Here is a 230686-nt window from a genome sequence, read left to right as displayed (position 1 = left end):
TCTAAAAAAGCAACAGCTCGTGGGGGAATATGGTGCTTGGCGCAGTCTGGGGATGCATGCCGAACCGCCCTATCTACCCAACGAAAATAATTACAATGAAGAACGTTTTGCTGATATTTTACAGACCAAGGTACGTTTGGCAGAGTCTGTGAAAGATAGCGCTGTTGGCCATTATCTATGGCTTTGGAACTCACATGATAATCCTGGCCGTATCCAGGGGGGAGAAGGAAATCGAGAGATTGATCGGATTGGGCCGGTTAATTATAAAGGGTTGTTGACACCCTGGGGGGAGCCCACAGATGCGTATTATATGTATCTATCGCATTATGGTAAGAAAGAGCAACCTATGCTGTATATCGCCATGCATTCTTGGCCGAATCGTTGGTTGACCCCTGGGATAAAAGACAATATTCGTATTTTTTCGAATTGTGATGAAGTCGAACTTTTCAACGATCTCGGTTCATTATCGCTTGGAAAAAAACAACATCCCGGATTTGGTCGGCATTTTGAATTTAACGGTGTTGATGTGAGATATAATGTCTTGTACGCCGAAGGAAGAATAGGAGGAGAAGTTGTTAGCCGTGATACCATTATACTACAGAACTTTCCTGAAAGTCCACATTTTGGTGACTTGTATAAGACTCCATCAGAGATTCTAAAACCAGATCCAGGATATCACTATCTCTATCGCGTGAATTGCGGCGGCGATAATTATACAGATGAATATGGGGGAAACTGGACAGCTGACCAACCTTATCGATCCGAACTGGGCTGGGGCAGTAAATCCTGGGCAGATCATTTTGAAGGGATGAACACTAATTTTGCCAGCCAACGAATAATTTTTGATCCAATTAAAGGAACTAAAGACTGGCCGCTTTTTCAGACCTTTCGCTATGGGCTTGATAAGTTGGGCTATCAGTTTGACGTACCCAATGGAGATTATTTCGTCGAATTATATTTTGCCGAACCCTGGTACGGAAAATTTTCACCCGGAAAAGGAGATCGTATTTTTGATATCGCCATTAATGGTCAAGTTGTGGAAGATCAGTTTGATATTTATAAAAACGCTGGATTCCAGCAGGCCTTAAAAAAAAGCTATCCTATTAAAGTCATGAATGGAAAGATTGTGATTAATTTTCCACGTATTTATGCTGGTCAGGCGGTGATCCAGGCCATTGCTATTGCATCAAAAGAAAACAGGACAATCTTATCGCTTGATCAAAAGCATTATAATCTTGAATTAGGGAATCAAGATATTAAGCTCCACAGCTGGTTGGATATAGGTAGTGTATTGAAAAAGGAAGGGAATAAGGTAACATCGTTTTTTTCATTGCCATCATTCTTGTTTGGCTCAGAATATTTCGAGTTGGATAGTAATCGAGCCTATCGTCTACGCTTTAAAGAGCCTACCAATGTTTTCTTATTGGGGGGTAATCAGCCTGATGATTTTGAACAGACCAAAGACAGTGTGCAATTGAATACAGGGAAATATCTGGCGGTATTCCGTAAGGTATTGCAGGCAGGCGAGGAGCTTTCCATAACGGCCAAGACGCAAGGGGAAATTCTGGTCTTTCAGCAGCAAAGCGGTCTTCTGCCAGTTTATGACTTGAAAGAGGTGAAAAACTATAAGGCCTATCAAAGTAGCTGGCGCGACGGTGTTTCCGAAATCGAGCTTGCAGGACAAAAGCGTTTGGTATTCAACAATCAAGGAGGTTATATCGGTTGGCAGTTTCAGGTTGGAGCGGCAGATGTGTATGCGTTATCGATTAAGTATCATAATCCATTTAAAGAAGCACGTCGTGGTTATTATGAAATTTTGGACAAAGATAAGCATGTGCTAGTGCCTAAAGCTCCAATACAATTGGAACCTACACGTGTAGGCAAATGGAATTATATCAATACTGATACAAAGACAATGATTAATGCGGGTACCTATTTTGTTAAACTATACTCTTCTGATTTAGAGGGTGTTATTGTTGATAATTTAGAGGTTAAATAGCCTAGCTGCCAGCATAGTACATGACGGTTGTCAATAAAATTTTCAGTTATATTGAAGACTCAAAAATTCTTTAATGTCATTTTGAAGTTTATTTGAGCGTTTATAGAAGAAAATAAAGGTAAGGGACTTTATTTAATGTTTAATAATAACCAAAAAGGGATAAACTATTTCATGCCTATGAAACGTTTTGCATTACTCATGTTTTTATTTTTAAGTGTATCTATGACATTTAGTCAAACAGAAGACGCTTATTGGAAAACCATTACAGATCGATCCGAAAAAATTGTAGCTAAATTGGCGTTACAGGATCAAGCCAAACAAGAAAAAGCCGTTCACATTATTCGTGATCAGTATTATCTTTTAAATGCTTGTTATTCACTTCGGGATTTAAAAATTAAGGAGAATACGGATAAGAGCCTAAAAGAGCAGATCACGCAGGAGACGCTACAGGAAACTACCAATTTAAATCAAGCGTTTGTGAAACGGCTAAAGGAGGTTTTAACAGACCCAGAAGTTGAGGCCGTTAAAAACGGTATGACCTATAATGTCTATCCGAATACTGTGAAAGCTTACCAGGATATGATTCCTCGACTCACAAAAGACGAAGTGCATATGATCGACAGCTTGCTTTATGAAGCACGGGATTTTGCGATGCAGGCTGAATCTTCGGAAAAAAAACACGCTTGGTTTGGTAAATACAAAGGCAAAATCAATAACTATTTAGCGTCTCATGGCTATAACCTAAAGGAAGAAGGCGATAAGTGGGCTGCGAGATTAAAAAAATAACCCAGTAAATAAACTAATACCCAAATTATGAATCAGCTCATATTCCCGAGTAAATCCTCTAAAAGGTTGGCACAACTGCTGGCTATTGGAATAATGACTGGCGGGATCATTCCGTCATACTCCTATGGAGTAAATCTAAGTGAATACAATTTAAACTTTTTTAAGAATATAACAGGAAAGGTTGTTGATCAAAATGGAAAACCGCTTGCCGGAGTAACGATATCCATTAAGGGATCAAAGACCGCGACTTCAACAGATGCAGATGGTACATTTAGACTGAACTTGCCTGTTGGAAACGAGATTTTGGTGCTCAATTTTGTTGGTTATAAAAGACTTGAAATTCCAGTTGGAAACCAAAGTGTATTGAATATACGCATGGAAGCCGATAGTCAGGAACTCGAAGAGGTTGTTGCTGTTGGTTACACCACGCAGAAAAAAGCGCATTTAACGGGCTCTGTCGTAGCGATTAAAGCGGAGGAAATCGAAGATTTACCCTCGACGAATGTGGGTGCAACATTGGCGGGCCGGGTTGCAGGACTTAGTGTTAGCGGAGGAACGAGTCGTCCGGGATCAAAAGCTACGTTAACAATCAGAAAACCAATGGGGCCGAGTAAGGATGGTGGTACCACAGACCCGCTATATGTTATCGATGGTGTGGTGCAGGTGGATGGCCAAAATCAACCTGATGCAACCTTGTTTAGTAATTTGGATGCTTCGGAGATTGAAAGTATTTCTTTTTTGAAAGATGGTGCGGCTGCCGTATACGGTGTTCGAGGGGCTAATGGTGTGGTGTTGGTGACGACAAAAAAAGGAAAAGTAGGTACGCCGAAGATCAGTTACAATGGTTCGTATGCAATAAATGATGCAACTTATCGGACGAAAGTGTTGGATGCTTACCAGTTTGGGAATTATTTTAATATTTTGAACGGCCCGAATGGGAATTATAATGCGGTTACGGATCCTACAAAGCCCGAGCATAAGAATTACTTTTTTTCTCAAGATGAATTGGATTATTTTAAAGGCCACTCCTACAATTGGTTGGATGATGCTTGGAAAGCAAGTTATCTGACGCGGCATTCCGTGAATATTTCGGGCGGGGCAGATAAAGCGACCTATTTTGCCAATGTGGCCTATAACAAGCAAAACGGTAATTTAGGGACCTTGGATTATGATCGTTGGAATTTCCGGGCCGGTAGTGATATCCGGGTGGCTAGTAATTTTAAAGTAGGTATACAGGTGTCTGGAAATACGGGTAATCAGCAGAAGACCTTTAACAAGATTGGTGGTGAAAACGATGATAATGATTATCGTAATCTCCTGTTAGCCTCACCTTATATACCAGCTTATATCAATGGTCTGCCTGTGCGTTTACCAGGAACTGTTGGTGCTAGTGATTTATCGTCCTATCATTATTTTGAGTTGCAAAAGTTAGCCAATTTGGCGACAACAGATTCACGTCAATTTAGTATCAACTTGAATGGTGAATACCAAGCACCTTGGTTAAAAGGCTTAACGTTAAGAGGATCTTATAACAAAAATTATAAGAATGACCGGGGCACGCAAATTGGTACCAAATATCAAACTTATACATTCGATCAGCGAAGTGGACAATATGGTCATATTTATGATGATAACGTCAGTGGTGCGAAGGCTGCAAGCTATAGTAATGGTAATCGGGTTTATTTTTCGAATGCGGCAGGCAATAATTATCAAGCCAACTTTACAGCGACATATGATAAACAATGGAAACAACATAATTTCTCCGGTTTATTTTCGGTAGAAAAAGCTGAAGCGAATTCTTCGCAAGAAGACGTCTGGAAAGATAGCCCGCTTTCCAATACCAACGGGCAGTTCGGAACAGCCTTCGGGGCTGTTGATGGGCGTACCGCAGCGTATGAGTCGGGCACCCTTGGATATGTCGGCCGTTTAAATTATCGTTATAGTGATAAATACCTTGCCGAAGTGCTATTTCGTTCGGATGCGTCCACAAAATTTGCCCCCGAACATTATTGGGGGAAATTTTATAATATTTCTGTGGGTTGGGTAATCAGCGAAGAAGACTTCTTTCATGTCAAAGCTATTGATTATTTGAAATTACGTGTATCACATGGTAAGCTGGGTAATGATCAAACTAAGGCTTGGGGTTGGTTACAACGTTATACTTATCAACAGGGAAAAGGGGCTGTATTTGGGGACAACAATAACAATGTCGATGCAAGTACTGGGCTGAGAATGGAGAAATCCCCTAATCGGGATGCGACTTGGGCAGATGAATACAAAAACAATATTGGTATCGATGCTCGATTCTTGAATAACCGATTGTCAGCTACGATTGATGGTTACTATAATAAGGGTGTAAATTTGTTGGTCGAACGTACAGCTAATATTCCGGTTACTGTCGGTGGAACGGTCGCAGCCGAAAACTATGGTAAGAAAAACACCTTTGGTCTCGACTTTGATTTGGGATGGCGAGATAAAGTGAACGAGGTTAGCTATGGTGTCAGTGCACGCTTATCTTGGTGGAATGACAAAGTGATTCAAGACAATTTTAATGATGTTGATATTTTAAAACCATGGATAGCACATCCTAATGGACCTTCGGACAATGGTGCCTGGGGGTACGATTATTTGGGTATGTTCAAGACACAAGAGGATATTGAGCGCTATGTAAATCAATACAATATTACCCAAGTTTTTGATCAACCTGTTAATCGGTTGAGGCCGGGTATGTTATACTATCGCGATGTTCGCGGCCCCATACAAGCCGACGGAACTTTTGCAGCACCTGATGGCATCATCGATCAAAATGATCAGATTCAATTGGCAAAGAATGCAACAAATCATTATTCTCTTGGTATGACGTTAAGGGTTGGTTACAAAGGGTTTAGTGTAGAATCGGTAATCACAGGCTCCTTTGGCGGTTACAACGAAATTACCGAACGTAAGCCGTTGAATACTGACATTTCTAGGGTATATCAAAATGTACCGGCAATATGGGGAAATATTTATGATCCTGAGTTAAATCCGACAGGAACGATGCCCAATCCGTTTTGGGCTTCTATTTATGACGTAAGGTCAAGTTTCTGGACTGTTCCGGCTTTTCAGTTGCGTATGAGTAGCCTTAATGTCGGATACAAGTTTCCTGAAAAGCTGGTTAAATATCTAAAAGTATCAAATATGAGAGCATATATCAGTGCAGTGAATCCTTTTATACTGTACAATCCATTCAGTTATAAAGACGGAAATGGTGCCGCTTGGGATGTTTATCCAAATTTGAAAACTTATTCTTTTGGTCTTAACGTGACTTTATAATTTGAGAAATGAAAAAATTAACAATTTTAAATATAGGGCTTCTGTGTTTGCTTTTGACCAATCAAGCCTGTAAAGATAATTTTCTGGAAGAAAAGACGGATTTTGGAGCTGTAGGTGAAGATCAGGTGTTTAAAGATCCAATCTTGGCTGGAGCCTATGTAGATTATGTATATGGTTTATTCTTGCCGCCAAATAATGCACAATCATTTGTCGCAACGCAGGATGCCGCTGAGAATGGAGGGTACACAAATACCTTTACACAAACGACGGATGAACTGGCAGGCGAGACAGCTTTTAATAAGACATGGAATGTCATTTCTTATGTCAATGACAATGCCAACAAGTACTTTGGTCAGCGGATGACGGCAAGTGTTGCCAACAATGTGTGGACCAGGATGAAAGAGATCAATGTTTTTTTAGAAAAAATTGATCAGGGGGGGATTGATGAGGCAATGCGCAATCAGATGAAAGGGCAAATGTACTTTTGGCGTGCCTTTCAATATTTTCAATTGGTGCGTATGTACGGTGGAGTGCCTTTGGTTCTTGGATCGCAAACTCCAACAGTTGTAAATAATGATGCTAACTCCGTTCCTCGAAGCACAACGTCAGAGTGTATTGAACAAATCGTGAGAGATTTGGATATGGCGAAGAGTTTATTACCTGGTAAATGGAATGCTGCAAATTGGGGCCGCATTACCAGTGGTGCAGCCGCAGCGTTAAAAGGACGCGTGCTCTTGACATATGCCAGCCCGCAATTTAATCCAAATGACTCACGCGATCGTTGGGAAGCAGCATACACTGCAAATGTAGAAGCCAAAACTTTATTGGAGCAAAATGGTTTTGGATTATTCCAGACAGGTGGTTCAACAGATGGAAAAGCTTGGGCCAATATGTTTATGCAAGAAGGTACAGCAAACACAGAAGCCGTTATCGTATATGGATTTAACACTGGTACAGCAACAGCTAATGGTGTTAAAAACAATGGTTGGGAACAGGTGATTCGACCTCGAGCAATTTCTGGCTCAGGTTCGATTGCTCCGACTAAGCAAATTTTAGATGCTTTTCCGATGTTAGACGGTAAAAATATTGATGACCCGACATCAAAATATACCTATGATGCGAAGAAATTTTATAAAAACCGGGATCCACGCTTTGACAAGACTTTTGTTTATAATGGAGCGCTATTCCCTTATGCCGATGGACCGAACTATCGTCAATGGACCTATTATTGGAAAAATGAGAACGGTACTGCTTATTTATCTACTGAAGGATCGGGATTGAATGCCAGTGGTCTTTATTTAAGGAAAGGTTCTAACCCGAGTGCAAACAATAGGTCTAATGGAGGATCTGGTTTTCAACAAAGCGGTACAGACTTTATTGAATTACGTTTTGCAGAGGTAGTTTTGAATTTGGCGGAATCTGCTATCGGTTCGGATAAATTAGCCGAAGGATTGGAAGGAATCAAGGAAATTCGTAAACGTGCAGGACTTGAAGTTGGCGATGGATCATATGGTTTAGCCTCTGTTGCAGGAAATCGTGATAAATTATTTGGAGCAGTGATCAATGAAAGAAAACTAGAGTTTGCTTATGAGGGTAAGCGTTTTTACGATCTTAGACGCTGGAAGTTATTTGAAAAAGATTCGCCAACAGCTAAACGTATTGGCGTAAAACCATTGAATGGGACGAGAAGAACAGGTATATTGATTACATTTAAAAATAAAGATGCTGAATATAAAGGGGATAAAGACCCTTTGTTGAGAGATAAGAATGGTAATTTGGTTGTTATAGAGCGCGAACCCGCCACTTATCCAGGAGATATCAAAAACCAAGATGAATACCTCGATTACCTTTACGATAATTATTTCACCATCACAGAAAAAGATGATTTGGATCCAATTAAGAACAACTGGGTTTTCACATGGTACCCGCAATACTATTTCTTCGGATTAAATCAAACAATCTTGTCTACTTCACCTTATTTACAACAAACGACAGGTTGGGATAGCATGAATGGAGCAGGAACTTTTGACCCTTTGAAATAGGTTCCTTTTGCTTAAAATATTAAGGCAATGTATGTGAATTGTGACATACATTGCTTTTAATAAATGTACAATTGACATATATTTGAAATAGAAATTATAAATCCTACTAACTAGATAAACATGTTACATAAAATAACGCTGACAGCATTGTTGAGTCTCATTACGTCAATCGCATTTTGTCAGTATCCCAAAATTCCAGAAGATGTCAAGAAGAATACAGATGAGCTGATGCGTAAAGCGACCAAACAATCGGATGAAGCTTGGCAAAAAGCCCTACCTGTCATAGAAGAATATGCGAAACAGGGTAAACCTTATATTCCATGGGCAGGCCGACCTGATGATCTCCCACAAGCTAAGATTTTGGCTTTCCCAGAAGCTGAAGGTGGCGGTAAATTTACTTTTGGTGGTCGCGGTGGGAATGTGTATGTGGTTACAAGCTTGGAAGACAATGGCCCCGGGTCATTGCGCGAAGCTTGCGAAAAAGGTGGGCCTCGTATTATTGTGTTTAACGTCTCCGGTATCATCCGCCTGAAAACACCTTTAATTATCCGCGCTCCTTATATTACCATTGCAGGGCAGTCCGCTCCGGGCGATGGTGTCTGCGTGGCCGGTGAATCTGTTTGGATCAACACACACGATGTCTTGATCCGTCATATGCGTTTTAGACGCGGTGAAACTTATGTCGGCCGTCGAGATGATGCGATCGGTGGTAATCCTGTAGGAAATATTATGATAGACCATGTTTCGGCAAGCTGGGGTTTGGATGAAAATATGTCCATGTACCGTCATATGTATAATGATAGTACCGGAAAGGCAGAGGAGAAACGCGGTACTGTAAACATTACTATTCAAAATTCTATTTTTTCTGAAGCATTAGATACATGGAACCACGCGTTCGGAAGTACTTTAGGTGGAGAAAATTGTACGTTTATGCGTAACCTCTGGGCAAATAATGCAGCCCGTAATCCATCTATTGGTTGGAATGGTTTGTTCAACTTTTACAACAACGTGGTTTACAATTGGGTGCATCGTTCAATTGACGGTGGCGATTACCAAGCTACATACAATATTGTCAACAATTATTTTAAACCAGGCCCTGCGACTCCGTTGAGTCAGCCTGTAAGTTACCGCATCTTAAAACCGGAATCAGGAAGAAGTAAATTGCCTTATGTTGTATTTGGTCGTGCTCATGTAAAAGGTAATATCGTTGAAGGTAATGCAAAAGTAACATCAAATAACTGGGATGGGGGTATACAGTTGGAAAATAAAAAAGGGGATGCGATGACCTATGAGGAAGCACAACCATACTTTGCGGCGATGAATGCTAAAGAAGAATTTCCACATGCTCATTTTCCAGTGATGACTGCTCAGGAAACTTATGGTTTTGTTCTTGATCATGCAGGAGCAACCTTGCCTAAAAGAGATCCTGTGGATACACGCGTTATTGCAGATGTGAAAAATGGTAAGCCAGTCAAACTTTTGAGCAACGTGAAATTACCTGAAAAGGATTTCGAACACAGAAGATTGCCAAAAGATTCGTATAAGATTGGCATTATTACCGATATCTCTCAAGTAGGTGGATATCCAGTTTATCAGGGTAAACCATATAAAGATGCTGACAACGATGGTATTCCTGATGATGTAGAAAAACAAATGGGACTAAACCCGAATGACCCGAGTGATTCGGCAAAAATTACAGCGTCAGGTTACGCAAACATTGAACTCTACCTAAATAAATTGGCTGCTAAATAAATCCGTGGAATACCCCTGTTTAGACGACAAATACAGCATCAAATAAGCTGGGGTATTTCATATAATCGAAAGAAATAAATTGAGCTTGTGGGCTTAAGTTAATCATCTGCATATGAAATCGTTATTTAATCGAAATACCGTGTTACTATTGGGCCTAATAAGCCCAATAGCTGCATTGGCGCAATATCCAGTTATTCCGGATTCTTTGAAGAAATTGGCTGCTGAGCGGGAAAATACGGAAAACATACGTTTAGAAAAGGTTTGGGAAAAAGCACAAGAGGCCATGAAGGCCGAAGGTAAGCCCTATATTCCTTGGGCAGCAAAACCTAGTGACTTGCCTCAGGCAAAAATAAAAGCATTCCCCGGTGCTGAAGGCGGCGGTGCTTTTACTGCTGGAGGTCGAGGCGGAAAAGTTTTTGTCGTGACGAGTCTTGCGGACAGTGGTCCAGGAACGTTGAGAGAAGCCTGTGAAGCCGGTGGCGCACGTATTGTCGTATTTAATGTTGCCGGTATTATTCAACTTGAAAAACCGATTGTCGTTAAGGCTCCCTATATCACGATTGCTGGACAGACAGCCCCTGGAGATGGGATATGTGTGGCCGGAGAATCTTTTCTAATTGATACGCACGACGTTATTTTACGCTTTTTACGTTTACGTCGTGGGCAAACCGATGTAACGCGCCGTGATGATGCTGTAGGAGGAAATGTAGTGGGCAATATTATGATTGACCACGTATCTGCAAGCTGGGGCTTGGATGAAAATATGTCGATCTATCGGCATGTATACGATCGGGAAGGTAAGAACCTCAAATTACCTACAGTAAATATTACGATCCAAAATTCCATATTTTCGGAATGCCTGGATGCCTATAACCATGCTTTCGGAAGTACAATAGGTGGTTTGAATAGCACCTTTATGCGTAATCTCTGGGCTTCAAATATCAGCCGGAATCCTTCCATAGGGATGTATGGCGACTTTGGATTTGTCAATAATGTTATTTGGAATTGGTGGAATAGAAGTGCTGATGGTGGTGATAATAGGTCGTTATTTAATTTTATCAATAACTACTATAAACCTGGTCCCATTACACCAAAAGATAAGCCGATTGCATACCGGATTTTAAAACCGGAATCTGGAAGAGATAAGGCGTTTAAGGATCAATATGGAAAAGTGTATGCGCATGGAAATGTGGTAGAGGGTTTCCCAAAAGTTACTAAAGACAATTGGGCTGGAGGGATTCAGATTGAAGATCTACCGAATGTAGGCGAACGCGAAAAAGAAATTCGGGTGGATAAAGCTTTTCCAATGGCACCCGTTACAACACTATCCGCACAAGATGCTTACAACTATGTCCTTGAAAATGTAGGCGCATTTTTGCCAAAGCAAGATGCAGTGGATACACGGATTATAAAGCAAGTTGCTGAGAATAAAGTTTACTACAATCAAGATAAGACGCAGCATGGATTTGTATCGCCTTATGTGAAACGACGTTTGCCAGCGGATTCCTACAAGCAGGGGATTATATCTGATATCGCACAGGTAGGCGGCTATCCGGTTTATCAGGGAGTACCTTACCAAGACGCAGACAATGATGGTATTCCGGATGATGTGGAGAAAAATATGGGATTGAATCCCAATGATCCAAGCGATTCAAGAAAAATAGCGAAAAACGGCTACGCCAATATTGAGAACTATTTAAATGGGGTTGTAGCATTAGATGCTGTCGTGCCCAAAAAATAAGAAATAACCATGAGAAAAAGAATGCTGTTCTTTTCTTGTCTCGGACTATATGCCTTTATCTGTACTGCACATGCACAACAAATGAAGGCATATACTCCTTTGGTATGGGATGAGGCAAAGTTTGTTTATCATAAGGATTCACTTGGAAACCAAATTCCTGACTTTTCCTATGCAGGATACAAAGGGGGCAACGAAGCTATTCCTACAGGACAGATTGCTGTCGTTGTTCCTGTAAGATCAGGCGATGCGACAGCGCGTATACAAGCTGCTATCGACTATGTTTCATCTTTGCCTTTAGGTAAAGATGGGCTGCGCGGTGCAGTTCTCTTACAAGCCGGAACCTATGCTGTTTCTGGTTCCCTTAAATTAAGTGCCTCAGGTGTTATTCTGCGTGGTAGTGGCTTCAAAACAAATGGAACCGTCATCGTTGGTGAGGGAACAACAAGAGAAACACTCATCCGTATTCTTGGAAAAGACGATATCACATTTGCGAAAAAGACAAATGTAACAAGTTCTTACGTCCCTGTCAACGCGCGGGTATTGGATATTGATCATGCCGCTTCCTATAAAGCTGGAGATAAAATTAGGATTACAAGACCTTCCACGCAAGATTGGATTAATCAGCTTGGTACCGATCATTTTGGTGGTGGTATTACTTCCTTAGGTTGGAAGCCCGGGCAACGCGATGTTACATGGGATAGAACGATCGTCGCTGTGAAAGGTAATCGTATCGAGATTGATGCGCCAATCACAACAGCATTGGATAGACGCTATGGCCAAGCGACTGTTGAGCAATATACTTGGAAAGGAAGAATCGAAAATGTTGGTATCGAAAATATTGCACTTAAATCTGCTTTCGATGCGAATAACCCGAAAGACGAAGACCATCGCTGGATGGCAATTACGATTGAAAATGCAGAAAACGTTTGGGTTCGCCGCATGCAGTTCCAGCATTTTGCAGGATCAGCTGTCTACGCTTTGGCAAGTACTAAAAAATTAACCGTTGAAGATTGTATTTCTTTGGATCCAGTTTCGGAAATCGGCGGGCAAAGAAGATATACCTTTTTTACAAAGGGGCAGCAGACACTGTTTCAACGACTCTATTCCGAACATGGTTACCATGATTTCGCAGTAGGCTACCTGGCAGCAGGACCAAATGCTTTTGTTCAATGCCAAGCTGTAGAACCATTTAGTTTTAGTGGTAGTATAGACAGTTGGGCGTCTGGAATTTTATTTGATAATGCGGATATAGATGCACAGGCCCTTAGCTACAAAAACCGAGGTCAGGACGGCCAAGGCGCGGGCTGGTCAGCGGCAAATAGCGTGTTTTGGCAATCTACAGCGGGGCTTGTTGAGTGTTACCAACCGCCAACGGCGCAGAACTGGGCCTTTGGCATTTGGTCCCAGTTTCAGGGAGACGGCTATTGGGAGCAATCTAACGAATACATCAAGCCCAAAAGCTTGTATTATGCACAGCTACGGGAAAGAATTGGCCTAGCGGCTGATGAACGCGCAGTACTGTTGCCCCTTCTGACCGAAGCATCCAGTAGCCCTCCTGTCAGTGTTGCCATGGAGCTGACACGTCAGTCTGAAAATCCAATGACGAGGCTGGTTGACTTTATTGCAGAAGCCGGTAATCGTTATCCCTTAAATACGACCGCAAATGTAAAGACCATCGATCAAATTGGCTATAAAGAGACTACCCCAGCAAAAAAACAAGCAGATATGCGTGTCGTAAACGGTTGGTTGGTACGTGGTGATGAAGTACTCGTAGGGGCCAAATCGGATGTCCCATGGTGGAGTGGTAGCGCTCGGCCATATGGTGCTGAGAAAGCAAAACCACATATCACTCGCTATGTTCCTGGCGAGGCTGGCAGGGGATTGACGGACGATCTTGAGGAGATGACGGATTCATTAAAAAAAGATAATATTATCGCCATTGATCACAATTACGGACTTTGGTATGATCGGAGACGCGATGATCACGAGCGTATCCGACGGATCAATGGGGAGGTTTGGCCACCGTTTTATGAATTGCCCTTTGCGCGCAGCGGCCAGAGCTTAGCGTATGACGGCTTGTCGAAATATGATTTGACAAAGTATAACAAATTTTATTGGGGGCGCTTGAAACAATATGCAGATTTAGCCGACCAAAAAGGTTTAGTCTTGATTCACCAAAATTATTTCCAACATAATATTATCGAAGCCGGTGCGCATTATGCGGACTTCCCATGGCGGACTGCCAATAATATTAACAATGTGGGATTTCCGGAACCCGTTCCATATGCCGGAAACAAGCGTATTTTCATGGCGGAGCAGTTCTATGATATCAGTAATCCTGTTCGTCGGGCATTACACCGCGCATACATCCGTCAATGTTTAAATAACTTTAAAGACAACTCGGGAGTCATTCAGATGATCAGTGCCGAATATACTGGACCTTTGTATTTCGTTCAGTTTTGGATCGATGTGATTAAAGAATGGAAGGCTGAGACGGGTAAAAATCCAATTATTGGTTTGAGTGCAACGAAAGATGTGCAAGATGCCATTTTATCGGACACCGAACGTGCCAAAGAAATCCAAGTCATTGATATCCGCTACTGGCATTACCAAGCCGATGGAAAGACCTATGCGCCCCAAGGAGGACAAAATCTGGCACCACGTCAGCATGCACGATTGTTGAAACCAAAGAAAACGTCGATGGAGGCTGTTTATAAAGCGGTATCCGAGTACCGGACAAGATATCCAGACAAGGCAGTGTTATACTTTGCGGACAACTATCCAACGATGGCTTGGGCCACTTTTATGGCCGGAGGGTCTATGGCCAACTTACCTAAAATAGGGAACAATGATTTCTACCGTGCGGCATCGACTATGAAAGCTGTACAAGTCAACAGCGGTACGTGGCAATTAAAGAGCACGCAGGGATTGATTATTTATAGCGAGCAAGCTATAGGTGAAAACATTGACTTATCCGATTATAAAGGACGTTTTGAAATGACACATATTAATCCGAAAAGCGGAGCGATTACCAAAACCGAGCAGATCAATTTGGGCAAGCACATTAATTTAAGCAATTATATAAAAGGGCCGGAAATTATTTGGCTAAATAAGAAATAACAACATGTCTATACGTAAGAAACTTATATTATTTACAGTTGCAGGAGCACTGTTTTCATGTACTTCCAATAAAGAGTCAAAGCACACTACATTATTGAAGATATCTGAAAATGGCAGATACATGATAACCAAAGATGGACAGCCCTTCTTTTGGTTAGGTGATACAGGTTGGTTATTGTTTAATAAACTCAACCGATCCGAAGCCGATCAATACCTTGAAGATCGAAAACAAAAGGGCTTCAATGTCATTCAGGCGATGGTCTTGCATACCGTTCCTTCTGTAAATGTTTATGGAGATTCTTCGGTTGTCAATAAAGATATTTCCAGACCGCTGGTGACCGAAGGGAACAATCCTGATAAGGCAACGGAATACGATTATTGGGATCATGTGGATTATATCATTGACAAGGCTGCTGAAAAAGGACTCTATGTAGCTTTGGTGCCAGTTTGGGGATCACCGGTGAAGGATGGAAAAGTATCAGCTGAGCAAGCGGAAAAATACGCCACGTTTCTTGCGGAAAGGTGGAAAGATCGTCCGAATATCATTTGGTTAAATGGGGGTGATATTAAGGGATCAGATAAGATGGAAGTGTGGGAGAAAATCGGCCAAACAATAAAAGCCATCGATCATAACCATTTAATGACTTTTCATCCTAGAGGACGAACGGCTTCTTCGGATTGGTTCCACGATAGACCCTGGCTGGATTTCAATATGGTGCAATCTGGACACCGTACCTACGCTCAGGACACTTCCGCGAATGAACAGAAACATTATGGCGAGGATAACTGGAAGTTTATGGCAGCCGACTGGGATATGAAGCCCGTTAAGCCGACGATCGACGGAGAACCCTCTTATGAAGGTATCCCACAGGGATTACACGATATCACCCAACCGCGCTGGAAAGATGCTGACGTCAGAAGATACGGTTATTGGTCTGTATTTGCAGGCGCATTTGGGTATACCTACGGACAGAACTCGGTCATGCAGATGCATGGAAAGCAAGACTCCACTTCGGCCTATGGTTCGGATGAAGTATGGAGTTCGGCAATCAATGCACCTGGTGCTGCTCAAATGAAGTACTTAAAAGAACTTATGCTTTCTAGGGACAATTACTTTGATCGTGTTCCAGATCAGTCTTTAATTGCGGATAATGGTGAGAAATACAATCGTTTAGTAGCGACAAGAACAAATGGCTATGCATTTATCTACAATTACAACGGTAGAGAAATGAAAATTAATATGGGAAAAATCAAAGGGGACAAGGTAAAAGCGTCTTGGTTTGACCCTCGAAATGGATCGACCAAGGTGATTGGGGAGTTTGAAAACAAAGGTGTACAAACTTTTGTGCCTGAGGGAGGACAAAAGGACGGAAATGACTGGGTATTGATCTTAGATAGCATTTAATGAGGAATTTGGTCAAATTGTTTATTTTATTTAGTGTGGCATCGCTCTTGGCTTCATGTCAACGGGATGTTTACCTATTTACCTCATTCCACGAACCTGCCAATGAAGGTTTGCGCTATCTGTATAGCAAAGACGGATACCATTGGAATGCGATTAATGGGGTGTATTTAAAGCCGGAATTAGGAAAACAGAAAATCATGCGCGATCCGTCGATGATCCGGGATAAACGAGGTATTTATCATCTGGTATGGACCATTGGCTGGCAGGGAAATGAGGGGATTGGTTATGCCCGTTCAAAAGATTTGATCCATTGGGAAAATAAACAGATCGTTCCAGTGATGCAACAAGAAGCAACCACCGTCAATGTTTGGGCGCCAGAATTATTTTATGATGATGTAGAGGACCGATTTATAATTATTTGGGCCTCCACGATCCCTTATCGTTTTGCGAAAGGCGTAGAAGAGGAAAAGAATAATCATCGGATGTACTATACAACAACCAAGGATTTTAAATCTTTTACAGCCACGAAATTATTTAGCGATCCCGGATTTAGTATCATTGATGCGGTCATTGTCAAGAAAGCACAGAAAGATTATGTATTGGTACTAAAAGATAACACGCGGCCCAACAGAAATCTAAAAGTTGCCTTTGCAGGTAATCCGCTGGGACCATTTCAACAGGTTTCTGAGCCTTTCTCTCCGTATTTAAGTGAGGGGCCAGCAGTGCTTAAAGTAAAAGATCAGTGGTTGATCTATTTCGATTCCTATGGAAGTAAAAGCTATGAGGCTGTGTCCACCAAAGATTTCAAGGTCTTCGAAAAGATCAACGACAAGATTTCCGTTCCAGAAGGGCATAAACATGGAACGATCTTCAAAGCGTCCAATAAAGATTTAAAAAATTTGCTTCGGGATGAAGCCAAAAAGAAATAGTATGAGTATCAAATCAGTATTAGTGAGTCTATCGCTGGCTTCTATTATTCACCAGGCGGTGGCACAACAAGATACGGTAAAGTATATAGGAAAGACATTATCCAATGTAGATTATCACCACGGACAGCTGACACCTGCAGTGGGTACGCACAATATTCAGGTATTTAGAGCAAATAGAGAGTTTCCTGAATTAGCAGGCGGACACAATTTTACGTATAACCATCAGCCCTTTTTGGCGTATTGGAATAATACTTATTATTTACAGTTTCTGAGCAATCCTGTGGGTGAGCATATCGCGGAAGGAAAGACCTTGCTGCTGACGTCAAAAGATGGCCGCAATTGGTCTAATCCAACGGATTTATTCCCGACTTATCTGGTTCCGGAAGGTTTTACCAAGCCGGGACGTACCGATAAGGCTGGGAAAAATTTATATGCAATCATGCATCAGCGTATGGGCTTTTATCATGCAAAGAATGATAAACTGCTGACGCTCGCATATTACGGTGTAGCCCTGGATGCAAAGGACGATCCAAATGATGGAAATGGTCTTGGACGTGTCGTCCGGGAGATTCACAAAGATGGTAGCTTTGGGCCAATCTATTTTATCCACTTCAATGCTTCTTTTAATGAGAAGACCGCAAAATATCCGTTTTATAAGAAGAGTAAGGATAAAGCATTTATACAAGCTTGTGACGAGTTGCTAGGCACGCCACTCATGATGCAACAATGGGTAGAGGAGTCCGATCGAAACGATCCGTTAATTCCCTTGCAACGTCCGGTAAAAGCTTTTTCGTTCTATCGCCTCAATGATGGAAGAGTCGTCGGTTTATGGAAGCATGCGTTGACATCGATGAGCAAGGACAATGGCAAGACATGGCAATATTCACCGTTGCGCGCGCCGGGTTTCGTGAACAGCAATGCAAAGATCTGGGGACAAAAAACATCTGATGGACGTTATGCAACGGTGTATAATCCTTCCGAATTCAGATGGCCTTTGGCCGTATCGACCAGCAATGATGGCTTGAACTATACCGATTTATTATTGGTCAATGGTGAGGTCACCACCATGCGCTATGGCGGTAATTATAAGTCTTATGGACCGCAATATGTCCGTGGTATCGTCGAAGGCAATGGTGTTGTTCCCGATCGTAACATGTGGTTGACGTACAGTATGAACAAAGAAGATATTTGGACTGCTGTTGTGCCTGTTCCTATCAAATCTACCGTAGATGAGGCCGTGAACGATGATTTTGCGAAAAATGCTGTGCAAGCCTATAACAACTGGAATATTTATAGTCCATTGTGGGCAAGTGCCAAGGTTGAAGAAAAAGCGTTGGTCTTGCGCGATAAAGATCCTTTTGACTATGCGAAGGCAGATCGTGTAATTCAATCGGCCCAAAAAGGGACCATCGAATTTACAGTGAGGCCACAGCAAAATGATCATGGTACTCTACAGATCGAGTTGGTCAACGATATAGGCTTAGCTGCCGCTAGAATTATCATTGACAAAGATGGTATTATCAAAAATAAGGCAGGTTATCGAAATGCTTCGCTGACAAAATATGCAGCGGGAAAGACCTATCACTTTGTGTTAACTTTCGACGTGAGCACCCGCTCTTATCAAGTTGCCATCAATGGCGAGGATAAAGGCACGAAGCTATTTTTCCAACCCGTAAGCAACGTCAATAAAATCTCTTTCCGAACAGGCGATGTCAGAAGATTTCCAAATGCGGATACAGAAACAGACCAGGACTTTGATGTTGAAAATGCAGGTGCTTCGGTAAAAGAAGCTATTTATCAGATTACTTCGCTGAAAGCGGAAAAGTTGAAATAAATGAGACGGTTTATTGTACATATTGCTTTATTGGTAGCCAGTTTCTCGGCAAAGGCAGATGTCATATTGCCCAATATTTTTGCCAATCACATGGTCTTGCAACGCAACCAGCCGGTCGCCATTTTTGGTTCCGCAAATCCCGGTGAGCAGGTAAGTGTAGCCTTTCAAAATCAGTTGAAGACGACAGAAGCTGATCAAAATGGGCATTGGAAAGTTGAACTAAAAGCCATGCCGGCTAATGCGGTTGCACAGACCTTGACCATCAGGGGAAACAATACGATCGAACTTAAAGATGTTTTGGTCGGTGAAGTTTGGCTGTGCTCGGGCCAATCGAATATGGAATACCAAATGCGTAAAATTGTGAAGGTAAAAACTCCGCTGAAGGGTGATTATTTTCCTAAAAACGAAGTTTCTGAAGCAAACAATCCCAATATCCGATTATTTTTGGTCCGCCGGAAATTTCTGGCCAAGCCGGATGGCCAATATGAGGGCTGGGCTGTAGCACGGGATTCGGCACTGCGTCAATTTTCTGCACCGGCCTATTTCTTTGGGAAAACACTACAGCAAGAATTAGGTGTTCCTGTAGGCATTATTTCATCAGCTGTGAGCGGCAGTAGAATCGAGCCTTGGTTTTCCGAAGAATATTGGACAAGTTCTCCTTATCTGAAAGATAAAAAGAAAGAAGGCGATCCCGGTAAATTCTTTCATACGATGATTGCACCATTAGCACCTTACACCTTAAAAGGATTTGTTTGGTACCAAGGTGAATCCAATACCTTTCTAAAAGAGAATATTAGTTATAGTTATAAAATGAAGGCGCTGATCGAAAATTGGCGGACACTTTGGGGAAACCCCAAATTACCGTTTTATTTTACCGAGATCGCACCTTTCTATTATTCCCTGGACGAAAAAGGTCATGTCCGTATGCCGAGAACAGTGTTGCCGGAATTTCGGGAAGCCCAAGATCTGGTTTTGCAATTGCCGCATACAGCACGCATTATTACGACAGATTTGGTCGATGACCCACACGATCTCCACCCAAGTTATAAATGGGAAATCGGTCGTCGTCATGCCCTTAAGGCGTTAAAATACGTCTATCATAGAAATATTGTAGCCGATGGCCCTGAACTAGAGGCTGTAAAATACCAAGGTAAACAAGCAACGGTAAAATTGAAACATGCGAAAGGCTTAAAGACTATCGATGGCAACCCCTTAACATCGTTTGAAGTTGCGGATGAGGATGGCATATTTTATCCAGCACAGGCTGCTATCAACGGACAGGCAGTCGTACTTGAAAGTGACCAGGTACAACAGATTCGTCAGGTACGTTTTGGTTGGGACGAAGCTGCCCAGCCCAACCTGGTGAATACCGCTGACCTGCCGGCCGCACCTTTTAGAACAAATAATCCATTACAACATATTAAATTGAAATAGTCTTTAGCGATCATGAACTTGAAAACAAAAATAGCGTTATCCTTACTTTTTTTTGGCACTATGGGATTGCAGGTATCTGCCCAAAAAACAGCGAGCCAATACCTCTCTGGAAAAGGAAAGGATGATGGTGTATTATGGGACTTTTATGTGAGCGAAGGCATGAATGCCGGGAAATGGACGAAAATACCAGTTCCCTCCAATTGGGAACAGCAGGGCTTCGGAAAATATAATTACGGTTTCAATAAAGAGGCTGATAAAGGCAAAGAGGTAGGTCACTATAAATATACATTTAAAGTATCCGATGCTTGGCAGGATAGGCAGGTGCGTATTGTCTTTGAAGGATCTATGACTGATACCGAAGTCAAGATCAATGGCAAGCTAGCCGGCGCTATCCATCAGGGATCATATTATGTTTTCAAATACGATATTACGAAACTGTTGAAGTTTGGCGAAGAAAATCTATTGGAAGTCCATGTTGCTAAGCATTCGGCAAACAAGTCGGTGAATGCGGCGGAACGGGAAGGTGACTTCTGGATTTTTGGTGGGATTTTTAGACCGGTCTATCTAGAGGCCCTACCACAGCATCATATTGAACGTGTTTCGTTGGATGCAGAGGCTGACGGTACATTCCGGGCTAAATTTGCCACGGTGGGAGAAGCCGATGAAATTGCCGTTCAACTGCTTGATGCAAAAGGAAAGAAATTTGGAAAACAGCTGAAAGCAAAGCTGTCAGACAAAAACAATTGGCTCGAGGGACAATTTTCAGCTCCGCAATTATGGTCTGCTGAATTTCCAAACTTATATACAGCGCAATTTACCTTATCGAAAAATGGTAAGGTACAGCACCAGCTGGAGCAAAAATTTGGTTTTCGAACCATAGAAGTGAAAGAACGTGATGGTGTTTATGTCAATGGCGTAAAGGTTCGATTTAAAGGTGTCAATCGACATGCTTTCGTTCCAGAATCCGGACGGACGACGAGTAAGGAAGTTAGCATTGCCGATGTGAAGCTCATGAAAGAAATGAATATGAACGCTGTTCGAATGGCCCATTATCCACCAGACAATCATTTTTTGGCTGTCTGTGATTCATTGGGTTTATATGTCATGAACGAGTTAGCGGGTTGGCACGGGCATTACGATAAGGAAGTCGGTACCAAATTATTGCGGGAGATGATGGTCGTATCCGAAAATAATCCGTCCGTTGTTTTTTGGGCAAATGGGAATGAAGGTGGGCATAATCCGGATTTTGACCCCATCTTCGCAGAAGAGGATATCCAAAAACGTGCTGTGATTTATCCTTGGGCCGTACATGACGGTTTTGAAACAACCCATTACCGGGAATATAACTATGGTATTGGTACCTATGATCATGGGCATAATATCATTATGCCGACGGAGTTCTTGCATGGCATGTACGATGGTGGGCATGGTGCCGGATTGGAGGATTATTGGAAAGCGATGCTTGCCAATCCCCTTGCTGCGGGTGGATTCTTGTGGGATTTTCGTGATCAGGGCATCGTCAGGACGGATAAAGGTGGTATCATAGATACTGACGGAAATCGTGGCCCAGATGGTATAATTGGTCCACACGGCGAAAAGGAAGGAAGCTTCTTTACCATTAAAGAAGTATGGAGTCCTATCTTCTTTGAAAAACGAGAAATGACTGAGGGATTTGATGGTTCGTTCCATATTGAAAATAGATATTCTTTTACCAATATTAATCAGTGTACATTTTCGTACGAACTCAAAAAGTTGGGCGGTTATGAAGAAGTGAAAGCAACAAAAAGCGGAACGATTGTCGCACCCAATATCCGCCCTGGAGATAAAGGGATCTTAAAAGTTGATTTCCCTACAGGTTGGGAGGACTTCGATGTTTTATATATTACCGCAAAAGATGTGCATCAACAGGAACTCTTTACTTGGAGCTTTCCGATTACATTGCCGAATCAGGTGGCAAGTAGTCTCCTGAAACCAAATGGAACAGGGGAGATTGCCGTACAGGAGACCGCGAAAGCCTATCTGGTGAAAGCGAATGGCATTAGCTATCAGATCAATAAGACGAGCGGATTGCTGGAGCAGGTTCAAAATGCCAAAGGAATTATTCCTTTCAAAAACGGACCGATTTTACAGGAAGCGACGACAAATTATAAAAATTTCAAATTGAGCCGTGAACATGGAAAGGTGATTATTGCATCTACCTTCGATAAAAAAGATAGTTATAATACCTTACGTTGGGAAATCCTTGCTTCGGGACAGTTGAAAATGCATGTTCAATATTTTCCTGAAAGTTATTTTACACGTTTTGTGGGGGTGAATTTCGATTTTCCAGAAGATCAAATCGAAGGTGTTGAATATCGGGGAATGGGCCCTTATCGGGTTTGGAAAAACCGGATGAAAGGGAATCAGTTTGGCGTGTGGAAAAAGAAGTACAATAACACCGCAACGGGCGAATCGCCATTCGAATATCCCGAATTTAAAGGGTACCATGCCAATATGTATTGGACTAAATTTATCGGAAAAGATCAAAGTTTCAGCGTGTTTACCGATCGAGAGGATGTGTTTTTGCGTTTATATACGCCAAAAGAACAGCAAGATACCGAATGGAAAAACATGGAACCCACTTTTCCGAAAGGTGATATTTCCTTTATGAATGGTATTTCTGCCATCGGCACGAAAACACAAAAACCAGAAACGACCGGACCTATGGGCATGAAGCACGTATACTATGATTTTGAGAAGGAACCGAGCCGGGCATTGCATATGGTACTCTATTTTGATTTTGAAAACTAATGAAAGCAAACATCGTCATATTCATTGTATCGGTTTTCTTATCGACTTTGTGGTATCAGGCTACAGCGCAGATCACTGTTTTAAACCTGCGGACTGAATTACGTTCGAATCCGATCGGTATAGATGCTGCCGCACCAAGACTGAGCTGGCAATTGCAGGGCAGCGAGCGGTCTATCCGGCAAGAAGCCTATCAGGTTTTGGTTGCTTCTTCGCAAGAAAAACTGGACCAAAATATCGGCGATTTCTGGGATTCGGGGAAACAGCTTTCGAATAATTCCACGCATGTAATTTATGCAGGCAGAGCCCTACACAGCAGAGCAGCAGTTTTCTGGAAAGTAAAAGTGTACACGAATAAGGGCGAGAGCAGCTGGTCTGAACCAGCTGGTTGGACCATGGGACTACTACATTACAAGGATTGGACAGGACGCTGGATTGGTTTTGATCAGTATTTCCCATCAGACAATGAACAGACCGGACAATTGGCTGCCCGTTATTTCAGAAAGGAATTTACAACAACCAAGCAGATTAAGCAGGCTACAGCCTATGTGATGGGGCTCGGACTTTATGAGTTATATATTGACGGCAAGAAGATAGGGGATCAAGTACTGGCTCCAGTGCCTACAGATTATACCAAGAACATTAAGTATAATGTTTTGGATGTAACAAAATCACTTTCGCAGGGTAAACATGCGCTTGGTGTCATTTTGGGAAATGGACGGTTTTATGCCATGCGTCAAGCAAAACCTTATAAAGTAAAAACCTTTGGATTCCCCAAATTGCAGATGCAACTTATGCTGACTTATACGGATGGTTCAACAGAGGTCATTAAGACCGATGATTCGTGGAAAGGAACGACCGAAGGACCAATAACGGCAAATAACGAATATGACGGTGAGAATTATGATGCCAGAAAAGAACTAACGGGTTGGGCAAATCCAGATTTTAATGATAAAACATGGTTAAAGGCTGCTTTTGTGCAAGAGCCGGGTGGAAATTACGAAGCGCAGTCGGAGGGTATGAAGGTGATGCAAGATATCGCACCGGTTTCGATCGTCAAAAAATCCGAAGGAAAATACATTCTTGATTTCGGACAAAATTTCTCGGGTTGGGTAAAGATGATGGTGACCGGTACGCGTGGAACAGCAGTGGCACTTCGTTTTGCAGAATCGCTGACCGAAGACGGCGAATTATTCACAACCAATTTGCGCGATGCCAAAGCAACGGATCATTATATATTAAAAGGTGGTGGAAAGGAAACCTGGGAACCGCGGTTTACCTATCATGGATTTCGTTATGTGGAAGTCAGCGGTTATCCGGGGGTAGCGTCAAAAAGTAATTTTGTTGGCCGTTTTGTCTACGACGATATACCTAATGCAGGAACCTTTGTGTCTTCCAATGCACTTATCAATCGGATTCATCAGAACGCATGGTGGGGGATTGCTTCAAACTACAAAGGTATACCAGTGGATTGTCCACAACGAAACGAGCGCCAGCCCTGGTTGGGTGATCGTCCAGTCAGCGCATACGGTGAGAACTTCCTTTTTGATAACGCCAATTTTTATAATAAATGGCTCGAAGATATTCGGCTGTCCCAAAAGGAGGATGGAGCATTACCGGATGTTGCACCAGCGTTCTGGCGTTACTATAGTGATAATGTCAGCTGGCCGGGAACCTATCTGCTTATCGCCGATATGCTCTATCAGCAGACAGGTGACCTGCGCATTTTGGAAAAACATTATCCAGCCATGAAAAAATGGATGGATTATATGCAAACGCGCTATTCAGGCTCGGGCGGTATCATTACCAAAGATAGTTACGGAGATTGGTGTTTCCCACCGGTAACCATTGAAGCCGGAAGAGGAAAGATTGCCGATAAAAAATACCCAAGTACATTGATCGCAACATCTTATTACTATCATTTGTTGCAGACCATCGCCCGCTTTAGTGTTCTCGTCAGCAACGATCGAGATCAAGCTGATTTTTTGGACCGTGCAGCGAAGATGAAAATCGCATTTAATGCCGCGTTCTATAACGATGCAGGTTATTATGGCAGTAATTCATTGACCGATAATCTACTGCCAATGTCTTTTGGCTTAGTCGAAGATGCGAATAGAGAAAAGCTGAGTAATCGGATCGTTGAGATTGTCGAAAAAGAAAATCGGGGGCATCTGAGTACAGGACTTATCGGAACACAATGGATTATGCGTACGCTAACCGAAATCGGTCGTGCAGATCTTGCCTATAAAATTGCAACAAAAAAGACCTATCCTTCTTGGGGTTATATGGTCGAAAATGGGGCAACAACAATTTGGGAGTTGTGGAATGGTAATACAGCCCATCCCAAGATGAATTCACAAAATCATGTGATGATGTTGGGCGACCTCTTGGTATGGCTCTATGAGGATCTGGCGGGCATCAAATCAAAAGAGCGCGCTTTTCAGACTGTTATCATGAAACCGCAGGTCGTAGCAGGGTTGGATCATGTGGATGCAAGCTACAAAAGTGTTTATGGAATCATTCAATCGAATTGGAGCAAAAGCAAATCTGCTTTCGAATGGAAGATTTCTATTCCGGCCAATACCAAAGCAGAGATTTATCTGCCAACGACAGAGCTGTCCGCGATCCTGGAAAATAATCAAAAATTAAAAAACAATACAGATATTCAGATTCTACGACAGGAAAAATCAGGTACTTGGTTAACTATAGGATCAGGAGATTATCAGTTTAGAATTAAATAGACTTAAGCGGATAAATAAAAAAAAATAGAAAGCGCATGTGTGTCGGCAGCAATTGAAAGTCCAATAAAAATGCACATGTATAAAATACTGTTACACTGATGAAGATAAAAATTAAATTGGCAACAGCCTTATTGTTTTTATGCACCTTGAATTCTTATGGGCAAAATCCAACGTTAAAAGAATGGCAAAAAGGAGTAAATAAAGACGAGTTTATTTATGATACAGCATCTTTCCCTTCCTGTCATTCCGCTACAATGGCAGAGACGGATAAAGGTCTGGTATATGCCTTTTTTGGCGGAACAAAAGAACGCCATCCCGATGTGGAGATCTATGTGAGTAGACTTGAAAACGGCAACTGGTTAGCGCCAGTGTCGGCAGCGGATGGTGTACAGCCAGATGGCAAACGCTTACCGACCTGGAATCCTGTTTTATACCAAGTGCCCGGGGGAGAGCTCTTGTTATTCTACAAAATTGGACCCAAGCCATCGGAATGGTGGGGGATGCTCAAACGGTCCAACGATGGCGGAAAGACTTGGTCTGCTGCCGAAAGATTGCCCGATGGCTTTATTGGACCGGTGAAAAACAAACCTGTTCTTTTACAAAATGGCACCTTGCTGAGTCCTTCAAGCACCGAAGGAAATGGTTGGAACGTACATTTTGAGGCGAGTTCGGATTTTGGTAAGACATGGCGCAAAATAGGTCCAATCGCCCGTGGTGCAGATAATCTGGATGCGATACAACCGAGCATACTGGACCACGGAAATGGTCGGTTGCAAATATTGGCGCGCACACGCAACCGTGCGGTCGTAACATCTTGGTCTAAGGACTGGGGCGAACATTGGACCCCATTGGAAAAAACGACGCTTCCAAATAATAATTCGGGTACAGATGCCGTAACGTTAAAAGACGGACGGCATGTATTGGTTTATAATCATGTACTTCCAGAAGGTAATCTAGCCAAGGGCGCGCGCACCCCATTAAATGTTGCTTTTTCCAAAGATGGCAAGCAGTGGCAGGCCGCACTTATACTTGAGGATTCGCCAATCAGTCAGTACTCTTATCCCGCAGTGATTCAAACCAAAGATGGGCTATTGCATTTTGGCTACACCTGGCGTAGAAAGAAAATGAAACATGTCGTCGTAGATCCGAAGAAAGTGAAGTTAATCCCGATTGAGGATGGCATCTGGCCAACAAAAAAAGGATATAAAAAACCAGATCCCAATGCATATGTCAAAGAAGAAGATTAAGCTCGTTTGTGTAGTATGTCTGTTTTTTGTTTCGCTTGTTGTCAAGGGGCAGGACAGCTTACTCAATTATGAGCATAAATTTAAGCAACCCCTGGAAACAGTGCTTGTCATGATGCAGGAACGGTATCAGGTCAAGATCAAATATGATCCACGCAATGTCAAAAACATTATGGTGGACTATGCTCCCTGGAAGTTTAGGGCGGATCTTGCGGGGACAGAAATCAATTTGCTGTATCCTTTGGGTTTTAAGTTGCAAGAGGAAGCAAAACCCAATACGTATAAATTAAAATCATACGAATATAACCGCTGGAAACCGCAGGAAGGCTGGGATTTTCTGACCTTATTATCCAAAAAATATACCGATCAGGCAAGTTGGGAAAAGAGAAAAGATCAATTGCGTGCTGCGGTAAGACAAGCGATGTATTGGGATAAACTGCAAAGTATACCGGATCAACCGATTCGCCTGGGCAAGACACGTCGCTATGCCGACTACCAAGTTCAGAACTTTGCCTTAGAAATTATACCGGGAGTCTATATCAATGGCAGTATCTATTCGCCGCTCAAGCAAAAGAAAAATATACCTGTGGTGTTATCTCCTGATGGGCATTGGCCACAGCAGCGGTACCGTTCGGATGCGCAGAAGAGATTTATCACCTTAGCCCGACTGGGCTGTATGGCTATAAGCTATGACCTATTTGCCTGGGGGGAGTCTTTATTGCAATTCGCTGGTCCAGATCATCGCAGCAGCGAAGCCATGTTGATGCAGACCTGGGGCGCTGAACGTATTTTAGATTACGTAACCAGCTTGCCACAGGTAGATCAAAAGCGAATAGGAATCAGTGGTGGATCGGGTGGGGGTAGCCACAGTATTTTAATGGCTGCTTTAGACGATCGCTTCACTTTGGTCGCTCCTGTCGTGGCGATGTCTTCCTACTTCTTTGGTGGTTGCCCTTGTGAAAGTGGACTACCCGTGCATTTTGTCTGTGGTGGAACCAATAATGTCGAACTGACTGCAATGGCTGCGCCCAAACCACAACTGATCATTTCCGATGGACAGGATTGGACGAAGGAAACTGACGTGCATGATTTTCCTTATCTGAAACATATCTATGGTTATTATGGACAGCAAAATCAGGTGCAACACGCACATTTTCCCGAAGAAGGCCATGATTTTGGCTATAACAAAAGGCAGGCATTGTACAAATTTCTGATAGATCATTTCCATTTAGATCAGGCTAAAGCTGCCGATATTATTGCAGAGACTTCAGTTCAGATCGAACCGGAGGAGTTATTATACAGCTTTGGAAAGAAAGGTGAAAACTTACCAAAGAACGCGATTCATGGGATGGGACAATTGAAAGCATTATTAAAATCATACCAAATTGAACTATGATGAACCGAAAAAAATTTATACTGGATACCTTGGCGTTAGTTGGCGTTGCAGCCTTACCTTCTGCTGTTTTTGCTACTCCTAAGCGACGCTATCATGTCGCCGTAATTGATCTGATGATCTTAAAACGGCAAAAACTAAGTGCATTCGACCTGGCGAAAGAAATAGGAGCGGATGGGTTAGAAGTTGATATGGGCGGATTGGGCAACAGGGTAACTTTTGACAGTAAGTTAGGCGATCCCGCTGAGCGGAAAGCCTTTCTCGACAAGGCGAAGGAAACTGGAATAACGATCTGTTCGTTAGCTATGACTGGTTTCTATGCACAGTCTTTTGCCACGCGACCGACTTATCAGCAGATGGTAGGGGATTGTTTGGACACTTGTCAGAAAATGGGGGTTAAAGTGGCTTTTTTGCCTTTGGGCGTAACGTGCGATTTGGTTAAGTATCCTGAGTTACGACCTGCTATCGTGGAGCGTCTTCGTGTGGTTGGCGAGATGGCAAAAAAGGCCGGTGTGGTGATCGGAATTGAAACAGCATTGGACGCGAAAGGCGAAGTCGGTCTTTTAAAAGAAGTCGGTTCCAAACATATCCAAATCTATTTTAATTTTTCCAATCCGTTGAAAGAAGGACGTGATCTGATTCAGGAGCTTACTATTTTAGGGAAGAAGCGGATCTGTCAGATACATTGTACGGATGAGGACGGTGTCTGGCTCGAAAATAATAAACGACTGAATATGCCCTTGGTAAAACAAACCTTAGATCGCATGGGCTGGCACGGTTGGCTCGTGATCGAGCGGTCGCGTGACGCAAACCTACCACCACGTGCTGTTAAAGAAAACTTTGGTGCAAATACACGTTATGTAAAACAACTGTTTCAATGAACATAAACTGGATAATATCACTTGTGGCGGTCATACTGGGAATGCAGGGATGCCGCAGTATTCCAGTTGAAAAGCAGTTGGATAAGGCCTTGCTGCGTGCGGATCAGGTAGGGGCTGGACAGATGCCCGCTGAGCCAGAAAAGGTGCAATCCCCTTTTACGGCATGGAATGTCCAGCGGCCAACATTTCCGATGCGACAAGATACGGTATGGCCGAATGACGATATTCAGGGTAAGCTCGATCATCTTGCAGCTCAGGGAGGGGGTACGTTAGTACTGAAAGGACACCACCATACAGTACGGATTACGCTAAAGTCCGATATTAATCTAAAATTGGATGAAGGTTCCGTTTTGGAATTTAAGAATGAAATTAACGATTTTCTGCCTGTAGTGTTTACACGAAATGAAGGTGTAGAATTGTATAGCTTGGGAGCCTGTATTTATGCCAATGGGGCAGATAACATTGCCATCACGGGATCAGGTAGAATTATTGGTCCCAGTGAAGGCAGCGTTCGGAGTAAAACCATGACGCACGATGTCATTGAAAGGATTGTGGACAGTAATACGCCTGTTGAGCAGCGAATCTATGATGGTAAAACAGCAGATTTTATCTTTCCACCCGCACTTATTGCTCCTATTAACTGCAAAAAAGTCTGGATTGAGGGCGTATCACTGGAGCGTACCGCTTTTTGGAATATCGTTCCCACGTACTGTGAGGATGTCGTGATCCGTGGGGTACGTATACAATCAATCGGCATACCACGTGGGGATGGTATTGATATTGAATCGTCTAAGCGTGTGCTCGTAGAGTACTGCACCTTAAATACTGGAGACGACTGTATTGCTGTAAAAGCGGGACGTGGATATGATGGATTGCGTGTGAATCGACCTTCGGAGGATATTGTAGTCCGTTACTGTTTTTCGGAAAAAGGTCATGGTGGATTTACGATCGGTAGCGAAACTGCGGGCATGGCCCAAAACGTGTACGTACATGATTGTGTGTTTGGTAAAACCAATGTCGGTATCCGTTTTAAGACCAGAAGACCACGGGGCGGAGGTGGATCTGATATTCGCTTTGAACGTATTCGGATGCAGGATGTTGAGTCGGCTTTACGCTGGGATATGCTTGGACAGGCTCAACATGTGGGCAATCAGGCTAGCCGTGATTTCGAAGTTCAGAAGAACGCTCTGACACCACGTTTCTCGAATATCCAAATAAAGGATATATATATTGATGCGGCTAAGAATTGTATTAAGATCGAAGGTATTCCGGAATCTGTTTTGGAAAACGTATCTATTGATCGTGTTTTTGGACGCGGGGATCGGTATCTGTCGATTAAAGATGCTAAAAATATCAAGATTAAAAATAGTGTTTTTGTGTGTAAGGATACTAGCGTTTTGACAATCAATGTTTCTCAGCTGATACAGGATCGTGTACGAGTGATGACTGAAGCTCCTTAATAGTTGGTTATGAATACAGTCGGGGAAAAAAGAAAAAAAATGAAGAATATCGTAAAACAGGGAATCGTTTTAGGAAGCATTTTCCTGTTATTGCTTGCTATGCCCCTAGTTGGTAAGGCCAAGTTATCAGTAACTCGTGTTTTGATAGAAGGACGCGAAAACCCATTGGGTATAAATACATTAAAACCTTCATTTAGCTGGCAATTGCACAGCGATAAATTTGATGTGAAACAACTGGCTTATCGTATCCAGATCAGTAAAAGCGCTCGTTTTGCAAAGCAGGACATGCTTTGGGATTCCGAATGGGTAGCGGCAGAACAATCCCTAAATTTGTTATACCAGGGAACCCCTCTAGCTACAGGTACAAGTTATTACATCAGGATACACGTTCGTGATAATAAAAACGAGACAGCCACAAGCGCGGTACAACGATTTCATACGGGATTGTTGAACGCAGAAGATTGGGGGAATGCCCGATGGATTGCAAAAGATATATTACCGGATTCGTTGGTCAACCCGTTACCTCTAAGTTCCAGCAAGCTTCGTTTGGACAAAAGTTATGACCTTCCGGTTTTCCGGAAATCAGTTCAGGTGAAAAAGAAGATCAGTTCTTCGATCGCTTATGTGGCAGGCCTGGGACATTACGAGTTGCTATTGAATGGCAAGCGAGTGGATGATGCGGTGCTACAGCCGGGCTGGACGAAATATGACAAAGAAGCCTATTATGTGGTTTACGATCTTACCCAAGCTTGGCAACAAGGAAAGAATACGATTGCTGCCCTATTAGGAAATGGGTTTTATTATATCCCACCAATTAAAGGCAGATTCCAAAAACATAAAGTTGCTTTTGGCCTACCAAAGCTCAAACTTAAGATCGTCAATACCTACACGGACGGGACGCAAGAAATCATCGTTAGTGATGCAGGCTGGAAAACACATCGGTCACCAATTACTTTTTCCAGCATGTATGGGGGCGAGGATTACGATGCACGGATTTTGCCTGATGATTGGTCAGCTCCAGTTTACGATGATACGAACTGGCAGCAAGCCCTCATTACGGATGGACCGAAGCTAAGGGCGCAGGATATCGATCCGGTAAAAATTATGCAACGTTTCGAACCTGTTGGATTGCAGCAAACTGATGGCGGAAAACGGATCACCTATGATTTTGGACAGAATGCCTCGGGCATAGTCACCTTACAAATGACCGGGCAAGCTGGAGATACTGTACGAGTGTATCCGGCCGAATTGCTGACTGCGGATGGACGCCTTAGTCAAAAGCATTCAGGAAGCCCTTATTATTACCAATATATTTTTGCAAAAGATGGGACTGTGTCCTGGCAGCCACGTTTTACGTATTATGGATTTCGTTATGCTGAAGTTCAGTTACATCCTGCCGGTAGCAAAGCGGTTCGGATGGATGCGATACAGTTGGCCCATATCCGGAATAGTACAGCGCAGGTGGGAAGCTTTGAAAGCTCCGATACACTATTTAATCAGATCCATGAATTGATCAATTGGGCTATCAAGAGTAATATGGTCAGTGTCTTTACGGATTGTCCACACCGCGAAAAATTGGGCTGGCTGGAGCAGCTACATTTGATGGGGCCATCGGTACAATTTAACTTTGACGCTGAGCGCCTGTTTGCCAAGTCGCTGCGGGATATGCGACAATCTCAGACAAACGATGGTCTAGTTCCTGAAATAGCGCCCGAATATGTGCAGTTTGACTGGGGCGGTGATATGTTCAGGGATTCACCCGAGTGGGGAAGCAGCTCGATTATCCTAGCTTGGTATGCCTATCGCTGGTATGGAAACAAGGCTTTTCTTGCCGATAATTATGCCATGATGACCCGTTATATCGATTATTTGGGCACAAAGACGAAGGGTCATATTTTGACACAGGGTTTGGGTGACTGGTATGATTTGGGACCAGAGCGTCCCGGTGTTTCCCAGCTGACTACTCCCGGGATTACGGCTACGGCAATCTATTACTATGACTTGAAGCTCATGGTAGACATTGCTACGCTACTTGGAAAAAAAGAAGATGCCGAAAAATTTAAGACATTACAGCAGGCCGTATTCAATGCGTTCAATCAGCAATTCTATCGACCTCAGGAACATAGCTATGGCTCTGGTAGTCAGACGGCGCTAGCCATGCCACTTTATGTTGGACTGGTACCTCAGGGGGCCGGACAGGCAGTTTTTGAAAAACTAACAACAACGGTTTGCCAAAATGATACGGCCTTGACGGCCGGAGATATCGGTCATCGTTACCTGTTACAGGTGTTGCAGTCCAACAACCGCGATGATCTGATCTATGCCATGCACCATCGTGATGACCGGCCCGGGTATGGTTATCAGCTGCGGAAAGGTGCCACGGCACTGACCGAGTCCTGGGCGGGGCTCCCGAATGTCTCCAATAATCATTTTATGCTCGGACACCTGATGGAGTGGTTTCATACCGGCCTGGGTGGGATACAGCAAGATACAGGATCAATCGCATTTAAGCATTTTCGGATCGAACCCAAAATGCTGGACGTGCTGAAAGACTGTGAAATAAGTTTTAGGAGTCCTTATGGGAAAATTTATTTTAACCGAAAACAATCAAAAGAAAATTATCAACTGGAGGTTCCTGTCAATAGTCGCTGTACCTTGGTATTGCCTAAAGGAGTCTATCGGGTGAATGGGAAACAGCTGGATCCAAATGCAATGGTTTTGACAACGGATCATGTCGAGTTGCAATTAGGCTCCGGAAATTATACCATTACAAAGTAAAACAATGAAGTATCCGTATTTAAAAGTAGAAAGGCTGATGGCCATTCGGCAACATTAAGGCTTTAAGGCAAATAAAAAAGAATAATTATTACAGATGAAACCGTTGAAAAGAATCATGCTATTGCTATCCTTTGCATTGCTGGGGTGGAAATCGTGGGTACACGCCCAAAATATTTCCAGTACGGAAATGGCAAAAATTTATGAAGAAGTAAAGACCCCCTATAAGTATGGACTTGTTTTAGCACCCGCGCATAAAGGCGAATTGATGGATTGTCCGACCATCTATAAGGAGGGGAAATATTGGTATATGACCTATATTGTGTTTGATGGAAGTGGTTATGAGACCTGGCTGGCACAAAGCCCCGATCTCTTGAACTGGAAAACCTTGGGGAAACAGCTATCAGTCGCACCAGATGGCAGCTGGGATGCCAAGCAGCGAGCAGGATACAATGCCTTGGTAGATACAAAATGGGCTGGAAAATATAAACTCAATACGTACGCTGGGAAATATTGGATGTCCTATTTCGGCGGTTCTACCGCAGGCTATGAGCCTGAACCTTTGTCGATTGGGATGGCTTATACCAGTAAAAAGCCTACGAAGCCCGTCCAGTGGAAACAGCTGCCCAATCCGGTCCTAAAAAGTACTGATCCAGATGTTTCCTGGTGGGAAAATCGCCATAAGTTATTTAAAAGCTATGTTATCGAAGATCCTGATAAACATACAGGCCATCGTTTTGTGATGTATTACAATGCCGTGGGCGATTCCTTGGTAAATAACAAGGCGACCCGTTGGTATGAGCGGATTGGTATGGCCGTATCTGACGATATGAAAACTTGGAAGCGCTTTCAAAAGGATCCTGTGGTCCACCATCCGATGGGCATCACGGGTGATCCCATGATCCAACGTATTGATGATGCCTGGGTGATGTTCTATTTCGGTGCATTTTGGAAGGATCGTAAGGGCGCATTTAACCGTTTCGCTGCATCTAAGGATCTGATCCATTGGACTGACTGGGAAGGTGCCAACCTAATCGAATCAAGTGAAAGTTTTGATCAGCAGTATGCCCACAAGTCTTTTGTGTTGAAAACGGAGGGGGTTGTTTATCATTTTTATTGTGCAGTGGACAGCAAAGGTAACCGTGGTATTGCCGTGGCAACTTCTAAGGATCTGGGCAAGAGTCAGGTTAGTTTTTAAACCGAAGGCAGGATGCATGCCTCAACATTGATTAATGAATAAAGAAACAAGCACAATAACATCATTGATGACAATGGTAACAGTGCTTATAAATCATCATTTAATATGAAGTTACATTATTTTTTTTCTATTCTCTTTCTGTTGCAGCTACAACTTGTATCTGGGCAGGGGCGTGCCAAAATCCGCTTTAATGAAAACTGGCATTTCACGTTGCAGGATCACCTCGGTTTTCGCTTGAACGACGGAGATGCTCCAGCTTGGGAATCGGTGGAATTACCCCATGACTGGAGTATCAAAGCTGATTTTTCCGCTAGCTACCCAGCAGGTAATGCCGGAGGAGCATTGCCTGGCGGAATTGGCTGGTATAGTAAGGAGTTTAAGCTACCGACCGCAGATCAGGGTAAATCCATACAGCTTCACTTTGGCGGAATTTACCGTTATGCGGAGATATGGATCAATGGCGTCTATTTGGGTAAAAAGCCTAATGGCTACCTTTCTTTTACACTGGATCTGACTCCGCATCTTAAATTTGGAAATCAGCCCAACCGGATTGCTGTCCGCGTGGATAATAGTAAACAGCCAAATTCCAGGTGGTATTCAGGTTCTGGAATCTACCGTGATGTTTACCTGATCAAGACCGGTGTAGTACAACTCGATGAACAGGAAACTTTTATCACCACGCCTGAGACACATGGTGAATTGGGGCAGTTGAAAGTACTTTCTAAATTGAAGAAGTTGGCGCGACCTAAAGGCGTTGCAGGGAATAAATATCAAATTACAGTATGGGATCCCAAAGGAAATATACTGTTGAAAAAAACAGGGGTTGAGAAAGATGGATATATTGATGCATCACTTCAAGTGGAAAAACCACAGTTGTGGGGGCCAAAGTCGCCAAATTTATATCGTGTAGAACTCGCTCTTTTAACTAAAAATAATACAGTTGAAGATCAAATCGAAAAGCGAATCGGATTCAGAACAATTCGGTTTGATGCAAAAACAGGTTTTTACTTAAATGGCGAAGCTTTGAAGATTTATGGAGTATGCATGCATCACGATTTGGGCGCTTTGGGGGCCGCTTTCAATAAGTCTGCTGCAAAAAGGCAGCTTGTCATGATGAAAGAAATGGGCGCAAATGCCATTCGTACTGCGCATAATCCACCGGCAGAAGAGTTACTTGATCTCTGCGACGAAATGGGGATTTTGGTTTATAATGAAGCATTTGACATGTGGAAAAAGCGAAAAAATAAGTTCGACTACCACATTGACTTTCCTACGGAACACCTCAAGGATATTGAAGCATGGGTGCGTCGAGATCGCAATCATGCTTCGGTTATCCTATGGAGCATCGGAAATGAAATCCGAGAACAATTTGACTCCACGGGTATTGCCTTAACGCAAGAAATGGCCAAATTGGTAAAATCTCTGGATCCAACACGTCCCGTTACTGCTGCATTGACCGAAAATAATTATGTAAAGAACTTTATTGCACAGGCAGAGGCTTTGGATGTACTGGGCTTCAACTACAAACATGAAGATTATGATAAATTACCTGTAGAATTCAAAAATATACCGCTGTTGGCATCAGAAACTGTTTCTGCCTTACAGACTAGAGGGGTGTATGACAAATTGCAAGATACGATTCAGCTGTGGCCAGCATCATCAAAGGACAAATATGTCGTCAATGGTAATCCTGATTTTACGGTTTCGGCCTATGATAATGTTGCTGCCTATTGGGGTACAAGCCATGAGAAAGCCTGGCTAGCGGTTAAGAACCGTCCTTTTTTGGCGGGAACATTTGTCTGGACCGGCTTCGATTATCTTGGGGAGCCTGTTCCTTACCCTTATCCTGCAAGAAGCTCTTATTATGGTATTGTTGATCTTGCCGGTATTCCCAAAGATGTGTATTATATGTACAAGTCTGAATGGACAAACCAGGATGTCCTTCATCTTTTACCGCATTGGAATTGGAAAGCTGGCGACAGTGTAGATGTATGGGCCTATTATAATAAGGCTGATGATGTCGAATTATTTCTCAATGGCAAGAGTCTGGGAACTTCAGCTAAAACCGGAGATCGTCTGCACGCCAGCTGGAAGGTGCCTTTTGAAAAGGGGGAATTGAAAGTCGTTAAAAAACGAGATGGTAAAGTTGTTCAGGAAACAAGTATGCGTACAGCGGGAGAAGCTAATAGGGTAAAAGTCTCCTTAGAACATGAAAAATATGTCACAGGGGAATCCCGTGATCTATACTTTGTCACAGCAGAACTGGTGGATCAGGAAGGAAACTCCGTCTTGCTAAATGATCAGGAAATTGAGTTCATTGTAAAGGGGGATGCGAAAGTTCTGGGAACCGACAATGGATTTCAGGCCGATCTAAGGGGATTGCATCGTCCCAACAGAAAAACATTTAAAGGGAAAGCATTAGGAATTATTCAAAAAATAGCTGATACGCCTTGCACCGTAATTATCCGTTCGGCTTTGGGAGACCAACAAATTATGATCTAAGTACGGAAAGATATTTTTCACGAATGAACAGCTAAATAGACAGTAAAATAATAACCATATTGAACAAATTAAATCTAATAACTCAACTATGAACAAAAACAAGATTAATCTCGGAAAAATGACATTGGGGGCAACTGCTTCCGGTTCAAAGTATCCGATGTTAATGCTCTTTTGCAGCAGTTTTATACTCGGAAGTCCATTGATTTCCAATGCTGCGTTACATGCCACTTCGCTTTATAAAGTCACGGTAAATCAGGAAAAAGAAATAAAAGGTAGAGTTACGGATGAGCAGGGAAATCCTATTGTTGGCGCTACTGTAGCAGTGGTCAACTCGACGCAGTCTACCTCTTCCAACGCGACGGGAGAATTTACACTTAAAATAACAGGGGAAAGTGGCACCATCAAAATCACTTCGGTGGGCTATTCGGAAAGTTTATTAACAGTAAGAGTTGGGAATAGTGCCAATGTTGTATTAAGAAAAGATGATCAAGCACTGGAGGAAATCGTGGTCATCGGTTATGGTACGGCCAAACGTCGGGATCTAACCGGCGCCGTAGCTTCCGTTAAATCCGAAGAGATTATGATGACGCCAACGGCCAATGTGATGGACGCCCTTCAGGGAAAGGTCTCCGGTCTAGATATCACTAAATCATCCGGACGTGCAGGAGCCAATGTCGGGGCGAGCCTACGGGGAAACAGGTCTTTCAGTGGTGATAATAACCCGCTCTATATTATTGATGGTATTCCAGGGGATTTTACGAGTCTAAATCCCAGCGATATCGAATCCATAGACATTCTGAAAGATGCCTCATCTACGGCAATCTATGGTTCAGCAGGTTCAAATGGTGTAATTATTATTACGACAAAACAGGGCAAAGCCGGTAAAGCGATTGTGAATTTTGATTCCTATTTTGGCTATAATGGATTCCCCAAATATCCCCATGGATTGCTGGGAGACGATTATATGAAACTGAAAAGGGAAGCCTATCGGGGTGAGCATGGTAACTATCCGGAATTTGCCAATAATATTTTTAAAAATCCTGCACAGTTGGAGGCTTATGAAAATGACAAATGGGTAGACTGGATGGACCTGGTCTTAAAAGACGGAATCCAGCAGAACTATAGCTTTTCAGTGAACGGGGGGAATGAAAAAACAAAAGCTTTTTTGTCCCTCAACTATAACGATGAAGAAGGCCTTATCAAAAATGATAATAGTAAAAAGTACGCAGTAAGAGCAAATATAGATCATAAACTCTCTGACTTGTTTAAAGTAGGTACGAATTTACAGTATACGTATAAGGATAATAACCAGGCTGCACAAAATGTATTCGGTAACAGTTTGACCTTTTTGCCTTTAGGTGATGCTTTTGATGCCGACGGTAATATCAATCATATTCCAGTGGACGGAGTCACCAATCCTTTATCCGATCAGATCAAGGATCAGTATAAAAATAATATCCTGAACAATTATTTTGCGGGCAATGCCTATCTTGATTTTACGCCGGTCAAAGGATTTTCCTTTCGTTCAATTTTTGGTGCGACGATTGGCTCTCAACGGACGGGAAGATATTTTGGCTCGCAGTCAATTGCAAATCCCGAGGCTGGATTCAAATTGCCTGCAGCTGTTATCATCAATGACAGAAATTACAACTACCGTTGGGAAAATATCCTGAATTATGAATTTAACCTACGTGAAGATCATCATTTTGCGCTGACTGGGGTCACATCATGGTCAAAAAACCAAGCGGAACAGGCCTATGCGGGCGGATCGGGATTCGACCTCGACTCCTATTCTTTCCACAACCTGAGTGCGGCCACAACGTCTGTAATCCGCTCTTCTTATATAGGTTCACAGTCAATGTCTTATGTAGGCCGGATCAACTATAACTATCAAGGGCGGTACTTGCTATCCATTTCCAGCCGTTGGGATGGTGTTTCTCGATTATCCGAAGGCAACAAATGGGATGTATTTCCAGCAGGAGCTTTTGCCTGGCGTCTGAGCGACGAGCAGTTCTTTGCGCCATTGAAAAGCAAAATATCGGAGTTAAAGCTACGCGCGGGTTATGGTATCACTGGTAATTCTGGTGGTGTGGGGGCGTACGGTACGCAAGCAGGGGGATATAATGCACCTAAGCCGGTAGGTTTTGGTGAAAGTACGCTCGGCCCGGCCTTTATTCTGAATCAACAACTGGCGAATAGGGACCTGGGCTGGGAGAAGTCGTATACGACAAATATTGGTCTCGATGCGCAATTTTTGAACCAGCGAGCCAACCTGACCATTGATTGGTATAATACTGAAACGAAGGATCTACTCTTTCTAAGAGATATGCCAGCTTCATTGGGCGGCTCCTGGGGTGCCCCTTTCAAGATGTGGCAGAATATTGGTGCAACAAACAATAGGGGTTTTGAACTCGCATTAAATACAAAAAATATTCAGGGAGATCGTTTTATCTGGAATTCAACATTGACTTTTGCGGCGAATAAAGAACGTGTGACCTCACTACCGGGGGGGAAAGACCTGATTTCAAATAACCTATTTCTAAATCAGCCGATCAAAACGTTTTTTGATTATCAATACCTCGGTATCTGGCAGGAAAGTGAAGCGGAGCAGGCAGCCTTATTCAATTCTAAACCGGGTGATATCAAGTTAGCCACCGATGGTACGGTCAATGAAGATGGTACGCATGCCTATGGAGCCAAAGATAAACGTATTCTTGGATCTGCGGTTCCGAAATGGACTGGTGGATTTCAGAATAACTTCAAGTATCAAAACTGGGACCTTTCGGTCTTTTTAACGGCAAGATGGGGACAGATGCTGTCCAATAACTTGATCACACGTTACGATCCGACAACAGGTGTCGGAAATAGTCCCGACGATATAGATTATTGGACGCCAGAAAATCCAGGCGCTTATTTGCCAAGACCAGGATTACATTCCTCGACCAGTGGTTATATCGGGTTTGATGCGTTGAAATACGTGGATGGATCCTATTTTAAGATTCGAAATATCACCTTGGGCTATAGTTTGCCGAAATCATTTATTAAGCGGCTTTCTATGGAACGTTTCCGTTTTTATGCAACCGCTAACAATCCGTTCATCTTTACGAAAAGCAACTTGTTAAAGTATCAGGATCCCGAATCCAACGGTTCGGATAATTTTCCGTTAACCAAGCAGTTTGTTGTCGGATTGAATGTTACTTTTTAATGCCAATATGTTATGAAAATCAACTATTTTAATATACTGTTATGTGCTGGTCTTTTTCTAAATTCCTGTGGTCTTGATGAATATAATCCCTCAGGGGTCACTGTGGATAAAGTCGCAGAAAATAAGGCCGGTTTCGATAAACTAATCAATAGCTGTTATTTTGATTTGCCACGTTATTTCTATGGGCGAAACTTCTTACTTGTTACCGAAGGAGGAACAGATTTATGGACTTCCGATCTCAATTCAAATAACAACCAAAATTATTTAAAATATGCCTCCAATGCTTCGATGGACATTAACATGGCTAAGGATTACTGGAATGGTGCTTATGATGCTATCAATTACTGCAACATCGTCATCGGTAGAGTGGATCAGGTCAAAGATTTTTCCAGTGAGCAGGAAAAACTGGAAAAAGTTGCCCAAGCTTATTTTTTAAGAGGATTGTATTATTTCCATTTGGTCGAACAGTTTGGTCCTTGTCCGCTCAATCTCACGGAGACAACTACAGCCAATACTGCCGCCATACGTACACCTGTGTTGGAAATTTATGAAAAATGTATCCTGCCCGATCTGAGATTTGCGGCAGAGCACTTGCCTGTAGGGCCTACAGAAGCCGGGCGACCAAGTCAGAAAGCTGCATTGGGTCTATTGGCCAAGGTTTGTTTGCAGACAAAAGAATATAATACCAATCAATATCTAGAGGAAGCATTGCAGACGGCAAAAAAATTGATTGATAATCAGGCAGCCTATAATGTACGCCTGTATGCCTCCTTTATAGATAATTTTAATGCGGTAAATAACAAAAAAAACGCCGAAGCGCTTTACCAGATTCCTTATTCTCAGGAGTATGGATCCACCAACGTATACGATCACAACAATGATTTTAAACGGTTCTATTGTACGCCTACGACCTTTGGAGCGATACAGTCCGCCGGATTTCAAACCGAAATTGGCCGATGGTCCGGAGGAACATTTATGCCGACTAAATACCTGCTTGATGTATTTAAAAATGATGATAATACCTTAGATCCAAGATATGCAATTTCTTTCCAGACGCAGTGGCTTTCCAATGCTGATTACAATTGGAGCAGGGATGCCATTGTGCAGTTCGATCGTGATGCAAATGCTGTTGCTGTAGGAACTAACCTCCCGAAAGGAGCCTTAGCGCTCAAAGTTTCCCGTGAGGGAGAGACTGGTTATGCGGAAGAAAAAAAGATGCAATTTCAACAACATTACATTTGGCTTGACCTGGAAGATGTATATGGTGCTGATAACAAGGTGAAAATGAAATATACAAGGACTAATCAGCAACCTGGGCAGGTGGACAACCCGTTTATTGGTTTCTATCCATCCTTGGTGAAATTTAATTCAGGCTCGTTAATCAGTCCTAAGGCAAACAGCTTTACCAGCGATGCTTATGCTACTGTTATGCGTTTGGGAGAAGTATACCTCATTGCCGCCGAAGCCTCCTTTCACTTAAATGGTGCAAATGGAACAGCCGCTAACTACATCAATGTATTACGCGACCGGGTAGGGGCGAAGCAGATTACTGCTGGAGATATCACTGCCCAGTTTATACTTGATGAGCGTGCTCGTGAACTGTGCGGCGAGTATACACGTTGGTATGACTTGAAACGCATGGGCAAATTGAACCGGTCTTATTTGATGGCGGTCAATCCTGATGTCGGACAATATTTTAAGGATGGTGTACACGGCCTTCGGCCAATTCCGCAAGGGCAGATGGACGCCATTAGTAACCCCGGTGAATTTCTTCAGAACAATGGCTATTAATAGCATTGTTATAAGGCTATAAGCCAAGCAGAAACGAAGTATTATGATATTTTAAAATTATTTAAAGATGAAGCAGACAATTCTCATATGGGTTCTTATAGTTTTTTCGCTAGCTGCATTCTCAGCTCAGCGAGGCGAGATCTATGTGGGTAAACAAAGCAACAAGGAACAACGGGATGGCACCCAGGGAGCTCCATTTTCATGTTTGGAGGATGCCCTGCGTGAGGCTAGGGAATGGCGACGATTAAACGATCCGCGCACGTTGCATGGCATTACCATCTGGATTCAGGATGGTATTTATCGACCCACACAGACGATCTTCGTCCGTCCGGAAGATAGCGGAACAGCCGAAAGTCCGACATGGATAAAAGCGGTAGGCAACGAAGCCATATTTTCGGGCGGGATTTCTGTTACAGACTGGCGGCAAGTAAAAAGTGAAAAGAGATTGGATCCTACTATTGCTAAGCATATCGTGGTGGCAGATGCCCCTCAGTCCGGAGGAAAGTATTTCCCTTTCCGTCAATTGTGGGTTGGTTCACGTAAAGCAATCCGTGCCGAAAGTCACGATGATGCCCACTTGCCCCGGATCATCAATTGGGATTTTCAAAAACAAGCGGCCGTCATTCCGAACGTGTTGCCGAAAAGGTTTGCCTATAAGGCCGGTATGGAGTTTTTCATCCATCAGTGGTGGGCAATAGCGCAGCTCCGGGTTCGTGAGACGGTAGTTACAAAAGATAGTACTACACTATTTTTTCATGAACCGGAAGGCAAAATCCAAAATGAACATCCCTGGCCTAAGCCTTGGTTGTCCAAAGAACATGGCAACTCGGCATTTCGTCTTGTCAATGCCCTTGAATTTTTGGACCAGCCCGGAGAATGGTTTTTGGATGAAGAACAGCATAAAGTTTATTATTACAAAAGACCAGATGAAAATATAAACCGTCTACAGGTGGTTGCTCCTTATCTGGAAACCATACTGACCATGCAAGGGACTCTGGAGTCACCAGTACAGCATGTCCATGTCGAGGGCATACAATTTCAGCACAGTTCCTGGTTAAGGCCACATTTTTATGGACATGTTGCCTTGCAGGCGGGTATGTACTTTTTAGATGCCTATAAGCTCACTAAACCCGGAACAGCTGATAAAGCGGGATTGGAGAATCAGGCCTGGCTGGGCCGGCCACAAGCGGCAGTCATACTTAGCCATACGGCCTTTACCAATATTTCAGCTTGCCGGTTTTCCCATTTGGCTGCAACAGGCATTGACTATCGGCAGGGCAACCTGAAGGATAGTCTAATTGGAAATCTATTTCAGGAGATCGGCGGATCGGGTGTACTGCTCGGTCAGTTTTCAGATGAGGAGGTTGAAGCACATCTGCCTTTTCAGCCCAGCGACGAGCGTATCTTGACAGATGGTGTTGTGGTCAGCAATAATCTAATCCAAGATATTGGGAATGAGGATTGGGGAACAGTAGGGATTGGCGCTGGTTTTGTCCGCAATGTAGCTATTACAAATAATGAATTGCTTGATCTTCCGTACACAGGCATTAGCTTGGGCTGGGGCTGGACACCGACAGTCAATGCTATGCGTAATAATCGTGTTTTCAAAAATAAGATCACACGTTATGGCAAATACATGTATGATGTAGCCGGTATTTACACCTTATCGGCTCAGCCCGGAACAAAAATTCAGGAAAATTATATCGACAGTATCTATGTGTCGCCTTATGCGCATATTCCTGAACATTGGTTTTATCTCTATACCGATGAAGGCTCAGCCTATATGAATGTTAGCAACAACTGGTTCCCATCCAATAAAATATTGCGAAATGCCAATGGTCCGAGCGTTGAGTGGATAAAGAATGGGCCCGAGGCGGATGCCAGGGTCAAAGAAGAAGCTGGTATCGGTCCACGTTATGCCTATTTATTGTCTGAAAAACGATCAATACCCAAAAATGTAGCTTTCAATACATATACTCCTTTTACCAAACCTGTATTTTTCCAGATCCATGATGTAAAAAAGCAGCTTGAACTGACTGAAATCAAAGATTTTTTTGCTAAACAAGGAGCCGATAGCAGCCAGGTATATCGCTGGAAGGATTACATCTTACTGATGACAGATGATGAGATCGGTAAGAAAATATCGAGTGCTTGGGTAGCCAATTATCCGGCAATTTCTTATAAGTTGTTCAATGATCTATTTTATACGTTCGATCGGAGCAACTGTGGAGCCGAGAAAGTGAAAGATATCGATTTTGTTTTACTTACTGCACAACTGGTGGACGATAAATCGAAACAGGAGGCTTATTTCGAAGCCCATAAAAATCAAACTAAAGAATGGCCCGAAGTTGCAGCAGGGTTCTGCAAAGCCGGCTTTGACGAGGTATTGGTCTACCGTAATGGAAGACAGCTTATGTTATATATTTCTTTTCCAAAAGGGCGGGATTTTAAAACAATCGATCAGCTGACGACCAGGGACAATCCACGGGTTATGGAGTGGAACAAACTTATGGGAACCTATCAGGAAGGTATTCCCGGAACGGGAGTGAATGAAACATGGATTTTTTATAAACAATAAAATGGAAAATATACAGCAGTTAAAATTAGGGATTTTAGGGCTCGGAGAAGGCCGGAGTACGATGTCTGCAGCCTTGCAAAGCCCTCACATCGAGTTGGTCAAAGTCTGTGATCTCAATGAGGAACTGGGACGTAAGCGGATGAAGGAATTTGATTTTCATAATTATACCAATGACTATCAGGTTATGCTCAATGACAATAGTATTGAAGCCATCGCAATTTACACACCAGATCATCTTCACGCAAAACATATACAGCTGGCTTTGGAACATGACAAGCATATCATCTGTACCAAGCCATTTATTGATAATCTGGCCGATGCCAATGCTTTATTGGAACTCGCAGCTCGGAAAAATAAGCGTGTATTTGTCGGTCAGAGTTCACGTTTTTTTGAACCAGTGAAGAAACAAAGAGAAGATTTTGAAGCCGGGCTGATCGGTGAGTTGATTACCATCGAAGGCTATTATCATGCTGATCACCGCTGGTTTCTGGAGAAGCCTTGGTCTTTACAATCTTCCTTCAAATGGCTTTACGGTGGGCTGAGTCACCCGGTTGATTTTATCCGCTGGTATCTTCCGAATATTGAAGAGGTGATGGGATATGGCATGCTGAGCGCCAACGGAAAAAAAGGAGGGCTTCAAAATCCAGACACCATGCATTTTATTTTCAAAGCCGAAGATGGCCGTGTAGCCCGAGTAAGTGGTGCGTATACTGGGCCTGTGCAGCCTGTCACACGGGATAGTGAGATGAGCTGCATTTTACGGGGAACTGAAGGTGCTAGTCAGGCGGATTATATGGATCTCCGGTATGCAATTACAGATAAAACGGGCGAAGAACGCATGCTGACTTGGGAGCATAAACTAAAGCATTACTTCCGTTTTGAAGGAAAAAGTCATCATGCCGGTGAATATCAAAATTACCTGGAGCACTTCGCAAAGGCCATCCGTACTGGAGAAGAAGCATTTCCTGACATGAAAGAGGGTATAGGTACCATTGCTTTACTGCAAGCGATGGATGAATCTTTAACAACCGGAAAACCCGTTCGCCCGAAAGAATTATTGGCGAGGTTTGGAGTTGACTTGAATTTGGGAAGATGAACTCGATTTTAGACAAATTAACTATTTATGACTACTGCATTGTTGTCGTCTATTTGGTGGCGCTGCTGGCAATAGGCATTATATCGTCACGTAAAAAGACTGAAGGAGCGGAACACTTCTTAGCCGGGAAATCCCTAAACTGGTACAGTATTGGATTCAATATGTGGGCGACAAATGTCGGACCATCCATGTTGCTGGCCTTTGCGACAGTCGGCTATACGACCGGTATTGTTGCCGTCAATTTCGACTGGTATGCGTTTATTTATTTATTCTTATTGGCCGTGCTGTTTGCCCCTCGTTATATTGCGACAGGTGTGCGTACCCTACCCGAATTTATGGGCAAGCGGTTCGGTCCAAATACGCAAACTATTCTGGCTTGGTATTCATTGGTAAAAATGCTCATTTCATGGTTGTCGTTGGGACTGTTTGCTGGTGGATTTTTAGTACGTCAGATTTTGGGAATTCAGATGTGGCAGTCGGTTACTGTACTCGTTGCCCTGGCGGGTTTGTTTGCTTATACTGGAGGATTAAGAACAGTCGCTAAGATCAATATCTTCCAGATGATTTTGCTCATCGCCGTGTCGGCCTTTTTGACCTTTCTGGGACTTTCCAAAATCGGTGGCATAAGTTCTTTAATGCAACAGACCCCCGACAATTATTGGTCGTTGATCAGACCGGCAAGTGATCCCGATTATCCCTGGTATGCCATTGCATTGGGATACCCCGTGGCCGCCATCGCTTTTTTCTGTACGGATCAAGCCATGGTACAATCAGTTTTGGGGGCAAAGAATCTCGAACAGGGGCAACTGGGAATTAATTTTATCGCTTGGCTCAAGATACTTTCCTTGCCGCTGTTTATCCTGACCGGTATCATCTGTTCGGTTTTATTTCCGGGACTTAAAGACCCGTCACTTGCTTACATGACCATGGTGACCAACCTGTTTCCTACTGGTCTGAATGGATTGGTAATTGTGGTGTTAATTGCTGTATTAGTTGGTACCATTGGTTCCTCGCTCAATTCTTTGAGTACCGTTTTCACCATGGACATATACTTAAAGCATATCCGGCCGGATGCGACCAATAAGCAAATAACCCAAATAGGGCGTTATACGGTCATCATAGGCTGTCTAGCTTCAGTTTTCGTCGCGCTGGCGATTGATCAGATTAAAGGACTCAATCTTTTCGATGTATTTCAGTCTATTCTTGGATTTATTGCGCCACCTTTAGCTGTTGCTTTTCTAATGGCCGTGTTGTGGAAAAGAACCAATCGAGCAGCAATCAATACGATTTTAACTTTTGGCGCAGTACTGAGCCTGGCGACAGGTGTATGTTATCTCTGGATTTTTCCAAAAGATGTTTACTCGTTTTGGCCGCATTATCTGATGCTATCCTTTGGTTTGTTTACCGCCCTACTGCTTATCGGCATTGCCGTCAGTCTGTTGGTACCCAAATCCAGGTATGAACTGGAACATAAGGATAGCTTCCAGATTAAAATCGAGAAGCCGACTGTCCGGGTAAAGGCTGCCTGGATAGCCCTTTTTATTGTGATGATTGCCTTATATATGTTCTTTAAATAGCTTTGGTCAAGTTAATCCGAGATTGGATTCAATTTGTGATCGGCATTTTTTTAAGCTATCAACGATAGCTTCGGTCGGCATATTCTGACCCGTTTGACGTCGGACCAGCTTTGAAACCGTGAGGCAGGCGATGATGCCTGTTTCGCTGGTTCCGATGGGAACAGAAATATCGATGATGCCCTCCGCATATGCGCTTGGCATTTCATAAAAGCCTTTGCGTTTGATATCGGCTAGGTCGCTGTCAAATTGCTGACGTTCAGCTTTCTTTAAGCTGCAGTAATACGGATCGGCTTCTAAAATGGATTTTCTTTTTTCAGTTTCGGAAAAACTTAAAAGGAGCTTGCCTGAAGCCGTTTGTGAAGTACTGTACAATTTGCCTTCTTCAACAACGATGCTGATGGGCGAGGAACCTCTGGCGTAAGCGATGACCATCACCTGATTGTCGTAGATAACACAGAGGTGACAGGGATCTTTGATTTCGTTGGACGTATCCTGCATCGGTAGTAACGAGGTTGCCCGTAATTTCTCTACAAAGGAATGGCGGTGCGAAAGATAGTATAATTTCAGTGAAAGCGAATATTTGGATGAAATTGGGTCACGATGAATGTAACCGTTGGACTCCAGTGATGCAAGCATGCGATAGATTTCATTGGGACTTCGATGCAAGCCCAAAGCGATCTCAGATTGGGATTGCGCTGTTGCTTGTAAGGCCAGAAATTCAAGGATCTGCAATCCCTTTTCGAGCGCTGGCGCTTTATATTTATCGGAGCTATTTGATGTCATAAAATGTTTTGCTTACAAATGATCGGGCTAAAGATAGAAAAAGTATTTGAAGAGACGTTTTTAGCTATTCGAAAAAAGAGCTTAAATTTTTATATTCAAATATTGTATTTATATTTGAATATTATAGGCCGCTTTTTCTTTGTGAAAAAGCATTAGAAGGGAAAAAGATTATAAACACATTTAATACCAACATTAGATTATAGTACTGCGTTGCCTAGGCAATATTATCGTGCCTGGAAGGGCAAGAAGAATAGGGAAAATAGTTACAACTGCAATGTCATGTTTTGCTGTTTTTGGAGATCGGAATAATTTTAAGGTTGGTAATCAAATAGTAAAAATGGTTGATAAGTCTCTCCGCAAGACTACATAAAATAATACATGAATACAATGACAGAGAAAATCCGGTTAAAGGGGATTACCTGGGGGCATACCAGAGGTTTTGTACCGATGGTTGCAACGGCACAACGTTATGAAGAATTACATCCCGAAGTAGAGATTGTCTGGACAAAACGGACTTTGCAGGAATTTGCTGATAAGTCGGTGACGGATTTAGCCAAGGAGTATGATCTATTGGTCATAGATCACCCTTGGACTGGACATGCAGCTGCGAAAGGGATGCTTGCTCCATTTGATGATTACCTATCTGCAGATTTTTTGGCCGACCAGCGTGCTAATAGTGTCGGGAAATCCCATGAAAGCTATAACTTTCTCGGCAAGCAATGGGCATTGGCTACGGATGCTGCAACACCGGTGGCTGCAAGCCGTCCAGATATTTTACAGTCTCTAGGTATAGCGCTCCCCCGTACCTTCGAAGACGTTTTGGCTTTAGCTAAAGTGGGGCGGGTTGGATTTTCACTATTGCCGATTGATTCTTTGATGCACTTTTATGGTCTTTGTTGCTCTTTGGGAGAAGAGCCTTGCCAACAGGACGAAAAAGTAATCAGCGATGCGGCCGGGGTGCAAGTGCTAAAAATATTCAAATCACTTGCGGATGAACTGGATGCTGGATTTTATGATAAAAATCCATTTAAGGTGTTTGAAGAAATGACTCAGCGTGATGAAATTGCTTACTGTCCATTTGCCTATGGTTATTCGAATTACGCTCGGGCAGGTTATGCACGTAAGGTGTTGCATTTTCATGATTTAGTGTCATTAAATGGTACGCCTATGATTAGCACACTTGGTGGAGCGGGACTGGCAGTATCCTCACAGGGCAAGCATATAGATGTGGCCATGGATTATGCGCGATTTGTCGCGACACCGGAAGTTCAGGAAACGCTATATGTCGAAAATGGTGGCCAGCCAGGACATCTATGTGCTTGGAAAAATGAGCAGGTAAATGCCGTTACAACCAATTATTTCAGCAGTACACTACCCACTTTGGAGCGTGCTTATTTGCGCCCGCGTTATGACGGACATCTTTATTTTCAAGATCATGCTGGTGATATTGTAGTTAAATACCTCAGAGAAGGCGGTGACGAACATGCAGTATTGGAAAAAATGAATGTGATGTACAGAGAATCATTAGTGAACAAAGAAGACAATGGATAATAAACCACTGGAAGGACTTTTGGTCCTTGAGTTTTCACAATTTATGGCTGGACCAACCGCTGGCCTGCGTTTGGCGGATCTCGGTGCACGAGTCATTAAAATCGAGCGTCCTGGTGCCGGCGAAGGAGGGCGGCAGATTGCGATTAAAAATATTTTTGTAGATGAGAGTAGCCTAGTCTTTCATACCATCAACAGAAATAAAGAATCGTATGCAGCCAATTTGAAAGATGAAAACGACCTGGAAAATATTAGGAAATTAATCCGCCAGGCAGATGTGATGACACATAACTTCCGCCCCGGTGTCATGGAAAAGATCGGTTTGGATTACGAGCGCGTGCAGAAAATTAATCCAAAAATGATCTATGCCACGGTGACTGGTTACGGCAATGAAGGACCATGGGCTAAAAAGCCAGGGCAGGATTTACTCGTGCAATCGCTGTCGGGACTTTCTTGGTTATCGGGCTGTGCGCAGGATGGGCCGGTCCCTTTTGGATTGGCCGTGGTGGATATGTACTGTGCTACACATCTGACACAAGGTATATTGGCGGCATTGTTGAAACGCGCCCGTACCCAACAGGGAGCTCTTGTTGAAGTCAGTTTGCTAGAATCTGTGTTGGATATGCAGTTTGAAATGCTGACCACACATGTCAACGATGGCCGCAAGTTGCCTCAACGATCGACGATTAGAGGAGCTGGTCATGCCTATTTAAGTGCGCCTTATGGGCTCTACAAAACCCTAGATGGCTATCTAGCTTTGGCCATGGGCAATGTAGCACATATTGCAGAAACTATAGGTTTATCGCGCGAGCCCTATCAAGATGCTTCAACTTGGTTTTCACGACGTGACGAAATACTTCAAGAATTTGCTAGGGTATTGTGTCAAAAGACAACGTGTGAGTGGATATCCCGTTTGGAAACCGAAGGGATTTGGTGTGGCGTGGTAAACGATTATCATCGTTTCTTCGAGGAACAAGGTTTTAAGGAATCGGGGATGTTGCAGGAACTCACTTTACAAGATGGCACCCAACTGACTACCACCCGTAGCGTCTACCAGATCGATGGAAAGCGTTTATATGCGGATAAACCTGCACCCAAAGTGGGCCAGCATACGGCATCAATTGTTCATGATTATTTAGAAAATTAATATGTTACCACTAGCAGGTTATACCGTAATCGACTTTAGTCAATTTTTATCCGGCCCATTAGCGAGTTTACGGCTGGCTGACTTAGGCGCGCGGGTTATAAAAATAGAAAAACCAGAAACAGGTGATATTTGCAGGCAACTATATACTTCTGACACGATACTGAACGGTACTTCAACGGTGTTTCATGCCATTAATCGGAATAAAGAAAGTATCGTATTGGATTTGAAAAGCGAATCCGACAAACAGATTATACATGATTTAATTGCGCGGGCAGATGTGGTGTTGCATAATTTTCGTCCAGGTGTCATGGAACGTTTGGGCTTTGACTATGCAGGTGTCCGAGAGATCAATCCGACGGTGATTTATGGAGAGATCTCGGGATATGGAAAAGAAGGACCCTGGGTGAAGCGGCCTGGTCAGGATTTATTATTGCAATCGCTTACCGGGATGACTTGGTTGAGTGGCGATGCAAATAATGGTCCAGTAGCCATGGGACTTTCCGTTGTGGACATGTTTGCCGGATCCAATCTATGTAGTGCCGTATTGGCCTGCCTGTACCGTCGAGCGATGCAAGGGATAGGAGCGCATGTTCATGTCAGCATGTTGGATTCTGCTGTGGATATACAGTTTGAGGCCGTCACAACCTATTTTCGTGATGGCAAATTGTTGCCACAACGTAGCGAAGTGAGCAATGCACATGCATATTTGGCAGCACCTTATGGGGTGTATCGTACACAGGATGGTTTTCTGGCCCTTGCGATGGGTTCTATTCCTTTTCTTAGTAAACTGTTGAATTGTAAGGAGTTAGAAGTTTTTGCTGACGGGGAGCAAGCTTTTCGGGAGAGAGATACCATTAAGGCCATTTTAGCCGAGCACCTGACGACAGCAGGTACTGGACATTGGCTGGAGATACTGGAAGCAGCGGATATCTGGTGCGCCGATGTCTTGGATTGGCGTCGTCTGACCGAACATAATGCTTTTAAAATATTAGACATGCTACAGCAAGTAACGATGGGCGATGGCTTCCGTTATGAGACCACCCGTTGTCCTATTCGCATCGATGGCGAGCGGTTGACCGCCACAAAAGGTTCGCCCAAACTTGGTGAGCACACAGCTAAAATATTGGAGGAACTGTATGGATAAGTTACGTTTTGCTGTCCGGAAATTTGAACCCTTTGAGCGTGCCATGGAGAAATGTTGGGCAGCTTATCAGGAGGTATATCCATCGGATGTGGAGATGGAGTTTGTTCCGCTGGATTTAGAGGAATTAACAGCAGCTTTCTTTGAAAAGAAAGGCCTTAATAATGGCGATTGGGATATCATTCACATCAATACCGATTGGGTTGCACGTGCCTATGAAACCGAGGGTTTGTCGGCACTGGATAGTATGATCGTGCAAAATCCACCGGAAGACCTGAAAGGGGCTTGGCCAGAAAGCTTACAAGTTCTACAACGTTTTGACGAGCAAATATTTGGCTTGCCTTTTCATGATGGTCCCGAATGCCTAGTCTTTCGAAGAGATTTATTTGAAGATTCGCAGGAACAGACGCGTTTTCAGGTACGCTACGGAAAACCTTTGGCAATTCCAAAAACCTGGGCTGATTTTTTGACTGTTGCAGCATTTTTTACGCGGCCTGAAGATAACCTGTACGGAACCGTATTTGCCGGTTATCCGGATGGACACAATGCGGTATTCGATTTCTGTATTCAACTTTGGTCCCGTGGAGGCGATTTGCAGCAAGGAGAGATACCTGTTAAGCTGGATCAGCCATTGGCTGTAGAAGCATTGGATTTTTATAGAGGGTTATTTAAAGAGAGTAGGGGATTGCACCCCGAATCGGTCAATTATGAATCTGTGCAGGCGGGCGCCGCCTTTGCGCGGGGTGAAGTCGCTATGATGGTCAATTGGTTTGGTTTTGCATCCTGGGCACAGATTGATACCGCCTCGGCCGTAAAAGGTAAGGTGGATGTAGCAGCTATTCCTTCAGCAGAAGGAGGAATGTCTCCCTCATTAAATGTGTATTGGTTGTATGCAATTCCAGAAGGTAGTTGTCATAAGCAGTTGGCTTATGACTTTATACGTTTTGCAGTCGGACGCCAACAAGATAAGCTCCTCACTGTCGAAGGAGGAGTAGGCTGTCGTTACTCCACTTGGTATGATTCCGAAATCAATCAGATGATACCCTTTTATAATAAATTGGCTGAATTGCACGATACTGCACGTACATTACCGCGCTTGGCCAACTGGCCGCAGATTGCACATATCATCGACGATACTGTAATAGCTGCGATTAAGACTGATGAAAGTAGTCTTTCTTTATTAACAAAAGCACAGGAAAAAATAAATGCATGGTTATGATAGATATCCCTTATAAAACGATTTTACCCCAGACTGCTCTGCCGATTATTATTATAGGCGCAGGTGGTATAGTGAAAGATGCGCATCTCCCGGCTTATCGTAAAGCAGGCTTTCATGTGCATGGTATTGTCAATCGTACAAAGGCGAAAGCAGAAGCGTTGGCAGTAGAATTTGGTATTCCACATGTTTACGATACGGTGGAAGATGCCGTCGCACAGGCTCCCGAAAATGCGGTTTATGATGTAACCATTATGCCCAATAAATTTATCGAAACCTTGGAGGCATTACCTCATGGCGCGGCTGTATTGATTCAGAAGCCAATGGGTGATTATTATGCAGATAGTCAGGCGATATTAGAAGTCTGTCAACGTAAGGGCTTGGTTGCTGCGATCAACTGTCAGCTTCGTCAGGCACCCTTTGTCAATGCCGCACGCTGGTTGATCGACCAAGGCCATATTGGTGAACTGTATGATATGGAAGTACGGGTATCGGTACATACACCTTGGCAGCTTTTTCCGCATGTGATGGTACACCCACGCTTAGAAATTCTGTATCACAGTGTTCATTATATAGATTTGATCCGCTCATTTTTAGGCGATCCACAGTCGGTGTATGCAAAAACATTGAAACACCCAGCCAAAGCCTTATCATCCAGCAGGACGACCTTGCTATTTGATTATGGAGACACACTACACGCTGTTGTAAATACCAATCATGACCATGAATTTGGGCCAAAACATGAGGAAAGTTATATCAAATGGGAAGGTACCAAGGGGGCTATCAAAGCGACGATGGGTTTGCTGATGGATTATCCGCATGGGGTATCCGATGTATTTGAATATTGTATTAAGCCAACAGATGGCAGCCAACCGGAATGGGTGGCTTACCCGATCGAGGGAACTTGGTTTCCTGATGCTTTCATCGGCAGTATGGGTAGCCTGATGCGTTTTAAACTGGGTGAAATAGCGGTATTACCAGCTGCGGTTGAAGATGTAATCCATACCATGGCCGTCGTAGAGGCTGCTTATCAAAGCAGTGCCCAAGGGGGGCAACCGATAGCAAAAGGATAAAGAAACAAAGCCTTAAAACCAATAATAAATTAAATTATGCATTTCGAATCTATTTTTTTTGAAGATTATATATTAAACGATAAACGGACAACATTGGGCCGCACGATTACCGAAACAGATTTTGTTGTTCATGCCGGACATACAGGCGATTTCTTCCCCCATCACCTCGATGCGGAATGGTGCAAGACCCAACCCTTTGGACAACGTATTGCGCACGGAACAATGATCTTTGCGATTGGTATCGGACTGACGGCCTCAGTCATTAACCCGGAAGCATTTTCCAAAGGCTACGATCGCCTTCGTTTTGTCAAGCCCGTATTTATTGGCGATACCATCCACGCTGAGGTGACTATTTCGGAAAAATCCGATGCAAAAAAGCCTGAGTTCGGTACCGTAGTTGAGCATGTTGAAATTATCAATCAACATGGTGTGGTGGTGTTGGTCGCAGACCATATCCTATTGGCAAAACGCAAGGAAGCTTCAATTTAACCTATCATCACATGGAAATTGGTACAAAAAAACCGATCAAGTTAACCGGGGCAGCTTCTACTAAGGGGTATCTGCTTCCGTTTATTCTGATCGTCAGTCTGTTTTTTTTATGGGGTATGGCCCATAATTTAAATGGCGTTCTGATCCCGCATTTGAAAAAAGCCTGTCAGTTGAATAATAGCCAGTCAGCACTGGTTGATACTTCAGTTTTCTTCGCTTATTTCATTATGGCACTGCCGGCGGGTTATGTTTTGCGCAAATGGGGGTATAAACTGTCTATTATTATTGGGCTGGTTACTTTCTCCCTAGGTGCATTTCTATTTATCCCCGCGGCAGATCACCGTATGTATGAGCTCTTCTTGCTGGCATTATTTATTATTGGTTGTGGACTAGCCTTATTGGAAACAGCGGCTAATCCTTATGCTGCAGTTTTGGGTAAGCCCGAAGCAGCAACACATCGGCTTAATTTGGCGGCCTCCTTTAATGGATTGGCGGCAATGGTCGCTCCGGTTGTAGGTACCACCTTTATTTTGTCGGGGACGAGCTATTCAGAAACGGAACTGGCGGCTATGACGGAGAGCAATCGGTTAACGTACCTGCTTCATGAAGCATCTTCCGTAAAAATGCCTTATTTAACCTTGGGCTTGATCTTGCTGGGGGTGGCACTGATTTTTTTATTTGTAAAACTCCCCGAAATTCAGGGTGAAAAGACGGAGGGAAACGCCGGGCAAAAAAGGGGCTTATTTGCTGTACTTCGACATAGACATTTGAGCTTTTCGGTGATTGCACAATTTTTTTATGTCGGAGCTCAGGTCTGTGTGACCAGTTTTTTTATTCGTATGGCGCAACAGGGGGCTGGTGTCGATGAGAAGACTGCGGGGTATTTCCTTGGCATATATGGTCTGCTCTTTATGGGCGGACGTTTCGTTGGAACGCTATTGTTACGTTATACCACGGCCCAGCGTTTGTTGGCCATTTATGCTGTTTGCTGCGCAGTATTGGCAGGGGTAGCCATTTCGGGAACAGGTATGGTCATTTTGTATGCACTTGGTGGATTAGGTTTCTTTATGTCAATTATGTTCCCGACGATTTTCTCTCTTGGTATTGCAGGTCTCGGCAACGAAACGAAACAAGCTTCTTCTTGGTTGATCATGTCCATTGTCGGCGGAGCGTTGTTCCCATTTCTGAACGGGATTATTATCGATTCCGCACATGACAATACCCAGCTAGGCTATAGTGTACCCTTCATCTGCTATCTTGTTATTTTATGGTTTGCACTGAAAGGATATAAACCGGCAAAAGCCTAAGTTGTGTCTCACCGTGTATTTTAGTGAGCAATTGAAAAAAATATAGCGCGTGTTTTACTAGTGAAAAACACGTATATCGCCGAAGTTAACGTTGGTTTCGGTGTTAGTGAATTGATTAACAATGATTCGAATATGAATAAAATTATTTTAATTGTAGGTTGTTTAATTGCAGCAACGACAGCATTTGCACAACAGGCAAGTACCTGGATCTGGTATCCGGGAGATTATGAAGTCTGGTTAAGCAACGATATGCAAAATCGCCGGACGGAAAGAGGTACATTTTTTCCGCCTTTTTGGAAAATGGACAGTCACTATGTGCTTGTCGAGTTCAGTAAAGAATTTGATTTGCCTGCTGATGAAGAAATCAGCATTTATGCCGAAGGCAAGTATAATGTCAAGATCAACGGAAAAATGCTTCCAGGGGCACCTGCTAAAGTGAAGCTTCAAAAGGGAAAGCAAAAAATCAATATTAAAGTTTACAATCAAGGAAATGTTCCCGCGCTGTATGTTGCAGGGAAAAATGTAACAACAGATAGCGATTGGAACGCAACGTATGAAGATAAGGAATGGATTGATGAGACAGGTAAAGCGTCTGATCAATCCGGGACAACCTATGTCAAAGCTGGTAAATGGAACTTTAACGGACCAACAGCTCGACCATCCAAGTTTAAATTGCCTGTGAAACCACAACAGGCACTTTCGCAAGAAAAACAAGGCAAAGGTATCTTGGTCGATTTCGGAAAAAATACATTTGGTTTTCTTACCCTGCATAAGCTGGTGGGGACAGGTCGCCTGAACATCTATTATGGCGAATCCCGAGAGGAAGCACTTTCGACGAAAACCAGTGAGACTATCGATTTACTTGAGATACACAACCAACAACCACAGGACAGTACACTCGATCTATCAAAAGCCTTCCGCTTTGTTTACTTAGAACCCGAAGGAACAGTCAAGTTCGATCAGGTATCCATGCAATACGAATACCTACCAGTTGCAGATCGCGGATTCTTTCGTAGTTCAGATAATGAATTAAACAAGATATGGGATGTAGCCAAATATACCATGGAATTAACCACACGTGAGTTTTTCATTGACGGTATCAAGCGTGATCGGTGGATCTGGAGCGGTGATGCCTATCAATCTTATGCGATGAATTACTATTTGGGATTTGATTCCGAGTCCGTCAAAAGAACCATTTTAGCGTTACGGGGTAAGGAGCCTACGATCAGCCACATCAACACCATTATGGATTATACTTTCTATTGGTTTTTGAGTATCGCAGATTATTACCGTTATACCGGTGATAAGGAATTTATAGCAGGCATCTATCCACGTATGAAAAGTCTGATGCAGTTTTGTTTGGATAGAAGAAATAGCGATGGTTTGATGAAAGGTTTAGCTGGCGATTGGGTATTTATTGACTGGGCCGAAGGTCTAAGCAAGCAAGGGGAAGTGAGCTTTGAACAATTATTGCTGTGCCGTAGTCTCGAGACCATGGCGATGTGTGCCGATTTGGTTGGCGAGCCGAAAGACAACCAACACTATCAACAAGAAGCTCAACAACTCAAAGATAAGCTCTTTGCCTATTATTGGAACGATCAGAAAAAAGCCTTTGCACATAGTCGTATTGATGGTAAGCAAACCGATAACGTGACACGCTACAGCAATATGTTTGCGATTTTCTTTAATTATCTGAACGAACAGCAGCAGGCTGGCGTGAAAGCAAATGTCTTGTTAAATGATCAAGTACAACAGATTACCACACCTTATATGCGTTACTACGAACTTGAAGCTTTGTGTGAACTTGGTGAAAAGGACTATGTGATGAAAGAAATGAAAGACTATTGGGGCGGTATGCTAAAACTTGGAGCGACGACCTTCTGGGAAGAATTTAATCCAGCAAAAAAAGGAGCAGAGCATTATGCCATGTATGGAAGGGATTTTGGCAAAAGCCTTTGTCACTCTTGGGGAGCAAGTCCGATCTATTTGCTGGGCAAGTATTATCTCGGTGTACAACCAACAGAGGCGGGTTATTCGAAGTACGAAATCAAGCCCTATTTGGCGTCCTTAGCATGGATGGAGGGAAAAATACCTACACCAGAGGGTGAGATTGAACTGTATGTATCAAAAAACAAAATCAAGGTAAAATCACCTGTTGGATCGGGGACATTAAAACTGCGGAGCAAGGTTGTTCCACATGTGAAACAAGGTCAAGTAAAACATATCTCAGGAAACGACTATGAGCTCGTTTTGGAAAAAGGAATCGCATATGAAGTGGATTATAAATATTAAATCAGCTACAGGAACTGCAGCGTTTCAATGGAGTGCTGCCTTGCTATTGTTGCTGACTGCAGCTTCGCTACAAGCACAGACAGTTGACGGAAAACCGGCAGTCATTCCCCCTGTACCGAATGGACAAATTGCTGCTCCTTGGGAAAATCCGATGATTACCGCCATCAATCGGGATCCCTCACGAGCGACGGGCTATTCCTATGAGACAGTGGAAGAAGCTTTGAAGAATGATCGGCAGAGCAATAAACGAATGCTCTTTTTAAATGGCAAATGGGATTTTAAATTTGCCTTTAAACCGGCTGAAGCACCTCAAGATTTTCATTTATCCGAAGTCAAAGGCTGGGATAAAATTCAGGTTCCTTCTAATTGGGAGATGAAGGGCTATGATATTCCCATTTACCGTTCAGCAGTGTATCCATTTAGCCCAATTGATCCACCGCGCATTCCCAAAGATTACAATGGTGTAGGGTCTTATCAAAAAACATTCGAATTGCCCGAATCCTGGGATGGAATGAACATCACCTTACATTTCGGCGGGGTTATTTCAGCCTATCAGTTGTGGATTAATGACAAGTACGTAGGTTATGCGGAAGACTCCTGCTTACCGTCCGAATTCAATGCGACACCTTACCTTAAAAAAGGTAAAAATCGTATATCCGTTCAGGTGCTGCGTTGGAGCGATGCTTCCTATCTAGAAGATCAGGATCATTGGCGCATGAGCGGCATTCACCGCGAGGTGTTTTTGATGGCTGAACCGAAGGTTCGTATTGCCGATTTTCACTGGCAGGCCACTCTAGATGCCAATTACGAAGATGCTAAATTTTCGTTGCGTCCAAAAATTGATAATTTTTCGGGTGACAGCATCAGCGGTTTTACGCTCAAAGCACAACTTTATGATAGCAATAATACAGCTATTCTCGACAAACCATTGGAAAAAGGGGCTTCAGCCATTTTTGACGAGATCTATCCGAGATTGGACAATGTGAAGTTTGGTCTATTGGAAACGACGATCAAAAATCCAAAGAAATGGTCCCCAGAAGAGCCTAATCTATACCGCTTGGTACTGACGCTGTATGATAAGAAAAATCGCTTGCTTGAAGCGAAGACTTGCCAAGTCGGGTTTCGGAGTATCGCTTTTTCTCCAAAAGACAGCAAACTTTTGATCAATGGAAAAACCACCTACTTATATGGAGTCAACCGGCATGATCACCATCCCGAACGCGGGAAGGCACTGACACGGGAAGATATGGAAGCCGACATTCGTCAGATCAAACAATTTAATTTTAATGCAATTCGTACCTCACATTATCCCAATGATCCGTATATCTATGAGCTCTGTGACCGCTATGGTATTATGGTGATGGATGAGGCAAATATGGAGACCCATGGTCTAGGTGGAAAGTTGATGAACGATCCAGCTTGGCTGGCGGCGCTCAACGAACGTGTGACACGGATGGTGGAACGGGACAAGAATCATCCTTCCATTATCATCTGGTCGCTGGGCAATGAATCGGGGAGAGGACCGAATACGGCCGCTATGGCTGCTTGGATACATGATTTTGATATTACACGTCCTGTACATTACGAGCCGGCCATGGGAAGTCATCAGTTACCGGGCTATATTGATCCTTCGGATCCACGTTATCCAAAATCCAACGATCACTCGCACCGGATTCAGAATATAAAGGACCAATATTATGTGGATATGGTATCGCGATTCTATCCCGGTATTTTCACCCCCTCATTACTCTTAAATCAGGACAATGGCGATCATCGTCCGATCCTCTTTGTTGAATATACCCATTCCATGGGCAATTCGACTGGTAATATTCGTGATTTTTGGGATATCTTTCGCGCCCATCCACGTTTGATCGGTGGTTTTATCTGGGATTATAAAGATCAGGCATTGATCCGTAAGGATTCCGTTTATGGTAAAGTATTGGCCTATGGTGGTGATTTTGGCGAAAAAGTACACAATGGCGCTTTTAGTTTGAATGGTATCACCGATGCCTGGGGGCGACCAAAAGCGGCGATGTATGAGAATAAACGAATCTATCAGCCTGCAGAGATCACTTTAGTTGATTCAGCAAAAAGTACGGTACAAATCAAAAATAGATCAGCGGTGCTCAACCTAAATCATTATAATGCTGTCTTATTATTCCGCAAAAATGGTCTGCTGGTCAAGGAAGTGCCTATATCCGCGATTGATTTGGCGGCAGGCGATTCTACACAGTTAAGCTTCACATCCTCTTTGCCATTCAAACGCTTGGCAGATCAGGAATATCAGCTTGATATCCAATTCCGTCTACGGGAAGCGACAGCATGGGCGCCGGCAGGATTTGTCGTGTCTTCATCACAGGTCCGATTGCAGGAGCAATCTAATGCCCTGCGACCTTTATCATACAAAGGAAGTAAATTGGTCAAGACAGAAACTGCCGATAAGTATCAGATCGCGGGTAATGCATTTCAGGTTATCTTTGATAAATCGACAGGAAGTTTAACTGCGTTTAATTACAAAGGGCAAGAAATTATCAAAGATGCCATTCGACCCAGCTTTACACGACCAAGTACGGATAATGACCGCCGGGGCTGGAAACCGGAGAAAAAACTAAAATACTGGTATGGCACACCAAAATTAGTGTCGGTAACCGCTCAAGAAAAAGGTCAAGATTATGAAGTACAGACATTGTATGTTCTTCCGGGTGATTCTGCACAGGTAAAATTGATCTATACGGTTAAAAATCCAGGTATTGTATCGGTAAATTACCAGCTGAAGGTGAAGGCTGGATTACCTAATATTCCGAAAGTAGGACTTCAAATGGGGATCAATCCCACATTTGAAGACATCCAATATTATGGCCTAGGTCCAATGGAAAACTACCCTGATCGTGCCTATGGGTTTGATCTCGGTGTTTATCACATGAACATCGATCAATTTATGGAGCATTATCTTTATCCACAGGAAAACGGAAATCGGATGGATGTTCGTTGGATGCACCTTCAAAATAAAAATACAGGTGTTTTGGTTGTCGGCGAGCAGCCGCTGTATATGAGTGCCTGGCCTTATTCACAAAAAGCAATCGTCGAAGCAAAACACTGGTTTAAATTGAAGAAAGAAGATAGGATTACTTTAAATGTCGACTTAAAACAGATGGGTATTGGCGGAAATGATACCTGGACAGATGTATCGCAACCATTGGGAAAATATCAAATTCCGGCAAAAGACTACAATTATTCCTTTTATTTGATTCCGACATATTTGAAACAATCGATCGAGGATTTTGTAAAATCTAATTAAATAAATGAAGATTAGCAGGAAGATATCCAGTAAGTAAAGTTAAACCCTGTAGGCGTCGACTAGTTGAAATGACGCGATAAGGGAGATAAATTCAAAATTGAAAGAAATAAGCTGTCCAACCTTTTGGATAGCTTTAAAGAACAAGATAAGATATGACGAGGATTAAGTTGCTATTAGGGACAAGTCTTCTTTTTGGCTGTTTGAGCGGTAATGCACAGATTAAAGGTATTCCAACGGCATTAGTTCCTTTGGATCAACATTCATTTGAACAGGCAAAACCTTGGGTATTTTGGTACTTTATGCATGCCAGCTATTCCAAGGAAGGGATTACTGCGGATCTGAAAGCGATGGCAGAAAATAAGATCGCAGGAGCCTATCTAGCGCCGATCAAGGGCAAAACCAATCCGCCTCTTTTCGATCCGCCGACAGAGACGTTGACACCAGCATGGTGGGATATGTTCAAATATATCGTCCGTGAAGCAAAAAAATACGGAGTAAAAATAGCTTTATTGCCCAATGATGGATTTGCAACCGCAGGGGGACCATGGATCAGTCCCGAGAAGTCGATGCAGAAAGTCGTGCATGCCGATACCGTAATCGATAGCAAGGGGGAGCGGCTGCGTAATGTTCAATTGCCACAACCACAAACCCAACAAGGCTATTACGAGGATATTGCCTTATTTGCGATACCACTGACACATTCGCCGCGAAAAAGCTTTACGGAGAAGGTCCACGTATCCAATAGCTATGGCGAAGATCTAAAACGATTGGCTGAAAGAGGGAATAAACAAAATTTTGCAACAGCTGCGTCCGGTTGGATACAGTATGCATTTGATCAGCCCTTCCCTTGCAATTCATTGAAAATTGAATGGACAGCATCCAACTACCAAGCGAACCGTTTGCAAGTTTGGGCTAGCGATGATGGCCTAAATTTTCGGAAGATTACACAATTAGAATCCCCCAGAATGGGCTGGTTGGACTGGGACAATGGCGTCACCCACCTGATTCCGTATACCAAAGCGAAATATTTTCGTTTTGTCTACGATCCTGTCGGTAGTGAACCCGGAGCCGAAGACCTTGATTCCGGTAAATGGAAACCTTCGCTAAAATTAAACGGCATCAGTCTTTTTGAAGAAGCGCAGGTCAATCAGATCGAAGGAAAGACAGGGGAAATCTGGCGTGTAGGAAAAAACTCTGAACCAAGCGCCGTAGCCAAAGACGCTATTGTCGGACAGCAACAGCTTATCCGTCTACCGAACCCCGACAGGGCAGGTCGTGTTGACCTCACATTGCCGGCAGGAAAATGGAAAATATTGCGTGTTGGGCATACCTCTACAGGACATAAAAACGAGACTGCAGGTGCTGGTAAAGGCTTAGAGTGTGATAAACTCGATGCGGCTACTGTCGCTTTTCAATTTGACCAGTGGTTTGGGGCAGCTAAAAAGCATGTAGATCCGCAGTTATCTAAAGAAGTCCTCACGGTATTTCATATTGATTCTTGGGAATGTGGCAGTCAAAACTGGACCCGAAGTTTTCCAAACGAGTTTTTGAAACGTCGAGGTTATGACTTGACCGACTATCTTCCTGTTTTGGCGGGTTGTTTTGTCAATAGTGTAGAAGATTCCGAAGCCTTTTTGCAAGATTACAGACAGACCATCAGTGAGCTGTTGCAGGAGAATGGTTATGCAACATTACGCCGGAAAGCGGATGAATATGGTGTCGAATTTACAGCTGAAGCCACGGCTCCTGTGATGGTCGGTGACGGGCTAGCCCATTTTGCTTCTACCGATCGTCCGATGGGCGAATTTTGGTTTAGAAGCCCTTCACACGACAAACCTGCGGATATTTTGGATGCCATTTCAGGCAGCCATATTTATGGCAAACAGGTGACTATGTCCGAAGCCTTTACCCAGATTCGGGCCCAATGGGACGAACATCCACGACTCCTAAAAAGTCTTCAGGATAGAAATTATGCCTTGGGAATCAACAACCTAGTCTACCATGTGTATGTGCATAATCCCTGGATGGACCGCAAACCTGGTATGACCATGGATGGTATTGGTACCTATTTTCAGCGCGATCAAACCTGGTGGAAACCCGGTAAAGAATGGGTGAATTATGCAATCCGGGCACAGCAGCTTTTACAACACGGGGTACCCGTACGTGATGTAGCTGTGTTTATTGGTGAAGAGATTCCTAGAAGATCTGTACTCCCAAGTACTTTAGTCGATGTGCTGCCTGGTATTATCGGTGATGCGCGTGTACATCGGGCAGATTCGCTGTTGGCCAATGTCGGCTTACCTCTGCAGAAAGTTGCGGGGGTGACCACTGGAGCTAATATGTATAGACCCGAAGATTGGGTCGATCCGCTACGAGGCTATGCTTACGATTCCTTCAATCCCGATGCGCTTTGGAACCAGACGAGGGTGCAGGACGGTAAGGTGGTTTTTGCGAATCATATTGCTTACTCTTTACTTGTGATGCCTGGAGAAACAGCATTAAATCCGAATGGTAGCCAATATTCCCTTCGTACCTTAGATCGCATCAAGAGTCTTGTCAATCGAGGGGCTACGGTGCTTTTTCAAGATATACCAAAGACCTGGCGGGGCAAATTGACGGATGAAAAAGTACAACAGTATCGCAGTTTGCTTGAAGAATTATTTAGCAACCTCGCGCCATTCACAAATACAACGTTAAAAGTTAAACAACTGGGCAAAGGACGGGTGCTTGTTGGACATTATCAAGCGAAGGATTTTAGTCCACTAAATATTGCTCCGGATGTGCTGATCAATGAAGGAGACAATCCGCATATCTCCTGGAACCATCGCCGTTTCGATGGTGGTCATTTGTTTTTTGTAGCCAATCAAGATAGCTTACCGCAAAAGGCAACGTTATCTTTACGGACAAAAGACAGCTATGCCTACCGTTATGATCCTGTGAGCGACAAACTAGCGGTTCTACCATTTAAAGTGATCAAGGATAGGACAATTGTTGACTTGTCATTTGAAGCCTATCAATCCGGCTTTGTTTTGACCACTGATAAAAAGATCGATGTACCAACCTATCAGTTATCCGGGAAAACAGCCTTGATAGAACCTTGGTCATTTACTGCTGATGGGCTGCACAACAAACAAACGCTTAAGCAGCAGGAACCTCAGTTTTGGACAAGCGGTACAGACAATGAAACTAAATACCATGCTGGCTCTGGAAGCTATGAGACAACGTTACGTGTTCAAGAGATTGGTAAAAAACAGCGTGCTTATTTGGAATTTTCAGCGATCGAATCCATGGCTGAAATTTTCATCAATGAACAGTATGCTGGTGTTGTCTGGACCAAACCTTATCAGATCGATGTAACTGATTTTATCCGGCAAGGTGATAACAAGATCAAGGTGAAAGTGTACAACACCTGGGGCAATCGCTTGCTGTACGAAAAAGAAAACCCCGCTGCAGAAAAGAAAATAAAAACGACGGCATCGGACAAGTTTCTGAAAGGCTTGCTGCCTTCGGGCTTGCAGGGGAAAGTTGAATTACTATGGCTAGATGCAAAATAAAGAAATCATGAATACGAAGCGCAAACTAATGATCCTGGGTCTCTTCTTCGCGACGGCCTGTAAGGTCCAGGCCCAGGAAAAGTCTATTACAAATACCGGTGCAAGCCCTTATGCCGTCCAACAAGCGGTCGATATGGGGGATGTGCAATGGACCAAAGGTTTTTGGGCCGATCGTACAAAGTCATGCTATGAGCAGATGGTGCCACAACTCTGGCACGTTTATACAGATGCTTCCATCAGTCACGCCTATCGGAATTTCGAAATTGCGGCAGGTTTGGAGAAAGGAGAGCATAGCGGACCATCCTTTCATGACGGCGATTTTTACAAAACATTGGAAGCTGTCTGCGCAATTTATGCACAGACAAAGGATAAAAAGCTACTTCACATGCTGGATGAAGTTATTCCCGTTATCCGCAAAGCGCAACGTGCCGATGGGTATATTTATACCAAAGCGACAATTGACCAGCAGCGGTCGGGACAAAATATTGAGTTTCAAGATCGGTTGAGTTTTGAATCCTATAATATCGGGCATTTGATGACTGCAGGATGTATACATTATCGGGCGACCGGACAACGCGAGTTGTTGGATATCGCAATCAAAGCAGCTGACTACCTGTATGGATTTTATAAAAAATCCAATCCGACCTTGGCCCGAAACGCAATCTGTCCCTCTCATTATATGGGTACTGTAGAACTTTATCGGACGACCAAAGACCAAAAATACCTTGAACTTGCCAAGCACTTGATCGATATTAAAGGTGAGATTGAGGATGGTACTGACGACAATCAGGACCGTATCCCATTCCGCAAGCAGCATAAAGCCACGGGACATGCCGTACGGGCAAGCTACCTCTATGCAGGAGTTGCCGACTTATGTGCCGAGATTGCAGATACCACATTGAGCAACCGCCTTTTTGAAATTTGGGCTGACGTCACTAAGCATAAGATGTACATTACTGGTGGTCTGGGATCGCTGTATGATGGTACCTCACCTGACGGAACTTCCTATAATCCCAGTGAGGTACAGAAAATCCATCAGGCATTTGGGCGGGATTATCAATTACCCAACTTAACTGCGCACAATGAAAGCTGTGCAAATATTGGCAATATGTTGTGGAATTGGCGCATGGCTAATTTCACGGGCGATGCAAAATACATCGATGTATTGGAACTGGCGCTCTATAATAGTGTACTGTCAGGGATTAGTTTAGATGGCGACAAATTTTTGTATACCAATCCATTGAGTTATTCATCCGATCTTCCATTCCAGCAGCGCTGGTCTAAAAAGCGGGTTCCTTATATCTCATTATCTAATTGCTGTCCACCCAATATCGTTCGTACTATTGCAGAAGTAGCCAACTATGCTTACGGACTATCCACAGATGCTGTTGCGGTCAACCTGTATGGCGGAAATGAATTGAATACAACATACCAAGGCAAACATATCAACATTGTACAAGAATCCAGCTACCCATGGGAAGGAGCCGCCATCTTCACCTTAAAAGAGTTTCCTTCCGATTATACTTTGAAACTACGGGTACCGGGTTGGGCTGGAAAGGCAGAAATATGGAAAAATAAGGTAAAAGTAGAAGTACCGATCAAGAAAGGCTATGCCCTTTTAGCAGGACCGCTGAAAAAAGGGGACCGCATTGAAATTAGGTTGCCCATGGATGTTTCTTTGATGGAGTCAAATCCATTGGTTGAAGAAACGCGTAACCAGGTTGCGGTCATGCGGGGGCCTGTGGTTTACTGTCTGGAAAAGCAGGATGTAGCTGCGGATGTCAATATCTTTGATCTGAAAATGAAACATGGCGAACAGTTCGCGCTGAGAAATGAAAATATCTTGGGACAGGATATTGTCTTGTTGGAAGGAAAAGCCTATCGTACAGATAGCACGAAATGGAATTCACTATACCGTAAAACTTCCGATGGAAAGCCTGAAACTATCCCTGTGCGTTTAGTACCCTATTTTGCTTGGGGAAACCGTACATTTGGTGATATGAGCGTTTGGATGCCAGTTTTTTAAAGCGATAAATTTATGACGATGAAAACTTGTTTTTTTGCGATCGTGTTACTGTTGGCCCAATTGAGTAGCCAGGCGAAAGTACATTTATCGGCTCTCTTTACCGATGGGATGGTGCTGCAGCAACAAAGTAAAGTCCCTGTCTGGGGCTGGGCAGACCCCCAGGCAACAGTAACCTTACAGACCTCCTGGAATGGGCAGAAATATCAAGCGAAAGTGGACAAGCTTGGCCAATGGAAAATTGTAGTGCAAACACCAGCAGCAGGCGGAGCTTATCAGATCAAGGTCTCAGAAAAAAATGTGATTGAACTGCACGATATTCTAATTGGCGAAGTTTGGTTATGTTCAGGTCAGTCGAATATGGAAATGCCTTTGAAAGGCTATCCTGGGCAACCCATCCTCGGCAGTACAGAAGCAATGATGAATTCCAAAGACGATCAATTGCGTATCTATACCGTTCCCCGCAATCCTTTGTTGCAGCCTGCATCGGATAGCAAACCAAGTGTTTGGAAAAAAGCAGAGCCACAGTCTGTTGTCAGTTTTAGTGCAACAGCCTACTATTTCGGTCGACAATTGCGCAAAACCTTGGGTGTGCCAGTAGGTTTGATTCATAGCAGCTATGGCGGTTCAAACATCGAAGCCTGGATGAAGGCATCTTGGCTGGCGGATCAGAAAGATATAGAGATCCCAAAAGAAGAGGAAGGCTTGAAAGATAAAAACCGCGTGCCGACCATGTTATATAATGGTATGATTCATCCCATTGCCGGTTACGGCATTCGTGGTATCATTTGGTACCAAGGTGAGTCCAACTACGAACGTCCGGATCAGTATGGAGTGTTGTTTCCCCGGATGGTCGAAAAGTACCGTGCGCTATGGGGAAATTATGAACTTCCTTTTTATTTTACGCAAATTGCACCATTTGATTACGCTTCATTACCGCCTTATCATGTAGGTGATAAATACAATTCGGCTTATCTGCGCGATGCACAGCGTAAATCATTGGATAAAATCCCGCATTCCGCTATGGCGGTTACCCTAGATTTGGGTGAACAAAATTGCATCCATCCATCACATAAACAGCAAAGTGGCGAGCGACTGGCCTATCTAGCTCTGCACGATAGCTACGGTTTTGCTTCACTAAATCTCAAAAGTCCTGTTTATGAAAAGTTGGAAATTAAAGGCAGTACCGCAGTACTCTCTTTTAAGGATGCACCGCTGGGGCTGACTTCATATGGTAAAGAAATAAAGACTTTTGAGATTGCGGGTAAAGATCAAGTTTTTTATCCTGCGGATGCTGTTTTGAAAGGAAAGACCATTGTTGTAGCGTCGCTCAAAGTTGAGGAGCCGGTGGCTGTTCGTTATGCATTTAAAGATTTCGTTGTCGGAGATGTGTTCGGGGCCAATGGCCTGCCCTTAAGTTCTTTCCGTACAGACGATTGGTAAACAGAAATGATGATTGAAAAACGTATTATAGGCATTCTAGTTTTAATAGTTGTTTTGTTAAGCCCAATTGAGGCTCAAGAGTTCAATTGGAAGGATTACAATGTATCTTGGACCACACAGAGCAAAAATTCATCTGAATCCATGCCTGTAGGTGGTGGAGATATTGGATTGAACGTTTGGGTGGAAAACGGTGAATTATTTTTGTATCTGGGAAAAACAGGCGCATTTGACGAGAACAATACCTTGTTGAAGCTCGGCCGCATCCGCCTCCATCTATATCCTAACCCCTTTGCAGACGGAAAATTCCAGCAGGAATTGCAGTTGGATAAAGGTCATATTGTCCTGAGGGGCGAAAGCAAAGGCGTCAAGGCCGAAGTACTGGTTTGGGTAGATGTGTTTAATCCCAATGTACATCTCGAAGTAAGTGCCAATCGGAAGATCAAGGTGGAAGCAGCTTACGAGAGCTGGCGTTTTCAGGATCTGTTTCCTAAGAAGAAGGAAAATAATGCGAATTCTTGGAAGTGGGCACCGCCAAAACCAGTGGTGACGCATAAAGATCAGGTTGTGGCAGAAGCAAACAATATTATTTTCTATCATCAAAATCAAGCGACTACCGCGTTTGACCTTGTCGTCGATCAACAAGGCCTGACAACCATCAAAGATTCGTTATACAACCCATTGAAAAACCGAATTTCAGGCGGTCTTTTAAAAGGTGAGGATTTTGAATACGTCGGCCAGCGTGCAGGGACGTATATGAATACCCCATACCAATCTTGGATACTCAAAAGTAAAGCGGCAAAGACCAATCATGCGCTTCAAGTGACGTTGCATGTAGGGCAACAAGCAGACTTGCAACACTGGAAAACAGCACTGGAGGATCTGGCTACGCCCAAACCTAGCTTTGTATCGCTAAAACGAGCGACAGAATCCTGGTGGAAATCCTTTTGGGATAGAAGTCATATCGTCATCCAGCCAGGCTTAAAAGACCCTAATAATGAAGCTTGGCAAGTTGGCAGAAACTATCAGTTGTTTCGATTTATGCTGGCTTGTAACGCTTATGGGGACTATCCAACAAAATTTAACGGGGGGTTATTCACCTATGATCCTGTCACAATTGATAGTACATTTACGTTCACACCGGATTTTCGTAATTGGGGTGGAGGTACCCACACGGCACAAAATCAGCGCTTGGTCTATTGGCCATTATTGAAGAGCGGCGATTTTGATCTAATGCCGGCACAATTTAAGTTTTACCAACGCCTTTTGGGGAACGCCGAATGGCGATCCAAATTTTATTGGGGTCATTCCGGTGCAAGCTTTACGGAGCAGATTGAAAATTTTGGTTTACCCAATCCAGCAGAATACAATTGGAAACGGCCAAAAGATTTCGATAAGGGCCTAGAATACAATGCTTGGCTGGAATACGAATGGGATACTGTGCTGGAGTTCTGCATGATGATACTAGAAACCGAACGTTATAATAAGTCCGATATTCAGACTTATATCCCGCTGATAGAAAGTTGTCTACGTTTTTTTGATGAGCATTATCAATACCGGGCACGGCAACGAGGTAGCAAGGTATTGGATGATGCAGGTCACCTTGTCCTGTATCCGGGCTCCTCCGCGGAGACCTATAAAATGGCCTATAATTCGGCTAGCACGATTGCAGCGTTACAGGAGGTAACAAAAGGATTGCTGGCATTGCCAGAGGGGTATATCAACGCTGAGTCGCGTAGTTATTTTCAGGGGTTTTTAACCAGAATCCCACCTTTGCCACGGCGTGAACTCGGGGGCAAAAAGATGTTGGCGCCAGCACAGCTATGGGCCCGGATCAACAATACCGAATCCCCGCAGCTCTATCCCGTCTATCCTTGGGGAATTTATGGTATTGGTAAACCAAATATGGATATTGCAGTCAATACCTACACTGATGATCCCGATGTGCTTAAATTCAAAAGTCATATTGGCTGGAAGCAACATAATATTTTTGCTGCACGTCTCGGATTGGTCGACGAAGCAAAGCAATTGACTCTCCTGAAACTCAAAAATGCGGAACGGCGATTTCCAACTTTTTGGGGGCCGGGCTTCGACTGGGTTCCGGATCATAACTGGGGTGGTTCAGGTATGATCGGCTTACAGGAAATGCTTTTGCAGGTAGTGGATGATAAAATTTACCTTTTTCCAGCTTGGCCCAAAGAATGGGATGTAGATTTTAAGCTGCATGCTCCCGGGCAGACCACCGTCGAAGGCAGGTTAAAGGATGGTAAATTATTGGATCTAAAAGTTTTTCCAAAAGAACGGGAAGCAGCTATTATCAACCTCTTAAAATAAGCTACTAGTGGATCGCTAACGGTATATTATCGCTTATGAATTGACTTAAGCGTAGCTAGCCAGAGCAAAAGTATATACTTTTGAATGCTTGAATACTAAATAGCTAAAAATACAAGTCTAAATAAACTGGGCTGTCCATTTTGGAGTAGCCCAGTTTGTGTTTTTGACCCTTTATGGAAAGAAGGTCATAACAGTGCATAACAGTTCTAAAAAACCAATGAATTAACTTAGTTGCTAAGAACCTAAATAACGTTTATATGAATGCAGTTTTCGGAGTTATATTTCATTTCATAGGCGGATTCGCCTCGGGAAGTTTTTATGTGCCGTACAAGAAAGTAAAAGGATGGTCCTGGGAGTCCATGTGGATTTTAGGGGGGCTTTTTTCGTGGATCATTGTGCCGCCTATAGCGGCGATGTTAACGATACCCAATTTTGCTGAAATTATTAAAAGTACTGATAACGCCATATTAGGTTATACTTTTTTGTTCGGTTTGCTTTGGGGAATTGGTGGATTAACCTACGGTCTTGGTGTGCGCTATCTCGGTGTTTCGTTAGGTAGCAGCATTATTTTAGGGCTTAGCATGGTCTTTGGTTCTTTGATGCCCAGCATCTATTATTTTTTCAATAAGGCCGAGGGCAAACATGGCATAGATTATTTTTTTACTACCCAATCTGGTATCTGTATCCTTCTTGGACTTTTAGTCTGTGTGCTTGGTGTCTATCTATGTGGTAAAGCTGGTGTTTCAAAAGAAAAACACTTATCCACATTATCCTCAGAAAGCAAGTCCGATTATAATTTTGGTTTAGGGATCGTTGTGGCTATTGTTTCAGGAATATTGAGTGCTTGTTTCAATTTCGGTATTGAAGCAGGAAAGCCCATGGCTGATGTGGCAAATATATTGTGGAAGTCTACTAATCCAAATCAAGGTGAATTTCTTTACCAGAATAATGTCACTTACATTGTGATTTTATGGGGTGGTTTTACGACTAATTTCCTATGGTGTCTTTACCTTTTGATCAAGAACAAAACGTTTTCGGACTATACGAAATCTGATGCACCTAAAGGCAAAAATTTCCTTTTATGTGCTTTAGCAGGAACGACTTGGTATTTACAGTTTTTCTTTTACGGTATGGGCGAAAGCCGCTTGGGTAATGGAGCTAGTTCTTGGATATTGCATATGGCGTTTATCATTTTGATATCAAATGCTTGGGGTGTGGTACTCAAAGAATGGAAAGGTGTAGATCGGCCTACCTATCGTTCCATAATAGCTGGTATCCTGACAATTATCATTTCGATTTGTATCGTAGGGTTCGCGAAAACATTAGAAAATTAATATTAAAACAAAATATAGAAGAAGTGAAAACGTACAAACATGTCAATTATTTATGGGACGATCAGAAAGCTCAAGCACTTCGTGGTGATGAGGTAGCTTTGTTGTTATATCGTTCAAATATTCTAGGTGCAGATTTAAGAATCACAAATTATGGCGGTGGTAATACGTCTTGTAAAGTTGTGGAAAAAGATCCGTTGACGGGCGAAGAAGTTGATGTGATGTGGATTAAAGGATCTGGTGGAGACATTGGAACGTTAAAAAAGTCAGGTCTTGCGGCGCTTTATTTACAACGTCTTCGCAATTTGGAGAATGTCTATCGTGGTCTTGAACATGAAGATGAAATGGTTGAGTTATTTAACCATTGTATCTATGATTTAGCGTCAAAAGCACCTTCTATAGATACGCCTTTACATGGATTCTTACCATTTAAACATATTGATCATTTACATCCCGATGCTGCGATTGCGATTGCTGCGGCCAAAGATGGTAAAAAAATTACGCAGGAATTGTTCGGCGGAACTATTGGCTGGGTAGATTGGCAACGTCCGGGATTCGATCTTGGGCTGCAATTGCGTGCCTGCTTGGAAGCAAATCCAGGTATCCGTGGTATCATGCTGGGCTCACATGGCTTGTTTACTTGGGGCGATACAGCATACGAATGTTATATCAATTCCTTGGATGTAATCGAAGCTTGCGCGGAATATCTTGAGCAGAACTATGGTAAAAAAGCACCTGTATTTGGTGGACAGCAAGTAACTAGCCTGAGCAAGGAGGAAAGAACGTCACAGGCCGCCAAACTCGCTCCTGTTTTACGAGGTTTCTGTTCAAGTGAACGTCACATGATCGGACACTTCACGGATGATGAGCGTGTATTGGAATTTATCAATTCACATGATTTAGAACGTTTGGCCCCGCTTGGTACCAGCTGCCCGGACCACTTCTTAAGAACCAAAATTCAACCGTTGGTGTTGAATCTGGATAAATCAGAAGATTTGGACAACGTGGAGGAGCTAAAAGCGAAATTGACGCCATTGTTTGAAGCATACCGTGAAATGTATGCACAATATTACGAAAACTGCAAACATGAAAACAGCCCAGCCGTACGTGATAAAAATCCGGTCATTGTTTTGTATCCGGGTGTTGGTATGTTTGCTTTTGCCAAAGACAAACAAACGGCACGTGTAGCGGCAGAATTTTATACCAATGCGATCAACGTAATGAAAGGGGCCGAAGCCGTAAGTGAATACACTGCTTTGCCTCGTCAGGAAGCGTTTGATATTGAATATTGGTTACTGGAAGAAGCGAAGCTTCAACGTATGCCAAAGCCAAAAGCTTTGTCTGGAAAAATTGCCTTGGTCACTGGAAGCGGTGGCGGTATCGGAAAAGCAATTGCCAAAAAGATGGCTCAAGAAGGTGCTGTTATTGTCTTAAATGATATCAATACAGAACGTTTGGAGTCGAGTAAAGCAGAATTTGTAGCCGAATTTGGAAAAGATGCAGTCATCGCTACGATCCTTGATGTAACCAGTGCGGAATCTATTAAGGACGCCTTAAAAGATGCTGCTTTAGCATTTGGTGGTATCGATATTGTCGTCAACAATGCGGGATTATCGATTTCCAAGACAATCGAAGATCATACAGAGAAAGATTGGGATTTATTGTACAATGTATTGGTAAAAGGCCAATTCTTAGTTACTCAAGGAGCGACCTCACTCTTAAAAGGCCAGGCAATCGGTGGCGATATCATCAACATCGTCAGTAAAAATGCCTTGGTTAGTGGTCCCAATAATACAGGATACGGGAGTGCAAAAGCTGCGCAATTGCATTTAAGTCGTTTATGTGCAGCAGAATTAGGGCCTGCAGGAGTACGTGTGAACGTTGTGAATCCAGATGCGGTTATTTCAGACAGCAATATCTGGGCAGGTGGATGGGCTGAAGGTCGCGCTAAGGCTTATGGCATCACGGTTGCCGAATTACCAGCTTACTATGCAAAACGCACGCTTTTGAATCAGATCATCCTTCCAGAAGACATTGCAAATGCATGTTTTGCTTTTGTCGGCGGATTATTGAATAAATCTACTGGAAATGTTCTGAACGTTGACGGAGGTGTTGCTATGGCGTTTGTACGCTAATTTTTATATCTTAGGTGTCGCGTTCAGAAAGGGAAAAGATGTGCGCGACACCTAACATTTTTACACGATAACCATTATATCATGATTTTAGATAAGAAAATTATAGATCAGCACAATAACCAATTAAAAGATAAGCATAAAAGAGCATTTGACTATGTGTCGGGAGATATTGCACAGGTAGATGAAATCCTGGATAAACTTCAAAAGTTTCAAATTGCCATACCAAGCTGGGCATTAGGTACAGGTGGAACTCGTTTTGGCCGTTTTTCCGGTGCTGGTGAACCGGGTACTTTAGAGCAAAAGCTTGAGGATGTTGGGTTGTTGCATGCACTTAACAGATCAAGTGGAGCAATTTCATTGCACATTCCTTGGGACATCCCTTCAGATGCAGAAAAAATTAAAGCTTTGGCATCTTCATTAGACATTGGATTTGATGCAGTAAACTCTAATACTTTTCAAGATCAGGCAGGCCAGGAGCATAGTTATAAGTTTGGCTCCCTACACCATGTCGATCCAAAAGTTCGTCAGCAAGCTGTAGATCATAATATTGAAGTAATCAACTATGGCAAAGCAGTTGGTTCTAAAGCGTTGACAGTTTGGCTGGCTGATGGTTCTTCTTTTCCTGGGCAGTTAAATTTTAGAGAGGCTTTTCAAAATACATTGTCTAGTTTAAGTGAGATTTACAAACACTTACCAGAAGATTGGAAACTTTTTGTAGAGTACAAAGCATTTGAACCGTATTTTTATTCCATGACAATTGGTGATTGGGGCCAATCCCTTTTGTTGGCCAACAAATTAGGGCCGAAAGCATATACATTGGTTGATTTGGGACACCATCTGCCAAATGCAAACATTGAACAAATTGTTTCTTTATTATTGATGGAAGGAAAATTGGGCGGATTCCATTTCAATGATAGCAAGTATGCTGACGATGACCTGACTGCGGGTAGTATCAAACCTTATCAACTATTTTTGATCTTTAATGAATTGATCGATGGTATGGATGTGAAAGGTATTGACCATGCGAGCGGACTGGGGTGGATGATTGATGCTTCGCATAATCTGAAAGACCCATTGGTAGACCTTCTACAGTCAGTTGAAGCAATTAAGATTGCTTATGCTCAGGCTTTGTTGGTGGATCGTAAAGCATTGAAACAGGCACAACAGGCAAATGATATCGTGAAAGCACAAGAAATTTTACAGGATGCATTCCGTACCGACGTCAGACCGCTTGTTGCAGAAGCAAGACTAAGAAGTGGAGCAGCTTTAAATCCTGTTCAGTTATTCAATGAAGGAAATTTACGCAGTAAACTTATCGAGGAACGGGGAGTAAATTCTGTAGCTACAGGTTTGTAATTAGGGAAAAAAAGAATGAAGGGGAAACCAATACCAGTAGTCGCGATATTCGACGTTGGGAAGACGAACAAGAAATTATTTCTCTTTAACGAGCAGTACCAAATCGTATTTGAACGGTCGGCTCGTTTTTTGGAAACTGTAGATGAAGATGGCGATCATTGCGAGAATTTGGAGAGTTTACGTCTGTCAGTTTTTGATTCGTTGCATGAGGTGTTTCGAAAAGGCGAGTTTGAAATCAAAGCAATTAATTTTACCTCATATGGAGCAAGTTTTGTCTACATTGATAAAGATGGCAGGCCTTTGACGCCATTATATAATTATTTAAAAGAATACCCTAAAAAATTGTTGGAATCTTTTTATGCACAATACGGTGGAAAGGATAAATTCGCATTAGAAACCTCCTCTCCAAGCCTGGGGAGTCTGAATTCAGGACTACAGGTTTACCGCTTGTCAAAACTTAAACCAGCTATATTTAAGGAAGTGAAGTGGGCGCTACACCTTCCACAATACTTGAGTTATCTGATCTCGGGGCAAGCTTATTCGGATATGACAAGTATTGGTTGTCATACAGCGCTATGGGATTTTAGTAAGAATAATTATCATAGGTGGGTAGAAGATACAGGCATTATTGATAAAATGGCTCCGATCGTTCAGGGAGATCGTCTTTACAGAGCGACATTTCCGGGCAGTGGTTATCTCGTAGGTAGCGGTTTGCACGACAGTTCGTCTGCATTGATCCCCTATTTACTGAATTTTCACGAACCTTTTATATTGATTTCGACAGGAACCTGGTGTATTTCTTTCAATCCGTTCAATATTGATCCGCTCACCAAAGAAGAACTTCACAGTGACTGTCTTTTGTATATGACCTATACGGGGAAACCTGTGAAAGCATCACGACTATTTGCAGGATATGAACATGAGGAGCAAATAAAACGTATAGCTAAAGCATTCCAGATTTCTACAGGCAAATTTAAGCAGATCGATTTGGATTGGACCATAATAGAGAAATATCAAGCTTTGGATATTTCGGATGAACTGTCTGCCTTTTCCACAATTGATCTGAGTCATTTTAGCGATTATATCGAAGCTTATCATGTGCTAATGATGCATTTGGTCAAGGCTCAAGTAAAGGCGACTACGCTTGTCATGAATCAAACCGGAGTACAGCGAATATTTGTGGATGGAGGTTTTAGTCGTAATCACATATATATGGGACTACTGGCTCAAGCCTTTCCAAATAGTGAAGTGTTTGGAGCCTCTATGGCCCAAGCAACAGCACTTGGTGCTGCTTTAGTGATTCATGATCATTGGAATAGCCGGGAGATTCCAAATGATATTATAGAGCTAAGGTATTTTAGAACCAAACAGCAAACACATTAGTGCGATGTTATAGTTGAATAGGATTTAGTTTTTTTATTAGTTATCGTGGGAGGTCAGGCAACTTGTTGTCTGGCCTTTTTTTAATGAGCTATGAGTCGTTGGGAATTGTAAAAATAAAAGGCTTCCAAACGGGAGTAAGGAAACCTTTTATTAAAAACCTAAAATTATGAATAATTATACCAATTATTATATGATGATCAAAGGTGCTAATAATAATTCAATTAGCTGTCCTGAACTGTCGACAGATGCGTGAAATGATGGGTACAGGTAAGCGCAGGGTAGTGGAGTGGAAATGGAAAACTATATTTGAGCGTCCTTAATTTGTAAACCTAAAGATGAAGAGATTAATCTTAGTGATCGGATTTTTTTTCCAGTTGTGGAGTCCTGTTTTGTTTGCCGAACAGATAGTAAGGGAATTTAGCTTTGGGAAAGCTAAAGGCAGTACTGCAATTTCGTTGGAGAAAGCGCAGCCTTATCTGGAGGCTCAGGGGTATGGATTCGAGTTTTCGACAGAAAAGAATGTCGTTATCGATCACAAAAATAAAATGCTATTAAGCAAAAAACCATTTTACTTCTCTGTGAAAGTTCCGGAAGGGAATTATAAGATTACGATTAGATATCAAGGTTTACAGAACAAATCTTATATGAGTACAATACGGTCTGAATCCCGGAGGTTGCAAATTGAAAATCAAGTGGTGCTCCCTAATAAAGTGTTAGATAGGACCATTATCGTACACATTAAAAATCCGAAGATTGCTTCTGGTGGAATTGTAGCATTGAAGAAGCCACGTGAACTCCAGAAATTGGACTGGGATGAAAAGCTGACTTTAGAGTTTCAACAAACAAATTATATATCAAGCCTCCGTATAGAATCGATTAATGCTATTCCTACAGTATTCTTGGCAGGTAATTCTACTGTGGTGAATCAAGAGGATGAACCTTGGGCTTCGTGGGGACAAATGATTCCACTTTTTTTTGATGCGGAAATTGCGATAGCCAATCATGCTGAATCGGGATTGGCCTTAAGTTCATTTCTTTCCTCAAAAAGATTGGACAAAATTCTTTCTATTGCTAAGCCCGGCGATTATTTATTTATCGAATTTGGGCACAATGACCAAAAGGAAAAAGGAGAGCATGCCGGTGCTTATAAAGGATACAGCGACCGATTACGCTACTTTGTTCGTGAATTTCGGGCGAAAGGTGGTATTCCCGTTATCTTGACTTCAACAGCAAGACGCTCATTTGATGAACAGGGACATTTGGTACACACTTTAGGAGACTTTCCAGATGCGGCACGAAAGGTCACAGCCGAGCTCCAGGTACCTATGATAGACCTCAATAAGAAAACGAGTATGTTTTATGAAGCATTGGGTGTTGAGGGATCAAAAAGGGCATTTGTCCATTATCCGGCCCATACTTTCCCAAATCAACAGCATGATTTAGCTGATAATACCCATTTTAACCCCTATGGGGCTTATGAAATTGCAAAAATGGTGTTAACAGGAATTAAAGAGAATCAGTTGCCGATTATGGAACATATCGTCGATTTTCAAGGCTTTGATCCGCAGCAACCAGATGATTTTAACACTTGGTATTGGCCACCAAGTTTGATTAATAGCGTTGTAAAACCAGATGGCAATTAGTTTTGTATTGATATAATGACAAGGTCGGACAATATTTGTTCGGCCTTTTTTATGCGCTATTTGCTTCTTCTTGTATAGCATTCTTGCTAGAATCAATTTACATTTGAGTTGGATAGTTCATTTTTCCTAAAAAACTCATCTCACATAGAAGATCGGGGGCATCCCGTCTTCAAAAAAAATAGAGCAGAAAATTATTGAACATGATACCACAGGATAGTCAACACCATAATATTTAATATCATTGTACCATATATACCGCTTGTGAGAGGCAATCAACAACAACCGACCCCATGCCAAACTCAATAAAAAACCTAGTGGTAGATGATTAAAAAAATACATCGTAATATGTCAGTGACGATTATTTCTTTTAATTGTGAGGTTTGTATTTTATAAATGTAATTTATACATTTATAGATATTTCTGATTAATTATAACCAATGAGAACTGATAACTTCAAATTAAGAGCCTATAATTTGTTTCTTACAAAATCGCTCTGCTTCTTTTGTTTATTCTGGATTTCCAATGTCAATGCTAATGTGCATAGGATGAAGGCGTCTGAACCGGATTCAGCCTATTTTTTTGCTTATGCAAAAGAAAAGAATGCTGGCAGAGACGGGCTATTATATGCCTGGAGTCTGGATGGTAAAAAATGGAATTCAATTGGGACAGATTTGGCTTTTGTGAAATCTGATTATGGTCGTTGGGGATCAGAAAAACGAATGATTAATCCGGTATTATTACCACGAAAAGGAGGAGGATGGACCTGTGTATGGCAATTAACCCCTGAAAATAATGGTCCGTATGCACATACTTATACAAATGATTTTTTCAATTGGGGTAGGCAAGACTATTATGTTGCATTAAACGATTTGGATAAATCAACGGCGTCTCTTGTAAAAAACAGTTTGTTGGCTCGCGAACAAATTTCACTTCTTGGAGATCGTTTACATGGGACGAAGTTGAAAGTTTCATGGTCTGTTATTAAAGAATTAATTAAACATTATGATCTTGCTTTGCTTAAGCAAAAGCAATGGTCCGAAAGAAGTATTGATGATGCCACCCGTTTCCCTGGCCTAAAGCGATTGGATATTAAATTGACGCCGAAAACAGAACAAACCAAGCCTATTAGTGACATGTTGGTGGGTGTATTTTTCGAGGATATTAATTACGCGGCAGACGGAGGTCTTTATGCAGAATTGATTCAAAATCGGGATTTTGAATATAAATTGAGCGATAAGCAAGGGCAGGACAAAAATTGGAACGAAAAAACAGCTTGGTCCATTGATGGGGCAGGACAATTCAGTATTGACAGTCTAAACCCCATTCATCCCAATAATAAACATTATGCTAGGCTGCGGGGGGCAGGCACATTAAGAAATATAGGGTACGATGGAATTGCCCTGGATAAAAACGAACGCTATGATCTTTCATTTTTTGCAAGAGGTACGTCCGGTAAAGGGCGCCAACTAAAAATTCGGATGAGCACGAAAGATGGAAAGATCCTGGATGAGAAATCTTTAACTGTTGACAGCAAAAACTGGAAGAAATATCAATTGACATTGACCCCTAATTCAACCTGTAAGGATGCTGTGTTGGAGCTTGTATTTACAGATCTACAACAATTGGATCTGGACCTGATTTCTTTATTTCCTCAGCATACATATAAAGGACGTAAAAATGGATTACGAAAGGATTTAGCGGAAGCAATTGCAGCGTTAAATCCTCGTTTTGTCCGTTTCCCGGGAGGCTGTTTGGCACATGGAGATGGAATCGAAAACATCTATCATTGGTCCAGTACAGTAGGGCCATTGGAAAGCCGCGTGCCGCAGCGGAATATGTGGGGATATCACCAGACTGTAGGGTTGGGCTATTACGAATATTTCCAATTTTGTGAAGATATCGGGGCGCATGCTGTTCCGGTAGTCGCAGCTGGTGTGCCTTGTCAAAATTCGGGATCACATGGACATCCGCTAGGTGGCCAGCAGTGCGGTATCCCAATAGAAGATATGGATGATTATATCCAGGAAGTATTAAATCTGATTGAATGGGCCAATGGTGATAAAAATAGCACATGGGGAAAAGTACGTGCGGCAGCGGGGCACCCCGAACCATTTCATCTAAAATATATTGGTGTAGGTAATGAAGACCTAATATCCAATGTATTTGAAGAGCGTTTTACCATGATTTACAATGCTATTCGCGAAAAATATCCGGATATACAAGTTATCGGGACAGCAGGTCCTTTTTTCGAGGGAACAGATTATGTTGAAGGTTGGAAAATTTCCAATAAATTAAACGTGCCCATTATGGACGAACATTATTATCAGACACCAGGATGGTTTATTCATAATCAAGACTTTTATGACAAATATGACCGGAGTAAATCGCAAGTGTATTTAGGAGAATATGCGGCGCATATTCATGGGCGGGCGAGTACCTTGGAAGTGGCACTGGCGGAGGCAGCCTATCTAACAGCGTTGGAAAGAAATGGCGATATCGTTAAGATGGCTTCTTACGCGCCGCTGCTAGCCAAAGAGGACTATACCCAATGGCGCCCCGATCTTATTTATTTCTCTAATACCGATGTGACATTGACACCTTCCTACTATGTACAGCAATTATTTGGTCGTAATAACGGAACCGAATATGTTCCAGTAGAAGCAAGTTATTCTAATACTGTCATGGATGTACAAAAGCGTGTGGCATTTTCTATTGTCAGAGATCCGAAAGATCAATCGCTCGTTTTAAAAATGGTCAACATTTTACCTGTTACGGTTAATATACAATTGGATCTGAACAAGCTTAATTTAAAAGCTGAAACAGCGGTTGTTTCACAGTTAACTGGAAAATTGGATAGTAAAACTGCTAAACCTGAAGAGCGGACTGAAACAGTTGAAAAGCTTAAGCATCAACAATTGCCACCCTATTCGTTGACCATCATACGAATTGAGTCCGCAGCGAAATAGCTTGTTAAAATATGATAAACCGTCTCAAATGAAGAAATTTTTATTGATCTTGATTCATTTTTGTTTGGCAATAGCACCCTTGTTTGCCAGCGAAGCATTCCATCTGATCAAAAATAATCAGGCAGCTAATATCTATTACGGTGGCGGAAATCCTGTTATTGAAACTGCATTGGAACTCCTGGGGGCAGATGCGCAACAAGTCAGCCAATCTGCATTTAATCGAATAGCACATCCCGATCCCGGAGCGATTATCGTTGGTCAATTAAATGATCCAGTAATCGGCAAATTAATAAAAGATCATCACATTTCTCTTTCTGATATATCCGACAAATGGGAGGCTTTTTATTTAAAAGTCATTCAAATTGAAAAAGTGCCGACACTGTTAGTGGTAGGCTCTGATGCTAGAGGGACGGCATACGGTGTTATGGAAATTTCTAGAAAATTGGGTGTTTCTCCATGGTCTTGGTGGGCAGACGTAACCCCCCGCAAAAGATCTAACGTTTCACTATCGCCCAACTTTGAAGACAAACAATCTCCCTCGGTACAATTCAGGGGTATATTTCTGAATGACGAGGATTGGGGGTTGACACCTTGGAGCAGCAAAACCTATGAACCCGAAGCAAAATTGGATGTAGGAATTGATCTGACGAAAACAAAAAAAATGTCTACGATCGGGCCTAAAACTTATGCCCGTATTTTTGAATTATTGTTACGCCTTCGAGCCAATTCAATCTGGCCGGCGATGCATGAGGTTACAGTTCCTTTTTATTTTGTTCAAGGAAATCGGGAAATGGCCGAAAAATATGGAATATATATCGGCTCATCGCATTGTGAACCACTCGCTCGAAATAGTGCTACAGAATGGGATATCGTAGGCAAAGGGCCCTATAACTATTTAACAAATAAAACGGAAATTGTCGAGTATTGGTCAAATCGACTGAAAACACTTGGTCAATCTCATAACATATTTACACTTGGTATGCGGGGGAAACACGATGGAGCAATGGAGGGTGTTAAAACAATTGCAGCTTATAAAAATGCATTCAATGAGGTTCTCCAGGATCAAACGGATCTGTTGAGAAAATATATCAATGCAGATCCGGCGCAGATTCCTCAAGTCGTTATACCCTATAAAGAGGTATTGGATGTTTACCGAGCTGGTATAGACGTTCCTGACTATACCACGTTGATGTGGTGTGATGATAATTATGGTTACATTACGCATTTCCCAGATGAAAAAGAGAAGAAAAGAAAAGGTGGGAATGGGCTCTATTATCATATATCGTATTGGGGAAGACCGCATGACTACCTCTGGCTATCGACCATGAGTCCGGCATTGATCTATCAGCAATTGAGTACCGCATTTCGGCACGATATGAGGAAAATGTGGATTGTCAATGTTGGGGATATTAAGCCTGCTGAATATCAGATTGAGCTATTGATGGACATGGCCTGGAATATAGAACAGGTACAAAAAATGGGCATCAACCAGCACATGAATCATTTTCTGCAAAGGGAATTCGGAAATCGTTTGGCGAAGAAAATAGTACCGTTAATGCAGGAACACTATCGGTTGGCCCATATTCGAAAACCTGAGTTTATGGGAAATACGCGGACAGAGGAGAAAGATCCTGCCTATAAAATTGTTAAAGATCTGCCTTGGTCAGAACAGCAGATTCAGAAGCGATTGGTACAGTATAAACATCTTCAGGACGCTGCCACTGCAATTGATGCCACTGTGCCGCTAGACCGAAAGGATACCTATTTTGAATTGGTCCTTTATCCGGTAGTTGCAGCGGCAAAGATGAACGAGAAGCATCTGTATGCACAATTGGCACGCCATGGCAAAGCTGAGTGGGAAAAAAGCCACGTGGCATATGATAAAATCCTTTCTTTAAGTAAACGATACAATGCATTGAATAATGGTAAGTGGAAAGGTATCATGGATTGTAAACCAAGAGACCTTGCTGTTTTCGATAAACTTATTGAAGAAAAAGCGGTCGCACCGATGGCTGATGATGATCAGCCTGCCAAGCGAATTTCGGGTAAAGATTTAACGGGTTCAATTGGGTATGAAGGCTTAGGTTATCAAGGACAGGCAGCGGCTATCCCATTGGGCGTAGAAGCCAAGTATCGACTTCCGAGATTAAAGAGCGATTCTGTGACCATTGTCGTCCACTTGCTGCCTACTCATCCTGTCTCTTCAGATGATTTGCGTTTTGAGCTGTCTTTGGGAAAAGAAAAATCTTCGCCCATTTCTTACAAAACAATCGGACGAAGTGAAGAATGGAAAGAGAATGTCTTGCGGAATCAGGCTATTCGAAAGATTAAATTTAAAATAACTAATTTACAACAAGATATATTGCGCATAAAAGCACTCGATGAAGGAGTGATAGTCGACGAAATCGCGCTATATCTGGATTAAAGTTTTCTTCTTCTACTATATACTTGTTCATAATGATATTAACATGAAAAAACAATTTCTAGTTACACTCTTCGTTGTATTGACTTGCCTGGTTAAGGCACAATCTCCTGTCTATCTTTTTTCTTATTTCATAGGTAATGGCGCCGATGGGTTACATCTTGCTTACAGCTTGGATGGACTGAAATGGGAACCTTTGAATCAGGGTAAACCTTTCTTAGAACCAACAGTGGGAAAAGATAAACTGATGCGCGATCCCAGTATTTGCCAAGGGCCAGATGGGACGTTTCATCTGGTATGGACTACCGGTTGGTGGGATAAAATTATCGGATACGCCTCTTCTAAAGATCTTATGCATTGGACTGAGCAAAAAGCAATACCAGTCATGGTAGATGAACCTGAGGCTAAAAACGCTTGGGCTCCGGAGCTTTTTTACGACAAAGTAACAAAAGAATACTATATCATTTGGGCTACTACCATTCCCGGAAGACATAAAGAAGTACTGACCAGTGACAGTGAAAAAGGGTTAAACCACCGTATGTATAGCGTGACGACAAAAGATTTTAAACGTTTTTCAAAAACCAAGCTATTTTTTGATCCCGAATTTAGTGTAATTGATGCCGCCATTATACAGCAGGCCAATAGGGAATATATGATGATTTTGAAAAATGAAAATTCTAACCCGCCTGAGAAAAATATTCGGATCACGACAACGAAGAGTTTAGCCAAAGGATTTCCGACTACTGTTTCTAAGCCTATTACAGGTGATTACTGGGCGGAAGGTCCTGCTCCGTTGCAAGTTGGGGAATATATTTATGTATATTTCGATAAATACCGTGACCACAAATATGGAGCTGTACGCAGTAAAGACGGTGTCAACTGGGAAGATGTTTCTGATTTGGTGAGTTTTCCGAAGGGAATTCGTCATGGGACAGCTTTTACGATAAATCAATCCGTTTTATCAAATCTATTAAAAGTAAACTGATAGTTTAGCATGAGATTCCTTGCCTTCGATTGTAGCTTCTTTTTTGTGATAAACAGTGAAGTGCAGGTTGCATATCGATGAATAGATACTTAATTTAAGCTCATGAGTTCGGAATTTATATTGACCAACATACTTACACAAACAAACATTATGAAGAAAATTCTCCTTTCCATACTTTTAGCAGCGCTGGCGCTGAGTACGCAGGCTAAAGTTAAATTACCCCATGTTTTTGGGTCGAATATGGTGCTTCAGCAAGGTAAGTCAGTTGTTATATGGGGGCATGCGGATCCTCAGGAGAAGATTGAGGTCAGTTTAAAGGGTTTGACAAGAAAAACAGTGGCAGATCAAAAAGGTGCATGGAAAGTTACCTTTAAAGCACAAAAGGCAAGTTTCCATGCATTTACGATTGAAGTCAAAGGGGATAATACATTGTTGTTGGAAAATGTTGTTGTTGGTGAAGTGTGGCTATGTTCGGGGCAGTCCAATATGGAGTATACGATGCAATTACGTAAGGGGTATAAGAAGCCTGCTGTTGGAGTTGATCAATCGGAGGAAGAATTGCTGCAGCCTGAAAATCCAAAAATTCGCTTATTCCTTGTTGCCAAAAAGAAAGGGCCGCAGGAGGATGTGGAAACTAATGGATGGGAAATTGCCAGTCCGAGCTCACTTGCACCGTTTTCCGCTCCGGGTTATTTCTTTGGAAAGACATTGCAACAACAGCTGAATGTTCCTGTGGGTTTAATTAGTTCATCCTGGGGCGGCAGTAGAATAGAGCCATGGACACCCTTGGATGCCTATCAAAACTCCAGTCTCTTTAAGCTGGAGACGCAAAATGGTGAAACAAAAATTGAAAATGCTGTTGCTGGGGAGATGTACGAAGCGATGATCCGTCCATTGGCGCCTTTTGCCATGAAAGGCTTCATCTGGTATCAAGGTGAAAGCAATCTGATGTTAGAGGATGCACGTTATTATGCAAAACAAAAATTGCTGATCGACACTTGGCGTCGTGTCTGGCAGGATAAAAATATGCCATTTTACTATGTCCAGATTGCACCTTATTATTATAGTAAAAGGAATGACAAAACAAAACACAATGCAGAGGCATTGCCTTGGTTCTGGGAAATCCAGACAAAATGCATGAATATTAAACATTCGGGAATGGCTGTCGTAACTGATTTGGTTGATGACCTTTCTGATATACACCCCTCCTATAAATGGGAAGTGGGGCGTCGTTTGGCATTGTGGCCCTTGGCATTAGACTATGGCCAAAGAAATACTGTTTTTTCGGGACCGCAATATAAAAGCAAAAAGATAGTCGAAAGTAGCATAATACTGAATTTTAAATATGCTGGTAGCGGATTGCAATGTAAAGGCGATCAATTGACATGGTTTGAGATCGCGGGGCAGGACGGTAAATTTGTACCTGCTGAGGCGAAGATCGATGGTAATCAGGTTGTTGTATCCGCAGCATCGGTAAAATCACCAAAACAGGTCCGCTTTGGCTGGAATGAAATCGCCCAGCCCAATTTCTTTAATAAAGAGGGATTACCTGCATTACCTTTCAGAACGGAGTAGTATATTTTTGTTCTTTTTCTATTGAAGTCTCTACTTTTGAAGCTATCAAGTTGTTACTGAAATGACGAAGTTGTAACTATAGTTGCCATCCAGTAATAGACGGTTGTTATAAAAAAAGGTTTTCAAACGGGGAGAATGAAAACCTTTAAAATAACCAATTAATCCTAAATTTATGATAAAAAATATAATGCTATCTAATAGTTTTCTTTCATTACCACTGAATTACTCACTGCACTAAATCGACGATGAGTCCGATTTGATAATACAAGTTTAGGGATATAGAATTGTTTTGTCATCCTGTGCTGTTCTGCTTGTTTGACTTAATCAAAAATCCTAAAATGAATATAATATGGTCGCTCGAAAGCTATTGACGTTTATATTAAGTTGAAAATTTGTAAATTTGACGACTGGTTAGGTGTTTAAACAGCATACTATCTGCCCTTTTGAAAAGTTTAAAATGGATGTTACCGCAGAAAATAAGCTAATGATTTCGCTTTCCCAGGGAGACGAACACTCTTTTTTTGCTTTATACGAGTGTTACAGCCATGCCCTATTTTCCAATGTTTTCCGAATGGTTAAAGATAGGCAAGTTAGTGAAGAGATTGTGCAAGATGTATTCCTAAAAGTCTGGCAAAAGAGATTTACCATTGATCCGAATCGAAGTTTTAAATCCTGGATTTTTACAATTGCAAAAAATGATGTTATTTCTTGGTATAGAAAATTAGCTAAAGAAACTGCACTGCAGGAAAATTTATATCAACATTTCGAGCACCTCTATGTCATGGAAAAAGAGGGGGATATTCAAGAAAAACAGGCCGCATTATTAGAAAGAGCGCTCAATACCTTAAGTGAGCGCAGAAAAGAAATTTTTATTTTATGTAAAATAGAACAGAAAAGTTATGAGGAGGTCGCTCAGAAATTGAATATTTCCGTATCTACTGTAAGTAATGCCATGGTCAAATCCAATCAACATATTCGCCAATTTGTGCAGGATCACTATGATGAGATTTTAATAATTCTTGTTACGTTCTATTTTTTTTAAAAAAAATACGATAGCAATAGTGTTTTTGCTAATAAGTTGCGTATTAACTTATAGATATGGCAAAAAAAATAGAAAATATTTACAAGAGCTATTTGAATGGAAGTATCAATCGTGTTGATCTCGATACGCTGCTTCTATATTTTGAGAAAGCTGGTGATGATGAATTGAATGCGCTGACTTCCTTTGCTATTGAAGATTTTGAGGCGGATCAAGTCGAAGAATCTTTCGCTGCGCATATCCCTGTTATTAGGCAGCGATTGGAAAATAAACTGAACGAGTTCAAAAAGCAGCCTATCCGTTTAAGATATAGAAAGAGCTGGTGGGCGGCAGCGTCCATTCTGTTTGTGGCGGGATTGGCCACATGGTTTTATGCAAAACAAAGTCCCAAGCATTCCGATGTGATAGCCCCTTCGGAACCTATTTTATATGTTAAAGATAGATCTGGTAAAGAAATAGCCATTTTGCCAAAAACAGACTCGATTTGGACAGTAGGCGATATTGCCTTTTCTCGGATCGACAGTCAAACTGTAAAAGTAATCGCAGTAGGTAAAAATCCAAGTTTGCAAACGATATATACTCCTAATTCGGACTTTAGGTTAGTTTTGGAGGATGGTAGTAAGATTACGATGAACGCTGCATCAACCTTACGGTTTCAGCTCCCTTTTACCCCTGCTAAAAGAGAAGTTTCTTTGGAAGGGGAAGGTTACTTTGAAGTCGCCCATGATGTGCGAAGACCATTTACAGTAAATGCTGGTGCTGCAAAAATCGAAGTATTGGGAACTGTATTTAACGTACGAAATTATGCGAGTGATGGGCGAGTTACCACATCTCTCATGTCTGGACGGATAGCCTTAAGTAAATCGGGGACCTCTGAAAGAATTGTCCTCCGCCCCGGCGAAACAGCTGTAACCGATCAGAAAGGAATACATATCGAAAATTTGGCTCCTAAGCAAGCTGTTGCTTGGACGGTTGGCTACTTTGATTACCGGGATCAGTCACTTCGCGTTATCTTGTCAGATATGTCCAGGTGGTATGGCGTAGATGTCGATACCATTACGCTACCTACTGATCAATCGATCTATATGAAGGTTCGAAAAAATATTCCATTACAGGAAATGTTGAATCTATTGAATGAAGCAAGTGGTCTAAATTTTCAATTGAACAATAAAAAAATCACATTAAAAGCTACTCATAAAAAATAACAACTAAATAGTACATTTACCTTAATCTACCATGTCACACCTAACCGAAAAGCAACCGGTATTTTTACGAAAATACCTGAGTTTGGTTGCTGGAATTGCCTTGATGAGCATGATTGACCCCTATGAATTACATGCGCAACAGGTACAATTGAATTTTAAAAATGCCGATGTCAAAGAGGTGATTACGAGTTTATCGGATCACTACGGCTATGAATTTGTATTTGACGGCAATCTGCTCAAATCGGCGCACCCGATCAGTGTTAATCTGAAACTTTCAAGCGTCGAAGATGCTTTATCCATTTTGTTTAAGGATCAGCCCTTCGGCTATCGTTTGGAAAACAAACGGATTATTCTCTATCGTAAAGCTGTGTCAACCATTAGTCAGCTTGTACGCGGAAAAGTAATAGACAGTTTGGGTAATACCATTCCCGGCGTGTCTATTCATAATTTACAGGATGATAGCCAGACGATGAGTTCCGGAGATGGTGATTTTGAATTGAACGTCGCTAGCTCAGACATTCAATTGTCTTTTAGGCATGTTTCTTTTAATGAAAAGGTCATGCACTTCAGCCCGGAACAAATTGCTCGGCCCGTCCGTGTGATGTTGAGTGCAAAGGAGTCTATGCTCAACGAAATTATGATAACGGGATATCAACGTATCAGCAAAGAACGTAGTCCTGGAGCTTATACCGGTATCAGCAATGATCAATTGAACAAACAGATTAATACCGATTTGACTTCCGCGTTAGAAGGTCAGGTGGCTGGGTTGACCTATATCAAAAATCCAACGCGCTCCGGTGCAGACAGCCCCATACTTCGGGGCATTGGCACCTATTCCAGTCAGGTGACCACCAATCCACTCATTGTTGTCGATGATTTGCCGACGGAGTTCACCTTGAACGATATTAATCCCTATGACGTTGAGTCCGTTACCGTTTTGAAGGATGCGACAGCAGCGTCTATTTACGGTGCCCGTGCGGCTAATGGCGTTATCGTCGTGACCACCAAAAAAGGGAAAGGGCAAGGTGTTTCCGTGAACTTTAATGTGGACCAATTCATCACGCAGAAACCGGATATCTCCAAAATGCACTATGCGCGTACATCGGATTTAATCGATTATGAAATTGATGTATATAAGAAGGAGCTATCCCGTTATGCGAATAGTGAATCGCTATTTAATTACTATGGAAAGCTGGGCAGTGGCAGTCTAAAATATTATTCACCATTGTATGATCTATTTCGAAAGGAATCCATTGGTGCGATTAGTCAGCAAGAACGGGAGGCAACGATCAATTCATGGCGGAGCAACGATTATATTAAGGAGTTTACGGACAATGTCTGGCAGAATGAAACACGTCAACGTTATAACGCGAGCATCTCCCAGAACTCCACTAAGAGCAATACCTTTGTTTCTTTTAATTATGATAAGGGAAAGGGACAGGTGGTCAATGAAAAGAATGAGAAATTCAACTTATATCTAAAGTCGGGCTTTAATTTGACCAAGTGGTTGTCTGCAACAGTAGGACTGAATGGTACGTATACAGTAAATAAAGAAACCGACGGCGTTTACAATAATGTGTTCTTGCAACCACGTTATGCTCGCATCAAAGATGAAGGTGGCAACTTAGTCTATACACCGTACGTTGAATTGCCCAGTTCAGTAGGACCAGGCTCTGCCATTAACGGCGAAACGGCGGAACAAATTGCTGCAAATGGAAATCTAAAAAGTACATCCTTTAATGTGCTTGAGGCATTAGGGGAGGGCATTGAAAGTAATAAAAGTCTAGGCCTTCGTGCTTTTACATCGTTGCGGGCCAATATTTACAAAGGACTTTCTTTTCAGACACAGTTTTCATATGAATTGGGCCAAGCAGCACGTGAAAGCTTCTACGATGAAGATAGCTACATGATGCGTGTTGCATCAAATGCAATGGTCAGTTACAATGATGCGACGGGTATTTATACCAAGAATTTACCTGCTGGAGGACGTTACTATCAATTTGAGAGCAAACGCTATAGTTACACCTTTCGGAATCAGTTTAACTACGATAATACCTTTGGACAATATGGTCAACATCAACTGACAGCATTGGCCGGATTCGAGATGCGACAGTCACATGTACCACGCTCAATTGAACAATTGCTTTTAGGATACAACCCAGTAACATTGACTTCGACAACAATTGATTGGGCAACCTTAAGTAAAACAGGAATAACGAGTTATGTGTATGGGGGAAACAACCGACTATCTGATTTGAATGGTGGGGCGCAAACAGAAACTTTACATCGATATACTTCACTTTATGCCAACGCAGGTTATACATATAATAATAGATTTAACTTGACTGGAAGCATACGGGTAGATCAAGCAGATCTATTTGGTGTAGATCCAAAGTTTAAATATCGCCCTTTATGGTCCGTCGGAGCTGGCTGGAATGTCAGCAACGAAGGCTTTATGAAAAATGAAGACTGGTTGAATTCACTCAAACTGCGGGCTACATATGGTATTACCGGTAACGTGGATCAAGCCAGTTCCAGCTATGGAACTGCAACCTGGAAATCGGATAAACTTTTCCCCTATCTGCAGTATTTGGAACAAAGGTCATTGCCAAACCCCATGTTACGCTGGGAAAAAACAACAACCACCAATTTAGGGATGGATTTTTCGATTTTCGACAACCGCCTTTCGGCTAGTATCGATGCATATAATCGATATAGCTCGGATTTATTGATTAATTCTGTTCTTGATCCTACGGTGGGGGCCAGTTCCCGTGTGATTAACAACGGTGCACTGCGCAATAAAGGGATTGAGTTTAATATCAACGGTGTATGGTTGAAAAAGAAAGATTTTACGGCAAGTACACAGCTGGTATTTTCCTTTAATAAGAATAAGGTGGAGAAAGTGAACGGCTTAACTTCTACAGCCCAATCGTATGTTGGTTCACCAAGTAATTACTTTTTTGAAGGAAGTAGCTATAATTCAATCATGGCTTTTCGCTATGGAGGCATGGTGAATGGCTATCCTTATTTCTTGGATCAAAACGGTGAATCAAATGTTGTCTTTGATGAGAACGGTACACCGACGAGCATCAAAGAAATTACCTCGCCGGAGGCACTGGTAAATATGGGGACCTTGTTTCCTAAGTATACAGGTTCTATCAATCAACGTTTGCGCTATAAAGCATTTGATCTGTCTGCGATGTTCGTTTTTTCGGGCGGACATAAACTGCGTAAAGATGCGATCGACTTAGCAAGTGATAAGCTGACAAACGCGGGCTTGGTCAATCGATGGGCAGAAGGTGCGGATAATGATTATCCAAGATTACTGGTTGATTATCCAGACAAATTACGTACCGATGCGAGCAAACTATCTACCTTATGGCGGAATAGCGATAAGCAGATTGTTTCTGCAGATTACATGAAGCTGCGAAATGTGGCTGTGGGTTATCAATTACCAAAACAATTAGCGCAGAAAGCGGGGATGCAAAACGTCAAATTAACCTTGCAGGTGAATAATTTATGGACCTGGACTGCGGCTGGTGATGATATCGATCCAGAAGCCTATTCGCTCAATAGCGGAACACGCAATTTGCCACTGGCTAAATCATTCCTCATGGGGCTTTCATTAACTTTTTAATCTGAATCTACGATGACTTTTAAAACTTTAGCGGCGGCATTTGTGACTCTAGTGGTCTTTTCCGCCTGCGACAAATACCTCGATATAACACCAAAAGGCTCACAATTGGTGAGCACCGCTCAAGATTATTACGATTTGGTCGCTTATCCCAATAGGGGCTATCCGATTAATAACTTTCAATATTTGGTCGATGACCAGTATATGAAAGAATCCAATGTAATCGGTTTGACGCCTAATATGAATACCATTAACTTTTTGTTCCAAGAACAAGAGGATCGGGTAAGCCGCATTACCGCATCGAGCTTTTACAATCAATGTTATAAATATATTGCACAGTGGAATATGATTATTTCCTTGGTTGATGAAAGTACAGGCGATAGTCAATTAAAGACCCTAGCCAAGGCTGAGGCCAAGATGTTTCGGGCCTTTGATTATTTCCATTTGATCAATGTCTACGCCAAAGCCTATGACGCGAATACCGCTTCTCAGGATGGCGGTGTCTGTATTATGGATAAATATGACCTTGAAGCTAAGCCGGCAAAATCAACGGTACAGCAGGTATACGATTTTATCCAAAAGGATATCGAGGATGCTTTGCCCTATTTGCAGGAGAAACCTACGAATCCCTATCATCCGTCACTGGCCTTTGCTTATGCATTGAAGGCGAAGGTGCATCTTTTCAAAAGAGAAGTTGTTGAAGCGCAAGCTGCTGCAGAAAAAGCCTTGCAGCTTAACGGACAGCTAATTGATCTTGTTCAGTATGAAAAGTTAGGGGGGCCAAGCAAGACACCTATAATCGCTGAAAATAACCCGGAGGTATTAAGCTATATGTATGTGAATGGCTATACGGAGATGAATTTTGGTTATAGCTATATCTTAAGCCCAGAATTGACAAGTATGTTTGACAAGGAAGACAAACGCTTTAGTCTATTTTATACGACCTCAAATGCCAGTTTTCTGGATATTGGTGCTGGAGCAAGTTACTACAACGTGAAATACACTGCTTTTTTCTTCCCCACAGTGGGACTGAAAACACCAGAGATTTACCTTATGCTAGCCGAATGTTATGCCCGTCAGGATCAATTTACAAAGGCTATTGACATGTTGAATACCTTACGTAAAACCCGGATCGAAGGCGATAAAGCAATTCTGGCAGTTCCAACTACCCGAAAAGAAGCGATGAATCTAGTGATAAACGAACGCCGTAAAGAATTGCCAATCGGTTTCCATCGTTTTTTTGATTTGAAACGCTTGAACCTAGAACCTGACTATGCCAAAACACTTGTTCGTGTATTCCCTATTGTCAATAAGACGGTGGAGCAAAAGACCTATACATTGGCCCCAAATTCACGAATGTATATTATTCCATTTCCATTGGATGCCATGAAGTTAAACCCAAACTTACGTTTAAACACGGATGAAACTGTACCGTTTTAATATATGCTATTACATTACACATGAAAAACAAAATTATCTATAGTTTGCTTGCCTTGCTCTTGTTCGGCGGTATGGCTCAAGCCCATCAAAATTTGACTCCGGTAGACACTATAAAATCAAAAAATGATTTGGATGAAGCCTATGAAAAGATTTTAAAGAAGAAAAAAATTGCCCGTTCCGGCGTATTTAATGTCTTTGAGTCTGACAAAAAATGGTATCTAGAAATACCGGACAGTCTGTTGAACCGTTATTTCCTGACGGTAACGCGCTTGGTGTCAGCCCCACAGGGATTCCCAATGTATGGCGGTGAAAAGCTGAATGAACAGACACTTTATTTTGAGAAAGGCCTGGGTGACCGTATACAGTTGCGGGCAGCAATTTATAAACAAGACGCCCCGGAAAACGACGCTATACGGATCGCACTAGTTCAGTCTCAGGAAGATCCAATCATCGCTATTTTAGATATAAAAGGACTTAATCCGGCAAAAAACGGCTATCTTATCGATGTGACAGATCTTTTTCGCAAGGACAATGCGGCGATTTCCTTTGACAGCAAAATAAAAAGTGAAAATAAATTGTCATCACTGGCAGACGACAGATCTTTTATTACTGATATGAAAGTCTTTCCGATCAATTTAGAAGTGAAGACTACAAAGACATATTCATCCACCTCTGGTACACCAGCAGCGAGTTTGACGGGAGCGATGACTTTTACGACCAATACATCCATGGTATTATTGCCAAAAGTGCCGATGAAAAAGCGGATTTTTGATGATCGTGTGGGCTATTTCGCCAATAAATATATTTTATTCACCGATAAAGATCAACGCTCCAAAGCGTTGAATTTTATACAACGCTACAGACTTGAGCCTAAGATCAATGATGTGTCGCGATACTTAAAAGGTGAACTTGTAGAACCACAAAAGCAAATTGTATACTATATAGACCCCGCGACGCCCAAGAAGTGGCGCCCTTATCTCATCGCAGGGATCAATGACTGGAACGTCGCATTTGAACAAGCCGGATTTAAGAATGCAATCGTAGGCAAAGAGTGGCCCGAGCAGGATACGACCATGAGCCTGGAAGATGCGCGTTTTTCCGTCATCCGTTACTTTGCTTCTGAAAAAGCAAATGCTTATGGGCCTCGGATTTCAGATCCTAGAAGCGGTGAGATTATTGAAGCGCATGTCGGTTGGTATCATAATGTCATGAAGCTTGTCCAACAGTGGTTTATGGTACAAGTGGGGCCATTAAACAAAGCTGCTCAAAAAATGCAGCTGGATGACGAAGTGATGGGGCAGTTAATTCGCTTTGTTTCTTCACACGAAGTGGGACATAGTTTGGGGCTACGGCATAATATGGGGGCGAGCAGCCAAACGCCGGTCGAGAAATTGCGCGATAAGAAATGGGTTGAAAAACATGGACATACCGTTTCGATCATGGATTATGCCAGATTCAATTATGTAGCCCAGCCAGAAGATAACGTTGCGCTTGCTGGAATATATCCACGCGTAGGCATGTACGATAAATGGGCCATTCAATGGGGGTATCAATATCTTCCACAGTTTTCGACTGGTGAAGAAGAGCGGGGTTATCTTACAAAACAGGTGACAGATAGTCTGATGGTCAACCCAAAGCTATGGTTCGGTGGGGAAGGAAACAATGAAGATCCGCGTAGTCAGAAGGAAGATCTGGGCGACGATTCTATGTTGGCGAGTACCTATGGCCTCAAAAATTTAAAACGCGTCGTTCCCCAATTGATCGCATGGACAGACGAGCCTTCGGATGATTACAGCAACCTAAAAGATATGCATAAAGCTGTCCGCGGACAATTTAATCGCTATTTATACCATGTGCTAAAAAATATCGGAAGTCAAGAGATTACGAATAAAGTCCGGGGTCAAAAAGGAGCCGTCTACGCGGCTGTTCCCAAAGAAAAGGTAAAAGCAGCAGTACACTATGTAAATGATAATGTATTTGCGCCACCCTTGTGGTTGTATCCTGACAATATACAGTCCCTTATTGGAATAGACGCCAATAAAGAAATCAATGATCAACAAGAGCAGATGCTCAACATGCTGATGAGTCCCGGTTTGCTTTATAATGTTTATATCAAGTCTCTAAGCAACGAAGACCCTTACACCTTGAATGAATATTTGGAAGATGTTGGTCATGGAATATGGACATTGCCCGGTGGTGATCTTCGTATTGATGCCTTCAAACGTGGCCAGCAACGCTTTTTTCTGGAACGGGTAAATCAAGTTGTTAACCCGAAAATCGGACCTGGGTCGGATATTATTACACAGGCACAGCGCAGTGACGTGCAACTGTATGTCAGAAATTATCTGCCAGGTTTGATTGAGCAGATCAATCTGCTTAATGCCAAGCAAACAGATCAACTCAATAAGCAGCATCTGAATTTGATGCTGCAAGAAATTAAACGTATTCAAAATCAAATAAACAAAGACTAAAATGAAAAGTAGATTTAAAAAAATGTATGTGGCATGCGTGATCGGCTTCATGCTGGTTTCTTGCCAATTAAGCCAAGGGCAGGATAATGCACAAGCACAACGAGACAGATTATTTAAGGCCTACATGGAAGTTAAAAAGGATATTACGGATGAGAATTTCGCCGGTGCTAAGGAGAATGTCGTTCAGTTAGAAAAAGAAGTACAGAACTTTCGGCTAAAAGGTCTGCAGCTTGACGATATGATGCGCCTCAAGAAGGTCAGTCAGACCATGAAGGCAGACGCTGCCGGCTTAAAATCTGCGCAGGATATGAAGGCAATGAAGGTTTCATTCTCTGCAATTACGCAATCCCTATTTACCATTATGGAAACGATGAAATGTACAGATGAAGCCGTCTACTTACAATATTGTCCGATGGAAAAAGCTTATTGGTTGAGTTATGACAAAGAGATTGAAAATCCTTACGCAGCTTCCATGCGTAATTGTGGACAATTGGTTAAGGGTATGGCGACAGAAGATTATCCTGAGCCCGTAGCCTGTCATTAAGGATCTTCGAAGAAATTACAACAAATCAGGTAAGTTCAGGACACTTTAGTGTCCTGAACTTTTTATTTTAGGGGCTTGCAAACTCAATGATAAACCTATGCTTAAAATTCGAATAGCCTTCCTTACATTGCTGTGTGTTACGACCGTCCTAATGGCCTCAGCACAGACGCAGAAAGAAATACATTATCTTTCGGGAACAGACAATATTCACACGGTCAATTGGGACTTCTGGGTCACAGGTGGACGTAAAGCAGGGAAATGGGATAAGATTGCAGTGCCGAGTCATTGGGAACAGCAGGGATTTGGGGCTTACAATTATGGTCGGGACTATGTGACCTATGGAAAGAATTTTGTATTTCACGATGAGAAAGGTCTGTATCGGCATCAGTTTACTGTTCCAAAGCATTGGAAAGGGAAGAAAATAAGCTTGGTTTTTGAGGGGGCGATGACGGATACTGAAGTCAAGATCAACGGTCAGTTGGCCGGAGATATCCACCAAGGTGCTTTCTATCGGTTTAAGTACGATGTTACCGACAAGATCACCTTTGGCAAGACTAACATATTAGAAGCCACTGTATCGAAGATGTCTTCCGATAAATCCGTTAACAACGCGGAGCGTCTGGCGGATTATTGGATTTTAGGCGGTATTTATAGACCGGTGTACCTTGAGGCGACGCCACAGGAACATATCAGCTGGACGGCTATTGATGCAAAAGCAGACGGAACTTTTCGAAGCAATGTGCATTTGGAGGGCTTGTCTAAAGCAAATGATCTATTGGTAGAGATCAAAGATTTAAAAGGGAATGTGATCTCAACTCAGAAATTTCCGATTACTTCGAAAGATTCAGTGAAATTGGTCGAAATGAAAGTAGAAAAACCGTTGTTATGGACAGCGGAGACACCAAACCTATATCAAGTTACCTATACCCTAGTAAATGGCAAGAATAAAGGATATCAATATCAGGATCGTTTTGGTTTTAGGACGATCGAAGTTCGCCAGGGAGATGGCATTTATGTCAATGGGGTAAAAGTGAAGATGAAAGGTGTGAATCGTCATGTATGGTGGCCCGAAACCGGACGTTCGGTGAACGCGCAATTGGATCTGAACGATGTGAAATTAATCAAGGAAATGAATATGAATGCGGTGCGCTGTTCGCATTATCCTCCAGATAGGTCGTTTTTGGCTTATTGCGATTCATTGGGCTTATATGTTTTGGATGAATTGGCCGGGTGGCAAAAGGCATACAGTACCGTTGTGGGTAAAAAGCTGGTGCAAGAAATGGTTATCCGCGATGCCAATCATCCTTCCATTATACTTTGGAGCAACGGTAATGAAGGTGGACACAATAAAGAACTCGTAGACGAGTATAGGAAATATGATCTCTCCGCACGAACAGTGATCCATGCACACCATAGACCTGGGAATGCAATCAATGGAATCGACTGCAACCATTATGAAGACTTTTATTCGACCAAAAAAATTCTGGAGGGGCCGAACATTTATATGCCGACCGAATTTCTCCATGCGCAGGATGACGGTGGCGCAGCAGCAGGATTGGCGGATATATGGGAGTTGCACTGGAATGCCAAATTAGGTGCAGGCGGATTTATCTGGGACTTTGCGGATGAGGGTATCGTACGGACAGATTTCAATAATGTGATTGATGTCAACCGGGTAAATGCCCCGGACGGAATCCTTGGACCCCATCGTGAAAAAGAAGGAAGTTTCTATGCCATTCGAGAGATCTATGCACCTGTGCATATTAAAATGAAAAAATTACCTGCTGATTTCAATGGAACTATTCCGGTAGAAAATCGTTTCCACTTTACCGATCTAAAAGCGTGTCAATTTGAGGGTAAACTGATTACTTATCAGCAGCCCTATGCGGATGAATCTGGCATGGATTCGGTGCTAAACCTAAAAGTAAACAGTCCTGTAGTGGCTCCTACGCAAAAGGGGGCTTTGCAATTGAATCTGCCTGGTGACTGGAAGCAGTATGATGCGCTGGTATTGACAGCTACTGATCCACAGGGTGCGGAAATCTATACCTGGACATGGCGGGTAAAATCCAATCAAACATTGACTACTGAAATCCTACCTTTGAAATCTTCTGCGGATGTTGAAGCGAAAGAAGACAGTGTGAATTACATTCTTAAGGCAAATGGAATAACCGCTTTTGTTTCTAAAAAAACAGGATTATTGGTTGATCTGGCCAATGATTATAGCATGAAATTGGCTTTCAATAACGGTCCGGTGCTGATCGATGGTCAGTCAGAGCTAAAGAGCGCTAAACGTTGGCGAGAAGGGAAAAATGAGGTGGTCGAGTTTATGTTTGATGGTAATCTAAGCTTTATCCGTTGGACGATGCGTCCGGATGGTTGGTTGAAACTCGATTATGCCTACAACATGAAAAAAGCAGTACCTTATGCGGGAGTAAGCTTCAACTTTCCTCAAAACTATATTATCGGAGCCAAATGGTTGGGAAATGGTCCTTACCGCGTATGGAAGAATAGGTTGCAAGGAGTTACGCTAAATACATGGGAAAAAATGTACAACGATGGAAAGGCTGGTATTGGGCCATGGACATTTCCTGAATTTAAAGGCTACTTTTCGGATGTCAGTTGGGTACAATTCAATACCGTGCAAGGAAAGTTTTTGGTCGCAACAGATCAAGATGATCTATTTCTTCGGCTGTTCGAATTTTATGGAATTTCAGGTCCCAAAGGATATCCGCAATTGCCTACTGGAGATATTTCCTTTTTGGACGCTATTCCGCCTATTGGAACAAAGTTGGCCCTAGGGATCAATGGTAATGCAGCAGTGAATGGACCTGCAGGAGAGCCGAATCAAATGGATAAAAAAATAGACCGGACACTCTATTTTTACTTTGGTACACCGAAGGGAGAAAAAGAAAATACCCAATTCGTGATGCCTAAAGTAAATGTATTGACCGATTAATGTACTGGTTCATACATAAAAAAGGGCTTTTCTATTTAATAGAAAAGCCCTTTTTTATGTATGAAGATTTATTGTATCAGGTTTATTGAATGATTTCATGGTGCGAATCTCTTTAATGAGGAGAGATTGGAAACCAATTCAGTATGGCCTGTTATTCTTTGTAGGAGAAATCCTTAACATATTGATTTTGGACTGCAGTTGAGGTTATTTTTTTGAGTCGTACATTCTTCAATTGAACCGTCTGAATGGGAAGTTCCGAATTGCCGTTGATTTTTGAAATAAATTGACCCACCTCCGCTTGGATGTTCGAAAGATAGATATTCGATATTGGCGTTAGTTTTTTTACTTTGGTTGGAACCAAGTTGCGCCATTGATAGAGCACATCTGTATCTATCCCAAGGATTCCCTCTTTTACATTTTGGGCTTTGATATTTGAAAAATAAATGTTTTTGACATAGCCGCCCATACGTTCATTGGTTTTGATGAACAGTAAATGCATGAGTTTCTCATTAGGCAATACCGTACAATTATTTACATAGATGTTTTCGATGCCACCCGATAGCTCACTCCCAACGGCCAGTAATTGGTGACCGTCACGGATTTCACAATTGCGGATGACGATATTTTTTGTTGGTGTTTTTAATCGCCAGCCTTCCGGATTCCGGCCCGATTTCAATGCAATAGCATCATCACCTTGGTCAAAAATACAATTCTCAATCAATACATTCTCACTCATTTCTGGGTCGATCCCATCATTGTTATGACCATGAGCATAGATGTCGATCCCACGTACAAGGACATCTTTCGTTAAGTAGAGGTGTAAGGTCCAAAAAGGACTGTTTCGGATTTTGATATCCTCTACCCGAACCTGTTGGCAACGGTTGAATTGAATAAATTGCGGTCTAAGGTTGGATGTATCATTGACCATAAGGCGTTGTTCGACAGGTATCCCTTCTTGCGCCCAATTATAGAGATTTTTGATACTCTCCATATGTGGTTTCGGTCTTGGAAACCATTTCTCCCAAACAGTAAGATCCGCTTTTATGGTTCCCTTGCCAGTAATGGCAACATTTGTCGCTTCGTAAGCATAGATCAGCGGGGAGTAATTATAGCATTCTAATCCTTCCCAACTACTGTGAACAGCAGGCAGATAGTCCTTCGGGTCTCCCGAAAATAATAACGTTGCTCCTGCACTGACATGTAAGTTGACATTACTTTTTAAGTGTATAGCCTTCGTTATCCACTCACCTGGGGGAATAATGACATTCCCTCCAGCTCTTGTCGCCAGATCAATTGTTTGAGCTATTGCAGTGGCCGTACTTTCCTTATCGCCTTGGCGTGCACCAAAATCGCGGATATCGTAGTTTTTACAATGCTCGAAATTGGGAACCTTAAACGTTGGGATTTCAAAAGGAGCCTGAATGTTGATCTCTTCCTGTGCGAGCTTGCCTGTTTGCGCAAAGCTTAAGCCAACAAAGGATATTGATAATAAAATGATTGTAAAGATTGATTTATATGTCATAATTGATCAGTAATGTGCTCTGAAGGAAATACTAGCGTTAATTGCTCCAAAACAATAATTGTTAAAAATAAATAACAATCATAGGAGAACCTAATTTTGCAAAGCAGGACAGTACAAGGTGGTTTGCTGCATAAAAATAGGGACGTACATATACAAAGTATTTTGAAAGGGCACTGATTTAATGTTAGAGACGCTTTCTTGCGGATAAGTTATGGACAAATTCCTACCAACTCCTGACTGCAAGCGAGTTGTTAAAACGACGTCAACATGGTATCTCAACAACTAAAAGGTGGACTCAACGTGGACTTACTATGGACTCAAGGTGATTACAGTCAGGAGTTGGTGATAAGTTAGTAGGGAGTTGGTGATAGGGATTCTATAACAAATATATTACGAAAAGCCTTGAATCCTTGCTAATAGGCTCACTGTCAGGAAAAATGAGCGCTTGCTGACTGTGTATCTAGTTTGTTCAGGATACTACAGGACAGCTCTTCTTAAAAATGTTGATACTTTTAGATTAGCTACTCATTAAGCATATTTTAATGCGCTAATCAATTTTTAAAAGCTTTTCAATACATGAATTTTAATTGTTGGGCTAGGGAAAACATGTTTATAAACTAAATATTATGAAAAAATTCTTTCGATTTTTACAGTTACTAACATCAATTGCGGTTTTGTCAAGTGCGCAGGCGCAGGATAAGTTCCCAGATGGAACAGCAATCTCAAAGTGGTTTGAGACGATAAAATCGACCAACATAGAAACGCTCGGAAAGAAATTTTTGATCACGGATTTTGGTGTAACGACAGATAGCACCGTTGTGCAAACGGCCAAAATCCAGCAAGCAATTGATAAAGCCTATGCCAGTGGTGGGGGAGTGGTCGTTGTACCTAAAGGTATCTATTTGAGTGGGTCATTATTTTTTAAACCAAAGACACATTTGTACTTGGAAGAGGGAGCTGTACTAAAGGGAAGTGATGATATCGCAGATTTTGCATTGGCTGAAACCCGTATGGAGGGGCAAACAGTAAAATACTTTATGGCGCTCGTCAATGCAGATCAGGTGGATGGTTTTACAATTTCAGGCAAGGGTACACTCAATGGAAATGGGTTACGCTACTGGCGGTCTTTTTGGCTTAGACGGCAGTTTAACCCAAAATGTACAAATATGGACGAGATGCGCCCGCGTTTACTCTATGTATCCAATAGCAAAGATGTACAGATTTCGGGTATTCGCTTGATCAATTCACCTTTCTGGACCTCACATTATTACAAATGTGAAAACCTCAAATTGATCGGTTTGCATATTTCAGCGCCAAAGGAGCCTGTTAAAGCGCCTAGTTCTGATGCGATTGACTTGGATGTCTGCCGTAACGTATTGATTAAGGATTGTTATCTTTCCGTCAACGACGACGCGATCGCATTGAAAGGTGGGAAAGGGCCCAAGTCTGATAAGGATCCTAACAACGGCCCGAATTCAAATATCATTATTGAAAATTGTTTTTTTGGATTTTGTCATAGTGCACTGACGTGTGGAAGTGAATCAATTCATAGTTACAATGTGATTTTTAGAAACAACACGCTCGATAAAGCGCGTAAGCTGTTACAGCTTAAGATGCGCCCGGATACACCACAGGAATATGAAAATATTTTGATTGAAAATGTAAAAGGAAATGTCAATAGTATGTTGTTTATCAAACCCTGGACCCAATTTTTTGATTTAAAGGGCGAGAAAGATATCAAAATGTCCTATGCGAGAAATATTGTCTTGCGTAATATTGATCTGGATTGCGACATTGTTTTTGATGTGCTCAATTCGGAGCAATATGTACTGTCGGATTTTACATTTCAAAATATGCATGTCCGTGCGAGCAAAGATCCTATTATTCATAAGGAGTACATTAAAAATTTTATCCTAAACAATGTAACGGTTAATAATAAAAAGCAATAATATGTACCAGCATATTGCTTTGATGTAGACCTTGAATGATGAAAACAAAACTTATTCTTTTGACAGGAGCATTGATCGGTTCTCTTGCCGTTTCAGGCCAACGCAAAATGGAGTTTTTAGATCGCGGAATGGTCGGTGTAAAAACTACGGATAACGCCGTGTTTTTGAGTTGGCGTTTGCTGGGTACCGACGATTTTGACACGGCCTTTGCTATTTATCGGCAGGAAGGAAATGGTATACAGAAAAAATTGAATAACGCACCTTTAACAAAGGGTACCAATTTTTTGGACGATCATGTTGACCTGAGTAAAGATGTAACCTACACCTTGGATATTGTGGCGGGAGGAAAAGAAAAGGAAGTTGCTAAACTTACTTTATCCAAAGATCAAAAAGTACAGCAATACCTGAATATTCCGTTACGCACCCCCAAAGGTTATACGCCAGGAGATGTTTCTGTAGGCGATTTGGACGGAGACGGGACGTATGAACTTATTGTTCATCAAACTGGTGTTGGACATGACAATGCGCACAATGGGATCACTTCAGAACCTATTTTTCAGGCGTATAAATTAGATGGTACCTTTCTATGGGAAATCAATTTGGGTAAAAATATCCGGGAAGGAGCACATTATACTCAATTTATGGTGTACGACCTCGATAGTGATGGCCGTGCCGAGCTGGTCTGTAAAACTGCTGATGGAACTAAAGATGCTTTCGGAAATGTGATTGGCGATGCAAAGGCCGATTGGCGCGATACCATTTCAAGTTCAAGAACTGTAGGCCGCATATTGAAAGGACCTGAATATTTAACCGTATTTGATGGGCTGACGGGTAAGGCGCTAAGTACCGTGGATTATCTACCTGAACGTGGGGATCTGCGTTCGTGGGGAGACACGAATGCCAATCGTAGCGATCGATTTCTAGCTTGCGTAGCATATCTGGACGGCATACATCCGAGTGTCGTGATGACGCGGGGGTATTATGAACGCACAGCCTTGGCGGCATGGGACTTCAAAGATAAAAAATTAGTGAGCCGCTGGGTATTCGACAGCAAAGTTCGTCAAGATCCTTATTCCGGTCAGGGGTATCACAATCTCACGGTTGCTGATGTAGACCAAGACAGTAAAGATGAGATTGTCTTTGGGTCGATGGTTATTGATGATAATGGAAAGGGGCTGTACAGTACAGGGTTGGGGCACGGCGATGCATTGCATGTCAGTGACTTGGATACTGAAAGGCCCGGATTGGAGATTTTTGGGATTCATGAACTGAAAGGGGGACGAAAAGGGACGGGGGTAGCCTTGTTGGATGCCAAAACGGGAGCCATATTGTTTCAAAGTGCAATAGACCAAGATATTCCTCGCGGTGTTGCTGCAAATATTGATCCCGATCATAAAGGGGCGTATCTGTGGTGGCTGGGGTCTAAAGACATGTATGATACCAAGGGAAATATTGTCGGGCGGGCTCCGAGATCGACCAATTTTTTGATCTGGTGGGATGCTGATTTAAGCCGTGAGCTTTTAAACAGCAACTATATTGAAAAATATCAAAATGGGAAAACGGAACGAATCTTTACAGCTATGGGAACATCGTCGATCAATGGCACTAAAAGCACACCCAATCTGAGTGCTGATATTTTTGGCGACTGGCGTGAAGAATTGATCCTGCGTTCAGAAGATAACCAGAATCTGCGTATCTATACAACAACGATCCCAACAGAACAGCGCGTATATACACTCATGCACGATCCGCAGTATCGTCTGAGTATTGCATGGCAGAATGTAGGCTATAATCAACCGCCACATACGGGCTATTACCTTGGCGTAGGAATGGATCGTCCGGTTAAACCGAATATTCAGCTGGTCAAGTTCCCCCACAAGAAATAGAAGGGTTGGAAGTGCACGATTTAAATAGGTAGATTAAAAAGAAATAGATAAGTTAGCACATGAAGCATACAATAAAATGGATAGGAATGGCTTTGACAGCCTTTCTTTTGATATCCTTTGCAAAACAACAGAATAAGCCTACGATTTATCTTATAGGTGATTCGACTGTGAAGAATAGTAATAAGGAGTATTGGGGCTGGGGAACATTGCTTCCTGAACTGTTGGATACTACACGTGTCCGAGTAGATAATCATGCGATGGCAGGGCGTAGCACAAGGACATTCGTCAAAGAGGGAAGGTGGGCAAAAGTTGACTCATTGTTTAAACCTGGTGATTTTTTATTGATTCAGTTTGGCCATAACGAAGGAAGTAAGCCTGATACGAGCAGACAGGGGTATCGCGGTGTACTGCGGGGGATTGGTCAAGACTCTATTGTATTGGATTGGGGAAATGGGAAGAAAGAGACCGTACGTACTTACGGTGAAAACCTACGTCGTTTTGTGATTGAAGCAAAGAAAAAGGGTGTAACACCGATCTTGTTATCCATGATTCCGCGCAACCAATGGGATGATAAAGGTAAAGTGAAGCGGGCTGATAGGGACTTTGGATTGTGGGCAAAGCAGATCGCGGAAGAACAGGGCGTCGCTTTTTTGGATCTGAACAGTATTACTGCAGATAAATATGATCGGCTTGGCCCGGAAGCGGTAAAATCCAGTTATTTTCCTGGGGATCATACCCATACGAATAAGGATGGCGCGCGAGAAAATGCTTTATCGGTTGTCGAAGGATTCCGTAGAATTAAAAGTCAGCTAGTACAATATATTAAATAATAAAGAAGATGAAATTGAAATTGTTGCCATGGGCTGCGGTCCTTTTTGCTGTAATTAGCATGTCCTTTTTGGGACAGCAGCATAAACCCACCTTATTTATTATTGGTGATTCCACAGTGAAAAATGGACAGGGAAACGGTTCAAACGGACAGTGGGGATGGGGAAGTTTTATTGGCCAGTATTTTAAATCGGATAAAATCAACGTCAAGAACCGTGCATTGGGCGGAACGAGTACACGAACATTTTATAACAACCCAAAACTTTGGCAGAAAGTGCTGGATAGCATACAGCCAGGTGATTTTGTTCTCATGCAATTTGGACATAATGATTCGAGTCCCATTGTGGATACGTTGCGGGCTCGTGGAACGATAAAGGGAAATGGTGACGAGTATCAGGAAGTGTATAATCCGTTATTGAAGCAACATGAAGTCGTGTATAGTTATGGTTTCTATTTGCGACGCTTTGTGAAAAATATTCAAGATAAAGGGGCGACAGCAATTATCTGTTCGCCAATTCCGCGAAACGCATGGGCGGGAATGCAGGTCCGTAGATCGGATTATGCCCTATGGGCGAAAGAAGCTGCACAACAGAGTGGCGCATTTTTTATCCCGTTACAGGATCAAGTGATTGCCCAGTATGAAACATTTGGGAAAAAGAAAGTAGAAACGGAATTTTTTGATCCGAAGGATGCGACTCATACGATTAAAGCGGGGGCCTTGCTGAATGCCAAATTAGTCGCCGAACAATTGAAAGCACAGCCCAAAATCGGGCTAAAGAAATTTATGTAGTATGATGAAACCAATATTTACGCTGTGTCTCTTTTTTCTGTTGACACGATTGACACTGCATGCGCAGCAACGGCCAAATATTGTTCTGATCTTGGCAGATGATATGGGCTATTCCGATTTGGGTTGTTTTGGTTCTGAAATTCAAACCCCAAATCTGGACAGAATGGCAAAAGAAGGAATTAAGATGACGAACTTTTACAATGCTTCGCGTTGCTGTCCATCCCGAGCTTCTTTATTGACAGGTTTATATCCACATCAGGCAGGGGTTGGCGATATGATGAATAAGCGTCCTTTTCCAGCTTATCAGGGGTTTCTAAATAGAACTTCAGTGACTTTGGCCGAACTATTAAAAGGCGCAGGCTACGGAACCTATATGGCTGGGAAATGGCATGTGGGGCAGGAAAAAGAAAACTGGCCTTTACAACGTGGATTTCAACGGTATTATGGACTGATTGATGGGGCAAACAGCTATTTTGAAAACCGGCCTTATCGGCCCAACCAAAAGTTGACGATAGCCTTGGACAATGAAGCGATTGTTCCGCCAGCAGATTATTATAGCTCGGATGCCTACACGGATTATGCGATGAATTTTATTGGCGAGCATCTAGACACTAAAAAAGAGAACCCCTTTTTCCTGTACTTAGCTTTTCAGGCTCCACATTGGCCTTTACATGCCAAACCTCAGGATATCGCAAAGTACCGCGGTAAATATATGGAAGGATGGGATGCTGTCCGTGAAAGGCGTTTTGAAAAACAGCAGCAGCTGGGCGTACTGCCACCAACGACCAAATTGTCTCCAATGGATACCGCATTGCGAAAATGGAGCGATTGCAGCTGGGAGGAAAAAGTAAAATGGGATGAGAAGATGGCTGTATACGCGGCGATGGTCGACGAATTGGATCAAAATGTAGGGCGATTGGTTGATTATCTCCAGTCGAAAGGACAATTGGAAAACACTGTTTTTATCTTCCTCTCCGATAATGGCGCGAGCAATGAAACAATAACCAATACTGGATTCACGGCTGATATTAGGGCCGCCAATGAATTTCCAGCCAGCCACCCACGGTCTTTCACAGCCTATGGAATAGAAGGTGCCGCAGTCAGTAATACGCCTTTCAAAAGGTTTAAGCATTGGGAGTTTGAAGGAGGCAATGCAACTAGTTTTATCGCCTATGGACCAAAGTTCCTGCCGCAGGGAAAACAGTTTGATCTACCAGCCCATTTGATCGATATCATGCCCACCTTGGCGCAGTGGTCGGGTGCAAACTACCCAAAGAACTACGCCGGTAACACGATCAAACCGATGGAAGGAATGTCCCTGCTTCCTATTTGGACGGAAGGACAGCGGTCTGCGAATAGGGAGATTTGTTTTGAACACGAGGGCAATAAAGGGGTGCGTAAAGGCCAATGGAAACTTGTTTCCTCTTATCCTGAAAACAAATGGTATTTGTATGATGTCGAAAAAGATAGGAGTGAAACTATAGACTTATCGGCTACTTTTCCAAAAATATACCACGAAATGGTTCAGATCTATGAAAATTGGGCGAAAAGAGTTGGGGTGATACCCTACGAACAACTTGTACAAAAAAAGGGGAACACCCGTTATGAATAAATTAAAAAGCAGACAAAGAATGAAACTATTTAATACGTATACGGCCACTTTAATGATTGCGTTTTTCCTTTCGGCCTGTTCATCGACGAAGAAGATTGTCGAACAGAAACAGGAATTAACCGCAGTAGATGTACTTCAATCCTTGCAACTGACCAATCGCTATTTCATGAATAAATGGACAGACACGGGCAAGCCCATCTATACCAACCGTTGGCGGCCAAGTAATATCTGGACCCGCGCCGTTTATTACGAAGGTCTTATGGCACTGTATCAGATTGATAAAAACAATGACTACTACGATTATGCGGTGGATTGGGGAAATAAACATGAATGGGGTATGCGCAATGGTGTAGAAACTCGAAATGCCGATGACCAAGCCTGTGGGCAAACTTATCTTGATCTCTATGAGATTGAACCGAAACCTGAGCGTATCCAGAAGATTAAAGCGAATATAGATTACATTATCAAATCTGGCAAAGTAGACGATTGGACCTGGATTGACGCGATACAAATGGCCATGCCAATTTATGCCAAATTGGGTGTAATGACCAAGGATCAAACTTACTTTGATTACATGTATAAAATGTATCATCATTCAAAAACGCAAGAAGGTGGTGGCCTGTATAACAAGGCCGACAAACTTTGGTGGCGCGATAAGGATTTTGTACCGCCCTATAAAGAACCAAACGGTGAAGATTGTTATTGGTCACGTGGTAATGGATGGGTCGTGGCGGCTTTGGTCAGGGTACTTTCGTTAATCCCAGAAAATGAAGTACATCGTGCGGAGTATATGGCGGATTATAAAGCCTTGATGGAAGCGCTTGTTCCTATCCAAAGACCGGATGGATTCTGGAATGTCAGTCTGCATGATCCCACTAATTTTGGCGGGCGTGAAACCTCAGGAACGGCACTGTTTGTTTATGGTATGGCCTGGGGTATCAATAATGGTTTGCTGGATGCTAAAATATATCGACCTGTTGTAGAAAAAGCATGGAAAGCAATGACAGCAGAAGCGGTACACCCTTCAGGCTTCTTAGGTTACTTACAAGGAACGGGAAAAGAACCTAAAGACGGTCAGCCTGTCAGTTTTTCCAGTCAACCGGATTTTGAAGATTATGGGTTGGGCTGTTTTCTATTAGGTGGAACAGAGGTCTATAAAATGTTGTCAAAGTAATCCGATTTATTATACCCGGTCCAACATCAGCCATTGAAAATAATTATAAGATGAAAAGGTTATTATTTATTTTTTGTTGCCTTCTGCTTTTATGTGACATTCATGCACAATCGGGGCGCAAGACACTTAGTTTTAACGCCGATTGGCGTTACCACATTGGCGATGTAAGCGATGCTTCTGCTACTGAGTTTGATGACCGCGGATGGAAGCAAGTTGTCTTGCCCCAAGCCTGGAATGAAGATGAAGCTTTTGCAAAAGCGATACATGACCTTTCTGCAAATATTGTTTGGTATCGGAAGAAATTTCGTATTCCTAAGGGCATTACTTCTGATAAGGTATTTTTAGAATTTGAAGGAATCCGTTTTGGCGGAGAGTTTTACCTTAACGGAAAATTTATCGGGCGGCATGAAAATGGTGTTATGGCAGCAGGATTTGACCTATCAGATCTGATTGACCGTGATCGCGAAAATATCTTGGCGATACGCATTGACAATAGCTGGAGCTATCGGGAAAAGGCGACAAACAGTACTTATCAATGGAACGATAAAAACTTTAACGCAAATTATGGTGGCATTCCAAAAAATGTATGGATCCACTTTGCTTCCAAGATCTATCAGACGCTACCCTTGTATTCCAATTTAAAAACTACGGGTGTTTATGTCTATGCGAAGAATATGAACATCCCTAAAAAGACATTGGATCTTTTTGTTTCTTCGGAGGTGAGAAATGAAACCGATAAATCGAGTTTAGTCAACTTTGTTGCCGAAGTACGTAATGCCGATGGGAAGTTGGTGAAAACTTTTTCAAAAAAATTCAATCTCCCAGCCAATCAAACACAACAATTGACCATGAACTCAGCCTTGAATCAGGTTAATTTTTGGAGCTGGGGTTATGGCTATCTCTATACGGTTACGACAAAAATCTTACAGGACAATAAAACCATCGATGCTGTGCAAACGAAAACAGGGTTTCGAAAAACAGCTTTTAAGAATGGAATGGTGTATCTAAATGATCAAGTTTTGATGATGAAGGGCTATGCACAGCGTACAAGTAATGAATGGCCTGCTGTCGGCTTGTCTGTAGCACCTTGGTTAAGTGATTTTAGCAATGGGCTGATGGTCAAGAGCAATGCGAATCTGGTTCGATGGATGCACGTAACCCCTTGGAAACAGGATGTTGAATCCTGTGATCGCGTGGGATTGATGCAAATGCTACCTGCCGGAGATGCCGAAAAAGATACTCAAGGTAGACGTTGGGAGCAGCGGACAGAACTGATGCGTGATGCAATTATCTATTATCGAAACAGTCCCAGTGTTCTGTTTTATGAATGTGGAAACGAGTCTATTTCTGAGGAGCATATGGCGGAGATGAAAGCTATCCGGGATCAATATGATCCAGCTGGCGGACGGGCAATTGGTTCACGTGAAATGTTGGATAGTAAGCTAGCTGAATATGGTGGTGAAATGCTATACATCAATAAAAGTGCCCGTCACCCGATGATTGCAACGGAATACATGCGCGATGAAGCCCTACGTAAATATTGGGACGAATTGAGCTATCCGTTTCACAAGGATGGTGAAGGTCCGCTTTACAAGGGTGTTGACGCCAGTGACTATAACAGAAACCAAGATAGTTATGTCGTGGAGACGGTCCATCGTTGGTGGGAGTATTGGAAAATGCGTCCCGGTACTGGTGATCGCGTAAATTCAGGTGGCGTCAATATTATTTTCTCGGATTCCAATACCCATTTTAGGGGAAAAGAGAACTATAGACGAAGTGGCGAAGTAGATGCCATGCGTATTCCCAAAGATGCTTACTTCGCCCATCAGGTCATGTGGGATGGTTGGATTGATCCAGATTCAAAGGGATTACATCTTGTTGGCCACTGGAACTATGCTCCCGGAACGAAAAAGGATGTATTAGTCGTCTCCGCTGCTGATCGTGTTGAATTATCCGTAAATGGCAAGATCCAAGGTGAAGCAGAAAAACGCTATAATTTCCTATACCGTTTTCCTGCAGTTGACTTTGAGGCCGGTGTATTGACTGTAACATCATTTACGAAAGACGGAAAGTTATTGAACAAAAAAGAGCTAAGGACAGCCGGCGAACCTTATAAAATCCGTTTGACGGCGCAACATGGTAACAATGGCTTATTTGCTGATGGTAACGATATGGTACTGGCGGAAGTTGAAGTGCTCGACAAGAATGGTGTACGTTGCCCGTTGGCATCAAACAGGATTGATTTCAACTTAGATGGGCCGATGGATTGGCGCGGTGGTATCGCACAGGGACCCGATAATTATATTTTGGCCAAATCACTTCCGGTGGAGGCAGGTATAAATCGTGTATTACTTCGTACACAGTACGATAAATCGGGTCGAGTGCTGTTGAAGGCGATGTCTAATGGTCTTTTATCAGATTCAGTCGCCTGGACGGTGCAACCTATCAAAAAGACGGAGAATTATTTTGTAAAAGAATCTGCTGAAAATTTACCTTCCTTTTTAGAGCGGGGGCCAAGCCCAGAAAAACCTACCTTGGTACAGCTGAAAAAAAGCCTTAAAATCCGTGCGGCTACCGCTGGCGCTAATTCAGAGAAGGCAGCACAATCCTACGACGACAATGAACTATCGGATTGGGTCAATGATGGACAGTTGGGCACAGCATGGATAACATACATTTTACAGGAAAAGTCCGACATTGATGAGATCGATCTGAAATTAAATAATTTTAGATCAAGATCCTACCCGCTACAGATTTTCGTAGACGACAAACTTGTTTTTGATGGAAATACGGATATTACTTTAGGCTACTGTACACTTTCGTTTCCGCGTACTAAGGGCGAAAAGGTAACCATAAAACTTAAAAATGCGCCTTTTACTGCAAAGGAAAACAATCAGGTAGAAATGGGCGGTAAAAAGCTTGATGATGGCGTGGCACGTAATGATGCCAATGCCAAAGGCACCTTGAGCATTATCGAAGCCGATATACATCAGGTGTTGGTTAATTAGGATTATACTGTAACACTAAAATAGTTTAATAAATCGAAATGGAGAAAATAGCATTTAAGATGAAATTAAAACCAGGTATGTCTGCGGAGTATCAGCGGAGACATAATGCGATCTGGCCGGAATTAATAACCTTATTGCGCGAAAATGGGGTGTCTGATTACAGTATTTTTTTGGATGAAGAGACGGATACCTTATTTGCTGTTCAGTACCTTGCAGGACACTCATCGCAAGAATTGGGCAAGGAAGCCATAGTTCAGAAGTGGTGGGATTATATGCATGATATCATGGAAGTAAATCCGGATCATTCGCCGGTATCGATAAATTTGAAAAAAGTATTTCACATGGATTAGGCCAATTTTAACATGAAGAAAATCTATATATCGTTAATGCTTGCCTGTAATCTGTTGACTTTCGGTCGAACGATGGCACAGGATTTATGGCCAGCAGTTACCAAAGAAATGAAACCCTGGATGCGTTGGTGGTGGCTCGGTTCAGCAGTGGACAGACCTAACCTCGAACGGGAACTAACCTTATTTGACAAAAGTGGGTTTGGCGGTGTTGAGATAACGCCTATTTATGGTGCTAAAGGTTTTGAATCCAATTATTTGACCTTCCTTTCTCCCCAATGGATGAATATGTTGGGTGTAACAACGGATAAGGCTAAAACCTTGGGGATGGGGGTGGATATTAATTTGGGAACAGGTTGGCCTTTTGGTGGACCTCAAATCAAGGAGAAAGATGCCGCCACGAAATTGATCCTGGATGAATTTGAATTGGAAAAAGGTGAAAAAATTACTTTCCCTTTGAAACCAAAGGACCCCAAACAGCGTTATTTTTTCCTGCAAGCTTTACGCGCATTTAAATCAGATAATAGCGAAATTAACCTGGATGATTACAGTTCACATAGCGATGGAACTTGGGAAGCGCCGACCGACGTACGTTTATTGGCTGTATTCTCAGGAAGAACGGGGCAAAAAGTGAAACGTGCAGCCCCTGGTGGTGAGGGGTATACCTTAGACCACCTGGGCAAAACATCTGTCGCATCTTATTTTAATAGGTTTGCAGAAGTTTTCAATGGAAAACAATTAAATGTCCGCGCATTTTTTAATGATAGCTACGAAGTATATGGCGCGAACTGGACAGATGAATTTTTACAATCGTTCGAACGAATAAAGGGATATAAACTGCAAGATAATCTTTTGGATTTTGCAGGAAAGGGAGGAAATGAAAATAAAACAGCACGTCTAAAATCTGATTATCGTGAAGTTGTAAATGCGTTACTTGCCAACAACTTTTTGATCCCATTTACAGATTTTGCCCATCGCTATCAAGCGATTTCAAAAAATCAAGCGCATGGATCTCCGGGAAACCTCATCGATTTATATGCCGATACAGATATTCCCGAGTGTGAAACCTTTGGATCCAGTAGTTTTGCTATTCCCGGATTAAGACGTGACACTGCCGATATTCGTAATGTAGACCCGGATCCCATGATGGCCAAATTTGCGACATCGGCGACAAATGTATACGGTAAAAAATATACTTCTTCAGAAACATTCACTTGGTTGACGGAACATTTTAAAACTTCCTTGTCACAGACAAAACCTGAAGTCGAACAATTATTCCTGGCGGGCGTGAATCATGTGTTCTATCATGGGACAACTTATTCGCCTAAAAATGTACGCTTTCCGGGATGGTTATTCTATGCGTCGGTTAATTTTGTTCCCCAAAATTCATTCTGGGACCACCTGTCCGGTTTGAATCAATATATTACACGTGTACAGTCCATCCTACAATCCAGTCGTGCAGACAATGAATTGTTGGTGTATTGGCCTATTTATGATATCTGGAACAATGCCAAGGGGATGGATAAAGCGTTGAAGGTCCATGATGTTGACGAGTGGTTGCACCCAACGCAATTTTATAAACAAAGTGTTCAACTACAGAAACGTGGGTATAGCTTTGATTTTGCCACAGATAAAATTCTGGCGGGAACAACTGTAAACGACGGAAAACTAAAGACTTCGAAGGATGCGATCCCGTATCGAGCGATTTATATCCCTGCCTGTCATTATTTTTCCGAAGTGACGCTTCAGAAAATTTTAGAAATGGCGAAGCAAGGAGCAACTGTCATTTTCCAACAATTACCGCAGGAAGTACCTGGGTATAATCAATTGGATGAACGCACTGCGCTATTCAATAAATTAATTACATCGCTTGGTTTTGAAAAAAATAATGCGAACCAGTATACGGCTTTTGGAAAAGGTAAAATCTATCTGACGACGGATGTCAATTCAGCCCTCGAAACAGAACAGATCGCACCCGAACGAATTAACCAAACAGGGTTGAAATTTTCAAGGAGAGTCTCTGGTAAGGATACGTATTATTATTTGGTCAATCACAGCGGGCAGACCGTGGATCGTAGTATGACGCTAAATGCTCAGGCTAAATATTATTCTTTGTTGGATCCGCAGACGGGAAGAGTATTTAAGTTACCATCAAGGGATGGTAAAATACGGGTGCAGATTCCTTCGGGTTATTCTTGGATCATTTTGGCTTCTGAGCAGCAAGCCGTGGAACCATTCCGCTATCAAGATGAATTGAGTCAAGTGACTCAATTGGATCATGATTGGAAAGTGAGCTTTATTTCAGGAGGATCTGTTTTACCGCATGCTAGAAAAATCGGTCGACTGTCATCTTGGACGGAATGGGGCGACAAGGATGCGATCAATTTTTCGGGTACCGCGGCGTATGAGAAAACATTTTCCATCGAAAAGAATCGATCGAAATCTTACCTGTTGAAGCTTGGGCGTGTTGCTGAAAGTGCTCGTGTATTTATTAATGGAAAGGATGCGGGTATTTTATGGTCGATACCATTTCAACAGGATGTCACCAAGTGGTTGGTCAATGGAGAAAATAAAATCCGTATCGAGGTTGCTAACCTAATGGCAAACCGTATTCGTCAGCTGGATCAGCAAAAATTTGCCTGGCGTAATTATCATGAAATAAACTTTGTCAATATCAACTATAAAAACTTTGATGCCAGCGATTGGAAACCAATGGAAAGCGGTCTGATCGGCCCTGTGACTTTGTGGAGTTATTAACGTCGCTCCATTATATTTTCGGAAATCTGTTCGTTAAATGGGGTTATCCAATTTTTGGATAACCCCATTTTTATGCGATCTTTTAAATATCCCCTTATCGCATTATTTCATAGATTCAATTTCCTCCTGCTACTATTCAGGATGGGGCAGGATGGTTAGTAGAAGCTTATGTCATATCTTCGAAATACCAATTGTGAGCTATATAAAATAAAAGAGATATAATCTATCACAAGTATTTATTGCCGTACCGTTTTTAGAGTTGCCAATTATAAACTAGTTACCAGTCAATTTTTTATTGAACCAATATATCTAAATTATGTTATCATCCAGATTTACATTACTATGGATCAGTTTGCTGGCTTTCACGGTTTCCTGCCGAAAAGAGGCCTTTGATGCTTATTATGGCAGACCGGATTGGTTGGCCAGCCCAATTTACCAACAATTGGATTCCATGGGCGATTTTAAAAATTTCCTTAACTGTATTCAGTTGTCAGGCTATCAAAATACACTGGGTACAGCGGGTTCATGGACGGTATTTGCGCCCACGGATCAAGCCTTTGAACAATTTATGAAAGAACAGGGAATCGCAGATATGGCTAAGGTTACGCCTGAGCTTGCCGAGAAAATCGTACGTTCTTCGATGACCTATGACGGCGAACGTATCGAAAAATTAAATGATTTCTTTTCTAAACAGGGTTGGCAACCGGGATTGGCTTTTAGACGCCGTTCTGTCTACTATGATTTTGTAGAGAGCGAAGATCTAGGAAATGGAAAAATCCGCAAATTTGTCTCGACCAACCGTGGTTCAGATAAGTTGTATGTGCCGACGGAAAACAACAATAAGCACTTGACTTATTTCTTTGATGCCTATTTGGCACAGCGCGGATTAGGTAAAGCGGATTATGCTATCTTTTATCCCCATTCTACTTATAGCGGATTAAATATTGGTGCCGCAAATATTGATCCTAAACGTAATAATATAGCTGCAGAAAATGGTTATATCCATGTGGTTGACCGTGTGCTACTTCCAGAAAAAAGCATCGATCAATATTTGTTGGAACACAAGGAATACTCATCATTCAAATCGATTTTGGATTTGTTCGCAACTTATACCTATAATGCAGATCTGACCCGTAAAAATGAAGTGCTAACAGGTCAAAAAGATTCTGTTTTTGTCAAAAGTTATACCGGTGTAGGTCTGGCCCTTAATAGTGAGAACTACACGAAAGAGGATGCTAACGATGCACAGATCAATAATTTTTCGGTTACTATCCCAAATAATGACGCTGTGGATAAATATGTCAAGGGTATGTTGCTCCAATATTATCCGAAAGGATCGACGCTCAAGGATTTGTATGCAACGAATAGTGGTGTCTTGATTGAATTTATTAATTCACATCTCTATAATACCCAATTGTGGCCATCCCAGTTTACAAATCAACAGACCTTTCTTGGTGAAAGTACCAAGTTAACCAAAGCGAATATCAAAGAAACCAAATTATTGAGCAATGGTACATTCTATGGGGTCGATGCTTGTCAGAAGGCAAATGTATTTCAATCCGTATATGGAAGTGTACTGCTAAACCCAAAGTACAGTTTGATGCGACGTGCGATTGAACGTATCGGAATGAATCTGACGCTTAAAATACCGACGCTACGTTACATGCTTGTTTTGGTATCTGACGATAATTTATATAAGATGGGGTTTGACTATGACGCTTATAATACGACGGATCCGATTCGTTATCAGGGTGGAAATGGTACGCCTGAGATGCGGGAGGTTTTAAATGCACATATTATTCCGTTAAATAGTGATCCGATTCCGGACCTAAATGGTACGGGGTTATTGGAGAGTTATGCCGGTGAATATATTAAATATGATCGTATGATGCTATCTTCCAGTGGAACTTTAGATAGTACGGTCACCAAGCAGGCCCTTAAGATTGATTCGACGAGCACGGGGACGGCATTGTCAGGTCCACTCAATGGCGTCTCGGTGTACCTGGACGGGGGACTGACCTCGTCAAATACAAATATTGGTTTCTTTTTACAAAAAATGGGTGCAGATCAAGCTGGTTCACCATACAATGCTTTCTATAATTATTTGATCAAAAGTGCACTTTATTCTGCCAGCGATGGTGTGGTCAGGGGAATTGAGTTGGGACTCAACTACAGTATGCTGATTCCGAACAATATGGCAATTGCTGCAGCTGTCGCTGCAGGCGACTTGCCGGCAGCAGATGCTCCGACCTCCCAAGCTGATATCGATAAGGTGACCCGATTTATTCAGTATCACATTACGCGCAATTCTTTTGCGATTGATGGCAAAAAGACAGGCTATTTTCAGACCTTATGTAAAAATATCGATGGCGACGCCCAGTCGGTACAAGTCGTGCTCAACCAAAAGAATAAGCTGCAAGTAATGGATAACGAAGGCCGTGTTATCGATGCGAATGTAGCTCAAAGTAATCTTTTGGGACAGCGGGTAGTCATTCATTCCATCAGCGGCTACCTTAAACACAGCCTATAACCCAGACCTCCTATGATGATGAAACAAATTAAATTTTTTGTTCTGCTAATCGGCTTTTTTGCAGGATTTCAATCGCGTACGTACGCACAAAATGTGTCACTTTTGATTGGAAAAGTAACGGAGAAGAAAACGAATCGACCAGTGGTTGGTGCCACAGTCGTATTAAAAGACAACGAAAACCGGACAATTGTAGGTACCACAACGGATGTGGAAGGAAACTATAGCCTTCGCGCCAATATGAAAGGTTTAAAAATAATGGTAAGCAGCACGGGGTATAAGTCATCTGTGCCAACCTTGGTTGGTGAGCGAAAATCGATCAACCTACAGATCGAATCAGCGCAACATATGATTGAAGAAGTCACGGTTTCCCGCGGTAAACCTGTAAACGATGGCATGGGGATGGGGATCTCTAAAGCTCGAAATACAGCAGCGATCTCAACAATTAGTATGGATGAGATGTCTGAAATGCAGTCCGCTTCAGTCGACCAAGCCTTACAGGGCCGTTTACCCGGCGTGGATATTACGACTGTATCCGGTGATCCGGGCGCAGGGATGCAAATCCGAATCCGGGGTACCTCCTCCCTTAACGGTGCAACGGATCCCTTGATCGTAGTGGACGGGATGCCCTATGATATCACTGTACCTGATGATTTTGATTTTGCGACTTCCGATGAAAATTCTTACGGACAGCTACTTAATATTGCACCGTCCGATATTCAGGATATCTCGGTATTGAAGGATGCTGCGGCGACAGCAGTATGGGGGTCACGTGGAGCCAACGGTGTATTAGTGATTAATACCAAAAGGGGTACTGTAAGCGCACCTTCCTTCGGATATACGTTTAAAGGGTCGTTTTCAAAACAACCACAGGCAATACCACTGTTAAATGGCGATCAATATACGACCATGTTACAGGAATCATTTTACAATGCAGGACGTGTATTTTCGACAACAGAGAATGCACAACAGTTTCAGTACGATCCAAACGATACCTATATTTACCATAATTACAGCAATAATTCCAATTGGATCGATGCAATTACTCAATTAGGCTATTTTCAGGATCACAACATTCAGGTACGCGGTGGAGGTGAGAAGGCTCGTTACTTGACTTCGATCGGTTATTTTAATCAGGAAGGAACGACGATCGGTACTGGTCTTAATCGCTTATCAGCCCGGATCAATCTTGATTATGTGGTTTCCGAACGAATAAGCTTCCAGTCAGATGTATCCTATAGTCATGTTTCTAACGATAATATTTTTTATAAAAATGTAAGGGATGTGGCCTATCAGAAAATGCCTAACCAAGCTATTTGGGAATACGATGAATATGGAAACCTAACGGGCAACTTATTCAATCCTGCCATTACAGCACAGGGATATTTCAGACCTGCTGAGGTGGATAAAAATGCTTCAGGAACTTATAACCCGCTGTCAATGGTTAAAAATGCGATCAACAAGCAGTTGGGTGACATCCTAAATACCCGATTTAATATTGATTACAAATTGATTCCAAATGTACTGCGGTTTTCCAGTAATCTCGCCCTCAATATCCGCAACAATAAATCAAAAAATTTCTTACCCCAGTTGGCTACTGGAAGGCCTTTTACCGAGGCTTCTGTCAATAGGGCTTCTGATTCAGATTTGGACGAATTTTCACTCAACACGAAGACGAGTCTATTATATACACCACAATTGGGTAAAAAGCATTTGTTTACCGCGAATATGTCTTTCCTGACCTCAGATTACCGGAGTACGATCCAGGGCCTGAGCTCCACCAATACGGCCTCTTCCTATTTGCAGGACCCGACAGTACCTTCTAGGACATTGACCGGAGATGCCAAATCAATCACTACAGAAAGCAGATCTATAGGAGGTTTGATTCAAGCCAACTATATGTTTTTAGAAAAGTATGTGGTAGCCGCCAGTGTGCGTGGTGACGGTAACTCTAGATTTGGTCCAGACAATCGCTATGGTATATTTCCAGCCTTTTCTGCAGCCTGGCAAATCGGTCGGGAAAACTTTTTGAAGGATATTCGGCAGATCAAAGACGTTAAACTGCGGGCGAGTTGGGGCCGTAGCGGGAATGCGCCAAGACGAGATTATAGCTATATCAATGTGTATAAGACCTATGATTATGCCTACTTGGGCGAAAATGGAGTCTATTCCAGCAATCTTGAACTCGCAGATCTGAAATGGGAAACGGTAACACAGCAAAACTTGGGTTTAGATGTGGATATGTTTGACTATCGCCTGACTTTTGGTGCTGAAGTTTACAAAAAGAGAACAACAGATCTGATGATGGATAAAATCCAGATCCCCACGTACAATGGTTTTAGCGAAATCAGTATGAATGTGGGCACCATGGACAATGACGGCTGGGAGGCATCCTTGAATGTAGTACCTGTCCGCAACAAGAAATGGGACGTCAGTTTTAATTTCAATATTGCCCACAATCAAAACGTGATTCGCGAAATCTCACCTTTATACCCGCGGGAAAATGCGAAGTCATCCCTGAAAAACAAAACATTTTTTGCCTATCTGCAAGAAGACAATCCTTTTGGTTCTTTCTATGGTTTCCGCTATCAGGGTGTTTACAAAGATAAAGCATCAACGATCGCAACCGATGCGCAGGGCAACCAGATTGTCAGTCCGGATGGTGATGTGGTGTATATGCGGTTTAACTATCCAACGGTTGATTATGTATTCCAACCGGGAGATGCCATGTATGAAGATATTAACCATGATGGCGTGATCGATCAGAAAGATATTGTGTACTTGGGAAACAGTAACCCAAAATTGACCGGTGGCTTTGGTTTTAATGTAGGCTATAACAAACGACTGAAGTTAAGTGCTTTTTTTAATTATCGGCAAGGGATTGATATGATCAACGGTACACAGATGAATACCACCGATATGACTACTTATAACAATCAAAGTACGGCGGTATTGCGTCGTTGGCGTAAAGAAGGTGATGTGACGGATATTCCAAGGGCGTTGTTTGGTACAGGTTATAATTCCTTGGGATCCAGTCGCTATGTAGAAGATGCCTCCTTTATCCGGTTGCGCACGCTAACCCTGAAATATGATTTCACACAGGAATTCTTGAATCGCCTGAGAATAGGCGCACTGAGTACGTATATAACAGTTGAAAATCTTTTGACCTTTACCAAGTACACTGGACAAGATCCGGATGTGGCCGTGAAATTAAAAGATGCCTTTACGGTATTAAAAGACGATTCCATGACGCCGCCACTAAAGACGGTGACATTAGGTATTACTGCACGTTTTTAATTGAAAGATGATGAGAAAGATAATTATAATGAGCCTCCTTGCACTATCTAGCGTATCGCTCAATTCATGTAATAAATGGCTTGACCTGCAGCCACAGGATGGGATTACTAATGATGAGTTCTGGAAAACTAAGGAAGATGTACATGCTGGCTTAATAGGGATCTATTCATCCCTAAATGGCGGTGGGGTAGAAAGAAGCCTATTCCTTTGGGGAGAATTGCGAGCTGATCTGGTCGGGCTAACCAGTTATGCGAGTGATGATAATCGCTACGTCAAAAATTACAATATTCTGAGCACTAATATGCTCTCTGATTGGAGCGCTATATATTCAGCCATCAATGACTGTAACCTCTTAATCGACAAAGCTCCACTAGCTAAAGCGTCTGATCCTACCTTTACTGATGCGGCATACAATGATGCGATCGGTGAGGCACTCGCTATTCGGAGCTTCCTGTATTTTTATTTGGTACGTACCTTTCGAGATATTCCATTAAAATTAAAAGGTATCGCAAAAGATACGGATATCGTACCGACTACCCAATCCTCTGCTGAAGAGGTTTTGAAACAAATTGAAGCAGATTTGATTAAAGCTCAGGGAATGGTGCCGGAGTATCTCGTCGAGTCTGTTGATTATAATGCGACAAATGCTGGTAGAGTAACTAGGCCTGCGGTAACTGCGATGCTGGCTGATGTATACCTCTGGTTGGAACAATACGATAAAGTGGAAGTGGAGACAGCCAAAATACTAAATACGAACCGATATCGGTTAAATGGCGTAGCTACAGTTTCTATTTTTGATGGTGGAACGGCGGAGACCATCTTTGAGATTAGTCATAAGGGCTCTCAGGTAAATCCCATGTTTGACTTGGTTTTGGCCGATAAGAAACCTTTTATGGCCAATGTAGACCTATTGAATTCCGAAATTTTTCCATCAAATGCGGATGTAGATGCAGACCTATCCGATTCACGTGGTGAAGGGAGCTTATATCTATCCGCAGGCAGTATTGTCAAGTATGGCTTAGAAACACCGAATTATTTTAACTTTCAAATTTATCGAATTTCCGACATTATGTTGATGCGGGCGGAAGCGCTGGCTGAATTGGGTAGAGGAGCAGAAGCTTTGCAATTGATTAATGAGCTGCGGACGAAAAGAAAAGCTATCGCTGCATCTGATGCGCTGGTCGATGAAAATGATACCGAGAGTATTGTATTCTACGTTTTCGATGAAAGAGCTCGTGAGTTGACCTTTGAAGGTAAGCGCTGGTTTGACCTTTTACGGTTGGCAAAAAAGGATAGTTATTCGAACTTAAATGTCTTGGTAGACCTGGTGACTAAAACCGCGGACTCCAATGTGCAGCAATCGGCGATCAGTAAGGTAAGAGACACCGATAGCCACTATCTCCCGATCTTGGAAACCGAGTTATTTAAGGATCAATCGCTAAAACAAAATCCATTTTACTTAAAATAAATTTATGAAATATCCACAGTCACAACATACAAGCACGAATGAAAATAATGTGGATATTCCATATGGACTTAAAAAACAAACCGAGCTTGCGAGCTCATGAAATAATTATTTACATATGAAAAAGCAACTGAATATGTCATTTTGGATAGTTAGTGCATTGGTTGTACTAATTGTCGGTCTGATTCAGGCCTGCCAGAAAGAAAATTACCGCACAACGACAACCGATGAGGTGAATATTACCGGTTATCTCGAGCAACATGCGGATGATTATTCTTTATTGACCGATATTATGTACCGTTCGAAAACAGCGGGTTATCTTGGAGCCTATGGTACCTATACGCTATTTGCGCCAAATAATGCAAGTATCACCGCTTGGATGAAGGATCAAGGTAAGTCGGCCTTAACCGATTTCACCGATGCTGAGTTGTTAGACTTTGTCAAATATCATGTTATTCGAGACACGGTAGGTACACTCCGTTTTTCGGATGGAAAGATCAAGACACCGAGTTTGTTTGGTGAGTATTTATACACGGATGTACTTCGTGGAAATTATCGTATCAATAAATCTGCTCTGGTTACTAAATCGAATATTTTTTGTGGCAATGGTATTATCCATGCGATCGATAAAGTATTGACCCCACCGGTCCAGAGTATTGCTGAAATGGTTGCTGGTAACTCGAGATATAGTATTTTTTCTGCCGCACTAAAAGAAACTGGATTTTATGATACACTGTATTATAAGCGTGGAATGGAAATAGCTGCTAACAAGCGATTTCAAACCCTAATTGTTGAGTCAGACTCAGCATTGAATACTTTAGGGATACACGATATTGCTGATTTAAAGACGAAATATTCCCAGACAGGTAATCCGAAGAACCCCAAGGATAGTTTATGGTTATATGTGGCTTACCATATCAGTAATGATGTTAAGTTTTTGGAAGATGTCGTTGCGGGGGGCAGTCTGTATACTTTGGCGCCTAAAGAAATTATTACTACCAAATTGTTTAGTACCAATGTTTTATTAAATGAGGGAACCTTTAATGGCGTCTTTGAACCAGGATCAGAATTAAATCGATCCTATAGTGATATAATGGCTTCCAATGGTGTGATCCACGAAAGTAAACAGGAAGTCAAGATAAAAGTAAGACCACAAGTACCCGTTTATTTTGATATAGCAACCTCTCCAGAATTACTTTCAGCTATAGGTAGTGCTTATCAGAGTACAGCTAAGCCGTTGGTTGCCAATGGTCAGCCAATAGCGAACTCAATAGGCTTTAATAATCTTACTGTATTGACGATCGGAACCAATGCCTACACGTATTATAAAGCTTTGGAATCTAAGCGTCCTTACGCAAATGGTGATTTATTAAGTTTATCCTTGTGTTTTAATAATGCCAACCGGGCAAAATGGATTGAGTTTAAGACACCTTACTTGGTGAAAGGTCGTTATAAAGTGTGGGTTTGTTATGCGCAACATGGTGATGCGCCCGAGATACAGGCAACTTTCAACCCTGGGAAAGCCGATGAACAGATTTTGCCGAATATTATCGTTTTGAATCAAACTTTGACAGCTTCCGGTGTTAGTGACCTGAGCAATCCAAATGCAGATAACCTCATGCTCTCCCAAGGCTACAAACGTTATATGGCTACTGTGGGGGATTATAACCCAAATAATATCACTGGAGGACTGAAGGCGAAGACAGGCAGTGAGGCTTCGTTGAATGTAGGCCGCTTGGCCGGAATTATTAATGTGGAAACGACTGACCGCCATGTTATTCGATTTGAAGCGGTAAAGGATAAAAAATGTGGTAGTAACACCGTTTACCTGGATATGATCCAATTTATTCCAGCAGATGATCTAGAACAAAATTATCCACGATTCCATCAATTAACAGGCGAACTATTTTATAGACCACAACAATAGGAACAGATTATTATGAAAGATACCTTAAAATATATGGGGGTAGTAGTGGTATTTTTACTGTCACTTGCATCCTGTACAAAAAAATGGGAAGATCATTTCGGGAGTACCAGTGCCCAAAAAACACTGTATGAATTGATTTCCGAAAATTCGGATTTCTCAACCTTTACAGATCTACTGAATAAATCCGGGTATGCAGAATCACTAAAAGCGTCTAAAAATTATACCCTGATTATTCCAACCAATGAGGCCATGGCGGCAGCTAAGGCTGACTATGACTTTACAGACACAGCGGTGGTCAAAAGTTTTGTTGGCTATCATATTATTAATTCGATATACAATGTGAATACTGGTGTTGATACCGTGAAAGCCCTGAATATGCGCAACAAATATGTCGAGTTTACGCATGGTGAATTTGATGGAGTTGTACCTACTCAAAGCAATCTGATCGCCAGCAACGGGATTTATCACGTGGTGGGCCAGCCGCTTAAACCGCTGCAGAATATATTTAATTTATTGAAGTCTAAATTTTTCAGCACTAAACAGGTGGAAGCCATTGCTTCCTTTGATACTGTGCACCTTGACGGCGAGACGATTACTTATCATACCAGCCCAATTTGGATCAGTGAGGTGCGACGGAATATGACCACCGAAAGCCGTAAGTATACTTATTTTGTCGTGGATGACGAGAGTTATGAGGCAGAGTATGCCAAGTTAAAGCCCTATTACACGACAGCTTATGAAGAAGGAAATACAACACGACCAGATAGTACAACTACTTTCTTTACAAAGAAAGCGGTTTTACGGGATTTTATGGTAGAGGGGGATCTGAGCCCCGAAACTCTTGCCGCTGGTGTAGTCTCCATTACAGGGACGGCTTTTCAACTTGATCCAGCAGACATTATCTCACGGACGAAAACCAGTAACGGAGCGGTATATCGGGTTAAACACCTAACCTATAAGCTAAGTGATCAAATCAAACAAATAAAGGTCTTAGGGATTGATCCCCGCGGTTACAAGCAGAATGATAAACGCGGAAATATCTTCTTTCGGGATAAACGTGACATGAATGGTGCCTTGTATCAAGATATTGAGATCTATGATCATAAGGTTACATCGTTTTATGCCAAATACCGCGCCTTGAGCATGACTGTGGGTAAATATAAAGTCTATGGTCGAGCGATTATGGGATTGGCGGGAGATCCACAGACTGCTGTATTTACGCAGTATGTACATTTTTTTGATCCCAGTATTGTCGCGGTCAACGAGCCAGACTTGTATAAGCGGCCAGTGTTTAACTACCTTGGAAATGCAGACACGCGAATGGCTTTTGAAGTACAGCCTTTAAATCCCAATGAGGTCTATTTAGGGGAAGTAACCCAAGACGTGTATGGCAATATGCAACTATTGGTCATGTGCAATGGCACCGGGCCAATTATCTTGGAATACCTCAGATTTGTACCTATTATCCAATAACCAAATGACAACAAAGATGATTTTTAATAAAGTGAGTAGTAAATTAGGATTAATCTTGTTGCTCACGACATTAGGGGGACAAGCTACTTGGGCGCAAGAACGCGATTCTACGGCAAAAAAATTGACAACGGTCTCGAATCCACAATATAAGGTAATGGGTACGGTATATGACAGTAAAACCAATAAGGCAATTGCTGGAGCGCGGGTGACTTATGGGAAAAATGTGGCTAAATTGACCAATTCCAAAGGCGAATTTTCAATGGACATTCCTGTAAAGAATGCGGTTGTAGAAGTTTCTATGGATGGTTATATCCCAAAAGAGGTTCCGATTCTGAAGGATGGAAAACTACGAGTGACACTGTATCCCTCAGGTTATCGATCACTTTATAAGGCAACGACTACTGTTTTTGGAGATAATGATGTATTAGCTAGTGGCGGTGCTGTAGATAAATTGGAGTTCGATGCTTGGGAAGAAAATTCTGAAACTGTGGGCAGTTACCTGCAGGGGAAAATGGCCGGAGTCAATGTCGTACGCCGCTCAGGAACACCAGGTATGGGCGCTAACGTTAATATTCGTGGATTATCGTCAATTTATACCAACAACCAACCCCTTTATATTGTGGATGGTATAGTCTACAATGCGGAGCATTTGTCACCATCGATTACGACAGGACATCTGAACAATGCTTTGCAACATATCGACGTACGCGATATTCAGAATGTAACCGTATTGAAAGATGCTGTGGCGGCGTCGATTTATGGTGCAAAGGCGGCAAACGGTATTGTGGTAATAAACACGAATCACGCAAGGGAGGTCGCTACGCAGATCGATTTGCAAGCTAATACGGGTTATAATTTTCGGCCGAAAAGCTTGCCGTTGATGGGAGCTTATGCTTATCGCAGTTACCTTAATGATGTGTTGGCGACGAGTAATCATACCGGAAGTGAAATTGCAGAAATGCCCTTTAATAATGATAATCCCAAATTCGCGGATTATGCCGTCTACCACAATGAGACCAACTGGCAGGAAAAAGTACTCAAAAGCAGTATTGATCAAAACTATTATTTGCGGGTAACGGGTGGAGATGATATAGCAAAATATGCGCTTTCGGTTGGATACAATGACGAAAAAGGAGTTATAGACCAAACCTCGCAAACCCGTTACACGGCACGTTTCAATGGCGATATGGTATTAACGAAAAAATTTACGGCGCAAAGTAATATTTCGATTGGTTATGGACAGCAAAATCTCAAAGATCAAGGACTTTCACCCAAGACAAATCCGTTGTTTTTATCGTTGATCAAAGCTCCGATTTTAAATACGAATGAGGTTTCATCAGACGGAACTGTCTCGCCAAACTATGCTGACGCAGATTATTTTGGCTATTCCAATCCAATGCAGATTATTCACAATGGTATCAATAATAAAAAAGCTTACCGTTTACTGGGCTCCCTAGTCTTTAATTACGAATTTAGTAATCGCTTTAAATTAAGTAATTTAACAACTGTGACCTATGATAAAGCGCAAGAGAGCTTTTTTATTCCGAAGAAAGGAGTCGCAAAGGACACGGTCAACAACATTGAAGTATTTAGTCGATTAGGGACACAAGTGGCCCGGTATTATTCCATATCCAACGATTTACGTCTACAGTATAAGCAAGACTTCGGTTATTCAGGTAAACTACAGGCTATCGGTGGTATCCGGTATCACAAACACGATTCAGAACAGGATTATGCGCTCGGATATAATTCGGCTACCGACCAGCTGGTAAGCATTGGTAACTCCACTGCGGTATCACGTACTTACGGTGGTAATATCGGTAAATGGGCGAATATGACAGGTTATGGATTAGCGAACTTCACGTGGAAAGATCGTTATATTTTCAATGGTTCCATTGCCTTGGATGGCTCTTCCCGTTTTGGTGATCAGGTCAGTGAGGGTGTTCGGATCGCAGATAAAACTTATGCGTTATTTCCCGCAGTGGCAGGTGCATGGGTATTATCCAATGAAGATTTCTTGAAAAATAGTAGCAAAGTTAATTTGGCCAAGTTGCGTTTGAGTTATGGTCTGGTCGGTAATGATGATATCGGTAACTATAATGCACGTCAAAATTACGTATCACAAAATTTTTTGGGTGTCCAGGGATTAATTCGGGATGGCGTATCCAATCCCTATTTAAAATGGGAAAAAGTGGAGAAAATCAATGCCGGATTTGACTTGGCTTTATTTCAGGAACGTCTGAACCTGACGGTAGATATCTACCAGAACACAACACGGGATATGTTGGCCTACAATCCAGGTAATACATTATCTGGGGTCAGTTACTATCTATATAATAATGGTTCAATGCGGACCAAGGGTATTGACGTGAGTCTATTTGGTCGGGTAATCGATGGATCGGTCAAATGGGATGCAGGGATCAACTTGGGGCATTACAAAAGTAGGATGCTTAGTATGCCGGAAACGAGCTTCAGTCACTATGCAGGTGCTACCTATATCACCGAAACTGGTGGTGCGCCGAATGCATTTTATGGTTATGAGTTTGAAGGAGTCTACAGTACTGCTGCAGAAGCTTCAGCCGCCGGATTATCAGTTTTAGATGCCGCAGGCAACAAAGTGGCTTTTAAGGCAGGAGATGCAAAATTTAATGATCGAAATGGCGACAAAATTATCGATGATAATGACCGCATGGTGATCGGTGACCCCAATCCCGATCTGGTCGGCGGACTAAGTAATATAGTGAGCTACAAAAACTGGAAATTTGGTGCTTTGTTGACCTTTAGCCTGGGTAATGATATCTACAATTATACCCGTGCGCAACTCGAATCGGGCAGTACCTTTTATAATCAAACGGAGCTTTTGCAGAATAGATGGCGAGCCGAAGGACAAGTTACGGATGTGCCAAAAGCGACATACAACGACCCAATGGGCAACAGCCGTTTTTCTAATCGGTGGATTGAAGACGGTTCATACCTGCGCTTGCGTCAGATTTCGGTTGAATATGGTATCCCAGTCAACAAGAAGATCATCAAATATGTACGTCTGTATGGAACTGCCAATAATTTGTTTACCATCAGTAAGTACCTAGGGTATGATCCCGAATTTGCGCAATCTGCCGATGTCTATCATCAAGGTATTGATGTGACATTGGAACCACTAGTTAGATCTGTCCAATTAGGACTTCGTTTAGGTTTGTAATAAGCTGTAACATGTTGAAAGTATATAAAAAACAATTGATATGGGCGACAATGGCCTGTATGATAACGATCTCTTCCTGTAAGAAAGCCTTGGATTTTTTGCCAGAAGATAAATTAGACAGTTCGAAAACGTTCAATACCTTGGCCGATGCCGATGCCGCGGTATTGGGAATCTATGGGCAGGTAGCGACTTTAGGTGATCGTTATGTCGTTCTGAATGAATTACGGGCTGATCTAATTGATGTCACAACGAATGCAAATCCCTATTTGCAGCAGATTTCAAATCATGAGGCCGGAATAGATAACCCCTATGCCGATCCGACAGCCTTCTATCAGATTATTTTCAATTGTAATGATGCATTGAAAAATTTCAAAATTATGGCGAGCAGCGGTAAATTGAGCAATGCGGATTTCAATCAACGCTATTCGGATATCGCGGTTCTACGGGCATGGCTCTACTTGCAACTGGGGATGCATTTTGGCGATGTGCCTTATGTGAAAACCACGATCGACAATGTGACACAGATTAAAGAATTGGAACATTATCCGAAGACCAATTTTAATAATTTGATTGACTCTCTCATTCAAGATACCAAAGATCTCCCTTATATGGAACCCTATGCTTATCCGACAGGATCGAGCTTGGTATTTACGACAGATGGGGCAAATACCCAACGGATATTTGTTAATAAGCCGCATGTATTAGGTGAACTTTATTTGTGGAAAGGTGACTATTATCAGGCAGCGTACTGGTATAAAAAGATTCTTTCAGCTGAGGATAATAATACGGATATTGAGTATTTGTACAATGGAAATCGGATAGGACCGTACAATTTTACTGTAAACTTTGCCAGAGCACAAGAAGGTTCATCCCTTGTTAACTCCGTGACAGAAGGTTGGCGCAGCATGTTTGCGCTACCCAATACCAATAAAGTTTGGAATTCAGAGTGGAACTGGTCAATACCTTATAGTAATTCGTTTGCGCCAGGGAATCCTTTTATCGAATTGTTTTCCAAAGCTGGCAAATACGAATTGCGCCCTTCTAAAAAGATCATGGATGAATGGAATTCGCAGACAAATGCCAATGGTATACCTTGGGATCCTAGGGGGAAATTATCATACGAAATTGCGGCTGATGGCGAGCCGGTGATCACAAAATTTACCGATAACTCGACCGATGTCTTAAACCTGTTGAATAGAGGTGGACGCTGGAATATCAATCGTGCTGCAGGGGCGCATTTGCGATTTGCAGAAGCGGCTAATCAGGACGGTCAGGGACGATTAGCATATGCATTGGCCAACAGGGGCTTAATTAGAACGTTCTATTACGGTGCATTTACAAGCGCGGGTACTGTGGCAGCAGGTAGTTTCTTTGAGCTGGAGTCACAGATTACCCACCAAGGTTTTGGTTTGGATCGGCAGACCTATCCCAAATCTTCGCCTTATTATTTTGATGCACGTGATAATGCCAGTCTTGCTCGTGGTGTTTGGTACCGAAGTATTGGTGTCAGAGGAAGAGCAACAATGCCGGAATGGACATTCCCCGGTATCGTTTATACCCCTGGTACTGTGAACGGTTATGGTCAAATGATGATGGGCTTTGATGTGCCAAAGCAGGACCTGGAGGATAAACTCATTGAAGAATCGTCTTACGAATTGGCGTTTGAAGGGGAGCGTTGGTCAGACTTAACCCGCATCGCACGACGTCGCAACGATCCAGCATTTTTAGCAGATAAAGTCTACGAAAAACTCCTGAAGGCCAATAACCCGAAGGCGGGAGCTGTGCGTAGTAAATTGATGGATCCCAAAAATTGGTATTTACCCTTTAAAATAAACTAGGTGATGGATACTGGTCGGTTAGTCTTATTGGATTCTGCCTTTCTTTCTGATACTCCCGAAAAGCAAAATGTCGAATCCTCAATTTCTCGAAAGAGTGATGAGACTATTTTGAAAATAGATAATGTGAAGACGGGAATTCAGTATAACGGTTTTTCGAAACGAAGGCTCTGATCTTCTATTCTGAATAAAAGAGAAGAGTTGTGTGTTGCCAACCATGAAAAATAACTATTCCATATCGCCAGCGGTCAAAAGATCAGTTTCGTTACTGCTATTGATCGCTGGCTTTTTGGTGTCAGTAAAGGCACAAGAGACTGGTGATTTTTTTATGCAGGTACAGCAAGCGCAGAAAACGCATTTGCAGGAAAAACTGTACCTGCATCTGGATAAAAATAGTTATGTCGCTGGTGAGACAATCTGGTTTAAGATCTATTGTACGGTTGGTGTGGAAAACCTATTGTCCAACGGAAGTAAGGTTGTTTATGTCGAATTGATAGGCGCCGATCAACGAAAAGCAAAGCTGATCAAAATACCTTTGTATAACGGGCTCGGCGTTGGGGACATTGCCTTACCGGATACGCTGACCGAGGGCAGTTACCGATTGCGGGCATATACCAATTGGATGCGGAATGATGAAGCTATTTATTTCTTTGACCGGACTTTAGCGATTGGTAATGGACGATCGGATCAAGTTTTTACGCAAACCACTTGGGAACCGACTGAACAGGGCGGTCGCTACAAGCTCGAGCTTAGGAACTTTGCGCAGGTGCCGATTATCAATACGGATGTGAATGTGACATTTACGCAACCGAGTATCGTGGTAAAAAAGTCAGGTAGGACAAGTTTTCAGTTCTTTACTTCCAATGAACCGGGAACCTATCGCATTATTGTTGAAGGTTTGGATATGTATGGTAATTTATTTCGGCAGCAAAAAGATATCATAGTAACACAATGATCATGAAGGAAAATAGAAAAGAGATGAAGCAATTGGTTCGAAGTCTTGAATTATATATACCATTAGTAATCGCATTATGTTCGGTAAAGATAGGAAAAGCACAGGAGCTGAAATTTGAGATCGCTAAATATCAAGGAAATCGGCAATGTGCCATCAGCTATACCTTCGATGATGGGCTAAGAGAACATGCGACGATAGTGGTGCCACACCTAAACAAGCTTGGGCTGACGGCCACTTTCTGGATCAATGGATCCAAAGTGAATAGGGATAATGCACATAACTTGGATACGACCCGGGTGACTTGGGCCGACCTGAAAGCAATGGGAGCGGCGGGACATGAGATATCAAATCATGGTTGGGCGCATCGTAATATGGCTAAGCTTTCGGTTTCCGAAGCAGAATACGAACTGTTGAAAAATGACAGTGCGATTTATGAACACCTGGGTGTATGGCCGAAAACATTCTGTTACCCGGGCAATGCCAAGAATGAACAGGCGATAGCTTTGGCCTCCAAAAATAGGGTGGCGACGCGCTTATCACAATTTTCGGTTGGTAGCAAGAGTACGGATGCGAATTTGGATAAACGGGTAGAAAATCTTTTAGCAACTGGCGAGTGGGGGGTGACGATGACGCATGGCATTACCTACGGTTATGACCACTTTCTCGATGCGGGGATCTTATGGCGACATTTGGAAAAGGTCGCTCAGATGAAGGATCGAATCTGGATAGCGCCTTTTGCACAGGTTGCGGCCTATGTCAAGGAAAGGGATAGTACCACCTTGACTATTGAAAAAATCAAAAAAGGTTATCGTATCGTGCCGCATCTGCCACTGAACAGGCACTTATTTCAGGAAGATTTGACCTTGGTGGTTCGCTGTGAATCAAGGAAGAGGCCGATCGTCAAGCAAGGTGACCGGTTGCTGAATGTGAGGGCAGTCAATGGCAATTGGTTGGTTAATTTTTCGCCATGGCAAGAAGTCTATATTGAACTTTAACTGGATTGAAAAGAAACTGAACTTGTTACATTAATAAAAAATAATAATTATAAAAGCTCCATTTATGGGGCTTTTTGGTTTCTGTAACAGACTGGATACATAGGAGCCTGTAAGTTCAGGATAGTTAGTTTAAAGGGATACTATAACTTCCAGTTACCAATATAAATCACAAGTAACAATTTAAACTTCAATCCATGAAAAATATCTTACGATATGGTACCGTAGTAATGGCCCAGTTGGCTTTGACTCAGGTATTATATGCTCAAGAACTGCTGAAGGGAAAAGTTGTTGACGATAAAAGTCAACCTATCAGCGGAGTGACTATCCTTGTCAACGGCAAAGGTAGTGGAACAACGAATCAAAATGGTGAATTTGGTATCGTTGCCAAGCCAGGGGATAAAATTACCTTCAATTCGATAGAATACCTCACTAAAACCCTCAATGTAGCTAACCTATCGTTTTTACAAGTGAACTTGACACCTAAACAAGAATCGCTCGATGAAGTTGTTGTCATTGGCTATGGCACGCAAAAACAGAAAAATCTGACCGCTCCGGTTTCTAAATTTAAAGCTGAAAATTTGGATGAACGCCCGATAGCCCGTGTGGACCAAGCCTTAATTGGACAAATTGCCGGGGTACGGGTCAAACAATCGACGGGTGTCCCTGGCAAAGGTCTCAGTGTGCAAGTCCGTGGTTCGGGGTCGATCTCCGCAGGTACAGAACCGCTATATGTGGTGGACGGTTTTCCTTTGCAAAATGCGAAAACAAATACATCTGGAGGTTATTCCTCCGGGAATCCATTGGATAATATGAATCCAAATGATATTGAATCGGTCGAAGTATTGAAAGATGCCGCGGCCGCGGCAATTTACGGATCGCGTGCAGGGAATGGGGTTGTATTGATTACCACCAAACGTGGACGTACCGGCGAAGCAAAACTAAGTTTAAACTCTTACGTAGGTATTTCGTCGCCTTACCGCAAACTGGATATGCTCAATGGAGAAGAATGGATCGATCGCCAGATTGAAATGATCAATGCCCAATGGGTAGCGTCGGGTACAGGCAGATTGGCCACCCAGAGTAATGAAGAGCGTCGCAAGATCTTAGGGTTACAGGATGGGACCTTTAATACGTCGTATATGTACGACGACCGTTGGCTTCAACCGGGGCACCCAGGGCTATATATGATCGATTGGCAAGATGAGGCTTATCGTAAGGGAATCACACAGAATTATCAAGTCACCGGTTCGGGGGGGACAGAATATGTCAATTATTATGTTTCGGGGAATTATATGAACCAGCAGGGGATTGTGCATGGCTTAAATTATAAAAATTATACAGCGCGTGCCAATGTGGAGGTGAAAGCCAATAAAAAGCTAAGTTTTGGTTTGAATTTAGCACCTTCTTATTCCATTGGTAACGATCCGGATGTCGAGGGAAAAGATAACATCATGCATCAGATTTACTCGATGTCGCCTGTGCAAGATAATCCTGCTGGGACGGTGAATGTACTTGACAATGATAAGTATCCTTGGAGTGTGTCAACTAACGATCCGATCGCTAAATTGAAAAACTATCTGGGCGAAAATAAAATCTCGCGTTTACTCGGAACTATCTATGGACAATATCATATCCTGGATCATTTAACGTTTAAAACAACGGTCAATTTGGATCAAACAGATAGTCGGAGTAATAGGTTTGAACCCTATACGATCGCTGGATCATTAGCAAACAGGCTCACCAATCCAAATCAGGCAACCTATGGCTCTAACAGTGTATACCGTAGACAGACCTTTGTCAATGAAAATACACTGAACTACTCGGTCAATATCGGGAAGCATGATATTACGGCTTTGGTAGGCCAGGCCTATAATTTCGATAAATTAGAAACTTCATCGATTACTTCGAAAGACGGGTATATCAATAGTTCGATTAAAACATTGAATGGCGCTGTCGCTACTGTTGCTTCAACCGGGGCAACACAAAGTATTTTGTTGTCCTATTTCGGTCGTGTCCAATACGCCTTTGATGGAAAGTATCTATTTTCGGCAAGTCTTCGGCGAGACGGCTCTTCTCGCTTCGGGGCCAATACCAAGTGGGGTTTATTCCCCTCCCTTTCATTGGGCTGGCGTCTGTCGGACGAAAATTTTATGAAATCGTTGAGCTTTATCAACGATTTAAAACTGCGGGGTAGTTTTGGTACAGCTGGGAACAATAATATTGACGATTATAAAAGTATTCCCTTGCTGGGCATCTATAACTACGTTGGAAATGATAAGTCGGTCCCGGGGCAAGCGCCAAAAAATATTGCGAATCCTGATCTAAAATGGGAAAAATCGCGTACTTACGATGTTGGATTGGACTTCGGACTTTTTGGCTCTCGAGTTACCGGATCTTTTGATTGGTATACGCGGAAAAGCAGCGACCTTTTGTTGAATGTTCCCGCCATGTATGTAACCGGATTTGGCTCTTACTTAAACAATGCGGGCGAACTAAAAAGCAATGGCTGGGATTTGGAAATTACATCGCATAACATAAAAAAAGCGGATTTCTCATGGTCGACATCGTTTAATATCAGTCATAGTGCCAATAAGGTAACCAAATTGGATGGCGGTCAGACGGATTTATTGATCCCATCTTCTTTCGATATACAGCATAGTCTCTTGCGCGTTGGAGAGCCGCTATATAGTATCTATGTAGTCCAACAGAATGGGATTTTGAGCCAGCAAGACATTGACAATGGAGCTGCATTATTTGGCAATGAGAAAGCTGGAGATCCACGTTATGTCGATGCCAATGGTGACGGTGTGATTGATGCCAATGACCGTGTTATCGTCGGGCACCCCAATCCGGATTATGTTTGGGGTATTACCAATAATTTTAAATACAAAAACTTTGATTTGAGCTTTATGTTCCAAGGGCAAAATGGTGGGCATATTTATTCTTTGTTGGGTAGAGCACTGGGACGTACGGGACAAGGTGCTTCGGACAATGCATTGGGCTTCTATCGGGATAGGTGGCGGTCGGAAGAAGATCCGGGAGAAGGTCGCGTTGGAAAAGCCTATTCAACCTTTGGACGTATTAAAAATACAGATTGGTTGTATTCTTCGGACTATTGGAGACTGCGTAATATAACCTTAGGCTATAATATCAAAGATATGAAGTTGGGCAGCCAATCTAAACTCAGTATGGTTCGCCTGTTTATGACTTTGGAGAACTTTTGGGGGAAAGACAAATATGATGGTGGAGTCAATCCTGAGTCGTCCAACACCAATCTGAGCGGAAGTGATACCTATCCAGAAGCTGGAGATTATGGTGGTTTAGCGATTCCGAAGACAATCACCTTTGGTTTAAACGTAAATTTTTAAAATCATGAAACCATCATGATTTATTCAATCACACAAAGGAATGAATAAATCTGATAGCTTCATCACAATTGAAAAATAAATTTATAAGGATGAAAAAACTAACTATATTTTTGTTGCTATTAGGATTGTTTGGATCCTGTAAAATGGATCTGGATCAACAACCCATTTCAGATGCAACCTCTGAAACTTTTTTTCAGACAACGAATGATTTTGTACAAGGCGTCAACGCCTTATACAATGGCCTCCAAAAGTACCCGGATCGCTTGATGAACCTTTCCGAAACCCGCTCGGACAATCTATATGCCATCTCGGATGGTGGTGTACGCGATTGGGAAGGAATCAACAGTTTTCATAAGACGATTGCGAGTAATCCCTATGTGCAAGAAGCTTGGTATACGAATTACAATGTGATTTTTCGGATAAATAATTTTTTGGAGCAGCTGCAATCCAAAGGTGGGACCGTGATTACAGATGAGGGATTGCGCAATCGGATGGAGGGTGAAGCGAAGTTTTTGCGTGCATTTCTATATTTTGATCTGCTGCGTTACTTCGGCAAAGTGCCCTTGATCGATCATGTTGTATCTGCGCAGGAAGCTAAAACCATTCCACGCAGTAATGTTGAGGATATTTATACCTTAATTCTTAGCGATCTCAACAGAGCAGTAGAGACCTTACCGCTGCCAGGGGGCTATGCCGCGGCGGATCGGGGCCATGCAAATAAGTATGCCGCAAAGATGTTGTTGGGATTGGTTTATATGACGCGGTCTGGACCTACTTTAAGTGTAGAAGGAGCTGGGTTGAACAGTAATGAGTGGGGAAAGGCGATCGAACAATTCAATGACATTATTGCCAGCAACGAATTTCTTCTGTTGGACAAGTATGCCGATATATTCGATTATAATAAAGAACACAACAAGGAGGTTATCTTTAATATTGAATATGCTAGTGGAGCGAATCCGATTGTCGGTTCTACTTTTCCTTGGGTACTAGTACCTGACAATTGGTTCAATTCGCTTGGATTGGGCACGCAAGGTGGGTTGACGATTCGACCAGTATCAAATGATTTTATGAGTACTTATCTCGCCGATGATATGCGGAGATCTTTTTGTATCCAAGAGGGATTTGTATACAATAAAGTCGCCGAAAATAGACCTTTCGTTAAAAAATTTGTTGATGTGACAAAGGTACCAGCGAGCCGAACCGATTGGCCCATCAATTATATTGTATTTCGTTATACGGATCTATTGCTATTAAAAGCGGAATGTGTATTGAACGGCGCAGCTGGTTCAACAACGACGGATGTGGATGCGGTTGTTAATCAAATTCGAAAACGCGCCGGATTGACAGCAGCGCTAACCAATGTAACTAAATCGCAGCTGATGGACGAACGGAGACGCGAGTTTATCGGTGAGGGAACACGCTGGTTTGATCTGATCCGTAGCGGAACAGTCGAATCTGTGATGAAAGCTTGGATCACGAAAGACGATGCAGCAAAACAAATGTCTGCTTTTCAAGTAAATTATGTGTTATACCCCGTGCCACAATCTGAGCTCGACAATAGCCCGGGCTTGTATACCCAGAATCCGGGATATTGAGTGGTACGAATGCTAGTGGTGAAACAAGCAATGCTGTTTTTAAAGATAGGGGCAGTCCCCTAGGCTCGGCATACAGGTGCCGAAGCGCAACCATCACGTAAGGTTCTATGAGAATCTCGGGTTGAAATACTCGGGTTTACTTGACAGTTTAGTGAATATAATAAACGTGAACCTACCTGTTCTGAATTGAATGGGTAGGTTTTTTTATGCAAAATGCAATCGGTTGCAGGATAGCGCAGGATAGGTGGCTTGACTCATTTTATTATCTTACGGCTTGATTCGCGTAAACATTACGGATCTAATTAAACCAAATTGTAAATCAACGGAAGGGAATGTTCAAATGGATAGAAGAGTCTTCTTAAAGTCAAATGCATTTTTATGGATGACAACCTTGCTTCCCTTAGGTACATGGGGTCAAAAAGGTAGGATAGAGTCACCTTATTTCAAATTGAAACCGATTGGTCGTTCATTACAATTACAGAATTATTTTATTTGGTGTTCATCACCGATTTGGGGCGAGGATGGGAAAGTCCATCTTTTTTATTCCCGTTGGCGAAAGGAGAAAGGAATGGGGGGCTGGATCAAAGGTTCTGAAATAGCCCATGCGATCGCCGATTCGCCCTACGAAGCATTCAAACATAAGGATATTGTTCTACAACCTCGAGAAGGTTTTTGGGACAGTACCACTTGCCATAATCCCTTGATAAAAAAAATAGATGATACCTATTATTTATTTTATATGGGAAATTCCAATGGAAAGACAGATACGAAAAGGATAGGTGTAGCAACAGCGAAAAGCTTGGATGGGCCTTGGAAACGGAGTGATCATCCGATTTTATTGCCCGGAGCAGAAGGAGCATGGGATGACCACTGCACCACAAATCCAGCATTTTTAAAAGGGGATGACGGTAAATTTTGGCTTTACTACAAATCTTGGAATACAGCCGAATACCTCCATGATAAAGGTTCTGTCCGGGGAAATCGGAAATATGGGTTGGCCAAAGCAGATCACCCTTTGGGGCCATACCTAAAGGTGTCTGAATCTCCAGTGATTGACTTTTCGGACCGCCCTCATAATGCACAGCTCGAAGATGCTTTCGTTTGGAAACAGGATGGACAGTATTGTTTGATCGCAAGGGATATGGGGTTCTATAATCATGAATATGGCCTAATCTTAGCATCATCAGATGGGCTGCAATGGTCCGAACCGAAAGTAGCTTATTTAAATTTAGCTGAATATGTCCAGGAACCGCCACCACCGGTAAATTTGAAACGGTTTGGTCGGCTGGAGCGGCCCATGATTTTAATGGATAAAATAACAGATAAACCTCGTTTCCTATTTGGAGCAACCCAAGGTGGGGAAGCGGATACTGCTACAACCTTTGTTTTTGAAATATTGTAAAGAATTTGTACGCAGTTAAATAGCACTAATGATAAAAAGGAACTGCAATAATTCTGCTTATTTATTCTGGAAAACAGCAATGCATAATGGATTAAACTTATTCGCTCATAAAACAATTATATACCGATGAAAAAGATTTTTAGTATTCTGCTCGCACTTTTTGCATGCGTCGCAAGTCAAGCACAACAGAAAACCTGGACGAGTGCCCAACAACCGCTAAAGGAAATTGAACAGCTCAAAAAGATCATTGTGGCTCCTAAATTCAAAAATAAAGATTATTCCATCGCTGATTTTGGTGCAATTGGAGATGGCAGAACAAAAAATACCATAGCCTTTAAAAAAGCGATTGAAGCTTGTAATAAGCAGGGGGGAGGACGGGTGGTTGTTCCTAAAGGAGTATACCTGACCGGTGCCATTTATTTGAAAAGTAATGTCAACCTTCATATCAGCGAGGGTGCAACGGTGCTCTTTAGTCGGGATAGTGCTGATTATCCGATGGTCTTCACGCGTTGGGAAGGCATGGAATGTATCAATTTTTCTCCCTTTATCTATGCGTATAAAGAAGAAAATATTGCGATTACAGGAAAAGGATTGCTGGATGGAAATGCTGACAATGATCATTGGTGGTATTGGTGCGGTGCCCGTAAATATGGCTGGCACGAAGGCCGTCCTGGCGAACAAAAACCGGCTCGGGCAATCTTACACCAACAGATGGCTCAGGAGATGGATCCGAATAAAAGGGTATTTGGCGATGGACATTTTCTTCGTCCCAATTTTGTACAGCCTTATCTCTGCAAAAATGTCTGGATTGCTGATGTGAAGCTAATTAATTCGCCCATGTGGAATCTTAATCCTGTCTTATGCGAAAATGTGTTGATCGAGGGCGTGAAAGTGGTAAGCCATGGACCTAATAATGATGGCTGTGACCCTGAAGCAAGTAAAAATGTGTGGATCAGAAATTGTTATTTTGATACGGGTGATGACTGTATTGCTATTAAATCTGGACGAGATGAAGATGGCCGCAATATTGGTCGACCCGCTGAGAATCATATCATCGAAAATTGTGAAATGAAAGATGGGCATGGCGGTGTCGTTATCGGTAGCGAAATTGCAGGCGGAGCCAAAAATATCTACGCACTTAACAATGTGATGGATAGTCCCAATCTGGATCGGGCGCTACGCATAAAAACCAGTTCCAGCCGAGGTGGTATTATTGAAAACGTGTTTTTTTATAACACGGAAGTGGGACAATATAAAGAAGCAGCTGTACGATTCAATATGTTTTATGAAAAACCCGGAAAACACATCCCAACAATCCGTAATATCTGGGTCGAAAATCTTCAGGTCAGAGGTGGTGGAAAATACGCTGTGTTATCAACCGCATATGAGACTTCGCCTGTAACTGATTTTACAATGGTCAATTGTAAGATTAATGGGGTAAAAGAAGCATTTAAAGTGGATTACCTCAAGAATGTCTCTTTAAAGAATGTTATTGTCAATGGAAAAGAGCTAAAGTCTTTTGATTGATATGAAATAATCGCTGTTTAGCATGAAGAATTGCGGCGGATTACGAAGGAGCATGAGCGTCATTAAAACTGCAGAGGACCGCAATAAACGCTTTAATGGGACAATAAACTCATGAACAACAAACTGAGCATAGCGAGCTCATGAAATAATTATTGATATGACACGAAGGAGCTTGATTCTTTTCTGTTTTTTAGCAGGTATTGTATTACAGGAGACAGCTGCCCAATCTAAACATTGGCAACATAATGACCGTGTATTGCATTATACGGAAGATCAAGGAGATTTCCTGCTGGTCAATGGACGATATCGATTTAATCGTGCGCTTTATGGTAATAACTTGGCATCCCGTGTTGAAGCTGGCGATTTACCTGAATTTGCACTCTATATGCCAGGGATGGCAGGAAATCTGCAATTTGTCCTCGGGAATAAACAAATACGTAAAAAATTAATCAATGCCGATCATATTGAGACAAGATATCGGCCCGGAGCCATGTATTATCGTATCAAAGATGCTCTACTGGGGAAGGGCTATATCGATATCGTTGTCATGGCGCAGGCTGATGCTGAAGGAATGATCGTAAAACTACAGGGCATAGACATTGGACCCGAAGTACAGCTCTATGCTGTTTATGGTGGTGCCAGCGGAAAAACCTTTAGCAGAAATGGAGACATAGGAGCAGACCCAGAATCTGGATTTTACCTTCTTCCTGCCTATTGCGAAAATAATCGCTATACACTGGAGAAAAATCGTTTTGAACTAAGTTATCAAAATAAGAAAAATGAACCGCAGTTTATTCAGGGTAGCTTTTCTGGACTATCAACACTGCGGATGTCAGATGCTACTGTTTTGGATGATCTCTCGAATCTAACCAAGGTAAAAAGCACTGGCAGCCCTATCCTCGTGGGGGAATATAATCTGACTAAAAAGCCATGTTATATTCAAATCACCAAGGGTAAGCTTGCGGCTGCAAAATTTTCTGAAAATTCCTTGGTAAAGGCCTTTGAACAAGCAGAGCAAAAAAAGGTTTCCTTGGTCAGTTGTGTTAAAATAAACACGCCGGATCGATACATCAATAATTTAGGGGCGGCGCTCGCGGTAGCTGCCGACGGTATTTGGGAATCGCCTACTTTTTTGCATGGTGCTGTGGCCTGGCGCATGCGCTTGAATGCCTGGCGAGGAGCTTATACCGCAGATGCATTGGGCTGGCATGACCGAGCGAAAGAGCATTTTTCGAGTTACGCCAAATCGCAGGTGATTGAACCTAGTACGGGTCCAGTTGTGATGGATACGGTTCTGCATTTGGCACGGCATCTGGAAAAGATGGGAACATCGATGTTTTCCAGTGGCTATATTTCTAGAAATCCCAATAATAACAAAGTACCGCATCATTACGACATGAATTTGGTCTTTATCGACCAACTATTGTCGCATTTTAATTATACAGGAGATATTGCCTATCTCAAACAAATGTGGCCCACACTGACCCGGCATCTCCATTGGGAAAAACGCAATTTTGATCGGGACAATGATGGCTTATACGATGCCTATTGCGCGATCTGGGCCAGTGATGGATTGCAATATTCCGGTGGGGCCGTTACGCATACTAGCGCTTATATGTACCGGGCCAATCAAATGATGGTCAAACTAGCACAGCTAATAGGGGCAGATGCTACACCCTATCAACAAGAAGCCGATAAGATTAAAAAGGCGCTAAAAGACCGACTTTGGTTGAAAGAAAAGGGATATTTTGCGGAGTTTCAAGATGCGTTGGGAAATAAACTAGTACACGAAAACCCAGGATTATGGACCATTTACCATGCCGCGGACGCCGCTATGCTGGATGATTTTGAAAGCTACCAAAACCTTCAATATGTAACCAATTATTTGCCAAAGATTCCTATTCGTGTCAAAGGACAGGAACAACAAGACCTGTATACATTGCCCACGACGACATGGCAGCCCTATACTTGGTCAATCAATAATGTTGCTTTGGCTGAGAATCTGCAAACGGCACTAGCCTACTGGCAAGCTGGTCGGGCGGAGGATGCCTACCAACTCTGGAAAAGCAACCTCATGGAAAGTATGTACCATGGGATCAGTCCAGCCAATTTTCAGCAGCTCTCGCATTATGATGCATTTCGGGGTGAATTGTACCGTGATTTTGCTGATCCTATTGGTGTTGCATCCCGCACCTTAGTTGAAGGATTATTTGGCGTGCATCCACGTCTATTGGATAAACAGTTGTTTATAAAACCAGGTTTTCCAGCGACATGGGATTTTGCACAGATCGAACTGCCTGAATGGAGTTACGCCTATAAAAAAGAGAAGGCAGCCCTTACATTTCAGATAAAAACGCGTTATGCGATGCCTGTAAAACTTACCTTGGAGGTCCCCATAGATTTTACACAAGTGCGTGCTGTTAAAGTCAATGGAAAGGAGGTCAAATGGTCGCTAAAATCTTCCGCTATTAATAAGCCCTATGTTGTCATTGAATCTGAAGCTGATCGGAATTTCGACGTCGCAATATTAGGTGAAGGTAAACTCGAAAAGATAGATACCAAAAATGTGGAGCATGCATTCACCGAACCATGGTCATTCCCCTTAGGGACGCATACAACTTTATTGGATTGTTATGACCCACAGGGGATGATCCAAAAGCGAGCGGATGACAAATTCTCTTTTGTCCAGCAAGAGCGGATGGGAACGTTTTTTGTGAAGCTTCAGCAGGGAACTATGCAATGGTGGCAAGCGGTCGATATGCGTTTATTACCGCCGTTAAAAGCAACAATTGTGAAAAAACAGGCGAATTATGAGCTAGTCGTGGAAAACCGTTCAGGTCAGCCGCAACACCTAAAGATTGAGCATAGCAATTTTCAGACGACCTTAAACTTAAAACCCCAGGAGACAAAGGAACTTGAACTTTCCAGCACTATCTTTTCTAAGGGAACGAATAGTCTTTACCTGAATGGGGAAAATTATCGTCAAAAGATCGATTATGTGGATTGGACCCTGCATGATAAACCAAGTTTTCAGGAACAAAACTTATCAAGCTATTACAATGCACGTTTAACGGATATCTTTCAACAGCAATATCTTTCGCCAAGGCCCGAAGGGCCAACGTTGCAGCTCCCTTGGCAGGGAATAGGAAATTGGTGCTATCCATTGACGACGGCGAATATCGATGATAGCGGAATCATGAAAAAAGACAAGCAGGGAGATCTAACGTACCTAGGTATTCCGTTTCAGCTAAAAAATGATTCCAAAAATGTCGTCTTTGTCAGTCAGTGGGACAATTATCCGACAAGTGTCAAAATACCTTTAACAGGTCAGGCCAACAAAATGTATCTTCTGGTCGCTGGTTCTACAAATCCCATGCAATCCCAATTTGTAAACGCTAAGATTAAGGTCAATTACAAAGATGGAACTTCCGATACGCTTGATCTGGTTAACCCCATCAACTGGTGGCCGATAGAACAAGACTATCTGGATGATAACTATGCCTTCGAAATCCCGGATGAACGAATTCCTTATCGAATCAGCTTGAAATCAGGAGAGCTTTATAAAGGAGGAAGCTGGCGCCAGTATACCGATATCAAAGGGTATAGTAATCGTGCCATTGAGGGGGGAGCTGCCACCTTATTGGATCTACCCCTAAATGTGAAAAAGACACTGCAATCGATAGAGCTGATAGCCGTGGCAAATGATGCGGTCATTGGTCTGATAAGCCTCACTTTGATGCGGTAGATGAAATCAATACTTATAACTAATTTATACGGATGAAAAAGAAATTTTGCGTTATTTTCATAAGCCTTGCAAGCGTATTTTTTCCGATGTTGATCAAAGCACAACAAGGAACAAAAATTAATCGTCAAAGCGTCGTCAAAAGACATAATGTATTTAACCAAACCATGGATACATTAGCCTCGCTCACGGTAGGGAATGGTACCTTCGCCTACACCGTTGATGCTACGGGTATGCAGACATTCCCTGTATACTATAAAAATGGGGTATCATTAGGAACACAATCTGAATGGGGCTGGGACTCATTTCCCAATACAGAAAATTATACATTCGAAGAAACATTGAAGTCCTATGATTTTAACAATGAAGGACGAGATGCGAAGTATAGTATTCAGTTGAAAGAGCCCGAGCGCAACGTCCGGGCGGTAAATTATTTTAGAGAGAATAAGCATCGTTTGCAGCTGGGCAATGTTGGTTTGGAGCTTTATCTGAAAAATGGGCAACGGGCGACTGTAAATGATATTCAGCAAATCAAGCAGCAGTTAGATCTTTGGACGGGGATTATTACGAGTGAGTTTCGTGTTGAAGGTGAGCCAGTTGTTGTGAAAACAGCATCGCACCAAGGAAGTGATCGGATAGCAGTCCATGTCGTTTCGCCATTGATCGCAGCGCAAAGACTTAAGGTATTTGTACACTATCCTTATCCAAGTGGGAAATTTTTGGATGAAGGTACCAATTATGATCAGGTGAATAAACATAAAACAGCTCTTGTAACGCAATCGGCAAATGTTGCATTGATAAGTCATCAGTTGCAGGGTGCGAGTTACTTTACAAAACTGAATTACTCCCAGGGGACTTTAAAAAATACGGCTTCACATTATTTTGTGTACCAGCCAGCTACCACGCTCGAAGAATTTGATTTTTCGTTTTCATTTGCTGAGAAAAACAGCTTTGATAAGAGGGGGCATAAATATACCGATGCTGCTGGTGAAAGTACAGCATCTTGGAAGAATTTTTGGGAAAGTGGGGCCGCGGTTGATTTTGCAGGTAGCACAGACCCAAGGGCGAATGAATTGGAAAGGCGGGTAGTGCTTTCCCAATATCTGACTAAAGTACAATGTGGAGGAAGTAATCCACCACAAGAGACAGGACTCACCTTTAACAGTTGGTATGGTAAGCCGCACACAGAAATGCATTGGTGGCATGCTGTCCATTTCGCACTCTGGGGGCGCCCCGAGATTATGGAAAAAACACTGGACTATTATTTCCGGACTTTTGAAAAAGCCAGAGAACTAGCGAAAAGGCAAGGCTATCAAGGAGTGCGGTGGATTAAGATGTCTGACAACGAAGGCAATGAAAGCCCTTCATCAGTTGCTGCATTTTTAGTTTGGCAGCAGCCACATATTATCTATATGACAGAATTGGCCTATCGGGATAAAAAGAGTTCTGCTGTCTTAAAGAAATACAAGGATCTGGTTTTCGCAACAGCTGATTTTATGGCTGACTTTGCACATTACGATAAGACCACTGGTCGATATAATGTTGGTAAAGGTGTCATCCCGGCTCAAGAAGTTTTTAAAGCTTCTGAAACAATGAATCCTACTTACGAGGTCGCTTATTGGGATTGGGCACTTCGCGTCGCCCAAGAATGGAAGGAACGTCTGGGGGAACCTAGGGTCGCCAAATGGGATGAAGTTATTGAAAAATTGGCTCCCTTACCAAGTAAGGACAACGTCTACTTAGCCACCGAAACCGCTCCCGATTCGTATACCTACGAGCGTTGGTTGACTGATCATCCTGCAGTATTAGGGGCATTGGGAATGGTGCCCGAATCACCTAAGCTAAATAAAGAGGTGATGAAAAATACATTGGATGTCGTTTTGGAGAAATGGCATTGGGAAAAAACTTGGGGATGGGATTTCCCCATGACGGCTATGAATGCTGCTCGTCTGAATCTTCCTAATAAGGCGCTGGATGCATTATTTATGAATATCCAAACCAATACTTACCTCAAAAATGGGCATAATTATCAGGATGGACGCCTTCGGATCTATTTGCCGGGCAATGGAGGGGTATTGACGACCGTGGCGATGATGCTGGAAGGTTGGGATGCATCCACAGGTGATTTACCAGGCTTTCCGAAAGACGGCTCCTGGGTTATAAAAAAAGAAGGATTTAAAAAGATGCCTTAATAAATGATGAAGAAAATATTATTACTACTGCTTTTGGGCTGTGGAACAGGAGTGACGATCGCCCAGGATTTACCAGCTAAGTCTACGATCGTCCGTGAGTTGCGTTCTGCTAATGACTATTTTATGAAGAAATGGCCAGATCCGGTCAAAACCATTATTACAAATAAGGAAAGGCCAGCCAATATCTGGACTCGCGGTGTGTATTATGAAGGACTTATGGCATTTTATAAAATCGATAATCAAAAACGCTATTATGATTATGCGGTAGAATGGGCCGAAAAGCATCATTGGAAACCTGTCCGCGGTGAAGTGTATACGCGACATGCAGATAATCAAAACTGTGGAATGACCTATATTGATTTATATCGTATTGATCCCAAACCTGAACGTTTGGCAGCGATCAAAGCAAATATAGATGCTGTCATTAACATTGGGCGATATGATGACTGGACTTGGATAGATGCGATCCAAATGGCGATGCCGATCTTTGTCAAACTGGGCGTAACGTTAAACGATACCAAATATTTTGACTATATGTATAAGATGTATAGTCATATTAAATATCAGGAAGGTGGACATGGCCTCTTTAATCCGAAAGATAATCTGTGGTGGCGCGATAAGGATTTTATACCGCCCTATGCCGAACCTAATGGTGAAGACTGTTATTGGGCACGCGGAAATGGCTGGGTCCTCGCAGCTTTGGCTTTGGTGCTTCAGGAACTACCTAAGACAGATGCACATTACATGGAATATCTGGATGATTTCCAAAAATTAGCGGAAGCATTGCTCCCCTTGCAAAGAACTGATGGTTTTTGGAATGTAAGTTTGCATGACCCAAATCATTTTGGCGGAAAAGAAGCTTCAGGTACGGCATTATTTGTGTATGGAATGTCCTGGGGGATAAATAATGGGCATCTATCGAAAACGGACTTTTTGCCAGCAGTAGCAAAAGGTTGGAAGGCAATATCAAAGGAATCATTACAACCAAATGGTTTTTTAGGGTACGTGCAATCCACAGGAAAAGAGCCGAAGGATGGACAACCGGTCACTGTTGACAAAGTACCGGATTTTGAGGATTATGGGCTTGGTTGCCTTCTCTTGGCAGGCACTGAAATATATAAACTTGCGAAAAAATAGACTCATGGCTATCCAACTCTTTGGGTAGCCTTGTTTTTTACAAAAGGTTGGTCTACAAACCAAAGGAAAGACAAAGATACCGTGGTGTCTTTTTGACATACAACAGTACAGTGCAGGATGATGAAACCGGTTGCATTGTGTAATATTGTGTAAACCAATATATAACAATTATAAACCCTAAAGCCAGCACTGGTTGGCTTGAAAATCTCATCATTATGAAAAGACAGTGTCTATTTTCTTTTGGCGCTTTGGCTATGATTCTTCTTTCTTGTTCCAAAGATGCACTTGTTTCCAGATTGGAATGGATTGAATGGGCTGAAAATAATGCTACAACTGACGGCGGAAGGCTACTCGCTTTTCCTGGGGCAGAAGGCTTTGGCCGTTTTGCTGCCGGGGCTAGGGGAGCAGCAACACCAAGTGTCTATTTTGTAACAAATCTGGATGACAGCGGTCCAGGCTCGTTTCGCGATGCGGTAAGCAAGCCTGGGCGTTTTGTATTGTTCAATGTATCCGGTATCATTAAATTAAAATCTAATCTAGCCGTTGCCGCAAACACCACCATCGCCGGACATACGGCGCCAGGCGATGGTGTGGTCCTATATGGAAGGAAAGTTTCTTTTTCTGGCTCAAATGGGACGATTGCACGCTTCGTTAGGATCAGGCTCGGCGCAAATGCCGGGGCCGGGAAAAGTGATGATGCATCCGGTATTGCCAACGGAAAAAATATCATGCTCGACCATATGTCTTTTACCTGGGGACTGGATGAGGTGTTCTCCATAAACTGGGATAACAAAGGTAACGAGCCAGATAGTATTACCATCCAGAATTCAATCATTGGGCAGGGGCTACATCGCCATAATCACTCTGCCGGCGGCTTGATACAGACCGGAGGGAAAATATCTATCATCAAATCACTTTATCATAGCAACAAGACCAGAAATCCGAAAGTGAAAGGCATTAACGAATTTGTCAATAATGTAGTTTATAACTTTGGCAATGCCAATACAACCTATCCCGATCATGCCATATCTGCAGATGCTTACATTCTTGGTGGTGAATCCTCCGGAGAGTCTAATGTAACCATCTTAAATAATTATTTTGTGGGTGGTCCGTCAACCCCAAAGACAAAAGGAACTCCATTTTCTAGAGGAAACGGCAACTTTAATCTCTATCAGTCGGGTAATTATTTTGACAATAATCAGAACGGTAAGCTGGACGGAGAATTAATTGAAGCTACAACAGCCTGGTACCCAGGGCTAGCTGCAGATAATTTTAAAACAGCCGACTTCTACGAGACTTACCCCACCTTGCAGCCCAAAATGAGCGCTAAAAAAGCGTATGCCTACCTGATTGATCATGTCGGTGCCACCTCGCCCCAAAGAGATCAGGTTGATGCTTTTTTAATTCAGGAATTACAGAGCAAAGGCACACTAGGATTTTATACCTATCGCGAGTCGGATCTTCCTTTGGACAATGGCGGGTTGGGCAGATTTGAATCTGCCGATCTACCGATGGATTCGGATGGAGATGGAATACCCGACGAATGGGAAGTAAAGTTAAAGCTTGACACAAATAATAGTGCTGATGCCTTGCAGTCAAGTAAGCATCCCTTGTTCAAGGGCTATTTAAATATTGAAGCTTATTTGATCCTATTAGCCCAAAAATAAGATAGTTTATCTAGCTATAATCAAACCCCAATTATAAACCAATGCCAGTATAACAAATTGGCGTATTTAAATTTTTTATGAAAAGACTATTCATCTATGTTATTGGTGTCTTTTTAGCTTGTATGTATTCCTGTTCTAAGAAGGAACTTGTATCGCATTATGAGAGACCAGATTGGCTGAAAGGCAACGTGTGGGAGGTTTTGGACAACCGGAAAGAATTCTCCATTTTCTTAAGTGGAGTCGAACGTGCAGGTTTTAAAGAAATATTGAATGGCAAGACAATCGTGTCCGTCTTTGCGCCTAGCGATCCAGTGTTTTTGAACTATCTGAAGGACAGAAACCTGACCTCAATAGAACAGATCCCTATCAACGAATTGAAAAAGATTATCGGTTATCATCTTATTTATTATTCCTATGATAAGAGTCGACTGATGAATTATCAACCACAAGGGAGCCAAAATGTACAACCTGCTTTTGCGGGTCTGTATTATAAGCATCGTACCAGGAGTCAGGATTCTATCAGTGAAGAAATTGATGCAACAGACGGAAAGTTGAAAAAAGTATATCATAAGGACCGGTTTGTGCCCATTCTTTCGACAACACATTTTCAAACGAAAGGAATTGATGCGAAGCAGAATTATGAATATTTTTTCGGATCAGAAAGTTGGACCGGAGAAAATGGTTTCAACGTCTCTAATGCAGGAATTACGGAATATGATATTCCTGCGGATAACGGTTATGTTTATGTGGTCGATCAGGTCATAGCACCATTGCCAACAGTTTATGAACGATTGGCTCATAGCACAACCTATAAGGATTTTTTGTCCGTTTATGATCGTTTTCGAAATTTTACGTATGATGAACAAGCGAGTTTAAATTATGCGACGGCGGGAGATTCCTTATTTTTAGTTAACTATGGAGCACTGCCTGCAATTGCTTCAGAATGGTCTTATAACGGTGAATCAGGTATTCCAGACTATGCTAATCTTGGAGATCTCTCTTATAAAGCTTTTAATGTATTTGCGCCCAACAATCAAGCGTTGTCCGCTTTTTTTAATCAATACTTTAAACCCTATTCCCCTTCGATAAAAGATGTAGACATGTTGCCTTTGGCCATGATGCTACGAAATCATGTGTACACCGGCAATATTGTCTTCCCTTCAGAGATCGGGAAGAATCCGGATATCAAAACAGTAGATGGAATTCCCATCGTTTTCAATACACAATCGGATGTGGGAGATAAAGCAATCGCCTCCAATGGAACATTTTATGGTTTAAATAAAGTCTTAATTCCCGAAGCTTTTAATAGTGTAACGGGACCGGTGATGGTCAATCCGAAATATAAAATTTTTATGTATATGCTGTATAACTCTGGCATGTATAAAACGTTGTCGAGTAGAGATATACGTTACACGCTGCTGATTCCGTCCGATGAAGAAATTCTAAATACACTTTATGGCGATAGCTATATCTTCTGGAATGAAGGTAGTCCTTTGATCTTTGGAGATGAAGAGGTGCAGATTCAAAATAACGATGGCGTTAAAGTAGCCATGTCGCAACGTCAACAGGAACTGTTTGTTTCCGACCATATTGTGTATGATGATATCACCAATTTGGCGGGTACCAAAGTGTACCGGACCCGAAATCCATATAACTATATATTTACGAAAGATGGAAGCATGTATTCGACAGCTACCTATAATAGCAATGAGGCAGTATCCGTGATGCCAATCGCGGGAAATTGGTATAATGGAAAGAGTTTCGAAGCAGCTCAAACTTTGTTGGGAGAAACGCGAACGATCAAGTTTACGTTGATCGGCGCTGAAGCCAGTAGCAACCCCCTAAATAAATACGCAGAATTCTCGAAGTTATTGGCGAAAGCAGGTATGATTGATGCAGGTAGTTCGCTTTCCTTTCTTTTTGGTAATCGCTTTATACTGTTCGCACCAGACAACGCTACCGTTTTGTCAGGTATCGCCGCAGGTCTCATTCCAACAGATAAAACAGCCCTGACGGAATATCTCAAATCCTATTTTGTTTCTATTGCTGACAATTCTCTTGGCGATTATCCTTTTCCGGGTTTTGGCATCCAAGGAACCTGGAATACGACACGAAGAACAGGTTATAACGTTTATCGGCAGCTTACCTTAGTGGATCAGGGGACAAACTTGCGCCTGAAAGATTCGGATGGGACGAGCATTCCGATCGTAGAATATCTGCCACAAGTATTTAATGATGGGGCTGTCTATCATATTAATAAACTTTTAAAGCCATAGGCATGATTTCATTCGCATTGATTTCATTACCATAAACTAAAATTCATGAAGCTAAATATATTTTTAATGATTACCTGCATTGCTTTTGTGCTACCCGTTTTTGGGCAACGGGCAAAAGTCTTGACAGGTAGTGTTCAAAGTGTGCAAAACGCGCCTTTGGCAGGGGCTTCCGTTTATATCGAAAACAAGGATAATCGGAGTCTGATGGGCGCTTCAACAGATAATTTAGGCCAATTCACCATCGCCGTCCCCTCCAGTGAAGGGCTGACTATTGTCGTTGCCTGTATCGGTTACAAAACAACAAAAATACCATTTAAGGGACAAGGCAGTGTGATCATCAAACTCGTTAAAGATGATCGGGTGATGGACGAAGTAGTGATTACGAAAGAGAAAGCCAATACTAAAAACAATATGGGGATCAGCTACCGTAATCAGGTTTCGGCGACGGAACGCTTTGATATGAAGGAATTGGAAGCTTTACCTTTTGCATCTATTGAAAGCGGGTTACAAGGTAGGCTAGCCAACGTTGATATCGTATCCAGTGCAGATCCTGGAGCAAGAAGTTCAATACGTATTAGGGGTACATCTTCATTGAATGGTAATTCCGAACCGTTGATTGTGGTTGATGGAGTTCCCTATCCAACATCCATAGGCAGTGATTTCAACTTCTCTACTGCAAATGACGAGGATTTTGGCGGTTTGGTTAATATTTCTCCTAACGATATTGAGTCAATTGAGGTGCTGAAGGACGCAGCGGCCACTGCTATTTGGGGATCCAAAGGTGCCAATGGTGTCTTACTCTTTACGACTAAAAAAGGGCGGAAAGGTAAAACCCAATTTGCATTGTCCAGCAAATTGGATGTTAAGCGCGAAGCAGAAACCATTCCTATGTTAAATGGAGGGCAGTATGTTGCGATGGTGCAAGACGCCGTTTGGAATTCAGTGAATGACCTCGGATATAGTGCCGCACTACCCTACCTCAACTTACTCTATAATACTAACGAAATCAAATATGATCCGTCATGGATTTATTTTAATGAGTATAATCAAAATACCAATTGGCTTGACCAGGTAACCCAGGTGGGACATTTCGAAGATAATTCGCTTTCGATTAGTGGCGGAGGAGATAAAGCTACCTATAGGCTGTCACTCGGCTTCTTAAATGATGTCGGAACAACCAAAGGGACCAAGCTGAATCGTTATAATTCACTGTTGAGCCTCAATTATAAATTTTCCAATAAATTTAATATCAATGCCGACATGTCCTATTCCATTAGCGATCGGAAGAATTTTTGGACGGGTGAAGATGTAAGTACGCCAAGAGGTATGGCAATGACGAAAATGCCAAATATGAGTCCTTACGTCATCGGGGAGGATGGCCAATATACAGATCAATATTTTACGCCTAGGATAAACTTTCAGGGTTCATTTGGAGATAACCAAATGTTCAATCCGGTAGCCATGGTGAATGAATCAATCAATAATACTGTCGGCGAGCAGGCAAGGGTCGTCTTTCGAGGGATCTATAATATTATTCCAGCGCTTCAATATATTGGTACAGTTGGATTTGATACCAGGTCAACGAAAAATCGAAAATATTTGCCGCAGGCTGTTACCGGAGTTATCTGGACCGATCCGTTCTTCAATAGGGGATCGGATATGCTGTCAGATGAGTTATACCTAAACACCGAGAATAAATTTATATTCAATAAAAAGATAAAAGAGCATAGCATTGTTGCTACGGGTTTATTGCAGACAAATGAAGCACGAAAGTTTAGCTACGCCAGTGAGACATCAGGAAATGCCTCTTCATCATTAAGCGACCCAACTGCGGGTGGAGCAGTCGTAAATATGGGATCAGGCAATTCTAAGACACGAAATATCGGTGCAATTTCCAGTTTACATTACGCCTACAAGGATCGCTATATCGTCAGTGGTACATACCGTTGGGAGGCCAATTCCAGTCTATCCGCACAACATCGCTGGAAAGGATTTCCTTCGATCGGAGCTGCCTGGCATGTGGGTGATGAAGATTTTATAAAAAAACTGGGAATTATTAGTACGGCCAAACTTCGTTTTAGTTGGGGGAAAAGTGGTAATGCCCCTTCGGGCGCTTTCACTTATTTGGGCACGTTTCAGCCGATCACTCCAGGTTATATTGATATGACTGCTGTGGGACCAGTATCCATTCAATTGGATAATCTTAAATGGGAGACGATAACTCAAACTGATTTTGGTGTCGATCTCTCTTTCTTTAAAAATAGACTTCAATTTACGGGTGAGCTATATAATCGGGTTACAACGGACCTCCTACAAAAGGACGTGACATTACCTTCATCCACTGGTTTTGGTAAAATGAGGTATTACAATTCAGGGAAATTAGCCAATAAAGGTTGGGAATTGATTTTCAATGCCGAGGCAATCCGCTCCAAGGATTTTGGTCTCTCTGTTAATCTGAATGTGTCACGTAATAGAAATGAAGTTATTGTACTACCGGATAATATGCAATTTGAGAACTACAACTTCGGAAACGGTAAATACGCCCATAAAATTATTGAAGGAAATCCCGTTGGCTCATTTTATGGCTACCATTATCTCGGTGTTTATCAGAACGAACAAGATACCTATGCAAAAGATTTAGATGGTCAGGTCATTCATGATTTACAGGGACAGCCCGTATTTATGGTAAATGGCAACAGGCGGGTATTTGCCGGCGACGCCAAATACCAGGATATCGACGGGAATGGTGTGATTAATCAATATGACATTGTTTATTTAGGAAATGCAATGCCCTTATTTACAATGGGGGGCGGGATAAACCTGCGTTACAAAGCTTTTGCGCTAAGTACTTTTTTGCACGGTAGATTTGGCCAAAAAGTAGTCAATCAGGTACGGATCAATACGGAGAATATGTATGGTACAGCTAACCAAAGTACTGCAGTACTTGGACGATGGCGCCAGGAGGGAGATGTTACCGATATACCGAGAGCGCTATACGGTGAAGGTTATAATTACCTGGGATCGGACCGCTTTGTAGAAGACGCGTCTTTTGTGAGATTAAAAATGATCTCTTTAAAATATGCGCTTCCTAAAAAAGTAATAGAGCGGTGGGGGTTGACACGGTGTGAAATATTTACCACAGTTCAGGATGTATTTACATGGACCAATTATTCCGGACAAGATCCAGAAGTTTCCCTATCAAGTAATATCTATATGTTAAGCCAGGATAATGCAAGCACGCCCCGTCCAAGACGTTTCGCTTTGGGGGTAAATGTAAATTTTTAAAAAGTAAGCGTATGAAAATAATATATAAAATAATGTTGTTGTGTCTACTCTTGCCAGCAACATCTTGTCAAAAATGGCTTGATCTTAAACCACAGAACGAACAGGTCAGTGATGCTTATTGGACCAATAAGGCTGAAGTCGAAGCCGTATTAGGTGCGGCTTATGTCAAATTGCAAGGCGCTGTTAAAACTATGTTAGTATGGGGTGAAGGTCGGGGAAATACATTGAGCTTAGGCGGCTATGTCGACGTCGATCTCTCACGGTTAAAAAACTTCTCCCTTCTACCGACAAACAGTTATGCAAAATGGGGTGAATTCTATCAAATCATTAATTACGCGAATATGGTGATAAAATATGCGCCTGCTGTGGTAGAAAAAGATCCTTCGTTTAACCAGGCCACGATGGCGTCATTTTTATCTGAAGCTTATTTTCTGAGAGCGCTCAGTTATTTTTATATCGTCAGGAGCTTTGGAGAGGCGCCATTGATCTTAGAACCCTATATGGATGATCAGCAGGCTTACGAATTGCCAAAATCGTCCAAAGCCCAGCTTTTTGAACAAATTATTCAAGATCTAACGGTCGCCGCAACCAATGGCAAGGAGATCTGGCCTACCGTTTGGGAAACCAAAGGGCGCTCGACAAAATGGGCTATACAGGCTTTATTGGCAGACGTCTATCTGTGGTTGGGCAAATACGATGAAGCGATTATTTCATGTAATGCAATATTGCAATCGGGCAAATATGGACTTATACAAGGAACTGTTAATAACAAAAACAACTGGTTCAGTATTTTTAATCCGGGCAATTCCAACGAAGGAATTTTTGAAGTCCAATTTGATTATTCCAAGAACCAAACAAATAAATTGATGGAGATATTCGGGTCAAACTATAATTGGATCATATCCAACTACTGTGTATCTCTTTTTATAGAAAATGCCGAAGATATCCGCGGTGTAGGGGCGTCTTATGAAACAATTAGCTACAAGCTTTGGAAATATTTAGGGGCAGAGGGAAATACAACAATCCCTAGACCCTATAGTGATCAAAACTGGATCATCTACAGGATAGCGGATATTTACCTGATGAAAGCCGAAGCATTAATCATGAAAGGAGAAAGCTACTATCCGCAGGCGGTGGAATTGATAACGGCAATTCGTTCCCGGGCAGCTATATCCAGGCCATTGGAGGCCGGAAGTACTGAATTGGATCTACTGAAAGTCTTAATGGAGGAGCGGGCTCGCGAGTTTGTCGGGGAAGGAAAGCGCTGGTTTGATTTATTACGCGTAGCACAAAGAGATCAATATAAATATAAGGAATATTTGATAGAACAAGTGTTATTGGGTGTATCGGGTGCTTCGACCCCCGTCATTAGATCCTTATTGCTCAATGAAAATGCACACTACTTGCCGATTCATGCCGATGAATTAAAGTATAATAAATTGCTCGTGCAGAACCCGTATTATGAAAACCTAAATTAATGCAAAAATGAAAAAGAATCTTATTCCTCTTTCTAAAATTGTGCTGCTTTTTATTGGATTATTTTCGATCATACTTACCGCGTGTAAGGATGATTTTGAAAATAATACCTATTCGGCCTACGAAGATTTGCCGATGGCTGTATACCTCAAAAATCAACCCGAAAAATATGATTTATGGGTGAAAGTCCTCGAAAAAGCAGATTTATACAATACATTAAATATTAATACCATATATACGCTCTTTGCTCCGGTTAATGAAGGTGTCGAACGATATCTAAAAAAAATGAAGCTGACTTCGGTAGACCAAATGACAAAAGAAGATGCTAATTATTTGGTACGCTATCATCTTATCCCCAATGTTTCAATTGATCTTGGTCAGTTTCAAAGTGGTGCAATATCAGACTTAAATGCTACTGACGATAATCTGTTCGTTGAATTTAAAGAAGGCGGATTGGATCAGATCTATTTGAACGGAGTGTCTAGATTTAATGCTTTTGATGTGAAAGTGATCAATGGTATTATCCATGGTATTGACGATGTTTTAGAACCGTTGACAGCGACTATATTGGATCGCTTGAAGGATGGTAAGCATAGCATATTTTACGGTTTGGCAACTGCGACAGGATATGACGAGCGATTAAATACGGTGTATACCACAGGTACGGATCCGGATGGAAATCCAATTCAACAGCGATTCAGATATACCGCGTTTGCCGTAAGTGACGATGTTTATCTGAAAGAAGGTATCCATACGTTGGCGGAGTTATTAAATAAACTGGGCGCATCGGGTTCGGATCTAAAATCGCCAGAGAATCCTGCCAACCGTTATATGGCTTACCATTTATTAGCGCAACAACGCTCGTTTGCCGACTTAGGAACATTCCCTGCTGGAGCAACGAAAATGAATTTGGAGACAATGGCACAATACGAGTTGATCAAAATTAGTGAAGGTGGGGACGGCTTGGTTATCAATGCGACTGGAGATGCTGGTAGCGCTATTCAGTTCAATGAGATTAATATCCCGTGTAAGAATGGGGTAATCCATGAGGTTGACAGTTGGATGCCAATTTTTGTTCCTGAGCAGGTTAAAGTGGTCTGGGAATTTACAGATTACCCCGATATCGCTGCCAATGTTACACAATACAGAAATCCAAGCTTAGGTGCGCAATACAATAAGACCTTTGTTGCGGCTGATCTAAAGAGCATTCTATGGCAGGCGCAACCAGAGACAAAGTTAAATGTCCTGATTTATCGTAATAACAGGAGTGCGGATGGTGTTTGGTATACTGGAACACTGAATTATGATCATTTACGCGTGGAGTTGGGAGAATCAGGCTGGATTCAGATGCAAAGCCCGACGATTGTAAAAGGAAAATATAAAGTGAAGTTGACATGGCCGAGCACAAAATATGCTTCAAATACAGGTATCTGTGCCTTTGTGTTAGACAACGAAATGATTTATCCGCGATTGGTTATGTCCAATACGAGCTCAGACAAGATCATGTCACAGGATTTAGGAACCGTTGAATTTACTGAAACAACTAACCATACCCTGCGCATATTGTCCCTGGATGGTAGATTGCTGACGTTGGATTATATCCAATTTGAACCGATTAATTGACCGAATTAAATGAGATCTAATTATATACAGATGAAAAATATTGTAGGAATTCTCCTGTTGATGCTGGTTGTGGCAACAGGGTGTAAAAAAAATTGGAATGATCATTATGAGGATCAGGGAACCGTTTCCGATCTAGATTTATTAGCTTATCTGAAAACTCAACCACAATATAGCCTATTCGTCTCTAAGCTGGAAGAATATGGGATTGCAGAAGAGTTGTCACGGGATCAAGAATTAACAATCTGGGCCGTACCTAACGATCAGATGGCGGTCTTGGAAGCATCTACAGAAAATAAAGCTTCAATTCTAAAATATCATATCAATAATCTAAAATATGATATCGGAAAGCTCAAAGATGGTTTAAAACTAATTACGTTAAATGGAAAGTACCTGATGGTTTCCCGTAAGGATGATCAGCTGCACGTTGGTGACGCAGCGCTAACAAAAGCAAATCAATTTTGTAAAAATGGAGTGGTCCATGAAATTGACCAATTGTTAACCCCTGATGTTAGCATCTATGATTATCTCCGTGGACTTGGAAGCGATTATTCTATCATCAGAGATAGTGTTCTTGCGATGAATGATACTATTTTCGATTTGTCAAATAGTATTCCAATTGGTGTTGACCCTACGGGAAATACGCTATACGATTCTGTATTTACCATTACGAATCCAATTTTTGAAAAGGCAAATATTCGCTCGGAATTTGCAAATGTTACGATGTTTTTACCAAGTAATCAGGTTATTAAAAACTGTTTTGACGACTTAAAACGTCTCTATGATCAATTTGGGAAACAATTTTTGAAAGAAGATTCATTAATCGCCTATAGTTGGATCAAAGAGGCAATTTTTTATAATGAAATCATTGATAATTATGGTACGAAGGATCTCACATCGGCATTTAACCGAGCATGGAAGCCAACAGTGCAACTTGTGGATCCTCAATATAAACGGATGAGCAATGGCCGAATTTTTAATGTTACCAAATTAAAGATTCCCAATAATGTTCATATTCGAATGATAAAACAGTTGTTTCATTACTATGAATATGTGCCTGAGCATGAAAAGCCAGATCTATTTACTTTAGCAAATGTGACTGGTATAGAACCAAAAGATCGGGACAAAGTATCTTTTCCGACATTGGGTATTGAGTTAACCTATAGAACATTATTGCTTAGAGGCAATATCTCAGATAATCTACCCGCTTCTATCGATTTTACCCCGATTATGCTGGAGCGGAAACCAGACGGTTCCACAGGATATAAAGTGGTGGAGGTGCCTCCGGGAGAATATAATCTATATATGGGGTTCTTAGCGAAGAATCACCCCTTTGTCAATATCTATGTGGACGGCAAACTTATCGCTAAATCATTGAATGTAGAACCAGCTACGCCATGGAATTACGATCGTGCCACAAATACCGTACCTGGTACGAAATATAATGGCTGGGGCGGATTGGTTGGCCCCCTTGTTATCGAAGGTGATAAAATCCGATCTTTTAAAATAAAAGTTGAATTCGCCGGATTAGGAAAAGGGACTGTAGAAAATATAGAGCTATATCATTGGGCATTGATCCCAACAGTAAATAATTATTAATCAGATGAAATTTACGGATCTCATGTTTAGAAAAAAGAAACTTATTTGGAAACTGTCCATCACCTTGTCATTCTCCATATTCTGTGTGAATAGCTATGCGCAACATAGTATCCAAGGGAAAGTCGTGAATTCATATGATAAAACTCCGATTGAGGGAGCTGTCATTACCATTTTGAATTCTACACATACGACCAAGACAAAGGGGGATGGAACGTTTTCGTTAGATAAAATAATTGAAGAAGCACCGGTAATCCGAGTTTGGAGTCCTGGTTTTTTTGAATCAAGAATTGAGCTGTTAGGACGGAGCCAGATTGAAATAACCTTGGTTTCGGAGGGACGGGAACATTATGAAAATGTAGTTTCAGGATCTTTCTCATCGGCCAATTCAAGGATTTTGACAGCTAATGATTACCCTAAAGGCGCGACTACAGTTGAACAAGTACTCACAGGGCAAATTGCAGGTTTGCGTGTTACCAACAAAAGTGGGATGCCCTCAGAAGGTGGTGCGTTAAATTTTAGAGGAATTCGGTCGTTTGAAGCAAACAATAACCCATTAATTGTGGTCGATGAGGTTCCCTTTTTTCCAGATATGGATAATTCTCCGATTATCGGTGGATATTCGCTGAGTATTTTCGCCCCATTTAATCTTCAGGACATAAAAAGTATTCGGTTTTTAAAAGGAGCTGAAACGGCTCGTTATGGATCGTTGGGATCCAATGGCGTGTTAAAATTGGAAACCTCAGCATCAGATGATATGGAAACGGTCATCGAATACCATGGTAATTTTGGTATCAGCCACCAATTCAGAAGGCTCCCGTTATTGAATGATAGTCAGTATAAAAGTTATCTTGGCGCAGTGGGCATGACCAACTACAATGATATGGGGGAACTTTTAACACAATTTCCTTTCCTGAAAGATGATCCGAATTATTATTATAATTATCTGTACAACAATAAGACAGATTGGCAAGATCAGATTTATAGAAATGCTTTTGTAACAGATCACCATTTAAGGATCAAAGGAGGAGATGCTATCGCAAAATACGATCTCTCACTCGGCGTATTGAATCAGCAGGGTGCATTGGATTATACGAGCAACACACGATACAGCACCCGCTTGAATTCAACCATCGCTTTAGGACAAAAATTCGATTTGAATGCGATGATGGCGTTGACCTATAGTACCGGAAGATTGCAGGAACAGGGTATGCTAAAAACGACTAATCCCATGCTGGCTGCGATGTATAGAGCACCAATTCTTAGTCCTTATACAAAAGATAAAGACAATAACGTATTGAATGATTTGGATGGTGTTCGGCAATTTGGAGTATCCAATCCAATAGCTCTTTTGCAAACTGGCGATTTTACATCGGATATCTACGATGTTTTTGCACAGGCTAATTTACGCTATAGCGCTACAAAAAGTCTCCAATTTAATGCCTTGCTCGGATTCTATACAAATTATAGTAGACAGACAACCTTTGTACCGGGACTGTCCAGCGGAACTATTGTGCCTTTGGAAAATGGCATGGCCTTAAATACTGCGCGGTCTGGTGCAGGCAAATCGTCTAATATCTCATGGAATTTTTATGGAAGTTATTCCAAGCAGTATGGCAAGGATCAATGGGAGGCAGGTGCCGGGGTACAGGGACTTCTGAACAGTCAGGAGTACGATGCTGGTGCGGGGAGGAATACGAGTTCCGATTTTTACCGCACACTGAATTACGTAAGTAACGCTGGCCGTAAATTTTGGGGATATGATGAAGACTGGAATTGGATGAATATGTATGGTTTCCTTAATTACAATTGGCGTAGCTTGTTGAAATTAGATGTCAATCTTAGTGTTGATGGCACTTCAGTTACAGGCTCAAATGTCGGAAGGTTTGGGTTTTTCCCAGCTGCGGACTTATCCATTTTGCTATCTAACATGTCTTTTCTCAAGGAACGTGAATCGCTTAATAAGCTAATTTTGAAATTCGGTTATGCAAAAACCGGAAATAGCCGTTTTTCATCGAAGATTGGACAATCGTATTACAGCAGTCAATTATATCGACAACTTGCTGGAATTGTCGTTGGGAATATTCCCAACAATAAAATTAGATGGGAAGATAATCAAAACCTGCAGGGCAATCTGATCTTTTCCGGATTCAACCAACGTTTAAACGTAAATGCAGGTTATTATTACAACAGAGCTAGCCATCTTTTGAATGCGTTTTCAGTATCGCCGATAGCTGGGATCGATAAGATATTCTTAAATGGCGGACAAATCGACAATCATGGTTTGGAAGTAGACGTGAATTTCGCTTTTGTTGATAAAAAAGACTGGTCCTTTACGCTTGGCGGTAACCTATCCACATTAAACAGCACGGTGAAAAAACTTTTGAGCGTAGACCCCATATTGTTACAGCAGGAAGATGATGTTGTTCGCATTCATCAAGTAGGACAGTCTCCCTTTTCTTTCTATGGCTATCAATCAAATGGAGTTATAGCTAGCGCTAAAGAGGCCGAGCAATTGAATTTATACGATTATAAAAATAGAATGTTTTCTGCAGGAGATATTCAGTTTGAGGATATCAATAATGATGGTATTATAGATGCTGAGGATCGGATGGATTTAGGGAATAGTTTACCCAAATTATTTGGAGGTGCCTATTTTTCATTCCGTTACAAGAAGTTTCAATTGCAGGGCCTGATGAGTTTTACAAAAGGAAATAAAGCTTACAATGCCGTGCGAAGAAGCCTCGAAGACCTGTCCAGTTATAACAATCAATCCATTGCAGCATTGCGCCGTTGGCAAACGGATGGCCAGCAAACGGATGTGCCACAGGCTCAATATGGAGATCCGATGGAGAATGCACGATTTTCCAACCGCTGGATTGAAGATGCTTCTTATATGCGGTTAGAGAACCTGTCGTTGTCTTATAGGTTTGGAAATCATAGACTTAAAATTCTTTCCAATTCGGAATGGTATATCACTGCTGAAAATCTATTTACCTGGAGCAAATACTTAGGTCTAGATCCTGTAACGGCTTATAGCAATAATATGAGCTATACAGGTGCTGACTATGGGAAAATTCCATTACCTCGAACTTTTAAATTAGGTGTCAATATTAAACTCTAGAAAACGTATGAAAAGTTATCATATTCATTATGGCATAGCTGTGCTGTGCTTGTTTTTTACCAGTTGTTCCAAATACTTTGAAGTTAATACCAATGATATTTTGACGGATAAGGAATATGGAAAGGAAACAAACGAATTATATTCGGGATATATGGGCGTTGCCGCAAAAATGCAGGCATTAGCTGATCAAACGGTATTCTTAAGCGAACTGCGTACAGATCTCCTTGAACCCACCGCAAATGCACCGCAAGATTTGTGGGATCTGTATAATTATAGAGAGAAAAAAGGAAATACCTTTGCCAATCCCCGGACTTATTATGATTTGATTGTAAATGCCAATGCTTATTTAGAAAAGATTATGGCATATCGCAAAGCGAATCCAAAGGCGCTGGAAGATGAACATTATAGGGCATTGATTTCTGGAACTATCCGTTTTAAGGTATGGACCTATCTCACGCTAGGAAAACTGTATGGTAAAGTCGCCTATTTTGATGACCCTAAGATTAACCTGGATAATGTTGCCACAATTCCCGTGATCTCCTTGAATGAATTGTTGCCTAAACTAGTTTCATTAATGGAAGCAGGACTAGATGGCGTTGATGGTAAGTATGTTGCGAACTGGGGAAATATTTTGTTCCCCGGTGTCAATACCAATCAACAGGATCTCACATGGAATATGATCTGTCCATCACCAGAACCGTTGTTAATGGAACTCTATCTATGGACAAAACAGTATTCAAAAGTGGTCGATATCGGTATCCGCTTTATTTATGACAATGGAAGTAATAAGTTTAAGGTGAGTAATGACGATTATAACGGCGAATGGGTTCAGGTATTTACACGGGATCCAATCACGCGGACAAGAGTATTAATTAATATTGTTCCTTATGATTTCGAAAGAAATCAGACGAATCGTATGATCCAGTTTTTTTCAAATCTTACACCTTCAGTTTATTATTTAAAACCCACGGAGGTAGCGATGAAGAGATACCAGGAGCAAATTAGGTATGACGGTCATACACTGGGCGACCAATATCGAGGCGAGAATTACACCTATTATTTACAGAATGGAGATTGGGTCATTCGCAAGTTCTCCAGAGATCGGGAAAGTGCATCAGAAATATATAAAAATAACGTGCATATTGTAATATATAGAGATGCTGACGTACATTTTTTTATGATTGAGGCCTTAAATAATTTAGGACTATTTGACCAGGCGGAAGCGTTACTGAACGATGGCGTAGAGTTGTATCTTTCGCGAAATGCGGGCAATTTAAAGTACCCTTTTGATGATGCGGTGATGAATGTTAGCCTCGCCAGAAATTGGGGCATCAGGCGTCGGGTCAATCTTGCCCCCGTTTATCCTGAGGGTGTAAGCAAGGACGACTTGTCAACGGTCGAGAAAATGGATGCTTATAAAAAAGCGTTGGATAAATTGATTGTTAAAGAAACGTTGATGGAAAGTGCTGGTGAAGCAAAGGCATATTTTGCCCTAATGCGGATTGCCGATCGATGGAACGAGCCAGCAATTCTAGCCGATGTAGTTGCGCAAAAATACGCTGCTGGACAAGCGAATCAGATTCATCAATATTTGTTGGACAGAAAAAATTGGTTTGTTCAATATCCCTTAGAGTAAACTTAAATTATATTGTAAATAGTTAATTTATTGATGGTTTAAATAGAGGTGTACCTTTTTTCTTATTAGAGATGCTTCCTAAAGAGGTAAATCGCCGAGTAAATGATTGATTTCCCACTATGGAATCAGTTTTTTGACGGGTGTGTTAACGATTTTTCCGTGTGGAAAAATGAGCATTTCCTCTGTAGATCTTCTGCAAACGTCCGTCGAAATGAAAAAGTCCGGTGACTGTTCTGTTTAGTCGCCGGACTTTTTCATTTTTCCGCCTGTCAAAACGAAGAAGTCCAGTGACTAACTGATTCTTTCATGTGACTCGTTGAACATTCCACGTGACAGAATAGACCAAACGTTGTTCTGAAAGGTATTTTCATGTGGGGGAAACAACATTTTACTGCGCGAAATCGTCGAGTAAGGGCGCGGAATCAAGACAGTTCAGGACGGTTTCTATTTCTTTTCGTCGTACTTTTAGGATTGCCAATTTCTGTATACGTTTAAAATTCATTCTTAAAGTATATCCAAAACGTTCAATGCATATCGATATCTAATTGGTCAATAAATCGGTGTTAAAAATAAAGGATTACATATATGTTATTTAAAAAGATCGTTCTTTTCCTACAGTTGCTAGTCAGTATATTAACTTTGACAGCACAATCGATGTATCAACAATTTGCGGATTCGGAAATGAAACGTTTCCCTGAGGCTTGGCAATTGGATCATGGTAAACGACTATATTTCGGGTATTCCCAAGGTTTAGGTTGTCTTGCCATGCTAAAAGTTGCCGAAAAGACCGGCGATAAAAAATACTTCAACTACGTAGAAAAGTGGGCGGATGCCCTTATCAATGAAAAGGGAGAAATTCATCTATATGAGCTTAGTGCCTATAATGTGGATTTTATCAATTCCGGAAAAATACTCTTTGAACTTTATGAAAAAACTAAGAAAGAAAAATATCGTCTGGCTATTGAAACATTGGTTCACCAACTAAAATATCAGCCTACAACACTCGAAGGTGGCTATTGGCACAAACTAATTTATCCCCACCAGATCTGGTTGGATGGCGTTTATATGACTGGGCCTTTTCTTGCAAAATATGCTAGACTTAGTAAGGAGGACCAATACTATGACAAGGCTATCGATGAGATTTTAATTACAGCTAAACATACATATGACACTAAAACCGGGCTATATTGTCATGGCTGGGACGAAAGTAAAAAGCAAGCTTGGGCAAATCCCCAAACGGGACAATCGCCGAATTTTTGGGGCAGAAGTATTGGCTGGTATTTTATGGCTGTCATTGATGTATTGGATGAATTGCCGTTGGATTATCCCAGAAGAGATAAATTGATTCAATTGGCTCAATCGTTAGCTAATACCCTTGCCAACTATCAAGATGATGAAGGCCTGTGGTGGCAAGTAATTGACCAGCCCAAAAGAAAAGGTAATTATCAGGAAGCGTCGGTCAATAGTATGTTTCTATATGCCTATTCAAAAGGCATCAATAAAAAACACCTTTCCGAAAGCTACATGGCCTTGGTAAACAAATTATATCAGGGTATTCAAAAAAAGCTTTTAAAGCAAGAAAATGGATTGTGGACATTGATGCAGTGTAATGCTGTCGCTGGTCTGGGAGGCAATCCTTACAGGGACGGCAGTTATGATTATTACGTTGGTGAGCGGATTCGTGAAAATGATACAAAAGCAACTGGACCTTTTATTATGGGATGCATAGAAGCGGGCTTCTGAGGCAAATTGTTTTTGGGTGTTTTGTTTAAATATTTATAAACAAATCGTTAATTTTATAAATATTAAAATCTAACAATGACCAGTTCCGTAAATCAGTTTTTAAAGACCTTAGAAATCAGTGATTTTTCTGCTACTCCCAAATATTTGCAATTGGCAAATACGATTATCGATGCTGTTAAAAATGAAACATTGGTCAGAGATGATATGCTTCCTTCTATTAATGAGCTGAGTGCATATTTGGAAATATCACGTGACACTGTCGAAAAAGCGTACCGTTATCTTAAGAAAAATGAGATTATAGCCTCTAACCCCGGGAAGGGATATTATGTGAATAAAACGGATGTCGAATCTAAACTTAAGATAGCGCTCTTTCTGAATAAACTAAGTGCGCATAAAAAAATTGTATATGATTCCTTTGCCAAACAACTGAGTGATTATGCGAATTTAGATTTATTTGTATATAATTCAGACCTATCGTATCTGAATACGCTTTTGGGCAGTTTAACCAAAACGTATGACCATTACGTACTCTTTCCACATTTTAAAGAGGGGAGAGACAAAGCACCGGACATTATCCGTAAGATTCCTGCCGAGAAGCTCATGTTGCTGGGAAAGTTCATTGAAGATGTGCCCGGCGATTTTCCTGCAGTTTATGAAAATTATGAACATGATATTTATTCTGCATTGGAGGAAGCGAATGAAGTGTTGAGTAAGTACAAAAACTTGAAACTGGTATTTCCTGACTATAGTGATTTTCCTAAAGCTATTATCAAGGGATTTTATAAATTTTGTCAGCAATATGCTTTTGAGCACGAATTAGTGTCCGATATCGACGAAGAGAATGTAGAGAAAGGTACTTGCTATATCAATATTATTGAAGACGATCTCGTCAAATTGTTAAATAAGGTTATTCAAAAAAAATTGATCATCGGAAAAGATGTTGGTATCATTTCCTATAATGAGACGCCATTAAAGAAGTTTATTCTCAATGGCATTACGACAATATCGACTGATTTTGAGATGATGGGTAGGATGGCTGCCGAATTGATCATTAATAAATCCAAAGATCGCGTTGAAGTACCGTTTTATTTGAAATTGCGTCCATCGGTTTAATGTTAAGTTATTGGGCTGACCTCAATCCCAATCCGGTGAAGAAGCGAATTGGGCGACGGACGGAACAATAAAAGAGATTTCTAATAAAAAAAAACGAAAGGCTGGTCTATCAAACCAGCCTTTCGTTTTTGGGGAGTCATCTTAAACTCCGCCTATTTTTTTAATGTTTTTACCGGGAACAAATCAATCACTCCGGTCGCCACTTTACTGATGTTATTGATCGCTTTCTCCGGATTGTCTACATCCCCTGAACCCCGCGCCTGCCAGATCACGGTATTTGTTTTGCGGTCGATCGCTTCGATGATCAAGTGGCCATAACGATAGCGTTCTTTTGCAACGGGATAATATCCACCACCGTAATAGTAAGGTGAAAACCAGGGTCTGTACCAGCCCCAAGGACCGCCCCAGCCATAATATCCGCCACCGCCATATACCAGACGGCTTTTGTTATTAACGATCGTGATATAACGGAATAATAGATCGGGATTATCTTTTGAATATCGGAGTCCCTTCGCTTCCAAGGCAGCATTTGCCGCATCCAAAATGTTAGTTTTGGCAATATCATTGTCAAAATAAGACTTTGAAAGCGAGTCTACCGGTGGTAGCCAGGCATATGTCTTGAAAGGGGTAAAATCCATCTTCTCTACCCGAGTGGTATTGTATTGGTAAGATGAACATGATGCCAGCGCAACGCAGAGCACCAAAAATAACAGAATCTTTTTCATCGTAGTAATTTATTTATTAACTGTGATGAATCTATCATGAGCAACTGTTTAGCTGTATACTCATAATGATTTCATGGCCTATATGGAACTTATATTTATTTAAATTGTTTTAAACTTTCTTAACTATTCGCTCTGGCGGCTCTCAAGCTGGCCAAAGCAATTATTATGGCAATTCACTTTTGTACTGTACAGCACCTATTTCAATTTATTTATGTTAGACAAAAAACTATAACTATGGTTTAATGCTAATTGTAAAATTAATACGGATATTTTGCTACCAGTGGAATCTGTCTTCCCACACCAAAAGCTTTGGGGCTGACTCGCAGAATTGGCGGTGCCTGAAAGCGTTTAAATTCAGCATTATTCAGTAATTTACTCACTCTTTCTACTAACGCTTTTTCGAATCCCATCGCTACAACTTCGGAGCCGCTCTTTTCATTTTCAATCAATTCATATAAGATCTTATCCAGCAGGTCGTACTCAGGCAGAGAATCCGAGTCTTTTTGATCGGGACGCAATTCTGCGGAGGGAGCTTTTTCAATGGTGTTGAGCGGAATAATTTCACGCTCCCGATTGATATAACGCGCCAGTTCATAAGCGCTGGATTTATAGACGTCGCCAATGACCGAAATGGAGCCTGCCATATCGCCATACAAGGTGCCGTAACCTACAGCGGCCTCGCTTTTGTTGGAAGTGTTTAATAGGATGTTGCCAAACTTGTTTGAGATAGCCATTAAGATAACAGCACGTGCACGTGCCTGTATATTTTCTTCGGTGGTATCGGGCTTCAAGTTTTCGAAGAGAGGAGCGAGCGTATTTTCGTATGCAGAAGCGATATCTTTAATGGGGACGATATGGTGTTTGCAGCCGGTATTGCTCACCAGATCCATTGCATCTTTGATGGAATGGTCTGAGGAATAGACAGAGGGCATTAAAATGGAAAGCACATTGTCTGCACCGAGCGCTTCACAGGCCAGGGCCGCAACCAGGGCTGAATCTAATCCTCCTGATAAACCTAACACCGCTCTTTTGAATCCTGATTTTTGGAAATAATCGCGTAATCCCAAAATTAATGCGTCATGGATCAAGGCGATCTCCGTTGCAGGATCTTTTATCGTTGCGGTGGTTGAGGTAATATTTCTCTGATGATAGGTGACATATTGTAGGTCTTCTTCAAATCGTTTTAATTCAGCAACCTTTGTTCCGTCCTTGTTGAATGCGAGAGATCTGCCATCGAAAATAATATCCATATGTGCACCCACCTGGTTGACATAGATCAGAGGACGATTGGATTTCTCGACCTGAAGGGAGAGCACTTTAACGCGCTTTTCAAAATGTGTGTACGAGAATGGCGAAGCTGCAATATTGATCAGCAGATCGGGATTCTCTTTTCGCAGTTCGGCCATAGGGTCACCTACATAGGAGTTGCCGCCCTCATCGTCATCCCAGAGATCTTCACATATGGTCAGGGCAATTTTTACACCGTTCAATGTGATGCAGTCAAAACGTTTGTTGGGTTCAAAGTAGCGGTATTCATCAAATACATCGTAATCTGGTAATAAACCTTTTTTTACAATATTTCGAACAGCTCCCTGTTCGATAAATACGGCAGTATTGTAAAGCGCTTTTCCTTCGGGATCGCTGTTTGTGACAGGAGCACCGATAATACAGGCTATGTCTAAGCAGTGGGCTGCAATCTGATGGATAGCTTCGTTGCACTGTTGTTTAAATACCTTACTTCGTAGCAGGTCTTTGGCCGGATAGCCTCCGATAGCGAGCTCTGCAAATATGATAAGATCTGCCGATGCCTCTTTGGCTTGGTTGATTGCTTGAATTATTTTTTTTGTATTTGCTTCAAAATTGCCAATATGGTAATTCAATTGTGCTAAAGCTATTTTCATCCTTGTTTATTTTTCCAATTTATTAGATCGCCATTGCCACATACGAAATCCTGATAAGTTCCTGTTTTTTTACGCACATCATTAAATGTCGTATATATTGACAAAAGCTGCTACACAAATTTATTCCTTTTTATTGAAAGTGTTTTGTTTATTGATATTGTTTTTCTAAAAGAATTCAGGGTTTCATTATCCCGCTTATTTTTCCTTAAAAAGCCATATCATTTTCTGACTCAGGAGACCGGAGTATGGTCTTTCATCAAATCTGGAACAATACTGCTTCAAAATGCGATTAAAAGTATCGCAATACACAAACAAAGTCACTAGCCTGTTACAATTTGCTAAATTGTTTTAACATAATTTTAACAACGTTAAATGCTGTTAAATTTCTTGACATAAAAGGGAATGTATGTTACCTTTGATATATCAAAACAGAAAGATATATACAAAATAATATATAAAGAACTTTTCATAATTTAGGTTAATAATTGGTTAGGTAAAGCTCGGAGTTCCCCACTTCGAGCTTTTTTTGTTTTAACAGTCAATCTATTTAAGTTTAAGCTTTGCAGGATGAGAGTCATTTTCCCAGGAGAGGCTAAATAGCCGTTAAGATAATTGAACGATACTTTTGGATACTTACAAATAAGTAGGGGTATAAATAAAAAAACCTCCTAAAAAAAGCTTTAGGAGGTTTTTTAACATAATAGGAATATTATTTTAGATCTACGACTTCGATAACAAAATCTAAAGGAGAATTGGCTGGTATCGTTCCCACAGCTTGATTTTGGTATCCATATAACGACGGAGCCATAATATGAATTTTTGTCCCTTTTTGTAGTCCTTTTTCGGTCAAACCGCCCAATTTGACGTCACCTACTTTTTTAGGAGCGAATGCGAATGTCCAAGCTGGAATAATGGAGCTAACAAAAGGGTACTGATAGCCTGTATTGGTCAATATTTCAAAAGTAGTTGTTTTATCGGCTTCGGTTTGATCAAAAATACTTCCGCTCAATAACCTACCTGTGTACTTTACAGTTGATTTAAATTTAAGGAACTTAGCATTTAAAGTATCCACTATTTTATATTGGTAATTGCCTTCGCCTTCAGTCAGAATTTCATACCAGATTCCAGTTTCTGAATCATATTGTGCATCTGGAAACTTGTTGTCAACATAATTTTTGAGGGTGACAGAATCAGTTTTGAATTGTGCAGCAGCATCATAAACAGGTGTGTCGTCACTTTTAGCACAGCTAACGGTAAATAAAGCAATAGCTGCGATTCCCAAGAACAGTGGAGATAGTAGTTTTTTCATAGTGTTATTGATGGTTTTTCGAAAAAGACCATTATATTTTCAAAAGGTCTTTAACAAAAGTATATTATTTTTTCATTTTACTGCGCCATTGCCCCAATAATTAACATTTTAATACAGTAATTAACACTCATTAGCTTATCGAAGTGTTTTGCGATGTTGTGATTCCAATTTGTATTTATGCGAGCCACCTAATTTTAATGCACATCAGCTATATTATTTATTTGAGACATAAAAAAACCATTTTCATGCCGAAAATGGTTTTTTTATAAAACAGCGAAATGTTAATTGGTATTTTTGATATCTTTTACATCAATAGTAAAATCTAAAATAGATTTGCCCGGAATTGTGTTGCCTGTTGATTCAGCTTTTTGATCGCTATCTCCATATCCCCAAGGAGAAGGAGTGATTATACGAATCTTAGAACCTTTTTTCATACCAGTTGTGGTTATTCCACCTACAGGGATTTCTTGCTCGCCGAATTTTATTTTTTGAGGTAAGAATGCTCTATGCCATATCATAGGTTTTGAAGCCAGGTTTTTGGTTTCTGTTTTCCCTTCCTCTGTTTTTTCAAATATTGTCCCTTCAGGTTTATATTGCGCACCGACTTGTACATATTTACCAATATATTCGACTGTTACATAGGGGGCTATGATTTGTCCGCCGTTATTAAAAGAATAAGTGTAAGAACTTTGATCTCCTGCTGCCAACACTTGGTATGCAATTCCTAAGGAGTCTATATATTGAACATTTTGCAGCTGATTGTCAGAGACATACTTTTTGATGACGGGATATTGCTCTTCGACTCTTTTTGTATTAATGGAGTCCTGAATTCGTTGTTTTTCTTTCTGCTCTTTTTCCCATGCGTCGTAATCAAAATTATCTTTATTACAAGCTGTAAAAAGAACTCCCAGACACAAAAATGCCATTAAAAATTTCGTGATATTTTTCATAATTTCTTAAAGTGTGTATTAATTATAAGATTCCAAACGCAGGTTCATTTGGTTTCGCTACACAAATATGTTAAATTATTCTAAAAAAACACCTAACTCTTTTGAATTCAGATATTTTTGTTGTATGTTTTTTAAACGAAATTCGCTATCAAATCGAAGGATGCTCGGGAAAACCATTTGTTTTCCCTGCATTAACAGTAGCGCCAAAGGATGGTACTGACCAGTTTTTTTTCTGTTGGATTCAGCCTTCCAGATGCTTTGGTCAAAGCTGATCTCCGCCACGGATTCCGCATCCAGACTGACCGCATAATAATTTTTATTGATCACAGTGACAAGATTCTGCTTGGTGAATATCTCCCGTTCCATCTTCCGGCAATAGCTACACCAGTCGGTATGGATAAAAATAAGGGTTTCCCGCGGTTCGACTGCAAGTAAAGAATCGAGCTGTTCAAAACTGACCCAATTGATCCGCTCCTGCCCAAAATGGAGGAGCGGATAAAATAATGCGATCAATAACATGCTTATTTTCTGGCAATATTTCATTGTTTTTTTATTAGCGTCTATTTCTTCCAATGGCAATTTCTTAATGAAAATGACCAACGCGGAGTCCGAACGTAAAGGTTCTCGGACGTGTTGGCCCATAAATATAATCTGAATCCCGTAAAGCGCCTTTGTCAAAATCCTTTTGAAAAGCGTTGAACATATTCTGGACGCCACCAAAGAATTCAATGCTGAAGTCCTTGTGTACAGGAAGTGTATATCCCAAGCGTAGGTTCAATTCAACAAAATCTCTTGCATTTTTTAAGGTCATGATATCTTGCTGGATATGGGGTACAATCATTTTACCGGTATATACTCCGGTCAAGTCAACTGCAAACCGTTTTGTCGCTTTTAGGTTCGTATTCATATAACCGTAGATATTGGGTGTCCGGACATATTTCTTTGTCCAGATATCATGGGCATCCTCTTTGCCTTCATAGATCAGCTGATCTTTTTTATAACGCGAGCGTTGGATTGTTCCTCCGGTCTGGAAGGAAAGCCAGGATGAAGGGGCAATATTGATTTCAATGTTGGAGCCATACACGCGTGCGCCTTCTCCATTTTGCATCTCCTGAATAATCAACCCATCCTTTTCTGAGGCCATAATGTTGACAAACTGATTGTTGAGATCTGTATAGAAACCTTCGACAAGCAAGCTTGTCTGTACATTTCCAAAGTTTTTATTGTAACTGAATGATCCCGTATAGGCATTGGAATATTCGGTTTTTAAGTTTTCACCAATAAGGACAAAAACCTGGTTGCCGCCAATCGAGGTCACGTGCATGTCTTCATTAAATGCCTGCGGCGCCCTGAAACCACGTGCATATCCACCCCTGAACTGCAGGTCTTTCGTGATATCATAAAGAACAGTTAATCGTGGGCTGAACGTACCAAAGCGTTGATCCGAATTCCGATTTATACCTGCAAGACTGTATTTACCATCTACATACGTGTAATCGTAGCGGGCGCCAATCAGTGTTTTCAATGTGGAAAAGGGTTTCCATTCGTATTGTGTATAAGTACCCAACCCCTTATTCTGCTGGTCAATCGTCCGCTTATAGCCGGGAATCTCATCCTGGGTGTCGTTATAGGAAAACTCTACACCTGCTGTAAATACATCTTTTTCAAAATTGTAGGTGTATTGACTTCCCACAACTAAGGCAATGTCGTTTGTCTTTCCATACGAATTGGATGCAAGGGTACTGTCAGCGCGTGTAGTTCCGCCACCAAGACCGCCATAATAGCTGTCACGTTCGGTTTTCTGAAGGGAACCATAAGCCGACAGCTTGTGTTTGTAATCTTCGGAATAATGATCGTAGGTGATTCCGCCAACAATGGAACTGGTTTGCAATTGCTCTGTGATCTGAGTCAGGTGGGGCGCTTTATCAAGCTGATCTCCACCCCGACGGAATTCATTGACCGTACTGAAATCAATGGTAATTTTATCCAGATCGCTCGGTTTGTAAAACACCTTGGTGCCAAATGTAGTATTTCGAAGCTTAGTGATTTCCGAAAATCCATCCCCATTGGAGTCGTAAGATTCCCTATTGCGGTGCATGCCATAAAATGTTGCGCCGGTTTTTAAGTCCTCTGCCACAAGGGAGGTGTTGAAGTCTACGGTATTGTCCCAGCTTTTGCCGCCGATTAATGAATTGGTGGATTTTACCTGCCAGTCGTTCTCGACAGGATCCTTCGTAATGATATTGATGGTTCCGGCGATGGCATTGGCTCCGAATAGTGCGGAGCCACCACTACGGACAACTTCGATCCGGTCAATCATACTGGTCGGGATCTGATCCAGTCCATAGACACTATTTAATGCCGAAAAAACAGCTCTACTGTTGATTAATATCTGTGAATATGGCCCTTCAAGACCATTGAGCCTAACCTGCGAAAAACCACAATTTTGACAGTTATTTTCCACCCGAACACCGGGTTGATAATTTAATGTCTCTGACATCGCGACAGATTGTGTCGCATTGAATAGTTTTGGACCAATGACATTGACCACAACCGGAGCATCCTTACGTTTGACACCGTAACGCGTAGCCGAAACGACAACCTCGTCGAGATTAAGGTTGTCTTCGTCAAGCTGGATCTGAAGCGGTGATTTTAAGGTGTCCAAACTGATCACTTTTGTCAGTGAGCGATAACCTACAGCGGAAATATTTAAAGTTACTTTGGGCGTAGTCAGGCTATTGAATTTAAAGTGTCCATCAGCATCTGATGTCGTGGCTGATTTGCTGTTCTTTATGGTCAATGTGCCAGAAGCAATGGCTTCACGGTTTTTATTGAATAAATATCCCTCCAAAGGTGATTGTGCGTATATGGTGGATGTGCCGGCTATTAATGTAGCCAGCAGCGTATATTGCTTTAGCATTTTTATAAGATTGAGTATGGTGTACTTCGTTTTGAGATCTTAATCCTAAAAGCTTATAATCTTTTATATTGCATACTTGTTTGCTATAGACAGGGGGGATGCTCATGTTAGCATCTTGCCTGTCAGCTGTATCATATAACATTGACTATATAACCTAGCCCTAAGATGTACAAAGATCTTTGGACTGCAGGTCACTCACCTGCAGCCAATCTACCGTTTACACTTAATCGTCAAATATGAAGAGTAGTTCTTGCACCCAAGTACAAGCCACGATCTTGATCAATTTTTCGATTCCGGAAATAGAGCAGCTGACAAATGCCAGCGGCATTGCCCGATGTTATTTCACAAGGTTGTACGTCAGATTAAAAAAATAAATGTTTTTATGCGAAGCGGGGAGGCCCTCGGAGGTAATAGGGACTGCTTGTGATGCTGGTAATTTCCGGGCAGATCGAACAATAATCCGTTAGCTGAATTTCCTTTGGTATAGGAAGTTCGAGAATAATGAAATCGGTCTGTACGTAATTGTTTTGATAAATGACATTCAGATAATCGATCTGATCGTCTGTTTCTTGAGGTTTTTCTTTCTTTGTAAAATCATAAGGGTGCGTGTGCATCACGATTTCCCCATTTGATTTTACCTCTTTGTGCATAAAAATAACACCCGAAAGAATAATCAGCGACATCAAAGCCAATTGGAATGATGCGATAAGCTGACGCAGATTTCTTGTTATTTTTGATTGCATAAAAAAGCGCTACTTGTTCGAGTAGCGCTTCAAAAATACGATTTTTATTTAGCAGTATATAGTTCTGCTAGATAAAATTATTATTAAGTACTGTAGTAAGTACCTCAATACTATCTAATCAAATGGTTGTTGTCGTCCGGGAATACCAAAGCGGGTTTAAACTGTTTCGCCTCCTCAAAGTCCATTGTTGCATAAGAAATGATAATAACGATATCGCCAACCTGTACCAAACGTGCTGCAGCTCCATTTAAACAGATCGTGCCCGATCCGCGCTGTCCGGGAATCACATATGTTTCCAGGCGGGCCCCATTATTGTTATTTACAATCTGAACTTTCTCGTTAGCGATGATATTTGCAGCATCCATCAAATCTTCATCTATCGTGATACTACCCACGTAATTCAATTCCGCCTGTGTAACTTTCACGCGGTGGATCTTGGATTTCATTACTTCTATTACCATGGCGCAAAGGTAAAATTTTTTTTATTAAGCTAACGTCATATTATCAATAAGACGAACGCCTTCAACCCAGGCTGTTACCAGAGCCACATACTGTTTGCTGGCATCAATCCGCTCAACTTCTTTTAAAGAGTTGCTTTCACAGATCGCAAAATATTCGACTGTTAATCCCTCTGTCTGTGTCAAAATAGTGAGGGCTTTCTTTTTAATTTCTTGTAGGTCAATGTTGTCTGCAAGATGATCTTTCACATATTGTAACGAACGCGAAAGCGCGAGGGCTTTTATTTTTCCTTCTTCGCTCAGGCGCATATTTCGGGAACTCAAGGCTAAACCGTGTTCATCCCTGATTATTGGACAGATCGCCAATTGAATTGGAAGATCTTTGATTTCGATCATACGTTTGATGACCATCACCTGCTGGAAATCTTTTTGACCAAAACAGGCGATATCGGGTTGTACTAATGTAAACAATTTGTAGACCACCTGTGTTACACCCTGAAAATGTCCCGGACGTTTTTCTCCTTCCCAGATTTGATCCAGTTCGCCAAGGTCAATATGCCAATTTTCATCTTTGTCGGGGTACATTTCATCTACACTTGGCATAAATAAAATGTCACAAGCGACGGATTCCAATAGCTTAATGTCATTTTCAATTGGACGCGGATATTTTTCAAGGTCTTTAGGGTCGTTAAACTGTGTAGGGTTGACAAAAATGCTACAAACACGAATATCACTGATGGGTTTCGCATAATTTAATAACGATAAATGTCCTTCATGAAGTGCTCCCATGGTGGGGATTAAGGCTATCTTTTTACCTGCCGAGCGTGCTTTTTGGAGATGTGCTTGGAGGGATGCTTTCGTTTTGAAAATTTCCACTTTGCTGAATAGTTTTTTGTTCGCAAAGTTGCATATTATTTTGGGAATATAAAACGATGATTGATAGTAAATTGCATGGTAAGTATTTTTTTTGTACCTTTGTAGACCGATTTTACTGTTCGAAAATAATAAATAAAAATAACTGGAGATGGCAAAAACGAAGATATTGTTTATTACTCACGAGATGTCGCCTTTCCTCGAATTAACCAAAATTTCTGAAATTACACGTCAACTGCCTCAAGCGATGCAAGAGAAGGGTTTTGAAATCCGGATCTTGATGCCTCGTTTTGGGAATATCAATGAGCGTAGAAATAGATTACATGAGGTGATTCGTCTTTCAGGCTTGAACATTGTTGTGGATAATAATGATAATCCGCTAATTATTAAAGTAGCTTCACTGCCTGCAGCCCGAATGCAGGTGTATTTCTTGGATAACGAGGACTACTTTCAGCGTAAAAAAGTTTTTAGTGATGAGCATGGCGAATTCTTTGCAGACAATAATGAGCGTTCAGTGTTCTTCTGTAAAGGAGCGTTGGAAACTGTTAAGAAATTAGGCTGGTCGCCGGATGTAGTACACTGTCACGGATGGTTCTCTGCTTTGGTACCTGCTTACGTAAAAACAACGTATAAGGACGACCCTACATTTAAGGATGCAAAAGTGATGTATTCTTTGTTTAACGAAGAGTTCAAAGGTACATTGGGTTCAAAGTATGCTGAAATGGCTCCGGAAGGTGCTTTTAAAGCTGAAGATGCGCAAGTGTATGGTGATGGTAGCTATGAAGCAATCTATAAAGGTGCATTGCATTATACGGATATGGTTGTCGTAGCTGATGGAAATGTCAATACGGAGATTGTTGATTTTGCCAGGTCCAAAGACATTCAGGTTTTTGAGCCTAACGGTGATCAGGACTACGATGCATTTGGCGAAGTGTATGATCAGTTTGCGCCTGAGGAAGTGGAAGCATAGATCCATGTCCTGAAAGCTTGAGTAAAACAAACAGACAATAAGTTATAACAAAGGGCTATTTCCGACGAAATAGCCCTTTGTTATTCGGATTATACCACTATTGACTACCAATAGTTAAAGCGGAAGATCATGTCTGATGCTAAACTCCATTTCAAAATATCAGCTCTAAAATGTTATCTTCGTAGCAATGAAGATATCGTGGACGCAAATTTGGTTTGTGAGGTAAAACGAGCTTATTTATTACGTTGAAAAACGTATTCTCATAATTTAATAGTAATCATGAAAATCAAGGTAGGATTTGGGTTTGATGTCCATCAAATAAAAGCGGGGCATCCATTTATTGTTGGAGGTGTACAGTTGGAGCATCATGCAGGAGCTTTTGGTCACTCAGATGCCGATGTGTTGGTCCACGCCATCTGTGACGCTATTTTGGGCGCCGCAAACTTGGAAGACATCGGTTATCACTTCCCCAACACGGATATGCGGTGGAAAGGGATCAGTAGCTTGTTGCTGTTGAAAGAATGTATGAAATTGATTCAGGCAAAAGGATATCAACTTGGCAATATTGATGCGATGCTTTGCCTTGAAGCACCCAAAATCAAGCCTTATATTCCACAGATGAAGGTCAAACTTGCTGAAGCTACAGGTCTGGATACGGATGATATTTCCATCAAAGCAACCACGAATGAAACAATGGGTTTTATCGGTAGGCAAGAAGGAGTCGTTGCTTATGCCGTCTGTTTGATAGAACGGGTATAGCATCATTATCAACCTGGTAAAAAGGAAACATTTTCATGTTTTCATGCACACTTTTGAATGAATTAGTAATACCTTTGCCATGAATCATTCTTTGGCACATTATCTGATAGAGTGGACATTAAAATCATATTGAAATCTATATGAGAGCAAATAGTGAAATATCCAATTGAAAAAGATAAACACGGATCAGAAAACTGGATATTCCATGTAGCTTAAAAAAAACAAAATGCAGTACATTCATCAATGCTAAAGGAAAAAAAGCATAAATGAATAATGTTTGCACATGAAATTTAGTAAATAGATGAAGCGAGTATCAAAAAAAAATCAACTTACTGAAGGCGATATAAAACGATATACGTTCAATTTTTGGAAGATCATTATCGGTATTGTAGCCTTGGGATTCCTATTTATATTGAGTATACGCCTTGGACTATTTGGAAAATTGCCTTCGTTTAACGACCTGGAAAATCCAAAAAGCAATTTAGCGTCTGAGGTCATTACGGAGGATCATAAAGTATTAGGAACTTATTATGTACAGAATCGGTCGAATGTTAAATACAGCGAACTGTCACCCTATTTGGTCAAAGCATTGGTGTCCACAGAGGACAAGCGCTTCTATGACCATTCTGGGATAGATTATTCCCGTACCTTTACTGTGATCTTCCATACATTGACCGGCAATAAACAGGGGGGGAGTACCATTACGCAACAGCTGGCGCTTAATCTTTTTTCTGATGGCCGCCAAAAGAACTTTTTAAAACGGGTTATCCAAAAATTTCAAGAGTGGGTGACAGCTGTCCGTCTGGAAAGAAATTATACTAAGGATGAGATTATTACCATGTATTTCAATACGGTGGATTTCGGTGCATATAATACATTTGGGATAAAATCTGCAGCGCGAACTTATTTCAATACCACACCAGATAAATTAACTGCTGAACAAGCGGCGCTTTTAGTGGGCATGTTGAAAGGTCCCGGAGCCTATTCACCCGTAAGATATCCTGAAAAGTCAAAAATCCGGCGTAATACCGTATTAAATAATATGGTGGCGGCCAATTTTATTTCTGCCGAAGAAGCATCTAATGCAAAGGAGAAACCACTCGGACTGGAATTGAAAATTGCAAACTACGGGGAAGGGCTGGCGCCTTATTTTAGAGCTGTATTGAAGGATCAGATTAAAAAGGAATTTGCTAATCTTAAGATTGTTAAAGCTGACGGGACACCTTATGACTTAGACCGCGATGGATTAAAGATCTATACGACTATCAATATGTCCATGCAACAGTATGCCGAGGATGCGCAGAAAGAATGGATGAAGCAGCTGCAATCGAAATTTTCGGCGCAGTGGAAAAATAGAGATCCATTCAAAGGCGATAAAGCAAAACTGCTGATCAGTGGAATGAAACGTTCTGATCGTTATCGGATATTACGTGAAGAGGGATTAAATGACGATCAGATCAAAAAAGCCTTCAATGTGAAAGTTGCGATGAATATTTTCACCTGGAAAGGCAGTAAAGATACCATGATGACACCAATGGATTCCATTAAATACAACAAGCTCATGCTTCGGAATGCCATGATGTCCATGGAGCCAAAAACAGGGCATATTAAGGCTTGGGTCGGTGGAATTGATTTTGATCACTTCAAATATGATCAGGTTAAAATGGGAACACGGCAGGTCGGGTCTACAGCGAAGCCATTTACCTATGCAGTAGCTATCGATAACGGTTATTCGCCTTGTTATAGTATTCCGAATTACCAACAAACATATAATGGTTGGACGCCAAGAGGAAATGCACAGGGCGGGAATCCGATTACTTTGGCAAAGGCATTAGCTTATTCACAAAACTTTGCAACAGCTTATCTCGTGCATGAAGTGGGGGCTGCGGAGGTCGCTGCGTTAACCAAACGCATGGGAATAACAAGCGATGTGCCCAATTACCCTTCCATTTCCCTAGGTGCTTACGAAGCATCTGTTTTTGATATGGTTGGTGCTTATTCTGCTTTCGTTAACCAGGGAACCTGGATCGAACCAACAGCCATTTTACGTATCGAAGATAAAAATGGGACGCCTATCTATGATAAGGCGCCGAAAGTAGTGAAAGCACTGAATAGCGAATCCGCTTATATTATTGTTGATATGCTGAAAAAAGTTGTATCTCAGGGTACGGCTCGGCGTATTCAGTGGAAATACAAACTTACCAATCCGATAGGTGGTAAAACAGGTACAACCAATGATAACTCCGATGCATGGTTTATCGGTATTACTCCGGAACTGGTCACAGGTGTCTGGACGGGAGCAGAGGATCGCGGAATCAGTTTTGACCGTATGGAATATGGACAGGGAGCTGCCGCAGCTATGCCAGTCTTTGCCTTCTTTATGCAAAAGGTTTATAAAGATTCAAACCTGAAATATACAAAAGGTGATTTCGAACAGCCACAGGGTGGACTTACCCGTGTTATTGACTGTAACCAGTATTGGGGCGGTGGCGGCTCTGATGTCGAAGACGGATCTACAGATTCAAGCAGCAAGGACGAACCGAAATTAAAGGATGATCGCTTGGGATTTTAATCTGAGTATTGAGAAATTAGAATTGAGTATTGAGATTCTGGTTGCGCAAGCCTGCGGATGACGAGCTGCTTCATTTTCTAATTTTGACTTTTCAGATTTGAGTATGGAGATTTTGTTTACGCCAGCTTGTTTTTCAAAGATTAAAGAATAAGAGCCCGAGTTTGATAGGCCTGTGGCTTAAAGCTGTATCCGTTTTTTACTTTTTAATTTTAAAGTTTTGACATTTGACTATAGAGAAGAATTAAAGAAGATACCTCATCGACCAGGGGTCTATCAATATTTTGATAAACACGATGAATTGATCTATATCGGTAAGGCGAAAGACCTTCGTAACCGAGTAGGTTCATATTTTGTCAATGAAAATCAATTAAACGGTAAGACCCGTGTTTTGGTCCGTAAGATCAACCGTATTTCTTTTACTATAGTAGATACCGAAATTGATGCTTGGTTGCTTGAGAATTCATTAATCAAGAAGCATAAGCCAAAATACAATGTCATGCTCAAGGATGACAAGACCTATCCATGGATTGTCATTAAGAACGAACCCTTTCCCCGTGTTTTTTGGACGAGGCAATTTATTAAGGATGGTTCCCGCTACTACGGACCGTACCCTTCTGTCGGTATGATGCACATCGTACTGGATCTGATCCGTGAACTTTTTCCGCTTCGGACATGTAATCTGGCGCTTACGCAGGAGAATATCCGAAAAGGTAAGTTCAAAATTTGCCTCGAATATCAGATCGGAAACTGTAAAGGGCCCTGTGAAGGATATCAGTCTGAAGAAGACTACGATCAGAACCTGAGTGACATCAAGGATATTCTGAATGGTAAAATTGCCGTGGTCACCAATAGACTAAAAGAAAGCATCGCTTCAGCGGCAGCTTCGCTTGATTTTGAACGGGCACAATTGATTAAAGCCAAACTCGATAAACTGGATAATTATCAGAGCAAATCGACTGTGGTCAATTCTTCAATAACCAACGTGGATGTATTTAGTATTGCCTCGGATGAGGGCTACGCCTTTGTCAATTATCTAAAGGTAATGAATGGCGTCATTATTCAGACGCAGACCCTAGAAATGAAACGTCGTCTGGATGAGAGCGAACAGGAACTACTGTCTCTGGCCATCCCCGAAATACGTGAACGGTTTAAAAGCCTTTCGCGGGAGATTATTGTCCCCTTCGAACTGGATATTGAGGAAAACGAACGGATAAAATTCACAATTCCCAAACTGGGGGAAAAGAAGAAACTCTTGGAGCTTTCCCAAAAAAATGTAGCTTTTTTTAGGAAAGAACGTTTGTTACAATACGAAAAACTGAACCCTGACATTCGTACGGAACGTATTTTAAAGCAGATGCAGAAGGACCTGCGCATGAATGTCCTACCTCAGCATATCGAATGTTTTGACAACTCCAATATTCAGGGGAATTATCCTGTATCGGCTATTGTAGTGTTTAAAGATGCAAAGCCTTCCAAAAAAGACTATCGGCATTTTAATGTGAAAACAGTGGAGGGACCCAATGATTTTGCGACCATGGAGGAGGCTGTTTTTAGACGATACAGAAGGTTATTGGATGAAGATCAATCCTTGCCGCAGTTGATTATTATCGACGGTGGTAAGGGACAATTGGGCGCTGCATTAAAAAGCTTGCGCTTACTGGGAATAGAACGTAAGGTAACTGTCATCGGTATCGCTAAGCGACTTGAAGAATTGTTCTATCCCGGAGATCAATATCCACTCTATTTAGATAAGAAATCGGAAACATTAAGGATCATCCAGCACTTACGTGATGAGGCGCACCGCTTTGGGATCACCTTTCACCGTAATCAACGCAGCCGCAAGACTTTTGTGTCTGAACTGGAAAATGTACCAGGGATCGGAAAAACAACGGTGGAAAAGGTGCTTACCGAATTTAAATCGGTTAAACGTGTGAAAGAAGCTTCGGATGAAGACCTAAAAAAAGTGCTTAATCTGAAACAGATTAAAGCACTCCGTGCATATTTTAATGAAACGAACCTGTCGAGCTAGCGCTGACTTTTCTGATATTGCTGTTTTCTTTGTTCATTTTTGTGATAGTAAAAATGGATAAAGAAAAATAGATTGCATGATACAAAAACTAAAGTAAGTGAGCCAAAGGCTTGTACAACCAGAATCTCAATACTCAATACTATCTACTCAGTACTAATTAATCGTCGTAACCAAAACGTTTGAGGTAATTCTTCTTGCTTCTCCAGTCGGGGATTACCTTCACGAAAAGTTCCAGGAAAGCCTTTCCATCAATAAATTCTTCAATATCCTGGCGGGCATAGGTACCTACTTTTTTGATCATAGCTCCCGCTTTACCGATGATAATGTTTTTTTGTGAATCGCGCTCTACAATAATTTCGGCAGCAATACGCGTAATATTTGCTTCTTCTTTGTAGGAAGTGACGATCACTTCTGTACTGTAAGGAATTTCTTTGTCATACAGTTTGAATACTTTTTCACGTATCATCTCGGAGACAAAGAAACGCATGGATTTGTCCGTCAATTCATCTTTTTCGTAATAGGCCTCGTGGATAGGCAACTTATCTTTGATGTACTGCATGACGGCTGATACATTATGATCCAACTTGGCTGAAATAGCGAAGATTGTGTCAGGATTTAGCTTTTCTTGCCAAAATTCAATTTTGGCCTTTACCTCTTCTTCAGAAGATTTATCTATTTTGTTGATCAGGACGGCTACCGGAGAATTCGTTTTACGTAATTTCTCCAATACGTCATTCTCGTCGTATTTCTCGTGGATATCAGTCACAAATAAAATAATGTCCGCATCAATAAGCGATCCCTGGACAAAGTTCATCATTGATTCCTGTAAAGAATAGTTTGGTTTGATGACTCCCGGTGTGTCGGAAAACACAATTTGATGGTCTTCATCGTTTACAATACCGATAATGCGGTGTCTTGTCGTTTGCGCTTTAGGTGTGATGATAGACATCTTTTCACCTACTAAAGCGTTCATTAGGGTGGACTTACCAGCATTTGGCTTTCCGATGATACTTACGAATCCTGCTTTATGTGACATTTTTCTAAATTTTATTAGGATTACAAAGAAACAAAATATATCTTTGTACTCCAATTCGGAAGGATCATAATCTTGTTTTTTCAAAAGAAAAAAGCAATTTTGTTCAAAAATATATTGCGGGGTGGAGCAGTTGGTAGCTCGTCGGGCTCATAACCCGAAGGTCACTAGTTCGAGTCTGGTCCCCGCTACTAAGAGGAAAGATCCGGTTTGCAATGACCGGTTCTTTTTAAAGAAATCAAAAATACATTGCGGGGTGGAGCAGTTGGTAGCTCGTCGGGCTCATAACCCGAAGGTCACTAGTTCGAGTCTGGTCCCCGCTACTAAAGAAAGAGCCGGTTTGCAATGATCGGTTCTTTTTAAAGAAATTAAAAATACATTGCGGGGTGGAGCAGTTGGTAGCTCGTCGGGCTCATAACCCGAAGGTCACTAGTTCGAGTCTGGTCCCCGCTACTAAAGAGAAGAGCCGGTTTGCAATGACCGGTTCTTTTAAAGACATTAAAAATACATTGCGGGGTGGAGCAGTTGGTAGCTCGTCGGGCTCATAACCCGAAGGTCACTAGTTCGAGTCTGGTCCCCGCTACTAAAGAAAAGAGCCGGTTTGCAATGATCGGTTCTTTTAAAGAAATTAAAAATACATTGCGGGGTGGAGCAGTTGGTAGCTCGTCGGGCTCATAACCCGAAGGTCACTAGTTCGAGTCTGGTCCCCGCTACTAAAAGAGAAAGCCGAGGTGAGAACCTTGGCTTTTCTTGTTTTATGTGCCTATTTTAACCGTTTTAACTTCCTCTCGCCAAAATAGGGGTAATTTTGAACTTTCGCTATTTATTGTATCTCATGATGTTTGAGTATGTGTTGATTTAGCTGAATAAAATCATGATTAAACCATAAAATCTGATAATCGTACATTTTAAGTTGCAATTGAATGTTTATGCAATCGTTTGTTCAATTGGCGCAATCGATTTCGTTCTGTTTGAATTTTGATATACCCCTATCTTCTTCTAGTTTTAGCATTCATGCACCTAAATTTTGATTAGCACGCTAATCAATTTTTAAACTAACTATTAAATATTATGATTTCAAAGATTCTCGACAATCACAAGTTGAGTCTGTTATCATTAGCTTTACTCATAACAAGTACACACAACCCAGCTAATGCTAATGGTCTTAAATTTCCAGACCGTAATGTTCTATTGAACAGTGCTGTTTTTCAGCAAAAAGTAAGTGGAAAAGTACAATCCGCGGATGGTCCCTTAGCGGGAGCAACCATTAGTGTTAAAGGTACCTCACGTTCTACTTCGGCTGGAGCTGATGGTCAATTTAGCATTGAGGCTAAAAATGGAGATGTTTTAGTGATCAATAGCATCGGTTACAAGACACAGGAAGTGACCGTAACAGGTTCCGTGGTCAGTATCAGCATGGAGTCCAATAGCGAAGCATTGGAAGAGGTTGTTATTGTAGGGTACGGAACGCAACAAAAAAAGGAAAGCTTGACTGGGGCACTTCAGGCGGTCAAAGGAAACAAGTTGCGTGACGTGACAACGCCATCCGTGGAAAATATGCTAAACGGCAAAGCCGCTGGTGTATATGTCGCACCAGGAGCGGGAAAACCGGGGTCAAACGGTGGGGTTGTCATCCGTGGGCAGGCAACGATAAGCGGGACCACAAGTCCCTTGTGGGTAATTGATGGCGTAATTGTTGGAAGCAGCCCTGGTGATATCAATCCAGATGACATCGAATCGCTAACAATTCTAAAAGATGCAGCTTCAACTTCGATCTACGGGTCGCAAGGCGCAAATGGCGTAGTGGTAGTAACGACTAAAAATCCATCTGCGTCAAAAACTAGCATTAGTTTTTCCACAAAAATGGGGATCAATCAATTGACCAATGGTAACATGGAAATGATGGATGGTGCTGAACTTTACGATTACTTTGCATCATTTTCGAATCCAGCTGATATCAAATTTCCGCGGTGGAATTCTGACTTGCGAAACAGCAATTTTGACTGGTGGAAATTAGCGACCAAAACTGGATTTGTCCAAAATCATAATTTATCTATTCAGGGCGGAACAGAAAAATTACAGTCCTATTTGTCTTTAGGCTATTATAATGAGGCCGGTGCAGTCAAAGGATATGATTATGACCGCTATAATTTCCGATTGCGTACCAATTATAAGCCATTTAAATGGTTGACCGTTAAACCGTCTATTGTTGGTTCAAAACGTTCAGTTGACGATCGCCAATATGATGTTGGTGCGATGTATTCCAATTTACCCTGGGATAGTCCTTATGATGCAAACGGTAATCTGGTTCCACATCGTAGTAGCTCATGGGTAAATAATACGAGTACCAATTACCTGTATGATCTGCAATGGAATAAGTCCGAAAATACGAATTACGAGTTTATGGGTAATATGGACTTTGATGTTAAGTTGACCGATTGGTTGACATTCTCATCTGTCAATAACTATAGATACATCAGTTATTCAGCAACAGATTATACCGATCCACGCTCAAATAGCGGTGATGGTGTTATAGGACGTGTTTCAGAATATCGTAAAGAGTTTACGCGCCGTTATACCAACCAAATTTTACGTTTCAATAAGACTTGGGATAAGCATAGCTTAAACGGTTTGGTAGCTTATGAATTTAACGACTATAGGGATAAATCGTTGGATGCTGCTGGTACTGGTATTGTCCCAGGTTTTGAAGTGCCTGACGTGACTGCAAAGCCTGAGCGTTTTAAAGGCGGTATTACCGAATGGGCTGTTCAATCTATGTTGTCGAATGCGAATTATGCTTATGATAACAGATATTTGGCTCAGGTGTCGTTTCGTCGGGACGGTGCTTCCAATTTTGGGACAAATGCAAAATATGGAAATTTCTTCTCAATCAGTGGAGGGTGGAACATTAATAAAGAAAGCTGGTTTAACGCGCCGTGGGTAGATAACCTGAAGTTAAGAGCCGCTTACGGTTCGGTGGGTAACCGTCCAAACGATTTGTATCCGCAATATAAGCTTTACTCCGTGAAAATTACGTCAAGTTATGACGGAATCCCTGGAGCATTGATCGACCAACATGCCAATCCTAATTTGACCTGGGAGCGGACATATACAACAGGTGTTGGGGTAGATGCTGCACTTTTCCAGAATAGAGTTCGTATGAGTTTTGATTACTATGATAAGCGAACGGACAATATCCTATATAAGACTCCGATCAGTAGCTTGACAGGGGTTAACAATGTATGGAAGAATATCGGTGAAATGCAAAACCGAGGAATAGAATTGACCATCGGTGGTGATATCATCCGTAATAATGATTGGCATTGGAGCGTGGATCTGAATTTAAGCCATAATGTCAATAAACTAACTAAATTATATACAACAAAAGATGCAAACGGTAATCTGGTATCTAAACCCATCATTGCTGGCGATGATTTGGGAATAGCTGGTTCAGCACAACGTTTGTTTGAACCTGGAAATCCAATTGATACCTATTATTTAAAGGAATGGGCAGGAGTAAATTCTGATAATGGTCTTCCGATGTGGTATAAATATGGAACGGATGCAGATGGAAACGAGACAAGAACGACTACTTCAAATTATTCAGAGGCGACTTTCCGCAAGGCAGGAAAAGGAAATCCAGATCTTTTTGGCGGTTTTAATACCTCACTGAGCTATAAGCAATTTGACTTAAATGCGGTGTTTGGTTTTTCTTTGGGTGGAAAAATCTATAATTATTCACGTCAGGAGTTTGATTCGGATGGGACATATACCGACCGTAATCAAATGAAACTTCAGGACGGATGGACACGCTGGGAAAAACCTGGGGACGTCGCTACTCACCCAATAGCAAGATACGACAATCAAGATAAAGGCAACTCACCTTCCACGCGCTTTTTGGAAAGTAATAATTTCTTAAAGATGAGATCTTTGACGGTAGGGTATAACTTTGACCTAAAGAAATATAATGTTAAAAACTTGCGTGTCTTCTTAGCGGGAGAGAACTTGTTTACGATTACCAATTACTCTGGGGTCGATCCGGAGCTCCCATTGACCGAACCAGACGGAAAAGGAAGTGGAAATAAGATGATTCGGTCAACAGGAACTAGTGTATATCCTTTGGTTCGCAAGTTTATGTTTGGGGCCAGCGTAACGTTTTAATTTTAACATTTAGAAAATCAATCATGAAAAAGATATTAATGGGATTAGTGATAGCAGCGGCGGTATCCTCATGCGATATAGACCGTCTACCTTATAATTCAATGGATGGTGACCAGATTGCCAATAATCCTGATGCTATGATCACCGGGACGTATGCGCAGCTAAAACAATGGTCAGATCCAATGCACCGTCTTGGCGAATACGCCGGTGATAATATGATGATCCGTGGGTCATCTACCGATGCTTTCTATGAATTTATCTCTTTTGCAAGAACACCGAATAACTATCGTTTGCAAAACTTTTGGGATTACGGTTACAAAGCCATCGCGCAATCTTCCAATATTATTAAGCTGTTTGCTGAAGGTGAAAGCGTTGACATGGATAATAAGCTAGGTGAATGTTATTACATCCGCGGGATGATGTATTTTTACCTTTGCAGAGCATTTGGAAAACCGTATTACCAAAATCCCGAAACAAACCTCGGTGTGCCTATCGTAAACGGTACTCCTGACGATGTGATCAACGATCTGAATCTTCCCGATCGTTCTACGGTGAAAGATACCTATGCACAGGCCATCAGCGATCTGAAAAAAGCCGAGTCCTTGATTACGATAAATAAAGGACATTCTTATGCGTCTAAAGAGGCGGCACAGGCGATGTTATCACGGATTTACCTGTATATGAGCGGAACTTATAAAAATCCAAATGCCGAATATGCACGTTTATCGGTAGAATATGCTGATAAAGTGATCAATTCAGGTAAATATAGCTTATTGGGCCGGGCTCAATTCATGAAGTACAATACATTCAAACCAGAGGATAATGCAGAAACAATATTTGTGGTGAAACGCGTTGCTACCGAATTTTCTGGCGACGATCACTACAATGGTATCGGTGGTATGTATTCGAATATCGGCGGAATGGGCTGGGGAGAAATGTATGCTAGTGCAAAATACATTGATCTATTAAATGAGACTGGCCGTAATGACTGGAGACCGGATCGCTATAATATTGTGGATGCGCGTGCCGCATTTATTGAGCCTACTTACTCCAAAGACGATAAGGGGAAATATTCAACTGTATTTAGATTTGTTAAGCAGGATGTTCCGAAGAAAGCTGGTGATCAGTTGACGACAAGTTATATGCAACTGCCTGCGACGGTCAATGGTGGTACAGTCACTGTCCGCGAGGTGAAGAAGGTTGATGATAAGGACGTTGTTAAAGAGTATACGTTAAAAGCAGTCAATGAAACACAACAAACCTATTCCATTACTTATGAGGATGGTAAAACATATACGGGTATGATTGACTACTATATTTCCTTAAACCGCGCTTATCCTCAGTTCTATATCGTGAAATGTTCACGTGAAGGTGAAGAATCGCAATTACACTCACCAGTAATCAGTCGTTTAGGGGAAATTTACTTAAATCGTGCTGAGGCTTATGCAAAATTAGGTAATTATGGTGCTGCATTGAATGACCTGAATACCATAAGAAATCGTTCTATTGTTAATGGAGGTTATACTTCTCTTGATGCAAGTAATGCTTTCAAGTTGATTGACAAAGAGCGGCAGCTAGAATTGGCTTTCCAAGCCGAACGTAGTTATGATGTTTTCCGTAATGGTGAACCGCTGAACAGAACGTATCCAGGCCCGCAGAAGCAATTTGAGGACATTGCCCCAACTGATTTTAGGGTAACATACTTCATTCCTCAGGATGCCATCAACTCTTATCCGGGTAAATTAACACAGAATCCAACGTCTAACTAGACGAATATTCATAATTTAAACCCTATAAATGGCTTTACTTCATGGTAAAGCCATTTTTGTTTTTGTGTCTCCATAATCCCTTTTGAATCCGTATCTTTGTACCCTTAACTATAATTTTAGCATAAAAGTGCCATCTGCTGTGATAGTGGGTGGATCAAATAAAATAAATATGGCAAATATTGTTGCAATTGTTGGTCGTCCAAATGTTGGTAAATCTACCTTATTCAATCGTCTTACCGAAAGTAGAAAAGCGATTGTTGATGACTTTAGCGGAGTGACGCGCGACCGTCATTATGAGACGGCAGAGTGGATCGGAAAGAAATTTACAGTAATCGATACAGGTGGTTTTGTACATGGTTCGGATGATGTCTTTGAAGAGGCAATCCGTGATCAGGTCTATATCGCTATTGAGGAAGCGTCGGTCGTTATATTCATGGTAGATGTTACTACTGGTATTACTGACCTGGATGATGAAATAGCTGATATCCTCAGAAGAAGCTCCAAACCCGTATATGTGGTAGCCAACAAAGTTGACCATGCTAAATTGCATCATGAATCTGCCGAATTTTATGCTTTCGGTTTAGGAGAAGTATTCAATATTTCATCGGCTACAGGTTCTGGTACCGGAGAGTTATTGGATGCTGTCGTATCGCATTTTGAAGAAGAACAGGAGGAAGATGAAGCTCTACCTAAATATACAATTGTTGGTCGTCCAAATGTGGGTAAATCCTCTTTGACAAATGCATTGATCGGTAAAGATCGTAATATCGTAACGCCTATGGCGGGCACAACACGGGATTCTATCCGGATTCATTACAATCAATATGGACATAATTTCCTTTTGATCGATACCGCCGGTCTTCGCCGTAAATCAAAAGTAAACGAAGATATTGAATTCTATTCGGTCATGCGTACCATCAAAGCATTGGAGGATTCTGATGTGACTATTTTGATGTTGGATGCTCAGGATGGCTTGGAAGCGCAAGATGTGAATATCTTTAACTTGGCGGAGAAAAACCGTAAAGGTATCGTAATCGTTGTCAATAAATGGGATTTGATCGAGAAGGACAACAAGACCATGAAAGCCTTTGAAGACCGTATCAGAGAAAAAATAGCACCATTCACGGATGTGCCAATTATCTTTACTTCGGTAACGGAAAAACAACGTGTCCTAAAAGTACTGGAAGTGGCTGATAAGGTTTATGCTAATAAAACCAAAAAGATTCCGACTTCAAAGTTGAACGAAGTGATGCTGGATATTATAGAGAGTTATCCGCCACCATCCTTAAAAGGAAAATATATCAAAATTAAATATGTGACACAATTGCCGGGAAGAACACCAATGTTTGCCTTCTTCTGTAATTTGCCGCAATATATCAAAGATCCATATAAACGCTTTATCGAAAATAAATTGCGTGAGCACTTTGACTTTACAGGTGTACCTATTCAAATATATTTCAGACAAAAATAGATTTCCAAGCAGAGAACAAACATGGACCACAATCTCTTTTTATACAATACGCTTTCGCGAACAAAGGAAAAATTCGAACCGATCCACACCAACCTTGTTGGGATGTATGTCTGTGGACCTACCGTTTACAGCGATGTACACCTAGGTAACTGTCGAACTTTTATTTCTTTTGATTTGATTTTTAGGTATCTACGTCATTTGGGGTATAAAGTACGTTATGTACGTAATATTACAGATGCGGGGCATTTGGAGGGCGATCGTGATGAAGGAGATGATAAATTCGCAAAAAAGGCTAAACTAGAACAGCTGGAACCGATGGAAATCGTACAGAAATATACTATTGGTTTTCATGATGTTTTACGCCTTTTCAATACCTTGCCACCAAGCATTGAACCAACAGCAACAGGTCATATTTCTGAGCAGATCGAAATGATCGAACAGATCATTGACAACGGTTATGCGTATGAAACTGACGGTACCGTATATTTCGACGTCGAAAAATATGTACAGCAGTATGATTATACCGTATTGACCAATCGTAAATTGGAAGATATGCTAAACAACACGCGGGAGCTGAGTGGTCAGGATGAAAAAAAAGGACGTTTGGATTTTGCGCTGTGGATCAAAGCAAAACCCGAAACGATTATGCGCTGGCCGGCACCCTGGAGTGTTGGATTTCCGGGTTGGCATATTGAATGTTCGGCAATGAGCAGAAAGTATTTAGGAGATCAATTTGATATCCACGGCGGTGGAATGGATTTGGCGGCTACGCACCATACGAACGAAATCGCACAATCCGAAGCCTGTAATCATACTGCACCTGCCAAATATTGGATGCATACCAACATGCTGACGGTCAATGGTGCAAGGATGTCCAAATCCGCAGGCAACGGATTTTTACCGGGTGAACTGTTCACCGGCAATCATCCCTTGCTAAATAGAGGTTATTCGCCTATGGCGGTTCGCTTCTTTATGCTGCAGGCACATTATCGAAGCACATTGGATTTCTCCAATGAAGCACTTGATGCTGCGGATAAAGGGTATAAGCGCTTGATGAGCGCCATAGGACTCCTGGATAAACTCAAGGTTTCAAAGGGAGCTGACTCGTTCAATCTGGCGGAGATCCGTCATAAATGTTATGCCGCAATGGATGACGATTTCAATAGCCCGGTGCTGATTGCAGAATTATTTGAGATCGTGCGGATCATTAATTCCATTTATGACGGTAAAGCAAAAGTCTCTGAAGAAGGACTGGAAAAGCTGAAAATTTTCATGAAAGAGTTTGTTGAGGACATTCTTGGACTGCGAAATGATCAAGCTTCGGGGACGGATGATATAGACGATGTCATGAATTTAGTGATCAAATTACGTAACGAGGCGAAAGCAAATAAGGATTTTGTCACTTCGGATCGCATACGTGATGAGCTCAATGCAATTGGTATCCAGCTGAAAGATAGTAAAGAAGGAACACTTTGGAATAAGATTTGATAGATAAAAAAATCGAATTTAAAAAAGAGGAAAAAATGGGATATTTATCGTCGAAAAGTTTAGATACTTTGAAGACTAAAGCATACTTCCTCTAAAAGAAAACCGAGTGTAATGAGTTCATCCAATACAAAAAATGAACGCTGATAAATAATCATTTGCATATGAATTTTTGGAACAGGTTATCCGTTGTTGCATTGATGAGTACAATGGGTACAACATTGTACGCACAGATACCCGAAAAAGTAGGGAGCTTACTACAGGCAGATAAAGATGCTGCAGCATTAGCGAAAGCGTCAACTCCCCATCAGGCATTTTTATCTATTATTGACAAAGAATCCACATTTTATGTTCCTTCGGCGGTAAATGCATACAATTACCTCAATAATAGGCCCAATATTCCAGATGTATTAAACTGGCAGCCTACTTTTGCGCTTGTTGCTAAAAGCTTGGAGTTTGGGGTGACATCTGGTGCCATGGATTTTCAAAAAGTGGGCGCCCGATTGCGCCACGGCGAATACCTGACCGTATGGAAACGCAACAAGAAAGGGAAGTGGTTGGTAGATATCCGTGCCGAAGTGGAGAATAATGGTAAGGATGGTGACTTTGATCTGGAATTTATTGAACCGACGGATTCATGGTATCTCAAGCATCGGTCCAAGGTACGTTTAAACCAGCGTGAAGATATTGTTCTGGAGACCGATAAGTTGATGTCCACTGTCCTTAAAGCGGACAATCCTACAGCTTACAAAGAGTTTTTGAGTGAAGATGTACGGTTTCTGTTTCCATGGACCAGTCCGATGGAAGGAAAGGATAAAATGATGGCCTACCTGAAGAAACAACGAATGACGATCGAAACGGTTCCGGAAGAAGTAAAACGTTCTTATAGCGGAGATTTTGCCTATACAAAAGGAACTGCAACTGTACGACAAAAGGATAAGGTCGTTAAGTATAATTATATCCGGATATGGCAGCTGAGTGAATTGGCAAAGGATGATGTAAAGAAGGCGAACTGGAATATCCTGATCGAGATGATGTTTGAGAAATAGACTTGGAGCTATGCTAGAAAATAAAAAAGACTTGAATGCATATTCAAGTCTTTTTTATTTTGGAGTAGGGAGAAATTCCTTATTTTTTTCTCCATTTTTCTAGTTCTTCACAAGCTCCAAAGTCATCACTGATATCAATGAAAGTATTCTTCGCTTTATCATCAAACCATTTGCTCAGATTACGACGTACTTTATCTTCTTTTGCAGCATCTTTGATCTTGGTGAAATCCTGATCTAAGTTTGCTTTATGCGGCGGGATACGTGTTTTAAGATAGTTAAAACGGTAACCTACCTCTCCTGTTTTATCGGTGAATTGTTCCGGTTTTGAATATTCCCCCGGTTTTAGTGGGTCAATGGCGGTAAATACGGACTTCTCCAATCCATCCATCGGAATTAACGTTGTACGGTTGGATCCTTGTGGATTTAAGACCATACCACCATTAAATTTGCTTTCTTCAGCATCCGAATTGTTAGTCGCAGCATGGTAAAAATCTAATTTCTTGTCGACAACCAATTTATAGATGCTGTCCAATTTGTTTTTGGTTCGTTCCAATGCAGCAGCGCCCGGATTCATTTTCATTAGAATATGGCGTGTATGCACCTCTTCACCGCGCCGTTCCAGTACCTGGATAATGTGAAAACCATATTTTGATTCAACAATAGGTGATATCTCTCCTGGCTTTAATTTAAATGCCATCGCTGAGAACTCTTTGACATAATTGTCACGGGTACCAAAGCCAAGGTCACCACCGTAAGGAGCAGAACCCGGATCCTGTGAATAGAGTCGAGCCATAGTTCCGAAATCCGAGCCATCAACAATCTGCTTGCGGATACCTTCGATCTTCTCGCGTTGTTCTTTTTTCTCTTCGTCTGTCAATTGAGGCAGCATAACAATTTCGCCGATCTCAACTTCTGTATTGAAATAAGGAAGGCTATCTTGATCCAATCCTTCAAAATAACGTTTTACTTCAAGAGGCGTTACATCCACTTTTTGAACGATATTTTGTTGCATCTTATTCGCTTTCAACTGCTCGAAAACGCTTGCGCGCATTTCCTCTTTGTATTGCAGCAAAGAACGGTTCAGGAATTTTTCCAGCCGTTCTTGGCCACCAGCCTGTTGCGACATGTGGCGCAAGCGAGAATTTAAGTTGTCATCCACTTCTGTTTCTGTCACATCGATGGAGTCAATTACTGCCTGTTGGGAAAGAAGCTTCTGAATGATCAATTGCTCAAGAACTCCACATTTAAACTTCTCATTTGGTTTATTCCCTTGAGCAAGCCATTGTGAATATTGCATATCCAAATCAGATTGTAGGATAATTCCCGAACCAACAGTGGCCACTACACGGTCAATAATTTGATTTTGTGCAAAGCTGGCCTGAATTGATACAAACAGCAACAAAAACAATATATATATGTTTTTTTTCATCTAAATAATATATTTCTAAATGCTGATGAAACAATCGTAAACAGTTTTTAACTCCTGTACCGGTCATACAGATCTGTGTTACGATGAAATCATCTAAATCACTAATAATCTCCCGATTCTGTCGTTTAATAGATACTATTTTGAACAACAGCACAAAATTATCAGATTATATGAATTATTCGTATTTTTATTTAACAATATTTTTATAATCCCAATATTTCAAATGGAGATTTTCGACTTGTTAAAATTGATTCGCTAAAAATACGGATTTGCCTATTAGAAAGGGCGGTTTTAACCTAATTTAACAAGTTTATCGACGCTAATGATAAGGTCGAAAAGTATCTTGATTTTTTGCTTCATAGAGCGAACAACGGCGAAATTTTGGTATTTTATTTTTTAATAGATTGTATACATATGAAAAAAGCTTTTATTTATCTGATGACACTTTTACCGCTGGCAAGTTTTGCACAACAGATTCCAATGTTTGTTGGAACCTATACGAACAAAACAGAAAGCAAAGGTATCTATATCTATAATTTCGATACAAAGACCGGTGAGGCTGCCTTAGTCAGCACACAGGAAAGTAAGGATCCGTCCTTTCTGGCACGGAATAACAATTTTATCTACGCGGTCAACGAACTTCCAAACCAAGAGGGCACGATTTCCGCCTATTCATTTAAGGATGGACAATTAACTTTCTTAAATTCACTCCCTACAGGTGGAGAATCACCTTGCTTTGTTGAAGTTCATCCGAAAGGGAATCTGCTCGCTGTTGCAAACTACACCGGTGGATCGGCAGCTCTATTTGATCTCGAGTCAAATGGTGTCTTAAGTAAAAGAAGCCGGCTGGTGCAACATGAAGGGAAAGGTGTTGATCCTGTCCGCCAGGAGAAGCCACACGTCCATTCTACTTTTTTTTCAAGCAAAGGCGACCGCTTATATGTGCAGGATCTGGGATTGGATCAAATCTCGGTATTTCCGGTTAACAAGACTGGGCATGCCTATGGCCTTGCCGAAGCATCAGAAGATTTTTTTACTCCGGCAGGTGGAGGACCGCGTCATATTGTTTTCGATAAAAAGGAAAAATTCCTTTATGCGATATTGGAAATGACCGGACAGATTGCATCTTATAAAAAAGAAGGCAATGATTGGATGTATCAGAGTACCTACGAAATCAACCCCGAGGGATTTAAAGGTCAGAACGGTGGCGCAGATATCAAGATTTCTGCTGATGGGAAATTTATATATGCGACCAACCGCGGTGATGCAAACACAATAGCGACCTTTTCCGTGGAAAAAGACGGGGGATTAAAAAAACTATCCAATACTTCAGTAAAAGGAAAGGGACCGCGGAATTTTAATCTTTCTCCCGATGGAAAATACCTGCTGGTGGCTAATCAGTATACCAATAATATTGTTTTGTTCAGTCGTGATCCCAAGACCGGATTATTGACTGACACGGGTAAGGAAATTAAAGTTCCGGCTCCGGTCTGTATTATTTTTTAGTTTTTCAAGCGGAAGTCAAGGAACAAGATCTATTGAAATCTAACAGACACAATTAAGGGACCAAAATTTTGATCCCTTAATTATGTCGAAGGTATTTTGTTGATGGTTCCGTTTAGCCAAATAATGAAACAGCAAAGTCTAAAAATCTTCTTTTCTGCAATCCAGCTGTCCTTCTTTTTCCAAATCGTTTAAGGTTGTTCCTTTCCAGGTTTTTACACGTTGTATATAGGCAGCCCGTCCGATCATATGAGCGGCAACTGGTGCGGTCAAAATGAGAAAAAATCCAATTGCTATCGCTTTGGTCGTTACGGACACATCCGGGAATGTCATTGCGGCACAGATTAACAAAAGACCAACGCCTAGGGTTGCTGCTTTTACGGTCACTGAAAGCCGTAAATAGAAATCCGGCATCCGTAATATGCCAATTGAAGCGAACAATATGGCCAATGCGCCTATCGTGCTTAAAATTGCTAACGTAATATCAGTCATCATGGTTTTGTTTTTCTAAATAAAATGAAAAGGCTATAGTTCCTAAAAATGCGATCAGGGCCAAGATCATGGCAATATCTAAAAATACTTCCTGCGAAGTCCGTATACTATAGACTGTAATAATTCCAATTCCAATTGTGATAATGAGATCCAGGGCGATGACCCGGTCAAAGATCTGCGGACCTTTGTACAGTCGGATAAACGCAAGTATAACCGATAGCGTTAATATCGGCAGGATAACATAATCGAAGTAAGTAGCTAAAGTCATCGTAAGAGTTCTAAAAGTCTTCGTTCAACATTGTTTTTTAGCGTGGAGACAAATTGCTCCTTGCTCTTCATGTACATCACATGGATAAAAAGTGTTTTCTTATCCTCGCTTACATCCAGAATAAGTGTCCCCGGTGTGAGGGAAATAAAAGTCGAAAGCAAATTGATCTCCAGATCTGTTTTGGCATCCATCGGATACTTGACGATGGCTGGTTTAATAAAAAATTTGGGCGTAATCACATCATAAGCGACCTGAACGTTGGCGACGATCATCTCCCATAGGAAGAAGAGAATAAAACTAACCGTTTTAGGGACACGATAGAAATAACGTTGATCGGCCTCATTCTTATTCATGATCCAAAGAATGGCAAAGCCAAGTAAAAAACCGAACAGGAAATTTGAATAATACATTGATCCCGTTAGTGCCACCCAGATAAAGGAGAGCATGAGATTCATTAAAAACTGTTTTATCATATTAATTCTGTCCTCCCAATACAGCATTTATATAAGGTGAAGTATCCAATAGTTGCGTAGCGATCTGATCCGCGACATGTATAATGGCTTCTGCATTAAATCCGATATATAGTGATGCTGAGGCCAATATAATGACGGGCAGGAGCAGCATGGTTTTTCGATAGCCGATCATTTTGACAAATTTGTCTTCGATGATCTCTGGCTGTGGGGCATCCTTCCAAAAGACCTGAGCCCACATTTTGGCAATTACATAGAGCGTAATAAAACTACCGATGATCAGCGCCCCCGCGAATGCATATTTCTCCAATTGAAAGGCATCTTTAAAAAGATAAATTTTGGGCCAAAATCCGGATAATGGGGGGATACCGACCAAGGAAAACAGCACAATTGCAAAGAGCAAAGAAATTTTGGGGTATTGAGCATATAGCCCGCCCAGCTTGTTCATGTCCATCGTACCCCGGAGTTGCCGAATGACACCCGCCATTAAGAACAAGTTGGTTTTTACCATAATATCGTGAATTAGATAAAAAATAGCACCTAGCAAAGCCCATTTGCTATACAAACCTAAACCACCGATCATAAAACCGATATGGCAGACAATCAGATAGGAAAATAATCTGCGGATATTTGTCTTGATCAAAGCGCCAAAAGCACCGGTTAAAATCGTGAGTATGGCCAATATGACCAACAATTCTTTGGTGAAATGGTTTGGGATAAACAATAAAGAAAATACCCTGAACAAGGCATAAATTCCCACTTTGGTCAACAGGCCACCGAAAGTTGCGGCGACAGCAGAAGGGGGCGTATGATAGGAGGATGGGAGCCAAAAATAAAGTGGAAAAACAGCCGATTTGATCCCAAAACCAATAAGGAAAAAAGTAGCCGTAATTTCGACGAGCGCCTGATTTTGTATTTTGGGTATGCGCAGTGCCAGGTCAGCCATATTAAGGGATCCGGAGATGCCATACAAAATTCCGATTCCTGTCAGGAAGAATGTGGAAGCCAATATATTCATGGCCATGTATTTGACCGCACCTTCCAATTGTGATTTACGGCCGCCGAGTGTCATCAGCACAAATGATGAAATGATGATGACTTCAAACCAAACGTAGAGATTAAAAATATCTCCAGTCAAAAATGCCCCATTTAAGCCCATCATCAGGAAATGAAAAATAGGGAAATAGCCATATAAAATACGTTGTCTTCCGACACCCACACAGGAAAAAATAGAAACGGCAAGTCCTGCAATTGAGGTGAGTACGACCAAGGTGCTACTAAAAAGATCCGCAACAAAGACGATTCCAAAAGGAGCCTTCCAATTGGCGGCATTCATGGTCAGGATTTCGCCGTCATAAACCTTGAAAAAAAGTTTAAATGCAAGAATAAGTGCCAAAAGGCTTCCACCTACACTCAGGAAACGCTGTGCAGTAGATTTTCGCCAGAGTATCAGCTGGACAATAGCAATAAAAAGGTGCACGATAACCGTGGCAATAATCTGGTTGTCTATCATATATCTTCTTCCTCAGGCGTGTTCAAATCATCCAAATCATCCGTGCCCAGTAAAGCGTAAACACGTTTAAGTAATACGATCGCAAACGAAGTCAGTCCAAAACTGATCACGATTGCTGTTAAAATAAGGGCTTGCGGAATCGGATCCGCATAAATATCCGTAAATACCTTTAAGTCGGGGTCAATTATGGGCGGTTTGCCCTTGATGATATTGCCCAGCAAAAAGATCAATATATTGGTACCATTACCCAATAACATAATCCCCAATAGTAATTTTACCATGCTGCGTCGCAAGATGAGGTATATTCCGGCGGCATATAGGATACCGATCAATAAAACGAGAATCAGTTCCATTATTCCTCTTCTGTATTTAAAGCAATTGTAAATAAAATAGTTAATACGACACCGATGACCACAAAGTATACACCGAGATCAAAAAACAAGGCAGTTCCGATCATGCCGATGACGGGAATCTTTTCTTCCAACCACAGTCCGGTCATGACGGGGTAACCAAAAAAAGTGGGTAAAAACATGCTCACCGCAGCGATTCCCAAACCGATGGGAATTAGCGACAAAGGTTTATATTGAATGAGCTTCATGGTGTTTTCAGGGCCAAAAGCAAAACTATGCAGTACAAAAGCAATGGATGCTACCAGGCCCCCGACAAACCCTCCGCCGGGGTAATAATGCCCCCGGAGCAATAGGAATACCGAAAATAATAAAAGTATCGGTAAGAGATACCGCGTTGCGGTCTGTAATATCGTGCTATTCATTTATTCTAGTATTTAGATATTAGTAATAAGTATTGAAATTCTGGTGATACAAACCGATGGATTCTCATAGATAGTCCCTAGTCTCTAATCATCATTACTTCGCTAACTTATCATAAAATATTACTCTTTATCAGATGATTTTAAACGTAATTTCAATAAACTGTAGACTCCCAGTGCTGCAATACTCAACACAACGATTTCAAACATGGTATCGAAGCCTCTAAAGTCCACCAACAGTACATTGACAACATTTTTTCCTTTGGCCAGTACATAGGCATAATCGCCATAAAAGTCACTGATATTGGTCGTTGTCGGTTCATGTAAGACACGTAAGGCGACCATGGAAAGCAAGATGCCAAATATGATGGCGACCACTGCGTCCCGAATGACGGTCCGACGGTTGGCCAGATTTAAAAAAGAAGGTAATTTAAATAATACCAATACGAAAAGAACCACTGTTAAAGTGTCAATCGTAAATTGCGTCATCGCCAGGTCCGGTGCACTATAAAAGACAAAAATCAAACATATCGCGTAGCCCACGACACTGGTTGCCACAACTGCGGTCAACCTTGATGAGGTTCTGATCGTCAGTACAATAGCGCCGACTAAGATACATACCGTTGTCACCTCATAAAAACTCACCGGAGACAAGGTGTCCCATTTGATATGTAATGGCCCGCCCAGGTAGAGCTGATAGCCAATCAGTAGCTCTGCGAATAGAATGATCTTCAATAGATAGGAGCGCAGGTAACCGTTGTGCATCTTTGCGGTAAAAAAGGCCGAAAATAATTCAATTTCCCGGGCGAATGCATTGAGAATAGATGCTGGAGAGATTTTTTCAAAAGCAGTAATCCAGGCCAGTTTCTTGTGGCTAGGCGTGTTGGAAATAAATACAAGCGTTCCGAACACGATGGTGATGGCACTCAGTAAAAGTATGAGGTTAAAGCCATGCCATATTTTTAGGTGGAATATTTCCTGTTGCGCAAGGATACTGTTTGCCGTTGGACCAGTAATCCAGTTGCCAACGAAACCAGGAAAGCAGCCAAAGATCACGCCCAGTATTGCCAGCAGCAACGGTGGGATCCACATAGATTTATAAGGTAAATGGATATGGTCAAACTGCTCAGGTAATTTGCCCATAAAGGGTTTGATTCCAGCCATAAATCCAGCTGATACCAGCAGTATGTTTGTTGCTACGGCCGCTATTGTCAAGTAAAGGAATAAACTAGGGGTAGCATGTAAAGTAGCCTCATAGATCAGGTCCTTTCCAATAAATCCAAGGGTCAAGGGTACGCCTGCACTGGAGAGAGCCGCAAGGAAGCCCGCAATGGCAACAGGCATCAGCACTTTGCGCAAGCCCCTTAGAACCGTGAGGTCTCTTGTCCCGGTTTCGTGATCTATAATACCCGTAATTAGGAACAGCGCAGCTTTGTATAGGGCGTGAACGAGGATGAAGACACTGGCCGCGATGACTGCTTCCTTAGATCCAAGACCCAGTAAGAAAACCAAGATCCCCAGTGCGGATATCGTCGAATAGGCCAATACGCCCTTAAGATCCGTTCTGAAAAGCGAGTGGAATGCCGCGTAGAGCATGGTAATACCACCGATAATCATCAGCGAATACATCCAGATTGGGTTTCCGCCCAAGATTGGTGAAAAGCGGGCCAGCAAATATATTCCTGCTTTCACCATGGTAGCAGAGTGCAGGTATGCGGATACGGGTGTAGGCGCTTTCATTGCACCCGGCAACCAAAAATGGAAGGGAAACTGTGCCGATTTTGTGATGGCACCGAGCGCAATCAACCCAAAAATAAGCGGGAAAAGCGGATGCTGTTGAATCAAGGTGGCTTTGTTGAAAAGTTCGGTGATATTATATGTGCCGGCGATATTGCCCGTTAATACAAAACCGGCGAGTAGAAAGAAACCGCCAAGACCTGTAATGGATAGTGCGGTGATGGCACTTTTTCTAGAATCCTCCTGATCGTTGTTGAAGCCGATCAGAAAAAACGAACTAATGGACGTTAATTCCCAAAAGATGAAGAGCAAGAGCATATTGTCCGAAAGCACCAGACCCAACATGGCGGACATAAACAAACAGAGGTAGCCAAAAAATCGATCAATATACTGATGTCCTTTAAGATAGGAATTCGCGTAAAAGAATATACACGCTCCGATCCCTGTAATCAACAGGGTGAAAAGTAGCGAAAGTCCATCTAATTTAAAATCCAGGTTGATGCCTAGCGATGGTACCCACGCTGTGGATTGGATAAAATGAGATCCCTGGCCGATGGGTACCACAAATTTTGTAAAATACAGAAATAAGAGTACCGGTAAGAATGCGAGAATAAAACCCCATTTGGTTTTTAGGAATCGACCAAATGGAACAATAAGGCTCGATGTTATTAATCCTGATAGAACAGTAAATAGCATTTAGTCTTTGTTTTAATTTTTACTGGAGTATTTATTTTTCAATAAGAACCTTCGAAATTTTATTGCTGTTGATACTTATCTGGCTATGAAGGTTTTTTATGAAAGTCTACAATATAATAAAAAAAGGCGAAAAATTGGAATTTTTGTGATGTTTCGCTTAGTATAAAGGCAAAAAAAGGCGGTTTTGTTTTGTTGGTAAGAAAAATGATTCAGGGGTGAAAAACAAGCGCGGAGGTGAACATCGTATTTATGTTATCTTCTCGATGTGCAGTGTTTTTTTGTAATATTTGCAATATATGTAATAAACATGTTAATAATTGTTAAAGTAAGATTAAAATTCTATCTTTACGTTAGACTAGTTTGTCGATCTCCATTAATCGCGACTGATCAATTGTTTGTTATACCCGTTTTATCTTATGGGACCTGAAGAAAAGTTATTTAGACAGCATTATAAAAGTTTGTGTCACTTTGCATGGAAATTCGTGGGGGAGTCTTCCGTTGCGGAAGATTTGGTGCAGGAAGCTTTTATTGCATTTTTTAAGGAAAAGCAGCGCATGGATGAATCCGAGAATTTTGTTCGCAATTATTTATACACTGCTGTTCGGTTTTCCTGTTTAAAATATATCCGGCACGAGAAGGTAAAGGAGAAATACTGGTCACAGGTCGGTTTTACGGAAGAGGATGAACACTCTGTTGAATTATCCATGATCCATACGGAGGTTATCAATGAAGTTTATCGCATTATTCAAGAAATGCCGGCTGCCTGTCAGCAAATTTTCAAAATGGGATATTTAGAGGGGTTGTCTAATTTAGAGATTACAGAAAGGCTTCAGATCAGTGTGAATACCGTTAAAACTCAAAAACAGCGCGGTATGAAAATGCTGTTGGACAAGCTACATCCAGAATTTTTGCCCTTTGTTATTTTTTTGTTAAAATAATTTTAAATTCTTGTCACCCCATATTAATCTATAGGGTTTCTAACCTATAGATATGAAAGCTAACTCCAATTACATAGCCAAATTAATCCAGAAATTTCTTCGTGGACAGGAAACTGCTGCGGAACGCGATTCAATTGAGCACTGGCGGAAATCTGATCAAAGGAATGACGATCTAATTAAGGAATTTCGGGATGCAAAAAATATTGAGCAGGACCTGAATTTTTTTGCAGATCTTGACGAAGGAGAGGCTTGGCGAAGAGTAGGTGCTGTTAGGTCTGTTAAAAAGATAAATTATTGGCCATTTATCCGTATTGCAGCTATTTTTGTTTTGCTGTTTGGGGCGGCGCTAGTTTACCTGCGTGATCGGGAGGTCAGCGATCCGAGCAAAGTAGTGACCAATACAACCGTAAAAAAGGATATTCTGCCCGCCCAGCCCGGAGCTTTACTGCTGCTGGCAGATGGGTCAGTAGTGCCATTGGAAAGTTCGGTAAGAAACTTAGACCCAAAAGTTATTATGGCCGAGACTAAAAGCGGGACTGCTGCTGTAGCAGCACCACTGACAAAATCGGCAATTGAATACAATACATTAGTCGTTCCTAAAGGGCATTTCTATAAATTAAATCTGGAGGATGGTACCCAAGTTTGGGTCAACGCAAATTCGCAACTTAAATTTCCTGAAAAATTCGATAAGAATGAGCGCCGGGTAATTTTGGATGGTGAAGCCTATTTTGAGGTTTCACATGATGCTGAGCGACCATTTTATGTCGAGTCCAAGGGGAATGAAGTAAAAGTACTGGGAACACATTTTAATATCAATGCCTATGGTCATAATGTTCGTACCACATTATCTTCGGGCAGAGTTCAAGTAAGTCATTCTGGACATGTGATTGTCCTGGAGCCGGGAGAATACGCGAATCTCGTAGGAGAACAGCTTCGGAAAGGAAAAGCCGATTTGGAGCACGACCTATCTTGGCATAATAATCAGTTTTATTTTAAGAAAGAAACCATTGTTGAGATAACCTCTACATTGTCTAAATGGTACGATATCCAAGTGAAATTTAAGAAAGATGTGGCATTAGATAAAGTGTATACAGGTAATTTTAAGCGTGATGTTAAGCTGTCAGAGGTATTGGAAATGCTGACCTATGTCTGTGACCTGAAATTTGAGCTTCAAGGAAAAGAATTAATAGTAGAAAACAAATAGGAGGAGTACTTATGTAAGAGAAATAATACCTAACCTAAGAGCCTTTACATAAAAATAGAACAGGAATGTTGCAGCATCCCTGTCCAGAAATGATTAAAAAAGGCCTAAAAATTTAAAAAGCGAATTAAGTAAACCCAATTAACCACAAAGAGTAAATGTATGAATAACTTACCATTTGGCAAAACGTGGCGACTGATACCTCATGACCCGCGGTTTAGCAAACCTTTACGTATTATGAAAATTAGTACCTGCCTTCTTTTCGCCTTTGTGACCGGAGTTCAAGCCAATGGCATTGCGCAGAAAGTTACGTTGAAAATGAAAAATGCACGGATTGAAGAAGCACTGAATGCGATCTCCAAGCAGTCCAATCTGCAGTTATTTTATGGGGAAAATATTGATTCCAAAGCGAGGATCAATGTCAATCTGAAAGAGGCTTCCGTTGCTGATGCATTAAATGCCGTTTTGAAAAATAATAATATTGAGTATAAGATTATTGCCAATACGATTTCTGTCAACGGGAAAACGGAAGGTAGTAGGTCAAGTAATATTGTGCAGCAAGGAGTTTCTGGTACAGTAAAAGATAAAGATGGAAATGCGCTGGCCGGGGCAACAGTGACTGTCAAAGGAACCGCTATTACTACGCAGACTGCTCGTGATGGAAGTTTTAGAATAAATGCTGGAGCAGATGCAACGCTGGTAGTCCGCTATGTTGGCTATGGAGCTGTCGAAGTAGGTGTTAAAGGAAGAAATGTAGTCAATATAATATTGTCGTCAGATGAGCGGCAGATTGAAGAGGTTGTTGTGACTGGTATGGGGCAACGTCTAGATAAAAGGTTATTTACCGGTGCTACTTCACAGATTTCAGGTGAAGCAGCGCAAATCGGCGGACAGATAGATCCCAGTCGTGGCTTGGAGGGACGAGTCGCTGGGGTTTCGGTTCAGAACGTTACCGGAACCTTCGGTACGGCACCCAAGATTCGCGTGCGCGGGGCGACCTCTATTTATGGTAGTTCAAAGCCTTTGTGGGTTGTTGATGGAGTTATTATAGAGGATGTTGCCGACGTAAATTCAGATGAGTTGTCATCTGGTGATGCATTAACCCTAATTAGTTCAGCTGTTGCTGGATTGAATGCGCATGATATCGAATCTTTTCAAATATTAAAAGACGGTTCAGCAACGTCAATTTATGGCGCTCGTGCTATGGCTGGTGTAATTGTCATTACAACTAAAAAAGGAGTGGCGGGGCGAAGTTCCCTTAATTACACCGGTGAATATACGACACGTGCTACCCCTCGATACTCAGAATTCAATATCATGAATTCGCAAGAGCAAATGTCCGTTTACGATGATATGTATAATAAAGGCTATATTGGATTTGCCGATCTGCCTGTCGCAAACAACAGTGGTGTTTATGGTGACTTATATAAGCGTATTCAAAGCGGGGAAATTCCTAATGATCTATTTACGGATAGACATAACGTCAATAATTTTTTGAAAGAAGCTGAATATCGGAATACCGATTGGTTTGGGGAGTTATTCCAACCTAGTCTTCAACATAATCATGCTCTCAGCATGTCATCGGGAACAGAGAAATCCCAATATTATTCTTCTTTAAGTGCATTAGTCGATCCGGGATGGACAAAACGGAGTAAAGTAAACCGCTATACGGGTAATCTGAATGCAAACTACAATATTTCTGACAAGCTTAAATTAAACATTATTACAAACGGTTCTTATCGGCAGCAACAAGCTCCCGGTACATTAGGACAGTCGAAGGATGTTGTCTTTGGGCAGGTAAAACGTGATTTTGATATCAATCCTTATGCTTATGCAATGAATACCTCGCGAACCTTGGATCCCAATACATTCTACACTCGAAATTATGCTGCATTTAATATCCTACATGAGTTGGAGAACAATTACATGGATATAAATGTCGCTGATTTACGTTTTCAGGGAGACTTGAAATGGAAAGTGATTCCTGGGTTAGAAGTAGGTGCGTTTGGGTCTGTTCGTTACCAGTCGACAACACAGCATCATTACGTTAAAGATCGGTCAAATCAAGCAATGGCTTATCGGGCAGGTATTTCTGAGCCAGACAATACGACGATTCGTGATAAGAATCCATTTTTATATACCGATCCGGATGATCCCTATGCACGGCCTATTTCTGTGTTGCCTGAGGGGGGAATCTATAATCGAACAGATTACACCATGTTTGAACAGCTCTTCCGTTTTACAGCGCAATACAATAAGACTTTTAAAGAGAACCATCTTCTTAATGTATTTGCAGGATCGGAGCTTACATCATCTCAAAGAGATAACACTTGGTTTAGAGGTTGGGGAATCCAATATGACTTAGGAGAAAGCCCTTTTACAGATTATCGGGTATTTAAACGGGGTCAAGAAGAAAATTCGCCTTATTTCTCGGCGAATCGAAATGGAAAAAACGACCCGACAAATACGCGTTACAAACAGGCCGCTTTTTTTACGAATGTTACCTATTCCTATGCAGGGAAATATATATTGAATGGTACCTTTAGATATGAGGGCGCAAATAAATTAGGGGAAGCAACCTCTGCGAGATGGATGCCGAGCTGGAACCTTTCGGGCGCATGGAATGCGCATGAGGAAAACTTCTTTGAAAACTTGAGGCCAGCTTTTTCACATTTTACTTTAAAAGGTTCTTATAGTTTAACAGGTGATCGAGGACCATCAACTGTCACTAATTCGTATGCTGTTTATCGTTCATACACTCCGTGGAGACCAACAGCAGGAGATGCTGAATCTGGATTAGAAATAGCAGATTTGGCTAACAATGGGTTGACTTATGAGAAAAAGCACGAATTGAATATCGGAACATCCATGGGATTTTTAGATAACCGGGTTAATGTCGAATTTGACTGGTTCAAACGTGATAATTTTGATTTGATCGGTATTATCAATACCCAAGGGTTAGGAGGACAGATTTCAAAATTTGGTAATGTGGCTGATATGAAATCACACGGGGCTGAGTTGAGCCTAACTGGCCATATCTTTCGTGATCAAGCATTTAAATGGATATCAAATTTTACTTATTCAAATGTGAAAACAAAGGTAACCCGTTTAGACACTAGAACTCAAGTGATGGATCTTATAACAGGTACTGGATTTGCGCTAGAAGGAGGCCCCGTTCGTGGACTCTATTCTATCCCATTCGTAAGATTGAATGATGAAGGATTACCGGTTTTTTTAAATACAAATAATCAGGAAACTGTTACTGATTTAAATTTTCAAGAACGGGATAAAATAGGCTTTCTAAAATATGAGGGCCCTACAGATCCTATTCATTCAGGTGGTTTTGGAAATACATTTAGTTATAAGAATTTTAGTTTAAATGTATTTATGACTTATTCATTTGGTAATGTTGTGCGCCTTAATCCAGTATTTTCCAACGAATATTCAGATTTGACGGCATCAACCAAGGAGTTTGCAGACCGTTGGATGGTAGCGGGAGATGAAGCCTTCACGAATATACCTATTATCGCTACTACTGGACAGAACAGGGCATACGCTAATGATTTGAAGTATGCCTATAGTGCATATAATTATTCATCAGTTCGTACAGCGAAAGGTGATTTTATTCGTATGAAAGATGTTTCATTAAGCTACCAATTCCCGAAGGATTTGGTGAAAGCGTGGAATATAAACTCTTTAGGATTACGCTTTAATGCAACCAATTTATTCTTGATTTATGCGGATAAAAAGTTGAATGGACAGGATCCAGAGTTTGTCAATGCTGGAGGTGTCGCTGCTCCTATAGCGAGACAATATACATTGACTTTACGTTTAGGACTGTAATCGAAATTTTAAATCGTAATTGAAATGAAAAGAAATAGAAAATTATATATAGCAATTGCATTGATTTGTGGACTGAGTTTGTTATCCTGCAATAAGTTTTTGGATGAAATGCCTGACAATCGTGCTAAACTTGATACTGAGGCTAAAATTGATAAGTTATTGGTTTCTGCTTATCCAGAGGTAGCTTATTTGATGAGTGCTGAACTTTCATCAGATAATGTCGATGATTATGGATCTACTAATCCCAATAGTCAGCGTTTTATGGAGGAGTTGTTCCATTGGAAAGATGTCACAGACAATCAGGATGAGGGACCTAAAGACGTCTGGGAAGCTTGTTATAAAGCGATCGCTAGTGCAAACGCTTCATTAAAAGCAATAGAAGAAATGGGAAATCCGGCCAGTTTAAATCCACAACGAGGAGAAGCTTTAGCTGTAAGAGCCTATAATCATTTTACACTGGTTAATTTATTTGCACAGCATTATACAAAAGCAAATGCGGTAACAGATTTGGGAGTTACCTATATGACTACGGCGGAGGGAGACTTAGATCCGAAATATAAACGGAATACAGTCCAAGAAGTATATGACCATATTGTAGCTGATCTAGACGAAGCTATTCCGCTAATTGATGATTCTTCGTTTGGATCTACGCCCAAATACCATATGAATTCTAGGGCAGCGAATGCTTTACGCGCTCGAGTCGCCCTATATATGCAAGATTGGGAAAAAGCCGTCAGTTTTGCAAATGCAGCGATTGGTACGAATCCAACGAGTTTACTTCGGAATTATGAAAGGATTGCCGCTGACGCAGTTGGAAGTAGAGGATTTCCAAATGGAGCAATATCCTATACAAAGAGTGAAGAAAAGGCCAATTTAATGGTAGCCACTGCCGCAACGCAACATGGTGTAATATTTGGCCCCTATACCTATGGTTCGAGGTATTCCCATGGTGCATTTTTGGCAAACAATGAAACAACCATGGCGCAAGGGCCTTATGGGAAATTAGGTGCAACTGGTTATGTACTACGTGTTTCTGTTTATGCGGGAACAAATTTAGATAAAGTATTGTTTCCCCGTGTTTCGTATATGTTCGAGTATACAGACCCTGTCGCAGGAATTGGATATGCCCGTGGTGCTTATGTACCATTTACTACAGAAGAAACGATGCTGGTTCGTGCTGAAGCTCTTATTCACCTGAAACGATACGATGATGCTGCGATAGATATGAAACGTTGGGTTGACAATACTTTAGTAAGCCCCCCTGCAAGTTTTACTGTAGCAAGCATCAACACATGGGCAGATAGAATAGATTATTCTTCTGCTCGAGTACCAACTGCAAAGAAAAAATTAGACCCTAAAATGATTCCATTTGAGATTGGTACACAGGAAAATATGCTTCATGCGCTGTTATTTTTACGCCGTGTAGAAACCTTACATATGGGGCTGCGTTGGTTTGATGTTAAACGCTATGGTATTGAAGTGGAAAGACGTGTGTTGAATTCTGGAGGCGAAGTAGCTTCTGTGGAAACGGACACAAAATTAATTGCACGTGACAAAAGGGCGGCTTTGCAAATTCCTGCTGAAGTTATTGCCGCCGGTTACACACCTAATCCAAGATAATTATGAAAATATTAAATAAGATTAATGTATTGTTGTTTTCTTCGGTGCTTTTATTTTCATGCTCTGACGAAAAATTGAACCCGGAAAGTATATTTGTTGATAAGAAGGTTGAAAGCAATGAACTAGATAAGTATATTCAACAAAAATATACGAAGGATTATAATATCGCAATTCTTTACAAATTTGTTGAAAAGGAGTCTGATTTAGATTATAATTTGAGTCCAGCGAGCTATGAGAGCTCTGTCCGCATGACCAAACTATTATATCACCTTGGTATTGAACCCTATGATAAAATTACAGGAAGTAAGGACTTTATCAAAAAATATTTCCCTAAATTACTAAACTATATTGGCTCACCAGCTTATCGAAATAATGGAACGTTTGTGTTAGGTACAGCAGAAGGCGGTGTTAAGATTACGCTTTATCTATTGAACGAATTGAACGCGGAAACGGGGAAAGATGTAGCCTTTCTCAATTATTATTATTTTCACACGATGCATCATGAGTTCGGACACATTTTACACCAAACTAAGGGGTATCCGGCTTCTTTTGAGCAGATTACTGGTGAGCGCTATGTTTCGGATGCTTGGAGTGATATCTATGAAAGTGAAGCAGATGCTACCGCATTGGGATTTGTTTCTCCCTATGCTTCCAAAGAGCCCAACGAAGATTTTGTAGAGACTTATTCCTATTATATTACATTGTCACCAGCACAATGGAACCAACGTATCAGTAGAGGGGGAGAGGAAGGAAAAGCATTGATTGAAGCTAAACTTGATATTGTACGGACTTATTTCCAAAATGTTTGGAATATTGATTTGGATGAGTTGCGTGATGAGATTCTAGCTAGACAAGCAGATCTACCCAATTTTGATCAAACATCTTTAAAATAAAAAATCATGAAATTGAAATATTTATTTTTCTTATTGTTACTCCCTGCTTTGTGGATTAGCTCATGCAAGCGGGATGAAGATAGAATATTTGATGCCAATGCAACAGTCCGTATGACTGAAGCGGTGCAACAAGCATATACAGTTTTACAGGCTAACAAAGCCGGTTGGATGATGAAATTGTACCCGAGTAGTAACCAGGAATTCGGTGGGTATACTATTTTCACTAAATTTATTTCCCAAGAGGAGGTTTCGATTGCTTCTGATCCTTTTTCTGGTTTTAAAACAAGTACCTACTCTGTGAACCCTGAATCGGGCCCGGTACTTTCATTTGACGGATATAATAAGAGTATTCACTGGTTTTCCGAGCCTGGAAAAGATAATGGCGGCATCGGTGCCGACGACAGCGGTATGCGTGGTGATTTTGAATTTATTGTGCTTAAAGCTACAGCAGATTCAGTAGTCTTAAAGGGAAAGAAAAGCGGTAGCCATTTGATCATGTTACCTCTGAAGGGGGATGAGTTTGAGAGCACGTCAGCATCTTATCAGGCGGCTGCAAATAAATTTAAACAATTTGGCGTATTTAATTTAGAAACAAAGAATGGCGAGTCTGCTGTCATGGGGTATAGTCCTAAAATGCGTGTCTTTGGTAATCCGCTCGATCAGGCCGCTAAAGGAATGGCTTTCAGAGTCGTGCCTGGGGGACTTGAATTTTATGAGAAGTACACAATGGACGGTGTAACTTTTGACTTTTTAAAATATATTGAGCCAACAAGTACTTATCCATATGGCTATTATACAGACAATGGAAATACTTTTAAGATTGTTCCCGAAGTGACTCCAATTAATTTATGGTTTAAAACTAATCTATGGTCCATGTCCTATAGTAACGTTGGGCCAATTGGGCAAGTATATTGGAACAATGCAAAAACCAAATTAAAAGCAAATGGTATTACGTTAAACAATATGTATATTGGAAATGCAGGAGTGGAGGTATTATATTATGTTCTACAAAATGGCGCAGTCGAAGGAGCTGTAGGGCATAATATCACCCCGGTTTCTGGAACTGTTGATCAAGTCAGAATAACTTTTACGGGCTCATTATACAATGTTGTGGGTTTTACAGCAGCCTATTGGACAGGAGGATTGAGCGAGTTTACAACACCGTTGAATGGACGTACATTTAAGATTACATCCGATGAGGTAAACGAACCGTCATCAGTATTATTGACTGATGTTGCTGCTCCAACGAACACATTTAAAGTTTTCTTGAAAGACATCAATGATCCATTAAACAATTAAAAAGGGTAAATAAGCCTTCCTGAAGTTAGGGAAGGCTTAAACCAATTAACTTTGTAATTTAACAACACAAAACTAATTATCGTTACACATATCTGTCGGCAGAAAGTGCAAATTGCATATTTAGCAAAAAAAAGTTGCGGAAAGTTCATCGGGACGGTTTCTGGTTAAACTGTTAAAAATGGGATGTAAATCACTCCCGAATGCTTCCCAAATGGATTCTTTGAAAATCCCGAGAAAACCGTAAAATATGTTCCTGTAGGGTAGAAATATAGTTTATGTTAATAGCTCTTCCATCTGTGTATGGAAGAGCTATATTTACTCTTAATATATGAATGATTCAAACTTAAAAATAGTATTAATTGGGTCAATAAGCAGCTTGGTTTATACATTACTTTTAATAATTCATTTTTACTATATTGCTATAATACCTGAAAATATAGAGACTGCCATAGGAGTTATTGTTGAATTGTTTACGATTCCTATATTAATTTTAATAACGATTTGTATTGGAATATCCATTTTTCAATTTTTTGTAAAACAGCAATATAAGCCTATCTTTCTAATAAGCTTACTTTGCAATTTTATTAGTGTATTCTTGTTGTTTTTTAGTGAAAGTTTCTTTAAATGAATACAAAGACTTTGCTTGCTCAAAAGATTGTGAGAACATCGTGTTTAAAAATTAAAAAAGAATTAATTATGGAAAATCATTATAAGTTATTTTTAAGATACTGCCTAGCAATGATTATTATGGTAATTATGGGGGAGGTTATCAACTATTATTTTCAAAAAAAAATTAGTGAGCATACCCTATCTTGGTTTATTGCAGCATTTGTATGGGTAATCCTGGGCGGTTTGATCCTAACATTTGTTGACGGGCGAACTAGAAAGAAAAAGTCAATTAAATAGTTTGCACCTATAAATATGACAAATATCAGTGATACAGATTTTTAGCCTTCGTAATCTGTTTTTATTATTAACCATAAAATTTCTTTCCGTAACCATGTAATAAAGTAGTATTATGAATTGTCATTACTAATAAACGTTTCTAAGCATTCCATAAATTAACATTATTTTAAATTTTATGAAGTATATTGTAAGCATATTATTAACCCTATGCGTAACAAATCTAATCGCACAAGAAAAAGATAATAAAATAAAGCATTTGCCCTTTGAAGTGATTTATTTCGGAGGTGTCCAATTTAACAACGCAAGTAATCTAAACAAAATCTTAATGCAAGAGGGGGCAGGGAAATTACCTGGTTTTGGGTGGAATGCAGGTGCAGGCGTAGCGTACCGTATGAAACAAATGCTAATCGGAGGCAGTTTTAGTTTATCCACAAATAGTAAAAAAGATAATACGCTGAACACTGGGGACATTATCCTATACGTTGCGACCAATGCGGTTCACGCCGGCAATCTAATATTAAGTCCACAGCTTGGGTTTGGTAGCCAATGGTCGACTTTTACAATTCAAAAACACAATCAGTCTGGCTCATTTGATGACTTCCTAACAACGCAATCAAATCAAACGAAAATGGAACATAACTCAGCGATTGTAGATTTCAATATTACACTGAAATCAATGAATAAAAACAGAACAATATTTTATCCCGAATGTAGGGTTGGCTATAAATCCTCCATAACAAAAAATGATTGGAAGCTTATAGGTACGAAAGCCACAGACGTACCTGCAGACCGATTAGGAAGTTTCTATGCACAACTTGCTTGGGGAATTGGTCGATAATAAAAAGAAAAAAGATAATTAATTTGCCGGGACGCAAACACTTCCTCCCTTGTTGTAAACCAGTAAGCAGCCTAAGCAAACACGTAGCCGATCAAGGTAAACACTTGGCGCTGGGATGTAAATCCTTCGATCGTGGAAAAATTCCAATGGATAGAGCAAGTGAAAACGGAAAGGCTTCAAGTAAACAAGTTCATATTCGACAGAGACCGATCAGCAGAAGATGCAAACTACATATTCCACCAAATAGACACAGTTAGTGGCGAATGGTTCGCTTCGGCGAACGAAGTAAACCTTATATACTGTGGAAGAAACACAGTATTGTTCCATCGTTTCGCATACTCGGCTAATGCCATTAGTGCCTTGACGTAAGCAATTGTTTCCAAGGAAGAAGGAATCACATGATTAGCCAAAGTTTCCCGATAGACGGCATCGGGAAACTGTTATATATCCCAAGTAACACATGCTATAGTGGAAGAGAACCAATCCAGCTGCTAAGCAACTGGATGAGCCTAGCAAGTGAACACGTCGGCTCTGTAAGTAATCCTGTAGTCCAACCAAAGGATTACGGTCAGGGATGAAGCGATAACGAAAAGTGCCGAAACAAATGCGTCCTGAGGTATAATTATAATTCAGCTTTTTGTTTAAATAAATGTGCGCGGAATTTTTCTCATATTTTTGTGACAATTCAATCTAAAAAGAATTGTTATTTTCGTTAATACCTAGTTTTCTTCCAATATTTTGTTTTTGATCTCCTCGATGTGGTTTATCTTTCGTTTTATAATAAATATTACTTGCATGATCCCGCAGAAAAAATGGAAAAATATTATTATGAAAAATAAAATATTTTGGACGGTATTCTTGTCTTTTTTTCAGTACTTACTCATTACGGCGATCATATTCGCTGGTTTAAATTACTTTTTAAATGGTAGGATTCCTATCTTTATTATTGCTATCACCTCTTCGTTAATTGGCATATTGGGGCATGGCTTCATTATCTCTTAACATCAGGCAATGTCAAAAAGCACTTCATACTAGTGCTGTCCTTAATTGCCGTCGAAGCATTTATATGTATAGCCTCCTTGTTCTATTTCCTAGATAATAATTCCTCTATATATCGCATCGCTTTACAATCTGTTCTTGCGAGTGTGTTTGTAGTTTACTGCGCATTTAGAGTGTTGCCTGAAAAATCAAGGTATTGATTAATAAAAAATAACTGTTGCCCTCAAACGAACTATTTTACACAGAAGCTTGATTATGCAAAAGGTGGTTTTATCCGCATGACGTAGAAGGCTGAAAAATAGAACTGACGTTATTGTTTCCATCAACGACTTGACTTTATTTGATTTGCCAATAATTTGTACGCATTTTTGTACAGATAAAAGTACTTGTTATGTTAATTGCCAGTGTATCAGATTTCAGAAAAGATATAAAACGCTATTTGGATAAGATTTCCAAAAACTTTGAAACCTCGATTATTAATCGAGGTAAAGACTCGGGTATTGTTGTTATGTCGCTTGAAGAATATAATTCCTTGATGGCAACAGGCCATGAACTATCTTCCCGAACAAATGAACAGCGTCTTGATGCAGCGATTGAAAAGCTTAAAGCGGGAAAATCGTTTGAAAAGCAGTTGCCAGAGGAATAGTTATGAAGTATAGAGCCGTCCCCCCAAGACTGGCTTTTAGGCATCCCCTTAGCTCTTCAATACATACAGCGTAGAGTTGATTACCAACTCACACTGCATTCCTGCAAGATGCCCATTACATTTTGAGGTATACCAACATGGCCATGTTTTCTATTCAACTACTCAGCAAGGAACGCTGTAGGACTAAGACATAGCATAGTAATAAAAGGAAATATAGTCTAAAGCCAAATGTATATTCAGATATAAATATGGGATACGAAATAACTGTGCAAGTATACAACATTGAGTTAAAGTTATATTTTATGTGGCTAAAAGCGGTGAATAGGAGACTTAAATCACACAGCAAAAGGCTCATGCATGGCGGTAGCAATGCTTTCTCTTAAGCTTTAGCGCCTCTTTGTAATTCAAAAATGCTGCAGCCATATCACAGGCTGTTACTGGGCTGAGGCAATCAACTTGGTATACATGGCATCAGCGCTAATGTATACGTCATGAGCATGATATAATAATAACGGGGCCCTGTTGTATAATTTAGCCAGATGAAGTGATATGACGATATTGTAAATTTTTATAATATTATGAGGAATAGGTACTCCTCAAGATTTTCTTGACCCGCCTTTGAAAAGATGATTCATAATGGCAGTCTTTTGCTGTATTGATGTTCTGTGAAAGCCTTTTATCGGAGTGCGTTGAGGGGCAGCGGTAAGTGCTTGTATAGCATTATAAAGGTGAAGGTATCATTCTCTAGTAGCGAACTGCATGACATCAGAAATTTACAATACGCTTTCTGAGGGGATTTTTTGTCTATTTCCTGCCTGGTAGCGATTAGAAGCATTTTGTCGCATCGATTTTTCTTGAACCGACCGAATCATCTCATTCTCCGACTTCCTCATAGTGTTAGTCTAAACGTAATAAAATCGTAGGCTGCGTTGTCTTTCTCTTGAATCAGAAACCATCATGAGCTACAACCGCTTATAAATAGAGCATAATATCTCACTCATGATAGCTTCATTGCCAATAAAGATAAAATCGATGATTTTGCGAAATGGTTATTGGGAGATCACGAGAAGTAATTTAAAGTTTTCCACAGGATGTTAATAACCTTGTGGAAAACGTATAAGGCATCTTATTGAAAAATAAGGTGTGACCGAGACCATATTAAACGTACAAAGTATCAGAGGCCAATTCCGGACAAAACGATCAGCATACTATGTAACGAATTTGTCTGTACACCGATCCTAGTTGGATTTACGATCGTATACTTCCAAATCATTCACCTTATTATCCAAGTTTGAGTTGGCAACAGCGACTCGAAATCGCACCATATTTAAATAGTGTGGCCTATAATTTTCATATTTACCGTCCCAATTGCCCCTTTCACCGACTTTTACCCTATGTTAGTCTAAATGTAATAAAATCGCAGGCTGCGTTGTCTTACTTTTGAATCAGAAACCATCATGAGCTATATCAGATTACAAATAAAATATTGGATCTCTTGCTCATGATAGCTTCATTGCCGATAAGAAAAAAATTAAAGAATGAAACTTAAAGGAAATGTTGCAACATAATCAACATTCCTGCGACTACTAGAAAAGAGACAAAAAAAACTAACACTATAAAGTAGAAAAAATTATGAAAACTTTAATAAAAACATTCGCAGCAGCAGCTTTGATCGCCGTATCAACATGTACAATGGCAGCAGGTAATCCTGGAAAGGTATTGAACCTATCTACAGCGGACCTGGCCATTGATAGCTATGTATCTGTGATGACAGAAGGGATGTCTGGTGGTGTAGAACAATTATTTGCTGCCGATTTCAGCCAAAAGATTCAAGGTGAAAATGCGCGTACAAATAAACGCTCAGAAGTGATTTCCTTTTTGAAAAAACAAAAGGGTGAAAAGTTAAACTGTAGTACCAAAACGGAGATTCTTGAAGAATCCGAAAATTATATGGTGGCTCGCATTACAATGAAATTCGAAACATTTACAAAAACCGACCTCGTGACCTTGATGAATGAATCCGGAAGCTGGAAGATCGCGAGCTCGGTTAACTCATATAAATAGAAACTGTTTAATTAAATTCATATGTTTATTTTAAGCCACGTCGTGATGATGTGGCTTTTTTTGTTTGATTTTACAAATTTTATCTGAAATAATATTTTCGGCTTTAGTGACTGGGTACACCATTTCTATTAGGAAGATCTTCAAGTAATTGCGGTTCTAATCCAAAAGTGTTCTGCGGATTTACAGCATTATAAGAAAAAATATTTTATAATTAATTTTAGTGTCAACGTACTGATATTTAACTTGTTAATAATGTGTCTATTGTGAGTGATAACTGCGCTGTTGGTATTTTTTTCAAAATAAATATCAATAACTGATAACAAATTAGATTTAAGGACGTTTTATTATCTATAAGTATATGTAACAAAGTTGATATAAATAGACTTGTTGGAAAGGTGTGATGTTCAACCTTTTGTTGTATGTATTTCATTTTCGCTTGGAACGTAATTATTTCAATTTAGAGTCTTATTATAAATATTTAACGTATGATGCATCCCCTAAACCACACTCTTCTCTTAGCCTGCGGTTTTATTCTTTTCTGCCACCCAGGGCAGGCTCACACCATCGAAATCAAGTACCCTGCTAATATAGCTTCTTTTGCTAAACCGCCTTCTTTTCTTGCGCTTGATACTATCGGGATTAGTGGTAAAGTCACGGATTCATTGGGAACAGCACTCTCGGGAGTGGTCGTCACCGAAAAGAAAACGGGTAATAGCGGTCTGTCAGATGAAAAAGGAGCGTTCAGACTTTCAGCGGATCCCAATGGTGTATTAGTTTTTATAAAAACTGGATTTGCTATTAAAGAAGTATTTGTAAACAATCAAAAACTGATAGAAGTTGCCTTGTCAGCTGGTACGACGAAGGCTGTAACCGATTCGACAGCACAAAATAAAGATTCTACTGCTACTGTTGCCGCTGGTCGGGATAGTATTACAAATGTCTCCGCTGGCCAGGATAGCACGACAAAAATAGTTGCCAATCAGGATAGTACGACAAGAGCTACAGGTAGCCCGAATAGCGCTGGCGGGCTGTCCGCAGGAAAAACATCAGTGACCGGGACTGTCACGGGACCTAAGGGGCCCCTGCCGGGAGTTACCGTAGCGGTAGTCGGGACAAATGTGTCTGCAAGTACGGATGAAGCCGGTAAATTTCAGATTGCTGCTGGTCCAAAGAATCAACTCAGATTCTCTTCACTTGGTTTTGAAGCGATCACTCAACTCGTTGGAGATCGAAAGGATATACAGGTGGTACTTAGTGGCGAAACTAAGGTACTTGATTCTGTGCAGGTTGTAGCGGTTGGGTATGGTACAATGGACCGCGCTACGTTACCGAGTGCGGTATCGAGTATTGGTGCCAATGAAATCGAAGACGAGGTATTGCCAAGTATTACCCAGGCAATACAAGGTAAGGCAGGGGGAGTTCAGGTGACGCAGAAGTCCGGTTCGCCGGGCGGTGGGATCAGTATTCGGGTAAGAGGTACAACATCGATAAATGCCAGTTCGGACCCACTATACGTTGTCGATGGCATTCCGGTCAACAGCACCACCAATTTTACAGGAGGGTCTACCTTTGATTTTGGAGGTGGTACCCAAGGGATCAATGTGCTATCCTCGATCAACCCTTCGGACGTGCAATCGATCGAAATATTAAAAGATGCGGCATCCTCATCAATCTATGGTTCGAGAGCTGCAAACGGTGTAGTACTAATTAGTACGAAAAAAGGTGTGGCTGGACAAAGTGAGTTCAACTTTAATATGTACGAAGGATTTTCACAGGTACCTAAGGAACGGTATTACGATTTCATGAATACCGAGCAGTATCAGGATTATATGAAAGATTATTACAAAATCTTACAGCAGCAGGATCCTAAAGCAGTCATTCCCGAGCAAATATTTGCCAATCCTAATGTCAATACGAACTGGCAGGATGCCATATTCAGAAATGCAGCAACCAGGAGTTATGAACTTTCATCAAGAGGTGGGAGTGAGAAGACTCAATATTATACTTCTGTCGGCTACATGAAACAGGGCGGTGTACTGTTGGGATCCGACTTCAATCGCATAGGCGGTCGTATAAATCTAGACCACCAGCACAATGAGAAATTGAGATTTTCTACGGCTATCAATCTAACCAGGGCTGTCAACCACCGTGTGCAGGAAGAAAATTCAAAAGAAGGTGCTACCAAAAGTGGTATATTTTCTCCGCCAAACTTAGCGGTGTATGACCCAGCTGGAAACTTTGTCTATGACCAGGTTAGAGCGACACGTGAAAATCCCGTCGCTATGCTAACGCTCCCAACCAATGAAGCGCAGACTTTTCGGGTACTGGCAAATGCCAGCGCGGAATACAATATTGTTCCCGAGCTCTTACTGAAGACAAGCTTTGGTACTGATATCAGCTTTATTGATGAGACCTTCTTTATGCCTCCTGTTGGACTTCGTTCCTATGCTAGCCAAGGCGGTATCGGCGCTCGCCGGAATACCCGCGACCAGCTTTGGATAAATGAGACAACCTTGACCTATGATAAGAAATTCGGTGACCATAGCATCAATGCTTTGGCGGGATTTTCAGTTCAGGAATCCAGGCTTGACTTTGTACATGGACAACGTTCAAATTTTCCGAATAATGATATTCCTTATATCACTGCCGGGGGTGTTATTACCGGTGCAAATTCTTATCCCGAAGAATGGGCGATCGCCTCTGGATTTGCCCGCGCAACATATATTTATAAAGATAAATACATTCTTAATGCAAACGTGCGGTCGGATGGCTCTTCACGCTTTGGAGCTGACAATCGGTGGGCAGTATTTCCATCATTCGCAGGAGCATGGCGACTTACAGAGGAAGATTTCCTAAAGGATTCTAAGGTGATCAATGATTTAAAACTTCGTGCGAGCTGGGGGATTACTGGGAATCAGAACATCGGCAACTATGCCAGTCGTTCACTATATTCTAGTGGCTACAACTACATGGGACTCGCAGGCTTTGTGCCGAATGTGTTGGGCGATCGTAATTTAAAATGGGAAACCACCAATCAATGGAATGTTGGTGTTGATGCCGGGTTCCTGGGAAATAGAATTTCAATATTGGCAGATTACTATTATAAGAAAACAACGGACTTGTTAATCGGACTGCCTATCCTGACCAGCTCAGGCTATCTCAACCGATTTACAAACTCTGGTGATATAGAAAATAAAGGTTTCGAATTTGAACTAACGTCCAAGAATTTGGTAGGTGAATTCAAGTGGACAACTTCGCTGAACATGACTTTTAATAGAAATAAAGTAGTTGCTTTACCTGAGGGATTGACAGAAATGCGTGGCGGGGTAGGTGATCTGAACCGTGCCATAGTGGGACAACCCCTTGGCGTATTCTATGGCTGGCAAGCGACAGGTGTCAATCCACAGACTGGGATGATCGATTACCTCGGTGCGGATGGCTCTGCCGTAACACCGACAGACTACAAAGATCAAAGGATGATCGGCGATCCTAACCCATCGTTCTTTGGTGGTATTACCAATAATTTTGCTTATAAGAATTTTGATCTAAGTATTCAGGGGCAATTCACCTATGGGAATGACATCTTCAATTACAATCTGGCATCGGGACTGGAAGGATTCAACCCGAGTTCCAATCAGTTTGTTGACTTTGTCGATAGATGGAGAGCACCCGGCGATATTACCGACGTTCCGAGGCCGGCACCCGGCGACCTGAGCAACGGGGCCATATCATCAAGATTTGTCGAAGATGGCTCATTCTTTAGAATTAGAAATATCACGTTTGGTTATACATTGCCGTCCAGCATCGCAGAGAAAATTAAAATGAAAAAGCTCCGCTGGTACGCTACGGTACAGAATGCTTTTGTATTCACAAATTATCGAGGTTATGATCCAGAGGTAAGCTCAAGCCACGGTGGTGCCAATACAGGACTGATTTATGGATATGACTACGGTAGTTATCCGCAACCGAGGATATTCACTACTGGTGTTAACGTAACTTTCTAAACTGCGTGAGTAAGGAAGATGAAATTTGCCTTTTAGAGACAAGAGGAATAAATAGGATGAATAGGGCGAACTCATTTAAACAATTTAAAACATACACTCGTAAATAATTTGTACGGATGAAAAGAAATAAAATACTATTAATTTTTTTGGCGACCATGATCGCGTCTTTTGCAATATCATGTTCTAAATTCTTGGATCGCGACCCGCTTGGGCAAATTACCCAAGATAAATTTTTCAATTCCGAAACCAACGCCAATGCCGCTGTTTTGGGAATGTATCGGACGATGATGAATTCATTTTCTTTTGGTCAGTCCATCATCGTTGTTCCGGAATTTTCTGCAGTCCATGTTCGGCATTCTTCCAGTTTTCCGGAATACCAAAATTTCTCGGAACATAAAATACAAGCGATCAATCCTTGGATTGCCAATATGTGGCAAGCTGTATATTCCACGATCAACGCGGCCAACCAAGTGATTGAGGAAGTCCCAAAAATGACCGAGACCATGATAACTGAAGACAAGAAAAAGATGTTTGTTGGTGAAGCTAAATTTATTCGGGCGTTGCACTATTTTTTTCTGGTACGTGCTTTTAATAAGGCCCCACTAAAGCTGACGTATACCAAGGAAGGGGATAATATTGATATTGTCGAATCCGACAAAGCAGCACTTTACACACAGATTGTTAAGGATCTGACGGATGCTATTGCTGCGCTTCCCGAAGAAAATCCAAATACTGGTGATGCTATCAAGGGACGGGCTTCGCATTGGGCGGCGAAAGCGCTGTTGGCAAAGGTCTATCTGTATCAAGCTTCAATTACGAATGATTATAAAAAAGCAGCGGATATGGCGAATGAAGTTCTGACAGCAGGTGGCTTTGGCTTGGTGACGGATTTCAGTACAATTTGGACAACACAAAATACGAACGAAGCTATTTTCGAAATTCAATTTGATGATCAAGCAACCAATCCACTCGCAGCTGTAGCCAATGACAATCCTAGCGTATTATTTTTTGCTAAAGACTCCGCAATCCTCGACTTATATACCGAGCAAGACAAACGAAAGGATTTTACTGTCAAAAAAGGTAGCAATAATAATTATTTCATGGGTAAGTTTCCGAATTTCTCGCCAGCCAGTCAAAATGTAACTGTTATCCGACTTGCAGAGATTTACTTGATCCATGCTGAGGCTAAAGCGCGTGTTGATAATAGTGTGAGCACAGCAGCTTACAACTCGCTAAAAGCGGTACAGACGCGCGCTGGTGTCGCCGTTCCGATCGATACGTATGCTAATCTGGAGGCCTTCGTTACTGCCGTGCAAGAAGAAAAAGAAAAAGAGCTTATGTTTGAAGGCGAGACCTGGTTTGACTTTAGCCGTACGAAATTAGCCCTTAAAAAATATGAAAGTCTGAAAGACGAGAAATTCCTGCTGTATCCTATTCCTTCTGCTCAGATCAGTTTAGGAACCGGCCTTACACAAAATCCGGGATATTGATAGAAAGTGTACTCGGTACTCCCGCTACTGTTTATTTTAAGCCACGTCGAGATGATGTGGCTTTTTGTTGTATCTTTGTAGAGAGATCTGTTTAACTAAAGTGTAAATTATATGTACAGTAACAAGGAACATACCTCACGATCTTTTAGTGAATCTGAAATTGCTTTATTGAGAGCAGGACTTAGTCGCACATATAAAGAACGATTTGAAATGACTACACGTCTTTACAAGATTCAACAAACACTCAAGAAAGCAAAAATTACTCATAAACCTTATAACCATAGATAAAATATGGATATTTTTGATAACGAGATCTTAGAGTTTTGGAAAAATCTAGAAATTTCAAATGTAGCATACATTATGATTGGAGGATACGCAACTAATTTGCATGGCTTTCAGAGATTTACTGGTGATTTAGATCTTTGGATAAAAGATTCTTTAGATAATAGAAGACGGTTGCGGAAAGCATTCAAGTTATCGGATCTTGGAGATATTCCCCAACTGGAAACAATCTCTTTTGTTGCAGGATGGACTGATTTCCATTTAAATAATGGTCTTCGCTTGGACATATTGACAGATATGAAGGGACTCGAAGGTTTTTCGTTTGATGAATGTCTCGAATTGGCTTCCATAGCAGAAATTGAAGATGTGAAAATCCCCTTTTTACATATTAATCAGCTCATAGCTAATAAAAAAGCAGTAAATAGACCCAAAGATCGAATTGATGTACAGGCATTGGAGGAAATTATAAGGCTTCGAGATGAAGAAGGACTGTAAGGTATTGACTTATCAACACTGTTATTAACATTATGTGGAAAACTCAACCGCTTTAATTGCAGCGCTGTTGATTGAACCTAATAATTATTTAACTTGGTAATTTCTAATTTTGGCTAACGATTTGTTAAATTACGCCGATATTAATAATGATAATGAAGTATTATTTACATTTTACGGCGAAATTTATTTGTTTTCTACTGCTCAATTTTTGCTGCTCAAGCCTTTCGGCACAAGTTACCTTTACATCCTATCATAAGAAAGATGGAACTGAAATAAAACAGCGGGACTCAGCCTATTTTTTGAGAATGATTCATGTTGAAACTAAAAATAAGGATAAGGCTTATCGTATTGAAGAATTTTATCTTCACAACGACTCTGTTAAACTTAATGGCGTTAGTAAGAATGCTCTTCCTCCTTATAAATTCGAAGGACGCAAATACGAGTTCCATGAGAATGGAATATTAAAGAGCTTAGAGAATTTTAACGATGGGAATCTTATAGACTCAGCATTTTATTTGTACCCCAATAATAAACTGGAAATGATTACTTTCTATCCAAGTAACCTCGATAAAAAAGGTAAACTGCAAATAGGAAAGCCCATTTATGTCGTGTACTATGATTCTCTTCATAACAAAACATTAGAAAATGGGAATGGTTTTATTCGATTAAATTATGGTTGGAGTAATGAGGAAGGTGAAATGAAGAACAACCTGCGGGAGGGCGAATGGAAAGGACACATGGGAAAGGATAAGTTTATAGAAACGTATACGCATGGTAAACTAGTATCAGGGACTAAAACAAAGGCTAATGGTGAAGTTATTCAGTATGATTCCACCAACTTTATGAGTTATCCCGACTATCCCGGTGGTATTTCAAGATTGATGGGCTTTATTGCAAGCCACTATAATTACACGCGTGAGGCTATTAGTAATAATGTTCATGGCATTGTAGCAATTGAATTTACTATAGACAAAGAGGGGAATCCAAAAGATATGGTAGTCAAAAAAGATTTAGGTTTTGGGACAGGTGAAGAGGGAATCCGTGTTCTAAAAAAAGCTGGTAAATGGAAACCGGGGATACAACGCGGTGAGAAGGTCAACGTGAAATATACAATTCCAATACGCCTAAACCTTTCGAGATAGAATAATGGTAAATAAGATAAGAAAGCCTCCACATGGGAGGCTTTCTTTGTTAAAGATTGTTGCCAATTATTTTTTTAAACCTTCAGCACCTTGGATAATGCCTTCGACCACAGTTGGATCCTGTAATGTCGATGTGTCACCTAGATTGCTAATATCGCCTTCGGCAATCTTGCGTAGAATACGGCGCATAATTTTTCCTGAACGTGTCTTTGGTAGGTCATTGACAAACTGGATGATATCTGGCTTGGCAATGGGGCCAATAATACGTGATACAGTCTCCATAATGTCTTTTTTAGTGGCTTCTGCATCTGTATGGTGATTGGCGATAACATAAGCGTAGATGCCCTGACCTTTGACTGGATGTGGATAGCCGACAATAGCGGATTCCACAACATCAGCATGCATATTGATGGCATTTTCTACCTCCGCAGTACCGATACGGTGACCGGATACATTCAATACATCGTCCACACGGCCCGTGATTTTGTAATATCCTTCTGGGCTACGGTAACAACCATCGCCTGTAAAGTACATGTCTTTGTAAGTGGAGAAGTACGTTTGTCTACAACGATCATGATCTCCCCAAGTCGTCCGTAACATACCCGGCCAAGGGAATTTGATACATAGATTTCCAGTGACATCATTGCCTTCGATTTCTTTTCCATTCTCGTCCATCAACGCGGGTTGTATACCCGGCATTGGGAACATCGCGTAACTTGCTTTTTCTGGTGTCACACCAGCCAATGAGGTTATCAGGTGACCTCCATTCTCCGTTTGCCAATAGGTATCCACGACAGGGCAGTTCTTCTTACCCACCTTCTCGTTAAACCAGTTCCAGGCTTCTTCATTGATAGGTTCGCCCACCGAACCCAATACGCGTAGTGACGAAAGATCGTTTTTATCTACAAACTGATCTCCGAAGGCCATTAACGAACGTAGTGCCGTAGGGGAGGTGTAGATAATATTGACTTTAAATTTATCAACGATATCCCAGTAACGGCTGGCGTCCGGGAATGTTGGGATACCTTCAAACATCAATGAAGTAGCACCTTGTGACAACGGTCCATAGACAATATAACTATGGCCGGTGATCCATCCGATGTCAGCTGTACAGAAAAATACATCGTTGGGCTGATATTGGAAAGTATTCATAAAGGTGTATCCCGTGTAGACCATATAGCCACCGCAGGTATGTACGACACCTTTTGGTTTACCGGTGGATCCTGAAGTATAAAGGATAAATAAAGTGTCCTCGGCATCCATTTCTTCTGCAGGGCAGGCCGGATTCCCTTGGGTCTCAACTTTCTTGATCTCGTCTTCCCACCACACATCACGTCCCTTGATCATGGATACTGGCGTACGTGTACGTGTTAATACAATGACTTTCTCTACAGTATCACATTGCATTAACGCATCATCAACAATATTTTTAAGGCCAATGGTTTTATTACCACGGTAACTGCCATCCGAAGTCACGATCAATTTGCATTCCGCATCCACGATACGATCCGCAATCGAACGCGCGGAGAAACCGCCAAAGACAACTGAATGGATAGCACCGATACGTGCACAGGCCAATACAGCAATAACCAATTCTGGAACCATTGGCAAGTAAATACAGACCCGGTCGCCCTTTTTGATGTTGTTGTTCTTTAATACATTGGCAAATTGCTCGACCTTCTGTAACAATTGTTTATAGGAAAGGATGCGGTGTGCTTCATTCGGGTCATTTGGTTCCCAAATAATCGCTGGTTTATCGCCATTCGCATAAATATGACGGTCCAGGCAGTTTTCTGTAATATTTAATTTTGCACCTTCAAACCATTTGATATTAGGTTCCTCAAAGTTCCAGTTCAGCACCTTGTTCCATTTTCTCTTCCAGAAAAAATGATCCGCTATGCTCGCCCAAAACTCCTCTGGTTGTTCTACACTTCGCTTATATTCACTTTGATATTCTTCAAATGATTTTATTTGTAGGCTCATCGTTATTAGGATTATTATGAATTATTTTAATTTATATTGTTATCGTTGCGAAATCGTTTTTGATCGTTCAATTTCGGTGTACAATTTAGCGGTTTTTGCCCATTTTATCAACAATTTGATGTTTAATATAATGTTAAACTACTTTTCTCTATCAAGATTGTTATATTGCAGCAAGATTAAACAAGCATGTTGTTTCTAAGAAAGATATTCTATATCAGCATTTATACGAATATTTTAATTGCATTGGCCGCCATGGCGCAATGCGCACTGACCTATATCATATTTGAACGACCAATCAATTGGTCTATTGTTTTGGTCGAGGGGACAGCAACATTATTACTCTATAATTTTAGCCTATGGTGGTCTAAGCCGAAGAATCCAAAAGAGTCCAAATTCCCACGTACACGTTGGATATTTAACCATGAATGGGTGATGTGGTTAAATAATGTCATCGCATTGGCTGTTCTTGGTTACTGTTTGTTCCATATTCACCGCTATTCATTTCTGTTTTTGGGCTTTATCGGAATCTTGAGCTTATTGTACGGAATGCCGTTGTTTACGTTCCATGACCGAAAAGTAGGGCTGAGACAGATACCCGGGGCTAAGATCTTCCATATTGCCCTGGTTTGGGTCTGTAGTAGTGTGGTACTTCCCTATGTTGAACTGCTCAATATCGGTGACAGGATAGACCATTGGGTGCTCGTTGCGCTCTGCGTGTTGAAATTTATATTCTTGATTATTTGTACACTACCTTTTGATATCCGTGACATTCAGCAGGATTCTTACTATCATCTGCGTACGCTGCCCAATATGTTGGGGGAGCAGAAAGCGAAAAGACTTACCTATACTTTATTGATATTACATAGCTTTTTAATCCTTGTTGCACCCTATCTGTTATGGATCAAGTTGGGGCTGATCTTAACTAATATACTGATATATGCACTCCTAAAGCTAGCCGTCTTCAAAACGAAAGATCACTACCATTATGCCTATTTATTGGATGGGAGCCTTGTACTCCAATTTTTGATCGTGGCGTTGTTTAGCATTTGGTAGGTAGTCGAACAACTTTCATAACCCGATAATGGATTAAACTTTTTTAATGCGTTTCCTGAAGCTTTAAAAATGCAATAATCTTATCTGCGGCAACTGCTGATAACTTATAATAGCTTTCAAATGTCCAGCCCGCTACGTGTGGGGATAGTATGACATTTTCTCGGCGAATGAGTTCCTGGTACCAGGTCTGTTCAGCAAGTTTGGGGAATTTTTCGACGGGAAGTACATCAAAGGCTGCACCGAGAATATTGCCGCTATCAAGACCAGCTAATACAGCCGGTACTTGTACAATGCCACCTCGGGCACCAAGCAGGAAGAAGATTGGTTTCTTAAATTTGGAGAGATAAACACTGTCAATCATTCCTTTTGTTTCGGCCGTCAGGGGGATATGGAAGCTAATAACATCCGCTTGCGAATAGATATCTTCCATAGTGGCTTCTTCTGCGTACTGGTCCGTATATTCGGTCCGATATTTATCGTAAGCAAGTACGTTCACCTCAAAGCCAGAGAGCTTTTTAGCCATCGCCATACCATTGTGCCCATAACCGACCAAACCAACGGTACGCCCTTTAAGTT

The 230686-nt window shown here is 41.5% G+C and carries 136 protein-coding genes and 5 tRNA genes (2 of these 141 only partly in view); 119 read left to right on the top strand and 22 right to left on the bottom strand.

Features of this window, described 5'->3' with window-relative positions; all coding sequences use genetic code 11:
* The 25 genes from G6053_RS27770 to G6053_RS27650 all read left to right on the top strand — a co-directional run.
* Positions 1-1999 carry the 3' portion of a malectin domain-containing carbohydrate-binding protein gene (locus G6053_RS27770; protein ID WP_241254870.1) on the top strand. The gene continues 1457 nt to the left of window position 1, outside the view, so 1999 of the gene's 3456 nt are visible here — the last part of the coding sequence; its start codon lies beyond the left edge, outside the window; the stop codon is at positions 1997-1999.
* Between the two features lie 222 nt (positions 2000-2221).
* Entirely contained in the window at positions 2222-2785 is a 564-nt protein-coding gene (locus G6053_RS27765) for a DUF3826 domain-containing protein (RefSeq protein ID WP_165309239.1), read from the top strand.
* A gap of 27 nt (positions 2786-2812) precedes the next feature.
* Positions 2813-6097 (top strand): SusC/RagA family TonB-linked outer membrane protein, encoded by a 3285-nt coding sequence (locus G6053_RS27760; RefSeq protein WP_108634895.1) that lies wholly within the window; start codon positions 2813-2815, stop codon positions 6095-6097.
* Between the two features lie 8 nt (positions 6098-6105).
* Positions 6106-8139, top strand: a complete 2034-nt coding sequence (locus tag G6053_RS27755; RefSeq protein WP_165309238.1) for a RagB/SusD family nutrient uptake outer membrane protein — start codon at positions 6106-6108, stop codon at positions 8137-8139.
* Between the two features lie 120 nt (positions 8140-8259).
* The gene (locus tag G6053_RS27750; RefSeq protein WP_108634897.1) at positions 8260-9891 is read left to right on the top strand and encodes a polysaccharide lyase; all 1632 of its coding nucleotides are present in this window, start codon (positions 8260-8262) and stop codon (positions 9889-9891) included.
* Between the two features lie 112 nt (positions 9892-10003).
* Positions 10004-11632, top strand: coding sequence for a polysaccharide lyase (locus G6053_RS27745; RefSeq protein ID WP_108634898.1), 1629 nt, complete (start codon positions 10004-10006; stop codon positions 11630-11632).
* Positions 11633-11641: 9 nt separating this feature from the next.
* Entirely contained in the window at positions 11642-14752 is a 3111-nt protein-coding gene (locus G6053_RS27740) for a DUF6298 domain-containing protein (protein ID WP_206531832.1), read from the top strand.
* 4 nt (positions 14753-14756) lie between these two features.
* Entirely contained in the window at positions 14757-16157 is a 1401-nt protein-coding gene (locus G6053_RS27735; protein ID WP_165309237.1) for a glycoside hydrolase family 140 protein, read from the top strand.
* Complete coding sequence (locus G6053_RS27730) at positions 16157-17086, top strand: glycoside hydrolase family 43 protein (protein WP_165309236.1); 930 nt, start codon at positions 16157-16159, stop codon at positions 17084-17086. Before G6053_RS27735 ends, G6053_RS27730 begins: the two co-directional genes overlap by 1 nt.
* Before the next feature lies 1 nt (position 17087).
* Positions 17088-18920 carry an exo-alpha-sialidase gene (locus tag G6053_RS27725; RefSeq protein ID WP_165309235.1) on the top strand — a complete coding sequence of 611 codons (1833 nt, stop codon included), beginning with the start codon at positions 17088-17090 and terminating at the stop codon, positions 18918-18920.
* The gene (locus G6053_RS27720) at positions 18921-20354 is read left to right on the top strand and encodes a sialate O-acetylesterase (protein ID WP_241254869.1); all 1434 of its coding nucleotides are present in this window, start codon (positions 18921-18923) and stop codon (positions 20352-20354) included.
* Positions 20355-20366: 12 nt separating this feature from the next.
* Positions 20367-23144 carry a glycoside hydrolase family 2 TIM barrel-domain containing protein gene (locus G6053_RS27715; protein WP_165309234.1) on the top strand — a complete coding sequence of 926 codons (2778 nt, stop codon included), beginning with the start codon at positions 20367-20369 and terminating at the stop codon, positions 23142-23144.
* Positions 23144-25882, top strand: a complete 2739-nt coding sequence (locus G6053_RS27710; protein ID WP_165309233.1) for an alpha-L-rhamnosidase — start codon at positions 23144-23146, stop codon at positions 25880-25882. The genes G6053_RS27715 and G6053_RS27710 overlap by 1 nt, the downstream gene beginning before the upstream one ends.
* A 98-nt stretch (positions 25883-25980) precedes the next feature.
* A complete protein-coding gene (locus tag G6053_RS27705; protein WP_165309232.1) occupies positions 25981-27129 on the top strand; it encodes a sialidase family protein in 1149 nt (382 codons plus the stop codon).
* On the top strand, positions 27104-28522 hold the full coding sequence (locus G6053_RS27700; protein ID WP_241254868.1) for an acetylxylan esterase: 1419 nt from the start codon (positions 27104-27106) through the stop codon (positions 28520-28522). Before G6053_RS27705 ends, G6053_RS27700 begins: the two co-directional genes overlap by 26 nt.
* A complete protein-coding gene (locus tag G6053_RS27695; protein WP_165309230.1) occupies positions 28519-29400 on the top strand; it encodes a sugar phosphate isomerase/epimerase family protein in 882 nt (293 codons plus the stop codon). The genes G6053_RS27700 and G6053_RS27695 overlap by 4 nt, the downstream gene beginning before the upstream one ends.
* A complete protein-coding gene (locus tag G6053_RS27690; RefSeq protein ID WP_165309229.1) occupies positions 29397-30860 on the top strand; it encodes a glycosyl hydrolase family 28 protein in 1464 nt (487 codons plus the stop codon). Before G6053_RS27695 ends, G6053_RS27690 begins: the two co-directional genes overlap by 4 nt.
* A 39-nt stretch (positions 30861-30899) precedes the next feature.
* The gene (locus G6053_RS27685) at positions 30900-33638 is read left to right on the top strand and encodes a family 78 glycoside hydrolase catalytic domain (RefSeq protein WP_165309228.1); all 2739 of its coding nucleotides are present in this window, start codon (positions 30900-30902) and stop codon (positions 33636-33638) included.
* A gap of 94 nt (positions 33639-33732) precedes the next feature.
* On the top strand, positions 33733-34833 hold the full coding sequence (locus G6053_RS27680) for a glycosylase (RefSeq protein ID WP_241254867.1): 1101 nt from the start codon (positions 33733-33735) through the stop codon (positions 34831-34833).
* Positions 34834-34938: 105 nt separating this feature from the next.
* Complete coding sequence (locus G6053_RS27675; RefSeq protein ID WP_165309227.1) at positions 34939-37335, top strand: glycoside hydrolase family 2 TIM barrel-domain containing protein; 2397 nt, start codon at positions 34939-34941, stop codon at positions 37333-37335.
* A gap of 88 nt (positions 37336-37423) precedes the next feature.
* The gene (locus G6053_RS27670; protein ID WP_241254866.1) at positions 37424-40540 is read left to right on the top strand and encodes a TonB-dependent receptor; all 3117 of its coding nucleotides are present in this window, start codon (positions 37424-37426) and stop codon (positions 40538-40540) included.
* 12 nt (positions 40541-40552) lie between these two features.
* Entirely contained in the window at positions 40553-42331 is a 1779-nt protein-coding gene (locus G6053_RS27665; protein ID WP_165309226.1) for a RagB/SusD family nutrient uptake outer membrane protein, read from the top strand.
* Between the two features lie 67 nt (positions 42332-42398).
* A complete protein-coding gene (locus G6053_RS27660; protein WP_165309225.1) occupies positions 42399-44909 on the top strand; it encodes an L-rhamnose mutarotase in 2511 nt (836 codons plus the stop codon).
* Between the two features lies 1 nt (position 44910).
* A complete protein-coding gene (locus G6053_RS27655) occupies positions 44911-46005 on the top strand; it encodes a Gfo/Idh/MocA family oxidoreductase (protein WP_165309224.1) in 1095 nt (364 codons plus the stop codon).
* Complete coding sequence (locus G6053_RS27650; RefSeq protein WP_108634913.1) at positions 46002-47582, top strand: sodium/solute symporter; 1581 nt, start codon at positions 46002-46004, stop codon at positions 47580-47582. Before G6053_RS27655 ends, G6053_RS27650 begins: the two co-directional genes overlap by 4 nt.
* A 6-nt stretch (positions 47583-47588) precedes the next feature.
* Here G6053_RS27650 and G6053_RS27645 read toward each other — a convergent pair whose 3' ends face one another.
* Positions 47589-48365, bottom strand: a complete 777-nt coding sequence (locus G6053_RS27645) for a helix-turn-helix domain-containing protein (protein ID WP_108634914.1) — start codon at positions 48363-48365, stop codon at positions 47589-47591.
* A gap of 378 nt (positions 48366-48743) precedes the next feature.
* Between G6053_RS27645 and G6053_RS27640 the strand changes: the two genes are divergently transcribed.
* From G6053_RS27640 to G6053_RS27500, 29 genes are all read left to right on the top strand, one after another.
* Positions 48744-49916: an extracellular solute-binding protein gene (locus G6053_RS27640; RefSeq protein ID WP_241254865.1), complete on the top strand. Its 1173-nt coding sequence runs from the start codon at positions 48744-48746 to the stop codon at positions 49914-49916.
* On the top strand, positions 49909-51060 hold the full coding sequence (locus G6053_RS27635) for a CaiB/BaiF CoA-transferase family protein (RefSeq protein WP_165309222.1): 1152 nt from the start codon (positions 49909-49911) through the stop codon (positions 51058-51060). Before G6053_RS27640 ends, G6053_RS27635 begins: the two co-directional genes overlap by 8 nt.
* Before the next feature lies 1 nt (position 51061).
* Positions 51062-52204, top strand: coding sequence for a CaiB/BaiF CoA-transferase family protein (locus G6053_RS27630; protein WP_165309221.1), 1143 nt, complete (start codon positions 51062-51064; stop codon positions 52202-52204).
* Positions 52197-53420, top strand: coding sequence for an extracellular solute-binding protein (locus tag G6053_RS27625; protein ID WP_165309220.1), 1224 nt, complete (start codon positions 52197-52199; stop codon positions 53418-53420). The genes G6053_RS27630 and G6053_RS27625 overlap by 8 nt, the downstream gene beginning before the upstream one ends.
* A complete protein-coding gene (locus G6053_RS27620) occupies positions 53417-54490 on the top strand; it encodes a Gfo/Idh/MocA family oxidoreductase (RefSeq protein ID WP_241254864.1) in 1074 nt (357 codons plus the stop codon). The genes G6053_RS27625 and G6053_RS27620 overlap by 4 nt, the downstream gene beginning before the upstream one ends.
* Positions 54491-54526: 36 nt before the next feature.
* Positions 54527-54979, top strand: a complete 453-nt coding sequence (locus G6053_RS27615; RefSeq protein WP_165309219.1) for a MaoC/PaaZ C-terminal domain-containing protein — start codon at positions 54527-54529, stop codon at positions 54977-54979.
* Between the two features lie 11 nt (positions 54980-54990).
* Positions 54991-56286 carry an L-fucose:H+ symporter permease gene (fucP, locus tag G6053_RS27610; RefSeq protein ID WP_165309218.1) on the top strand — a complete coding sequence of 432 codons (1296 nt, stop codon included), beginning with the start codon at positions 54991-54993 and terminating at the stop codon, positions 56284-56286.
* Positions 56287-56418: 132 nt separating this feature from the next.
* A complete protein-coding gene (locus tag G6053_RS27605; RefSeq protein WP_165309217.1) occupies positions 56419-58578 on the top strand; it encodes a trehalase family glycosidase in 2160 nt (719 codons plus the stop codon).
* Complete coding sequence (locus tag G6053_RS27600; RefSeq protein WP_165309216.1) at positions 58556-61876, top strand: glycoside hydrolase family 2 TIM barrel-domain containing protein; 3321 nt, start codon at positions 58556-58558, stop codon at positions 61874-61876. The genes G6053_RS27605 and G6053_RS27600 overlap by 23 nt, the downstream gene beginning before the upstream one ends.
* A gap of 152 nt (positions 61877-62028) precedes the next feature.
* Complete coding sequence (locus tag G6053_RS27595; protein ID WP_165309215.1) at positions 62029-65430, top strand: glycosyl hydrolase; 3402 nt, start codon at positions 62029-62031, stop codon at positions 65428-65430.
* The gene (locus tag G6053_RS27590) at positions 65420-67456 is read left to right on the top strand and encodes a beta-L-arabinofuranosidase domain-containing protein (RefSeq protein WP_241254863.1); all 2037 of its coding nucleotides are present in this window, start codon (positions 65420-65422) and stop codon (positions 67454-67456) included. Before G6053_RS27595 ends, G6053_RS27590 begins: the two co-directional genes overlap by 11 nt.
* An 18-nt stretch (positions 67457-67474) precedes the next feature.
* Positions 67475-68896 carry a sialate O-acetylesterase gene (locus tag G6053_RS27585; RefSeq protein WP_165309214.1) on the top strand — a complete coding sequence of 474 codons (1422 nt, stop codon included), beginning with the start codon at positions 67475-67477 and terminating at the stop codon, positions 68894-68896.
* A 6-nt stretch (positions 68897-68902) separates the two neighbouring features.
* Positions 68903-71227 (top strand): DUF5703 domain-containing protein, encoded by a 2325-nt coding sequence (locus tag G6053_RS27580; protein ID WP_165309213.1) that lies wholly within the window; start codon positions 68903-68905, stop codon positions 71225-71227.
* A 257-nt stretch (positions 71228-71484) separates the two neighbouring features.
* A complete protein-coding gene (gene rhaT, locus G6053_RS27575) occupies positions 71485-72561 on the top strand; it encodes an L-rhamnose/proton symporter RhaT (RefSeq protein ID WP_165309212.1) in 1077 nt (358 codons plus the stop codon).
* A gap of 23 nt (positions 72562-72584) precedes the next feature.
* Positions 72585-74693, top strand: a complete 2109-nt coding sequence (locus G6053_RS27570; RefSeq protein ID WP_241254862.1) for a bifunctional aldolase/short-chain dehydrogenase — start codon at positions 72585-72587, stop codon at positions 74691-74693.
* Between the two features lie 81 nt (positions 74694-74774).
* Positions 74775-76049, top strand: coding sequence for a TIM barrel protein (locus G6053_RS27565; protein WP_108634926.1), 1275 nt, complete (start codon positions 74775-74777; stop codon positions 76047-76049).
* A gap of 15 nt (positions 76050-76064) precedes the next feature.
* Complete coding sequence (locus tag G6053_RS27560) at positions 76065-77432, top strand: FGGY family carbohydrate kinase (RefSeq protein ID WP_108634927.1); 1368 nt, start codon at positions 76065-76067, stop codon at positions 77430-77432.
* A 335-nt stretch (positions 77433-77767) separates the two neighbouring features.
* Entirely contained in the window at positions 77768-79075 is a 1308-nt protein-coding gene (locus tag G6053_RS27555) for a rhamnogalacturonan acetylesterase (RefSeq protein ID WP_165309210.1), read from the top strand.
* A 437-nt stretch (positions 79076-79512) separates the two neighbouring features.
* Positions 79513-82041 carry an alpha-L-arabinofuranosidase C-terminal domain-containing protein gene (locus G6053_RS27550; RefSeq protein ID WP_165309209.1) on the top strand — a complete coding sequence of 843 codons (2529 nt, stop codon included), beginning with the start codon at positions 79513-79515 and terminating at the stop codon, positions 82039-82041.
* A gap of 28 nt (positions 82042-82069) precedes the next feature.
* Positions 82070-84466, top strand: coding sequence for a glycosyl hydrolase 115 family protein (locus G6053_RS27545; RefSeq protein ID WP_165309208.1), 2397 nt, complete (start codon positions 82070-82072; stop codon positions 84464-84466).
* A gap of 43 nt (positions 84467-84509) precedes the next feature.
* A complete protein-coding gene (locus G6053_RS27540; protein ID WP_165309207.1) occupies positions 84510-85448 on the top strand; it encodes a glycoside hydrolase family 43 protein in 939 nt (312 codons plus the stop codon).
* Between the two features lie 150 nt (positions 85449-85598).
* The gene (locus G6053_RS27535; protein ID WP_165309206.1) at positions 85599-87023 is read left to right on the top strand and encodes a sialate O-acetylesterase; all 1425 of its coding nucleotides are present in this window, start codon (positions 85599-85601) and stop codon (positions 87021-87023) included.
* Between the two features lie 457 nt (positions 87024-87480).
* Positions 87481-88065, top strand: a complete 585-nt coding sequence (locus G6053_RS27530) for a sigma-70 family RNA polymerase sigma factor (RefSeq protein WP_165309205.1) — start codon at positions 87481-87483, stop codon at positions 88063-88065.
* Positions 88066-88121: 56 nt separating this feature from the next.
* Complete coding sequence (locus G6053_RS27525) at positions 88122-89267, top strand: FecR family protein (protein ID WP_165309204.1); 1146 nt, start codon at positions 88122-88124, stop codon at positions 89265-89267.
* 31 nt (positions 89268-89298) lie between these two features.
* Complete coding sequence (locus G6053_RS27520) at positions 89299-92904, top strand: SusC/RagA family TonB-linked outer membrane protein (protein ID WP_241254861.1); 3606 nt, start codon at positions 89299-89301, stop codon at positions 92902-92904.
* A 12-nt stretch (positions 92905-92916) separates the two neighbouring features.
* Positions 92917-94341 carry a RagB/SusD family nutrient uptake outer membrane protein gene (locus G6053_RS27515; protein WP_108634934.1) on the top strand — a complete coding sequence of 475 codons (1425 nt, stop codon included), beginning with the start codon at positions 92917-92919 and terminating at the stop codon, positions 94339-94341.
* 20 nt (positions 94342-94361) lie between these two features.
* On the top strand, positions 94362-96812 hold the full coding sequence (locus tag G6053_RS27510; RefSeq protein ID WP_241254860.1) for a zinc-dependent metalloprotease: 2451 nt from the start codon (positions 94362-94364) through the stop codon (positions 96810-96812).
* Between the two features lies 1 nt (position 96813).
* Positions 96814-97356: a DUF3347 domain-containing protein gene (locus G6053_RS27505; protein WP_108634935.1), complete on the top strand. Its 543-nt coding sequence runs from the start codon at positions 96814-96816 to the stop codon at positions 97354-97356.
* A 97-nt stretch (positions 97357-97453) separates the two neighbouring features.
* Positions 97454-100315 (top strand): glycoside hydrolase family 2 TIM barrel-domain containing protein, encoded by a 2862-nt coding sequence (locus tag G6053_RS27500; protein WP_165309203.1) that lies wholly within the window; start codon positions 97454-97456, stop codon positions 100313-100315.
* Between the two features lie 151 nt (positions 100316-100466).
* On the opposite strand, the gene G6053_RS27495 is transcribed toward G6053_RS27500, so the two are convergent.
* Positions 100467-101837, bottom strand: coding sequence for a glycoside hydrolase family 28 protein (locus tag G6053_RS27495; protein ID WP_165309202.1), 1371 nt, complete (start codon positions 101835-101837; stop codon positions 100467-100469).
* 626 nt (positions 101838-102463) lie between these two features.
* Between G6053_RS27495 and G6053_RS27490 the strand changes: the two genes are divergently transcribed.
* The 35 genes from G6053_RS27490 (at position 102464) to G6053_RS27320 (ending at position 168360) form a co-directional block, all read left to right on the top strand.
* Positions 102464-103786, top strand: coding sequence for a glycosyl hydrolase family 28 protein (locus G6053_RS27490; RefSeq protein WP_108634938.1), 1323 nt, complete (start codon positions 102464-102466; stop codon positions 103784-103786).
* Between the two features lie 35 nt (positions 103787-103821).
* Positions 103822-105672 (top strand): rhamnogalacturonan lyase, encoded by a 1851-nt coding sequence (locus G6053_RS27485; protein WP_206531830.1) that lies wholly within the window; start codon positions 103822-103824, stop codon positions 105670-105672.
* A gap of 59 nt (positions 105673-105731) precedes the next feature.
* Positions 105732-106502, top strand: a complete 771-nt coding sequence (locus G6053_RS27480; protein WP_165309201.1) for a rhamnogalacturonan acetylesterase — start codon at positions 105732-105734, stop codon at positions 106500-106502.
* Between the two features lie 8 nt (positions 106503-106510).
* Positions 106511-107290, top strand: coding sequence for a rhamnogalacturonan acetylesterase (locus G6053_RS27475; RefSeq protein ID WP_165309200.1), 780 nt, complete (start codon positions 106511-106513; stop codon positions 107288-107290).
* Position 107291: 1 nt separating this feature from the next.
* On the top strand, positions 107292-108902 hold the full coding sequence (locus G6053_RS27470) for an arylsulfatase (RefSeq protein WP_206531829.1): 1611 nt from the start codon (positions 107292-107294) through the stop codon (positions 108900-108902).
* Between the two features lie 19 nt (positions 108903-108921).
* Positions 108922-110076 (top strand): glycoside hydrolase family 88 protein, encoded by a 1155-nt coding sequence (locus G6053_RS27465; protein ID WP_241254859.1) that lies wholly within the window; start codon positions 108922-108924, stop codon positions 110074-110076.
* A gap of 50 nt (positions 110077-110126) precedes the next feature.
* Complete coding sequence (locus tag G6053_RS27460) at positions 110127-113084, top strand: sugar-binding domain-containing protein (protein WP_165309199.1); 2958 nt, start codon at positions 110127-110129, stop codon at positions 113082-113084.
* A gap of 38 nt (positions 113085-113122) precedes the next feature.
* Entirely contained in the window at positions 113123-113434 is a 312-nt protein-coding gene (rhaM, locus tag G6053_RS27455) for an L-rhamnose mutarotase (protein ID WP_165309198.1), read from the top strand.
* Positions 113435-113446: 12 nt separating this feature from the next.
* Positions 113447-116188 carry a glycosyl hydrolase gene (locus G6053_RS27450; RefSeq protein ID WP_165309197.1) on the top strand — a complete coding sequence of 914 codons (2742 nt, stop codon included), beginning with the start codon at positions 113447-113449 and terminating at the stop codon, positions 116186-116188.
* Positions 116189-116504: 316 nt separating this feature from the next.
* Complete coding sequence (locus G6053_RS27445) at positions 116505-118718, top strand: fasciclin domain-containing protein (protein WP_165309196.1); 2214 nt, start codon at positions 116505-116507, stop codon at positions 118716-118718.
* Positions 118719-118730: 12 nt separating this feature from the next.
* Positions 118731-122012 (top strand): SusC/RagA family TonB-linked outer membrane protein, encoded by a 3282-nt coding sequence (locus tag G6053_RS27440; protein WP_241254858.1) that lies wholly within the window; start codon positions 118731-118733, stop codon positions 122010-122012.
* Positions 122013-122019: 7 nt separating this feature from the next.
* Positions 122020-123480: a RagB/SusD family nutrient uptake outer membrane protein gene (locus tag G6053_RS27435; RefSeq protein ID WP_165309195.1), complete on the top strand. Its 1461-nt coding sequence runs from the start codon at positions 122020-122022 to the stop codon at positions 123478-123480.
* Between the two features lie 115 nt (positions 123481-123595).
* Positions 123596-125404 carry a fasciclin domain-containing protein gene (locus tag G6053_RS27430; RefSeq protein ID WP_165309194.1) on the top strand — a complete coding sequence of 603 codons (1809 nt, stop codon included), beginning with the start codon at positions 123596-123598 and terminating at the stop codon, positions 125402-125404.
* A gap of 12 nt (positions 125405-125416) precedes the next feature.
* Positions 125417-126877 (top strand): fasciclin domain-containing protein, encoded by a 1461-nt coding sequence (locus G6053_RS27425; RefSeq protein WP_165309193.1) that lies wholly within the window; start codon positions 125417-125419, stop codon positions 126875-126877.
* A 16-nt stretch (positions 126878-126893) separates the two neighbouring features.
* Positions 126894-130076, top strand: a complete 3183-nt coding sequence (locus G6053_RS27420) for a SusC/RagA family TonB-linked outer membrane protein (protein ID WP_165309192.1) — start codon at positions 126894-126896, stop codon at positions 130074-130076.
* An 11-nt stretch (positions 130077-130087) separates the two neighbouring features.
* Positions 130088-131914: a RagB/SusD family nutrient uptake outer membrane protein gene (locus tag G6053_RS27415; RefSeq protein WP_165309191.1), complete on the top strand. Its 1827-nt coding sequence runs from the start codon at positions 130088-130090 to the stop codon at positions 131912-131914.
* Positions 131915-132128: 214 nt separating this feature from the next.
* Positions 132129-132866 carry a hypothetical protein gene (locus G6053_RS27410; protein WP_165309190.1) on the top strand — a complete coding sequence of 246 codons (738 nt, stop codon included), beginning with the start codon at positions 132129-132131 and terminating at the stop codon, positions 132864-132866.
* Positions 132867-132868: 2 nt separating this feature from the next.
* Positions 132869-133861 carry a polysaccharide deacetylase family protein gene (locus G6053_RS27405; protein ID WP_165309189.1) on the top strand — a complete coding sequence of 331 codons (993 nt, stop codon included), beginning with the start codon at positions 132869-132871 and terminating at the stop codon, positions 133859-133861.
* A gap of 194 nt (positions 133862-134055) precedes the next feature.
* Positions 134056-137229, top strand: coding sequence for a TonB-dependent receptor (locus tag G6053_RS27400; protein WP_165309188.1), 3174 nt, complete (start codon positions 134056-134058; stop codon positions 137227-137229).
* A gap of 89 nt (positions 137230-137318) precedes the next feature.
* Complete coding sequence (locus G6053_RS27395) at positions 137319-138824, top strand: RagB/SusD family nutrient uptake outer membrane protein (protein ID WP_165309187.1); 1506 nt, start codon at positions 137319-137321, stop codon at positions 138822-138824.
* Positions 138825-139164: 340 nt separating this feature from the next.
* On the top strand, positions 139165-140226 hold the full coding sequence (locus G6053_RS27390) for a glycoside hydrolase family protein (protein WP_165309186.1): 1062 nt from the start codon (positions 139165-139167) through the stop codon (positions 140224-140226).
* Between the two features lie 126 nt (positions 140227-140352).
* Positions 140353-141753 carry a glycoside hydrolase family 28 protein gene (locus G6053_RS27385; RefSeq protein ID WP_165309185.1) on the top strand — a complete coding sequence of 467 codons (1401 nt, stop codon included), beginning with the start codon at positions 140353-140355 and terminating at the stop codon, positions 141751-141753.
* A gap of 157 nt (positions 141754-141910) precedes the next feature.
* Positions 141911-145498 (top strand): DUF4450 domain-containing protein, encoded by a 3588-nt coding sequence (locus tag G6053_RS27380; RefSeq protein ID WP_165309184.1) that lies wholly within the window; start codon positions 141911-141913, stop codon positions 145496-145498.
* 32 nt (positions 145499-145530) lie between these two features.
* Positions 145531-147687 carry a hypothetical protein gene (locus G6053_RS27375; RefSeq protein WP_241254857.1) on the top strand — a complete coding sequence of 719 codons (2157 nt, stop codon included), beginning with the start codon at positions 145531-145533 and terminating at the stop codon, positions 147685-147687.
* 3 nt (positions 147688-147690) lie between these two features.
* Positions 147691-148824: a glycoside hydrolase family 88 protein gene (locus G6053_RS27370; RefSeq protein ID WP_165309183.1), complete on the top strand. Its 1134-nt coding sequence runs from the start codon at positions 147691-147693 to the stop codon at positions 148822-148824.
* 215 nt (positions 148825-149039) lie between these two features.
* A complete protein-coding gene (locus G6053_RS27365; protein ID WP_241254856.1) occupies positions 149040-150491 on the top strand; it encodes a hypothetical protein in 1452 nt (483 codons plus the stop codon).
* Between the two features lie 77 nt (positions 150492-150568).
* Positions 150569-152767 (top strand): fasciclin domain-containing protein, encoded by a 2199-nt coding sequence (locus tag G6053_RS27360; RefSeq protein ID WP_165309182.1) that lies wholly within the window; start codon positions 150569-150571, stop codon positions 152765-152767.
* A 45-nt stretch (positions 152768-152812) separates the two neighbouring features.
* Positions 152813-156052, top strand: a complete 3240-nt coding sequence (locus G6053_RS27355) for a SusC/RagA family TonB-linked outer membrane protein (RefSeq protein ID WP_165309181.1) — start codon at positions 152813-152815, stop codon at positions 156050-156052.
* An 11-nt stretch (positions 156053-156063) separates the two neighbouring features.
* Positions 156064-157530, top strand: coding sequence for a RagB/SusD family nutrient uptake outer membrane protein (locus G6053_RS27350; RefSeq protein ID WP_108634955.1), 1467 nt, complete (start codon positions 156064-156066; stop codon positions 157528-157530).
* Between the two features lie 7 nt (positions 157531-157537).
* Positions 157538-159151, top strand: coding sequence for a fasciclin domain-containing protein (locus tag G6053_RS27345; protein WP_165309180.1), 1614 nt, complete (start codon positions 157538-157540; stop codon positions 159149-159151).
* Positions 159152-159181: 30 nt separating this feature from the next.
* Entirely contained in the window at positions 159182-160747 is a 1566-nt protein-coding gene (locus G6053_RS27340; protein ID WP_165309179.1) for a fasciclin domain-containing protein, read from the top strand.
* Between the two features lie 4 nt (positions 160748-160751).
* Positions 160752-163868 (top strand): SusC/RagA family TonB-linked outer membrane protein, encoded by a 3117-nt coding sequence (locus G6053_RS27335; RefSeq protein WP_241254855.1) that lies wholly within the window; start codon positions 160752-160754, stop codon positions 163866-163868.
* Positions 163869-163875: 7 nt separating this feature from the next.
* Positions 163876-165504 (top strand): RagB/SusD family nutrient uptake outer membrane protein, encoded by a 1629-nt coding sequence (locus G6053_RS27330; protein WP_165309178.1) that lies wholly within the window; start codon positions 163876-163878, stop codon positions 165502-165504.
* 585 nt (positions 165505-166089) lie between these two features.
* A complete protein-coding gene (locus G6053_RS27325) occupies positions 166090-167247 on the top strand; it encodes a glycoside hydrolase family 88 protein (protein WP_165309177.1) in 1158 nt (385 codons plus the stop codon).
* Positions 167248-167322: 75 nt separating this feature from the next.
* Entirely contained in the window at positions 167323-168360 is a 1038-nt protein-coding gene (locus G6053_RS27320; protein WP_165309176.1) for a GntR family transcriptional regulator, read from the top strand.
* A gap of 152 nt (positions 168361-168512) precedes the next feature.
* Here the strand turns inward: G6053_RS27320 and G6053_RS27315 are convergent, their stop codons facing one another.
* The 9 genes from G6053_RS27315 to panC all read right to left on the bottom strand — a co-directional run bounded on the left by G6053_RS27315 (position 168513) and on the right by panC (position 178242).
* Positions 168513-169085: a DUF4136 domain-containing protein gene (locus tag G6053_RS27315; RefSeq protein WP_108634960.1), complete on the bottom strand. Its 573-nt coding sequence runs from the start codon at positions 169083-169085 to the stop codon at positions 168513-168515.
* Positions 169086-169342: 257 nt separating this feature from the next.
* A complete protein-coding gene (locus G6053_RS27310; protein WP_165309175.1) occupies positions 169343-170986 on the bottom strand; it encodes an NAD+ synthase in 1644 nt (547 codons plus the stop codon).
* Positions 170987-171695: 709 nt separating this feature from the next.
* The gene (locus G6053_RS27305; RefSeq protein WP_165309174.1) at positions 171696-172295 is read right to left on the bottom strand and encodes an FKBP-type peptidyl-prolyl cis-trans isomerase; all 600 of its coding nucleotides are present in this window, start codon (positions 172293-172295) and stop codon (positions 171696-171698) included.
* Positions 172296-172576: 281 nt separating this feature from the next.
* Complete coding sequence (locus G6053_RS27300; protein ID WP_165309173.1) at positions 172577-173245, bottom strand: FKBP-type peptidyl-prolyl cis-trans isomerase; 669 nt, start codon at positions 173243-173245, stop codon at positions 172577-172579.
* 75 nt (positions 173246-173320) lie between these two features.
* On the bottom strand, positions 173321-173788 hold the full coding sequence (locus G6053_RS27295) for a thioredoxin family protein (protein WP_165309172.1): 468 nt from the start codon (positions 173786-173788) through the stop codon (positions 173321-173323).
* Positions 173789-173828: 40 nt separating this feature from the next.
* Positions 173829-176165, bottom strand: coding sequence for a TonB-dependent receptor (locus tag G6053_RS27290; protein WP_165309171.1), 2337 nt, complete (start codon positions 176163-176165; stop codon positions 173829-173831).
* A 380-nt stretch (positions 176166-176545) separates the two neighbouring features.
* Positions 176546-176908, bottom strand: coding sequence for a hypothetical protein (locus tag G6053_RS27285; protein ID WP_108634967.1), 363 nt, complete (start codon positions 176906-176908; stop codon positions 176546-176548).
* 110 nt (positions 176909-177018) lie between these two features.
* Positions 177019-177369: an aspartate 1-decarboxylase gene (gene panD / locus G6053_RS27280; RefSeq protein ID WP_108634968.1), complete on the bottom strand. Its 351-nt coding sequence runs from the start codon at positions 177367-177369 to the stop codon at positions 177019-177021.
* A 24-nt stretch (positions 177370-177393) separates the two neighbouring features.
* Positions 177394-178242 (bottom strand): pantoate--beta-alanine ligase, encoded by an 849-nt coding sequence (gene panC / locus G6053_RS27275; protein ID WP_165309170.1) that lies wholly within the window; start codon positions 178240-178242, stop codon positions 177394-177396.
* A 148-nt stretch (positions 178243-178390) separates the two neighbouring features.
* Between panC and G6053_RS27270 the strand changes: the two genes are divergently transcribed.
* The 4 genes from G6053_RS27270 (at position 178391) to uvrC (ending at position 184569) form a co-directional block, all read left to right on the top strand.
* On the top strand, positions 178391-179209 hold the full coding sequence (locus tag G6053_RS27270) for a glycogen/starch synthase (protein ID WP_108634970.1): 819 nt from the start codon (positions 178391-178393) through the stop codon (positions 179207-179209).
* Between the two features lie 279 nt (positions 179210-179488).
* Positions 179489-179968, top strand: coding sequence for a 2-C-methyl-D-erythritol 2,4-cyclodiphosphate synthase (gene ispF / locus G6053_RS27265; RefSeq protein WP_165309169.1), 480 nt, complete (start codon positions 179489-179491; stop codon positions 179966-179968).
* Between the two features lie 301 nt (positions 179969-180269).
* Positions 180270-182540, top strand: coding sequence for a transglycosylase domain-containing protein (locus G6053_RS27260; protein ID WP_108634972.1), 2271 nt, complete (start codon positions 180270-180272; stop codon positions 182538-182540).
* Between the two features lie 217 nt (positions 182541-182757).
* Positions 182758-184569 carry an excinuclease ABC subunit UvrC gene (gene uvrC, locus G6053_RS27255; RefSeq protein ID WP_181390590.1) on the top strand — a complete coding sequence of 604 codons (1812 nt, stop codon included), beginning with the start codon at positions 182758-182760 and terminating at the stop codon, positions 184567-184569.
* Between the two features lie 157 nt (positions 184570-184726).
* Here uvrC and era read toward each other — a convergent pair whose 3' ends face one another.
* The gene (gene era / locus G6053_RS27250; protein ID WP_165309168.1) at positions 184727-185605 is read right to left on the bottom strand and encodes a GTPase Era; all 879 of its coding nucleotides are present in this window, start codon (positions 185603-185605) and stop codon (positions 184727-184729) included.
* A 115-nt stretch (positions 185606-185720) separates the two neighbouring features.
* Between era and G6053_RS27245 the strand changes: the two genes are divergently transcribed.
* From G6053_RS27245 to G6053_RS27200, 10 genes are all read left to right on the top strand, one after another.
* A tRNA-Met gene (locus G6053_RS27245) sits at positions 185721-185793 on the top strand.
* Between the two features lie 59 nt (positions 185794-185852).
* A tRNA-Met gene (locus G6053_RS27240) sits at positions 185853-185925 on the top strand.
* 57 nt (positions 185926-185982) lie between these two features.
* Positions 185983-186055: transfer RNA gene (locus tag G6053_RS27235), tRNA-Met, on the top strand.
* A 57-nt stretch (positions 186056-186112) separates the two neighbouring features.
* Positions 186113-186185, top strand: a tRNA-Met gene (locus G6053_RS27230).
* Positions 186186-186242: 57 nt separating this feature from the next.
* Positions 186243-186315, top strand: a tRNA-Met gene (locus G6053_RS27225).
* 358 nt (positions 186316-186673) lie between these two features.
* Entirely contained in the window at positions 186674-189763 is a 3090-nt protein-coding gene (locus G6053_RS27220) for a TonB-dependent receptor (RefSeq protein ID WP_108634974.1), read from the top strand.
* A gap of 23 nt (positions 189764-189786) precedes the next feature.
* Positions 189787-191532: a RagB/SusD family nutrient uptake outer membrane protein gene (locus G6053_RS27215; RefSeq protein WP_108634975.1), complete on the top strand. Its 1746-nt coding sequence runs from the start codon at positions 189787-189789 to the stop codon at positions 191530-191532.
* A 169-nt stretch (positions 191533-191701) separates the two neighbouring features.
* Entirely contained in the window at positions 191702-193003 is a 1302-nt protein-coding gene (gene der, locus G6053_RS27210) for a ribosome biogenesis GTPase Der (protein WP_104384042.1), read from the top strand.
* A gap of 21 nt (positions 193004-193024) precedes the next feature.
* Positions 193025-194491: a cysteine--tRNA ligase gene (cysS, locus tag G6053_RS27205; protein ID WP_108634976.1), complete on the top strand. Its 1467-nt coding sequence runs from the start codon at positions 193025-193027 to the stop codon at positions 194489-194491.
* Positions 194492-194652: 161 nt separating this feature from the next.
* The gene (locus tag G6053_RS27200) at positions 194653-195537 is read left to right on the top strand and encodes a DUF4440 domain-containing protein (protein WP_108634977.1); all 885 of its coding nucleotides are present in this window, start codon (positions 194653-194655) and stop codon (positions 195535-195537) included.
* Positions 195538-195616: 79 nt separating this feature from the next.
* Here G6053_RS27200 and G6053_RS27195 read toward each other — a convergent pair whose 3' ends face one another.
* On the bottom strand, positions 195617-196966 hold the full coding sequence (locus G6053_RS27195; RefSeq protein ID WP_108634978.1) for a peptidylprolyl isomerase: 1350 nt from the start codon (positions 196964-196966) through the stop codon (positions 195617-195619).
* 414 nt (positions 196967-197380) lie between these two features.
* Between G6053_RS27195 and G6053_RS27190 the strand changes: the two genes are divergently transcribed.
* Entirely contained in the window at positions 197381-198472 is a 1092-nt protein-coding gene (locus G6053_RS27190) for a lactonase family protein (RefSeq protein WP_165309167.1), read from the top strand.
* 138 nt (positions 198473-198610) lie between these two features.
* Here G6053_RS27190 and mnhG read toward each other — a convergent pair whose 3' ends face one another.
* The 7 genes from mnhG to G6053_RS27155 form a co-directional block, all read right to left on the bottom strand.
* Positions 198611-198964, bottom strand: coding sequence for a monovalent cation/H(+) antiporter subunit G (gene mnhG, locus G6053_RS27185; protein ID WP_223581928.1), 354 nt, complete (start codon positions 198962-198964; stop codon positions 198611-198613).
* Complete coding sequence (locus tag G6053_RS27180; RefSeq protein ID WP_108634980.1) at positions 198954-199229, bottom strand: monovalent cation/H+ antiporter complex subunit F; 276 nt, start codon at positions 199227-199229, stop codon at positions 198954-198956. The genes mnhG and G6053_RS27180 overlap by 11 nt, the downstream gene beginning before the upstream one ends.
* Positions 199226-199684: a Na+/H+ antiporter subunit E gene (locus G6053_RS27175; protein ID WP_241254854.1), complete on the bottom strand. Its 459-nt coding sequence runs from the start codon at positions 199682-199684 to the stop codon at positions 199226-199228. The genes G6053_RS27180 and G6053_RS27175 overlap by 4 nt, the downstream gene beginning before the upstream one ends.
* A 19-nt stretch (positions 199685-199703) precedes the next feature.
* On the bottom strand, positions 199704-201212 hold the full coding sequence (locus G6053_RS27170; protein ID WP_165309166.1) for a proton-conducting transporter membrane subunit: 1509 nt from the start codon (positions 201210-201212) through the stop codon (positions 199704-199706).
* Complete coding sequence (locus G6053_RS27165; RefSeq protein ID WP_104383872.1) at positions 201209-201565, bottom strand: Na+/H+ antiporter subunit C; 357 nt, start codon at positions 201563-201565, stop codon at positions 201209-201211. The genes G6053_RS27170 and G6053_RS27165 overlap by 4 nt, the downstream gene beginning before the upstream one ends.
* Complete coding sequence (locus G6053_RS27160; protein WP_104383873.1) at positions 201565-201984, bottom strand: Na+/H+ antiporter subunit B; 420 nt, start codon at positions 201982-201984, stop codon at positions 201565-201567. The genes G6053_RS27165 and G6053_RS27160 overlap by 1 nt, the downstream gene beginning before the upstream one ends.
* Positions 201985-202104: 120 nt before the next feature.
* Positions 202105-204414, bottom strand: coding sequence for a putative monovalent cation/H+ antiporter subunit A (locus G6053_RS27155; RefSeq protein ID WP_165309165.1), 2310 nt, complete (start codon positions 204412-204414; stop codon positions 202105-202107).
* 416 nt (positions 204415-204830) lie between these two features.
* Here G6053_RS27155 and G6053_RS27150 point away from each other — a divergent pair, with 416 nt between their 5' ends.
* From G6053_RS27150 to G6053_RS27085, 14 genes are all read left to right on the top strand, one after another.
* Positions 204831-205352, top strand: coding sequence for an RNA polymerase sigma-70 factor (locus G6053_RS27150; protein ID WP_108634984.1), 522 nt, complete (start codon positions 204831-204833; stop codon positions 205350-205352).
* Positions 205353-205404: 52 nt separating this feature from the next.
* A complete protein-coding gene (locus tag G6053_RS27145) occupies positions 205405-206556 on the top strand; it encodes a FecR family protein (protein WP_108634985.1) in 1152 nt (383 codons plus the stop codon).
* A 234-nt stretch (positions 206557-206790) separates the two neighbouring features.
* Positions 206791-210396, top strand: a complete 3606-nt coding sequence (locus tag G6053_RS27140; protein WP_241254853.1) for a SusC/RagA family TonB-linked outer membrane protein — start codon at positions 206791-206793, stop codon at positions 210394-210396.
* A 24-nt stretch (positions 210397-210420) separates the two neighbouring features.
* Positions 210421-212016, top strand: a complete 1596-nt coding sequence (locus G6053_RS27135; RefSeq protein ID WP_165309164.1) for a RagB/SusD family nutrient uptake outer membrane protein — start codon at positions 210421-210423, stop codon at positions 212014-212016.
* Between the two features lie 2 nt (positions 212017-212018).
* Positions 212019-212909 (top strand): putative zinc-binding metallopeptidase, encoded by an 891-nt coding sequence (locus G6053_RS27130; RefSeq protein ID WP_108634987.1) that lies wholly within the window; start codon positions 212019-212021, stop codon positions 212907-212909.
* 6 nt (positions 212910-212915) lie between these two features.
* The gene (locus G6053_RS27125) at positions 212916-214208 is read left to right on the top strand and encodes a DUF4302 domain-containing protein (RefSeq protein ID WP_165309163.1); all 1293 of its coding nucleotides are present in this window, start codon (positions 212916-212918) and stop codon (positions 214206-214208) included.
* Positions 214209-214904: 696 nt separating this feature from the next.
* Complete coding sequence (locus G6053_RS27120; protein WP_206531827.1) at positions 214905-215114, top strand: hypothetical protein; 210 nt, start codon at positions 214905-214907, stop codon at positions 215112-215114.
* Positions 215115-215289: 175 nt separating this feature from the next.
* Positions 215290-215952 carry a hypothetical protein gene (locus G6053_RS27115; RefSeq protein ID WP_165309161.1) on the top strand — a complete coding sequence of 221 codons (663 nt, stop codon included), beginning with the start codon at positions 215290-215292 and terminating at the stop codon, positions 215950-215952.
* A 1390-nt stretch (positions 215953-217342) separates the two neighbouring features.
* The gene (locus tag G6053_RS27110; RefSeq protein ID WP_165309160.1) at positions 217343-217597 is read left to right on the top strand and encodes a type II toxin-antitoxin system Phd/YefM family antitoxin; all 255 of its coding nucleotides are present in this window, start codon (positions 217343-217345) and stop codon (positions 217595-217597) included.
* 1632 nt (positions 217598-219229) lie between these two features.
* On the top strand, positions 219230-219661 hold the full coding sequence (locus G6053_RS27105; protein ID WP_108634994.1) for a nuclear transport factor 2 family protein: 432 nt from the start codon (positions 219230-219232) through the stop codon (positions 219659-219661).
* 485 nt (positions 219662-220146) lie between these two features.
* Positions 220147-223665, top strand: a complete 3519-nt coding sequence (locus G6053_RS27100) for a SusC/RagA family TonB-linked outer membrane protein (RefSeq protein WP_165309159.1) — start codon at positions 220147-220149, stop codon at positions 223663-223665.
* Between the two features lie 116 nt (positions 223666-223781).
* Entirely contained in the window at positions 223782-225155 is a 1374-nt protein-coding gene (locus tag G6053_RS27095; protein WP_241254852.1) for a RagB/SusD family nutrient uptake outer membrane protein, read from the top strand.
* Between the two features lie 291 nt (positions 225156-225446).
* Positions 225447-225932 carry a hypothetical protein gene (locus G6053_RS27090; protein ID WP_165309158.1) on the top strand — a complete coding sequence of 162 codons (486 nt, stop codon included), beginning with the start codon at positions 225447-225449 and terminating at the stop codon, positions 225930-225932.
* A 152-nt stretch (positions 225933-226084) separates the two neighbouring features.
* Positions 226085-227074: an energy transducer TonB gene (locus G6053_RS27085; RefSeq protein WP_165309157.1), complete on the top strand. Its 990-nt coding sequence runs from the start codon at positions 226085-226087 to the stop codon at positions 227072-227074.
* A 66-nt stretch (positions 227075-227140) separates the two neighbouring features.
* Here the strand turns inward: G6053_RS27085 and acs are convergent, their stop codons facing one another.
* Positions 227141-229057 carry an acetate--CoA ligase gene (gene acs, locus G6053_RS27080; RefSeq protein ID WP_165309156.1) on the bottom strand — a complete coding sequence of 639 codons (1917 nt, stop codon included), beginning with the start codon at positions 229055-229057 and terminating at the stop codon, positions 227141-227143.
* Between the two features lie 186 nt (positions 229058-229243).
* Between acs and G6053_RS27075 the strand changes: the two genes are divergently transcribed.
* Positions 229244-230110 (top strand): hypothetical protein, encoded by an 867-nt coding sequence (locus tag G6053_RS27075; RefSeq protein WP_165309155.1) that lies wholly within the window; start codon positions 229244-229246, stop codon positions 230108-230110.
* A gap of 43 nt (positions 230111-230153) precedes the next feature.
* On the opposite strand, the gene G6053_RS27070 is transcribed toward G6053_RS27075, so the two are convergent.
* On the bottom strand, positions 230154-230686 hold the 3' portion of the coding sequence (locus G6053_RS27070; RefSeq protein WP_165309154.1) for an NAD(P)-dependent oxidoreductase. Its footprint extends 412 nt past the window's final position; 533 of the gene's 945 nt are visible here — the last part of the coding sequence; its start codon lies beyond the right edge, outside the window — the gene reads right to left on this strand; the stop codon is at positions 230154-230156.

Source organism: Sphingobacterium sp. DR205 (assembly GCF_011064245.1).
GTDB lineage: Bacteria > Bacteroidota > Bacteroidia > Sphingobacteriales > Sphingobacteriaceae > Sphingobacterium > Sphingobacterium athyrii.
The sequence above is the reverse complement of the archived record's forward strand: the minus strand, read 5'-3'. Positions and strand labels throughout refer to the sequence as shown.

What these genes read in the sequence shown, in the direction of transcription:
- G6053_RS27765 (WP_165309239.1), top strand. Translation starts at nt 2,222, where the DNA reads ATGACATTTAGTCAAACAGAAGACGCTTATTGGAAAACCATTACAGAT.
- G6053_RS27760 (WP_108634895.1), top strand. Translation starts at nt 2,813, where the DNA reads ATGAATCAGCTCATATTCCCGAGTAAATCCTCTAAAAGGTTGGCACAA.
- G6053_RS27755 (WP_165309238.1), top strand. Translation starts at nt 6,106, where the DNA reads ATGAAAAAATTAACAATTTTAAATATAGGGCTTCTGTGTTTGCTTTTG.
- G6053_RS27750 (WP_108634897.1), top strand. Translation starts at nt 8,260, where the DNA reads ATGTTACATAAAATAACGCTGACAGCATTGTTGAGTCTCATTACGTCA.
- G6053_RS27745 (WP_108634898.1), top strand. Translation starts at nt 10,004, where the DNA reads ATGAAATCGTTATTTAATCGAAATACCGTGTTACTATTGGGCCTAATA.
- G6053_RS27740 (WP_206531832.1), top strand. Translation starts at nt 11,642, where the DNA reads ATGAGAAAAAGAATGCTGTTCTTTTCTTGTCTCGGACTATATGCCTTT.
- G6053_RS27735 (WP_165309237.1), top strand. Translation starts at nt 14,757, where the DNA reads ATGTCTATACGTAAGAAACTTATATTATTTACAGTTGCAGGAGCACTG.
- G6053_RS27730 (WP_165309236.1), top strand. Translation starts at nt 16,157, where the DNA reads ATGAGGAATTTGGTCAAATTGTTTATTTTATTTAGTGTGGCATCGCTC.
- G6053_RS27725 (WP_165309235.1), top strand. Translation starts at nt 17,088, where the DNA reads ATGAGTATCAAATCAGTATTAGTGAGTCTATCGCTGGCTTCTATTATT.
- G6053_RS27720 (WP_241254869.1), top strand. Translation starts at nt 18,921, where the DNA reads ATGAGACGGTTTATTGTACATATTGCTTTATTGGTAGCCAGTTTCTCG.
- G6053_RS27715 (WP_165309234.1), top strand. Translation starts at nt 20,367, where the DNA reads ATGAACTTGAAAACAAAAATAGCGTTATCCTTACTTTTTTTTGGCACT.
- G6053_RS27710 (WP_165309233.1), top strand. Translation starts at nt 23,144, where the DNA reads ATGAAAGCAAACATCGTCATATTCATTGTATCGGTTTTCTTATCGACT.
- G6053_RS27705 (WP_165309232.1), top strand. Translation starts at nt 25,981, where the DNA reads ATGAAGATAAAAATTAAATTGGCAACAGCCTTATTGTTTTTATGCACC.
- G6053_RS27700 (WP_241254868.1), top strand. Translation starts at nt 27,104, where the DNA reads ATGCATATGTCAAAGAAGAAGATTAAGCTCGTTTGTGTAGTATGTCTG.
- G6053_RS27695 (WP_165309230.1), top strand. Translation starts at nt 28,519, where the DNA reads ATGATGAACCGAAAAAAATTTATACTGGATACCTTGGCGTTAGTTGGC.
- G6053_RS27690 (WP_165309229.1), top strand. Translation starts at nt 29,397, where the DNA reads ATGAACATAAACTGGATAATATCACTTGTGGCGGTCATACTGGGAATG.
- G6053_RS27685 (WP_165309228.1), top strand. Translation starts at nt 30,900, where the DNA reads ATGAAGAATATCGTAAAACAGGGAATCGTTTTAGGAAGCATTTTCCTG.
- G6053_RS27680 (WP_241254867.1), top strand. Translation starts at nt 33,733, where the DNA reads ATGAAACCGTTGAAAAGAATCATGCTATTGCTATCCTTTGCATTGCTG.
- G6053_RS27675 (WP_165309227.1), top strand. Translation starts at nt 34,939, where the DNA reads ATGAAGTTACATTATTTTTTTTCTATTCTCTTTCTGTTGCAGCTACAA.
- G6053_RS27670 (WP_241254866.1), top strand. Translation starts at nt 37,424, where the DNA reads ATGAACAAAAACAAGATTAATCTCGGAAAAATGACATTGGGGGCAACT.
- G6053_RS27665 (WP_165309226.1), top strand. Translation starts at nt 40,553, where the DNA reads ATGAAAATCAACTATTTTAATATACTGTTATGTGCTGGTCTTTTTCTA.
- G6053_RS27660 (WP_165309225.1), top strand. Translation starts at nt 42,399, where the DNA reads ATGAAGCAGACAATTCTCATATGGGTTCTTATAGTTTTTTCGCTAGCT.
- G6053_RS27655 (WP_165309224.1), top strand. Translation starts at nt 44,911, where the DNA reads ATGGAAAATATACAGCAGTTAAAATTAGGGATTTTAGGGCTCGGAGAA.
- G6053_RS27650 (WP_108634913.1), top strand. Translation starts at nt 46,002, where the DNA reads ATGAACTCGATTTTAGACAAATTAACTATTTATGACTACTGCATTGTT.
- G6053_RS27645 (WP_108634914.1), bottom strand. Translation starts at nt 48,365, where the DNA reads ATGACATCAAATAGCTCCGATAAATATAAAGCGCCAGCGCTCGAAAAG.
- G6053_RS27640 (WP_241254865.1), top strand. Translation starts at nt 48,744, where the DNA reads ATGAATACAATGACAGAGAAAATCCGGTTAAAGGGGATTACCTGGGGG.
- G6053_RS27635 (WP_165309222.1), top strand. Translation starts at nt 49,909, where the DNA reads ATGGATAATAAACCACTGGAAGGACTTTTGGTCCTTGAGTTTTCACAA.
- G6053_RS27630 (WP_165309221.1), top strand. Translation starts at nt 51,062, where the DNA reads ATGTTACCACTAGCAGGTTATACCGTAATCGACTTTAGTCAATTTTTA.
- G6053_RS27625 (WP_165309220.1), top strand. Translation starts at nt 52,197, where the DNA reads ATGGATAAGTTACGTTTTGCTGTCCGGAAATTTGAACCCTTTGAGCGT.
- G6053_RS27620 (WP_241254864.1), top strand. Translation starts at nt 53,417, where the DNA reads ATGATAGATATCCCTTATAAAACGATTTTACCCCAGACTGCTCTGCCG.
- G6053_RS27615 (WP_165309219.1), top strand. Translation starts at nt 54,527, where the DNA reads ATGCATTTCGAATCTATTTTTTTTGAAGATTATATATTAAACGATAAA.
- fucP (WP_165309218.1), top strand. Translation starts at nt 54,991, where the DNA reads ATGGAAATTGGTACAAAAAAACCGATCAAGTTAACCGGGGCAGCTTCT.
- G6053_RS27605 (WP_165309217.1), top strand. Translation starts at nt 56,419, where the DNA reads ATGAATAAAATTATTTTAATTGTAGGTTGTTTAATTGCAGCAACGACA.
- G6053_RS27600 (WP_165309216.1), top strand. Translation starts at nt 58,556, where the DNA reads ATGAAGTGGATTATAAATATTAAATCAGCTACAGGAACTGCAGCGTTT.
- G6053_RS27595 (WP_165309215.1), top strand. Translation starts at nt 62,029, where the DNA reads ATGACGAGGATTAAGTTGCTATTAGGGACAAGTCTTCTTTTTGGCTGT.
- G6053_RS27590 (WP_241254863.1), top strand. Translation starts at nt 65,420, where the DNA reads ATGCAAAATAAAGAAATCATGAATACGAAGCGCAAACTAATGATCCTG.
- G6053_RS27585 (WP_165309214.1), top strand. Translation starts at nt 67,475, where the DNA reads ATGAAAACTTGTTTTTTTGCGATCGTGTTACTGTTGGCCCAATTGAGT.
- G6053_RS27580 (WP_165309213.1), top strand. Translation starts at nt 68,903, where the DNA reads ATGATGATTGAAAAACGTATTATAGGCATTCTAGTTTTAATAGTTGTT.
- rhaT (WP_165309212.1), top strand. Translation starts at nt 71,485, where the DNA reads ATGAATGCAGTTTTCGGAGTTATATTTCATTTCATAGGCGGATTCGCC.
- G6053_RS27565 (WP_108634926.1), top strand. Translation starts at nt 74,775, where the DNA reads ATGATTTTAGATAAGAAAATTATAGATCAGCACAATAACCAATTAAAA.
- G6053_RS27560 (WP_108634927.1), top strand. Translation starts at nt 76,065, where the DNA reads ATGAAGGGGAAACCAATACCAGTAGTCGCGATATTCGACGTTGGGAAG.
- G6053_RS27555 (WP_165309210.1), top strand. Translation starts at nt 77,768, where the DNA reads ATGAAGAGATTAATCTTAGTGATCGGATTTTTTTTCCAGTTGTGGAGT.
- G6053_RS27550 (WP_165309209.1), top strand. Translation starts at nt 79,513, where the DNA reads ATGAGAACTGATAACTTCAAATTAAGAGCCTATAATTTGTTTCTTACA.
- G6053_RS27545 (WP_165309208.1), top strand. Translation starts at nt 82,070, where the DNA reads ATGAAGAAATTTTTATTGATCTTGATTCATTTTTGTTTGGCAATAGCA.
- G6053_RS27540 (WP_165309207.1), top strand. Translation starts at nt 84,510, where the DNA reads ATGAAAAAACAATTTCTAGTTACACTCTTCGTTGTATTGACTTGCCTG.
- G6053_RS27535 (WP_165309206.1), top strand. Translation starts at nt 85,599, where the DNA reads ATGAAGAAAATTCTCCTTTCCATACTTTTAGCAGCGCTGGCGCTGAGT.
- G6053_RS27530 (WP_165309205.1), top strand. Translation starts at nt 87,481, where the DNA reads ATGGATGTTACCGCAGAAAATAAGCTAATGATTTCGCTTTCCCAGGGA.
- G6053_RS27525 (WP_165309204.1), top strand. Translation starts at nt 88,122, where the DNA reads ATGGCAAAAAAAATAGAAAATATTTACAAGAGCTATTTGAATGGAAGT.
- G6053_RS27520 (WP_241254861.1), top strand. Translation starts at nt 89,299, where the DNA reads ATGTCACACCTAACCGAAAAGCAACCGGTATTTTTACGAAAATACCTG.
- G6053_RS27515 (WP_108634934.1), top strand. Translation starts at nt 92,917, where the DNA reads ATGACTTTTAAAACTTTAGCGGCGGCATTTGTGACTCTAGTGGTCTTT.
- G6053_RS27510 (WP_241254860.1), top strand. Translation starts at nt 94,362, where the DNA reads ATGAAAAACAAAATTATCTATAGTTTGCTTGCCTTGCTCTTGTTCGGC.
- G6053_RS27505 (WP_108634935.1), top strand. Translation starts at nt 96,814, where the DNA reads ATGAAAAGTAGATTTAAAAAAATGTATGTGGCATGCGTGATCGGCTTC.
- G6053_RS27500 (WP_165309203.1), top strand. Translation starts at nt 97,454, where the DNA reads ATGCTTAAAATTCGAATAGCCTTCCTTACATTGCTGTGTGTTACGACC.
- G6053_RS27495 (WP_165309202.1), bottom strand. Translation starts at nt 101,837, where the DNA reads ATGACATATAAATCAATCTTTACAATCATTTTATTATCAATATCCTTT.
- G6053_RS27490 (WP_108634938.1), top strand. Translation starts at nt 102,464, where the DNA reads ATGAAAAAATTCTTTCGATTTTTACAGTTACTAACATCAATTGCGGTT.
- G6053_RS27485 (WP_206531830.1), top strand. Translation starts at nt 103,822, where the DNA reads ATGATGAAAACAAAACTTATTCTTTTGACAGGAGCATTGATCGGTTCT.
- G6053_RS27480 (WP_165309201.1), top strand. Translation starts at nt 105,732, where the DNA reads ATGAAGCATACAATAAAATGGATAGGAATGGCTTTGACAGCCTTTCTT.
- G6053_RS27475 (WP_165309200.1), top strand. Translation starts at nt 106,511, where the DNA reads ATGAAATTGAAATTGTTGCCATGGGCTGCGGTCCTTTTTGCTGTAATT.
- G6053_RS27470 (WP_206531829.1), top strand. Translation starts at nt 107,292, where the DNA reads ATGATGAAACCAATATTTACGCTGTGTCTCTTTTTTCTGTTGACACGA.
- G6053_RS27465 (WP_241254859.1), top strand. Translation starts at nt 108,922, where the DNA reads ATGAAACTATTTAATACGTATACGGCCACTTTAATGATTGCGTTTTTC.
- G6053_RS27460 (WP_165309199.1), top strand. Translation starts at nt 110,127, where the DNA reads ATGAAAAGGTTATTATTTATTTTTTGTTGCCTTCTGCTTTTATGTGAC.
- rhaM (WP_165309198.1), top strand. Translation starts at nt 113,123, where the DNA reads ATGGAGAAAATAGCATTTAAGATGAAATTAAAACCAGGTATGTCTGCG.
- G6053_RS27450 (WP_165309197.1), top strand. Translation starts at nt 113,447, where the DNA reads ATGAAGAAAATCTATATATCGTTAATGCTTGCCTGTAATCTGTTGACT.
- G6053_RS27445 (WP_165309196.1), top strand. Translation starts at nt 116,505, where the DNA reads ATGTTATCATCCAGATTTACATTACTATGGATCAGTTTGCTGGCTTTC.
- G6053_RS27440 (WP_241254858.1), top strand. Translation starts at nt 118,731, where the DNA reads ATGATGATGAAACAAATTAAATTTTTTGTTCTGCTAATCGGCTTTTTT.
- G6053_RS27435 (WP_165309195.1), top strand. Translation starts at nt 122,020, where the DNA reads ATGATGAGAAAGATAATTATAATGAGCCTCCTTGCACTATCTAGCGTA.
- G6053_RS27430 (WP_165309194.1), top strand. Translation starts at nt 123,596, where the DNA reads ATGAAAAAGCAACTGAATATGTCATTTTGGATAGTTAGTGCATTGGTT.
- G6053_RS27425 (WP_165309193.1), top strand. Translation starts at nt 125,417, where the DNA reads ATGAAAGATACCTTAAAATATATGGGGGTAGTAGTGGTATTTTTACTG.
- G6053_RS27420 (WP_165309192.1), top strand. Translation starts at nt 126,894, where the DNA reads ATGATTTTTAATAAAGTGAGTAGTAAATTAGGATTAATCTTGTTGCTC.
- G6053_RS27415 (WP_165309191.1), top strand. Translation starts at nt 130,088, where the DNA reads ATGTTGAAAGTATATAAAAAACAATTGATATGGGCGACAATGGCCTGT.
- G6053_RS27410 (WP_165309190.1), top strand. Translation starts at nt 132,129, where the DNA reads ATGAAAAATAACTATTCCATATCGCCAGCGGTCAAAAGATCAGTTTCG.
- G6053_RS27405 (WP_165309189.1), top strand. Translation starts at nt 132,869, where the DNA reads ATGAAGGAAAATAGAAAAGAGATGAAGCAATTGGTTCGAAGTCTTGAA.
- G6053_RS27400 (WP_165309188.1), top strand. Translation starts at nt 134,056, where the DNA reads ATGAAAAATATCTTACGATATGGTACCGTAGTAATGGCCCAGTTGGCT.
- G6053_RS27395 (WP_165309187.1), top strand. Translation starts at nt 137,319, where the DNA reads ATGAAAAAACTAACTATATTTTTGTTGCTATTAGGATTGTTTGGATCC.
- G6053_RS27390 (WP_165309186.1), top strand. Translation starts at nt 139,165, where the DNA reads ATGGATAGAAGAGTCTTCTTAAAGTCAAATGCATTTTTATGGATGACA.
- G6053_RS27385 (WP_165309185.1), top strand. Translation starts at nt 140,353, where the DNA reads ATGAAAAAGATTTTTAGTATTCTGCTCGCACTTTTTGCATGCGTCGCA.
- G6053_RS27380 (WP_165309184.1), top strand. Translation starts at nt 141,911, where the DNA reads ATGACACGAAGGAGCTTGATTCTTTTCTGTTTTTTAGCAGGTATTGTA.
- G6053_RS27375 (WP_241254857.1), top strand. Translation starts at nt 145,531, where the DNA reads ATGAAAAAGAAATTTTGCGTTATTTTCATAAGCCTTGCAAGCGTATTT.
- G6053_RS27370 (WP_165309183.1), top strand. Translation starts at nt 147,691, where the DNA reads ATGATGAAGAAAATATTATTACTACTGCTTTTGGGCTGTGGAACAGGA.
- G6053_RS27365 (WP_241254856.1), top strand. Translation starts at nt 149,040, where the DNA reads ATGAAAAGACAGTGTCTATTTTCTTTTGGCGCTTTGGCTATGATTCTT.
- G6053_RS27360 (WP_165309182.1), top strand. Translation starts at nt 150,569, where the DNA reads ATGAAAAGACTATTCATCTATGTTATTGGTGTCTTTTTAGCTTGTATG.
- G6053_RS27355 (WP_165309181.1), top strand. Translation starts at nt 152,813, where the DNA reads ATGAAGCTAAATATATTTTTAATGATTACCTGCATTGCTTTTGTGCTA.
- G6053_RS27350 (WP_108634955.1), top strand. Translation starts at nt 156,064, where the DNA reads ATGAAAATAATATATAAAATAATGTTGTTGTGTCTACTCTTGCCAGCA.
- G6053_RS27345 (WP_165309180.1), top strand. Translation starts at nt 157,538, where the DNA reads ATGAAAAAGAATCTTATTCCTCTTTCTAAAATTGTGCTGCTTTTTATT.
- G6053_RS27340 (WP_165309179.1), top strand. Translation starts at nt 159,182, where the DNA reads ATGAAAAATATTGTAGGAATTCTCCTGTTGATGCTGGTTGTGGCAACA.
- G6053_RS27335 (WP_241254855.1), top strand. Translation starts at nt 160,752, where the DNA reads ATGAAATTTACGGATCTCATGTTTAGAAAAAAGAAACTTATTTGGAAA.
- G6053_RS27330 (WP_165309178.1), top strand. Translation starts at nt 163,876, where the DNA reads ATGAAAAGTTATCATATTCATTATGGCATAGCTGTGCTGTGCTTGTTT.
- G6053_RS27325 (WP_165309177.1), top strand. Translation starts at nt 166,090, where the DNA reads ATGTTATTTAAAAAGATCGTTCTTTTCCTACAGTTGCTAGTCAGTATA.
- G6053_RS27320 (WP_165309176.1), top strand. Translation starts at nt 167,323, where the DNA reads ATGACCAGTTCCGTAAATCAGTTTTTAAAGACCTTAGAAATCAGTGAT.
- G6053_RS27315 (WP_108634960.1), bottom strand. Translation starts at nt 169,085, where the DNA reads ATGAAAAAGATTCTGTTATTTTTGGTGCTCTGCGTTGCGCTGGCATCA.
- G6053_RS27310 (WP_165309175.1), bottom strand. Translation starts at nt 170,986, where the DNA reads ATGAAAATAGCTTTAGCACAATTGAATTACCATATTGGCAATTTTGAA.
- G6053_RS27305 (WP_165309174.1), bottom strand. Translation starts at nt 172,295, where the DNA reads ATGAAAAAACTACTATCTCCACTGTTCTTGGGAATCGCAGCTATTGCT.
- G6053_RS27300 (WP_165309173.1), bottom strand. Translation starts at nt 173,245, where the DNA reads ATGAAAAATATCACGAAATTTTTAATGGCATTTTTGTGTCTGGGAGTT.
- G6053_RS27295 (WP_165309172.1), bottom strand. Translation starts at nt 173,788, where the DNA reads ATGAAATATTGCCAGAAAATAAGCATGTTATTGATCGCATTATTTTAT.
- G6053_RS27290 (WP_165309171.1), bottom strand. Translation starts at nt 176,165, where the DNA reads ATGCTAAAGCAATATACGCTGCTGGCTACATTAATAGCCGGCACATCC.
- G6053_RS27285 (WP_108634967.1), bottom strand. Translation starts at nt 176,908, where the DNA reads ATGCAATCAAAAATAACAAGAAATCTGCGTCAGCTTATCGCATCATTC.
- panD (WP_108634968.1), bottom strand. Translation starts at nt 177,369, where the DNA reads ATGGTAATAGAAGTAATGAAATCCAAGATCCACCGCGTGAAAGTTACA.
- G6053_RS27270 (WP_108634970.1), top strand. Translation starts at nt 178,391, where the DNA reads ATGGCAAAAACGAAGATATTGTTTATTACTCACGAGATGTCGCCTTTC.
- ispF (WP_165309169.1), top strand. Translation starts at nt 179,489, where the DNA reads ATGAAAATCAAGGTAGGATTTGGGTTTGATGTCCATCAAATAAAAGCG.
- G6053_RS27260 (WP_108634972.1), top strand. Translation starts at nt 180,270, where the DNA reads ATGAAGCGAGTATCAAAAAAAAATCAACTTACTGAAGGCGATATAAAA.
- era (WP_165309168.1), bottom strand. Translation starts at nt 185,605, where the DNA reads ATGTCACATAAAGCAGGATTCGTAAGTATCATCGGAAAGCCAAATGCT.
- G6053_RS27220 (WP_108634974.1), top strand. Translation starts at nt 186,674, where the DNA reads ATGATTTCAAAGATTCTCGACAATCACAAGTTGAGTCTGTTATCATTA.
- G6053_RS27215 (WP_108634975.1), top strand. Translation starts at nt 189,787, where the DNA reads ATGAAAAAGATATTAATGGGATTAGTGATAGCAGCGGCGGTATCCTCA.
- der (WP_104384042.1), top strand. Translation starts at nt 191,702, where the DNA reads ATGGCAAATATTGTTGCAATTGTTGGTCGTCCAAATGTTGGTAAATCT.
- cysS (WP_108634976.1), top strand. Translation starts at nt 193,025, where the DNA reads ATGGACCACAATCTCTTTTTATACAATACGCTTTCGCGAACAAAGGAA.
- G6053_RS27200 (WP_108634977.1), top strand. Translation starts at nt 194,653, where the DNA reads ATGAATTTTTGGAACAGGTTATCCGTTGTTGCATTGATGAGTACAATG.
- G6053_RS27195 (WP_108634978.1), bottom strand. Translation starts at nt 196,966, where the DNA reads ATGAAAAAAAACATATATATATTGTTTTTGTTGCTGTTTGTATCAATT.
- G6053_RS27190 (WP_165309167.1), top strand. Translation starts at nt 197,381, where the DNA reads ATGAAAAAAGCTTTTATTTATCTGATGACACTTTTACCGCTGGCAAGT.
- mnhG (WP_223581928.1), bottom strand. Translation starts at nt 198,964, where the DNA reads ATGATGACTGATATTACGTTAGCAATTTTAAGCACGATAGGCGCATTG.
- G6053_RS27180 (WP_108634980.1), bottom strand. Translation starts at nt 199,229, where the DNA reads ATGACTTTAGCTACTTACTTCGATTATGTTATCCTGCCGATATTAACG.
- G6053_RS27175 (WP_241254854.1), bottom strand. Translation starts at nt 199,684, where the DNA reads ATGAATCTCATGCTCTCCTTTATCTGGGTGGCACTAACGGGATCAATG.
- G6053_RS27170 (WP_165309166.1), bottom strand. Translation starts at nt 201,212, where the DNA reads ATGATAGACAACCAGATTATTGCCACGGTTATCGTGCACCTTTTTATT.
- G6053_RS27165 (WP_104383872.1), bottom strand. Translation starts at nt 201,565, where the DNA reads ATGGAACTGATTCTCGTTTTATTGATCGGTATCCTATATGCCGCCGGA.
- G6053_RS27160 (WP_104383873.1), bottom strand. Translation starts at nt 201,984, where the DNA reads ATGAATAGCACGATATTACAGACCGCAACGCGGTATCTCTTACCGATA.
- G6053_RS27155 (WP_165309165.1), bottom strand. Translation starts at nt 204,414, where the DNA reads ATGCTATTTACTGTTCTATCAGGATTAATAACATCGAGCCTTATTGTT.
- G6053_RS27150 (WP_108634984.1), top strand. Translation starts at nt 204,831, where the DNA reads ATGGGACCTGAAGAAAAGTTATTTAGACAGCATTATAAAAGTTTGTGT.
- G6053_RS27145 (WP_108634985.1), top strand. Translation starts at nt 205,405, where the DNA reads ATGAAAGCTAACTCCAATTACATAGCCAAATTAATCCAGAAATTTCTT.
- G6053_RS27140 (WP_241254853.1), top strand. Translation starts at nt 206,791, where the DNA reads ATGAAAATTAGTACCTGCCTTCTTTTCGCCTTTGTGACCGGAGTTCAA.
- G6053_RS27135 (WP_165309164.1), top strand. Translation starts at nt 210,421, where the DNA reads ATGAAAAGAAATAGAAAATTATATATAGCAATTGCATTGATTTGTGGA.
- G6053_RS27130 (WP_108634987.1), top strand. Translation starts at nt 212,019, where the DNA reads ATGAAAATATTAAATAAGATTAATGTATTGTTGTTTTCTTCGGTGCTT.
- G6053_RS27125 (WP_165309163.1), top strand. Translation starts at nt 212,916, where the DNA reads ATGAAATTGAAATATTTATTTTTCTTATTGTTACTCCCTGCTTTGTGG.
- G6053_RS27120 (WP_206531827.1), top strand. Translation starts at nt 214,905, where the DNA reads ATGGAAAATCATTATAAGTTATTTTTAAGATACTGCCTAGCAATGATT.
- G6053_RS27115 (WP_165309161.1), top strand. Translation starts at nt 215,290, where the DNA reads ATGAAGTATATTGTAAGCATATTATTAACCCTATGCGTAACAAATCTA.
- G6053_RS27110 (WP_165309160.1), top strand. Translation starts at nt 217,343, where the DNA reads ATGTTAATTGCCAGTGTATCAGATTTCAGAAAAGATATAAAACGCTAT.
- G6053_RS27105 (WP_108634994.1), top strand. Translation starts at nt 219,230, where the DNA reads ATGAAAACTTTAATAAAAACATTCGCAGCAGCAGCTTTGATCGCCGTA.
- G6053_RS27100 (WP_165309159.1), top strand. Translation starts at nt 220,147, where the DNA reads ATGATGCATCCCCTAAACCACACTCTTCTCTTAGCCTGCGGTTTTATT.
- G6053_RS27095 (WP_241254852.1), top strand. Translation starts at nt 223,782, where the DNA reads ATGAAAAGAAATAAAATACTATTAATTTTTTTGGCGACCATGATCGCG.
- G6053_RS27090 (WP_165309158.1), top strand. Translation starts at nt 225,447, where the DNA reads ATGGATATTTTTGATAACGAGATCTTAGAGTTTTGGAAAAATCTAGAA.
- G6053_RS27085 (WP_165309157.1), top strand. Translation starts at nt 226,085, where the DNA reads ATGAAGTATTATTTACATTTTACGGCGAAATTTATTTGTTTTCTACTG.
- acs (WP_165309156.1), bottom strand. Translation starts at nt 229,057, where the DNA reads ATGAGCCTACAAATAAAATCATTTGAAGAATATCAAAGTGAATATAAG.
- G6053_RS27075 (WP_165309155.1), top strand. Translation starts at nt 229,244, where the DNA reads ATGTTGTTTCTAAGAAAGATATTCTATATCAGCATTTATACGAATATT.